The organism is Sphingomonas hominis, assembly GCF_013328205.1.
In the GTDB taxonomy this organism is placed as follows: domain Bacteria; phylum Pseudomonadota; class Alphaproteobacteria; order Sphingomonadales; family Sphingomonadaceae; genus Sphingomonas; species Sphingomonas hominis.
On sequence record NZ_JABULH010000003.1, the window covers coordinates 1 to 226,067 of the forward strand.

Consider the following 226,067-nt stretch of genomic DNA (forward strand, 5'->3'; position numbering starts at 1 on the left):
ACCGGTGTCTGCCACAGTGCCGCACCTGTGGCTTGCGCATCACCTCGTCGGCAAGGCGGAGAAGACCGGACGCTTACGGCTTGCCTAACGCTCAACCCACCGGAGAACACCTCCATACTCAAAGCGAAACTCGATCACCCCTCTGCCTCACCGCTCGATGCGCAGCGCCACTGGCTGGCCGTCTCTGCACGTGATGCCGCACCATTACCGCCGTAAAAATTGAAGAGGTAAACCCCTCAGCGCCGTCCGCTGCTGCCAGCGGTTGATGCATCGCGAGCGAGCAGCAGTGCTGCGGTAATGCTAATGACGCCCAATTTGCGTAGAATGTTGGCGCGGTGCATGTCGATCGTGCGCGTGCTGATGGCCAGCTCGCCCGCGGCCTGCTTGCTGGACAGGCCCTTGCCGAGCAGGTCGAGCACCTCCTGCTCGCGCAGCGACAGGCGTTTGAGCGGCTCGTACTTGGTGGCTTCGCTCCGCCGCCGCTCGCACTCGTCGATGTGCGTGGCGGCACGAGCCAGAACGTCCAACAGCTCCGCACGCTTGTAGGGTTTGCGCAGGAAATCGATCGCGCCGGCGCGCATCGCGGTAACGGCATCGCACACGTCGCCGTAACCAGTGAGCAACGCCACAGCATGGCAGTGATCGCGCCGAACCAGTTCGGCCTGAAGCTCAAGCCCGCTCATTGCCGGCAACATCAGATCAAGTAAAACGCAACCTGAAGGTAAGTCACCGGAAACATTCAGAAAAGCTTCGCCAGAACTGAAATGGGTAGCACGATGTCCAGCGCCTTCGAGCGTCATGATGATTGTCTTGGCAAGATCCTTATCGTCATCGACGAGATACACGAACAACCCAACAGCTCCATAATCACACACCGAATACCATAAACCATGACGAGATGGTTTCGGATTCGCAACGTCCGAGAGGTCTCCATCGGTACGAACGCCGTGCCGCGTCATCACCGATCGATGACGTTGCCGCGTGCGCCAACGAACCCACGCGCGCAATTAACTAGATACCATCACGCGATCCGCGCGCGCAAACTAGCGAAACTACCATGCAGCTCGGTACCGCGTCTTCAGGAATGCCCCTTAGTCATCATCGGAGACGACTGAGGTTCGCTCATGATGAAGTGGTTCAGATCAGACAAGAAAGTTGCTGGGACGGGGTATCATCTCTGCGCCGGTTTCAGTCGCGATCGTCGTGCGGCGGTCGCCGGTGACGACGGGCGCGAACACTCCTGCCCCGATCAGACGGACGCACGCCGCGATGATTTCGATTCGATGCTGGTGGCGGCGCAGTTCGATTCGCTGCGCGATCAGGTGCCCAATCTACACCTCATCCTGCTCGTCAACGTCACCTTCCTCGCCTTCATTACCGCCGTCGGTCATTATTCCTCACTCACGTTCCTGCCCTCGCTGCTGCTGGCAGCCGGCAGCATGTCGCGGGTCATCAAATGGCGGCGGATGTCGTATCCGGGCGTTGCCGCGACGCGGCTGCTGTTCCGCTCCACCATCCGCACCTCGATTCTGTTCGGGCTGATCCTGGCGGGATGGAGCATCTGGGTGATGGCGCGCAGCGATCAGGACGCGGCACCCTTCATCCCGTTCTTTGCCGCGCTGTCGACCATCGCCTGCGCCGCGTGCCTGGTGTCGCTGCCGGCCGCCGCTTACGCCGTGATCTGGTCTGGCACGGTGCCGATGGTCTTGGCGATGCTCGCCTCGCGCGATACTGCTATGATGGCGGCGGCGGTCAATCTGTCGGTCATCGCCACGTTGATCTTCGGTTGGATGCGGCGCCAGCATCTCCAGTTCCGCGGCATCGTGCGCGCACACGCCGACACGATCGACAAGGAACGCGAGGTGGCGACCTTCGCCTTTTGCGACCAATTGACCGGGCTCGCCAATCGTCGCGCCTTCATGTCGGGGTTGCTGGCATCGCAGCGTCCCGAGGGCGAGCCGCTGAACGTCGCAGTGGTGCTGATCGACCTCGACGATTTCAAACTGGTCAACGACAAGCTCGGTCATGCGGTCGGCGACGCACTGCTGTGCGGGATCGCGGCGCGGTTGCAGCATTTCGCACCCCCAGATGCCACCTGCGCGCGGCTGGGTGGTGACGAATTTGCGATCCTGTTACCTGGTGTCGACCAGGCCGCGACCGAGGCTGCGGTTCGCGACATTGCGCGGGTGTTCGACGCGCCGCTCGTCATCGATGAGGCGGAACTGGACGTGTTCGGCTCGATCGGGATCTCCGCCGGTGATCGGTGGCCGGACGACGCGATGGTGTTGATGCGCCGCGCCGATCTTGCCCTGTATGAAAGCAAGCGAAACAAGCGGCACGCTCCCTTCTTCTTTCGCGACGAATTGCAGATGCGCAGCGATCGTCGCCGCGTGATCGAGACGTCCTATCTTGATCCGGTCGCGCTCGACACGCTTGACGTCGTGTTCCAGCCGATCGTGCGGGTCGCAACGGGCAAGGTGATGGGGTGCGAGGCGCTCGCACGCTGGGTCCACCCGCAACTCGGCCGCATCCCCCCCGACGAGCTGTTCGACGTGGCCGACCGCGCGCGCGTGGCGCATCATTTCACCCGTCATCTGCTACGGCGCGCGCTGCAAAAGGCGCGGCACTGGCCCGATACCATCGTACTGTCGTTCAATGTCACTGCAGGCGAGGTCGGCGATGCGTTGCAGCCGATGATCGCCGAGCTGTGTGCCGCGCACGATTTTTCGCCGTCGCGGTTGATGATTGAGATTACAGAGACCGCGCTGATGCGCGATCTGGCGTTGGCACAGCGCACGATCGATGATCTGCGCGCGATGGGAATACGCGTCGCGCTGGACGATTTCGGCGCGGGTTTTGCCTCGATCGCTTATCTCAAAAGCATCCGGTTCGATTTGATCAAGATCGACGGCGGATTGGTTACAGCGATCGCAGAATCGGCACTCGCACGGCAATTGCTAGCGGGCGTGGTGCAATTGTGCCGCGCAATCGGTACGCCGATCGTCGTCGAGCAGGTAGAAACCGAGGCGCAACTCACGATCGTATCGCTCCTGGGCGTCGAGAAGGTGCAGGGCTATCTGGTCGGACGTCCGGTTTCCGACCCCGCGTTTACCGCGTTCGTCGCTGCGGATCGCCCCGCCGTGCCGCCTCCGCCTCCCGTTCTGGCAACCGCCGGTGGCGGCGCAACGGTCGTGAACATCGGCTGGCCAAGCCCGATCGGCGGCTGAGCACCGACAGGTGCGGTGCTCGTCGAGCACGACGACTAGGTAGTTCGCGACCGTGGAGCCGGCCAAGCGGAACGGGCTGGCGGTTACAGCCCGGTGCCGATACACGATCCCTATCCCAAACCGTTGTGATGACCGTCAGACATGAAGCGACTGCTCGGCTACATCGGCGAACGTCTCGGCATCACCAACACAGGTGGTGCCGAGGCGGTGACCGGGCTTCCAGCGGAACAGGCATTGTCGGTGCTGCGGCAGGCATATGCCGACATCCACGACATGATCCTGATCTACTCGCTGGACGGCGCCATGCTGTACGCGAACAAGCGCGCGCTCGAGACGATTGCCCTCGAAGACGTCGGCAAGCATCCCTTGTTCCGCGCCGATCTGCTGGTGTTTGATCCGGCAGGTCAGCGGATCGAACAGGACGAATGGCCAATCTTTCGCGCGATCCGCGGCGAACAGGTCGTCGACCTCGACATCATTGTCCATATGCCGCATTTCGCGCCTGAACGTGCGGTCCGCCATGCCCGCATCAGTGCGACGCAGACGACCTTCAACGGGTTGTCGCGCGACCCGATGATCGTGGTCAACATTGCCGACACAACCAGTTTCCGCATGACCGAGCAACGGATCAGCGAAAGCGAGGCAGCGGCGCGGCACGAAGGGGCGCTGTTGGCCTCGATCATGGACGCGTTGCCGATCGCGGTGATCACGACCGACCGCGAGGCCAACATCCTGCGCCATAATGCCGCATGCTGCGACCAGGCCAGCAAGCTGGAGATCGGGCGAGACGGGTCGCCCGACGCCATTCCCCCCACTTGCTGGTCGGAGATGGGCGAAGCGCTGAACCGCGAGGATTGGCCGCTGATCCGCGCGGTGCGCGACGGCGCCACCACTGTCCGCCAGCGCGTTGACGTACCCGCCGCCGCCGGCGGCATGCGAAACCTCTCGATCTCGGCCGCGCCGGTGCGCGATGCGACGGGAGCGATTATCGCCGGCGTCGTCGCAAGTGAGGACGTCACCGATCTGGTATCCGCGCATCGTGCGCTCAACGATCGCGAAACCCGGATGCGCCTGTTGATCGACGGCGCGCACGACCATGCCTTCTTCATGCTCGATCGCGACGGATGCGTCGCGACGTGGAGCGCGGCGGCAACCCGACTGAAGCAATACCGCGCCGAGGACGTGATCGGCGTCCCTTGGTCCACCTTCTTCGCGGACGAGGATGTCGCAGCCGGGCTGCCGGCGCAGTTGCTGGCCACTGCCAGACACGCTGGCCGCGCTTATCATCGGGGATGGCGCCGGCGGCAGGATGGCAGCGTGTTCTGGGTCGATGCGGTGTTGAGCGCGATCGTCGAGCGATCCGAAGTCGTTGGTTTCGCCGAAGTCGCACGCGACCTGACCGAACAGCGGCATTCGCAGGCCGAGCTCAAGCTTCGCGACGATGCGCTGCTCGCGGTGTCGCAGGGTATCTTGGTCATCGATGCGCGCGTGCCGGACCAGCCGATCATCCTCGCCAACGGCGCGTTCGAGGTGCTGACGGGATATTCGGTCGACGAGGTGATCGGGCGAAACTGCCGGTTCCTGCAAGGACCCGATACCGCGCAGGCAGACATTGCAACGATCAGACATGCGCTGGCGGCGGGCGAGCGTTGCTCGGTCGAGATCCTCAATTACCGCAAGGACGGATCAACGTTCTGGAACGCGTTGTCGATCAGCCCGGTCCGGGACGCGACCGGTGCGATCGAAAAGTTCATCGGCGTCATGGCGGATGTGACCGAGCGGCGCGATCTGGAAGAACGGCTGCGCCAATCGCTCAAGATGGATGCGCTTGGCCGGATGGCGGGCGGGATCGCGCACGATTTCAATAATATTCTGACGATCATCAACGGCAATGTCGAGGAATTGCGCGACGATTGGGTTACCGGCACCGTCCTGCGCGAACGGCTTGACCTGATCGCCAAGGCCGGTCTGCGCGCGGAATTGCTGACCAACCAATTGCTTACCTTCAGCAAGCGGTCACTCGTCACGCTGCACGGCATCGATCTGGCGGACGTTGTCGCCAACATGCGCGCGCTGCTCCACAGCCTGACCGGAGACAGCATCACGCTCGACATACGGTTGCAGGACGGGTTGTGGCTGGTGCGCGCCGACCGCAGCCAGATCGAGCAGGTGTTGCTGAACATCGTCATCAACGCTCGCGACGCGTCGTATGACGGCAGCGCGATCACGTTGGAGATCGTCAATGCGCCGGCGCGGCTCCGAGGCCGAGAGGGCGACGCTCTAGCGAGCGAAGTGGCGGCGGGCGATGCGGTCGTGGTCCGGTTAACCGATCGCGGGATCGGAATGGCGGCGGACACCCAGGCACGTGCGTTCGAGCCATTTTTCACGACCAAAGGCGAGGCGGGCAGCGGTCTTGGCCTCGCGACCGTCTTCGGGATCGTCAGTCAGACGGGTGGGACGATTGCGCTGAAAAGCGACTTGGGCGTTGGCACGGCGATCGAAATCGCGTTGCCGGTCACCTCCGCGATCGCTGTCGTGGATTCCGTCATCCAGCCGGCAACCAGTGTCGAACAGGGGCTGATCGCGTTGGTCGCCGAAGATGACGACGATGTCCGCGCGATCATTCAGCGTGCGCTGGAACGCGCCCACGTCAGGGTTTTTGCCTTCCGCAACGGGCTCGACACGATCAACTTCATCCGCGCCGACGACTGCCATGTCGATATCCTCATTACCGACGTCATCATGCCGGTGATCGGAGGTGTTTCGTTGTTCAAGGCGGCAAACGCCGCCTACCCCGAACTCAGGACGCTGTTCGTTACCGGCTTCAATGACGTCGACATCCCGCTTGATCCCGAGCGGGTGCACACATTGCCCAAACCGTTCACCGGCAAGAAGCTCGTCGACGCACTAAACCACATCATGGCAAAGGTAACGCTGCGCACGGAACACGAGGTGTTGATGAAAAGTGCTGATGCATCGGCGCGCCAGCGCTCACATTGAGTGGCTAGGCGGGGATCGACGACAGCAGCCGCTGCTGCAACCCGACGAAGCCGAGCCGCGCGCGCGCCGCCTGCGCAGTCGTCAGCCGCGCGATCCGCCGCTCGCGTAGCGCACGGTAATCGGCAAGCATCGCGGCGAGCAGCAGTTCGGGCGCATCGGCGGGCAGGTCGTCGATCACCACCGGCTCGACCACGCGTTCCGGGAACGCCTCGCCCAGCGCGCGCAGGTCGCTTTTCAACCGACGCACCATCACCGGTTCGAGATCGGCGGGGCGCACCGGCACCCCGCGCGTGAAGCGTTGTGGGTCGAGCAGTTCGAGCAAGGTCGCGAAGCTGTTGGGATGGCCGTTGTGCGGCGTCGCCGACAGGAACAGGCGATGCTCGAACCGATCGGATAGGTCGCGCAAGCTCCGTGTGAACTGGCTCTCGATCGCGTAGCGTCCGCTGCCCGCGGGTGCGGCATGGTGCGCTTCGTCGAGGATGAGGAGCGAGCGCGCGCGGAAATCCTCCAGCACGTCGCGCAAAGGCGCGACGTAATGCTCGTCGCCGAGCAGCCGGTGCGACAGGATGAAGCGCGATCCCGCCGCCCACGGGTTGGCGCCGTAGCCGCGGCGGCGTCGCAAGGTTTCCAGATGCTCGGCGTCGATGATGTCGAAGGCGAGCCCGAACTTGCTCTGCAACTCGTCGCGCCACTGTTGCGTCATCGATGGCGGTGCCAGCACCAGCGTGAAATCGACGCGGCGGCGCAGCAGCAGCTCGCGCAGGACAAGTCCTGCCTCCACCGTCTTGCCCAAGCCCACATCGTCGGCGATCAGCAGGTTGACCCGTGGCAGGCGCAGCGCCTTGCGCAGCGGCAACAGCTGGTACGGATCGAGCCGGATGCCGGCGCGGAACGGCGCTTGGAACAGGTCGCGCTCGGCCGCGGTGGCGGTGCGCCAGCGGATCGTGCGCAGATAAGCGGAAAAACTTTCCGCATCGCCGCCGCCATGTGCGCCGGGTTGGCCAAGCGAGGCCCAAGCCTCCTCGTCATGCAGCCGCGCGTCGATTTCGGCGCTCCACAGCACCTGCGCGTCCTCGCCGCTGGCGTCGTCGTCGATGCAGGCGAGCCGGTGCCCGTCGAGGGCGTGGCCGGGTTGCGCCTCGACCATCCACAACCGCCCGCGCAGTGACACGAACTGCCCGACCGTCGGCGTGCTGGCGTGACGGGGGCTGCCCGCGTCGGTCATGCGCTTTCCCCCTTTCCCCGCCGCGCAGGGTGCGGGGGCGGTGCGGAGAAACCAATTTGCGACGTGTCCGAACCGGCGGGACTTGCCCTGATCTACAGGTTTCACGTGGCTGGCAGGGCGAAGCTGTAAGCAATGACGTTCGATCAATGCGGTGTCGGGGCTAGGTTACCCGAATGCGAGCGGCACTATGACGATCACGCTGGACGGACCCTGGGCGAAGCTGACGCGTGAAGACGGGCGGGTCACCGCCGCGCTGCCGCTAGTCGACCATTGCCTCGATGTCGGTGCGGCGGCCGACGTGGTGTTCACCGCGTGGCGCGACCCGCTTGAGGCAGCGGCGGGACGGGCGCTGAGCGAGCAGGATGTCGCACGCTTCTGCGCGCTCGCGGCGCTGCACGACATCGGTAAGGCGAATAGGGGCTTCCAGGCGAAGATCGATGCCGGCGACAAGCTGAAGGTCGGGCACACCGGTCCGGTTGCGGCGCTGTTGAACCATTCTGGTTTGAAGCGCGGCGCAGCGGCGCAGGCGCTGAATGCGGTGATCGCCTACTGGGGAGCGCACGACCATTTCGCGGCAGTGATGGCGCATCATGGCAGGCCGCTGGACGAGTTCCGTGTCGCAGGGCGGATGGAGGCGACGCCGTGGACCGGGCACGTTAGATACTGGATGCCCGAGCGCAGTGGTGATCCGACGTTACACGCGCTGCACGTTCTGGACGTGGTGCGCGCGCGCTGGCCGTTGGCGTGGGAAGCGGGCGCACCGCTGCCCGATGCGCCGCGGCTGGTGGCGTTGTTCGCGGGCTTAGACGCTCGCCGACTGGCTCGGCTCCGACACGAAGCGTTTGCCGGTCGCGGCACCGCACGGCGCGGCACGCGAGCCGTTGCGAATGGACCAGGTACGCGCGGCGGCCGAGGCGCGCGGGTTCCTGCCGCTCGGCACGCCGGCGTGCGATTTCGAGCAGACATTCGGGGTTGAGCCCTATCCGTTCCAGACCGCTGCAGCGGAGGACGATCTGGGCCAAGTCGCGTTGATCGAGGCGGAGACCGGATCGGGCAAGACCGAGGCGGCGCTGTGGCGCTGGCTGGCGCTCAGGCGACGCGGACTGGTCGACGGGCTGTTCTTCGCGCTGCCGACGCGCTCGGCGGCGGTGCAGTTGCACCAACGCGTCAACACGATGCTCAACCAAGTCTGGGGCAACGCCGCGCCGGAGGCGGTGCTCGCCGTGCCGGGTTACCTACGCGCGGGTGACGCGACGGGTCAGGCGCTGCCCGGCTTCGAGGTCCGCTGGGATCGCGGAGAGCCCGGCGGGGCGCCTGACGCGCGCTGGGCGGCGGAGCGGAGCCTCAACTTCCTCGCCGCGCGCGTCGCGGTCGGCACGATCGATCAGGCGCTGCTCGGCATCGTGCCGGCAAAACACGCGCTGTTCCGCGCTGGCGTGCTGTCGCGCAGCCTGTTGGTGGTGGATGAGGTGCATGCGTCGGACAGCTACATGTCGGGGCTGCTCGAACGATTGCTCGACCATCATGTCGCGGTCGGCGGGCACGCGCTGCTGCTATCGGCGACGCTGGGGAGCAGTGCAAGGGCACGGTTGCTGAGAACCGAGCCACCGGCGCTTGCCGAGGCGGAAGCGCAGCCTTATCCGGCGCTGTCGGGGCGTGGCGCGGCGTTGCGTTCGGCGATCGGCGCAACCCGTGAGGGTAAGCGGGTACAGGTCGAAACCGCCGGGGTGATCCGCGATCCGGACGCGATCGCCGCGCGTGCGATCGACGCGGCACGCGCGGGCGCGTCGGTGCTGGTGGTACGCAACAGCGTGAGCGGCGCAGTGGCGGTCGCGCAGGCAGTGGCGGAACGGGCGCCCGACCTGGTGTTTCAGGTCGCCGGAGTGCCGACGCTCCATCACGGCCGCTTCGCGCCGAGCGACCGCAAGCGGCTCGACAAGGCGGTGGAAACCGCGTTCGGCAAGGCGTGCGTCCGGCGCGGACAGGTGCTGGTCGGCACGCAGACGCTGGAACAATCGCTCGACATCGACGCCGACTACCTTGTCACCGATCTCGCGCCGATGGACGTGCTGTTGCAGCGGATCGGCCGGCTGCACCGGCACGCGCGATCAGACCGCGGCGTCTTCGCGCAGGCACGTGTGCTGGTGCTGCGCCTATCCGAGCGCGACCTGTCGCCGCTGCTCGGTCGTGCGGGTGGCGAGCGTCACGGGCTGGGCAGTGTGTACCGCAACCTCGTCCAGCTCGAAGCAACGCTGCGTTTACTCGAAGAAACTCCCGAGATCGTGATCCCGCGCGACAGTCGCCGGCTGGTCGAACGTGCGCTGCATCCCGAAGCGCTCGATCGGATCGCGCGGGAAGGCGCGGTCGGCTGGCTCAACCACGCGAATGAACGCGCCGGCGGCGACCATGCCGAGGCCGAGAGCGCAAAACAGGTCGCGCTCGACCTGTCGCAGCCGTTCCGCACGCTCGTGTTCCGTGACGTCGAGGAAGCGGTCCTCACCCGGCTCGGCGCGCGCGACCTGCTGGTCGACACCTCACCACCGCTCGCGAGCCCGTTCGAGGGCGAGATCACGCGCGTGGCGATACCCGGTCATATGCTGGGCACGCTGAGTGAGCGTGACGTACCCGAGATGATCGACGCGCACAGCTTTCGGCTCGGCACGCGCAGCTTTGGCTACGATCAATGGGGTTTGCACCGGCTCGGGTGAGCGTGGATGCGCGGCTTTAGGCGATGCCGAACGGCACCACGCGGTTGCTCTGCGTATGGCCGACCTCGGCGCGGCCGAGGAAGGGCACGTGCAGGTCGCGGCACCAGCGCTCCATCATCGCCTCCAGCGTCTCGCCCCAATCGGGTTCGTTGGGCTTGACCGCGGTGACCGCGCCGACCCGCACGCCGGCGAGCCCACGCAGCTGCGTTGCGTTCGCCATCGTGAATAGCATCCGGTCGATCGCGTACATTGCTTCGGACACTTCCTCGACGATCAGCACGTGATCGGCCAGATCAGGGAGCCACGGCGTCCCGATCAGGGCGGTGAGGATCGACAGGTTGAGCGCGACCGAAGGCTGACCCGACAGGCCGGGTTCGAGTGCGCTGCGATCCCGCCTGCCCATCCAGCCGAGCGACCGCGCCACCGTCTCGTCGCCGCCACGGCGGCGGATGTCGCTGGCCATCGGACCGTGCACCGGGTGTCCGATGCCACGCGCGTACAGTGCGGCCAGCAGGAAGCCGACGTCGGAATAGCCGAGGTAGGTCTTGGCGCGCGCGGCGTCGTTCAACCGCGGCATCGCATTCGCCAGGATGCGGTTTGCGCCATAGCCGCCGCGCACGAACCACACCGCACTCATTGACGGGTCGTTGGCATATTCGACGAAGGCGGCGGCGCGCACCGCGTCCGATCCGGCGAAATGTCCGGCCTGCGCGAAGCATTGCGGGTGAAAGACGAGGTCGACCTCAGGATACGCGATCGCCGCCAGTGCCGAGACGGGCGCGACCACGTCCGGGTTGGCGACGCTGGAGGCCGCTACGACGCCGATCCGCATGTTCGTGATTGCTCCTCGGCTTGCCCTGCTTCCGCGAACAGCCGATAGCCCGCAGCCATGCAAGACGGCAATGCGACTGACGTGCGCGGCAAGCGCTTCTTCCTCGTCGGGATCGGCGGATCGGGGATGATGCCGCTGGCGATGATCCTCGCAGGACGCGGCGCATTGGTGGCGGGGTCGGACCGCGGGCTCGACCAGGGACGCGTGCCCGCCAAGTTCGACGCGCTGCGCGACCTCGGGATCGAGCTGTTCGCGCAGGACGGCAGCGGGATCGTGTCGGCGGAGCAGATCGTCGTCGCCTCCGCCGCGGTGGAGGAGACGGTCGCTGACATGGTAGCGGCGGCGCGCGTCGGTTGCGCGCGGATGACCCGCGCCGAACTGAACGCGGCGTTGTTCAACGCCAGCTCGCTTGGCATCGGCGTCGCGGGCACCAGCGGCAAATCGACCGTCACCGGCATGATCGCGACGATCCTGCACCGGACCGGCCGCGACCCAACGATCATGAACGGCGCGGTGATGAAGGATTTCGCGAGCGCCGACCGCCCGTTCGCCAGCGCGCTGGTCGGCGCGGGCGACGCGTACGCGAGCGAAGTGGACGAGAGCGATGGGTCGATCGCGCTCTATCGTCCAACGATCGCGGTGCTCAACAACGTCAGCCTCGACCACAAGGCGCTCGACGAACTCAACCGCCTATTCGGTGATTTTATCGCGCACGCGCGCCACGCGGTGATCAATGCCGACAACGCGGACGCGGCGGCGCTGGCGATGGCGCTGCCGACCGCGCGCGTGACGCGCTTCTCGGTCGAGGGTGCGGGCGATCTGGTCGCGCGCGACGTGCACGAGGAACCGTTCGCGGTCTCGTTCACGCTTCATCACGCCGGCGGCACGCTGCCGGTCGCGCTCAAGGTACCCGGGCGGCACAACGTCTCGAACGCGCTCGCCGCGCTGGGCGCCGTGCAGGCAGCGGGGGTGCCGCTGGAGGACGCGGTCGCGGCACTGGCGCAGTTCACCGGCCTGCGGCGGCGCTTCGATCTGGTCGGCGCGGCGGCGGGCGTGTCGGTGATCGACGATTTCGGGCACAACCCCGACAAGATCGCCGCGACGCTCGACACGCTGCACGCCTTTCCGGGCCGGTTGCTCGTCCTGTTCCAGCCGCACGGGTTCGGGCCATTGAAGGTGATGCGTACCGAGCTCGTCGCGATGTTCGCGCGCGCGTTGGCGGCGGACGACCTGCTCGTCATGCCCGACCCCGTCTATCACGGCGGTACCACCAGCCGTGAGGTGACCAGCGCCGACATCGTCCGCGACGTGACGCTCAGCGGGCGGCAGGCGCTCCACATGCCCGATCGCGCGGCGGCGGCGGCGCATCTCGTGGCGGAGGCGAGGGCGGGCGACCGCATCGTCGTCATGGGCGCGCGCGACGACACGCTCAGCCTGCTCGCGGCCGAGATGGTGGACATGCTGCGGCAGCGCGACTGAGCCTTCTCTAGGCAAGCATGGCGCGCCGCATTTTGCGCGCGACCGCGTGCGCGTCTATGTTGGCGGCATGTCCGATCATCTCCATCACGCCGCCGAGCGGCCGCGGCTCGCCTATTACCTGACCGAAGGGCGCGGGCCCGCGATCGTGTTCCTGCCGGGCTACGCATCCGACATGACCGGGACCAAGGCAGTCGCGCTGGAGGAATGGGCGAAGGCGCACGGCCGCGCCTTTCTGCGTTTCGACTATGCCGGCTGCGGCGCGTCGGAGGGGAAGTTCGAGGAACAGAGCCTCGCCGACTGGCGCGACGATGCGCTCGCTATGATCGACGATGCGGTCGAGGGGCCGGTGGTGCTGGTCGGGTCGTCGATGGGCGGGTGGATCATGCTGCTCGCGGCAAAGGCGCGGCCCGAGCGCGTCCACGCGATGGTCGGCATCGCGCCCGCGCCCGACTTCACCGACTGGGGCTTCTCGTCGGACGAGAAGATGTATCTGCTTCAGCACGGGCGGTTGGAGCGCCCCAACCCCTACGGTTCCGCGCCGACCGTCTACACGCGCCGCTTCTGGCAGTCGGGCGAGGCCAACCGGCTCATGTTCGGCGAGATTGCGATCACCTGTCCGGTGCGGTTCCTGCAAGGACAGAAGGACGCGGACGTGCCGTGGCATCGTACCTGCCGCCTGGCCGAGATGCTGGCGTCAAGCGACGTTCAGACGTTGCTGGTCAAGGACGGCGATCACCGCCTGTCGCGCGACGCTGACGTCGCGCTGCTGATCCGCGCGGTGGAGGACGTGCTGCCGTGATCCTGTTCCTCGCTCTGTTCGCCGCGCAAGCCGCGGGCACGTCCCCGACGTCGCCGGCGCAGCGACTCGACGCCTGCGTCGCGCAGGCGCGCACCGATCCCGCGGGGGCGGAGCAGGTCGCGCGCACGCTCGGCCGCGCCGGCGAGGCTTGTCGCGGTGTCGCGCTCGCGGGGCAGGACGATTACGCCGGGGCGGCAACCGCCTTCACCGCGGCGGCGCGCAATGCCGAGCTGGCGAAGGAGGCGCGGGCGGCGGATCATTGGGCGCAGGCGGGCAATGCCTGGCTCGCGGCGGGTGATGCGGCAAAGGCGCGCGCCGCGCTAGACGCGGCGCTGGCGGCGGGGACGCTGACCGCTCTCAACCGCGGCGAGGCGTACCTCGACCGCGCTCGCGCGCTGGTTGCGACCGGGGACTTGAAGGCGGCGCGCGTCGACCTGGATCTGGCGGTGAAGGATGCGGCCGACGATCCGCTCGCCTGGCTGCTGTCGGCGACGCTGGCGCGGCGGATGGGCGACCTGCCGCGCGCGAAACTCGACATCGCGCAGGCGCTCCGCCGCTCGGCCGACGATGCCTCGGTCCAGCTCGAGGCGGGCAACATCGCCGCGGCGGCGGGTGAGGCGGACCGTGCGCAGGCAGCGTGGAAGGAAGCCGCGCGGCTGGCACCCGATGCCCCCGCCGGGCGTTCAGCCGCCAACGCCCTCACCCAGTTCGCAGGAGACCCGAAAAAGTGAAATACCTCCACACAATGATCCGCGTCGCCGATCCCGACAAGACGATCGCCTTCTTCGAGGTGCTGGGTCTGAGGGAAGTCCGTCGGATGGAGAATGAGGCGGGTCGCTTCACGCTGATCTTCCTCGCGACGCCCGAGGACATGAACGCACCGGGCGAGCGCGCGCGCGCCGAGGTTGAGCTGACCTACAATTGGCCGAACGAGGGCGAGGCGCCGGAGGAATACACCGGCGGGCGCAATTTCGGCCATCTCGCTTATTATGTCGATGACATCTACGAGACGTGCCAGCGGGTGCAGGACGCGGGCCATATCGTCCACCGCCCTCCGCGCGACGGGTACATGGCGTTCGTGAAGTCGCCCGACGGCATCTCGATCGAGCTGCTGCAGGAAGGCGGCGCGAAAGAGCCGGCCGAGCCGTGGAAGTCGATGCCCAACACCGGGAGCTGGTAACCGTGACGGGCGCGCCCGCATCGGGGCTGGAGATCGTCCGCGTCCCCGTGCTGTCGGACAATTATTCGTGGCTGGTCCACGACGCCGACAGTGGGGCGACGATCGTGGTCGATCCGGGCGAGGCGCAGCCGGTGCTCGACGCCGCCGCCGCGCGCGGCTGGACGATCGACGCAATCTGGACGACGCACTGGCATCCCGATCACGTCGGCGGCAATGCCGGCGTCGTCGCGGCGACCGGCGCGACGGTGATCGGGCCCGAGGCCGAGCGCGCGAAGATCGGTGCGCTCGACCGCGGAGTGGCCGAGGGCGACACGGTGGCGATCGGCGCACACGAGGCCCGCGTGATGCACGTGCCCGGTCATACCGCGGGGCACATCGCCTTTCACCTCGCCGACGACGCCGCGATCTTTACCGGCGACACCTTGTTTGCGCTCGGGTGCGGGCGGTTGTTCGAGGGCAGCCCTGAGCAGATGTTCGACAATTTCCGCCGCTACGCCGACCTGCCCGGCGAAACGCGCGTCTATTGCGGGCACGAATATACGCAGTCGAACGGCCGCTTCGCGCTGTCGGTCGAGCCTGCCAACGAGGCATTGGTTGCGCGCATGGCCGAGGTCGACCGGCTGCGCGCCGCGGGCGAGCCGACGGTGCCGACCACGATTGCCCAGGAGCAGGCGACCAACCCGTTCATGCGCGCGACCAATGTCGGCGAATTCAAGCGGTTGCGTGAGGGCAAGGATTCTTTTCGCGGGTAGAGGCGTTCAGCAGGTAACAGACGAGGAGTGAATGCAATGCGTAAACTGCCGTTAATGTTGCTGGTCGCGAGCGTCGGTCTGGGTGCAGGGAGTGCCGCGCTCGCCAAGCGTGACACGCCCGAGCTGGCGTACCGCAAACTGATCGCGGGCAAGGTGGCGGGCAAACCGCAATCGTGCATCGATACTCGCTTCCGCCAGTCGCAACTGAGCGCCTATGGCAACAAGCTGATCTACCGTGTCAGCGACAAGCTGGTGTACGTCAACGAGACCAACGGTGGGTGCGAGCGGGTCGCACGGGGTGACGCGCTGATCTCGCGCCAGTATCAGACGCGCGCGTGCAGCGGCGATATCGCGCAAACGGTGCAACTGCCGCCCAACATTCCGACGGGCAGTTGTGCACTCGGCATGTTCACGCCCTATACCAAGCCCTGAGCGGTGTCGTCGCCGCACACACGAGAGGACCAGAATGCCCGACCAGACCGAAGCCGACATGACCGGCGTCGAACAGCGCATTTCTCCTAAGCCCGAGGTAGATGCGATCGGCGGGCGCACGCTCAAGCCCGCGACGCTGATGATGGGGCACGGCTACGATCCTGCGCTGTCCGAAGGGTCGTTGAAGCCCCCGGTGTTCCTGACCTCGACCTTCGTGTTCCCCAATGCAGCGGCGGGCAAGCGGCATTTCGAGGGCGTGACGGGCAAGCGGCCGGGCGGTGCGGAAGGCCTCGTCTACTCGCGCTTCAATGGTCCGAACCAGGAGATCCTGGAGGACCGGCTCGGCATCTGGGAAGGCGCGGAGGACGCTCTGGCTTTCTCCAGCGGCATGTCGGCGATCGCGACCTTGTTTCTGTCGATGGTCAAGCCCGGCGACACGATCGTTCACTCGGGTCCGCTTTATGCGGCGACCGAGACGCTGATCGCGCGCGTGCTGGGCAAGTTCGGGATCAACTGGCTCGATTTCCCCGCCGGCGCGACGCGCGAGGAGATCGACACGGTGATGCGCCAGGCCGCCGCGAACGGGAACGTCGCGTTGGTCTACCTGGAGAGCCCCGCCAACCCCACCAACGCGCTGGTCGACGTGGAGGCGGTCGCCGCCAGCCGCGATGCGGTGTTCGCCGACCACGCGAGCAAGCCGCCGATCGCGATCGATAACACCTTCCTGGGGCCGCTCTGGTCGCAGCCGTTGAAGCACGGCGCCGACATCGTCGTCTATTCGCTGACCAAATATGCGGGCGGGCACTCCGATCTAGTCGCAGGCGGCGTGCTGGGGTCGAAGGAGCAGATCAACGTCATCCGCGCCATGCGCAACACGATTGGCACGATCTGCGATCCCAACACCGCGTGGATGCTGCTGCGCAGCCTCGAGACGCTGGAGCTGCGCATGAGCCGCGCGGGCGAGAATGCAGCCAAGGTCTGCACCTGGCTGCGTGACCAGCCGCAGGTCGAGCGCGTCGGCTATCTCGGCTTCCTCTCCGAGGGCAGTACTGAGGGGCCGGAAGGGCGGCAGGCCGACATCTACCGCCGCAACTGCACCGGCGGCGGATCGACCTTCTCGCTGTATCTCAAGGGCGGCGAGGCCGAGGCGTTCCGCTTCCTTGACGCGCTCAAGATCGCGAAACTCGCGGTGTCACTCGGCGGAACCGAGACGCTGGCGAGCCACCCGGCGGGCATGACCCATCTGTCGGTCGCCGACGAGCGCAAGCAGGCGCTGGGGATTACCGACAACCTCGTGCGCATCTCGATCGGGGTCGAGGATGCGGACGATTTGATCGCCGACTTCGCCAACGCGCTGGCGGCGATCTGACGCTTGAACGCGTGAGTTAACGCTTTCCCGCCCGCGTGTTTGTCGTCATCCTGATCGGGCGGCGGCAGACCGCGGATGATGGAGAGCGAGCATGGCCAAGCGGATCGCGGTGATCGGCGCCGGCATGGGCGGGCTATGCGCGGCGATCCAGGCGCGCGCGGCGGGACACACGGTCACGCTGTTCGAGCATGCCGACGCGGTCGGCGGCACGTGGCGCGCCAACCGCTATCCGGGGGTCGCGTGCGACGTGCCCGCGATCCTCTACCAGTTCAGCTTCGCGCCCAACCCGCACTGGAGCCACCATTACGCGCGCGGGCCCGAGATCCACGCCTATACCGAGGCGTTGGTCGTGCAGTTCGAGCTCGCCGAGGTGCTGCGGTTGAACGAGGGCGTCACGCGCGCGGTGTGGGACGAGGCGGGCGCGACCTGGGCGGTGGAAACGGAACGCGGTGCGCGCGAGACGTTCGACGCGATCGTGCCGGCGCTGGGCCAGCTCTCGCGCCCGCAGCTACCCGAAATTGCCGGCGTGCAGGACTTCGCGGGCCAGACCTTCCACGCCGCCGAATGGCCCGATGGCCTCGACCTCACGGCCAAGCGCGTTGGTGTCGTCGGATCGGCGGCGAGCGCGGTGCAGTTGATCCCCGAAGTCGCCAAGCAGGCCGCGCACCTCGTCGTGTTCCAGCGCACGCCCAATTGGGTGATCCCGCGCAACGACACCGCGGTCACGCCCGAGGCGAAGGCGCTGATGGCGACCAACCTGGAGGTCGCGATGCGGCTGGGTGCGGCGAGCCGGGCGATGATCTTCGACAATGCCGACACGTTCTTCTGGCAGGCGTTCAAATGGACGCCCGAGGGGCGCGCCGCCTTTACCCGGACCGCGCTCGACCATCTCGAAGCGCAGGTGGCCGATCCGGCGCTGCGCGCCAAGCTGACCCCCGATTACCCGATCGGCTGCAAGCGCATCCTGATCTGCGATGATTTCTACCCCGCGCTATGCCGGGACAACGTCACACTGGAGACGAGCGCGATCGCGCGGGTCGAGGCGGGCGGCGTGCGCACCGCCGCCGGCTTCCACGATCTCGACGTGCTGATCTTCGCCACCGGGTTCGAGACGACGGCGTGGAACTGGTCAATGGAGGTCGTCGGCGAGGACGGTCGCACGCTCGCCGAGGCATGGGCCGACGGACCCGAGGCGTATCTGGGGATCATGGCGCACGGCTTCCCCAACATGTTCATGCTTTACGGCCCCAACACGAACCTGGGGCATAATTCGATCAGCTTCATGATCGAGCAGCAGGTCGGCTTCATGCTGCGCGCGCTGGCGGCGGGGGAAAGCGCCGGCGCGCGCACGGTGCGCGTCACCGCGAATGGGCAGGCACGCTTCAACGACACGATCGCGCAGGCGCTCGACCAGACGGTGTGGGCCGATCCGCATTGCCGCAGTTGGTACAAGGCGGCGAACGGGCGCGTGTACCAGAATTGGTCGGGTAGCTGCACCGACTATGCCGCAGCGACCGCCGAGATCGACCGCGCCGCGGTGGCGATCGGCTAAACGTGATCCGCCTCGCCTTGCCGCGCGATGTATGGCAGGCGGGCGGCATGGAACAGTTCGATGCGATCGTGCTCGGTGCCGGCGGCGCCGGGCTGATGTGCGCGGCCGTGGCGGGACAGCGCGGACGGCGCGTCGTCGTGCTCGACCACGGCACCGAGCCGGGGCGCAAGATCGTGATTTCGGGCGGCGGGCGGTGCAATTTCACCAACCGCGAGGCGATCCCCGAGCGCTACGTTTCCGCCAACCCGCATTTCGCCAAGTCGGCGCTCGGCCGCTATACCGCGCAGGATTTCCTTGGGCTGGTCGAGCGCTATGGAATCGCGTGGCACGAGAAGACGCTGGGACAATTGTTCTGCGACGGCTCGGCGCGGCAGATCGTGGCGATGTTGCTGGACGAGTGCGACAAGGGCGCGGTGACGTTGCGGCTGGGCGGTCAGATAGGCGAGATCGGCCACGCGGATGCGCGCTTCACGGTCGCGCACCACGGGCGGCGCTACGTGGCGCCCGCGTTGGTAATCGCGACCGGCGGGCCGTCGATCCCGAAGCTTGGCGCGACCGGCTTCGCCTATGATCTGGCGCGACGGTTCGGGTTGAAGGTGGTCGAGCCGCGCCCCGCGCTGGTGCCGCTGACGCTGCCGGGCGAGGAAGCGCTGTTCCGCGCATTGTCGGGCGTCGCGACCCCGGTCGTGGCGGGCTCGCTGCCCGTAAAGGGGCGCGGCGCTTCATTCGCCGAGGCGGCGCTGTTCACGCACCGCGGTCTTAGCGGCCCCGCGATCCTGCAGGTGTCGTCCTATTGGCGTCCGGGCGAGGCGGTCACGATCGACCTCGTGCCGGGTGCCGCGCCCGGCTGGCTGCGCGAGGCCAAGCGCGCGCGCCCGCGCGGCACGCTCGCGTCGGTGCTGCCGCTGCCGGGACGGTTGGGCGACGCGCTCGCCGAGGTGATCGGCATCACCGAACTGGGCACCGCGACCGATCGCGTGCTCGAAGACGCCGAGCGTCGGCTGGCCGACTGGCGCTTTCACCCGAACGGCACCGAAGGGTTCGCCAAGGCCGAGGTGACGGTCGGCGGCATCGCCACCGCGGGTCTGTCGTCGAAAACGATGGAAGCGCGCCACCTGCCCGGATTGTACGCGATCGGCGAGGCGGTGGACGTGACCGGCTGGCTGGGTGGCTACAATTTCCAATGGGCGTGGGCGAGCGGCTGGGCGGCGGCGCAGGCGGTGTGAGCGAGGTTACGACTTCCACGCACTTGCTTCGGCGATGACCCGAGCGCACGTTCCGCGCAGCAGGTGACGCGAAGGGGTGAGGATGGCGGTTACGGGCATCGGCGGCATCTTCTTCCGGGCGGCCGACCCGGAGCGGTTGTCCGATTGGTACCGCACCCACCTGAACGTCAGCGCGGGCTGCATGGCGGCGGACGTCGCGTTGGATCGCGCCGAGCCCGATCCGTGATTCTGGCGCGCCGGCGGCGGCCCGGTCGTGTTCGCGCCATTCCCTGCCGACAGCGATTATTTCGCCGCGGACCGCCAGTGGAGGCTCAACCTGCGCGTCGACGCGATCGATCGGATGATCGCCGCGTTGCGCGCTGCCGGAATCGTGGTGGAGACGCGTGCCGAATGGGACGAGGCAGGCATCGGGCGCTTCGCGCGCCTGCACGATCCCGAGGAGAACGCGATCGAGCTGTGGGAAGCGGCAGAGGCCTAGCCCGTCGATCCCCCACCTGCCTCAACCGTCGCCGGCGCGTTCAATGTCGGCACCGACCGCCGACAGCTTCTCCTCCAGCCGCTCGTAACCGCGGTCGAGGTGGTAGATGCGGCTGACCTGCGTCTCGCCGTCCGCGACGAGGCCGGCGATGATGAGGCTCATCGAGGCGCGCAGGTCGGTCGCCATCACCGGCGCGCCGACGAGGCGGTCGACGCCCTGGACGACCGCAGTGCGGCCGCGGACCTGGATGTCGGCACCCATCCGCGCCAGTTCGGGCACGTGCATGTAGCGGTTCTCGAAGATTGTCTCGGTCAGCACGCTGGCGCCGTCCGCGCGGCACAGCATCGCCATGAACTGCGCCTGCATGTCGGTCGCGAAGCCGGGGAAAGGCGCGGTGGTGATGTTGAGCGGGCGCAGTTTGTCGGGCGCGGCGACGCGGATGGTGTTCTTCGTCACCTCGACCTCGACGCCGGCTTCGCGCAATGCATCCAGCGTCGCGCCCATCTCGTCCGCGCCGATGTTGGTCAGCGTCACGTCGCCGCCGGTGATCGCCGCGGCACAGGCGTAGCTGCCCGCCTCGATCCGGTCGGGCATCACCGAATAGGTCGCGCCGTGAAGCTCGCGCACGCCCTCGATCTCGAGCGTCTCGGTACCGATCCCCTCGATCGACGCGCCCATCGCGACGAGGCAGCGGCACAGGTCGACGATCTCGGGCTCGCGCGCGGCATTTTCGATACGGGTCGGGCCGGCCGCGGTGACCGCGGCCATGACAACGTTCTCGGTCGCGCCGACCGAGACGACGGGGAAGCGGTAGACGCCGCCCGACAGGCGTCCGCCGGGGGCGCTGGCGGTGACGTAGCCCGCGCTCATCTCCAGCTTCGCGCCAATCGCCTCCAGCGCCTTCAGGTGGAGGTCGATCGGGCGGTTGCCGATTGCGCAGCCGCCAGGCAGCGACACGCGCGCTTCGCCCGCGCGCGCGAGGATGGGGCCGAGCACCAGGATCGACGCGCGCATCTTGCGCACGATGTCATAAGGCGCCTCCGCACTGGTCAGTTGGCCGGCGCGGATCGTCATCACGCGGCCGAACTCGTCGGGGCGCGACCCCTCGATCCGGGTTGAGGCACCCAGCTGGTTGAGCAGGTGGCCGAAGCCGTCGACGTCGGCGAGCCGCGGCAGGTTGCGCAGCGTCAGCGGCTCGTCGGTCAGGATCGCGCACGGCATCAGCGTGAGCGCGGCGTTCTTCGCGCCCGAGATGGGGAGATTGCCCGACAGGCGGTTGCCGCCGCGAATAAGGATACGGTCCATGAGGCAGCGTCTATCGCGCACGCTCGCCCGCGCCAAGCCGCCTGGCGGCGGTCGCGTGCGTCCGATGCGTGAAATGCGGGTTGGCACGCCTGTCGCTTGATCGATTTTAATGCAGCCCCGCGCGCGCCCTTCATAAGCGATACCGATAACAAGGGGTTACAACTGCGTGCGGGTGCGTTCCTTCGCCGATCGGATCGGCGGGTTTCTTTCGTTAACCGTGAGTGAGCAGAACGCCCTGGCCGGGTTGGAGGGGCGCGCGCGCTCCTTGCGGCGCGGCGCGGTGCTGGTGCGCGAGAACGACCGCACCGCCGATCTGTTCGTGCTCTCCAGCGGGATGATGATGAGCTACGTGCTGCTGCACGACGGCAGCCGGCAGATCCTGCGTTTCCTGTTTCCCGGCGACCTGGCGGGTGCCGGCGCGCTCGCCTACGCGACCTCGCCCGAGAGCGTGGTGGCGCTCGCCGACAGCGTGGTGTGCTTGTTCGACCGCGCGCAGGTCGCCGCGGTGATGGCGCGGCACCCGCGGCTCGCGCTCGCCATGACCGCAATCGACCAGGCCGAGCGCGCGGCGATGACCGATCGGCTCGCCGGGCTGGGGCGCACCTCGGCGCAGGCGCGGATCGCGGCGGTGCTGCTCGACATCCGCGACCGGATGCGGCGCAGCGGCGAGGAGGTGGCGAGCGGCTTCACGCTGCCGCTGACGCAAGAGGAGATCGGCGACGCCAGCGGGTTGACCGCGGTGCACGTCAACCGGATGCTGCGCCAATTGGAGGAGATGGGGTTGATCGCGCGCACCGGCGGCCGCGTGATCCTGTCTGATGAGGTGCGGCTAGCGCGCACCGCCAATTACGTCGACCGGCTGTCGCGGATCGACCTGTCGTGGCTGGTGCCGATCCCCGCCTGATGCTTCACGCCTGATGCTTCACGCCTGAAGGGCAGGGCGTGAGAAAAAGTGCCGGCTATATGCGCGCTATATGCGATTGACCGGAATCGGTCTCGCAATGCTACGCGCGAGGGTATCAATGAAGCGTCACTGACGGCGCCCGCGAATGGTCGTGGGCGTGTCACCGGACAGGGGCGCTCATGAACTTTACCTATCTCGCCGCGGTGCTGGCGGCGCTGCCGCTGGCGTCGCCGGCCGTCGCGCAGGATGCCGCCACGATCGACGTGTCGCCGCCCACCGAACTGCGCGCCGCACCAACCGGACCGGTGACGGTCAGCGGCAGCGTGGCAATGCTGAGCGACTACCGCCTGCGCGGCGTGTCGCAGAGCGACCGCGATCCGGCGATCCAGGGCGCGCTGACGATCGCGCACGACAGCGGCTTCTACGTCGGCACGTTCGCGTCGAACCTGGCCGGATGGGGAACGTTCGGCGGCGCCAACCTGGAACTCGACGCAATCGGCGGGTTCAAGCACGCGGTCGGGGCCGTGACGATCGACGCCGGGCTGACGTGGTACATGTATCCCGGCGGCGCGGATAAGACCGATTATGCCGAAGCCTTCGCCAAGCTGTCGGGCACCGCCGGGCCGGCGACGCTGCTGGCGGGCGTCGCTTATGCCCCGCCGCAGCAGGCGCTGGGCAAATGGTACCGCAACGGAGTGCAAGCCGCAGCAGCCACTTATTCCGATCCGGGCGACAAGGAGGACAATCTGTACCTGTGGGGCGACGGCGCGGTGGCGGTACCGAACACCGGGCTCACCGCCAAGGCGCACATCGGCTGGTCGAGCGGCAACAGCGGGTTGGGGCCGAACGCGACCAGCGCCGCGCCAACTGGAAAATATTGGGATTGGCAATTGGGCGCCGATTACGCGGTGCCGGGCACGCCATTGGTGCTGAACCTGTCGTGGATCGACACCGACATCACGCGCCGGGAAGCGGCCTACCTGCAACCCAGCTTCAGCAAGGGGCAGGACGGGCGCGGGTCAATCGCGAACGGCACCGTGCTCGCTTCGCTCACCGCCAGCTTTTGAAGGAGAACCACGATGCAGGACCTGCTGTGGGGTTCGATCATGTTCGGCCTGCTGGCGCTGGCGCTCGCCTTTGTCCGCCTGTGCGACAATGCTTGAAGGAGAGCTGAGATGACGCTCGACCTGTGGCTCGCGGCGCTGACCGCGCTCGGCCTTCTCGTCTATCTGGTGGCGGTGCTGATCCGCCCCGAACGCTTCTGAAGGGAGCGGCGCCATGACCATTCAGGGATGGCTCCTGATCCTGAGCTTCACTGCCATCGTGCTGGCGCTCGCCAAGCCGGTGGGCTTGTGGCTCCACGCGCTGTACGACGGGCGACGCACGCCCTTTCACCTCGTGCTCGGCCCCCTCGAGCGGGGCTTCTACGCGCTCGCCGGCATCGACCCGAACGAGGAGCAGGGCTGGCGCCGTTACGCGGTGCACATGCTGGTGTTCAACGTGGCGCTGATGGCCTTCACCTACGCGGTGCTGCGCATCCAGGGCGTGCTGCCGGGTAATCCGCAGAGGCTGGACGGCCTGTCGCCGGATCTCGCCTTTAACACAGCCGTCAGCTTCACCACCAACACCAACTGGCAGAGCTACGGCGGCGAATCGACCATGTCGAACCTCAGCCAGATGCTCGGCCTGACGATCCACAACTTCCTGTCGGCGGCGACGGGCATCGCGCTCGCCTTTGCGCTGTTTCGCGGGTTCGCGCGGCGCGAGGCGAAGACGGTGGGCAATTTCTGGGCCGACGTGACGCGGGTCACGCTCTACCTGCTGCTACCGTTGTGCGTCGCGCTGACGATCTTCTACGTGGCGTCGGGCGTGCCGCAGACGCTGGCGGGCGTCGTCGACGTGCAAACGCTAGAGGGTGCGCGCCAGTCGATCCTGCTCGGCCCCGTGGCGAGCCAGGAAGCGATCAAGATGCTCGGCACCAATGGCGGCGGCTTTTTCAATGCCAATTCGGCGCACCCGTTCGAGAACCCTAATGCGTTGACCAATTTCGTGCAGATGCTGTCGATCTTCGCGATCGGCGTCGGGCTGACGTGGTGTTTCGGCAAGGCTGTTGGCAACACGCGGCAGGGCTGGGCGATCCTGTCGGCGATGACGGTCCTGTTCCTGGCCGGTGTGACCGTGAGCTATTGGCAGGAGGCAGCGGGCAACCCGGTGCTCCACGGCCTGGGCGTTGCCGGCGGCAACATGGAGGGCAAGGAGGTGCGCTTCGGTATTGCCGCCTCCGCCTTGTTCTCGGTCGTTACCACCGCCGCCTCGTGCGGCGCGGTTAACGCGATGCACGACAGCTTCACCGCGCTTGGCGGCCTCGTTCCGTTGTTCAACATGCAGCTGGGCGAGGTGGTGATCGGCGGCGTCGGCGCAGGCATCTACGGCTTTCTGCTGTTCGCGATCCTGGCGGTGTTCGTCGCCGGGCTGATGGTCGGGCGCACGCCCGAATATGTCGGCAAGAAGATCGAGAGCCGCGAGGTGAAGCTGGCGGTGCTCGCCATCGCAGTGCTGCCGCTGATGATCCTGGGGCTCGCCGCGCTATCGTCGGTGCTGCAACAAGGGCTGGCGGGGCCGCTCAACAAGGGGCCGCACGGGTTCAGCGAGATCCTGTACGCCTTCACGTCCGCGGTCGCGAACAACGGATCGGCCTTTGCCGGGCTGACCGCCAACACGCCATATTATAACGGACTGCTGGGTGTCGCGATGTGGGTCGGGCGCTTCTTCGTCATCGTGCCGATGCTGGCGATCGCGGGCAGTCTGGCAGCCAAGAAATACACGCCGGAGAGCGCGGGCTCGTTCCCGACCACGGGCGGGCTGTGGGTGGGGCTGCTGGTCGGCATCATCCTGATCCTGGGCGGTCTCACCTTCCTGCCGAGCCTCGCGCTCGGTCCTATCGCCGATCATCTGTCGATGATCCGCGGCCAGCTATCCTGATCGGGGGGCTATCGTGCCAAATACCCAATCCCAAAAACCGCCGACCAAGAGCCTGTTCACCGCCGACCTGGTGTTGCCGGCGATCCGGGCGTCGTTCGTGAAACTCAATCCGCGCGAGCTGGTGCGCAATCCGGTGATGTTCGTCACCGCCTGCGTCGCGCTGCTGCTGACGGTGCTGATCAACGTCGGCGGCGACGGGCTGTCGCTCGGCTTCAAGCTGCAACTGGTGGTGTGGTTGTGGCTGACGGTGCTGTTCGGCACCTTTGCCGAAGCACTGGCGGAAGGACGCGGCAAGGCGCAGGCGGCGTCGTTGCGCGCCGCCAAGGCAGAACTCACCGCCAAGCGGTTGAAGGGAGACGGCCGGCAATGGGACGACGTGCCCGCCAGCCAGCTCAAGATCGGCGATGTCGTGCTGGTCGAGACCAACGACCTGATCCCGTCGGACGGCGAGGTCGTGTCGGGTGTCGCGAGCGTCAACGAGGCCGCGATCACCGGCGAGAGCGCACCGGTGATCCGCGAGGCGGGCGGCGACCGATCCGCGGTGACCGCGGGCACGCGCGTCATCTCCGACGAGATCCGCGTGCGCGTGACCGTGGAGCCCGGCAAAGGCTTCCTCGACCGCATGATCGCGCTGGTCGAGGGCGCGGAGCGGCAGAAGACGCCCAACGAGATCGCACTGACGCTGCTGCTGGTGGGCCTCACCATCATCTTCCTGATCGCAGTGGCGACCGTGCCCGCGTTCGCGATCTATGCCGGCGGCAGCATCCCGGTCGCGATTCTGGCGGCGCTGCTCATCACGCTGATCCCGACGACGATCGCCGCGCTGCTGTCTGCGATCGGCATCGCCGGCATGGACCGGCTGGTGCGGTTCAACGTGCTGGCGAAATCGGGCCGCGCGGTCGAGGCGGCGGGCGACATCGACGTGCTGCTGCTCGACAAGACCGGTACGATCACGATCGGCGACCGCCAGGCGAGCGAGTTCCGCGCCGTCGGCGGTGCGAGCGAGGCCGAACTGGCCGAAGCGGCGCTGCTCGCCAGCCTCGCCGACGAGACGCCCGAAGGTCGCTCGGTGGTGGTGCTGGCGCGCGAGCGGTTCGACCTGCAACGCCCGATGCCCGCGGACGCGGAGGTGATCCCCTTCACCGCGCAGACGCGCGTGTCCGGTGTCCGCTTCGGGACCACGCTGATCCAGAAGGGCGCGGTCGACTCGATCCTGCGCGCCAACGAGGGATCGGGCGCGACCGCCGCGGCGACCGAGCTGCGGCGCATTACCGATGAGATCGCGCGCGCCGGCGGCACCCCGCTGGCGGTGGCGAAGGACGGCCGACTGCTCGGCGCGATCTTTTTGAAGGACGTGGTGAAGGCCGGCATCCGCGAACGCTTCGGCGAGCTGCGTGCCATGGGCATCCGCACGGTGATGATCACCGGCGACAACCCGCTGACCGCCGCCGCGATCGCGGCCGAGGCGGGTGTCGACGACTTCCTCGCGCAGGCGACGCCCGAGGACAAGCTCGCGCTGATCCGCCGCGAGCAGCAAGGTGGCAAGCTGGTGGCGATGTGCGGCGACGGCACCAACGACGCGCCCGCGCTGGCACAGGCCGACGTCGGCGTGGCGATGAACACCGGCACCCAGGCGGCGCGAGAGGCGGGCAACATGGTCGACCTCGACAGCGACCCGACCAAGCTGATCGAGGTGGTGGGGCTGGGCAAGCAATTGCTGATGACGCGAGGGAGCCTGACCACCTTCTCGGTCGCGAACGACGTCGCCAAATATTTCGCGATCATTCCGGCGATGTTCGTGGCGCTCTATCCCGGATTGGGCGTGTTGAACGTCATGGGGCTGGCGACGCCGCAATCGGCGATCCTGAGCGCGATCATCTTCAACGCGGTCATCATCCCGCTGCTGGTGCCGCTGGCGCTCAAGGGCGTCGCGTATCGGCCAATGGCGGCGGGGCCGCTGCTCGCGCGCAACCTTGCCGTGTACGGATTGGGTGGGCTCGTCGCGCCGTTCGTCGGCATCAAGATCATCGACCTGTTGGTCGGCGGGCTCGGGCTCGCGTAAGGAGTGATGGATATGGGACACGATTTTTCCTCGGCGCTGCGCCCCGCTATCGTGATGACGATCCTGTTCGCAGCACTTCTCGGGCTCGCCTATCCGCTAGCGATGACGGGGGTCGCGCAGGCGGTGATGCCGGTGCAGGCGAACGGCAGCCTAGTGCGCGATGCTGACGGGCGCGTGATCGGCTCGGCGGTGGTCGGGCAGGCGTTCGTGAGTGAGCGCTATTTCCAGACGCGGCCGTCGGCTGCGGGCACGAGTTATGATGGGCTCGCCTCGTCGGGCTCGAACCTGGGGCCGGCGTCGCAGGTGCTGGTTGAGCGCGTGAAGGGCGACGTCGCAAAGCAGCGTGCAGCGGGCGTCGCCGGCGCGCTGCCTGCCGATCTGGTCACCGCCAGCGGCTCCGGGCTCGACCCCGATCTGTCACCGGCCGCCGCACAGGCGCAGGCGGCGCGCGTGGCACGGGTGCGTGGGCTGCCGATCGCGCGAGTCCGCGCGCTGGTCGCTGACCTGACGGTCCGCCCGCTGCTCGCCGACCAGCGCGTCAACGTGCTCGCGCTCAACCGCGCGCTCGACGCGCTGGCGGGGCCCGCCGGGCGCTGATGGCGGCAGCGGGCGACGCCAGACCCGATCCCGACGCCCTGCTGCGCGCCGCCGCGCAGGAGGGGCGAGGACGGTTAAAGATCTTCCTCGGCGCGGCACCCGGCGTCGGCAAGACGTTCGAGATGCTGACCGAAGGAGCCGCGCGCGCGCGCGACGGCGTCGATGTGGTGGTCGGCGTGGTGGAAACGCACGGCCGCGTCGAGACCGAGGCGCTGACGCGCGCGCATGAGATCGTACCGCGGCGCGACGTCGCGTACGAAGGGCGCGTGCTGCGCGAGATGGATCTCGACGCCATCCTCGCGCGGGCGCCGCGGCTGGTGCTGGTCGACGAACTCGCCCACAGCAACGCGCCGGGCAGCCGCCATGCCAAGCGTTACCACGACGTCGAGGAGCTGCTGGCGGCCGGGATCGACGTTTATTCGACGGTCAACATCCAGCACGTCGAAAGTTTGAACGACGTGGTGGCGAGCTTCACCCGCGTCCGCGTCCGCGAGACGGTGCCCGACCGCATCCTGGAGGCGGCCGAGATCGAGGTGGTCGACATCCCGCCCGACGAGCTGATCGAGCGGTTGCGCGCGGGCAAGGTCTATCTGCCGCAGGAAGCGACGCGCGCGCTCGACCATTTCTTTTCCAAATCCAACCTGTCGGCGCTACGCGAATTGGCGCTGCGCCACGCCGCGCAGGCGGTCGACGCGCGGATGCTCGACGACGTGCGCGCACTGGGGCTGGGCGGCACTTGGGCGGGGAGCGACCGGATCGTGGTCGCGATCAACGAGCTGCCGGGCGCCGACGCGCTGGTGCGCGCCGCCAAGCGCGTCGCCGATGCGCAGAAGGGGCCGTGGACCGCCTTGTTCATCGAAACGCCGCGCGCGGCGCACTTCACCGCTGCGCAACACGCGCGCGTCGCCGCCGCGATGACGCTGGCGACGCAATTGGGCGGGATGGTGGCGACGCTGCCGGCAGCAAGCGTAGTCGAAGGGATCCAGCGCTTCGTGGCCGATGCGCGCGCGACGCAATTGGTGATCGGCAAGTCGCGGCGGTCGCGTTGGTTCGAGCTGCGCCACGGCTCGGTGGTCGACCGGCTGATCCGCGCCACACCCGGCATCGCGATCCACGTCATGCCGGTGGAGACCGGAAGCGACCCGGATCGCGGAACGGCGCGCGCAGCGACGCGCTGGGGCTCGCCCGTGGGCTATGCGGCGACGACCGCACTGGTGGCCGCGATCACCGCGATCGGCGTCGCGCTCGATGAGGGTCTCGACCTCGGCAATCTCGCATTGCTGTACCTGTTGCCGGTGATGGTCGGGGCGAGCCTGTTCGGTTTGCGCACCGGGCTGTTCGCCGGAATCGCGTCCAGTCTCGCCTACAACTTCTTCTTCCTGCCCCCGGTCGGTACGTTGAGCATCAGCAATCCCGAGAATGCAGTGTCGGTCGTCATGCTGCTGGGCATCGCGGTGGCGACCAGCCAGTTGACCGCGCGTGTCCGTGCGCAGGCCGACCTGGCCACGGCGAGCGCGCGCACTAACGCCGCACTCGCCGGTTTTCTGCGCCGGATCGCCGGCGTCAACGATCCCGACGTTGCCGCGCAGATGATCTGCGACGATGTTCGCCGCCTACTGGGCGTGCACGTGCTGCTGCTCGGGCCGGGGGAGGGCATCAACCTGTCGCTGCTCGCTGCCAGCGACGCGGGCTACCGGCTCGACACGATGGACAATGCCGCCGCGCGCTGGTCGTTCGATACAGGCGTGGCGACTGGGCGCGGATCGGGTACGCTCGCCGCGTCGGAATGGCTGTTCCAGCCGCTGCGCGCCGGCGACCGCGCGCTGGGCGTGCTGGGCATCGCCGACGAGGGCGGCGGCGAGCCGGTGCGCGCCGACCAACTGCCGCTGCTCAGCAGTTTGATCGACCAATCGGCGCTGGTGCTGGAACGATTGCGGCTGGAAAGCGAGATGCGCGACGTGGGCGCGGTGCGCACGCGCGACCGGTTGCGCGCGGCGCTGTTGTCGTCGGTCAGCCACGACCTGCGCACCCCGCTCACCGCCGTGATCGGCGCGGCCGACGCGCTGGACCACGGCACCACGCCCGAGCTGATCGCGACGATCAAGTCGGAAGCCGCGCGGCTCAACCGCTTCGTCGCCAATTTGCTCGATATGGCGCGGGTCGAGGCAGGCGTGATCAGGCTGGCGGTGGAGGCGATCGACCTGAGTGACGCGGTGACGGGGGCGGCGCACGACGCGCGGCGCGCGCTGGAAGGGCACCCGCTGCGGCTCGACGTGCCGCCCGACCTGCCGCTGGTGCGCGCCGACGCGCAATTGCTGCATCACTGCCTGCTCAACCTGCTCGACAATGCCGGGCGCTACGGCGATCCGGGCAGCGAGATCGTGATCGAAGGGCGCAACCGCTTCGGCGAGGTGCGGTTGTCGGTACTCGATCACGGACCCGGCTTGCCGCCCGGCCGCGAGGCCGCGGTGTTCGAGACGTTCACGCGGCTGGAAGGATCGGATCGCGCGGTTGGCGGAACCGGGCTGGGCCTCGCCATCGTCAAGGCCTTCGCCGAGGCGATGGGGCTCACCGTCGAGAGCGGCAACCGTGCGGCCGACACGGGCGGCGGCGCGGTGTTCACGTTGGTCTTCCCCGCCGCGCTGATCGTGCGCGCTTCCTTGCCCGAGAGCATTGCCTGAATGTCCGCCAAGATCCTGGCCGTCGACGACGACGCCGCCATCCGCCGGTTATTGCGCAACACGCTGATCCGCGCAGGCTATGACGTGGTCGAGGCGGCGGACGCGCGGAGTGCGTTGCGCCAGGCGGCGGCGGAGCATCCCGACGCGGTGCTGCTCGACCTCGGCCTGCCCGATCGCGACGGATTGTCGGTGGTGCCGCTGCTCCACGCGCAGGGTAATGCCGTGATCCTGGTGGTGTCCGCGCGCGAGGCGGTGGAGGAGAAGGTCGCCGCGCTCGACCTCGGCGCCGACGATTACGTCACCAAGCCGTTCGACACCGACGAACTGCTCGCCCGCCTGCGCGTGGCGCTGCGTCATCGCGGCGCGCAGGCGGCGGCCGGCCAGCCCGTCCGCCACGGCGAGCTGTTGATCGACATTGACCGCCGGGTGGTGCGGCGCGGAAACGAGGAGGTGCATCTGACGCGCAAGGAGCACGACGTGCTGGCGGTGCTGACGCGTCACGTCGGGCGGATCGTCACGCACGAGCGGCTGCTCGCCACGTGCTGGGGCGGGGAGGAGGAGCCGCGGGTCGAGTATCTGCGCATCGTCATCCGCAACCTGCGCCAGAAGCTGGAGGCACCCGCGCCGGTCGGCAGCGTGATCGCGAACGAACTGGGTGTCGGCTACCGACTGCGCGCGCCGGCATAACGTGGCGTTCGCGTGCCGATCGTGCGCGCATCGGTTACGTCACCAATGACTCGACCGTGTTCAACAACGCCTACCGGCGGCAATCGGTGTCGGGTTCGGAAATGCGACGCCGCAGATCTCGGGCGAGGCGAGCCTGCTGCTCGATCTGAGCACGACCTTTCCTGGGCGGGCGCAAGGAGAAGTATGTCGGCACGCTCGGCAACTACAATCTGACCGCAGGGTCGGGCACGCCGCGCTGGCGCGCCAACGTGACGCAGACGGAGGCGGTGCAGGACGCCTATAACCTGAGCGGAACGGTAAACTACGTCGCAGGCTGTAACCTGTCAGGGAAGGACCGGGGCGGCGTGCGCGAACATCCGCGCCACGTCGCGCCACGTTAGACCAAGCGCGCGGTTTGGTGCCAACGAGTCGGTACACGACGTCGGTTGCAGACCGGCAGCCCACGTCTTGGTCGTGCAGGTGACAGCGCCACTGAGCGGGCACTGCACCTCCTGGCGGTGCGGCTAGGGAGGAGCCCACTCCGTCGTCGGCGCTCAGCCCTGCCTGCTGACCATCACGATCGCGCCGGTGGGCTGGCCAGCGTCGCCGCGTCGGCCAGCGCGCGGAAGTCCGCGAGCGAGCGTTCGTAATAATAAACGCGGCGCGCTGAACGTCGCCATGTAGAGCGAGCCGTTGACCAACGTCGCACGACCCTCGCCCAGACGGCCGAGCCCGTCCTGGTCGACGTAGTCGAAGGTGAAGCGGATGCCGTCCTGGCCCAGGAAGCGGTCGGGCTTGGCACCGGTGACCGTGAAGGTCGCGATCTCCTTGCTCGCGCGGTAGGTGCCCTCCAGCAGCTCCGGCACTTCGACCAGCAGCGTCTCACGCGTGAACTTGGGCAGCGGTTTGCGCTTGCTCACTTCGCGGATCAGCGGCTTGCCCGGTTCGATCCCGGCGAAGAAGGTCACGTCGTTCAGATTTTCGCCGTCGAGCGTCCACAATTCGGTGTTCTTGCCCGGCGCGAAGGCGAGCCGGTTCCAGTCGCGCGACGGCGTGACGGTAAGCGTCGAGTTCGAGATCGTCGCCGGCTTGCCCTTCTCGCGCAGCGCGTTGCCCGCGATGCCGGGAGACGCCGACAACACTGCGGCGGCGAGCGTCGCCGCGAGCATGCAGGCGCGGAGCCGCTTGGCCATCAATTCTCTCCCTTGAACAATGTGTCGATCATCGCCGCGTCCGGCGCGTCGGGCTTGAGCGCCAGATAGCGGCCGAGCGCCGCCTGTCCCTCGGCGCGACGTCCCGTTTTCAGCAGCGCGAGCCCGTGTCCGCGCTGCGCCTCTGCCAGTTCAGGGTCGAGCGCCACCGCATTGGCGTAGAACTCGCCCGCCGCCACCAGGTCGCGCGGATGGCCGCGCGCGCGGTACAGGTCGCCGCGCGCACGCCACAGCGGCGCGGTCCAGCCGCCCGCCGACAGCATCGCGATGACATAGTCGCTCGCACCGAAATCGTTGAGCTTGATCTGGTCGTCGAGGAACAGCGCCTGCCAGCGCGACATCGCCTGTGCGTAGCGCGCCGCGCCATCGTCGCGCGTGGCGCCGTCGGGCGAGGCGAGGTCCCCCAGATAGGCGGCACGCTCCGCGTCGGGCGGGTGCGAGGCGGTGAAGGCGATCGCGTCGAAGCGTGGTTTCTTGAGCCCGCGCGCGGTTGCCGACGCTTCCGCCTCGCCCATCGCGTTGCGCCACACCTGCGCCGCCGCCTGCGGGCGCAGCGTGCTGGCGTTCAGGTACCCCAGGCCGAGCAGGTCGGCCTCGCGCTCATTGTCGCGCTGGTAGCGGAACAGCCCGCCGTAGACCGACAATTGCAGGCTGTTGAAGCTCGATTGCGCCTGATAGCTGCCCGACATGGCGGTCAGCATGGTCGCCCAGCTGAGCATGTCGGAGCCGCTGCGCGACGCCTTGAACCGTTCAAGATTGTGTCGGCGCTCGAAATGGCCGAATTCATGCCCCAGCACCGCGGCGAGCTCGGCCTCGCTGCGCATCCGCAGCAACAGGCCGGTGAAGACGCGCATCGTTCCGTTCGGCGACATCGACGCGTTGAAGACCGGCGTGCGCAGGATGTAGAGGCGCGTCGCCTTGCACCGATCGGCCCCGACCGCGTTGCACAGCACGTTTTTGACGTAAGCGTTCAGCGCCTCGTCGCGGTCGACGAGCGGTGAGTTCGCCAGTGTGCGCTCGTCCTCGTCGGCCTCGCGCCACAGGCCGATCTCGTCGGTGCCGCGCGGCTGGTAGACCCCGGCATAGGGCGGTGGTGGCGGCGCGGCGGCGGTTCCGCCCGCGACAGCGTGGCTCGGGGTGGCGGCGAGCGCGGCGAGGCCCGCGAGTGCCGCGACGGGGAGCTTCACGGCTTCGCCGCGGCGACCGTCGTCGCGCTCGGCTCCAACCTGCTGCCGGGCAAGCCTTCCAGAAGCTGTCCGACGCGCTTGTCGGCGCCCTCGGCGGTGCGCACGTCGCCGCCCATCGCACCGTCGGCGTTCAACCACAGCACATCGCCGGTCTTCAGATCGACCAGCCCCGCATAGCCCGCGTGCTCGCCCGACTTCACCGTCACGCCGGGTCCCAGCAACGCGACCATCTGCAGCAGCTTGCGACCGGTCGATCCGTAGGCGTCCTTGTTGTAGATGAACAAGGCGTAGTCCGCGTTCCTCGCGCCGGGCAGATCAGCGACGCCCGCACCCAGCGACCAGTCGAACACGTCGGCCTTGTTGTCGCGCTTCTTGGTCGGCAGGCGGTTGCCGGGGAAGAATTGGTAGGCGATCACCGACTGCGAGATCGAGGCGAACAGCGCGGCATATTCCTCGGCGAGCCGCGCCTCCGCGCCGAAGGCTTCGGGCGCGACGACGATGCGGTTGCCGATCCGGTCCTGAATTTTGTTCAGTGCCACGTCGATGTTCTTGCGCGATTGATCGGTCCACTCGCCGTTGGGCTCGAACATGCCGCCGGTTGATTGCGCACCGACGCGCACCGTCGGGCGCAGCAGCAATATCGTCTTGCCCTTCGCGCTCGCGGGATCGAAGCCCTTTCTAACCGCGGTGCGCTCCTGCGCGAACGCCAGCGGCGGCGCGATGACCAGCGCGCCGGCCAGCACCGCCATGAACAGCTTCGCGATCGTCATTCTTCCTCCCCCGGAGCATTTTTCCGTCGATCCCCCGATCGACCGGGGCAATGTGCACGCCACGCGCGACGCCGCAACGACGATTTCTTATGAATGTCGGATGGCCTGCAGGATGAACCGGCCGGGTGGGCGATACGGCGCATGCGGGACCGCCGAAGACGTTACCGTGGCGACGAGGGATCGGCTATTTGGCGTCTGCACGGGTCGCACCTGAAGATCACCTGCCGGGGCACATGGACGTGCTCGAGATCGAGGTAATGTGAACCAACATCCCTGACCCGTACGCACCGATGGGCGCACGGCGTCGGCGGGATCGGCGTCGGCGCGGCGGTGGCGAACGCAGTGTTCAACGCCACGGGCAAGCGCATCCGCGACCTGCCGATCACGCTCGACAAGCTCATGTGAGCTTGAAGCGACGGGCCTCACCCCCCGGCCTTCCCTAGCTGGGCCGGGGCACTGAGCGATGATCCTCGCTGGGTCACGTATCCGCTACGCGCGCGATCGCGTGCGCGCTCGCCGAATACCTCCCTCCGGAAAAGGCAAAAGGCATGTTGCGAAGGAGCGTGGGCGAGGTCAGGCCGAGCGGCTCTGCTGCGGCAAATCCGCTAGCGATCTGTACCAGAGTCTCGGACGGGACAGCGAAGGCGGCCGATCGATTCGACCCAAACCGACGTGGCGAGTGCGTCATCAGACTTTGGCGGCGATCAAGCTGATTTGTAACGATGCCACCGTACTGTTGCGCGTAAGTTGCGCTACCAATAGCCCGAACTAGCTTTAGGAAATCGCCCGGCTCACTCAGCCGTTTAGAACGCCGCTGATCAGTAACGCTGAGGAAATTGGATGCCCGACAAGGACTCGAACCTTGATTGACGGAGTCAGAGTCCGCTCTCTTACCATTAGAGGATCGGGCAACGAGGCCGCGCATTTAGGCGGGGCGATGGTCTGTGTCAACGCCCTTCTGCGCGCGCCGCTTGCCGTGGGGAGCGAGCGCTGCTAGCTTGATGTTCAAGCACCGGCGGACGCACGCAAGCGCCCGTGACGGAAGAAAAAAGTGAGTAGACGGCAATGGTGGACATTCCCGCCGAATTGCCGCGCCGGCGGGAAGACCCCGCCCGTTCGGCTAGGCAAGCGCCGCATCCCCGCGGCGGTCCCAACCCACGCGGGGGCCCCAACCCACGCGGAGGCTATGCGCGGCATTACGCCGCGCTCGATCTCGGCACCAACAATTGCCGGTTGCTGATCGCGCGGCCGCAGGGCGACGGCTTCGCGGTGGTGGACGCCTTCTCGCGCATCGTGCGACTGGGTGAGGGGCTCGCTTCGTCGGGGCGCTTGTCCGATCTCGCGATCGAGCGGACGATTGCCGCCTTGAAGGTGTGCGGCGACAAGTTGCGCCGCCGCAACGTGACGCTTGCGCGCTCGGTCGCGACCGAGGCGTGCCGCCGCGCGGCGAACGGCCACGACTTCATCGCGCGCGCGTATGACGAGACGGGCATCCACCTCGACATCATCTCCGCCGAGGAGGAAGCGCGGCTGGCCGTGCTCGGCTGCCACGCGCTGCTGGAGCCGGGCACCGGCCACGCCTTGGTGTTCGATATCGGCGGCGGCTCGACCGAGCTGGTGCTGATCGACCCGACCAGCACGGTACCGACCGTCAAGGATTGGCACAGCGCGCCCTGGGGCGTCGTGTCGCTGACCGAGAGTGCGGGCGGCGGCGACGGCGCGGCCGAGCGCGCGGCGAGCTACGCGCGGATGCGCGCGCTGGTACGCGACAGTTTCGCGCCCTTCGCTGCGCGTCTGCCCGATCCGGGTGATCGCCCGCGGCTGCTCGGCACCAGCGGCACCGTGACGACGCTGGCGAGCGTGCATCTGGAGCTCGAACGCTACGACCGCGCCAAGGTCGACGGGTTGATCGCGCCGGCCGCGGCCATGCGCCGGATCAGCCAGGACCTGGCCGGCATGTCGCTCGCCGAGCGCGCGCGTTTCCCCTGCATCGGGCGCGAGCGCGCCGATCTGGTGGTGGCAGGCTGCGCGATCCTGGAAGGCATCCTCGACCTCTGGCCGGCCGAGCGGCTCGGTATCGCCGATCGCGGCATCCGTGAGGGCATATTGCGTCGATTGATGGAAGCACGCTGAACCATGTCTAGAGGAGGCTCCGGCGGTCGCACCCGCGTCCGCACCGCGCGCGGACGCAGCGCGCAATCGACGCGCTGGCTAGAGCGCCAGTTGAACGACCCCTATGTCCGCAAGGCGAGGGCGGAGGGTTATCGCAGCCGCGCGGCGTACAAGCTGCTCGAACTCGACGAGCGGTTCGGCTTCCTGCGCGGGCAGAAGCGCATCCTCGACCTCGGCATCGCGCCGGGCGGGTGGAGCCAGGTGGTGAAGCGCCGCACGCCCGGTGCCACCGTGGTCGGCATCGATCTGCTGCCGGTCGATCCGATCGAGGGCGTCACCATCCTGCAGATGGACTTCATGGACGATGCCGCGCCCGACCGGTTGACCGAGGCGCTGAGCGGCGCCGCCGATCTCGTCCTGTCCGACATGGCGGCGAATACGGTCGGGCACCAGCAGACCGACCATTTGCGCACGATGGCGCTGGTCGAGGCCGGGCTCGCCTTCGCGATCGACGTGCTGCGCCCGGGCGGCGCGTTCGTCGCCAAGGTGTTCGCGGGCGGCGCCGACGCCGAACTGGTGGCGGAGATGAAGCGCAACTTCACGACCGTGAAGCACGCCAAGCCGCCCGCCAGCCGCAAGGACTCGTCCGAATGGTACGTGATCGCGCAAGGGTTCAAGGGCGCGGGCAGCAAAGCCGTCGACCTCGACCGCGACGCACGAGCTTCGGCGGATGACACGTCGGCGGATGGCATGTCGGAGGTGGGTGACGGCGAGGTGTAACCGGATCGGATGCGTCCACCGGCGGCCTCGCTCGTTGATACGCGTTTGCGGTCGGCCGATGTCGCCGCAGACACGTGACGGCGAGATACGTCGGTTTGCGTGATGGTCGCGCAACATGAGGCGGATGGCGAGAAGGGGGCAGGATCACGTGACGCAGCACGCCCAACAAGGCGCAAGGATCACCGACAGCGATCCCGGGTTCGATCCGGCCCTCCCCGCGGCGGAGGCAAGCGCGGCGGCGCGTCTGGGGATCAGCCCGGCGCGATTCACCACCGCGAGCGACAAGGCAGGGCTCGAGGCGCTGTGCCGCTTCGCCGAGGAAGCCTATCTCGACAATCCTCTTCCGGCGATCTTCAAGGAACGCATGTTCGTGCGCCTGTCGCAGGCGGCGAACACGCGCTACTGCCTGGTGCGCCACGTCGGCCGGTTGATCGGCAACGGCTATCCCGCGGGTGATCGCACCGCCGTCCCGCAGGGCGAAGACGAGGTCGCCGCGCTGCTGCGCCGTCCGCCCGTGCCGCCGGCCGAGGTCGCCGACCTCGCCGCGCGCATCGCCGCGCGCGGTGCGCTGCCCGATCTGCCGCCGGCGGGATCGTCGGCCGAGGGCGAGGTGTTGGACGCGCTCGCCAGCGTGCTGACGCGCCCCGACCATGCGGTGCAAATAGCGGACGCGCTGACGATTGCGGTCGGCGCGGAACGCTACGCGCAAATGGTGGCGCTGGTGTCGTACATCCGCGCCGAGCATTTCTGGGCGCAGGCGCATCCCGAACTCTCGTGCGCGCCCGACCTCGCCTTCATCGAGCAACATTATCCGGTGCTGAGCGAAGCGCTGGCCGATCCGCTCTCGCACGGGGCCGACGGCAACGTGCTGGCCGGTCCCGGCAGCAACGTGGCCCGCGCGCGCGGCGGCGGCGAGTTGCAGCGCGTGCTCGATTACGACGCCTTCGGCATTCTCGTCCTCGCGCGCGACGGCACGCTGGTCGACGCCAACGACCGCCTGTTCGCCAAGACCGGGCGCACCCGCGCGCAACTGGAGGCGGGTACACTCGACTGGGTCGGGCTGGTCGCGCCCGATCACGCGGCGGAAGCGCGGCAGCAATTGACGATCTTCGCCGCGACCGGCCGCACGGGTCCGTTCGAGACGCAATTGCTGCACAGCGACGGCTCGCGCAAATGGGTGCTGATGGCCGGGCGCGAATTGGGCGACGGCACGTTGGTGGCCTTCGCAATCGACATCGATGCGGGCAAGCGCGCGCAGGCGGCGTTGGGCGAGGTCGAGGCGCGCCAGCGCGCCCTGATCGAAGGCATCCCGCAACTCGTCTGGCGCGCGGTCGACGGCGGCGAGTGGACGTGGTCCAGCCCGCAATGGACCGCGTTCACCGGTTTGTCGGCGCAGGCGAGCCTGGGCTTCGGCTGGGAAACGGCGGTGCATCCCAGCGACCGCAGTGCCGCGCGCGCCTTCTGGCGCTCGGCCGAACGCACCGGGCGGCTGGAAATGGAAGGGCGCATCCTTCACGCCGCGACCGGCGAATATCGCTGGTTCGCGACGCGCGCGACACCGGTGCGCGACGAGGCGGGCGGCATCGTCGAATGGCTCGGCACGTCGACCGACGTTCACGAACTGCGCACGATGCAGGAACGCTACGTCCGCCTCGCCGCCGAGTTGCAGCACCGCGCGCGCAACATCCTCTCGCTGATCCGCTCGGTGTTCGTCCGCACCGCAGAGGCGACTGCCGACCGGTCGGACATGATCGACCATTTCCGCGGTCGCCTGGACGCGCTCGCGCGCGCACAGGTGATCGTCACGCGCCACCCCGATGGATCGGCCGATCTGGAAACGCTGATACGCGACGAGTTGATCACCGTCGGCGTCAGCGACGGTGCGCAGGTCAGCGTCGCCGGACCCGAAGTCGCGCTGCCGCTGGCGCTGGCTGAATCACTGGGGCTGGCGGTGCACGAACTCACCACCAATGCGCTCAAATTCGGCGCATGGCGCACCACCACCGGCCAGGTCGACATCCGCTGGCACGTCGAGGTCGACCAGCACGGCGCGCCCGTGCTCGATTTTACCTGGACCGAGCGCGGCGTGCCCGTCGTTTCCACCAGCCCGAGCCAGGACGGCTTCGGACGCGAGTTGATCGAGGACGCCTTGCCCGATCGCCACGGCGCGACGACCAGCCTGACGTTCCAGGGCGGCGGCGTGCGCTGCGCGATCCGCCTGCCGCTGGTGTCGAACGATGGCTGACCAGGGCAGGTCGGCGGCTGTGTCGACCATGATCGGCGCCGGCTTCCTCGTGGAAGTCGGGCAGCACCCGATGCGGCACGGGGGCCGTCCCGGACGCGCGCGCCTGCCGCGCTGGTCGCGCGAGTCGCGATTGCCAACGCGCTTGCGTGCGCGCCGACCGGTTGACCGAACCCGAATAAGGCCTCTATTCGTAGTCGCTTATGACGCTTCGTCGCTGATCGAGCGCGATCGGGCGATGTCGTGCTTGACCGGGCGTTGCGTAGAAGCAGTGACGATCGCGACCGTTTCCGCGCTGTGCGGGCAGGGAGACACAGGATGATCAACGCACCCCGCCTCGTCGACGAGCCATCGTCGGTCGTCCGGCGTTTGTCGTCGCTGGCATCGCTCGACGCCGCGGCGCACGACCTGCTCGACGCCGCGGCGGCCGACGCTTATCTGCTGCGCCCGCGCCAGGAAATGCTGTCCGAAGGTCGCGCGGTTGACACGCCGTTGATCCTGCTCGACGGCTGGGCCGCGCGCGTCCGCGTGCTGGTCGACGGTCGCCGTCAGATTGTCAGCCTGCTGCTGCCCGGCGACGTGATCGGGGTCAGCGAGCTGCCCGATCCGGTGTCCACCTCCACGATCATCGCGCTCACCGCAGTGCGGGTCTGTTCGGCCCCGCCGTGTGGCGCGTCTCCCGCACTCGACCTCGCTTATGCCGTCAGCCGCGCGCACGACGAGGCGTATCTGCTGGCGCAGGTGACGCGTCTCGGCCGCATGAACGCGCAGGAGCGGATCATGGACCTGCTGCTCGAATTGTACGAGCGGCTCGGGCTCGCCGGCCTCGTCCGCGACCGCGGGTTCGACGTGCCGCTGACGCAGGAAACCATGTCGGACGCGCTCGGGCTCACCCCGGTGCACGTCAACCGCATGTTGCAGGCGGCGCGCAAGGCGGAGGAACTGACCTGGACGGGCAAGCGGATCACGCTCGCCAATCCGGTGCGCTCGGCGAGCGAACTCGGCCGCGTGCCGCTGCGCGTCCGCGCCGACATCGCGAAAACGGCGGCAGCATAAGCATTTATCCAGGTTAGCGCGCGCTCGGGCGCGCGGAACCTGCCGATGGCGCTGCCGTTGCCTGACCATCTGTTCGCCACCCGGCGACACCGGTCAGGAGCGACGCGATGCGGATCCACCACCTCAATTGCGGCACCGATTGCCCCGTTGGCGGCGCGTTGTTCGACGGGTGCAGCACCGGATTGCTCGGCCATATCGTCTGCCACTGCCTGTTGATCGAGACCGACGCGCACGGCCTCGTGTTGGTCGACACGGGCTATGGGTTAAAGGACGTCGATCACCCGCACCGCGCCGATCCGCGCATCCCCCGCCCGTGGCGCGCGATGCTCAACATCCGCCTGCGCGAGGAGGAAACGGCGCTGCGCCAGGCCGAAGCATTGGGGTTCCAGGCGTCCGACGTGCGCCACATCATCGCCACCCACCTCGACTTCGACCATGCCGGCGGGCTGGAGGATTTCCCGAATGCCACCGTGCACGTCATGGCGCGCGAATATGACGACGCAACGCGGCCTCACTCCGGCTTCGTGGCGCGCAATCGCTGGCGCATGCCGCAGTTGAACGGGGTCGCCGATTGGCGGCGCTATGGCGCACGGGGCGAGGATTGGTTCGGGTTCGAGGCGGTGCGCGACCTCGACGGCCTGCCGCCCGAGATCCTGATGGTGCCGCTGGCCGGTCACACCTGGGGCCATGCCGGGGTCGCGGTGCGGCAGGATGGCGGGCGCTGGCTGCTCCACGCCGGCGACGCTTATTTCTACCGCGGTGAGATGCGCGAGGCGGAACGCCGCTGCACGCCGGGCCTGCGCGCCTATCAGCGACTAATGGAGGCCGACGCGCGCAGCCGAATCGACAATCAGGCGCGGCTCAGGCGCTTGTCGATCGAGCGGCGCGACGCGGTCACCGTCACCTGCACCCACGATCCGGTCGAGCTGGCGCGGCTCCAGGCGGGCGATCCGCTGTAAGGCAACCCTTTCGCGCGCTCGTCGATTGAGCCGGGCACGAAGGAGTTCTCGCGTCATGTTGAAGCCCGCCATCTTCGCCGCGATCGCCGCCGTCGCACTCGCCGGCTGCCAGGAACAGATCGACCGTCCGGCGGATCGCCAGGCCGACCGCATCGGCAATGCCATAGCCGACGACGTCAACGACGCCGCCGCGAACGTGTCGAGCAGCCTCGACAATCTAGGCGATGCGATCCGCGGGCAGGCCGACCGCGCCGGCGAACGCGCGGTGGACGAGGCTGCAAACCAGACCAGCCGCGCGGCCAACGATCTGGCCGACCAGATCCGTCGCCACGGCGACCGCGCGATCGGCGACATGGGCGCGGCGTTGCAAGGTGCCGGCGCGTCGCTGCGCGAGCGCGACCGTGCGCGCGAGCCGAGCGACGAGCGCGCTTACGACCGCGCCGATCAGCCCGACGACCGCCGCTGATCTCCCGTCATCCCGAGCGTGACCCCGGATCAGGTCCGGGGTGACGAAGCGCCGCTCAAACCTCGCTCAATAGCGCACGCGATTCCACGCTGGTCCAATCGCGGTCGCCGGTCACCCGCCACACCTCGCGGCCTTGTTTGTCGTACAGGATCGTCGTCGGCAAATTGGCATTCAGCGCCAGGCTGTAGCCGAGCTCGGGATCGTACATCGGCTGGATCGCCGACAGGCGACGCTCGGCGAAGAAGCGGCGTGCTTTCTTCGGGTCCATGTCCTCGCTGATCGCGACGAAGCGGATGCGGCCGCCGGCCTCCTTCGCCGCCGCGTCGAGCGCGGGCATCTCCTTGACGCACGGCGCGCACCACGTCGCCCACAGGTTCACCAGCGTCGGCTTGCCGCCGAACGCCTTGACAGTCAGCGGCTTGCCCGCCGCGTTGGCGAAGGCGGCGGCGGGCGCCGCTTCGCCCTTGTGGCTGCGGTCGACCACGCCGGCCTTGGGCGCGCTGGCGGCCGATGGCGCGGCCTCGTCGGCGCTGACAGCGGGCGCGGCGTCGTTGGCCGCCGCGGCGGCTTGCTCCCGCGACTCCGCTTGTCCCCGCGACGCCGCTTGCCCGTTGTCCGATGCGGGCTTATCGCAGCCCGCGATCGTCGTCGCGATCCCGAGGAGAAGTACGATCGCCGAGCGCGCTGACATAGAAGCTTCCAATCAGATGTGGGGCGGGCGGTTCGCCGAAGGACCGGCGGCCGTGATGCGCGAGATAAATGCCTCGATCCCCTTCGACAAGCGGATGTGGAGGCAGGATATCGCGGGGAGCCGCGCACACGTCGCGATGCTGGGCGCGCAGGGCATCGTGTCGAGGGATGACGCCGCCGCGATCTCGGCCGGGCTCGCGCAAGTCGCCGACGATTACGAGGCGAACGGCGTGCCGGTCGACTTGGCACTCGAGGACATCCACATGGCGACCGAGGCGCGGCTCGCCGACGCGATTGGACCCGTAGCCGGACGCCTCCACACCGCGCGCAGCCGCAACGATCAGGTCGCGACCGATTTCAAGCTTTGGGTTCGCGACGCGACCGACCAGGTGCTCGCAGCACTTGCCGCGCTCGACACCGCGCTGCTCGCGCGTGCCGAGGAGCATGCCGGCAGCGTGATGCCCGGCTTCACCCACCTGCAATCCGCGCAGCCGGTGACGCTCGGCCATCACCTGATGGCCTATCACGAGATGATCGCACGCGACGCAAGCCGCTTCGCCGACAATCGCGCGCGTGCCAATCTGTGCCCGCTCGGCTCCGCCGCGCTCGCCGGCACCGGTTTCCCGGTTGATCGCCACGCGACCGCCGAGGCGCTCGGCTTCGACGCGCCGACGCGCAACTCGCTCGACGCGGTCAGCGACCGCGACTTCGCGCTCGATTACCTGATGGCAGCGACGCAGTGCGCGCTCCACTTGTCGCGGCTCGCCGAGGAGTTCGTGCTGTGGGCGTCGCAGCCGTTCGGGTTCATCAGCTTGAGCGACCAATGGTCGACCGGCAGCTCGATCATGCCGCAGAAGCGCAACCCCGACGCCGCCGAGCTGGTGCGCGGCCACGCCGGGCGGATCACCGGCTGCCTCGTTAGCCTGACCGTGACGATGAAGGGCCTGCCGCTCGCTTATTCGAAGGACATGCAGGACGACAAGCCGCCGGTGTTCGAGGCGCACGACCTGCTCGGGCTCTGTTTGGCGGCGATAACCGGGATGGTGGAGAGCGTCACTTTCCGCACCGATCGGATGCGCGCTCTCGCCGAGAGCGGGTTCGCGACCGCCACCGATCTGGCCGACTGGCTGGTGCGCGAAGGCGACGTGCCGTTCCGCGAGGCGCATCACATCACCGGCCGCGCGGTGGCGCGTGCGGAAGCGTTGGGCGTCACGCTCGACCGCGTGCCGCTCGCCGACCTTCAGGCGATCGACGCGCGGATCGACGCGCGTGTGTTCGACGTGCTGTCGGTCGATGCCTCGGTCGCTAGCCGGACGAGCTTCGGCGGCACCGCACCCGACAACGTGCGCGCGGCGATCCGGGCGGCGAGGGGAGAAAAGGCATGAGAACCGCGCTGCTGATCGCCACTGCGCTGCCGCTCGCCTGCCTGTCGCTCGCCGCCTGCGGCTCGACGCAGGATCTCAAACCCGCACCGGGCACGTCGCTGCCAGTCGCCCCGGTCGGCGCCACCGCGACGCCCACGCCCGGCCAATTGCTCACCCCCTCCATCCAGGCGCGCCCGACCCGCAGCAACGAGCTGCTGACCCAGTCCAAGTCGCGCAAGCCCGACGAGTTCGACCTGCCCCCGCAATGACCCATTTCCATTATCAGAACGGCGCCTTGTGGTGCGAGGGCGTGCCGCTGTCGCGCATCGCGGACGAGGTCGGCACCCCCGTCTACGTTTATTCCGCCGCCGCTTTCCGCGACCACGCGCGCGGCTTCCGCGACGCCTTGTCGGGCGTGCCGCGCAAGCACCTCGCCTACGCGATCAAGGCCAACCCCAACATCGCGGTGCTGCGCCTGCTCGCCGCCGAGGGCTACGGCGCCGACGTCGTCTCAGGCGGCGAGATGGCGCGCGCGCTGGCCGCCGGTATGCCTGCCCGCGACATCGTGTTCTCGGGCGTCGGCAAGACACCCGCCGAGCTGCTGCGTGGGCTCGACGCCGGGATCGGGCAGTTCAACATCGAGCTGGAGGAGGAGGGCGTTGTGCTCGCCCGCCTCGCCGCCGAACGCGGGCTGACCGCGCGCGCGGTGCTGCGCGTCAATCCCGACGTCGATGCCGGCACCCACGCCAAGATCTCGACAGGGCGCAAGGAGAACAAGTTCGGCGTGCCGATCGATCAGGCAGCGGCGATGTTCGCGCGCCTGTCAGCGCTGCCGGGCCTCGACCTGCAAGGCGTCGCGATCCACATCGGCAGCCAGTTGTTCGACCTCGCCCCGCTCGAGGCCGCGTACAACCGTGTGAAGGCGCTGGTCGATGAACTGCGTAGCAGCGGTCACCGCGTCACCCGCGTTGATCTGGGCGGCGGCCTGGGCGTTGCCTACAAGGCCGACGACCGCCCGACGCCACCCGCCGATTACGGTGCGATGGTCGAATGCGTCACGCGCGGCTGGGACGTCGAGCTGATGTTCGAGCCCGGCCGCGTCATCGCGGCGAACGCGGGCGTGCTGCTGACCCGCGTGATCTGGGTCAAGCCCGGTGTCGTGAACCCCTACGTCATTGTCGACGCGGCGATGAACGACCTCGCGCGACCCGCGCTCTACGATGCGTGGCACGATTTCGCGGCCGTTCAGCCCACAGGCGAGCGGATGACCGGCAACATCGCAGGGCCAGTGTGCGAGACCGGCGACACCTTCGCGATGGCGCGCGAGATTGACCGCGTCGCGAGCGGCGACCTCGCGGTGTTCCACAGCGCGGGCGCGTATGGCGCGACCATGGCCTCGACCTACAACAGCCGCGCGCTCGTGCCCGAGGTGCTGGTCGACGGCGACCGCTACGCCGTGGTCGCCGACCGCATTACGCCTGAGACGATCCTGGCGGCCGAGCGCGTGCCCGAATGGTTGTAAGCCGGTGAGCGACTGGCCCGCGCTGCCGATCTTCGTGCGGCTGTCCGGCCGCCCAGTGGTGCTGGTGGGCGAGGGCGAGGCCGCCGACGCCAAGCGCCGCCTGCTGGAGCGCGCCGGGGCGGTGATCGTCGGGGAGGACGGCGCGTGGCGTTCGGACCCGGCAGGCTCCGTGGGTGCGCAGCGGCATCCGTCCGGCACTGACGGCGACGGCGATGGGGGCAGCGAGCAGGAGCAGTACCGTTCCTCCGATGACCAAAACGCACCCGTCGGCGCCCGGCTCGCGGTCGTGGTCGACGACGAAGCCGCCGCGCACCGGCTCAAGGCGCGCGGGCTGCTGGTCAACGTCGTCGACCGGCCCGAATTGTGCGACTTCACGCTGCCCGCGATCGTCGATCGCGCGCCGGTGCTGGTCGCGGTCGGCACCGGCGGCGTCTCCGCCGGGCTCGCCGCCGCGGTGCGTCAGCGGCTGGAGGCAATCCTGCCTGCGCGGCTCGGGCACCTGGCCGAGGCGCTGCACGCCGCGCGCGGTTCCTTGCGCGCGCGCTTCCCCGACACGCCCGCGCGCCGCCGCGCGATCGGCAGCGCGCTGGCACAAGGCGGCGCGCTCGATCCGATGCGCGACCATAACGACGCCGACGTGGTCGCGCGCATCGCCGCGGGTGCGCCGCCGCGCGTCGAGCACGTACGGCTGCGCTCAACCGATCCCGACGACCTGACGCTGCGCGAGGCGCGCTGGCTGTCGCAGGCCGATCGTGTCACCCACCGCGCGGACGTGCCCGCGGCGGTGCTCGACCGCGCGCGCGCCGACGCGGTGCGCGAGGCGACCGAGGCCGCGCCCGACACCAGCGCCGAGGGGCTGACCGTTGACGTGGCGCTGGCAGAGGGTGCCGCATGACCGGCTTCGCCTACCGCATCGCCGATGGTCGCGCCGAGCCGGTCGAACTGGCCGATGCGCTCGGCTGCGGCGCGCCGTTCGTCTGGGTGCATCTAGCCACCACCGCCGAGCACGCGCAGGCGTGGCTGCGCGACTGCGCCAAGCTCGAACCCTTCACGGTCGACGCGCTGACCGCCAACGAGACGCGCCCGCGCTGCGAGAAGATGGGCGACAGCGCCTTCCTCAACCTGCGCGGCCGTACCGACGAGGAGATCGATTCGTCGGACATGCTCGCCTCGATCCGCATCTGGGCGGCGAAGGGGCGCCTCGTCTCGGTCACGCGCAAGAAGCTGGTCGCGCTCGACGCGGTGGTGGACGAGGTGAAGTCGGGCGCGATCCGCGATCCCGGCGACCTGCTGACCGCCTTCGCGACCGAGATCACCGAGGATCTCGATCCCGTCGTCGCTGATTTGGGCGATTGGCTCGACGATTGCGAACAGGAATTGGATACCAAGCGCATCTTCGAGCTGCGCCGCGGCGTCACCCGCGTGCGGTCGGAGGCGATCAATTATCGCCGCTTCCTCGCCCCGCAACGCATCGCGCTCGAACGCCTCGCCACGCTGCCGGGCGACTGGCTGGGCGATGATGATCGCGCGCATCTGTCCGCCGCCGCCGACCGCGCCGCCCGCATGGCGGAGGAGGTGGAGGCGATTCGCGAGCGCGCGGGCGTGGTGCACGAGGCGCTGACCGATCTCCGCGCCGAACAGCTAGATTCGCGCAGCCTGGTGATCGCGATCGCGGCCATGGTGTTCCTGCCGCTCACCTTTCTGACCGGCCTGTACGGCATGAACGTCGAGGGCCTGTGGTTCGCGCACGAACCCTGGGCATTCGACGCGATCGTCGGCTTGTGCGTTGCGATTGCGGCGGGCACGACCCTGTTCTTCGTGCGCCACCGCTGGATCGGGCGGGGAACCGGGGCGGGCTGATCGCTTAGGCCTGCACGGGCGCGACACGCTCGCGGTGGACGAACCCGAAATAAGCAGCGACGATCGCGAGCAGCGCGTGCAGCCAGATGTCGTTGCCGTAGATCGGCACCAGGCCGAAGGTCGTGTCGGTCGCGGGGATCAGCCCCATGATCGTCAGCGCCGCGTAGATCAGCGCCACGCCCTTCGCATAAGCGTAAGCGCCGCCGACGCTCCGTGCAGCGAGCAGACCCCAGACGCCGAACGCCAGATGCACCAGATTGTGCAGCACGTTGACCGGGAACAGCCCCAGCGCCAGCCGCGACGACGCCGTGACCGTAACGCCCGGATGCAGGTGCTCGGGCGACAAGCCGGGCACGAAGCCCGCCAGACCCGCGAGCAGGAAAACGATGCCGAACAAGGTGGCGAAATGACGAACCGACATGAGCGTCTCCGTGTCGAGTGACGGTGAAGTCGAAAACGGTGACGCTTGTTCCGCGAGGCTGATCTACGTGGGTGCGAAAGCCGCCGGGTGACGCCCGCGCGTGCAGACCGGGCTCATGCTGGCCTCGCCACCGTGGTTTGATAAACCAACCGGTGGGTGCAATTGCTACGGTGTCGGAGAGATGCGCGATGAAGGACTGGTCATCCGTCGTGGCGGTCGGCATTGCGCTGCCAAGAGTCGAGCAGGGCACATCCTACGGCAAGCCTGCGCTGCGCTTCCGCGAACGCACGCTCGCGGCGACTACCGCCCCTGATCCCGGCAGCTTCGTGCTCCATGTTGCGGTAGAGGAAAAGGACTGGCTGCTGGAGCGTGACCCGGCGACGTTCTGGCAGACCGATCAGCATCGCGACTGGCCCGCGATCCTAGTTCGCTAAGGCAGCGATGCCGATCTCGTTGCAACGCTGCTGGCGCGCGCATGGTGGGACCGTGCGACAAAGGCGCAGCGCGACGTGTTCGGCGTGCGTCCCTCATCGCCTAGCCGGCGTTGCGCCTCAAGCCGCGCGCGCCTGTTTCCATGCCTGCGCGATCTCGTCCAGCTCGTCCGCGACGTGGCGGAACGGTGCGCCCGAGTGGCCGATACTCGCCTCCACCACGCGCCGGCGCGCGCCGGCGTAAAGGCGTGCGAGCACGGTTGACACCTCGCCCCCGCGCTCGAAATCGAGATTGGCTTCCAGCGCGAACAGGATCGCGGTCGCCCGCGTCACGCGCTCGCTCTTGACCGCGTAGCGCCCGTTCTCCGCCGCCCACGCGGAAGTGCGCAGCGCCGCGATCAGCTCCTCGTAGAGCAACTGAACCAGCGCCGGACCGTCCGCTACCGCGGTGCGACCGGCGAGGTCGATCTCGCGGTAGGTGCGCGCCGGATCGCGCAGCAGGGCGGATGCATAGGCCATGTCAGTCGAGCCCCGCTATCAGTTCGACTTCGACCATTGGTCGATCTGCTGCTGCATGAACGACTGCGTCGACTTGTACGCCGATACCTTGGAATTCATGCTGGAGAATTGCTGCGTCAACCGCGCGGTCATCGACGCGGCCTGGTCGGTCAATTTGTCCTGCTTCTCGGTCGTGTCGCTGCGCGTCTTCAGGTAATTGCTGTTCGACGCGCCCAGTCCGTAGATCGAGCTGGTGGCGTTCAATTGCAGCGACTGCATCGCCGAATAGATGCCGTCGGACGTGCCGTAGGAGAACATCGCCTCCACCGCGTCGGCGTTGGTCGTCATCGCCGCGGTCAGCGCGTTGCTGTCGACCTCAAGCATGCCCTGCCGCGTGGTGCGGATGCCGATCGCGGCCAGTGTGTTGGGCACGCCCGCACCGGCGTTGCCGTTCAGCACCTTGCTCGTCAGCCCTTGCAGCGCGCGCAACAGGTTCTTCGCCGCCGGATCGGCGCGCAGCACGCCGGTGATCGGATCGGTCTGTTCCTTGATGGTCGCGACGATCCCGTTGTAGGTGTCGACGAAGTCGTTGACCGCATTGGTGATCGCGGTCGTCGGCCGGCTCGACGTCAGCGTCGTGGTGCCAGCCGCGGTCAGGTTGAGCTTCGCGCCCGCGATCAGGTCGCTGACCTCGTTCGACGCGCGCTCGACCTCGACGCCGTCCATCGTCAGCTGCGCGTTCTGCGACTGGCTCGACACCGCCATGGCCGAAGCGCTGGACAGCGGATTGACCGCGAACGGTGCCAAGCTGGCCGAGTCGGCGGACAGCGAGAACGCCTGCGCCGCCCCGGTGACACCTTTCAGCGACAGATACGCCCCGCCATCGGCGTCGGTCACGATCGAGGCGGTCACGCCCGTCTTCTTCGCGTTGATCGCGGCGGCAATGCCAGACAGTGTGTTGTTCGTCTCGTCGATCTTGATTGCGATCGTATCGTCCAGCTTGTCCCCATCGGCGTCGCTGCCCTTCAGCACCAGCTTGCCGTCGATGTCGGTTTCGATCGTCCCGATCTTGAGCGTCAGCGTGCCTTCACCGAACGTCGTCGTCTTGGGTGTCGGCTCTTTCGCGCTCACCGCGGTCTGCGCGGTGGCGAGCTGCGTCACCTTGATAGTGCTGTTCAGCCCCGACAGTTTCGCGCCCGTCAGCGCGGTGGCCGACAGCACGCCCGCGTTCGACACCACCGGCTGCGACGCGAGCGTGCCGCCCTTGACGAGGTTCTCCAGCGCCTTGGTGAAATCGGTGATGTTGCTTTTCAGCGTCGCGACCGCGGAGATCTGCGACGAGATCGTGTCGAGCTTGGTCGACAGCGCGCTCTTCTTTGCCGCGAATTGCGCATCGACCAGCGAGGTGACGAGACTGGAGGTGTCGACCCCCGAACCGGTGCCGAGCGAAGTCAGCAGCGAATTGGTCGCCGAGGTGGTGACGCTGGCCGTCGACTTGGTCGGCGTGGGCGTCGGCGTTGTGCCGCTGGTGGCGCTGGTCGTGGTCATGGCTGTGTTCCGTTAAACGACCGCGCGGGCCGAACCTTTACGCCTGCTGCCAATTCTTCACCCTTGCTGGATGCCGTTTTCGTCGAAGCGCGCGCCCGGCGGCACGTCCACCGGCGGCTGCGTGCCGCCCGCCGCCGCGTTGACGCCGAACACGAACGCCAGCACCGTCGCGATCGCGAGGTAGAGGTCGTCGCGCACCTCCTGCCCCTCGCGGCTGGTGTAATAGACCGCGCGGGCGAGGGCGGGGTATTCGAGCACCTGCAAGCCCCGTTCGCCCGCCAGCTCGCGGATCGCCAGCGCGGTCGCGCCGCGCCCCTTAGCGACCACCACCGGCACCTGGTCGCGCCCGCGATCGTAGCGCAGCGCAACCGCGAAATGCGTCGGGTTGGTCAACACGACATGCGCCTCGCCCACCGCCTTGCGCACCCCGCCCGACAGCATCGCACGCGCCTGCGCGCGCTGATGCCCCTTCATCTCGGCGTTACCCTCGCTCTCCTTGTGCTCGTCCTTGACCTCCTGCTTGGTCATGCGGAGTTTGCCGAGCAGCTGGACGATCTGCAGCGGCACGTCGAGCATCGCGATTCCGACCAGCCCCATCGCCATTACTAGCAGCACGCCGGTCAGCGTCGAGCCGAGCGACGAAATCGCCTGGTTGATGTTGGAATAAGCCAAGCCGAAGCTAGATTGCGCCACGCCCCACAGCATGTACGCGCCGATGGCACCCAGCAGGACGACCTTGAGCAGCGACTTGCCCAGTTCGGTCCAGCCGTTCATCCCGAATATGCGCTTGAGCCCCGACGCCGGGTTGAGGCGACCGCCCTTGGGCGCCAGCACCGAGGCGTTGAACGACAGGCTGCCGAGCGCCGCCTGGCTGACCACCGCCGCCGCCATCGTGATCGCGAACAACGTGCCGAGCGCGGGGGCGAGCTTCCATCCCGCCTGCACCAGCGGCCGCCACGGCTGGAAATCCTCCACGTCGGCTTGGGTAAAGGTGAAGCTCGCAGCCATCACCGCCTTGCACGCCGCGATCAGTTGCGGTCCGAAGAAGATCATCCACGCGACGCCCGCGAGCACGACGAGCGCGGTGGCGAGGTCCTTCGACTTGAGGACGTCACCCTTCTCGCGCGCGTCCTTGCGGCGCTTGGCGGTTGGGGCTTCTGTCTTGTCGCCACCCTCCGACATCAGGCGAGCACCAGGCTCTGCGCGGCGGCGAGCGCTTCACGCACGATGACCTGCAGGTAATCGCCCATCGCGGGGAAAGCGATCGCGATCGAGACGACACCGACCGCGAGGCTCGCAGGCAGGCCGATCGCGAACAGGTTGAGCGCGGGTGCCGAACGCGACAGCATCCCCATGACGAGGTTGAGGCACAACAGCAGAAACCCGACCGGCAGCGCCAGCAGCAACCCGGCAAGGAACGCATAGCCGCCGAAAAAGGCGATGTCGCGGAACTGCCCCGCACCCAGCCACGCAGCACCCGGCGGCAGCGCGCGGTAACTGCGCACGATCATGTCGACCAACACCAGATGCCCGTCGAGCGACAGGAACAGCAGCGTCAGCATGATCGACAGGAACTGGCCGATCGCGGGGCTGGAGCGGCCTGAATTGGGGTCGATCATGTTGGCGAACCCGATCCCCATCGCGCCGCCGATGATCTCGCCCGCGACCAGTGGCGCGGCGAACGCGATCTGGAGCACGAAGCCGAGCGCCAGCCCGACCAGCGCCTCCGCCACTACCGCCATGATGGTGGTGAGCGTGAAGATCTCGGCCGGTGCCTGGATCGTGTTGGTGCCGAGCACCAGCACCGCGATCGCGCTTGACAGCGCGACGCGCACCGGCAGCGGGACGGACACGTTGCCGAACACGGGTGCCGCGATCAGCGCCGCGCCGACGCGGATCATCACGAACAGCAGCGTCCATAGCTGGGGCTCGATGACGAGGCCGAAGCCGAACATCACCGTGAAGGGTGCGAGAGGCTGCGGGTCGCAGCCCACGCAACCAAGCGCGGCCGGCAGGCGCGAAGCGCTTGTCCGACGACGCGGCTTTGCCGCGGCGTGGCTACAGCGATGCGATCAAGCCCGCCGCGGCAAAGCCGCGCCGTCGGACGGGGCATCCGCCCCGCCGGCCGGGCTTGTGCCGGACGCGCGGACGTGGCCGCGCTGGCACTGCGCCTCACCGAACCAAGTCCGGAATACGCGCGAAGATCTCGACCGTGAAATCGCTCAACAATCCCAGGATCATCGCGCCGAAGATCATGATCGACACCGCCACCACGATCAGCTTGGGCACGAACGACAGCGTCTGTTCCTGGATCGAGGTCGCCGCCTGCACCATGCCTAAAATCAGCCCCGACAGCAGCGCCGGGATCAGGATCGGCGCGGCGGCGAGCGCCAGCACCCACATCGTCTGGTTGGCGATCGTCAGGAAATAATCGGCGTCGGCGAGGGGCTGCATCGGTCGGGTTCCGCGAGGATAGGTCGGTCGGGATAGAGCGCGCGCGTCAGGTCGCGAACGAATTGGCGAGGCTGCCCATGGTCAGCGCCCAGCCGTCGACAAGCACGAACAACAGCAGCTTGAACGGCAGCGAGATGATCGTCGGCGACAGCATCATCATGCCGAGCGCCATCAACACGGTGGCGACCACCAGGTCGATTACGATGAAGGGCAGGAACACGAGGAACCCGATCTGGAACGCGGTCTTGAGTTCGCTGGTCACGAACGCGGGCAGCAGCACCGAGTAGGGAATGTCGCGTGGGGACGCGTACGGCCCCGACTTCGCCATCTCGGCGAACATCGTCACGTCCTTGACCCGCGTCTGCTTGGACATGAAATCGTGCAACGGCGCGCCCGCGGTGGAGATCAGCTGCGTGCCGTTCAACCGGCCGGCGGCATAAGGCTGGATAGCGGTGGTGTTGATCTGGTTCACCACCGGCGCCATCACGAAGAAGCTGAGGAACAGCGACAATCCGATCAGCACCTGGTTGGGCGGGGTCTGCTGCAATCCCATGGCCTGCCTGAGGATCGACAGCACGATGATGATCCGCGTGAAGCTGGTCATCATCAGCACGATGCCGGGCAGCACCGTGAGCAGTCCCATGATGATGAGCACCTGGAGCGACAAGGACAGCGACCCGCCACCCGGCGTCGCACTCGCATCGCCGCGCGAGAGCTGGCCGAGCGCACGATCGATCGCGTCGCCGACACCCGGCGTCGGCGCGGCGGGTGCGCCGGCCGGGGGTGTCACTTGCGCGAAGGCAGGCACCGCGATGCACAGCATGATGACGATCGCCGCGAGCGCGAGCACCACACGCACCCAGCCGTGCGCCGTCTGCGGGCGGGGCGACACGGGCGCGATCAGCGCGGGGCCGCGCCCGGTGCGGGTAACGGTGATGCTCACGCGCGCGTGCCCTTGGTGAGGCTGGCGAGCGCGTCGCGGAACGACGGCGTCGGGGCGGGTACGAAGTCGTCGGCCGCCGACACTGCGCCGCCCTTGTCGACCAGCGTCACGCCGGTGCGCGAAACCGAGACGAGCAGGCGACGCCCCTCGAACTCGACCACCGCCAGCTTGACGCCGGGCGAGATCATCATCGTCTCGCGAACCGCGATGGTCCGCGTCGCGGCCGCGCCGGGCATCCGCGTCTCCAGCTTGCGCCACAGGTACAGCGAACCGATCATCAAGCCGCACACCAGCGGCAAGAGCACGATCAGCTTTAGCACGTAGGTCCACATCATCGCGCGTGCGCCTCAGCCGCGCTTCTCGGGCGAGACGAGCTCGAGCAGCTTGACGCCGAACCGCTCGCCCACCGTCACGACCTCGCCGCGGCCGATCAGCGTGCCGTTGACGAACACGTCGAGCAATTCGCCCGCCTGGCGGTCAAGCTCGATCACGCTGCCCTCACCCAGTGCCAGCAATTCGCGCAGCGCCAGCGTCGTCGATCCGATCTCGACCGTCAGCTTGACGTCGACGTCCTGCAACAGCCGCAAATTGGCGGCGACCGCGGCGTCAACCGCGAAATCGGCGGTCATGTCGTTCATGCGATAGGTCCTTTGAGCGTGGAAATACGGATCGCGGCGCGACCGTTCGAAGTGCCGACGGTGCCGGTGCCGACGCAGGTGTCGCCGATCACGATCGGCACGTCGTTGTTGAAGGCGATCGGGATCACGTCGCCGGGTTTCAGGTCCATCAACCGGCGTAAAGGGAGCACCGGCTCGGCCAGCACCGAGCGGACGGGCATGCGCACCGTCATAGCGGCGCGCGTCAGCGCCATCTGCCACCCGGCATCGACCTCGGCCGGCTTGGCGACGACCTTGCCGGTCAGCACCTGCGTGAAGGGTTTGAGCGCCGCGACCGGATAGAGCAGGTCGACGAACACCGGCTTGGCAGTCTCGCTCGCCACGCCGAAGCGCGTGACGACCATGACCTCGTCGGCCTCGATGCCCGACACGTGCGCCGCGTTCGTCTCGCAGATGCCGACCGAGAAGGCGGCGCGCGCCACCGGCTCCCACGTCAACTCCAACTGGTCGGCGATCCCGGCGCCCAGCCGCGTCACCAGCGCCTCGGCGGCGGGGGACAGGTCGGTCGCGGTTGCCGGACCGGTGCCGGTGCCGCCGAAGAAGATGTCGAGCAGTCCGACGACGAACGCGCCGTCGACCGCGCACAGCATCGCGCGCCCGTCCATGCCCATCGGCAGCCACGCGGTCAGCGCGTCGCCGCGCTCGGCGCGATAATCGGAGAAGCGCACCACCTCGAGCGGCTCGGCCCAGCAGCGCGTTTCGGCCCGCATATAGCCCTCGAACACCGGCCGCAGGTTGCGCGCCAGCCTGGCCGACAGATGCTGCAGCGTGTGCAGGTCGCCGAAGGGGTGCAGCTTGCTCTGGCCCAGCAGCCCCGCGTCCGCGCCTACAGCCCCGCGCGTGCGCTCGCGCCGCTCGGACGCGGGGCGAGCGGGTGCGGGTTTGCGCGCCGGCGTCGATTCGGGGGTTGCGGGCCTGTTAACCATGCCCGTTCACTGAACAACGAAATTGGTAAAGTAGACGTTACTGACCCCGCCGAATCCTTCCTTTTGTTCGAGCACGCCGTTGATCGCGGCGGTCAGCTTGCGCGCCAGCTGCTGCTTGCCTTGGCTGGTGAACACCTGCTCCTCCGTGGTGTCGCCCAGCGTCATCAGAATCGCCGATCGGATCGCGATGTCGTTGGTTTTCAGATGCTCGATCACCTTGTCGTCGTACGGCGTCGAGATCGCGACCCCGACCTGGACGAAATGCGTCGAGTCCTGGAGGTTGGAGGTGAACTCCTTTTCCATCGGGTAGTAATTGGACGCGAATTTGTCGCCCGCCATGCTCTCGGGCGTGGGCAGCCCGCCGTGGCTGCTGCTCGCGGCTTCCTCGCCGCCGCCGTGACCGCCTTCACCGCCGCCTTCGCCTGCGCGCTTCTGCTCGGACTTGGGCACGAGGTGCGGCTTGTTCGGGTCATCCTTGGCCGCGCCGTGCGCGCCGCCGACTAGGCCGCTGCTGGCCGCATACAGCCCCGCACCGACGCCGCCGCCGACCAGCACGCCCAAGCCCAGCACTAAGCCGAGAATCTTGACCAGCTTGCCCTTCTTTTTCGCAGCGGGCGCGGCATCTTCCTTGTCACTCATGGTTCGATTTCCCTGTTAGGCAATACGTCGTTCGGTTGAGCCCGCGTCGTCGTGCGCGGCCGTGTCGCGGCGCGTCGATGACGGCGGGGATGGATGGTGGCGCGACGCGTCGCCGCCGGATTGCCCGCCGCCGCCCGCCTGACCGCCGGTCAGATGCAGCTTCACCCCGCGCGCATCGGCCAGCTCGGCCAGCCGCGGCTGCGCATCGGCGAGCAGCTGGCGCGTCTGCGCCTGCTCGGCGGTGATCTGCACCTGCACTTGGTCGCCGTCGCGGCGCAGCGACACATCGATCGTGCCCAGCATGTCGGGCGACAACCGCAGGCGGGTGTCATTCTCCGCCGCCATGTCGCGCAGGCTCACGATCCGTTCGATCATCGCCGCGGGCCAATGCTCATGCCGCATGTCGAGCGTGCCCTGCGCCGCGCCGGTCGCAGCAACGCCGGGAAGCGCGGGCGCAACGGGCGTAAGTGCCGTGGCAGGATCAGTGGCCCCGCGCGAGTCCCGTTCGCCGAGCGCGTGATGGATCGCGTCGGCGAACACCAGCGCGGCCGGCGCAGCCGCGCCGCGCGCGCGCGGTTCGACCTGCGTGCCGGTCGCAAGAACGCCGGCGGGCAGAAAGCCCGACCTTGGCCTCAGGTCGATATTCACGATCGAAGCAGCGGCGGACACCCGCTCACCCACGACCATCGGCGCCTCGATCGCGGCCGGTGCAACCGGGCTAAGAGTCGGCTGCCCAATTTTCGAGACGATTACATCGCCTGCGAGCCGCACCGGCGTTCCGATAGCGGTTACCTGCGCTGGAGCCAACGGCGCCTCGCCGGTGGCCGTTTCGGCAACGGGTGTCGCGACTGCCGTCCCGCTGACCCCGGAAAACGGCACCGCGACCGGTGCCGTGGCTGGGACGTTCGGCAGGTCGATGCCGACCCGTGGTTGCACGCCACTCATCTGCACGAATCTGTGCTCGACGATCAGTGTCTGCGACGTGAGCGCCGCCCCGACTGCGTCACCCGGTGCAGACGCGCTACCAACTTGAGGCATGCTGCCGCCATCCGATCGAGACCACCTGCCTGATGATGTCGCGATTGCATCTGCCCCGGCAATCGAGGCAACGACCGGAGCGCCAAGCCTCTCGCGCGGGATAGCCTGCCCACCGATCTGGCCTGCCACTTCCGCGTCACCCAACGACGCACCCGGAGCCGCGATGCTCGTGCGGGTAACGTTTCGCTCAGGAACGGCGGCGTTGTTCGACCCGTCACCCACGGACGAAACAGGCGCAGGCTGCGTGATAAACGCTATTGCCGAGGGCAGCGGCGGGTTTGCTTCGTCTAATGGTGGTACAGGTGAACTGGGAGCGTCAGGCATCAACGACGCCTTGCTTTCGTTCGCGTGCGGCAGTGTCGTCATCGCACCGGCCCCAACTGCCGATCGTTCGCTATGTCCGACAAGCGGCTCACTTGCGTACGGCTGATCGTCAATGCGCCTCGCGCTCCGCTCCGCCACGGCGGCGTTCTTCGCTACATCGCTCCCAATCGGCGTTAGCTCCTGCTGCATGGTGAACGCGATGGCCGGGGACAGCGAGGTACGCGCTGCTTTCAATGCAAATACAGGCTGGATCCGAGCGTCAGACTCCAACGATGCCTCGCCTTTGTTTGCCAGAGGCGGTGTCAATATCGCATCTGACCCGTAGGCTGTTGTCCCGATATGCGTGGCAAGCGACTCACCCGAGAATGACCGATCGCCGATGCGGTCCGCGCTCTGCTCAGGCACGGCGGCGTTGTTCGATACGTCATCCACAGCCGGTGCTGGCGCCCGGTGTATGGAGTGCGCCGTCCAAGAGGGTAGGTCGGCGTCAATCCCACCCCGTACAGATGCGAACTGCGTGCGACCGCCCGGTGCCATCGACGCAATGCCGTTGCTTCCCGGCAGGGGAAGCACAGACGGAGCTACGAGCGGCTCAACAGGCGACGGCTGCATCGCGCCGACACGTGTCGTCCCCGCTGCTGGCGTAATCGACCCGGACGCCTGCGCACCACTGCCATCCGCACCCGGAACCGGCGTCTCGACCGGTGCGATCATCGCCGCTGCTGGTGCTGCTGCCACGCCGAGCCACGCTAGCGCGTCCTCGCTTCCCTTCGCCGCGCCGTCCTCGACCGGCAGCGTCTTGCCGGGCGCGGCGTCCACTTGCCGCTTCCCCGGCATCAGGTCGGCCGTGACGGGCGCGAGCAGGTCGAGGAACGAGGCGAGCGACGGCGTCGCCGCGCCCGTGCTCACAGGCGGCGGCATCGCGGCGGCGGACGATAACAGGCTGGCAATCGCGGTCATGGGAAGCGGGAACTCACCGGCAGAATGGTACCGGTAAGCCGGTCAGCAAGGATCGTGCCGGTTCTTTCGCGGGGTGTCCGGCAGGTCCTGCAGGCTGCGCAGCTCGGCCTCGACCAGCGCCTGCTGCCCGCGCTGGATCAGCTTCTCGATCGCGCTCTGGTCACGCTTGGCGGATTGCGTCGCCGTTGCGGTGCGTTGCGCCTCATATTCCGCGGTGCGCACGCGGTTGGCCGCTGCCTCGGAGGATCGCTGCAACCGCTCGCGATAGTGCGCAGCGGCGGCGAGCGACATCGCGCCCAGGTCCATCTCGGTCGGCGCGACCGCCGCCGCCAATTGCGCGATGCGTCCCGCCAGCGCCTGCTCGCTCGCCACCTGATCGCGCGCGCGCGCCTCCTCGGCCTGCGCCAGCCCCAGTTGCAGCGTGCGGACGCGGTGGACGCGCGCGAGGCGCCCCGGATCAAGCGGCATGGTCGAGCGGCATCAGGCGTCGCCGAACACGCCGGTGAGCTCGATCACCGCGTCGTCGAGGCTGACCGACTGGTCGGTATCCTGCCGTACGAACTCCATCACCGCGGGATGATAGGCGATCGCGGCGTCGATCGCGGGGTCGCTGCCCGACCGGTACGCGCCCATCAGCACGAGGTCGCGGTTCTGCTCGTACGTCGCCAGATGCCGCCGGAGCGCGCGCGCCGCGGCCAGGTGTGGTCGCTCGGCGATGTCGGTCATCACGCGGCTGACCGACTTGGAGACGTCGATCGCCGGGTACACGCCCGCTTCCGCCAACGCGCGCGTCAGCACGATATGCCCGTCGAGGATCGATCGCGCCGAGTCGACTACGGGATCGTTGCCGTCGTCGCCGTCCGCCAGCACGGTGTAGATTGCGGTGATCGCGCCGCCGGTATGCACGTCCGACCCCGCGCGCTCGATCAAATTCGGCAGCATCGCGATCGCGGAGGGCGGATAGCCGCGCGCCGACGCCGGCTCGCCCAGCGCCAGCCCGATCTCGCGCCCAGCATGCGCGACGCGGGTGAGTGAATCGATGATCAGCAGCACGTTCTTGCCCTCAGCCCGGAACGCCTCAGCAATCGCGGTCGCGCGCAGCGCGCCGCGGATGCGCAGCACCGGCGAGTGGTTGGCCGGCACCGCGACCACGACCGATCGCGCGCGTGCCTCGCCCGCGACTTTGGTTTCCAGGAAGTCGGCGACCTCGCGGCTGCGCTCGCCGATCAGTCCGATGACGATAACGTCGGCTTGCGCTGCACGCACCATCATGCCGAGCAGCACCGACTTGCCGACGCCCGATCCCGCCATGATGCCGACGCGCTGCCCCTGGCCGATCGTCAGCAAACCGTTGATCGCGCGCACGCCGACGTCGAGCGGCGTGAGCACGCGTCCGCGGTCGAGCGGCGATTGCAGCTTGCCCGCCAGCGGCCAATGTCCGGCGCCGCGGATCGGTCCCAGTCCGTCGATCGGCTTGCCCGCACCGTCGACCACGCGGCCGAGCATCGCGGCGCCCACCTCCGCCTCGCCCGCCGCACCGAGCGGACGCACCGGTGCCTGCGGCAGCAGCGGCGCGGGGCCGCCCAGGTTCATCATCAGCGTACGGCCACCGCGAAACCCGATCACCTCCGCCTCGACATGGTCGCCGACGCGACACACGGTGCCGACCGGCAGCGACAAGCCGACTGCTTCCATCAGCAGACCGTCGTAGGACGACAACCGCCCCGATACGCGCGCGCGCGGCGCGAAATTGGCATTGGCGATCGTGTCGAGATAATCGCCCGAGAAACGGTTGAGCATGGGGGTGTCGGCCAGTTCGGATCAGGCGGGAAGCGCGACGCGGTCGATCGCGGCGGTCAGCTGGTCAAGCCACATCTCCGGCCCATCCTCGACGATCGTCGAGGCGGCCTCCATCACGAAGCTGCCGCGCGCCACATTCTCATCGCCGACCGCGAACACCGTTGCGGGCAGATGCCCGTCGAGCAGCGCTACATCCGCGGGGTGGACGCGCAGCATCGCTGACTCGCTCGCGTCAGCCAGCAGGTCGGTCGCCGCTTCGACCCGCCGCGCCAGCAGGTCGGCGGACACACCCGCCTCGCCGATCACGCGCGACACCAATGTCATCACGGTCGCGCGCAACCGCCCGGCAAGCAGGTCGCGGTCGAACCCGCTCGCCTGACCCAGCGCGGCGGCGAGTCCGGTCAGCATCGCCCCGTCCCGCGCCGCGGTTGCCGCCATCTCGGCGCGCGCCGCGGCGACACCTTCGGCGTAGCCCGCCTCGCGCGCGGTCTCGACCGGATCGATGAACGGCGTCGGCTCCGCGTCGGCGTCCATCGGGTTCCAGCCCGCGGTCGGGTCGACCTCGGGGGCCGCGGGGGAGAAATGCTTCGGTCCGCCGCCGAACGCTTCCTCGATCCGCGCGATCAGCTCCGCGGGCGTGAAGCCGCTCGGCCGGGTCGCGTGGCTGTCGGCGAGCGCCATCGCCGCGGCATCGCGACGCGACGGAAAGCCGACGACGAACCCGCCCGTGTCCGGCGCGCGCGTGGAGAAACTCGCCTCAGACATAATCGTCGTCGCCCGCACCCATCTGGATCGTGCCGTCTTTCGCCAGGTTGCGCGCGATCTGGATCATCGCCTTCTGCGCGTCGAGCACCTCGGACAGCTTCATCGGCCCGCGCGCTTCCATCTCGTCGCGGATGCCGTCGGCGGCGCGCGCCGACATGCAGCCGAGGAAGCGGTTCCGCGCGATCTCGTCGACGCCCTTCAGCGCGCGCGTCAGGATGTCGCCGTCGACGTTGCGGATCAGCGTGCCGAGGTTCTTGTCGTCCATCTCCAGCAGATTGTCGAAGACGAACATCGCTTCCTCGATTTGCTTGGCGACATCGCGGTCGAGCTTGAACAGCTTGGGCATGACGCGCTGCTCGGTCGCCTTGCGCGCGCCCTGCAGCAGCTTCGCCGCCTCGCGCGTGCCGCCCAATTGCAGCCCCTGGCTCGGCCCGCGTCCGGCACGCTTCGCCGATCGGTTGGCGATCATCTGGCGCAGCGTTTCCACCGCCTCGGGCGTGATCGGGCCGAGCTTGGCGATCCGGTGCAGGATGTCGGGCTGTGTCGCGTCGGGCAGCAGTTCGAGCACCTGGCTGCCGACCGCGGGATCGAGGTTGGCGATCAGCACCGCCGCAATCTGCGGATGTTCCTTTTCCAGCATCTGCGCGATTTCGGGCGCGTCGAGCCAGTCGAGCAGCTCGATCTCGCACGCGGCCTCCGCCGGTGTGATCCGCGCCAGCACGCTTTCCGCCTTCTCGGGCCCCAGCGCGCGGTTCATCACCGCGGCGACGTGCGGGCGCGGATCGAACGCGATGCCGTTGCGCTCGCGCGCGCGGCCGACGAAATCGTCGAGCACCAGCTCGACGTCCTCCTCGCTGACGTCCGCTACCGCGAACATCGCGCTGCCCAGCCGGCGGACCTCCTCGGGCTCCAGCTTCTGCAGGATCGCGGCGGCTTCCTCCTCGCCCACCAGCATCATCAGCACCGCGGCGCGCTCGACGCCGGTAAAGTGCCGCATCGGCAATTGCTCGCTCATGACTTGGCGTCCGCCATGATCATGTCACGCACCGCCAGCGCCGCGCGCGCCGGATTGTCGCGGGTGAAGCCGCGCACCGCGCCGATCTTCTCCTCGTAGCTGCGGCTCGCCGCGATCTGCTCCAGGCTGACCGGCGGCGCGACCGTGATCGCGGGATTGCCGTCGGCGTCGAGCGCGGGCGCCGCCACGCCGTCGCTGCCGACCGCCCCCGGTGCGGGAAGGGCAGGGGTCGCGTCCTCGCGCTTCTTCATCAGCACCTTGGCGATCGGACGCACGCCCAGCAGCAGGACGAGCAACGCGATGACGATCGCGGTCAGGTTGCGCGCCAGCACGGGCAGCCAGTTATTGTCGTACCAAGCGGGACCGTCCTTCGCCGCATCGTCGGCGCCGGCGAACTTGCGGCTGATCACCGTGACCTGATCCTGGCGGTTGCCGTCGAAGCCGACCGCGGACTTCACCAGGCTGTCGATCTGGCCGATCTCCATCGCGGTGCGGCGACCCTTGTCGGGGTCGCGCAGCAGCACCGCGACGCTCAATCGCTTGATGCTGCCGGGCGCCGCGCGCGTCACCGACACTTCCTTGCCCAGGTCATAGGCGCGCTGGAACGAGTCCGACTGCTTGTTCGCATCGGGCGCCGGGCCACCCGCGACCGCAGGCGTGCCGGGCACACCCGTCGCTGGCTGCGGCGTCGACAGTTGCGACGCGGGCGGGGGCGTGTTGCTGAGCGCGCCGGGGATGCCGCCGGGTGCCTGCGCGTTCGCCTGATTGCCGGTCCAGTTGCCGGTTTCCGCGCGCAGAATGCCGTTCTTGTCGTAGCTCTCGCGCGTCGCGCTGGTCTCGTCCATGTTGACGTCGGCCTGCACCTCGGCGGTGAAATTGCCTGCGCCGACCAGCGGGGTCAGCAACGCGTTCAACTGCTGGCGCACCTTGTCCTCGACCTGCCGCTGCACGCGCAGTCGCGCGTCGCCGCTGTCGTTGCCGCCGTCGCCCGACTTGCTCAGCAATGCACCGAGCTGGTCGACCACGGTGACGCTGTCGGGCTTCATCCCCGGCACCGACGAGGCGACGAGGTTGATGATCGAGGCGACCTGCGCGTCCGACAAGGATCGCCCGGCCTGCAACTTGACGACCACCGAGGCCGAGGGTGCGGCATTGTCGCGCACGAACACGGTCGATTCGGGCACCGCCAGATGGACGCGTGCCTCGGCAACCGCGTCGATCTCCTGGATCGAGCGGGCGATCTCGGTCTCGCGCGCCTGGCGCAACCGCTCGCCCTCGACCGCGCGGCTGACACCCATCGGCAATTGATCGAGGATCGCGTAACCGCCCGGCGCAGCCTTGGGCAGGCCTTGCCCCGCGAGCAGCAGGCGCGCCTTGGAATAATCCTCCTCGTTGACGGTCAGCGTGCCGGCACCATCGTCGATGTGGCTGGGAATATTCGCCGCGGTCAGCGCGCTCGTCACCGCCGCCTTGTCGGCATCGGGCAGCCCCGCGAACAGCGTTTTCTGCGGCGGCGTCGACAATGCCGACCAGGCGAGCCCGGCCGCGCCGATCAGCCCGACCATCAGCGCCATCGGACCCGCACGGCGGACCGCCGGCTGCGCGAGCGCGCCCTGGATCTGGCGCAGCGGGTTGGCGAACTTCTCGGGCATGAGATTATTGGCGGGAGCGAGTGCGTTGCTCATGTCAGACCGGCATGCTCATGATGTCCTTGTACGCGGACAGGATCTTGTTGCGGACCTGCATCGTCGCCTCGAAGCCGACTGATGCCTCTTGCCGGGCGAGCATCACCTTGGCGATGTCGATCGTCTCGCCGCGCTCGTACTGCTCCGACAAAGCGGAGGCGCGCTGCTGGCCGTCGTTCACCTTGGCGAGTGCGTTCTGCATCGTGTCGGCGAAGCTGGTCGGTGCCGCGGCGGCTTCAGGTGCCGCCGCCCCCGCGGCGGTGTTGGCGCGCTGCAACGCGCTGTTGCGCTCCAGGATCTGCGCCCTGAGCGCCATCACGCGGTCGACCCCGCCGACGCTGCCGATCGCGCTCATGCGCCGACTGCCCGGAGCGTGTTGGCCGACGCGAGATCGTCACCCTGCTCGCGCGCCTTGGCGAGGCGATAGCGCAGCGTCCGCTCCGAAATGCCGAGGCGCTTCGCCGTCTCGATCCGGCTGCCGCCGCACGCCGCCAGCGTTTCGCGGATCTTGGCGAATTCGCTGAGCTGCACGACCTGACCGAGCGTCGCGGGCTCGTCGGCCTGCTCGACCGGCGCGAGCACGACCGGCGCGGCGGCCGGGCGATCGAACAGGATGTGGTGCGCCTCGATCACGTCGGCGTTGCCCGCGAACAACAACGCGCGCTGGATCACATTCTCCAGCTCGCGCACGTTGCCCGGCCAGTCGTGCGCCATCAGTGCCGCGATCGCCTCGTCCGACGGCCACGGCACGGTGGCGCGGCTCCCCGCATGGCGCAGGATCATGGTCGCGGCGAGCGCGGGGATGTCCTGCGCGCGCTCGGCCAGCGCCTTGGTGGTCAGCGGAAACACCGACAGGCGGTAGTAAAGATCGGCGCGGAAGCGCCCGGCGGCGACCTCGGCCTGCAGGTCGCGGTTGGCGCACGCGACGACGCGCACGTCGACCGGCACCGGCTGCGTCGCGCCGATCGGCACCACCTCGCGCTCCTGCAGCACGCGCAGCAGCTTGGCCTGCAATCCCACCGGCATCTCGGCGATCTCGTCGAGCAGGATCGTGCCGCCGTGCGCCGCGCGGAAGAAGCCGTCGCCCGCCGCCGTCGCACCGGTGAAGCTGCCCTTCACGTGCCCGAACAGCATTGCCTCCAGCATCGTCTCCGGCAGCGCGGCGCAGTTGAGCGCCACGAACGGCCCATCACGGCGCGCTGAGTTCGCGTGGATGGTACGCGCCAGCACTTCCTTGCCGGTACCGGTCGGCCCGTTGATCAGTACCGTGATGTCGGCCTCCGCGACGCGCTCGGCGAGCGCCAGCAGCGCGAGGCTCTCGGGGTCGGCCGCGGTCGGCAGTTCAGGGCCGCCAATCAGCGCGCGGGCGAAGGCGTTGCCGACCGCGGCGTCGTCGTGCGCGTAGCTGATCCGCGCCGGCTGCCCGTCACGGAACGGCACGACCGTCGGCGCCTCGCCCGCGTCCGGCCGTGCGACGATCAGCGTGCGCGCCGGCACCGCCATCGCCTCGCCCTCGGCGACCAGATGCCCCGCACCCGGCTGCGCTCGCCCGCCCGGCAACTCCACCGCGAACCCCTGCGCGCGCAAGGACGACACGAGCGTCAGATGCTCGTTCATCACTCTCGCCGACGGCACGATCGAACGCATGAAATCGATTCCCTTGTTGGTGACCCCCTTTTGCCGCCCAATTGGTTAACGCCGGGTATCGTTGCCGCCGTTGCCGGCAGATTATTTCCGGGCGCGTTCGCTCGCGCGCGCGTGGTGTTCCCTTACGCGTAGGCGAGAGCGCGCGAGGCGGCGGCCGCTGTAAGCCGGTCTGCGATTTTGCGCGAAAAGTCGCTTAAGCCTGCCGCCGGGCGGTCGTTTGATGCGGTGACGGCCCGACGAAACGTGAAGCGGGCCCGGCAATCTCGATTGAAGGGGACTTCACCGTGACCGTAATCAACACCAACATTTCATCGCTGCGCGCAGCCAATGCTTCGATCTCGGCCGGCAAGGCGCTGTCGACCTCGATGGAGCGCCTGTCGACCGGCAAGCGCATCAATTCGGCGAAGGACGACGCAGCCGGCTTCGCAATCTCGCAGTCGATGACCTCGCAAATTCGAGGCATGAACCAGGGCATACGCAACGCCAACGATGGCATCTCCATGATGCAGACCGCCGACGGCGCGCTCGACGAAGTGACCAACATGCTTCAGCGTATGCGGGAACTGACGGTTCAGTCCGGCAATGGCACCTACAGCACAACCGATCTTGCAAACATCGGCACGGAAATGACCCAACTCGCCGGTCAGATCGACAGCGTACTAAAAAACACGACTTTCAACGGCGTTGACCTTTTCCCGACGACAGCAGCATCGAAACTGATCCAGGCTGGTGCAGAAGGAACGAACGCGATTAGCGTGTCGCTGTCGGCACCGACGATCACGGGGGTGGTGAGCGCAACAGGCACCTCCGTCATCGACGTGGCTACGCCACCTGCCGATGCAGCCGCCCAGACTGCCCGTATTAACGCCTTCGATACGGCCATTACTGCGGTGGCCACTTCACGTGCTACCTTTGGTGCGGTGCAGAACCGCCTTGAGTCTGCTGTCAACAACCTGACGACGAACGCGACCAACCTGTCAGACGCGCGCAGCCGGATCGAGGACGCGGACTTCTCGACCGAGACGACCGCGCTCGCCAAGGCGCAGATCCTCAGCCAGGCGTCGACCGCGATGCTCAGCCAGGCCAACCAGTCGGCGCAGGGCGTACTCAAGCTGCTCGGCTAAGCCCGATAACCTTCGGGTAGAACGAAGCCCCGGCGGCCACCCGACCGCCGGGGCTTTCGCTTATTCGCTGCTCGCGCGCGTTTTGCGCTGTCCTACACGCAACCGTCGATGCCAGGCACGGCGCGGCTCTTTCGCAGCATCCTATATATAGGTTCGCGGGCGCGCACGCGTAGGCGTGACCTTCGTGTGACCTTCCGCGCCGCTGACCCTGCACGCTGGCGGCGCAGGGCCATTCGGCACCTTATTCCCCGCCCTGCACGGTCAGGTCGTCGGTATCCATGTCGGTGCCGTCGTCATGCGCCGCCGTGTCGTCGTCATCCGCGGCCGGGCGACGCTCCGCCTCGTGGCCGAGCGGCACGCCGCTGGCATCCACGTCCCCGATCGGCAGTTCGGGCTCACGCTCGGTGTCTGGGCTGCGCTGGTCGGTCATCTGTCCATCTCCTTCGCCACCACGAACGCGCGGGCCGGGCAAAAGAAACCCCGCCGGCATGAAGGCGCGGGCGGGGTAAGGAACAGCGGTAGTCCGGGTTGAGTCATGGGTGACATCACTATCGTCACCCCGGACCTGATCCGGGGTCCCGCTTCTTGAAGGCGAGAGCCTGCCCGTTCAGCGGCGCAGCATCGCCTTCTTGAGCTTGGCGTGCGCCGCCGCCTTGATCTGGCAGACGCGCGCCGCGCCGACGCCCAGCACCTGGCCGATCTCGTCGAGGTTCAGCTCCTCGACGTGGTAGAGTTGGATCACCAGTTGCTCGCGCTCGGGCAGCGCGGCGATCGCGGCGACAAGGCAGTCGCGCTGCTCGGCGTCCGCCAGCTGCGTGAACGCGTCAGGCTCGTCGCTCGCGAACCACGGCTGATCGTCGGCGTAGACCTCATCGATCGACTCGTATTTGACCGCGTCGGCGCTGGCGTACTCGGCTCGCAGTTTCTCGATCGAGACGCCGATCCGCGTCGCCAGCTCGCGCTCGCTCGGCGCGCGGCCCAACTCGCTCGACAGCGCACTAGTCGCCCGCGCATATTCGCGCCGGCGCCGGATCGCGCCGCGCGTCATTGCGGCGTGGCGGCGCAGTTCGTCGATCATGCTGCCGCGCAGCCGCGTGGTCAGATATTGCTTGAACGTCACCTGCCCGCGATCCTCGAATGCTGACGCGGCCTCGACCAGCGCGACCAGCCCGACCTGGATCAGATCCTCGACCTCGACCGCGGTCGAGACCGAGCCATGGACGTGCCACGCGATCCGTCGGACGAGCGGCAGGTGCGCCTGCACCAGCGCCGCGTCGTCGCGCGCGCGTACGCGCGGACTATAAGTGAGGGGAGGGGCGGCAAGTGGCTGCGCATCGGCAAACGTGCTCCGCATCGGCTCGGCGCTCATGCCGCCAGCGCCTGCTGGTGGCCGACGTGCGCGGGCTGCGCGGCGCCGCCGATCACGGCGACGACCTCGACGGCCTTGTCCTCGGGTACTTCGAAGAAGCTCATGACTGGGGTATCCGGCAGAACGGTTCGAACGAGTTTGCGCACCGCGACGCGGATCGCGGGCTGGACGACGAGCGCGAAGGGCTTGGCCTCGGCGATCATCGGCTGCGCCGCGGCCTGGAGCGCATCGACGATGCGGCGGCCCAGATCGGGTTCGATGACGTGGCGGCGCGACGGGTCGGCGCGCATCGCCTGGCCGAGCAACTGCTCGAGCCCACCCTCGAGCGTCATGACGCGCAGCGGCTCGCGCACGCCCGCCAGCTTCTGGATGATGAGTCCGCCGAGCAGCGGCCGCGCCAGCTCGACGATCTCCTCGGCATTGGCGCTGTGCTGCGCGCAAGCCGAGATCGCGGCGGCGATGCGGCGGAATTCCTTGAGCGGGATGCCCTCGCCGAGCAGCGCGCGCAGCACCGCGGTCAGCGTGGTGAGCGGCAGCGGCTGCGGGCAGAGCGACGCGACCAGCTGCGGCGAGCGTTCCTTCAGCCCGTCGAGCAGCGCCTGCACCTCGTCCGCACCCAGCAGATCGGACGCATTGGCGCCGAGCGCGTGGTTGAGGTGCGTCGCGATCACCGTGCCCGCATCGACCACCAGGTAACCCTGTCCGGTCGCGGCATCGGCGTCGCCCGGCGCGATCCACGTCGCCTCCAGCCCGAACGTCGGATCCTTCGCCTTCTTGCCGTAGAGCTCACCGAAGCCCTGTCCGGTGTCGAGTGCCAGCATCTCGTCGGGCGAGACCTGATCCTCGCCGACGCACACCCCGCCCAGCATCAGTCGATAGGTGTAGGGCGCGAGGTTGATGTCGTCGCGAACGCGGACCTGCGGCACGACGAAGCCGAGTTCCTTCGACAATTGCCGGCGCACGCCCGTAATCCGCGCCATCAACGGCGCACCGCGGCGCTCGTCGACCAGCGGGACGAGGCCGTAACCGATGTCGAGGTTGACCATCATGCCCTCGGTCACCTCGTCCCAGCCGATCTTCGACAGATCGGGCGCTTCGGCGACCGCCACGGGCTCGGCGGGGGCAGGGCGCTTGGCGTTCTGGTTGAGCTTCCACGCGGCGAACCCGGCGATCGCGGCGATCGGCAGGATGACGAGGTGCGGCATGCCCGGCAGCACGCCCAGCAGCGTCAGGATCGCCGCCACCGGCGTCCAGGTGCGCGCCGATCCGAACTGGCTGCCGATCTGGCCGGCGAGATCCTTCTCCGACTTGACGCGGGTGACGATCGACGCGGCGGCGATCGACAGCAGCAGTGCGGGCACCTGCGCGACCAGCGCATCGCCGATCGCGAGCATGGTATAGGTCTGCGCCGCCTTGGCGATGCCGAGCCCGTGGCTGACCGGCCCCAGGATCAGGCCGCCGACAATGTTGGCGGCAAGGATCAAGAGGCCCGCAACTGCGTCGCCCTTCACGAACTTCGACGAACCGTCCATCGAGCCGTAGAATTCGGCCTCGGTCGCGACATCGATGCGGCGCTTCTTGGCCTCATCGGGCGTGATCAGGCCGGCGTTCAGGTCGGCGTCGATCGCCATCTGCTTGCCGGGCAAGGCGTCGAGCGTGAAGCGCGCCGACACTTCGGACACGCGGCCCGCGCCCTTGGTCACGACGATCAGGTTGATGATGACGATGATCGCGAACACGAACAGCCCGACGACATAGTCGCCGCCGATCACGAAGGTGCCGAACGCCTCGATCACGTGGCCCGCGGCCGACTCGCCCTCGTGCCCGTGGACCAGCACGACGCGGGTCGAGGCGACGTTCAGCCCGAGCCGGAACAGCGTCGCGAACAGGAGCACGGTCGGAAAGGCGGAAAAATCGAGCGGCTTCTCCGCGTTCAGCGCGACCATCAGTACGGCCAAGCTGATGGTGATGTTCATGATGAAGAACACGTCGAGCATCGCGGCCGGGATCGGCACGACCATCAGGACGACGAGCAGCAGGATCGCGGCGGGCAGTGCCGCCTGGCGTGCGTTGGCGAGCAGCTTCATCTCAGCGGCCTCCCATCGACGCGAGCATCAGATAGGCGAGGCGGGCATTGTCGGGGCTCGGCCGCAGCAACGACGCCTGGCTCGCCGCTTGACCCTTGACCTGGCCGAGCGTGGATCGCGCCCAGGACAGCGCATCGCTCGCGCTCTCACCCGCGCCGGTCACGACGGTCGCATCGTCGCCCATCCCAAGCGCCTGCGCGGCGAACTGCATCGTCGACAGATTGCCGGTCGCGGCGACGCCGCTGCCCGACGCGTCCGCGCCATCGCCCAGCTTGCTCGCGAAGCGCTGATACACCTCTGACAGCGACCGCGCGCTGCCGTCGCGCTCGAAGAAGACGTTACGGTTGGCGTGTGCGGCGGCGGGGAACAGGCTCGCAGCGTCGCGCCCCGGATTGCTCGCCATCGCCGACAGAAACTGTTTCGCGCCGCCAAGCCCGAGGAAATGCGCCATGTAGAGGTCGGTGCCCGTCGCGGTCCGCCCGGTCGCGCCCTCGATTGCGGCCTTGTTGTCGCTGGCGTGCTCGGCCGCCATCAGGCTCGCGACCTCGGGATCGTTGCGAAGACCTAGCACCGCCTCGCGATTGCCGCCCGCCACCACGTAGCGGCCGCCGACACGCTGGATGCTGTCCGCCGCCCAGCTCAGCCCGTGCTCGCCGCCGTGCTGCTTCATCACGCCCAGCCAGCTCTGCTCGATGAACTGGTACAATCCGCTCGCCGAGGAGGTGCCGGCGCGTGCGTTCGCGTTGAAGCCGCTCTCGAGCTTCGCCTGACCCATCAGGTAATCGAAATCGATGCCGGTACGCGCCGCCGCCCGCTGGATCGCGGAGGTGACGCGCTGGCTCGCCGAGGTGATTGCGGAAACGGTCATGCTGATCTGGTGAAGGCCCTGTTCTGAGCCGGTCGATCAGCAAGGGGCGTGCCAAGCGCGCCTCAGCGCGCCAGGCAATGCGTGTCAGGCGTAGGCGAGCTTGCCGCGGCCGTAGGCGCCGGCAGAGTCGCCGGACAGGACTTGCAGGCGGCGGCGAACATTTGCCGCCATCAGGTTGACGTAGATGCGGCAGGTGTCGTTCAGCCGGTCGGCCTCCTCGGCGAGCCCGCGCAGTTCGGGCGTCGCCGGGCCATCGCCCAGCGCCTGCAACGACTCGATCGCTTTCAGCTTTCCGCTTGTCGCGCGTTCCAGCCCGGCGACGTCGTTGGTCTTGAGCGCGGAGATTTCGGCGTGCAGCGCGTCGATCACGCGCACGAGGGCGTCACGACGCGTCATGCGACATCCATTCGTAGCGCGCGGCGATCAGCGCGTCGGCGACGCTGGCGGGCGACAGCGGATAGCGACCGCTCTCCACCGCGTCCTTGATCAGCGCAATGCGATCGACGTCGACCGGTGCCGAAGCGGCCATCGTCCGGGCGAGCGTCGGAGTCGGCACCGGTGCCTGCACGCGCGCGCTGGTTACCGCAGGCGCGGCCATCGCCACCCGCGTCACCGCGCCGATGCGCAGATCGTTTGCCTTGATCGTCGTCGGTTTGACCGATTCCACCATGTCCGCACCTGTTGGTCGTCGCTGACAAGCGAAGAAACGGCCGTTCGGCGGACAGGTTTAGGACTTTTTTCATTCGCTCCAGCCGGGCAGCGTCGCGCGGCCGGTGTCGACTGCCACCGCCTGCACCGGACGCGGCGTGCCGTCGACACGGACCATGAAGCGTGCGCCCGGCGCGGCATCACCGACCGCCACGCCCTCACGCGTGATCGAGAAGCCGTCGGAGCCTGCCTCGATCGTCACCGGATCGCCGCGGCGGATCACCGGCGGCATGGCCTTGGGCGTCATCGCCGCGCCCGCGCTCACCACCGCGGGCGTCGCTGCCGCGGCGCGCGGGGGTGCGAGTACGGGCACGAAGATGCGCCAATCGGGGCCTGCGCACGACACGACCACCGCATCGTGCGCCTCGCTGCGCCACGACAAGGCGACGGTCGAGCATTGCGCGAGCCGCAACCGAGGGTCGACCTGAGCACGCGCGCCGCCCTCGCTGCCGATCGGGCGCGCGGTGAAGGCGGCGACCGCGCGGTCGAGCGAAGCGGTGTTCTGAAACGCCGCGCCGGCGAGAAGCGAGAGAATGATCATCGTGTTCCTTCCTCGCCGACGAAGGCGAGCGTGATGAGGACGTGGCGCGCGCGTCGTGCGCCGTCCTCGGCGTTGGAAATCTGCGTGCGCTCGATCGGGACGCCGCGCGCGGCGAGCGCTGCGGCAACCGCGCGGGCGCGGTCGGTGGCGAGCAGCGCGGCGCTGCCGGTCGCGCGATCGGTATCGGCGGCACTGCCGTCGGTCGCGCCGGTGATGCGCAACGCGACCCGCGGATCGCGCAACTCGGCACGCGCCCAAGCGGCGAGCGCGTCGGGGCTGGCTGGCAGGGCCGCCGACCCCTGCGCGAAACCGCTCACCACCTCGGCGGCGACCGCGACCGGTGGCGGGGTCACACCCAGCCCGACCGCTACCGCGCGCGTGATCGCGCGCGGGTCGAGCTGCCGGTTCGCCTCCAGCAGCACGAAGAAGCCGACCAGCAGCAGCGCCAGATCGGCGAGCGTGATCAACCACAACGGCCGTGCGGGTGCGAAGGCGGGAAAGTCGTCTTCTCGCGTTGGAAGGTGAACCGTCATGCTGCACTCGCCCGGATCGGTGCGACGCTCATCAGCCGCGGCGCTTCGCGCGTCGCCAGCGCGATCAACGGCGCGACCAGCCGCTGCCGCTCGCTCGCCTCGACCCGCGCGGCCGCGCGCAACCGGGCCGCGATTGGCATCGCGATGAGATTGGCGACCAGCGCACCGTAGAGTGTCGCGAGCAGCGCCACCGCCATTGCGCCGCCGATCGCGGCGGGGTCGCTCATCCGCGTGAACATCACGACCAGCCCGACGAGCGTGCCGACCATGCCCATCGCGGGTGCTGCTTCCGCGGCGCCAGCCCAGCAATCCGCTGCCGCCAGGTGGCGCTCGATCCGGGCGCGTCGGCACGCGTCGAGCTCGGCGGCGATCACCTCGGGCGCGACGCCGTCGACCACGCCGGCAATGCCTGCCGCGACATCGGCGTCGGCGATCACGCTGCGGTCGAGCGCCATGGCGCCGTGCCGCCGCGCGATGCGATCCTGCGCGGTGATCTGTTCGAGCAGCGCCGTGGCCGAGAAACGCCGCCGGGCGAGCACGCGCAGCGCCGCCAGTGCACGCATCAGGTCCACCCAAGGCGTGCGTAGCGCGGTCGCCAGCATCGTGCCGCCGACGACGATGGCGAGCGCAACGGGATCGAGAAAGGTACCGGGAGTCATCGCGCTCGCATCCGCAAGCGCCGTGCCAATCCTGTGCGACCACACGTTGTGGTCACCGCAGCATCTCCGCCACGGCCAAGCGGCAAGCGCGCTTGCCGGCAACCGGCAATCGCTTGCCGCCCGCGCTGCCGTCTTGCGCCTCACAGCCCAACGCTCCTCCCGCAGCAGCGAATTGGCACGCGCTTTGCTGATGTTCCCGCGAGCGCCCTGGCGGCGCATCGCAGGAGGCAGTTACATGGCTGGCGACAGTCTGTTCGGGGTACACGGAAACGCATTGGAGGTGCGCGCGCAGCGCATGGGCGTGCTCGCGTCCAACATCGCCAACGCCTCGACCCCGGGCTTCAAGGCACGCGACGTCGACTGGAAGTCGGCGCTGGCGAGTGCGAGCGCGACCGGCAACGTCGACGCGGGCATCACCGCGCAGACCAAGTATCGCGTCCCCAGCCAGCCGAGCATGGACGGCAACACCGTCGAACTCGCCGGCGAGCAGACCGCCTTCGCCGAGAACGCGGTGCAATATCAGACCACGCTGTCGTTCCTGAACGGGCGCATCGGCCAGATCACCCGCGCGCTGAAGGGGGAGTAAGCGCATGAGCACGCCCGTCACCATCTTCCAGACCGCCGGCCGCGCGATGTCCGCGCAGCTGACGCGCATGAACACCAGCGCGTCGAACCTCGCCAACGCGGGCGGCATTGCGAGTTCCGCAGACGCCGCGTACAAGACGATCAAGCCCGTCTTCCGCACCAGCTATGACGCCGCCTCCGGGCTATCGACCGTCGATGTCGAGCGCATCGTCACCGCGGGCGAGACCCCGACCAAGCGCTACGACCCCGCTAATCCGATGGCGGACCGCGACGGCAACGTGTTCGAGGCCGCGGTGGATGAAACGCGCGAGCTGGTCGACATGATGGAATCGGCGCGCACCTACCAGAACAACGTCGAGGTGATGCAGACCGCCAAGTCGCTCATCATCGACACCCTCAAGCTGGGCCGCTGAGCATGACGACCATCACGAGCACGACGGCTAGCAACGCGGCCACGAGCGCGAACACCGCGCTCAAGGGCACCAAGACGACGCTCGATCAGGGCGACTTCCTGAAGCTGATGACCGCGCAGATGAAGAACCAGGATCCCTTCAACCCCGTCGACAACACGCAGATGGTCGCGCAGATGGCGCAATTCTCCTCGCTCGCCGGCATCACGCAGATGTCGACGACGCTGCAGGCGATCAGCGACAAGCTGGGTGCAACCACCACCGCTGACGCAGTCAGCTATATCGGCAAGACCGTGCTGACGCCGGGCACCACCGCCTATGCACGCACCTCGGGCGGGGTCGCGGGCGCGATCGAGCTGGGCGGGGCGGCGAGCGATGTCGGCGTCACGATCACCGACGCGAACGGCATGGTGCTGAAGAACCTGTCGCTGGGCGCACAGACCGGCGGCACCGTCTCCTACGACTGGAACGGCCGCACCGACGCCGGCGAGGACGCGGGCGCGGGTCCCTTCACCGTCAGCGTGGCGGCGTCGAACGAGGGGCAGGCGGTGTCCGCGACCAACCTCGTCTGGGCACCCGTCCAGTCCGTCTCCACCGCCACCGGGCAGACCGTGCTGACCGCACCGGGCCTGGGTAAAATCCCCGTCAGCGCCGTTCGCCAGATCGGCTGAGCCCTTTCCCCTTTCCTCGGAGCTACTTCCATGTCCTTTTACACCTCGCTTTCCGGCCTCCAGGCGGCACAGACCGATCTCTCGACGATCAGCCACAACCTCGCCAACGTCTCGACCAACGGTTTCAAGAAGTCGCGCAGCGAGTTCGCCGACGTGATGGCGTCGAACTTCACCTCCGATCCGCGTCGCATGGTCGGCTCAGGCGCGGTGCTGCAGCAGAACCGCCAGCAGTTCAGCGAGGGCAGCCTGCTGACGACGGGCAATTCGCTCGACCTGACGGTGGCGGGCGACGGTTTCTTCGCGGTGCGCATGCCCAATGCGGTCGGAACCCAGGCCTATACGCGTAACGGTTCGTTCTCGGTCGATCCCAACCGTTTCATCACCGACTCGCAGGGCAGCCGGTTGCAGGCGTATGCGGTCGAAACCGATGGTACCGTGCCCGCCAACAGCGCGGTCGGCGACGTGCGCATCCCGCTGAACAGCGGCGAAGCGGTCGCGACCGGTTCGGTGACGCTGCAGATGAAGCTGAACGCCGCCGCGACGCAGATCGCGGGCAATTTCAACGCCGCCGACGCGTCGACCTACAACACCGCGACCAGCAGCTCGATCATCGATGCGGCGGGCAATACGACCACGCTGACCAATTATTTCGTCAAGGATGCGCCGAACGATCCGTCGGGTGCGACATCGTGGACGATGTACAGCTACGCCGCGGGCGCGCCGCTTAACAACGGCAACGGCACCAAGGTGACGTTCGACGGCGACGGCAACATGACCGCGCCGATCGGTGCATTCGCATTGTCCACGACGCCGGCCGGTACCGCAGGGGCGGCGCAGCAGACGATCTCGCTCGACCTGACCGGCAGCACCGCCGCCAAGCAGCCGTTCGCGGTTGTGTCGCGCAGCCAGGACGGCCGCGCCAAGGGTGAATTCTCGGGCGTCGCGGTCGACGAATCGGGCATCATCACCGCCAGCTACTCGAACGGTGATTCCGTGAAGCTCGGCAAGGTCGCGCTGGCGAACTTCGTCAACCCGACCGGTTTGAAGCAGAACGGCGGCAATTACTGGACCACCACCGGCCTGTCGGGACAGGCGACGATGGGCACGTCGAACGAGAACGGCTTCGGCAAGCTGATGTCGGGAACGATCGAGGGATCGAACGTCGACATCACCGAGGAGCTGGTCAATTTGATCGCGGCGCAGCGCAACTTCCAGGCGAACTCGAAGGCGCTCGATACTGCGAGCCAGATCTCGCAGACCATCTTCAACATCCGCGCATAATCGAGCCGGCACAGGGAGCAGGATAGGTGGACAAGCTCGTCTATACCGCGGCGACCGGCCTGCGCGCGCAGATGGCGGCGCAGGCGGCGATCGCCAACAACATGGCGAACGCGTCCACCACCGGCTTTCGCGCCGACCGCGTCGTGTTCGACCGCATTACGCTGTCGGACGGCACCTCCGCGCTATCGGCACGCCAGCCGACCGCGGAGGAGGTGACCGACGCCGATCGCACGCCCGGCACGATCCAGCAGACCGGGCGCAACCTCGACGTCGCATTGACCGGCAACGACAGCTGGCTGGCGGTGCAGGCGGCGGACGGTTCCGAGGCGTACACGCGCCGCGGCGACCTGTCGGTCACGCAGTCGGGCACGCTGCAGACCGGCGACGGCTATCTGGTGATGGGGCAATCGGGTCCGATCACGATCCCGCCCTACCAGTCGCTGTCGATCGCGGGCGACGGCTCGATCTCGATCGTCCCGCTCGGCGCCGCCGCGACCGAGACCACGATCATCGACAAGATCAAGCTCGTTTCCGACAAGGGGTCGACCACGGTGAAGGGGCTCGACAACCTCCTCCACGTCAAGGGCGGCGGCAATCTGCCCGAGAACCTCGACGCGAAGCTCGCCTCGGGCGCGCTCGAAGGGTCGAACGTCGACATGACGAAAGCGCTGGTCGACATGATCGAGAACCAGCGCAGCTACGAAGTGCAGGCCAACCTGCTGAAAGAAGTCAAGTCGATGGACGAATCGAGCGCGTCGCTGATGCGGCTCCCCAGTTAGCTCCGGCTCGCTGATCCACCTGCCCCACGCTAGAATCGAACGAACAGGAACCCGCCCATGACCACCGCCGCCATGCACATCGCGCGCACCGGGCTCGACGCCCAGGACATGCGGATGCGCGTCATCTCGAACAACCTCGCGAACGTGAACACGACGGGGTACAAGCGCGACCGCGCGGCGTTCGAGACCTTGTCGTACCAGGTCGTGACCGCGGCGGGTGCGGCGTCGAGCGCGGAGAGCAAGTATGCGACCGGGCTCAACCTCGGCACCGGCGTGCGCGTACAGGGCACCGCGCGGATGGATACGCAGGGCGCGACGCAGCAGACGGGCAATTCGCTCGACATGATGCTCGACGGCGACGGCTACTTTCAGGTTCAGTTGCCGGGCGGTGAGCTGGGCTACACGCGCGCGGGCAATTTCTCGCGCAGCCCTGAGGGCCAGTTGATCACCAGCGAAGGCTATCAGGTGATGCCCGGCATCACCATCCCGCCCAACGCGACGCAGGTGACGATCGGGCTCGACGGCACCGTATCGGCGACCGTGCCGGGGCAGACCGAGGCGCAGAACCTGGGGCAGATCCAGGTCGCGAGCTTCCCCAACGCGGCGGGTCTGCAGAGCACCGGCGACAATTACCTGCGCGAAACCGCCTCGTCGGGCGCCGCCAACCTCGGCATCGCGGGTGAGGACGGGCGCGGCAAGGTGCGCCAGGGCGCGCTGGAAGCCTCGAACGTCAACGTGGTCGAGGAGCTGGTCGATATGATCGAGACGCAGCGCGCGTACGAGGTCAATTCCAAGATGATCTCGGCCACCGACGAGATGCTCAAGTACGTGAACCAGAACATCTGATGGCCAGCCGCATGCCACAATCCGTTTCCGCCCACTGGATCGAACTCGCGCTCGGTGCGACCGCCGCCGCGCTCGTCGCCGCCGCCGTCGTGCCGTCCGCGGCCGACGCGAAGCTGTTCGGCGCGAAGAAGCCGCCGGAGGATTTCACCGCGGTGCGCGCGCCGATCGTGCCGGTTGCGACCGCGCCCGCCGATGGTGCGATCTTCCACGTGGCGGACGGCTACGGCGCGCTGACCGAAGGCTGGCGCGCGCGCCGCGTCGGCGATCCGCTGACCATCGTGCTGGTGGAGCGCACCGCCGCGTCGAAGACCGCGTCGTCGAAGCTCGATTCGAACGGCAGCGGCGGACTGACTCCGCCCGCCACCGGGCCGCTGTCCTTCATCGACCCCAATTCGATCCGCGCGAGCGGCAACCGCAACTTTAACGGTCAGGGCAGCGCCGATCAGGCCAATTCGCTGTCGGGCGAAGTGTCGGTGACGGTGGCGCAGGTGTTCCCCAATGGCACGATGCTGGTGCAGGGGCAGAAGCGCGTCACGCTCAACCGCGGCGACGAGTTCGTCCAGATCAAGGGCTTGGTCCGCATGGCGGACGTCGACATCAACAACCGCGTGCTCTCCACCCGCGTCGCCGATGCGCAGATCGCCTATACCGGCAAGGGCGACGTCGCACGCGCGAGCCGCCAGGGCTGGCTGTCGCGCTTCTTCGGCGTGATCTCGCCCTTCTGATCCGCTCGCATTGACGCGCTGGTAACCATGACCCGTCTAGGTTCGCCCATCATGACAACACTCACTCTCGTCCGTTCGCTCGCTCGCCACCTGCTCGCGGCCGCGCTGACGTTGGCCGCGCTCGCAGCACCCGCGCAGGCCGACCGCATCAAGGACCTGGGCGGGTTTCAGGGCATCCGCTCGAACCAGCTGACCGGCTATGGCATCGTCGTCGGGCTGCCCGGCACCGGCGACGACAATCTCGAATATACCGTGCAATCGGTAAAGGCGGTCGCGTCGCGTTTCGGGCTGCAACTGCCCGCCGGCGTCAATCCGGGGCTGAAGAACGCCGCGGTGGTGATGATCACCGCCGATCTGCCCGCCTTTGCCAAGCCGGGGCAACGGATCGACATCACCGTCGCCTCGATGGGCAAGGCCAAGTCGTTGCGCGGCGGCAGCCTGGTGCTCGCACCGCTGCTGGGGGCCGACGGGCAAATCTACGCCATGGCGCAGGGCAATCTCGCGGTCGGCGGGCTGGGCGCAGAGGGCAAGGACGGATCGCAGATCGTCGTCAACGTGCCCTCGACCGGGCGCATCCCCGAAGGGGCAACGGTGGAGCGCGCGGTCGCGACCGGGTTCGCCGACACGCCGTTCATCACCTACAATCTCGCCCGTGCCGATTTCACCACCGCGCAGAACGTCGCCGCGGCGATCAACCGGCGGCTGGGCTTCGGCACCGCGCAGGCGGTGGACGCTGTCTCGGTCGCGGTGCGCGCACCCGTCGGCGCCGATATTCGCGCCGGGCTGATGAGTCAGATCGAGAACCTCGACGTGACCAGCGCCGAGCCGCCCGCGAAGGTGATCGTGAATGCGCGCACCGGCACCGTGGTCATCAACTCCGCGGTGCGCGTCGGTGCGGCGGCCGTCACCCACGGCAAGCTGACCGTCCGCATCGACGAGAACCAGCGGATCAGCCAGCCCGCGCCGTTCAGCCAGGGCCAGACCGCGCTGGAGCGCAAGTCGGGCGTCGCGGTCGAGGAAGAGCGCAAGCCGATGTTCCTGCTCAACCCCGGCCCGAAGCTCGCCGACGTGGTGAAGGCGGTGAACGCGATCGGCGCGAGCCCGGCCGACCTCGTCGCGATCCTGGAAGCGTTGAAGGAAGCCGGTGCGCTCAAGGCGGAGTTGATCGTCCTGTGACCGACACCCCCAACATCGCGGGCGCGACCGCGTCGCTCACGCCGACCACTGCAACCGGCACGTTCGCGCGCGCGAACACGAAGGAGAACCTGGCCAAGGCGGGGCAGCAGTTCGAATCGGTGTTCACCGGCATGATGCTGAAATCGATGCGTCAGGCGAAACTCGCCGACCCGTTGTTCGACAGCAAGGCGCTCGACACCTTCCGCGACATGCAGGACCAGAAAACGGTGCAGGCGATGGCGGAGCACACGCCACTCGGCATCGGCAAGGCGATGACCGAGTTCCTCGGGCGCGCGCAACCGAATCTTAACGGGGGCGGTGGCACGCTGCCCGAATGAGTGATCTGCTCTCCATCGGTGCCAGCGGCGTTCGCGCGTTTCAGGGTGCGCTGACGACGACGTCGGAGAACATCGCCAATTCGGGCGTCGCGGGTTACTCGCGTCGCACCGCGGCGATGGCCGAAGTGTCGAGCGCCGGCATCAAGGGGATCAACGGCTACGGCGTGACCGTTACGGGCACGCAGCGCGCGGGTGACGCGATCAAGTCCGCCGCGGTGCGCAGCGCCGGCGCCGATCTGTCGCGCACTCAGGCGGGCTCGGTCTGGCTCGACCGCATCCAGACCGCGCTGACCGGCGCCGACGTGTCGGGCCGGCTCACCAGTTTCTACACCTCGGCCACCGCGCTCGCCGCCGACCCGGCGTCGGGCGCGCAGCGCAGCGTGATGCTGGAGAATGCCGGCAGCGTCGCCGCCGGCTTCGCCGCGACCGGCAGCGCATTGACCCAGGTCATGGCCGATCTCGACCAGACCGCCGACAGCGACGCGGCGACCTTGTCGACGCTCGCGCAGTCGCTCGCCAAGGTCAACGACGGGCTCGGCAAGGCGAGTGCGGGCAGTGCGGGCGCGGCGAGCCTCGCCGACCAGCGCGACCTGATCCTCGAACAGATGAGCGGGCTGTCCGACGTGACCGCGTCGTTCGACGCCGCGGGCCGCGCGACCGTGAAGCTCGGCGGCGACACCGGTCCGACGTTAGTGTCGGGCGGCAGTGCCGGCACCATCTCCTACGCGCGCAGCGCGCAGGGCAACGTCACCTTTACGCTCACGCGCGGCAAGGACGCCGCGACCTTCCAGCCGAGCGGCGGCTCGCTCGCCGGCATCGCCGACGCGGCGCAGCGGATTGTCGACACGCGCGGGCTCGTCGCCGACACCGCGCGCGACTTCGCCGACAGCGTCAACGCGGTTCAGGCCAGCGGGCGCGACCTGTCCAACAATGCCGGTGCCGCGTTCTTCGCCTATGACAAGGCCGATCCGACCAAGCTCTCGGTCGCGCTGACCGACCCGGCGAAGATCGCCGCGGCCTCGGTCGGTGGTGGCACGCGCGACGGCAGCAATCTGGCAGCCCTGCAAGCGACACGCGCCAGCGGCGGGTTCGAGCGCGGCATCACCGGCCTCGTCGCCGGCAACGCCGCGGCGATCGCCAGCCGCAAGGTCGTCGGCGACGCGCAGAGCGCAATCCTGAACGGCACCACCGCCGCGCGCGACGCCGCCAGCGCGGTCAACTTGGACGACGAGGCGGTGCAACTGCTCCGTTTCCAACAGGCGTATCAGGCGTCGAGCCGCGTCATCTCGATCGCCAAGGACGTGTTCCAATCGCTGATGGAGATCCGCTGATGTCGGTAAGCCTCTCCGCCGGCGGCTTCTACGGCCGCTCCGCGTCGGCGATGAACGCGCTGACCCAGCGTGCCGAGGTGCTCCAGACACAGGTATCGACCGGCAAGAGGCTTCAGGCACCCTCCGACGACTCGGTCGCCTATCAGCGCTTGCAAGGTCTGCGCACCGCGGGTGCCAACGATGCCGCGTTCGGCGCCAACGTGAAGATCGCGCAGAGCGTGCTCGCGCAGGCCGATTCGACGCTCGGCTCGATCGGCGACCAGTTGCAGAAAGCGAACGAGCTCGCGGTGCAGGCCGGCAACGGCACGCTGTCCGCCGATGCGAAGAAAGCGATCGCGACGCAGTTGAAGGACGTGCTCTCCAGCATCGTCGGCCTCGCCAACGCCAAGGACGCGCGCGGCGCACCGTTGTTCGGCGGCTCGGAGGTGCTGTCAGCGGGGCAGGCGGAAACGCCGGCGGTGACGCAGCTCGCATCCGGCGCGCTCGCCTTCGCCGCGGGGCAGCCCACCGCGATCCCGATCGGCGACGGGCAGAGCGTCCAGCCGAGCGTCGCCGCCAGCGACGTGCTCAAGCTCAAGGGCGCGGACGGCAAGGCCGGGCGCGACCTGGGCGAAGTGCTGACCGCGATGGTCGCGACGCTGGAGGCCGGTGGCACGCCCTCCAAAGACGACACCGCCGACCTGTCGGCAATCGCCGCGCAGAACACGCAGGCGCAGGCCTCGGTCGGCGCACGCGCGGTCCGCGTCGATTTGCAGGCAGCCTATTTTACGCAGGTGTCGACCGACCGCGAGGCGGCGCGTTCCGAGATGGAGGACGTCGACGTCACCACCGCGATCACCGAATTGCAGAAGACGATGACGATCCTGTCGGCGACGCAGGCGAGCTTCTCCAAGCTCTCCTCGCTGTCGCTGTTCGATTATATTCGCTGATCGCGTCCGCGCACTGGCGCGAAATCGCGCGCGCTTAACCACTTCGCTACCACCGCCCGGTTAACCATGCAGGCGAATAGCCCAGGGAATCGCGCATGTTCGCCGGTATCGGCCTCGTTGTCCTCCTCGTCATGGTGTTCGGTGGTTTCGCAATCACCGGCGGCGCGCTCGGCCCCGTCATGGAGGCGATCCCGCACGAGATGCTCATCATCGGCGGTGCTGCCGCCGGCGCGCTCATCATCGGCAATTCCGGCAAGGAATTGAAGGCGATGGGCGGCGGGCTCGCCAAGGTGTTCAAGGGCCCGAAGTACAAAAAGCAGGATTATCTCGACGTCATCTTCCTCGTCTCGAAGCTGATGAAGATGCTGCGGATGGAAGGCCCGATCGCGCTCGAGCCGCACGTCGAGGATCCGTCCTCCTCCGCGGTGTTCGCCGAATATCCGCGGCTGCTAAAGGACCACACGCTGGTCAACCTGATCGCCGACACGCTGCGGCTCGTCGTCGTCTCGTCGGGCACGCTCGACGTCCACGCGGTCGAGGAGGTGATGGACAATGCGATCAAGACGCACCACCACGAGGTGGAGGGGCCGCATACCACCTTGTCCAGCCTCGCCGACGCGCTGCCCGCGCTCGGCATCGTCGCCGCCGTGCTGGGCATCGTGAAGACGATGGGATCGATCGACAAGCCGCCCTCGGTGCTGGGCGGGATGATCGGCTCGGCGCTGGTCGGCACGTTCATGGGCGTGCTGCTCGCCTACGGCATCGTCTCGCCGCTCGCGGGCCGGTTGAAGCAGATTATCGACGCCGACGCCGCAATCTATCACGTGGTCAAGCAGATCATCATCGCCTCGCTTCACGGCCACCCGCAGCCGCTGGTGATCGAGGCGGCGCGTTCGGGCATCCAGCACAAGAACCAACCCGGCTTCGCCGAAGTGTTCGACGGCCTGCGCGGCAAGTAAGGTGGCGCGCGCACCCCACGGCGCGAACGTGCCGCCCAAGATCATCGTCAAGAAGATCTACATCGAGGGTCACGGCGGCCATCACGGCGGCGCGTGGAAGGTCGCCTACGCCGATTTCGTCACCGCGATGATGGCGTTCTTCCTGCTGCTGTGGCTGCTCGGCGCGACGACCGAGAAGCAGCGCAAGGGCATCGCCGATTATTTCGCCCCGACGCTGATCGACAACAAAGCGCTTGGGATAGGCGGCATGGGGCCATTCGGCGGAGAATCGATCATGTCGCAGAACAAGCTCGGACCGCAAGCGGGCCAGTCTAGTATGCAGGCGATCACGACGATTACGCGCTCGTCTGGCGGCGAGCAAAAAGGCTTCGGCCCCAAGGGCTCGATCCGCAGCAGCCCGCGTCAGACGATGGCGGAGGACCGGAAGAACTTCGCCAAGCTGAAACGCGAGGTGATGAAGCAGATGGCGAGCAAGGCGGACATCGCGAAACTCGCCAAGCATATCCGCTTCACCATGACGCCGGATGGCATGCGGATCGATCTGGTCGACGACGCCGATTATTCGATGTTCGCGCTCGGCACCACCGCGCTCGACCCGCGCGCGTCCGAGCTGATCGGCACGGTGGCGCGCGCGATCGCCGCGACCGGCAACCCTATCATGATCCGCGGCCACACCGACAGCCTGCCCTACGGCGACCCGCGCGCAATGAACAACTGGATGCTGTCGTCGGGCCGGGCCGAGGCGACCAGGCGGCGTCTGGCGCTGGGCGGTATCCCTGAAAGCCGCTTCAACCGGATCGAGGGTGTCGCGGATCGCGAACCGATGATCGCGCAGGCGCCGGGCGATCCGCGCAACCGTCGCGTCGCGATTACCTTGCTCTACCGTCCGGGAACTTTCGGCGCCTGAACTGGCGCGGCGCGCCATCGACGGATCGGTGATTGTCGTTCGTCTGCGATACATTGTGCTTAGATTGCGATAGATTTAGCAGAAACCGCCTTCCTGATGCCACGTCACGCGTAAAACGATTCGCAGAGCGTCTCGCGATAGGTTATGCGAGGGGCAAGGCGCTTGTTCGATCGCGCCCCGAGAGCCACGTTCGCCGTCCTGCACGTGGGTTTCGCAATGGATGCGACGGGCGGACCGGGAAGTTGAACAGGGTTATGGGTTACGACAAGGGCGGCCGCGGTGCACGCGGTGGGCGTGGACGCGACAAGCGCGACGATTTCGGTGGCGGTGGCGGTGATTTCGGCGGCGGCTTCGGCGGCGGCGGTTTTGACAGCGACCGCGGCGGCTTCGGCGGCGGCGGCTTTGGCGGTGGTAGCGGCGGCTTCGGCGGCGGCAACCGTGGCGGCTTCGGCGGCGGTGGCTTCGGCGGCGGCGGCGGTGGTGGCTTCCGCGGCGGCGGTGGCGGCTTCGGTGGTGGCGGCGGCGGCGGTGGCCGCGGCATGCCCCCGCAGGTCGTCGGCGAGGGCACCGGCGTGGTCAAGTTCTTCAACGCGCAGAAGGGCTTCGGCTTCGTCGTCCGTGATGACGGCGGCGAGGACGTGTTCGTGCACATCTCGGCGGTCGAGCAGGCCGGCCTCTCGGGTCTGGCAGAGGGTCAGCCGCTCGGCTTCACCCTGGTCGACCGCGGCGGCCGCATCTCGGCGACCGACCTCAAGATCGACGGCGAGCCGATGCCCGTCACCGACCGCGCACCCCCGCGCGACGGCGGCTTCGGTGGCGCACCGGGTGGCCCGCGCGGCGGCGCCGGTGGCGCTCCGCAGCGCTCGCTGACCGGTGAGAAGGCGACCGGCACGGTCAAGTTCTTCAACGCGATGAAGGGCTTCGGCTTCATTCAGCGCGACGACGGCCAGCCCGACGCGTTCGTGCACATCTCGGCCGTCGAGCGTGCCGGCATGCCGACGCTCAACGAGGGCGACCGTCTCAGCTTCGAGATCGAGGTCGATCGTCGCGGCAAGTACGCAGCGGTGAACCTCGCTTCGGGCAGCTGATCGCCTGAAATGATCGGTTGAGCAACGGCCCGTCCGGCGTCATGCCGGGCGGGCCGTTCTCGTTCATGCGCCGGCAAAGCGTGAACGCCAACGGCATGGGCAGATACCAGGCGCCAAATCTACATGGCCCAGAGGAGTGCGCGGCATGACATTGCGTTGGTTGGTCGTTCCCACGGTCGCGCTTGCCGCAACCGGTGCCGCGCTGACGTTGCGTGCGCCCGACCGTGACACACCCGCGCAGGCGACCGCGGCTCCGGCAGCACCCGCATCGCTGGCTCCAGCCGAGCCGCCGCTGCTCGCCGCGCGTGTCGTTGCCCGCTACCCGCACGACGCGCAGGCCTTTACCGAGGGGCTCGTCTGGCACGACGGCGCGATGTACGAGAGCGTCGGATTGGAAGGGCGCTCCGACGTCCGCCGCGTCGATCTCGCCAGCGGCAAGGTAACGCAGCGCGGCATGATCCCGCCCGCGCAGTTCGGTGAAGGGCTAGCCGCCTACAAGGACCGGCTGGTCAGCCTGACGTGGCATGACGGGGTCGCGCACCTGTGGTCGGCGCGCACGCTCAAGGCGCTCGGCACTGCACGCTACATTGGCGAGGGCTGGGGGTTGACCAGCAACGGGCGTTCGCTGATCCGCTCCGATGGCTCGGCGACGCTCACGTTCCACGATCCCGTGACGCTCGCCGAGCAGCGCCGCCTGACCGTCACGTTGCGCGGTCGTGCGGTGACGCAGCTCAACGAGCTCGAATGGGTCGACGGGCAATTGCTCGCCAACGTCTGGCACACCCCCTTCCTGCTGCGGATCGATCCCGCAAGCGGGGGCGTCACGGCCATCATCGACCTGCGCCCGCTCGTCGCCGAAGTGGCCGCGACCGACCCGGAGGCGGTCGCCAACGGTATCGCCTGGGACCGGGCCAAGCGCCGGCTGTTCGTGACGGGCAAGCTGTGGCCGACGCTGTTCGAGATCGCGCTGCCGACGAAATAAAGCGGCTTCCGCCCGATTTTGCTCACCGTCATCCCGGACTTGATCCGGGATCCCGCTGCCTTTTGCTGCCTTTCCCAGAAAGCAGGACCCCGGATCAGGTTCGGGGTGACAAAGCAACGTGCACCAAGCAGACCGGACAACGCTCTAGACGTCCACTCACGCGGTGCGCCTCCATCGCTCATCGCGTCATCGTGGAAGCGAGGCGCACAGGTGGCGCATCGTCACCTGCCGCTGCACGACCCACGCAGTGCGTCGTGTACCTCCGCCGATTAGCAACCAACGACCGCAAGAGCCCGCGTGTCGGACGCGAAAGGCGGGCGGGCGTGTTACCGGCCCGCCGACGAGACCGCCGCCGCGATCTCGCCCGCCTTCGCATCCCTGAGCGCGCCGCACAGCCGGATCGTCTCCAGCGTGCGTTGGTAGGCGAGCAGGCCGACGTTCGCCGCCCGGATCGTCGGGCCGACCTTGGCGTCGATGCTCGCGGCGCGGTCGGCACCGCATTGCGAGGCAAAGGCGGACGGCAGTCGCGTGGTGATGAACACGCCATTGGCGCCCGCGATCAGTCGCTCGTAGTTCGCGAGCACCCATTCGGTACCCAGATCGCGCGTCTCCACCGTGCCGACGACGCCGAAGATCAGCCGGAGGCGGTCGGAACTGCGCATGCGCGGATCGTCGAGTGCCAACAGGTAACGCGCGACATCGGCACGCCCGCTCGACCCGGCGGCGGTGAGCGCGCTCGAGCGCAGCGTCGCATCCTCGCTCGACAGGCCACGTTCGACCAGCATCTTCGCCACCGGCAGCCCGCCGTCCTGCGCGAGCACCGTTAGCGCGCTGAACAGGAAGCCGGGATCGAGCGCGTTCGCGTCACCGCTCAGGTAACGCGTCGCCGCGGCCTTCAGCGTGGCGCGCGTAGCGCTGTCGTTGGCCTCGTCCGCGACGAGTGCGACCAGGCGGTGGCGTAACTCCTGCCGGCGTGGGTCCTCGCTGCGGTATGCGCCGACCGACGGATCGAAGCCCAATTTGGTCAATTGCGGCGTGTAGATCGACGCCATCAGCGAACGATAGGCCGGCAACGACGAAGGCGCGATGAGCCCGCGCGCGCGCAGCCCCGCGATCCGCACGCCGGGATCGACGCTGGCGGCGGGATCGGAATTGCCGGCCATGGCACGCGCCTGCGCGACCAACCACGACGCGGGCGCACGCCCGGCGCGGAACGACGCCCACAGGCTGTCGGTGGTGGCGACCGCCTCGCCCGCGGGCAGCGTCGCGGAGGCGGCGATCAGCGCCTGCCAGTCGGCGGGTGCGAGATCGAAGCGGTAATAGCCGGTGCCGCCGACGTTGGGCATCACCACGCGCCCGGCCGGAGCCGACAGCGTCGTCGTCTTCTTGTCGAGCAGGCTGCACTGCTTGGTCGCGTCGACGCGCACGCAGAAGGGGATCGTCCAGGTGAGCGGCGCAGGGGTAGAGCCGATAAAGGCGTAGCGCGCCTGCGTCGCGGTAAGCTTGCCACCGGCGCGTCGCACGTCGACCACGGGAACGCCCTGCTGGTCGACGAAGCTGGTCAGCGATGCCAGCACCTTCGGGTCGTGCGCCGCGTCGGCGATCGACTGAAAGAACTGCTCCGAGGTCGCGTTGCCATAAGCGTGGCGACGCAGGTGGAGGCGGACGCCCTCCTTGAACTTGTCGTCACCCAAATAGGCCGCGATCATGGCGACGACCTGCCCGCCCTTGCCGTAGGTGATGTTGTCGAACGCGCCGTCGATCTGGCTGTTCTCGGTGATCGGCTGGTGGATCGGGCGTCCGACCTCGAGCGCATCGGTGTTCATCGCCGCGAACCCTTCGGCCAGCGCGCCGACGCCGATGCCGAGTTCGGGCCGCCATTCATTGGCAATACGATAGCCCATCCAATTGGCGAAACTCTCGTTCAGCCACAGGTCGCTCCACCATTCGGGCGAGACTAGGTCGCCGAACCATTGGTGCGCCAGCTCGTGGCTGACCACCATGCCGAACTCTTTCTTGTCGCTGGTGGTCGCGTTGCGGTCGAGAAAGATGATGCCGTCGCCGTAGGTGTCGGCACCCGCATTCTCCATCGCGCCGGGCATGATCGGCGATCCGATCTGGTCGAGCTTGGGGAAGGGAAAGGCTTCGCCGAAATAGCGTTCGAGCAGACCGACGATGCGCGGCGTTTCCGCCATCACATACGCCAACTTGTCCCCCTGCGGCACCGTCGCCACCCCGCCGTACGGCATCGCCCAGCTGCGTTCGGGCGTCGGCGCGATCGTGCCGGCCTGGCGCACGAACGGTCCGGTGTCGATCGCGACCAGATAGGTCGGCAACGGCTTGGTAGGCGCGAAGCCATGCTTCTCCATGCCACCCGCCACCTTGGTGACGCCGGTCTCTGGGCTGTTGCTCACCACAGTCATGCCGGGATGGGTGGTGACGGTGATCGTGAACGGCTGCTTGAAGCCGGTTTCGTCGAACGACGGGAAGGCGGCGCGTGCGTCGATGCTCTCGAACTGGGTCCAGCTGTACCAGCGATCCGCCACCTTGACGTGGTACAGCCCGGCGGCGTCGTTGCCGAAGCGCCCGGTATAGTCGAACACCAAAGTCGCCGCGCCTGCGGGCACCGCGCGGGCGAAGTCGAGCCGGGCGGTGCCGGTCGCGTCGACCTGGGTGAAGGTGGCGGGCACGACCGCGCCGCCGACGCGCGCGACGACCTTCGATACGGATAGATCGCGGCCGTGCAGGTACAGCCGCGTCGTTGCGCGCTTCAGCGTCACGTCGATCTCGCCGTGGCCGCTGAACCGTTCGGCCTCGGGCAGGATGGTGAAGTCGAGCCGATATGCCTTGGGCACCGCCGCGTCGGGCAGGCGGCCCTTGGGTGCACTGGCGTCGGCAACGATGGCCGCGGCTGGTGACGGTGCGGGCGTCGTCGCTTGCCCGAAGGCGGCTGTCGAGAGCAGCAGTGCCGCGACCGTCATCATGCCCTTGTGCACCATCTTGTCCTTACCTTTTGATGATCGAGCGCTAGGACGATGGCGCCGTGGCGGCAAGCGCTCAAGGTATGAGGCAGGAACGATCGCCGTCCGTCAGGCTCGCGCGACGACGGCGATCAACGGATCGCCCGTTTGACCATCCGCCAGCAGCGTCGCCTCGATGTCGTGAAAGCCCGCTCTATCAAGATAATGCCGGATCAGCGCGGCCTGACCCTCCATGTCGAGCGCACGCCACACCGCCACCGCCTTAGTGGGGAAACAGCGGTTGGAATAGCTGGCCACGACCAAGCCACCGGGCTCAAGCACGCGGCGCACCTCGCGCAGCACTGCGAGCGGGCGTTGCAGATATTGCACGCCGACGCAGATCAAAACGGCGTCGAACGCCGCGTCGCGTTCGGGTAGCGTGGGATCGCGATTGAGATCTTGCACGAACCAACGGCCAAGACGGGGATTGGCGGCGAGTTCCTCCGCGTTCATGCCATGCCCGACGACGTCGAGGTCGAGGTCGTCGGGCAGGTGGCTGACCCAACTCGACATCAGGTCGAGGATGCGGTCACCGGGCGTGAGCAGCGAGGCGTAATGATCGGTGAGCGCCGCGATCGCACCGGCATCGATGTGCGTGACCAGCCGCGCGGGCGCGTAGAAGGCGAGATCTGACCCGTCGTCCTGCTTGTCGAATGCGCGCGCGGGCAGGTTCAGTTCGTCGGCTTCATCCATCCCGCTCGGACGCTTCGTCCACGACCTGTGTTCCATGCCCGCGCATCTGGCAGCGGCCGCTTCGTCAACCGATCGGCACGCCGCCGGTCACCGCGACGATCGCACCCGACATGTAGCTGCCCTCGCCCGACGCGAGCAGCACGAAAGCCGGGGCCAGCTCGGCCGGTTGCCCCGCGCGCCCGATCGGCGTGTCCTGACCCAGCGTTTCCAGCTCGTCCGAGGACTTGGCGATCGGCTGGATCGGCGTCCACACCGGCCCCGGCGCGACCGCGTTGACGCGGATACCTTGTTCCGCCAGCAGGTTGGAAAGTCCGACCGTCAGGCTGGAGATCGCGCCCTTAGTCGCGGCATAGACGATCATGCTCTTGTTCGCGACCTTGGCCTGCTCGCTGGTCGTGTTCACGATCGCCGACCCCGGCGCCATGTGCGGGACGGCGGCTTTGGCGAGGCGGATCATGGCGAAGATGTTGGCGGAGAATGCGGCTTGCATCTCGTCGTCGTCGATCGTCTCCAACCCTTCGTTCATCGTTTGCGCCGCGGCATTGTTGACCAGCACGTCGATCCGGCCGAGATCCGCCACCGTTCGCTCCACCAGCGCGGCGCAGTGATCGCGGTCGCGGATGTCGCCCGGCAGCAGCAGGCAGCGGCGACCCGCGCGCTCGACCCAGTTACGCGTTTCCTCCGCGTCGGCCTGCTCGTCGGCGAGGTAGGAGATGGCGACGTCGGCGCCCTCGCGCGCGTAGGCGATCGCGACGGCGCGGCCGATGCCCGAATCGCCGCCGGTGATGAGCGCAACCTTGTCGCGCAGCAGCCCCTTGCCGACATAGCTTTCCTCGCCGTGATCGGGCTTGATGCGCATCATCGTCGTAAGGCCGGGACGCGGCTGCTGCGGTTCGCCCGGAAAGCTGGTCGGCTGGCTGGTGCGCGGATTGGTCATGGCGGTTCCTGTTGATGGTACCGGCACCCAACGGCCAGCGGCGGGGAACGTGCCACCTCGATGCCCGATCGACGGTGATCGGCATGCGGGGCGACTTTCCCGTGCTCGATCGTTCGGTGTGAGGAAGTCAATTGGGAGACCGCCGCATGGATGGGCGAGAACGACGTCGGAGCGATGCCCCGCACCGGGTAACCGTGTGGCACGATGGCGACTGTCCGCTATGTCAACGCGAGATCGCGCTGATGCGACGGCTAGACAGGCGCGGCGCCATCAGGTTCGTCGATGCCGCCGGTGACGGGACCTGCCCGCTCGATCGCGCCGCGATGCTGGCGCGCTTCCACGCGCAGGAGGAGGGCGGGCCGTTGCTGTCGGGTGCGGCGGCGTTCGCGGCGATGTGGCGCGCGATCCCGGCGCTACGTCCGCTGGGCCTGGTGGCGCGCAACCGGCAGGTGTCGGCGGTGCTGGAGCGGCTCTACGGCACGTTCCTGCGCGTCCGCCCACGATTGCAGCGCTGGATGGCACGGCATGAGGCACGCGCGTGAGGCCGCGGCCCGATCCCGTCGGACCGGGGCAGGAGAGCGTCTGGCGCTATCCCCGGCCGCCGATCGCCGAGCCGAGCACGCGGCACGTCCGGATCGAGCATCATGGCGTCGCTGTCGCCGACACCAGGCGCGCGATCCGCACGCTGGAAACCAGCCACCCGCCGACCTGGTACGTGCCGCCGGCCGATATCGCGCCCGGGCTGCTGCGCCGATCCGACCGGCAATCCTTCTGCGAGTGGAAGGGTGTGGCGGTTTACTGGCACCTGGCCGTCGACGGCGGGCTGTTGCGCGACGTGGGGTGGAGCTATCCCGATCCGACCGCCGGCTTCGCATCGTTGCGCGATCACGTCGCTTTTTACGCCGAGCGGCTCGATCGTTGCACAATCGACCGGGAACAAGTGCGGCCGCAACCCGGCGGGTTCTATGGCGGCTGGATCACCGCCGATCTGGCAGGTCCGTTCAAGGGGGTGCCGGGGAGCATGGGCTGGTGAGCCGATGTTCCGCGCGCGGCTGTGACGCGAGCCGTTAATCGACGCTCGAACCGGATCAGCTCTGACTGATCCGGGTCAGTCATTTCGGTAATGGCGCAGGCCGCCGGCATGGCATGGCAGTGCCGCCGGGGTCGCGATCAGCAGACATCCGCGGGGAGCCCTGTCGTGCTCGACGGATCAGTTGCCGAGCCATCCGGATGCTACGCGCGCCACTCGGCGGTGGGGGCACGTGCAACCTCGTATCGAGAGTAGCGATCAGCGGGCGTCACCAGCTCGCCCCTAAGCCGTCAACAGCGGCATGTATCCGATCGAACCATCGATTGCCGCCGACTCGTAAGTAGACGTGGCTCGAACGGACAACCGCTCCTGTTCAGTCGATGCGTGCTGCACGACCTATGTGTCAGTCGGTGCGATGTCCAGGTTGCAATCACCTGCAACATCGCCACCCGAATGTGTTGCGGAGATTGAGCAACGAGCCGCTGAGGATCGATCGTCGATACTCCCTCGCAGTCCGCATCGTTGAATGCCGAGTCGCCACTGATCGTGTAGTCAGAGAACAGCCGAACGAAGTTTCCACAAGGTCACGGCTTGCCGGACCGCCTGCGCGCCCGCGTTAAGGACGCGCTTGCCACCACAAGCAGAACAAGGCGAGCGCGTATAACGGACGGCTGTGATCGCGCCGACCGCTGCGATGCTCGTCGAACAAGGCGTCCACCGCGCGCGCGTTGAGAAAGCCCGAAGTGGCGACGCCGGTGCCTGTCCATAACTCGCGCGCGTAGCTGCCGAAATCATCGCGGAACCATTCGGCGAGCGGGAGCTGGAAGCCTTGCTTGCGGCGATCCAGGATGCCTGGCGGCAGCCACGGTGCGATCGCCGCGCGAACCGGATATTTGCCGACGCCGCCGCGCAGCTTGACGTCCTCGGGCATTGACAGAGCGAGCGCGACCACCTCTCGCGACAGCATCGGCACGCGTACCTCGAGCGAGTGTGCCATGCTGGCGCGGTCGACCTTGGTCAGCATCGCGCCCGGCAGGTTGAGCTGGAGGTCGAGCATCGCGAATTGTTCGAGGTCCGAAGCGGAGATCGCGCGCATGTCGGGCGCATGTTCCGCCGCCAGCGCGAGCAGCGCGCCATCGCCGTCGCGCCCCTCGAGCCGCGTGCCCGCGAACAGCCGGCGGCGCAGTTCGGGCGAGGTGATCTGCGTTTTGGCAAAGAAACGCGTGCCGCCGTCGGGCAACCCGGCGCTGCGCGCGGTCTTCTGCCAGCGTTGCAGGCGCCGGTTGCCCGGTCCCCACGGCAGCGGCGGCAAGTCGGCGAAACCACGCAGCGCCCGGCGCATGGCGCCGGGCAGCCGGCCCAGCTTCTGCTCGGTGAGATGGCGTTTGTAGCCGAAGAACAATTCGTCGCCGCCGTCACCCGACAAGACGACCTTGACCTCTTGCGCCGCCGCCTCGCTGACGTACCAGGTCGGGATCGCCGATGGATCGGCGAACGGTTCGTCATATGCCTGCTGGATCTGCGGCAGGATCGTCCAGGCACGCTTCGGGTCGATGTAATGCGTGCGGTGGTCGCAGCCGAGATGCCGGGCGACTGCCTCCGCATAGGGCGATTCGTCATAAGCGCGCTCGGCGAAACCGATGGTGAAGGTCTTGATCGGGCGATCCGACACGCGCGCCATTGCCGCCACCACCGCCGACGAATCAACCCCGCCTGACAGGAAGGCGCCGACGTCGGTGTCGGCGGCGAGCATCTGGCTGCGCACCGTATCCTGCCATGTGTCGCGGAACTGCGCGGTCCATTCCTCCGCCGATCGCGGTGCCGCGGGCGTGTAGCGCGCGGTCCAGAAGGCGCGCGTTCGCGGCTCCGCGTCGGGGTCGAGTTCGAGCAGGTGGCCCGGCGGCAGCATCGCCACTTGCGCGTAGATCGAGCGGGGCCCGCGCACGTGCCCGAAGCTGAAGTAATCGTGCACCGCGCGCTCGTCGGGATCGAACCGTAATCCCGGCACCGCCAGGATCGTCTTGAGCTCCGACCCGAAAGCGAGCCGGCCATCCTGCCACGTATAATAGAGCGGCTTGATGCCGATCGCGTCGCGCGCCAGCGTCAGCCGGCGCGCGCGCGCGTCCCAGATCGCGACCCCGAACATGCCGTCGAGCCGCGCCCACGCCGCCTCGCCCCACTCGCGCCAGGCCGCCAAGATTACTTCGGTGTCGCCGGCGGTGTGGAAGCGGTGGCCCAGGGCGCGTAGCTCGTCGCGCAAGCCGCGATAATTGTAGATCTCGCCGTTGAAGACGATCGCGTGGGCGCCGTCCTCGCTGACGATCGGCTGGTCGCTGCCGGCCATGTCGATGATGCTGAGGCGGCGCATTCCGAACCCGAAGTCGCCGTCCGTCAGCACGCCGTCACTGTCAGGGCCGCGGTGCCGGATCGTGCCGCACTGCCGGTACAAGGTGGCGCGGTCGACGGGCGCTTGCCCGGGCGCGTAGAGGCCGGCGATCCCGCAGATGGGTGAAAACTCCGGTTGAACGACGCCGCGACCGTGCGGCGCCGCGCGCTGTACGGATGCGTGCGCGCGATGTCACGGTCTTGCCGCTCGCGCGTCGGCTATCTAGGCGGGCGGCATGACGGACCGGTCACCACCCGACGCGTCGCGCCCCAGCGGATGGCGCGCCGTGCTCGCCAATCTCGGCTGGCTGCTCGCCAGCCGCGGCGTGCTCGCGATATTGTCGTTACTGTACCTGGGCATCGCCACCCGCACGCTCGGCATCGCCGATTTCGGGCGCTTCGCGCTCGTCACCGGCGCGGCGCAGGGGTTGGCGCTGCTGGTCGGGTTTCAGACGTGGCAGGTGGTCGTCCGCTTCGGGATCGATCACAGGGCGCGCGGCGACGAGGCGGCGCTGGGGCGATTGTACCGCGCGTGCATGTTGCTGGATGCCGCCAGCGCGATCCTTGGCCTCGGGCTCGCGGCGGGGATCCTGTTCGTGTGGAGCGATCGATTGGGGATACGCCCGTCGCTGCTGCGCGACACCGCGATCTTCACCGCCGCGCAACTGCTGACCGTCCGCTCGACGGCATTGGGCGTGCTGCGGTTGACCGATCGTTTTCGCGAGGCGGCGGCGGCGGACAGCGTCACCCCGGCGGTGCGCTTCGTCGGCGCGGTGGCTGCCGCATTCTTCTCGCCGACGCTGCACGCGTTTCTGTGGGCGTGGACCGCGGCCGAACTGGCGACTGCCGCGGTTTATTGGATCATGCTGGCGCGTAGTGGCGACCTGACGTTGATCCGGCGCGTGCGTACCGAGCGGCATCGCTTGATCGCGGAGAACCCTGGGCTGATGCGTTTCGTGGTCAGCAGCAACGCGGTGTCGAGCCTGGGCCTCGCGACCAAGCAATTGCCGCTGATGTTCGTCGGCGCGTTCGGCGGTCCGGCGGCGGCGGGTGCGTTCCGGCTCGCGCTGCAACTGGCGCAGGCGTTGACCAAGTTGTCGCAATTGATCTCGCGCGCGGCCTTTCCCGAGGTGGTGCGTACCTTGCGCGACGTCGCGCCGCAGGAACTGGGCCGCGCGCTGCGGCGGATGTTCGGCGCGAGTGCGGGCGCGGCGCTGGTCATCCTGCTGCTGGTCGCGTTGGTCGGCAAACCGGTGCTGGTCGCAGTCGGCGGCAGTGCCGCCTATGCCGATGCCTATCCATTGCTGTTGTGGCTGGCGGCGGCGGGGTCGATCGACCTGGCGGTGGTGGGGTTCGAGCCGGTGTTGCTGGCGGGCGATCGTTCGGCCTCGGCGATGACGGCGCGTGCGATCGGGGTGGTGGCGCAGTTCGCACTGATGCTGGTGCTGCTGCCGCGGATCGGCGCGGCGGGGGCAAGCATCGGCGTGTTCGGCGCGTCGCTGGTCGGCGCGCTGCTGCTGGGCGTGATGGTATGGCGTTACGTGCGGGTGGCGGCGCGCGCCTGATCCAGGTGCAAGCGCACGAAGTCGAGGTCGGCGGGTTTGTCGACGTCGACTGCAGCGAGCCCATTGCGCGCGGCGATCGCCACCGCTTCGACGCCCGCACGCCGGCCCAGATGCGCGATCGCCTCGGATAGCGGCAATCGGCCGAGCAGGTAGCGCAGCAGCAGCCCCGGCCCCAGCCGGCGGACGATCCGCCACGGCCGTTTGCGGTCGCGCTCTACCTCTTGCCACAAGGCGATCACCTGTGCGGCGCGCGGGGTGGCGAGATAGAACAGGTTGCACCCCGACCAGTCGCCGTCGGCGAAGCGCAGGTAGGTGCGCTTCGATCCCGGCGCCGCGGCCTCGATCGCGTCGCGCCGTGCGAGCAGCACCGCGACATCGGCGGTCGCAGGCACGCGCACGATGAAGTCGCGGATCCAATCGGCTCGTAGCAGCGCGTGGTCGCCGGTGGTGACGAGCAGTGGCGTGCCGAGCGCCTCAAGCGCAGCGGCGGTGCTGGCGCTCGGTCCCGCTTCGGCGGCGAGTGCTTCCGCACCAAAGCGTGTCGCTTCCGCGCGGACGGCCGCGCTGTTCGCCGACACGCCGATCCGCGCGATGCCGGCGTCACGTACCGCACCGATGACGCGCGCGAGCATGGTGGCGTCGCCGAGCACGATCAACGCCTTGTCCGATACTCCGGCATAGGTTGCGACCGGGTCGTCGCCGCCGCGCGAGCCGGCGAGGATCAGCGCGGCGGGCTGGCTCGGCATCAGCGCGCCGCCTGATGCTGCCACAAGCGCCACAGCACGCCCGGCGCGGCGAGCAGGGGATGACGCTCGCGGAACGGGGTCAGCGGTACCGACAGGCCGGTGTGGCGCTCGATCTTCCACAGCGCATAGCGGGTCGCGCCGTCGAAGGTGAAGGCAGCCTTGACCAGGCGGATGGCATTGAGCCGCTTGCCCCAGCGGCGCGCGCGCGACCAGTCGCTGGCAAGGGTGCGTCGCTGCGAAGGGGTGAGGGCAGGGGCCAACGCGTCACCGTCGCGCGCGAACGCAACCGCGCCCGCGTCCCAGGCGAGCGGCAGCAGCGCGTCGTAGCGCGCACGCTCGTAGGACAGGATCTGGTCCTCGCGCCCCGGCGCCTCGACGCGCAGCTCGGTCGCGTAAGTGGCGCGGAACAGGTTGCGCCAATAATCGCCGGCCGATCCCCGCGCCGGCCCGTGCAGCGCGGCGAAGCGCGCGGCAGTGGTGGCAGCGGCGGCGACCGCGTCGACGATGCGGTCGCGTGTCGCGGGGTCGGCGACCCAGATCAGTGCGACCGGCTGAACGAAGCGTGCCCAGATCGTGGTGTCGCGCGAACGACCGGCGGCCGCGCGCTCGAACGCGTCGAGGTCCATCGTCGCAACCTTGGCGCGGATCATGCGGCCCGCCACCGACACCTCGTGATAGCTGACGTCGGGCCAGATGCGACGGCTTGCCCCGCGCGCCGTGCCGGGGGGGCGCAGTACGTAGAAATCGAGCACGCCGTCCAGGTCGGCAGTGCGCAGCACCGAGCCGTAGAACAGCACTGCTTCGCCGTTCAGCGACGCCGCGATCGAACGTGCGGCGTCAGCGATGACGGGTAGCACCGCACGATCGAGTTCGGCCGCGACGAACGCGCTGAGCGTCACGGCGTGACGAAGGTGATCGGCTCGCCCGCGCGCACTTCGTAGACGCCGCCGGCGTAGCTCTCGCCGTCGAGCACGAACCCGCCAGGCAGCGTTAGGCGGCTGTGTGGCGCATCGTGGCGATGGTGGTAGCCGGCGCGTGCTAGCCAGCCGCCTTCGCGCCCCGCCAAAATCGCGGGCACCGCCAGCGGCAACAGCCGCGGTGGTGCCTCGACCGCCAGGATGTTCAAGCCCTCGCCCGGCCGGCCGAGCGGCTTCAATCCGATCGGCAGGCGGCGCAGCGTCGAGCCGAGCAGCAGGTAAAGGTCGTGCTCGCGCGTGGTCGCATCGGCCATGTCGGTGATGCGCACGCGCTCGCCGGCGCGCCACGCATTGCCGGCACCGGCGAACATCGTCTGCAACACCGCGCCCAGCACGGACAGGCCGACCGCGACGCCGCCGAACGCGCCGATGTCGTGCGTGCGCTGCGCCAGATCGGTTGCGCGCACGAACGCGCTGGCGCCGAACAGGAAGCCGCGCAAGGTGGTGCCGTTCTCGCCCGTGATCTCGACCGGCTGACGTGTCTCCAACCGTCCCGCGGCGAGTGCCGCCTGCGCATCGCTCGCCGACCAGTCCCAGGGGATGCCGAGATCGAGCGCCAGCGCGTTCGTCTTGCCCGACGGGATTACCGCGATCGGCGGCATCGCAGCGCCGAAAGCGGCGGGCGCGGCGCTCAGCACGTCACGCACCGTGCCGTCGCCGCCGTCGACCACGACCAGTTCGACCCCGCGCGCGGCGAAGTCGGCCAGTGCCTCGGTCAGTGCTTCCTTGGTCGTCGGCTCGGTCACCAGCATGCCGGGTGTGGCACCGGCGCAGCGATGCACGGGGTTGCCCTGCTGATTGCGGCGACTGCGCGGATTGCTGATGACGCCGACTCGCGCCGCATCGAGGCCGCGGCGCGGAGCTATGGGAAAGCGAACGACCTGCGCGCCTTCATCCGCGCGCGCGAAGGGGAGCGGCGGATGTACCAGCGCCGCCCCGTTGGTGCGCGCGAGCGCGGCAGTCTTGAAAAAGGAAGTCACTCGGTCGCCGCTCCACACGGGATTGTAACATTGTTCTTGTACGCCCGATCCGGCGAAATTGTGTCCCGATCGTCACGCGAATCGCTTTTAAGTCTGCGCGGTACGTCTGCCTCTTCCCGCAACCAGGTCAATCAACGCGAATAGCGCGTACGTACGCGGATCGCGCTGCCGCTCGCGCCAACCGGGAAACGGACGCGCGACAGGCTGGGCAGGCCAAGCGTGGTGGGCGCGTCGTTGGAGAAGCCGAAACCTTCTTTTATCGAGAACAACGTGCGGTTGAAATCATGGTCGCCGTTCTCGTCGTGATAGGTCGCGACCGCGTAGGAGCCGGGCGTCACCCAGAAGCACGCCGAGGTGGCGGGTGCCTGCGCCTGGGTGCGGACGCGAGCGAGCTTGCCGCCTTTGGCGAGGAAGCGGCGCGAGTCGTCGGGGTAGAGCGTGAACACCATGTCGCCGCGCGCGCTGCGGATCTCGGTTGCGGTGACCGACAGTCGCACCTTGCCCGCGCCCGGCGTACCGGCGCAGGATTGCGCGGCTGCGGCCTCAGGCGCGAAGGCTGACCCGCCCAGCAACGCAACTGTCGCGGCGATGTAGAAGAAACGTCGTGTCATCAATGCGATATGGGCGCCAGCACGCGGCTCGCAACCCGAGCGCTCAGGCGAGCCAGCTCGTCAACCGCTCGCCAGCGCGCGCGCGCCAGATCGCCTGCACCAGCCGCACGCCGTGGACGACGAGCGACAGCATCGTCCATACTGCGACGGCGACGATCCCCCAATCGGGCCGCATCACGAGCAAAGCGGCGAACAGGATCACCATGTTGGGGTTACGCCGGGCGGTGACCAACCGGAAGCGGCTGTCGAAGCGTTCCCACACGTGAATGTGCATGCCGAAGCGGACGATGAATGCGCCCTCGATCAGTCGCTGTACGACATAGCCGAACAGCATCGCCGCCATCACCGCCCAGAAGGTCTCGTCCGACAGCGGGCGACCGTAGGGCGCGCAGCCCGCGGCCCAGGCCCACCACCAGATCGGCGGGTGGACGAGGTCGACGCCGTGGTCCCACGCATTGCCGAGCTTGGACGAGGTGATCGTGCAGCGCGCGAGCTTTCCGTCGACGGTGTCGAGCACCATGAAGACGAGCCCGGTCAGAAGCCCGGTCCAGAACCAGCCGTACCAGAAGGCGATCGTGGCGACGATGCACAACACCGAGCCGATCGCGGTGATGCCGTTGGGCGAGATGCCGACGCGCGCCGCCAACTTGGTCAGCGCGAACGCCCATTCGGGCCAGAGATATTTGGTCAGGAGGTCGGTCACCCCCTTGTACGCGCCGACGTAGCTGGCGCGCTCGATCGTGGGCACGGCGGCGGGCACCAATGCTTCGGCAAAGGGACGCTCGCGTTTGCGCAACGCCTCGTTGAAGATGCCCTCGTCGCGCTCGGCCGCGACCTGTTCGAGGTGCGGCGGGATCGGTGTGCCGTCGAGAATGGCGCGCTCGCACGCGGCACGGTCACCGGCGGCGACGTGCGCGAGCACGATTTCGCCACGCCGCGTCAGCACGGTGCCGGGGCGCGGTTGGAGCCACGCCATCCAGGCGGGGTCGAACACGAACGCGAGGTTGGAGAGGATGACGGTGTCGCTGGTGTCATTGCTGTCTGGCGCCACATCCGCGAACGGCAATTTGCGCGCGGCGGCGATGCGGCGCAGCCGCTCGTGCGCGGTCATGCCCCAGAGAAGCACGGGATTGTCGCCCAGCGGCACCACCGCGGGCAGCGGAGACTCGGTCGGCTGCATCGGCGGGCCTTTAGCGATGGGGTCCGGGGTTGGCGAGGACGCGCAGCACCGCCTCGGCCGCTCGGGCGCCGCCGGCACCGCTCGCGTCGCCGAGCGCTGCGCTGGCGATATCGCGCTGGGTCGTGGCATATTCGGCGTGGCGTGCGGGCGCGCGCGCGAGCGCGGGGAGCAGGTCGGCGAGGTCGTCCACCACCTCGCCCGCGCGCCACATGGCATAGGCGGGATCGTCCGCCCAGGCGCGCGCGTGCGCGTTGAGAAACACGGCGGGGCGCGGGCGGGCGAGGAACTCGATGAGCTGGCTCGACGTGTCGCCGAGGTAGAGGTCGGCCGCCGCGGTGTAGCTGCCATCGACGGTCGCGAAACTGTCGAGATCGACGTGGACGTGCGGCAGGTCCGCGACGCGGGCGAGCGTCTCGCGCAGCTCGGGCGCGCGCTCGATCAGGCGCTGATGCGGGGCGAGGATGACGTTCCAGTCGCGCTGACGTCTAAGCTGGTCGACCACCTGCGGCCCCCAAGCCGGCCAGGACGAGCGGTGCGCCTGCCAGTGCGGGGTGTAGAGCAGCACCGGGCGGTTGTCGGCGAACAGGGCGTCGGGAAACAGGGCGCGCGCGGGCGTGCGCTGGCGGAAGGCGGCCTTGATGTAGCCTGTCGCCTCGATCCGGTCGGGCGCCATGCCGCGCGCGAGATAGGTGGCGCGTTCCTGCTCGCTCGGCACCAGGGTGTAGGTTGCGGCCATCCGCCTTTTGTCGTCGCGCGCGCTCATCGAGCCTACGCCGTGCGAGGTTTTGACGAAGCGCGTGCGCATCCACGGGAAGGCGCGCGGCAGCCACAGGCTGGTCTGTTCGGCGCAGACGACAATGCTGGTGCGCGCGAGCCGGGGCGCTAGGCGGAGCAGCATCGGCAGCTTGGATGGCAGGATCGGGCGCTCGCCGGGTGTGGTGGCGGCGAGGCGACGGAAGCCGGGCGCGCGGCGGAGGCGGACCTGCGGCAGATGCGCGGTCCAGCCGGCGAGCAGCTGCTCGTGGGTCGAGGTCGAAACCCATAAGTCGAGCGGCAGATCGGGGCGCGCGTCGGCGAGCGCTTCGACGATCGGGAAAAGGTGCGGGATCAGCAGCGTTTCGCCGAGGAACAGGAAGGCGATTGGTGCCGCCTTCATCGTGCGCGCGCGTTCCAGCGGTCGACGTCCTCGGGGCGGTCGATCTCGACCCAGCCGCCGCTTTCCTCGACGATCGCGTGGACCGCGCCCTGGGTGGCGAGCGCGGCGACGACGTCGTGGTGATAAGCATTGATGCCGTCCGTGCCGGCGATCACGCGGTCGAGGACGGGGCGGTAACCGCTCTGTGCACCCGCGATCACGACGCCGAGCGAGCGATGCGTTGCCTGGTCGCTCGGCAGCGCTTTCGATACCGCAGTGACGCGCCCGCCCGCGACGCGGACCAGCATGTCGTCGGTATCGGCCTGTGCGATCGGTTCGACCACCAGGCCGACGCCGGCGCGGTCGTACTCGCCGTCGTGCGCCAGTGCGCGCGCGAGAATGGGGCCGGTCAGCGTGGTGTCGCCGTTCAGCAAACAAAAGGCGTCGTCGAGCATGTCGCCCGCCGCCCAGACGCTGCCAATACTGCTCGACACCGCCCAGAACGGATTGAAGCGCAGCGTGACCGCGAGCGGCGGGCGGTGCGTGGCGAGGTGCGCGCCGACCTGATCGTGGCGATAGCCCGCGACGACGATCGCCTCGCGCACCCCCGCCTCGGCCAGCGCGTCGAGCTGATGGTCGAGGATCGCGCGCCCGCCGACGGGCACGAGGCATTTCGGCATCAGATCGGTCAGCGGCAGCAGTCGTGAGCCGCGGCCGGCGCTGAGGATGATGGCGCGCATCATTGCATCCAGTCGAGGATCGGCCAGCCGTTCGCGTGCGCCAGCGCGCGCAGGCGGCGGTCGGGGTGGACCGCGAAACCTTCGTCGGCGACGGCGAGGCAGGGGGCGTCGGTGGCGTGGTCGCTGTAGAAGCGGACGTGCTGGCGCTCGCGCGGTTCGCCACGATGCCCAAGCCAGGCGGTGACCGCGGCGAGCTTGGCCGCGCCGTAGACGTTGGCGCCCGACAGGCGGTAGCCGACCCGGCCGTCGGGCGCGGACGACGCCTCGGTTGCGATCACGTCGGCGATGCCGAGCCGGCGCGCGATCGCCGTGGCGTAGAAGCGGTGCGCGGCGGTGGCGAGCACGACACGGTAGCCCGCTGCGCGATCGGCGGCGATCCGAGCACGTGCACCGGCGCGGACGTTGCCGCTCAATTGTTGGTCGGCAAAGGCATCGGCGATCCGCGAAAGATCACCCGCGTGCACCGCGCCGCCGATCAGCAGGCGGTGCATCACCTCCTTCAGCCGATCGCGGTTCATCACCCCTACCTTGTGCGCGACGGCGGCGAGTGCGGCGGCGGGGACGAGCGCCAGCCGCCACGGCGCGCGCGCCTTTGCCGCGTAGAGCAGGAACGCGGACCAAGTCGGCAGGCGCGTGATCGTCCGGTCGAGATCGTAGAACGCGTAGCGGGTCGTCGCGGGGATCATGGGCGCGCACCTTGGCCGCGAAGCTGGGCAGCAGCAAGGCAGCGGCGTGACGGACCCGGTGCCTGGTGCGGAAGACGACGCGGTGGCGTGAGGCATCGGGATCGGGATCGTCGAAGGGATGAGCGGTATGTCAGGCCGATAAGCCGGTGTCGGGTGCACGACGACGTGAATAGTCGGTCCGGCCACGCGCACCGTGCGACCACGAGGTACTGGCGCGGCGCGGCCACCGAGCGCGATCCCGCGCTCAGCGCTCCAGCCGGGTGACGTGCCCCATCTTGCGCCCCGGCCTTGCCTCGCGCTTGCCGTAGAGGTGCAGGTGGGTACGCGGCGCCGCGACCAGCTCGCTCCAGCGTTGCCATTCGTCGCCGATCAGATTTTCCATCACGATTGCGGGTGCGGTGAGCGCGGTGTCGCCGAGCGGCAGGCCGCAGATCGCGCGGACGTGGTTGGCGAATTGCGAGGTTTCCGCGCCCTCGATCGTCCAATGGCCCGAATTGTGGACGCGCGGCGCCATTTCGTTGAAGACGGGGCCGTCGGCACCGGCGAAATATTCGCAGGTGAGCACGCCCACGTGACCCAGCGCGTCGGCGATGCGGCCGGTCAACGCCGCCGCCTCGGTCCATTGCTGCGCGATCTCGGCTGGCGCAGGGACCGCCGAGCGGTGGAGGATCGCGTCGCGGTGCTCGTTCCACGGCGGCGGGTAGCTGGTGATCGTGCCGTCGATGCCGCGCACCAGCAGGATCGAGAATTCGTGGGTGAAGGTGACGAACGCTTCGAGGATCGCGGGGCCGCCGATCGCCTCCCACGCGGCGTCGGCCTCGGCGGCGTCGTTGATCCGCGTCTGGCCTTTTCCGTCATAGCCGAAGCGCGTCGTCTTGAGCACCGCGGGCGTGCCGATGCGCGCGAGTGCGGCGTCGAGTTCCTCGCGCGAATTGACCGCCTGCCAGCGCGCGGGGCGGCCGCCGACCTCCTCCACGAAGCGCTTCTCGCGCACGCGGTCCTGCGCGACCGCGAGGCTTTTGGGGGGCGGATAGACGGGCACGCGCTCGGCCAGCCACTCGACGGGGGCGACCGCGATATTCTCGAACTCGTAGGTGACGACGTCGCACTGCGCGGCGAAATCGGCGAGCACGACCTTGTTGTGATAATCGGCGCGCGTCAGGCTGGAGGCGGTCTGCGCGGCGACGCTCTCGCGGTCGGGGGCGAGGACGTGGGTGCGGTAGCCGAGCTGCGCGGCGGCAACCGCGATCATGCGCCCCAATTGCCCGCCGCCCAGGATGCCGATGGTGCCGCCGGGGGCAAGCGGACGGTCGAGCTGAGCGAGCGGCATGGTACGTTCCGTTTGCGGAAAGGGTCAGGGAGCTTCGGCGACGCCCGCGGTCTGTGCCGCGCGCCACGCCTGGAGGCGGAGCGACAGCGCGTCGTCGGCGAGTGCGAGGATCGCGGCGGCGAGCAGCGCGGCGTTGATCGCGCCCGCGCGGCCGATCGCGAGCGTGCCGACAGGGATGCCGCCGGGCATCTGCACGATCGACATGAGGCTATCCATGCCCTTCAGCGCCTTTGATTCGACGGGCACGCCGAGCACGGGCAGGTGCGTCATCGACGCCGCCATGCCGGGCAGGTGCGCCGCGCCACCGGCCCCTGCGATGATGACCTTGAGCCCACGGGCCGCGGCGCCGGTCGCGTAATCGTAGAGCCGTTGCGGGGTGCGGTGCGCGGAGACGACGCGAACCTCGTGCGCGATGCCGAGTGCGTCGAGCGTCGCGGCCGCGTGGCTCATCGTGTCCCAGTCGGACGTCGAGCCCATGATGATGCCGACCTGCGTCATGCGGGCGGGCGTAACCGCGCTGGCGCGGGAGGGCAATGCCCTCCCGGTCGGTCAGGCGGCTTGGCGCACCTCCGCCATCGCGTCGGCGGTGAGGGTGAGCGAATGCTTGCGCGCGTGGTGGTCGTAGATCGCGCTGGTCAGCATGACCTCGTCGACTTGCGTGCGCCGGACGAAGGAGGCGATCCCGCGCGCGACCTCGTCGCGGGTGCCGATCGCGGAGCAGGACAGGACGTTGTCGAGCATCGCGGCGTGGGCGGCCGGCAGGCTGGCGCGGTAGTTCGCGACCGGCGGCTTCATCAGTCCCGGGGTGCCGGTGCGCAGTGCGATGAACGATTGCTGCTGCGAGCTGGCGAGGAACTCGGCCTCGTCGTGCGTGTCGGCGGCGAAGACGTTGAACCCGGCCATCGCATAGGGCCGCGCGAGCTGTGCCGACGGGCGGAAATCGCGGCGGTAGATCGCGAGTGCGGCATCGAGCGCGTCGGGGGCGAAGTGCGAGGCAAAGGCGTAGGGGAGCCCCAGGATCGCGGCGAGCTGCGCGCCGAAGGTGCTGGAGCCGAGGATCCACATCTCGGGCTTCGCACCCGCGCCCGGCGTCGCGGAGATGCCGGTGCGGCCGTCGTCGGCGAAATAGCTTTGAAGTTCGACCACATCGTTGGGGAATTGATTGGCGTCGCTGGCGAGGTTGCGGCGCAGCGCATGCGCGACGCGCTGGTCGCTGCCGGGCGCGCGCCCGAGCCCGAGGTCGATGCGGCCGGGGTAGAGCGCGTCGAGCGTGCCGAACTGTTCGGCGATCTGGAGCGGCGCGGAATTGGGCAGCATGATGCCGCCCGCGCCAACGCGGATGTGCTGCGTCGCGCCCGCGACGTGCGCGATCACGACCGCGGTCGCGGCCGAGGCAATCCCCTTCATGCCGTGATGTTCGGCCACCCAGTAGCGATTGAAGCCGAGCGTTTCGGCGTGGCGCGCGAGATCGGCGGCGTTCGCCAGCGACTGCGACACGGTGCCGCCTTCGACGACGGGAACGAGATCGAGGAGCGAATATAGGGTCATGAGACAGAGATGGGGTCGCCGCCGGTGTCGCGCCAGACAGGTGAGCTTGGTGCGCGCGCAGCCCAGCTTTTCGACGTGCCAGCTTTTCGACGTGCCAGCTTTTCGCCGTGCCAGCTTTTCGAAGGGGCGCGGGCTTCAACGCGGGCACGAAGCGCAGTAGAGCGCGCGGCGATGCCGCCCGAACTATCCCATATCGACACGTGGTTGTTTGATCTCGACAACACGCTCTATCCCGCCTCGGCCAATCTGTTCGCGCTGATCGACCGGCGCATGACCGCGTTCATCGCCGATCTGCTGTCGCTCGATCTCGCCGAGGCGCACCGCGTGCAAAAGGCCTATTTCCTCGGCCACGGCACGACGCTTGCCGGGTTGATGGCGGAGCATGAGGTCGATCCTGCGGCGTTCCTGTCCTACGTCCACGATATCGAAATGGACGTGCTGGAGGCGAACGCGCCGATGGCGGCCGCGCTCGCCAAGCTGCCCGGACGCAAGATCGTCTTCACCAACGGCGACAAGCCTTATGCGCTGAAGGTGCTCGACCGGCTGGGGCTGGGGGAGAGTTTTGAGGCAGTCCACGACATTCACGCGATGGACCTGGTGCCCAAGCCCGCACCCGCGGCCTATGCCGGCATCTGCGCCGCGTTCGGCATCGACCCGACCACCGCGCTGTTCGTCGAGGACATGGCGCGCAACCTGAAACCCGCCAAGGCGATCGGCATGACGACGGTGTGGGTCGACAATGGCAGCGAGCAGGATCACGACGCCGACCGCAGCTATGTCGACATCCGCGTCACCGACGTGACCCAATGGCTCAACCAGATCACGGAGACTTTATGACCGACCTCGCCACCACGATCGACACCGCGTGGGAGAACCGCGCCGAGATCGGTTTGTCGACTACCGGCGAGGTACGCGAGGCGGTGACCGAGGCACTGGCGCAGCTCGACGCCGGCACCGCGCGCGTTGCCGAGCCGGATGACAGCCAGGGAGCGGCGGGCGGCTGGCGCGTCAACCAATGGTTGAAGAAGGCGGTGCTGCTGAGCTTCCGCCTGAACGACAATGCCCTGATCGACAACGGACCGGGTCAGGGCCACTGGTTCGACAAGGTGCCGTCGAAATTCTCGGGTTGGAGCGAGGAGCAGTTCCGCGCCGCGGGTTTCCGCGCCGTGCCGGGCAGCGTGGTCAGGCGCGGCGCCTATGTCGGCCGTGGCGCGATCCTGATGCCGAGCTTCGTCAACATCGGCGCCTATGTCGGCGAGGGGACGATGGTCGACACCTGGGCGACGGTCGGCAGTTGCGCGCAGATCGGCCGGAACGTTCATCTGTCGGGCGGGGTCGGGATCGGCGGCGTGCTCGAGCCGCTGCAGGCCGATCCGGTCATCATCGGCGACGGCGCGTTCATCGGTGCGCGGTCGGAGGTCGCGGAGGGCGTGCGCGTCGGCGAGGGCGCGGTGCTGTCGATGGGAGTGTACCTCGGCAAGTCGACCCGCATCATCGACCGCGCGACCGGCGAGACCTTCTACGGCGAGGTGCCGCCTTACTCGGTGGTGGTCGCGGGGTCGGCGCCGAGCTCCACCGGGCAGGGACCCAACCTATACTGCGCGGTAATCGTCAAGCGCGTCGACGCGCAGACGCGCGAGAAGACCGGGATCAACGAGCTGCTGCGGGATTGAACCTTTGTAGCCGGCGCGGTAAGGCACGTTTAACGCGTTAAACATCGGTGCTGCGGCATCGTCGAGGGGATTTCAGCGATGACGACCACCGCCTCCAAGGTTCTCGACCGTGTGCTCGTGCTCGAAATGGTGCGCGTGACCGAAGCCGCCGCGATTGCCGCGTCGACGCTGAACGGCCGGGGCGACGAGAAGGCGGCCGATGCCGCCGCGGTCGAGGCGATGCGCGCCGCGCTCAACGAGCTCGACATGGACGGCACCGTGGTGATCGGCGAGGGCGAGCGCGACGAGGCGCCGATGCTGTTCATCGGCGAAAAGGTCGGCAGCGGTACCGGCCCGGCGATCGACATCGCGCTCGATCCGCTGGAAGGCACGACGATCTGTGCCAAGTCGGGGCCGAACAGCCTGGCGGTGCTGGCGATCGCGGAAGGCGGCGGGCTGCTCAACGCGCCCGACGTGTACATGGACAAATTGGCGGTCGGCCCCGGCCTGCCCGAGGGCGTGATCGACCTCGATCGTACGCCGACCGAGAACGTTGAGGCGATCGCGGCGGCGAAGGGCGTGGCGCCGAGCGAGATCATCGCCTGCGTGCTCGACCGGCCGCGCCACGAGGCGCTGATCGCCGAGCTGCGCGCCATCGGCTGCGGCATCGTGCTGATCGGCGACGGCGACGTCGCGGGCGTGATCGCGACGACCGATCCCGATACCACGATCGATGTCTACATGGGGTCGGGCGGCGCACCCGAGGGCGTGCTGGCGGCGGCGGCGCTGCGCTGCGTCGGCGGGCAGTTCAAGGGGCGTTTGTTGTTCCGCAACGACGACGAGCGCGCGCGGGCGGCCAAGTGGGGCGTGACCGACCTCAGCCGGCAATATGACCTGACCGACTTGGCAAAAGGCGACTGCATCTTCGCGGCGACCGGCGTGACCGACGGTTCGCTGCTCGCTGGCGTCAAGCGCAAGGGCAAGGTCATGACGACCGAGAGCGTGGTGATGCGCGCGTCGTCGGGCACAGTGCGCTGGGTCAAGGGCGAGCACCGCCTCGATCGTTGATCGCACGCCGCCGCGGGCGCCCGGTCACGTGGTGGGCAGTGGGGCTGCCCGTGCGCCGGGTGGGGGCGTCGCGCTCGGCATGGTCACGACGCTAGTGCGATGTGGCAGGTGAGTGCCCTTGCGTCGTGCTGCGCGTGAGCGTTGCATGTCATAAGCGCCAGCGTGCAGTCGTAATCGGGCTCGCGCCGATCGGCGTGACGTGCCGGGCGGACGCGGCATGTCACAACCACTATGGGGGTTATGTTGACCTCGCGCGCTCGTGGGCGTGCTCGGATATGACGTACCGACACTGTTCGAGTGGCGATGATCGCCCCGAGACGCGCGGCGTTGCCCCTGGGTGCGGGCGTCACGATCAGGCTCGCGCTGACCGGCGTGACGTAGGGAGCAAGCGCGGTCGCCGCACTCGGCCTGTGCGTGACCGATCGTGTTTCCCAATGAGGCATGACCGGGCATCGACGCTGTTCGAGCGCCAATCTCTGATGGCGGGGGTGCGGCGTTGCTGCATTCGCGCGTTAAAGGACGGTGGAAACGCCGCCTGGGCTCTTCCGCACGGCGATGCTGCGGGCGCTGACCGGCGTAGCCTTGGCCAGACCTGTTCGTTGCTTCGCGCGCTCGCTGGGGGGGCGCATCGTGGGGATGTTCAGCGTGAGCTTGCTGTGGCTAGAGCCGGGCATGATCGGCGATGAGATCGTGTTCTTCACGCGCCGCCGAGGGATCGGCCAGCGGCGGGCGGCGCGTGGGGGTGCGGCTCCGTTCGCGAGTCGGTATCGTGCTGGCGCGTTTTCATCGATCGGCTGCGGTCGGCGCGCCTTTGCCTCGCGTCGACGGCGATGACCGAGTCGGTGCAGGCGGCGTTGCTGCTGATGGTGGCGCTTGCGGCGTTCGTTTATTTCGTGCGCGGGGGCGAGGTCGGCTTTCCGCCGCCGCGCTGGCCACAGGGCCGCGCGCGTTACTTCACCCGCGCCGCCGCGCGGATCGCCATTCTGTTCGGTGCCAGTTCGCTGCTGCTGTTGGGGATAGCGGGTCGCTGGTCGGCGCTGTCGACGATGCCAGGCGAGTTCGCCGCGCTGCGGTCGCTGACCGGAACGGTGTCGCTCGCCGGGTCGGCGGGGTGGATGCTGGGTGGTGCGATCGTCGCGGGCGCGCTGATCGGAGGCGGCGCGGCGCGGTTGACGCGGCGACGGTTGCAGATCGGTCGGCTGGGTGCGGTGCTGCCGCGCGCCCGCGCGGAGCTCGGCTGGGGCTTGCTGCTGTCGCTGGTCGCGGCGGTGAGCGAGGAATGGTTCTTCCGCCTGCTCGTGCCGTTGCTGGTGACGCTCGTCTTAGGATCGCCCGTGGTCGGCTTCTCCGCCGCGACGTTGCTGTTCGGCGTGGCGCATCGTTATCAGGGATGGGCGGGGATCGTCGCCACGACGCTGGTGGGTGCGTTATTGGCTTATGCCTATGTCGCGACCGCCAGCCTGTGGGTCGCCATCGCGCTGCACCTGTTCATCGACGTCAATGCGCTGGTGCTGCGTCCGCTGCTGACCGGGCGCATCTCGCTACGGCGGTAAATCGGCCAAGTCGCCCCGCTGCCCGTCGTGACGATGCAGCGGGGCGACCTGCTGTCCGTGGGACGCGGTTGCGCCCCAACATTCGTCTAGCGCAAGAACGTGTACAAATCATGGCGGCGGCGAGACGGCTTCACGTCCGGGCGACACGCGTCGCGGACGGACATGAAGCCTCCCCCGTAGCACCCGAAGCAAAGGGACGCGTCGGGCAGGCCGGCAGCATTGCGCAAGCGAGCCAGCAACACAAGGACACAATCGACGGGCCGACGTTCGTTTAGACTAGTTTGGAGTCGAATTTGAACGCAAACGACGATGGCGCGCGTGAATGGGGCAGCGATACTGACAGCGGTGGCATCGCGCGGCGCATCGGCCTAGAGGCGGGCGCGATGACCGCGCGTTCCGACACCCCGATGCTTCCCGGCGAGTTCGTCGCCTTTATCGCCGCGCTGATGGCGGTGAATGCGCTGGGCGTCGACCTGATGCTGCCCGCGCTCGCCGACATCGGGCGGCAATTGGGCGTGACGACCGCCAATCACCGGCAATGGATCATCACCGCCTACATGCTGGGGTTCGGGGCCGGGCAGCTCGTCTACGGTCCGCTTGCCGATCGGTTCGGGCGACGCCCGATCCTGCTCGTCACGCTGCTGGGCTTCGTGGCGGCCAGCATCTTCGCGGCGAGCTCGCAAACCTTTGCCGCCCTGCTCGGCGCGCGCGTGCTGCAGGGGCTGATGTCCGCCTCGACCCGCGTGCTCGCGGTGGCGATCGTGCGCGACCAGTTCAGTGGACGCCAGATGGCGCGCACGTTGTCGGTGGCGCAGATGATCTTCTTTCTCGTGCCGATCATGGCGCCGACGCTCGGGCAATTGCTGCTCGTGACGCTGGGGCCGTGGCGCTACATCTTCTACGCGCTGGCGTGCTTTGCCGCCTTTGTGCTGGCGTGGTCGTTCATCCGGCTGGGTGAGACGTTGCCGGTCGAGCGGCGACGGGCACTGTCGCTGCACACGCTGGCGCACGCTTATCGCCTGACGCTGACCAATCGCTTCTCGCTCGGCTACGCGGTGGCGGCATCGATGACGTTCGGCGGGATCATCGCGTTCGTCTCCTCGGCGCAGCAGATCTTCGTCGACGAATTCGGTGCGGGTGACCGCTTCACCTATCTGTTCGCGGCCTGCGCCTTCTCGATGGGAATCGCGTCGTTCGCCAACAGCCGGTTGGTCGAGCGGCTGGGCACGCGGTTGATCTCGCAAGCCGCGGTGCTCGCGCTGATCGCGCTGTCGGTGGCGCACATCGCGGTGATCCTGAGCGGGGTCGAGACGCTGTGGAGTTACATGGCGTTCCAGGCGCTCAGCATGACGTGCATCGGGCTGTGCGGATCAAATTTCGGCGCGATGGCGATGGAGCCGGTCGGGCAGATCGCGGGCACGGCGTCGTCGATCCAAGGGTTCATCACCAGCGTCGGCGCGGTGATCGTCGGCTCGCTGATCGGGCAATCGTACAATGGCACGACGCTGCCGCTCGCGATCGGCTATCTCGGGATTGGGCTGGCGGTGCTCACGGTCGTGCTGGTGGTGGAGCAAGGCAAGCTGTTTCACGCCCGCCAGGCTGCCTGACCGGCGTACGATCCGGCGCGGTCACGGTGGCGTGATCGGGAAGCGTGGTTAACCGCGCAACCGTTCGCGGCGGCGTTGGTTGGCCAGGTCCCATGTCATTCGATCTGTTAGATATCGCCAGCCGGCAGTGCGGAGAGGCGCGTGCGCTCGCCTCTTATTACGCGGCCCGTTACGGCGTCGACGCGCCCGCATTGGCGCGGATGGCGCGCGCCGACGTGATCGAACGTGGGCGCGACACACGCGCGGTTCTATACGCCAAGGCCTTGGCAATCCTCTTGCCCGTGCACGCTGGGTGAGCGGCGGCACAATGGTGTTGCAAGGTGCGAATGATTATCATTACGGGGAAACGAACGTTGCTTCGGACGATTGGCCGAAACCCAAGCAACGATGTGATGTCTCCAGTGATTTGTTCTTGATAATAGCTCGCACCATTGTGTGAGAGTGAATCGCAACTGTTGATTTGTCTTGTTTTATGGAACTCACCGCCAGTATCTCGGTTGGTAAGGCAATTCGGACGCGCGACGGTCGTCCAGCTCAACCGGAGAAACACCATGGCCCTCACCACGATCAACGGCGCGGCCTGCGCCAAGTGCAAGTTCTTCGACACCGAGGCGACCAACGAGTCGCTCGGCCTGTGCCGCTACAATCCGCCGATCAGTCAGCCGAGCGGTGACCAAGCCGGCGTGTGGCCGAAGGTCGAGGCGAGCGACTGGTGCGGTCATTTCGAGCCCGTTGCCGCTTAATCATTCGCGACGAACAGCAACGCCGCTCGTGCCTCGCGCGCGGGCGGCGTTGTCGTATCTGCGAGGATCGTACGCTCTGCTCGCTGGTCATCGATGCCCGCCAGGGCTGTCCGCGGCCGGTTGCGTTGACGTGCCCTCTCCGACGTTATAATGAGAACCATTCTCATCGAATACGGCGGATACAACGCATGTACGATCTCATGGACCGCAAGGTAGCGGAACTGCGCACCCCCGACCGGCTGATGCTCGACGCGATGCGTGCCTGGGTGCACACGCTGACGCTGGCGGGCGAGCCGAAGCGCGCAGTGGCGGGGCGCTTCATCGATGGCGGATCGTCGTTCGACGCGGCGATGACCATCCTGGATCGCTTCTCGGGCGAGACGCTGGCGTTCCAGCGGCCGTGCCACCCGCAAGTCGAGGAAACCGAAGCGGTGCTGCTGGGGCTGTGGCGGCTGGTGCTTGACGGACGCGACCGTGATGCGACCGCGACCGCGACACTGCTGGTCGATGGCGAGGCCGCACCCGATCTGGTGCGCATGATGCGGATGATCCCACCGCCGCGCGGCACAATACACTGACAGGGATCGGGTAGGGAGCGAGTGCCAGCCACGCTTCGTTACGGAACTTAACGCAAGATAACGACCTTTCGGCGATGACCTGCATTCCACCGAGAGGCTCGATATGCCCGATACCGATCGCCGTACCTTTGTCACCGGCGCCGCGCTGACCGCGGGCGCGGTCGCAGTTGCCGATGTAGCCAGCGCGCAGGGCGGGGGAGGCGCGGGCGCCGCGACCAGGCCTGCGGCCGCCGCCTACCCCAAGCCGCCTTACCCGGTGCAGCGGCAACCGTGGCCGGGGCTCGCCTCCAAGATGACGCCGCGGCCCGACCACGGCGAGACGAGCTATAAGGGTTCGGGGAAGCTCGCGGGCAAGAAGGCGCTGATCACCGGCGGTGACAGCGGGATCGGGCGCGCGGCGGCGATCGCCTATGCGCGCGAAGGGGCGGATGTCGCAATCAACTATTTGCCGGCCGAGGAGCCCGACGCGCGCGAGGTGATTGCGTTGATCCGCGCGGAGGGACGCCGTGCGGTGGCGATCTCGGGCGACCTGCGTGACGAGCGGTTCTGCCGGCGGTTGATCGAGCAGGCGGCGGCGCAGTTGGGCGGGCTCGATATTCTGGTCAACAACGCCGCGCGGCAGCAGACGCGCGCGACGCTGGCCGACATTTCGAGCCAGGATTTCGACGACACGATGAAGACCAACGTCTACGCGCCCTTCTGGCTGACGCGCGCGGCGCTGGAGCGGATGGGCGCGGGTGCGGTGATCGTCAACACCTCGTCCGAGCAGGCGGCAGACCCGTCGAAGGACATCGTCGATTACGCCATGACGCGCGCGGCGGTGCTGAACTTCACCAAGGGGCTGGCCAAGCAGGTCGCGTCGCGCGGCATCCGCGTCAATGCGGTGGCGCCGGGGCCGTTCTGGACGCCGTTGCAGGTGAGCGGTGGCGCGACGCCCGACAAGCTGCGCACCTTTGGCAGCCAGTCGCCGATCGGTCGCGCAGGGCAGCCGGCAGAGATCGCGGCGCTGTACGTGGCGGCGGCGGACCCGTCGCTCAGCTTCTCGACCGGGCAAATCTTCGGGTCGACCGGCGGCGGCGGTCAGCCGGCGTAAGCGCAGCCGAGTGCGCGGTCGGGCAGACCGGCCGCGCGCGTGGCGTCAGGCGGTGCCGACGCCGGTGGTGCCGACGCCGGTAACTGCGGGCGCATGCGAGATACGCTGCAGCAGCGGGCGGGCGATCAGATAAGCCGGCGCGCCGACGGCAAGTGCGATCTGCACCATCCACGCACTCAATAGTGCGAGGATCAACAGGTTGACGATGATCATGGCGGAAGCCCTCTTGGCGGTGATGCTGGGTACGCCCGATCGCCGAAGTGCGCCAATGACGTTGTTTACAACGACAAAAATCCTGTCCCTTCGAGGAAGGGCGCGGCGATCTCGGGACGGATCCGCACCAACCGCGCCGTTGCGCGGTCGATCATCGCCCAGGTCGTGACGCCTTCCACGCGCACCCGCCCGTCGCCGCCGGTGAAGCGGAAATGGCGGTCGAAGCGCGCGCCGCGCGGTGGCTCGGGTACCCAGGTTTCCCCGACCACCTGCTCGCCCACGCCGACATTGCCGCGGTAATCGATCTCGTGCCGCGTCACGACCCAGACGTACGCGTCCTGGTGCTCGGCCGGGGCGACCGCGTGCCAGTGCGCGACGGCCAGATCCTGAATCCAGCGCACCCAGACCGCGTTGTTGACGTGACCGAGCTCGTCGATGTCGTCGGCGTGCGCGGTGAAATCCTGTTTGAAGCTCATTGTCCTCGTCTTCCCCGCCACCAATGGATCGCGGCAACGATCAGGCCCGCCGCTACGACCCCGCCGACGATCCACCATAGCCGCGCATCGTGGCGCAGGCGCCCGACGAACTCCTCCACCGCGTCGCCGAAGACATAGCCGATGCCGGTGAAGATCACCGCCCAGATGATCGCCGCGACGAAGTTGATCGCGAGGAACTGCCGCTGCGAAATGTTGGTCGTGCCGACCGCGATCGGGCTGACGGTGCGCAGACCGTAGAGGAAGCGAAAGGCGAAGAGGAAGCGGCGCGGGTGACGCTCGAGCTGCGCTTGCGCGCGCGCAAAGGCGGCGGTGCCGCGCAGTTTCACGACCCAGCGCTGGTCGCGGAAATGCCGCCCGAACGCGAACCAGCCCTGATCGGCGAGGAACGACCCCGCCGCGGCCGCCGCCGCCGCACCCGGCAACGACAACAATCCCTGGTGCGCGAGCAGCCCGCCCGCGATCACCGCCGCCTCGCCTTCCAGCGCGGCACCGGCGAACAAGGCGGCAAGCCCATATTGCGCGACCAGCGACTCGATCGACACGGGCTTAGGCTTCGACGCCCAATTGCCACAACACGAAGGCGTGTTCTTCCGCGCCCTCGCGCAGGCTCTCGAACCGCCCCGACTTGCCGCCGTGGCCCGCGCCCATGTTGGTTTTCAGCAGCAGGACGTTATTGTCGGTCTTGGTTGCGCGCAGCTTGGCCGCCCATTTTGCGGGTTCCCAATAGGTCACGCGCGGGTCGTTCAGGCCGCCCGAGATGAACAGTGGCGGGTAATCTTGCGCCTTCACGTTGTCGTAGGGCGAGTAGCTGCGGATCAGCTCGAATGCCGCGGCGTCCTCGATCGGGTTGCCCCATTCAGGCCACTCGCCGGGTGTGAGCGGCAGCGACTCGTCGAGCATGGTGTTGAGCACGTCGACGAACGGCACGTCGGCGATCACCGCGCCCCAGAGTTCGGGGTCGGAGTTGACGATCGCGCCCATCAACTCGCCGCCGGCCGAGCGGCCCGCGACCGCGATGCGGCCCTCGGCGGTCCAGCCGCCCGCGATCAGTCCGCGCGCGACATCGACGAAATCGTTGAAGGTGTTCTCGCGCTTGTCGAGCTTCCCGTCATGGTACCATTGCTGGCCTAGGTCGTCGCCGCCGCGGATGTGCGCGATCGCGTAGGCAAAGCCGCGGTCGAGCAGGCTCAGGCGCCCGGTCGAGAAGCCGGGCGGGATCGCGTGGCCGTAGGCGCCGTAAGCGTAGAGGAACAGTGGGCGGCTGCCGTCGCGCGGGAAATCGCGCGGGTACACGATCGAGACGGGCACTTGCGTGCCATCGCGCGCGGTGATGTGGAGCCGCTCGGTCGCGTAGCGCGCGGCGTCATAGCCCGAGGGGATTTCCTGCACCTTCAACGTGGTGAGTTCGCCCGTCGCGACGTCGTAATCGTAGACGGTGCCGGGCGTGACCATCGATTCGTAGCCGAGCCGGATCACGCGCTGGTCGTATTCGGGATTGTCGCCGGTGCCCGCGGCATAGCTCGCCTCGGGAAAGGTGATCCGCTTCGGCTCGGCGCCGTCGTAGGAATGGATCGCGATCTGGTCGAGCCCGTCCTCGCGGCCTTCGACGATGAAGAAGTCGGCGAAACACTCGACCCCGGTCATGTAGAAATGGGCTGAGGGCGCAATCAGTTCGGTCCAGCTGCCCGGCGCCGAGATCGGCGCGGTGACGAGCCGCCACATCGGGTCGGTGTCGTTGGTGTGGATGAACAACGTGTCGCCGTGGGTGTCGACGTCATACTCGCGTCCCGACTGGCGCGGGGCGACCAGGATCGGCGTGGCGAAGGGATCGTCGGCGGGGAGCAGGCGGACCTCGCTCGTCACATGGTCGCCGGTGCCGATCACGATCCAGCGCCGGTCGCTCGTTTCGCCCACCGCGACACGGTAGCCCTCGTCATCCTCGTGGAACAGCTCGGCGTCGTTGGCGGGATCGTCGCCCAGGCGGTGAAAACGCGCATTGTCCGTGCGCCATTCCTTGTTGGCGAGGCCGTAGAGGAAGCCCGAATCGTCGGCGATCCAGACGATGTCGGACAGCATCCCCTCGATCACGTCAGGCAGCAGCTCGCCGGTGGTCAGATCCTTGACGCGGACGGTGAAGCGTTCGCAGCCATTGTCATCGATCGCATAAGCGAGTTTCGTCGCGTCGTTCGAGATCGAGAAGCCACCGAGGCGGAAATATTCGTGTCCTTCGGCGAGCGCGGGCTCGTCGAGGATCAACTCGTCGGCCGAGCCGTCGGCGGGGCCATCGACCGGGCGGCGCCACCATTTGCGATATTGCCCGCCGGTCTCGAACGCGGCCCAGTAGAGATAGTCGCCGTCCTTCTGCGGGACCGAGGCGTCGTCTTCCTTGATGCGCGCCTTCATCTCTTCGTACAGCCGGTCGGTGAGCGCCCGGTGCGGCGCCATCTGCGCCTCGAAATACGTGTTCTCGGCCTCGAGGTAGGCGAGCACGTCGGGGTCGGTCACCTCGGGGTAGTTCGGATCCTTGAGCCACGCCCAGGGATCGCTGATCGTGATGCCGTGCGCCGTGAATTCGTGCGGGCGCGTCGGCGCGATTGGCGGGGTCATGGCGGGCGGGGTCGAGGTGTCGATATGATCGGTCATGCGCGCGTCCTAACGTGCGACACGGGCTTTAGTCACGCGGGTTGCAGACAGTCTTGGACCAGCGACCAACGGCAGTCGTGGACAATCGCGCGCCCAGGCCATAACCGGCGGCATCGGCGCAGCGCCTCTTTCGGGTTTCCGGCGGCTGTGCCCTTTTCGACGAGCCCGTGAGTGGAGGAAACCCGATGGCGTGGGTCATTCTGGGCGTGGCGGTGGTCACCGAAATCATCTGGGCGCTGAGCCTCAAATGGGCGGCGGTGCAGGGAAGCTGGACCGCGTCGGCGGTGCCGGTGACGCTCAGTTTCGTCAACATGGGGCTGCTGGCGATGGCGATGCGCGGGCTGCCGGCGGGAACGGCGTACGCGGTATGGACCGGGTTGGGCGCGGTCGGGGTCACGATCTTCGGCGTGATCCTGTTCGGGGAAAAGCTGAACGCGGTGCAAATGGGGTTCATCGCGCTGATCATCGTCGGCGTGGTGGGGACGAAGTTCTTCGCGCAGGCGTGATGCCTCGAGCGGCGGGGTTGAGTGGCGGGGTTCGCGCGCGCACATGGGCGCAGCGATGATCACCTCCCGCTTCGCGCCGTCGCCGACCGGGCGGCTGCATCTGGGCCACGCCTTTTCCGCGATCCGCGCGCATGATCTGGCGCGTGGCCGTGGCGGCACGTTCCTGCTCAGGATCGAGGATATCGACGGCACGCGCAGCCGGCCCGAGCATGTCGAGACGATCATGGCGGACCTCGCGTGGCTGGGGCTGACGTGGGACGGGCCGGTGGTGTTCCAGTCCGATCGGCTGGAGGTGTATGCGGCGGCGCTGGCGCGACTACGCGGGGAAGGGCTGTTCTATCCGTGTTTCTGCACGCGCGCGGAGATTGCGGAGGCGATGAGCGCGCCGCACGGGGCGACCGCGATCTATCCGGGCACGTGCCGCGGCGTGGACGCGCGCGACCGGATGGGCGAGCCGCATTGCTGGCGACTCGACATGGCGGCGGCGGTGGCGCGCACCGGTCAGCAAGTTTGGAATGATGCGGGCGAGACGATCCGCGCGGTGCCCGAGGAACAGGGCGACGTGGTGCTGGCGCGCAAGGACGCACCGGCGAGCTACCATCTGGCGGTGACGATCGACGATGCGGCGCAAGGCGTCACCGACGTGGTGCGCGGGCGCGACCTGTTCGAGGTGACGCACGTCCACCGGCTGCTGCAGGCGCTGCTCGACCTGCCGACGCCGCGTTACCATCACCATGAATTGCTCGCGGGGCCCGACGGCGAGCGGCTGGCGAAGCGGCACGGCGCGCCGACGCTGGCGAGCCTGCGCGAAGGCGGCATGGACGGGCGCGCGCTGGCGGACGATTTGCGGCGCGGTCAGCTTCCAAAAGGCGCGTTTCGTACCTAGATTGGGGTCATGAACACCTTTCTCGTCATCCTGCTCGTCGCGGCGATGCTCGCCACGGTGGTCGCGCTGGTCCGCGGCATCATCTCCTTTCTCCAGGAGCAATCGGCGCAAGTGCGCGGTGGCGGAGAGGGGCCGACTGCCGGACAGCTCAAGTCCAACCGGATGATGCAGCAGCGCATCATGTTCCAGGCGGCGGCGATCCTGGTGTGCGTGCTGTTGCTCGCGGCAGCCGGGCGCACCTGAGACTTGGTCAAGCTCAACCGCATCTACACGCGCACGGGGGACACGGGCGAGACCGGGCTGGTCGACGGCAGCCGCGTGTCGAAGGCCGACGCGCGGTTGCAGGCGATGGGCGACGTCGACGAGGCGAACAGCGCGATCGGCGTGGCGATCGCCGGCTTGACGGATGCGGACGTGCGCGCCCAGCTGACGCGGATACAGAACGATCTGTTCGACCTGGGCGCCGATCTGGCGACGCCGGGCGAGGATTTCAGCCCCAGTGAGATGGTGTTGCGGATCGTGCCGGCGCAGGTCGCGCGGCTGGAGGTGGAGATCGATGCGCTGAACGCGAACGTGCCGCCGCTGACCAGTTTCGTGCTGCCCGGCGGCGCGGCGGCGGCGCTGCATCTCGCGCGCGCGATCGTGCGGCGCGCGGAGCGCTCGGTGGTCGCGATGGGACCGGCCGCGAACCCGCAAGCCCTAGCCTATATCAATCGCTTGTCCGATTTCCTGTTCGTCGCGTCGCGCGCGGTGAACCAATTGGCTGGTGGCGACGTTCTGTGGGTGGCAGGGGCAAACCGTTAACATAGCTTAGTGTAATGGGTGACACGGCTAGGTTGGCGGCGGGGAGTAGATCATGGAACCGCAACGCCAATCACGTGATACGGCTGGCGATCTCGCGCGCCGGTTCGCCGCGGTGCGCGGGCTGAGCGAAGCGCTGGTCGCGCCCTTGTCCGACGCCGATGCGACGGTGCAGTCGATGGACGATGCCAGCCCGGCGAAATGGCATCTGGCGCACACCACCTGGTTCTTCGAGACGTTCGTGCTGCGCGATCACGTCGCGGGGTACCGGTTGCACGACGAGCGATTCCCGTTCCTGTTCAACAGTTATTACGAGGCCGAAGGCCGCCGCCACGCGCGCGGGCGGCGCGGGATGGTGACGCGGCCGACGCTGCACGAGGTGCTGGCGTATCGCGCCGCGGTTGATGCGGCGTTGCTGGACGCGTTGGGCGATCTGCCCCCGGCGGCGATCGAGCTGGTGGCGCTCGGCTGCCATCACGAGGAGCAGCATCAGGAGCTGCTCGTCACCGACGTGCTGCATCTGATGAGCGAGAATCCGCTCGAACCCGCGATCTGGCCGGCGGCGCCCAAGGTGCCGGTCGCGATGCCCGGTGCCATTCGCTGGATCGAGAGCGCGGAGCGCGTGGTCGAGATCGGTCACGACGGGCAGGGGTTCGCGTTCGATTGCGAGGGGCCGCGACACCGCGCGTTGATCCCCGCGCACGCGATCGCTGACCGGACGGTCACCAACGGCGAGTGGCAGCGCTTCATTGCCGATGGCGGCTACCGCGACCCGCGGCTGTGGTTGTCGGACGGGTGGGGCTGGGTGCAGCGCGAAGGGATCACCGCGCCGCTTTATTGGGAACAGCGCGATGGCGTGTGGACGCGCTTCGGGCTGGACGGACGGCGCGCGGTCGATCCCGCCGCCCCGGTGACGCACGTCAGCTTCTACGAGGCGGATGCTTATGCCACCTGGGCGGGGGCGCGATTGCCGACCGAGTTCGAGTGGGAAGCGGCGGCGGCGGCGCATGATGCGGCGGGCGGCAACCAGATGGACCGTGGCGGCGCGGTCGAACCACGCCCGGCGACGGACGGCCCGGCGTTCTTCGGCGACGTGTGGGAATGGACCGGCAGCGCCTACCGCCCCTATCCCGGTTTTCGCGCGGTCGAGGGCGCAGTCGGCGAATATAACGGCAAGTTCATGAACGGGCAGTTCGTGCTGCGCGGCGGCAGTTGCGCGACCCCGCGCGGCCACGCGCGCGCGTGCTACCGCAATTTCTTTTACCCCCATCAGCGCTGGCAGTTCACCGGCGTGCGGCTCGCCAAGGATTTGTGAGATGCTGAAGCCTGAGATCGAAGACGGGCAGGCGAGCCTCGCCGACCCGCAGTTCCGCGCTGACGTGCTGGCGGGCCTCGCGCGGCGTCCGCGCGCGATCCCGGCGCGCTGGTTCTACGATCACCGCGGATCGGAATTGTTCGAGAACATCACCGACCTGCCCGAATATTATCCGACCCGCACCGAGGTCGCTTTGCTCGAAGGATTGTGCCCCGAGCTGCACCAACTGACCGGCAAAGGCCGCGCGGTGGTGGAATTCGGATCGGGATCGTCGACCAAGACGCCGACGCTGCTGAAATGCGTCGAACCGTCCGCTTATGTGCCGATCGATATCTCGGGCGATTTCCTGCGCGAGAGTTCGCGCACGCTGTCGGCGGCGTTCCCCGAATTGCTGGTGCTGCCGTTCGAGGCCGATTTCACGCGACCGCTGACGCTGCCGCACACGATCCACGACGCGCCCAAGCTGGGGTTCTTTCCGGGATCGACGATCGGCAATCTGATCCCGCTCGCCGCGGTCGACCTGCTGCGTGCGATGCGTGCCTCTCTGGGAGAGGGCGCGATGCTGTTGATCGGGATGGACCGGATCAAGGACGCGGGCGTGCTCGTCCCAGCTTACGACGATGCACAGGGCGTGACCGCGGCGTTCAACCTCAACCTGCTGGAGCGGATCAATCGCGAGCTGAACGGGACGATCCCCGTTGACGCATTCCGCCACCGCGCGATCTGGAACGACGACCGCGCGCGGATCGAGATGCACCTGGAGGCGACGCGCGACGTGTCGTTCGCGGTCGAGGGCCGCGCGTTCGAGATCGCGGCGGGCGAGACGATCCACACCGAGAACAGCCACAAATACGGCCCGCGCGACGCGCGCATCCTGCTGCGCAGCGGCGGGTGGACGCCGATCCACGAGTGGACCGACGACGAGGGCAAGTTCGCGGTGATCCTGGCCGAGGCGCAGGGGGAGCGGCCCGCTCCCTGAGCGGAGCGGCCTACACCCTGAGCGGAGCAGCCCGCACCGTAGCCGCGTCAGGGCCGCTCGACGCGCGCGGTCCAGGTGCGGATGAAGTTGGGGTTGCCGCGGCACTCGCTCATCTCCGCCTGTTCGATCAGGCGTAGGCGGGTGCCATCCCAGGCGAAGCGTTGCGAGACGCCGCAGTCGCCGAGACCGCGGCCCTTGGCGTAGCTGGTGAGCACGCCGTTCTCGAACGCGCCGTTGACGACGCTCGGCACCGGAGTTTCCGGGTCGGCGCCGCTCGCCTCGAACCCGGCGGGCGCGTCGGTCCGTGCGGGCTCGATGCGATTGCCGCGGATGACGAACAAAGCGCCGATGACGTTGTACGCGCCCACCGAACAGGGCAGCACCGCGAGCGAGGTGTCGCCGCCGACCGACGACACGACCGGGCTCCAGTCGACATCGGGACTGGGCGGCGCGTCGCACCGCGCGGTGCGCTTTATCGCGGCGATCTGTCCTTTCGACAATCGGGCGGGGGTGCCGGTCGGCGCGGGTGTGTGGATGACGGGGGCGAGCGGGGCGGCCGGGACCGACGCAGCAGGTGCGCGCCCCTTCGCCACCGCGCAGGTGACGGTATCGACGCGGTGCTGAACCGCGTCGGCGTACCGCAGTGCGGCCGACAGGCCGGCGAGCGAGATGGTGCCGAGCGGCTTGCCGGTGCGTCCCAGCAGCGTGACGGTGCGGGCGTTGACGAGCGCCGCGACGATGCGGTTCGCGTTCGTGCCCGCGAGCGCGTCGCCGGTGAGGGCGAAGCGCGCCGAGCCGACGCGCAGCGCGGTCGGTGCCAGGCCGTTGCCGGTGTTGCCGAGCGCGAGCTCGAACCCACCGGCAGGCCCCGCCGTGCGCGCGATCTCGAGCGTGTAGCCCGGATTTCCCGCGGTTTCGGGCGCGAGCGAGGCGAGCGTGCAGCGGTGGACGTTGTCGCACCCGACCGCCCAGTCGCCGAAGGTCTTGAGCGCGCCGGGCGTCGCTGTCGGTGGCGTGGCGGCAGGGCTGGCGGCAAGCAGCACGACGGTAACGATGAGGCGCATGTTGGGTCGATAGCGCGGTGGCGCGGCGGCGGCAAAGCGGGCTAGAGCGCGCCCAAACCACGAGGACGGGGAACGAACAGATGCGGACGATGGGCGTGATCGGCGCGGGGCAGATGGGCGCGGGCATCGCGCAGGTGTCGGCGGCGGCGGGGTACCGCGTGATCCTGAGCGACGTCGACCAAGCGCGCGCCGAGGCGGGCAAGGCGGGGATTGCCAAGCGGCTGGCGCGCGACGTGGAGAAGGGGAAGATCGACGGGCAAGCGCGCGACGCGCTGCTTGGGCGGATCGAGGCGGTCGGTGACGTGGCCGCGATGGCGCTGTGCGCGCTGGTGATCGAGGCGGCGACCGAGCGCGAGGCGATCAAGCGTCAGATCTTCGCAGGCGTCGGCCAGGTGCTGGGCAAGGATGCGGTGCTCGCGTCCAACACCTCGTCGATCCCGATCACGCGGCTGGCGCAGGCGGCACCCGATGCGGCGCGCTTCATCGGCGTGCACTTCTTCAATCCCGTGCCGGTGATGGGGCTGATCGAGATCATCCGCGGGCTGGCGACGAGCGATGAGACGGTAGCGACGATCGAGACCTATGCGCGGCAGCTTGGCAAGCAGGTGGTGCGCGCGAACGACGCGCCGGGCTTCATCGTCAACCGCGTGCTGATGCCAATGCTGAACGAAGCGTGTTTCGCGCTGGGCGAGGGGGTGGCGACGATCCCCGACATCGACCTGGCGTGCCAGTTGGGGCTCAACCATCCGATGGGTCCGCTGACCCTCGCCGATTTCATCGGGCTCGACACCTGCCTGGAGATCACGCGGGTGCTGTTCGAGGGCACCGGCGATCCGAAGTTCCGCCCCGCGCCGTTGCTGATCAAATACGTCGAGGCGGGTTGGTTCGGACGCAAGAGCGGGCGCGGCTTCTACGATTATTCGGGCGAGACGCCGGTGCCGACGCGCTGAGGCGGCGGAAGATCACGCTAAGGAGGGTAGGGACGCAACCGGCCGATGGGCGATCATCGGCCGGCGGAGTGCGTGTCCTGGCTGAAGATTAGACGACGGACGGTACGAACGCGGCGGGAGAGAGAGCGAGTGCGGCGTGCGCGACGCCGGCGGGATGGGGCTAGACAATGGTTCGGGTGTAGGACAGCGCCATGCAAGCGCGGTTCTGCGACTGGGCAACGGCATCGGCTAGGATCGTCGGTATTAAGAGCACCAGCACCGAAAGCCCCAGCGCTAGCGCCAGCGCCATCAGCACTCGGGCGAGACGTTGTGGTCGGATAGGACACTATCATGCGCGACCTCAGAATTAGCTGCTCCAAATGAACCTGCTCGCCTAATCCGAGCGCGGTGACGTACAATTGCGGGTGCGCTCGCGTCGGTGCTCACCTGTCGAAGCTTCGGCTGAGGGCGATCCAGAGGCGGGCGGGGCAAGACCGCATCACCGTCATCGGTGAGCGACGCTACTGTTGGTCGAGCGCGGACCGTATCTAGGTGAACGACACCGTAGGAGGCGAACTCGCACCATCGTGGGCGAGTCCGTGCTACCTGTGATTGAGCTGGTGTTACCCCTGTTCAAGCCTGTGCCGCCCTGAAGCAAGCACGCGTAAGGTTAGAGTAACCGCTCGCCCGATCAGATCAGGCGTTCGCGATCCTGTACGCGGATTGGCGGTAGAAAATGCTGACCCCGGTCAGGCTACCTCCTCGAGGTGCCAGCCAATCGCCGAGTGCGTATTGGCGTAGTTGGGTCGAGCCTGTGTCCCAAACTGACGGGCACGCTTTGGGCGGCGGCGACCCCGAGCGCCGACCGCGTCAGGCGTCCGCAATCTTGTACGCGAGTTGCCGGTAAAAGGCACCGACCCCGATCAGATCGCCGCCTTCCGGCGTCAGCCGCTCGCCGAGTGCGTAGCGGCGCAAGTGGGTCGAGCCGGGCGCGTGCCAGCCCGCGGTCATCCACGTATCGCCCTGCCGGTCGGAGCGGCGCACTAGGCCGTGACAATGCCACAAACAAGCACGCGAGCGGCCAAGCGCGCGCAACCGCGCGACATCGCTGCCCAGGATGGCGAGCGGCGGGCTGCGGCGATCGTCGCGCGTCGGCAATCGCGCGACGTCGTGGACGCGGCTGGCGGCGTTGTGCCGGCGCGGGCGCCAGAGTGCGGGCGGCGCGACCTGATCGAGCAAGCCCTTCAAGAAGGTGTCGAGCTCACGCAGGCAATTGGCGACGTAACGCGCGCGAACGCCCGCGGCACTGCCTGCCGGCCACGGATCGGCGAGTGCACCATCAGTCGCCAACTGGCCTAGGCGATCAGCACCGCGCAGCAGCAGTGCGGCGGCACGCTCCAGCTCGATCGACGGTTCCGCGAAGGCGACCAGTCCGGGCTGCGGCTCGGCGCAGGGGATGCGGGTGCGATGCGGTGCGAGCGCCAGCGCGGTCGCGGTCACTCCGCGAGGAGGGACGGTGCCGCCGCGGGCAGGCGATCGGCGCGCAACTTGTCGGTCCGCTCGGCACGGACCGCCATTGCGTCCCAAGAGGCGGCGGCGCGCTCGCAGCGTTCGCGCACATTATCGAGCGTAGCGGCGGACGCTTCCACCCGTTGCGTGTCGGCTTGGCGGCGGAAGAATGCAGCATCATTCGACATGGGTCACGAACTCCGATGGGTCGGTGAACCGGCACGCGGCCGATCGATCGGCCGGAAAACGATGCCGGAAACAAGCGATGGCGATCGGTCGACCGCCATCGCGCGCGCCTCAATCGGCGTGGGTGAGGTTGACCGCCGCCATCTTGCCGCGGCGATCCTGCTCCAGCTCGTAGCCGACGCGCTGATTCTGGTTCAGCGTCGCCATGCCCGAGCGCTCAACCGCCGAGATGTGAACGAACGCGTCGTCGCCGCCGCCGTCGGGCGCGATGAAGCCGTAACCCTTGTCGAGATTGAAGAACTTGACGGTGCCGGTAATGCTCATGGTCTTCCTTACTTCATATGACGGGTCGATTGCTGACACGCCCCTTGCCGTCGGCAGCAGGGAAAGAAGGAAGAAGGGGGCCGCAAAGCGCCGAAAAACCGTCGATGTGCGACTGTAGCGAGGGGGGATATGGGCGCGGTTGGGTGATTGCGCAAGGCGGCGGTGGCGGTGGCGGCGTGGGGTGCGCTCTGGTGGGTGGAAAGGGTGACTGTGCTCGATACGTGCGAGCTTGGTGGGAGTGGTTGCAGGTGGGTCTGGTGCTGGGACATGCGCAACTGGCCGGGTTCGATCTTGCTGACGCGCAACGCAGCAGTCTTTTTGGCCGTACCGCTTAGAGCTGTTCTCGAGCCGCTTGGCCCACTTTCTTCCGTCACCCCGAACTTGTTCCGGCGTCCCGCTTCCTGAAGCGGGCAGGAGAAGGGGGGGGGGCACCTCCGTGTAAGGTTGGGTCATCTATCGGGACCCGCTTTGGCGCGAAGGGAGCGGCCGCTTGGCGTCGATGAGCAAGGCTGCGGCTGGGCGTGGGCCGGCATCGGCCTTGCTGGTGCAGCGCTATCGCTTCGCGGACGGGGCTAGACCGGGAGGGGCGACGGCGAAGCCGCCGCTTTGCGTCAGACGGGCTTGGCTGCGCCTGCCCGCTGGCCGATCCCGGCCTTGCGCGGCTTGGCCGCGCATCTGCGCCGTCGCTGCGCCGACGCGCTTACGCCGGGATTTGCTGACTGATACAATGGAAGCTTCCGCCACCGGTCAGGATCGCGTCGGCGCGCAATCCCACCGCGCGGCGGTCCGGGAACAGCGCCTGCACCGCGGCGACGCCGGCGTCGTCGTGGTCCGAGCCGTAGATCGGCACCACTATTGCGGCGTTGCCGATGTAGAAGTTCATGTAGCTGGCCGGGATCACTTCCTCGTCGCGCAGCACGCGGCCGGGGGACGGGATGGTGACCACCTCCAGCCCGGCGGCGCGGGCGCGGTCGGCGGCGTCCTGATAGACGCGCCAGTTCGGGTCGTTCTCGGCCGCATGCGGGAGCGCCAGGCGTCGCTCGCCGACGAAGCGCGCGAGATTGTCGACGTGGCCGTCGGTGTGGTCGTTCAACAGGCCGTCGCCGAGCCAGACGACGTCGGTGTAGCCGAGGTCGTCGCGTAACCGTTGCTCGATCTCGGCGCGCGACAGCGACGGATTGCGGTTGGGGTTGAGCAGGCATTGCTCGGTGGTGACGACCAGCCCGGTGCCGTCGCCGTCGATTGCGCCGCCTTCCAGCACCCAATCGTGGCGGATCGAGGCGAGCCCGCGTGCGGCGGCGAGGCGTTGCCCAATGTCGTCGTCGCCCGGCAGATCGTATTTGCCGCCCCAGCCGTTGAACGCGAAATCGTTTGCGACGCCGTCGCCGGTGATGATCGCGCCTGTGTCGCGCAGCCAGATGTCGCCGAACGGTTCCACCACCACCTGCGCGAAGGGCGCGCGCGCACGCGCCGCATCGGCGGCCTCGTCATGAGCGGCGACCAGGATCACCGTCTCGCCCGCGCCATCGGCGTGAACAGCTGCTGCGAAGGCGGCGACCTCGTCGCGTGCCTGCTCCAGATCCTCCTGCCAGAGCTCGGCATGGCTGGGAAAGCCGATCCAGACCGCGGCGTGCGGTGCCCATTCGGCGAGTGGGGTCGTGGGGGTCACGTCGTTTCCTTGATCGGCTGGATAATGGTCGCGTGGGTCACAGGCGTCATGACGCCAACGATCGATTGGCGTGTGCCAGCGGTGCGGAGCGGCTGCAAGCGTGCGTGGCTTTGTGCGAATGTGGCGCGGATCAGGTTTCGCCTCATGCCGGTTTAACGAAAAAGGGCGGCCCCGCGGGACCGCCCTTTTTCCGTTCCGTGTCGGGATGCGCCGCGGGCGAGGTCCGCGTCGTCGGTCCTCGCTGTGGCGAGGCCGGCCGGTCGACGCCTTCTACTCAGCTTAACGCGAGTAGAATTCGACGACCAGATTCGGCTCCATCTTCACCGGGTAGGGCACTTCGTCCAGCGTCGGCACGCGGATGAAGGTCACCTTGGCGGCGCCGTCGGGTGCGACGTAATCGGGCACTTCGCGCTCGGCGAGCTGCTGCGCTTCGAGCACCAGCGCCATTTCCTGCGCCTTCGAGCCCAGCGTGATCTCGTCGCTGACGTAGCAGCGGCGCGACGCGATGTTGCACTTCACGCCGTTGACGCGGACGTGGCCGTGGCTGACGAGCTGGCGCGCGGCCCAGATCGTCGGCGCGAACTTCGCGCGGTAGACGATCATGTCGAGGCGGCGCTCGAGCAGGCCGATCAGGTTCTGCGAGGTGTCGCCCTTCATGCGGGCGGCTTCCTCGTAGCAGTGCTTGAACTGCTTCTCGGTCACGTCGCCGTAATAGCCCTTGAGCTTCTGCTTTGCGCGCAGCTGAATGCCGAAGTCCGACACCTTGCCCTTGCGGCGCTGACCGTGCTGGCCGGGGCCGTATTCACGCTTGTTGACCGGGCTCTTGGGGCGGCCCCAGATGTTCTCGCCCAAACGGCGATCGAGCTTGTGCTTCGCGCTATGACGCTTCGACATGTGTAATCCTTGGCAAATGCGAACAACGTGGCCCGCGCTTCATCATGCATGATGGTTCGCGAGGTTCTTCCCGGTCATCGCGCCGCCCGATGCCTGGAGGCACGGGCAGGCCCACCGCTTCACCGGGGTGCAGGGGCAATTGCGAAGGCGCGCGCTTAGCGGGGTGGGTGGGATGCGTCAAGCGCCGCGCCTTGCGCTGGACAGGCGGGCGCGGCGGCGGCACAGGCGGCGGGATGAGCATCAAGCCCGGTCCCGAGTGCCACACCATGATCGAGGTCCGCGCCGGGGTCGACGCGCTAGACCGCGAACTGGTCGGGCTGTTGAGACGGCGGTTCGACTATATGGAGGCGGCGGCGCGCATCAAGCCGGCGCGGAGCGCGGTACGCGACGAGGCGCGCAAGCGGCAGGTGATCGCGCAAGCGCGCGCGGCGGCGGAAGAAGCCGGCCTGCCCGGCGATGCCGTCGCGGCGATGTGGGATCTGCTGGTCGAGGCATCGATCGCCTATGAACTCGACCGCTTCGATCGTCGCGGCGACGCGTAGTCGTCGTGCGCGGGGCGGCGCGGTGACTGCCCCGCGCCGATCATCGCCTCGTAATGCCGGATCAGACCTTGGCGGCGTAGATCATGCGGCCCGGCCCGAGCCGCTCGAACACCTCGGCCAGTTCGTTCTCGCCGACCGCGAAGCAACCCTGGCTACGGCCCAGCATACCGCGCTCGGCCACCATCTCGCGATTGGCGTACCAGGCGGCGTGAACCACGATTGCGCGATCGAGTGCGTTGTTGTTGGTGCGGTCGAGCCCCACCAGCCGCTGCGACTTGCCGTGCTTGCCGACGTAATAGTCGCTGGTCACGAACGTCCCCTCGCACGAGGCGTTGGAGCCGTTGGCGTTGGAGAAGCGCTGGAGATAGCCGGTGTGCGCCGGGTCGGAACCCGAGCCGTGCGCAACGAGCTTCGACCGGGTGCGGCCATCCTCGAGGTTGATGAGGTGAAAGCGCGGCGTGCCCGACGAAGTTGCGAAGTCGGCGATCGCGATCCGGTCGTGGCGCTGAATGCTGCTGCCGTGATGCTCGAGCGCGGCGAGCGCGCGGCGCATCAGCGTGGGGCGCACCGTGCCGAGGCTGTTGGCGCTGCCGGCAGGGAAGCTGTCGGCGGTGAAGCCGCCTGCGCTGTGCCCCTCGTACACGCCGGCGGGAAGCAGCGATTCGGGTGCGCGACGCAGGCCGGCAGAGACCGCGGACGGGATCATCATCGCCCCGGCGAACAAGCCGCCCGTCTTCAACAGGGCACGCCGTGATGGCACCGGTTCGCGCGTCAACTGCATTGCTGCCGATAATCCTTCATTGCCGATGCGGATCTGTACCACGATTCGGCTTAACGATCCGCAATCTTTTCCGCATCTTAGGCGCACGTTCCGACGTTCTGGCGCGGAATCCGCACAACTCATCGGCGTGGCACCAAAAGCATGGCAAGGTGTTATTAACGGTGATCGCGTGGCGGAGGCCGGCGATCGACGGACGGATTTGAGGAACAACGACATGCTGCGACGCGCCCTGCTGATGGTCGCGCCGGTGATCGCCGGCGCTTGTCTCTCGCAAATGGCGAGCGCGCGAACGCTCGATGGTCTGGCGTTGACCGAGGCGGCCGTCGCGCTCGCGCCCAATCGCTACGTGTGGACCGACGAGCAGGCTCAAGGGGCGATCGCGGGCCCGGTCAGCGTGCTGATCTCGATCCCCGACCAACGCGCTTACGTGTTCCGCGGCGAGACGCTGGTGGCGGCGTCGACGGTGTCGACCGGCAAGGCGGGGAACGACACGCCGACCGGTAGCTTCACGATCCTGCAGAAGAACGCGAAGCACTTTTCCAACCTGTACGACAATGCGCCGATGCCGTTCATGCAGCGGCTGACGTGGGACGGCGTCGCGCTGCATGCCGGCCGCAATCCCGGGTTTCCAGCGTCGCACGGCTGCATTCGATTGCCGACTGCGTTCGCGAAGAAGCTGTTCGAGATCACGTCGCTGGGTGCGACGGTCGAGGTGACCGACGAGGCGTACGTCAGTGGGATGGATGCGCCGGTCTATACGCCGGTCGCGGTCGTTCGCGACCATGAAACGAGTGAAACCGCGCGCGCCAACGAGCGCGAGGGCATCGCCCAGGCGATGCGGGTGGAGTGACCGTTGGGGCTTCGTGACGGCAGATGACGATGGTCGATAGTCGACCTCGCTGCAGCGGTATGCGCGGGATCTAGCTGGCAAGATACCGATAACAGCGAGGGAATCTTCCGTGCCGAGGTGGTGCGTAGGGGGCGTTTGGGTGATGGTCGAGCCCTCACCTCGCTGGGGCGAGTGTGGAAGCGGCGTGCATGACGGATAGGGCTGGCAGGCTGGCCCTAACGGTGGTGGAACCTCGCCCGCCGAGATGGGGGGAAAGGTTCGTTAGATGGCGGTCCATCTCTAACCCCGCTGCGGCAAATGCGGCGGCGGGGTGCATCACGGATCGAGCTGGCAGACTTCTACAACTTCGGCGTAGCCCTCCCCGCCGGATGGCGGGGAAGGCTTGCTGTCAGCGTGGCAATTGCCAGCGAACGCGGTCGGTGTAGCTGGTCGCGATCGCAGCACCGGCGTCGTCGCGCGCCGGCTCGAACCGCGCGCGACGCTGGTAGAGGCGGCAGGCGGCGCTATCGAGCGTGCTCGACCCGCTGGAGGCGGTCACCGTGCAGCCGGTGACGCGGCCATCGCTGCCGATCTGGACGCTGATCGCGACCGAGCCTTCGTCCTCGGCGCGTAGTGCGGCGGCGGGGTAATCGTCGGTGGTGATCCACGTGTTGCGGTTGCCGATCGCGCGCACGGCGCTCGCCTTGCTGACGGTGACAGGCGGCGAAGGCGGCGCGACGTCGATCGGGGCGGGTGGTAGCGGCGACGGTGACGCCGGTAGGAGATCAACGAACACGGTGCTGCTGGCGGCCGGCGTCGGGACGCGCGGAATGACCGTGGTGACCGACGACGCGCTCGCTGGCGCGGTGGCGGTCTGTTCGGGCGGAGGCGGCGTGTCGGGCGGGGGTGGCGTCTCAACGGGAACGTTGCTGGTGGTGAGTGTGCGCGACACCTCAGTCACGAAGCTGCTCGCCATGCCGGTGACGAACGCGAAGCCGAGCAACCCGTGGATGACCGCGACGCCGGCGATCGTGGCGATACGCCTGCTGCCGGGTGCCTGATCGGAATAGGCCATGTGACATCTCTCCTTGCGCGGAGACTGTCGCGGGCGTGGAACCGCCCGTCGACGAACTCCGAACAGGGAAGCTGCGCCTGTGAACCTGTGTTGATCAAGCGACTTAATCAGGTGCTGTGCCGACGTGACCGTCATCGGTGCACGGCGCTGTCAGCGGGTTTGGCGCCTGTCCTACCGTCGGGCCGAACAATCGGTATTTCGGATCAAGTCCAGGATGACGGGTGGGCTCGATCAGCGAGCGGTCACAATTGGGTTCGGACCTGCCAGAGTTCGGGAAACAGCTCGACCTCGAGCATGCGGCGCAGGTACCCGACGCCCGCGGTGCCGCCGGTCCCGCGCTTGAGGCCGATCACGCGTTCGACAGTGGTGACGTGGTTGAAGCGCCAGCGGCGAAAATAATCCTCCAGGTCGACCAGCTTTTCCGCCAGTTCGTAGAGCGGCCAATGCGCTGCAGGGTCGCGGTAGATCGTCGCCCAGGCTTGCGTCACCGCCGGGTCGGTCGCGCGTTCGGCGCGCCAGTCGCGCGTCGGGTCGGCGAGCAGGTCGTGGCGGTGGAGCAGCAGCAAGGCGGCGTCGTAGATGCTGGGCGCAGCGAGGATGTTCTCCAGCGCGGCGAGCGTGTCAGCGCGGTGGCGATGGGGGCCGAGCATCGCGTGGTGGCGGTTGCCGCACAGGAACTCGATCGCGCGATACTGCCACGACTGGAATCCCGACGACTGGCCGAGCGCGTCCCGGAAGGTCGTATACTCGCTCGGCGTCATGGTGCGCAGCACGTCCCACGCGCCGTTCAATTGTTCGAGGATACGGCTGACGCGCGCGAGCATCTTGATCGCATGGGGCAGTTGCTGGCTGAGGATCGCGTCGCGCGCGCTGGTGAGTTCGTGGACCGCGAGCTTCATCCACAATTCGCTGGTCTGGTGCTGGATGATGAACAACAGCTCGTCGTGCGCGGTCGAGCGTGGGTGTTGCGCGTCGAGCACGCGGTCGAGCGCAAGATAGTCGGCATAGGCCATCTTGCCGGCGAAGTTCAGCTCGGCGCCAGCGTGGGGTGGGGCATGGGGCGGGGCTGCGTCGTCGCTCACGTGACGTCCGCGCGGCGCTGGTACTCGGGCGCTTCGTAGGCGCGGGTATCGATCACGTCGGCGAGGATTGTGGCGGCCTGCACCACCTCGGCCTCGGAGAGGTAGAGCGGGGTGAAACCGAAGCGCAGGATGTCGGGCGCGCGCACGTCGCCGATCACGCTGCGCGCGATCAGCGCCTGCATGACCGGGTAGGCATGGTCGTGGCGGAACGACACCTGGCTGCCGCGCGCGTGGGCGTCGCGCGGGGAGGCGAGGTCGAGGCCACAATCGATTTGCGGGCAGCGGCGCTCCACCTCGCGAATGAAGGTGTCGGAGAGGTGGATCGAGGCGGCGCGCACGTCGGTCATGTCGACGCCGTCCCAAGCGTCGAGCGCGGCGTCGAGGATCGACAGCGCGACGATCGGCGGGGTGCCTACGCGCATCCGCTCGATGCCCGCGGCGGGGCGATAGGCGCGGTGAAAGGCGAAGGGTTCGGCGTGGCCGAGCCAGCCCGATAGGATCGGCTGTGCGACATCGGCGTGGCGCGGAGCGACGTAGATGAAGGCGGGGCTGCCGGGACCGCCGTTCAGGTACTTATAGGTGCAGCCGACCGCGAAATCGGCGTTGGCCTGGGCGAGGTGGATGGGGATCGCGCCGGCGGAGTGCGCCAGATCCCACACGGTGATCGCGCCGACGTCGTGCGCGCGTTTCGTCAGCGCGCGCATGTCGTGGAGGCGGCCGGTGCGGTAGTCGACCTCGGTCAGCATGGTGACCGCGACGCTCTCGTCGATCGCGTCGGCGACCCCCTCGGGCGCGACGACCTTCAGCTCGCGCCCGCCAAGTGCCGCGAGCAGGCCGTCGGCGATGTAGAGGTCGCTGGGGAAATTGCCGCTGTCGCTCAACACCACGCGGCGGTCGGCGGGCGCGAGCGCGAGCGCAGCGGCGAGCGCCTGAAACACCTTGATCGACAAGGTGTCGCCGGTGACGATACTGGCGGGCGGCGCGCCGACCAGCCGTGCGATGCGGTCGCCGACGCGAGCGGGCAGCATCATCCAGTCGCTGTCGTTCCACGCGCGGATGAGCTGGTCGCCCCATTGTTCGCGCAGCACCTGTCCGACACGCGCCTCCGCGGCGAGCGGCAGGGGGCCGAGCGAATTGCCGTCGAGATAGATCACGCCCTCGGGCAAGTGGAACAGCGCACGCGTGGCGGCGAAATCGGTCATGCCTGCCCTGTAGGCGCCGTGTGGGTCGGTGCCCAGACGGCGTGCGCGAGGTGATCGAGCACGGCGGCGGCCATGTCGGCGGGTGCCTCACGAGCGGGGAAGTGGCCGACGTCGTCGATGACGAGGCGGCGATAGCCGTTGGTGAAATAGTGCTCCTCGCCTTCCGACTCCGAGGGCGGATCGCAGGCGTCGGCACCGCCCTGGATCATCAGGGTCGGAACCGTGAGGGTTTCGGTGTCGGCGACTCTCGCGCGTGCGGTCGCGAGTGCCGGATCACGCGCTTCTTCCGGCCAGCGGCTGCGGTAGCCGTGAAGCGTCACGGCTACCCAGTCCGGATTACGGAAGCTGTCGGCGGTGCGCGCAAACGTCGCTTCGTCGAACCAGCCCGGCGGGCTCCAATCCTCCCACATGCGACGCGCAAAGCCGATCGGGTCCTCGCGCACGCGTTCGGCGCCGCCGTCAGTGGTCATGTACCATTGGTACCACCAACGCTGCGCTTGCGTGAAGGTGGGTGTGACGAAGCGGCCGCGTGGCACGTAGCCGATCGCGAGCGCGGTAATCGCGGCGAGCCGCTCGGGCTGGAGCGCGGCCATGACGTAAGCGGCGCGGCCACCCCAATCGTGGCCGATCACCGCGAAACGATCCTGCCCGATCGCATCGGCGAGGTCAAAGGCGTCCTGCGCCACGGCGACGCTGGACCCGTCGCGCGGATGCGACGCGTCGCGAAAATGCGTGCCGCCGAAGCCGCGCAGATAAGGTGCGATCCAGCGATAGCCCGCGCGTTCGAGCAGCGGCGCCACACCGTCCCATCCGCGCACGTCGTCGGGCCAACCGTGCAGTAGCAGAACCGGTGAACCACCCGTTGGTCCACCTTGTTCATAGGCGATGTCGAGCGCGGGCGTCTGACAGATCGGCATGGCCGCTCAACCCGGTCGCTGCGCGCCTGTTCCTCCGTGCTCAGTCGGCGGCGACAACGTGGCCCTCGGGCGGGGTCGGGCGGCGGCAGAACCAGACGATGATGAGCATCGATGCGCAGAGATACGCGCTAATGCGGAATAGGTCGGTGGAGGCGAGTAGGTATGCCTGCCCCACCATCTGGCGGGTGACAACGGCGGCGGCCTGTTGCGCGGTCATTCCCAGGCGCATCAGTTGCTCGGTCGCCATCTGGATCGGCATGTTGGTGCCGACCGCCTCGGTCAGGCGCGTCTGGTGCAGTGCCTCGCGCCGGTCCCAGGCGGTGGTGATGATCGAGGCGGCGAATGATCCTGCGACGATGCGGGTGAAGTTGGAGATGCCGGTGGCCGAGGGCAGGCGCTCGGGCGGAATGCGGTCGATCGCGATCGTCAGCATCGACAGGAAGAAGGTGCTCATCGACACGCCCTGCACCAGCAACGGTAGCATGAAGTCGGTGAACGACGCGGTCGTCGTATAGCCCGAGCGCATGTAATAGCTGACCGCGAAGCCGATGAACGCGACGCTGGCGAGCAGGCGCGCGTCGATCTTGCCCGACAGCCTTGCCACGAACGGGGTCAGTACGACGGCGACGAGCCCGCTGGGCGCGGCGACGAGCCCGGCCCAAGTGGCGGTATAGCCGAGTTGGGTCTGGAGCCAGAGGGGGAGGATTAGGATGTTGGCGAAGAAGACGGCGTAGCCGAGCGAGAAGGCGAGGTTGCCGATCAGGAAATTGCGGCGTGCGAACAGCGACAGGTCGACCGTCGGATTGGCGTCGGTCAGCTCCCAGATCACCCAGGCGACGAAGCCGATCGCGGCGACTGCGGTCAGCACGACGATCAGATCGTCGTTGAACCAATCGGCGTTCTTGCCGAGGTCGAGCATGACCTGGAGCGCGCCGACCCAGAGCACAAGCAGCCCGAGCCCGACCGCGTCGATCGGCAGCTTCATCTTGGGCGTTTCGCGCGATTTCAGGTTCGACCAGCAGATCAACGTGACGAAGATGCCGAAGGGCACGTTGATCAGGAAGATCCACGACCAATGGTAATTGTCGGAGATGTAGCCGCCGAGGATCGGCCCCATGATCGGCGCGACGAGCGTCGTCATCGACCAGATACCGAGCGCGGTTGAGCGTTTCTGCGGCGGAAAGATCGAGATCAGCAGCGCCTGGCTGCCGGGCATGATCGGGCCGGCGGTCGCACCTTGCAGCACGCGGAACAGGATCAGCGAGGGCAGGTCCCAGGCGATGCCGCACAGGAACGAGGAAAGCGTGAACAAGGCGACCGCGGTGCAGAACACGCGCACCACGCCGAAACGGCGCATCAGCCAGCCGGTCAAGGGCACCGCGATCCCGTTCGAGACGGCAAAGGCGGTGATGACCCAGGTGGAATTGTCGCTGCTGACGCCGAGATTGCCTGCGATGGTCGGCAGCGACACGTTGGCGATGGTCGAATCGAGCACCATCATGAAGGTGCCGAGCGCCAGCGCGAACGAGGTGAGCGCGAGCTGTCCGCCCGCCATCGCCGGTGGTGCGGCGGGTGCCGCCGCCGCGCGCGCAGGGTTGGCGGCGGGGCGGATCGGCGCGTTGGTCTGCGCGCCGCCGGCGGCCGCGCCTTGGGCGAGATTGGCGGCGTCGGTCATCGCGAAGTCCTGGGGGTCAGCGGTTCGCGGCGATGATCTGGCGGATGTTGGCCTCGACCTGCGGGTCGGTGCCCGTCACCTCGCCCTTGTAGGGGGCAGCGGCGACCTGTGCCAGGCGATTGCCCGCCTTGCTGGCGGTGTCGACCACGGTTTTCACCGACAGGCCGATGCGCAAGGGATTGGCGGCGAGTTCGCGCGGGTTAAGCTCGATCCGCACCGGTACGCGCTGCACGATCTTGATCCAATTGCCGCTGGCGTTCTGGGGCGGCAGGAGCGCGAAGGCGTTGCCGCTGCCCGCACCGACACCCGCGACGCGACCGTGGAAGACGAGATCGTCGCCGTAGGTGTCGGCGGTGACGCGCACCGGCTGGCCGATGCGCAGGTCCTTCAACTGCGTTTCACGGAAGTTGGCGTCGACCCACACGCGGGTGAGGGGCACGACCGCCATCAGCGGCGTGCCGGCGGCGATCTGTTGCCCGACCTGCACCGTGCGCTGCGCGACGACGCCGTCGATCGGCGCCACGACGTGCATGTGACTGCGCATGATCGCGGCGCGGCGGTAGGCCGCGATCGCGGAAAGGACGGCAGGGTTGGTGTTGACGTCGGTGCCCTGCACCGCGCTCTGCGCCTGTGCACGCTGCTGCTGTGCGAGGCGCAGGTTGGCGGTCGCCACCTTTACCGCATCGGCGGCGTGGGACAGTTCCTCGCCCGAGACCGCGCCTTCGGCGGCGGCACCGCGGCGGCGTGCGTAATCGTCGCGCGCGCGAGCGAGTTCGGCCTGCGCCTGGACGATCGTCGCGTCCGATTGCCCGACGCGGGTGATGTCGGCGCGGGTGCCGCGCACCGCGCGCGCGAGGTCGGCGGCGGCAGCGGCGACGTTGACGTCGGCGGTGACGGGATCGAGGTCGATCAACGGTTGTCCCGCCTTCACGCTCTGCGTGTTGTCGGCGTGGAGGGCCAGCACGGTGCCGGGATCGCGCGTGGTGATCGCGACCACGTCGCCCGCGACATAGGCGTCGTCGGTTTCCTCCTCAGGCGGGCTGAGCAGGAAGTGGAATACCGCCCAGACGATCAGTGCGACGAGGACGATCACGCCCAGGATGGCAAAGGCGCGACGGCGCGCGCGGGGCTTGCCGGCGGGGGTTTCCGGCGCGGGTGCGGCAGTATCGGTCGCAGTGTCGGTCATCGGGGCGTCACGTCCTGAGCAGGGTCGAAGCCGCCACCGAGTGCGATGGCGAGTTGCGCGCGCGCGAGCAGCGCGTCGATCGAGAGATTGGCGGCGGCGAGTTCGGCATCGAGCAGCCGCACGTCGTTGTCGACGAGGTCGAGCCGGCTATCGAGCCCGCTCTGCACGCGGATCGCGTTCAAGCGGCCGGTCTCGGCGAAGCCGGAGACGACCTGCTGATGGCGTGCGCGTTCGAGATCGGCGGCGCGGACTTGCGCAATACCGTCGGCGGCTTGGCGCGCGGCGTCGATCACCGACTGGTTGTACTGCGCAGTGGCAACGTCGACGAGCGCGGTCGCACCCTCCAGCTCGGCGCGGAGCCGGCCGTTGTCGAACAAGGGCAGGTGGATCGCCGCACCGCCGCCGGCGGTGCCAGCATCGAGGTCGAGGAAATTGCCGAAGCCGATCGCTTGTAGCCCGACCAGCGCGGTCAGATTAACGTTGGGATAGAAGGCGCGGCGTGCGACCTGCCGCCCGGCCGAGGCCGCCTCGACGCGCGCGCGCGCGGCGGCGATGTCGGCGCGGCGCGAGAGCAGGTCGGCGGGGATTTGCGCCGGGATCGGCAGCGCGGCGTCGGTCGGCAGGCGCGTCGGCCCGATCTGCGCGGCATAATCGCTGCCGCGACCGGCGAGTGCGGCGAGCGCGTTGGTGGCGAGCACGCGCGCGGCCTGCGCCTGGACGAGCACGAGGCGGGCTTGGGCGAGCAAGGTGCCCGCCGCCTGCTGGTCGAGCCGGCTGGCGAGGCGGTTGCGGACGCGCGCGTTGACCAGGCGCACGCTCTGCTCGCGCGCGGCGATGGTGCGGGTGGCAATCGCGGCCTGCCGCTCGGCACGCGCGACCTCGGCGTAGCTCTGCATCACCGACCCTGCGATCATGAGCCGCGCGGCGGCGATGTCATATTGCGCCGCCTGTAGCGTCGCGCCGGCCTGCGCGATCGCGGCTTTCTGTCGCCCGAACAGGTCGAGGTTCCAGTCGAGCCCGGCTTGCGCGGTGCCGATCGCGCGCACGGAGCCGGCGAAGGGCGGCGGGATGGTGTAGCGGCCCGACAGGCGCGAGCCCTGCACCTGCGCGTCGAACGTGGCGTTGGGACCGATTTCCGATCCCTGGCGCGCGAGCACCGCCTGCGCCTGCCGCGTGCGCGCGAGTGCGACGTCGAGCGACGGATTGCCTGCCAGCGCGTCGGCGATCAGCCGGTTGAGCTGGGGATCGCCCACGGTTGTCCAGAAATCGGGCGCGAGTTGGACCGACGGGCCGGTGAGCGCGAGGTCGCTCGCCGCCTTGGGTGTCAGCGTCGGGCGGGTGTCGGGGGGTGTGCAGGCAGCGAGTGCTGTTGCGGCGAGCAGCGCGGTGGTGAGCGGGAGAAACAAGCGGATCATGCGGCAACTTCCAGCGCGCGGCGGAGCTTCTGGAGTTGCGCGATCAGGCAGGCGGTCTCCTCCGCGCTCCAGTCGGCGAGCACCGCGTTCCACAGGTCGATCACCCTGTCGCGGCAGCGCATGGCGACCGCGCGACCCTCGTCGGTCAGCGACAGATTGACGAGGCGGCGGTCGGCATCGTCGCGGTCGCGCTGCACCAGCCCCTTCGCCTCGAGCACGTCAACCATGCGCGTCATCGCGCCCTTGTCATGCGCGAGGTCGCGCGCGAGCGCGGCGCTGTTGGTCTGGCCGAAGTGGATCGCGATCAGCGCCGACCATTGAATGCCGGTCAGCCCCTCGTTCGCGCAGGCCGCGTCGAGTCGCGCGTAACCGAGCTGGTGAACGGCGCGCACCAGATAACCGATCGAGGTGTCGGGAAAGAAATTGTCCCGATTGTAAGCGTTCATGAAAGTTGCAATGGCAATGGTTGCCACGGCAGTCAATAGCGGAGTTGCTGACACGCGTGACAATAAGCCGCACGCGGACCATTGCCGCGCGTCGGGCGGTCGCTATGCTGGCGCAAGACACCATCACGGAGCGTGCCACCCTTGCTCAAGTCGTTCCTCGCCGCCGGCGTCGCGGCCGTCTGCTTTACCTCGCCCGCATTCGCACAGACTGCGACTGCCGCCGCAAAGGCAGCGCCCGCCGCCGCACCCGTGTCGTCGCTGGTGAGTGCGATCGACATTCCGTATCAGCAGTTCACGCTGAAGAATGGGCTGCACGTCGTCGTGCATACCGATCGCAAGGCGCCGGTCGTCGCGGTGAGCGTGTGGTACGACGTGGGGTCGAAGCACGAGCCCAAGGGCAAGACTGGCTTCGCGCATCTGTTCGAGCATTTGATGTTCAACGGCAGCGAGAATGCGCCGGGCGACTTCTTTGAGCCGTTGCAGCAGGTCGGTGCGACCGACTCGAACGGCACGACCTATTACGACCGCACCAATTATTTCGAGACGGTGCCGACTGCGGCGCTCGACCGTGCGCTGTTCCTTGAATCCGATCGCATGGGCTATCTGACCGGCGCGATCACGCAGGGCGTGCTCGACGAGCAGCGCGGCGTGGTGCAGAACGAGAAGCGCCAGGGCGACAACCAGCCCTACGGCCTGTTGCGCTACAAGTTGAACGAAGGGCTGTTCCCCGCGTCGCACCCGTACGGGCACGAGACGATCGGGTCGATGGCGGACCTGGACGCGGCGACGCTGACCACGGTCAAGGACTGGTTCCGCGACCATTACGGGCCGAACAATGCGGTGCTGGTGCTGGCGGGCGACGTCGATGTCGCGACCGCCAAGCGGCTGGTGGAGAAGTATTTCGGCGCGATCCCTGCGGGGCCGAAGAGCGTCGCGCCCGCCGCCGCGATCCCGACGGCGTTGCCGGGGCCGTCAAGCGAGGTGATCAAGGACAATGTGGCGGCGACGCTGATCGTCAAGACCTGGGCGGTGCCGGGGTTGAACGACGATGCGGCCGAGGCGCTGGACGTGGCGGCAGGCGTGCTCGGCGGGCTGGAGAGTTCGCGGTTCGACAACGAGCTGGTCAAGCGCGAGAAGCTGGCCGTGCAGGTGTCGGCGGAGAATGAGAGCTTCGCCCAGGTCGGCACGTTCAGCATCTCCGCGGTGGTGCGCCCCGGTGCCGATCCGGCGGTCGTGTCAAGGCGGATGGACGAGATCCTGGCCGAGTTCCTGAAGAACGGGCCGAGCGCGGACGAGGTCAACCGTTACGTGACGCAGACGGTGTCGCGGCGGATCGGCGGGCTCGAGTCGGTCGGCGGGTTCGGCGGCAAGGCGGTGGCGCTGGCCGAGGGGGCGCTCTATTCGAACGATCCGGGTTACTACAAGAAACAGCTAGCCCGGCTGGCGGCGCAGACGCCCGCGAGCGTCAAGGCGGCGGCGGACAAGTGGCTGTCGCGGCCGAGCTATTCGGTGTCGGTGGTGCCGGGCAAGCGCGACGCTTATGCCGAGGCGAAGGTGCCGCCCGCGGTGCAGGTGGCGGCCGCCCCTGAGCAGGCGCCGAAGGGCACGCGCGGGCCGCTGCCCGCGGTCGGCCAGGTCGCGGGATTGAGCTTCCCCAAGGTCGAGCGCGCCAAGCTGTCGAACGGGATCGAACTGGTCTACGCGCAGCGCGGCACCGTGCCGATGACGCAGGCGGTGCTGAGCTTCGACGCGGGCGTGGCGGCGGATGTGGCCGACAAGCTCGGCACACAGGCACTGACGCTGGCAATGATCGACGAGGGGACGCGAGAGCTCAACTCGGTCGCGCTCGTCGAGGCGAAGGAGCGGCTGGGCGCGTCGATCGGGACGGGGAGCTCGGCCGACCGGACCACGCTGTCGCTGCGGGTGCCGAGTGCCAATCTGGCGGCGGCGTCGCAGATCTGGGCCGACGTGGCGCGCGCGCCCGCTTTCCCCGAAGGCGAGCTGGGGCGCGTCAAGACGCAGCAACTGACCGCGATCCAGCAGGAGCTGACCAGTCCCGAGGGGCTGGCGCGGCGCGTGCTGCCCAAGCTGATCGCGCCCAATTCGCCTTATGCCAAGGCGCAGGGGTCGGGCGATCCGCGTGCGGTGCAGGCGCTGACGCGCGCCGACCTGGTCGCGTTTCAGCAGGCGTGGTTGCGGCCCGACAAGGCCAAGATCTTCGTCGTGTCCGACCGGCCGCTGCCTGAGATCCGGAAGGTGATGGAGCAGCGCTTCGGCGACTGGCGCGCGAGCGGTGCGGCGGGGCAGAAGGCGTTTCCGCGCGTAACGGAGGCGACCCGCCCGCGCGTCGTGCTGATCGACCGGCCCGACAGCCCGCAGTCGCTGATCGTCGCAGGCGCGCCGACAGGGTTGAAGGGCACCGACGAGCTGCTGCCGGTCGAGGTCGGCAACGACGCGCTGGGCGGCAGCTTCCTGGGCCGCATCAACATGGACCTGCGCGAGACCAAGCATTGGTCCTACGGCGCGTTCGGCGGCTTCCGCCGTTACGAGATGGCGGCACCCTATCAGGTGCAGGCGCCGGTGCAGGCGAACCAGACCGGCCCCTCGATCGCGGCGATGCGCGGCGACATCGCGGGCTATGTCGGGCAGCAGCCGATGACGCAGCCGGAGTTCGACCGCGCGATCAACGGCGCGACGCGGTCGCTGTCGGGCGATTTCGAGACGGCGGGGGATGTGTTGAACGCCATGCAGCAGAATGATTTGTACAAGCGGCCGGGCGATTATTACGCGACGATCACGCAGAAGTATCGCGCGCTGACGCTGCCCCAAGTCAATGCGGCGACCAGGGCGGCGATCGATCCAAACAAGTTCGTGTGGGTCGTGGTCGGCGACGCGCGCGTGGTGCAGCCGCAATTGGGCGCGGTCGGCCTGCCGGTGGAGGTGATGCCCGCCGCATCGGTGGTGTCGCCGACCGGCGCGCCCGCTGTCAGCACGGCGCAAAGCAGCGGGGCGGCCGCCGCGCGGTGATGATGGGCGCGGTCGATCAGCCGCGCCGGCAACGCGCGGCGCGGTGCCGCGTTGAGCGACATTCGAAACGGTTTCGCAAAGGAGAGCAAGATGGCCAATCTCGACGGCACCTATGATTGCACGGTGAAGTCGCCGCTGGGCGACCAGAATCTGACGCTGACGGTCAAGACCGAGGGCAACAGCTTCTCGGGCCAGGCATCGGGCGCGATGGGCGCGTCCGACGTGTCGGGCGAGGTCGAGGGCGACACGCTGAAGTGGAAGCAGCAGATGACCTCGCCGATGCCGATGACGCTGGATTGCAGCGCGACGATCAACGGCGACACCGTGACCGGCCAAGTCGGCGCGGGCGCGTTCGGCAGCTTCCCGTTGTCAGGCACGCGCACGGCATAATTGCCCTGTCGAATACGTAAGCAGGAGCGCGTCGCCCGGTTGCGGGCGGCGCGCTTTTTCGTGGAACGGGTGGACCGCGCGACTCGGGCGTGCGGCAAGCGGCGCGAGCCCAAGCAGTTTTCGTCCACGACCGAGAACTTTTGCCGAAACAGGCATCGGCTCAACAGGCGAAGGGCCGTCAGTCGCAGCAGAACCGCGACCAATGTCTATGATTTAAGCGGGTAATTGTTAACCGGATACACACGCTACTCGTCCAGAACCTCCGCAATGGAGCCATTGCTCGTTAGGGAGTGATATGACGCTGGACGAAGCGCAACGACTCGCATGCCTCGCCGATTACGGGGTGATGGGAACCGCGCCGGAAGACACGTTTGACCGTTTAACGGCACTGGGCTCCGCTTTTCTCAAGCTGCCGATGTGCGCGGTGAACCTGATCGGCGACGACGAGCAGTGGACGAAGTCCGCGCAGGGACTTCAACCCGGCAGCACGCCGCGCCACCTCTCCTTTTGTACGCACACGATCCAGGGCACGGAGCCGCTGATCATCGCGGACGCCGCGCAGGACGCGCGTTTTCGCTCGAACCCATTCGTCACCGATGCGCCGCACATCCGATTTTACGCCGGTGTCCCGCTCATCAATGCCGAGGGCATGAGGCTCGGCGCGTTCTGCGTGCTGGGCGACCAACCGGTTCACGATTTCGGCGAGGGCGAGATCGACCTGCTCAAGCGGCTGGGCGCGATCGTCACCGACCGGTTGGAGACGCGGCGCAGCACGCTCAACCTCGCGACCGCGGACGGGTTCGCCGGCGCAACCGCGCTGGCGCTGGTGCTGGCGAGTGCGGATGGGCGCGTCCGGTTGTGGAATGCCGCGGCCGAGCGGATGTTCGGTTATTCGGCGGATGAGATGATCGGCCAGCCGCTGACCCGCATCATGCCCGAACGGTTCCGCACCGCGCACGTCAACGGGCTGTCGCGGGTCGTCGCGGGCGGCGCGTCGACGCTGTCGGGCAAGAGCGTCGAGGTGGTCGGGTTGCGCGCGGACGGCTCCGAGTTCCCGGTCGAATTGTCGGTGTCTGTGTGGCAGGGGCCGGCGGGTGTCGAGATCGGCGCCAATCTGCAGGACATCACCGAGCGCCGCGCACGCGCGGCCGCGTTGCAGCACATGGCCTCGCACGACAATCTGACCGGGCTGCCCAATCGTCACGGGTTCGAGGAGAAGCTGCGCGCCCAGTGCGAGAACGGTGGCGCGGCTTCGCTGATCGTGCTCGACCTCGACGAATTGAAGGTCATCAACGACACGCTGGGGCACGCCACCGGCGACCTGTTGCTGCAGATGGTCGCGGTGCGCCTGTTGGCGATGATCCCGGCCGATGCCGCGCTCGCGCGCGTCGGCGGCGACAGTTTCGCGGTGCTGCTGCCCGGCGACGACCTGATCCGCGTGTCGCACGTGGCGCGAACATTGTTGTCGGCGACCAAGGATGCGTTCGCGGTGGGCGAACGCAATCTGAACGTCGCTTTCAGCATCGGCGTGGCGGTGGCCCCGTTGCACGGTGCCGATGCTGCGCAATTTATGGTCCGTGCAGATTTGGCGCTGCTGGACGCGAAAAAGGCGGGCGGTCGGACGTTTCGCCTGTTCAACGCCGGGATGGAGGAACAGCTCGCGGCCAGGCGTGCCTTCAACGACGAGCTGTTGCAGGCACAGGCGCGCGGCGAGTGGGAGCTGGTCTATCAGCCGCAGGTCTGCTTGTCCGACGGGCGGCTGATCGGGGCCGAGGCGCTGCTGCGCTGGCGTCATCCACGACGCGGGCTGCTGGCGCCCGGCGCGTTCCTGCCGGCGTTGGAGAAGCATTTGCTGGCGTATGACGTCGGTTGCTGGGTGCTGGACGAAGCGTGCCGGCAGCTCGTCGCGTGGCGCGCCAAGGGACTGGCGCTCGAGCGGATCAGCGTCAATCTGTTCGCCGCGCAGATCGAGGCTGGGACGCTGAACGAGGTGGTGGCGGCGACGCTGGAGCGCCACGCGTTGCGGCCGCAGGATCTGGAGCTGGAGATCACCGAGACGATCGTGCTGCGCCACGACGACGAGGCGCTGGAGCCGCTGCGGCAGTTGCACGAATGTGGCGTATCGATCGCGTTCGACGATTTCGGCACCGGTTACGCCTCGCTCAGCACATTGAAGCGCTTTCCGTTGTCGCGCCTCAAGATCGATCGCAGTTTCGTCGGCGATATCGAGCGCGAGCCGCACAGCGTGGCGATCGTATCGGGGGTGGCGAGCATCGGCCGCGCGCTCGACCTGTGCGTGATCGCCGAAGGGATCGAGACCGAGCAGCAGGCGGCGCTGGTCGAGAAGCTCGGTTGTACCGAGGGGCAGGGCTATCTGTTCGGCAAGCCGTTGGACGCGGCGACGTTCGAGCAGATGTCGTTCGCGCGCGGGATGCGCGAAGTGTGGGCATGTTGTTGGTGGCGAATGACTGAAGGCGGGGCGCTGTCCGGATGCTGCCATGACGAGGATGCGAGAAGCGGCTTGACAGCGTGACGCTGTTTGTGTACAAAACAGGAACATCGAGATGGTGTGACACCCGATCGGGTGACGAAAGGGCCGGGCGGCCGGGGTGATGCACTCCGCCGCGCCGGCCCTTCGTCGTTCGGGGCGCCGGGCGCCGGGCGCGGGTGGCGGCCGTGCGGCTGTGCCGGGGCGGGTATGGGCTCCGGGCGTCGTTTGGCGCGTTTCGCGACCAGCGTGGCGCGCGTTCTCTCGGCATCCTCGGATCAGGTCCGGGGTCGCGCTTCTGGGACAGTGCAAGAGAAGGCAGCGGGATCCCGGATCAAGTCCGGGATGACGAAGGTGGTTGGTTGGGAACCGCTCTGGGCGCGGGCGGTGCGGATGGGCGAGGGGGAGAGCAGACATGGACGAGAAGGGGGCGGGCGGCGCGTTGGTGCTGCGCGGGGGAAAGTTGCGGCCGGTGCAGCGCGCGAGCGTGAAGCGCAACGGCTTTTCCCAGGCCGGTCGTGCGCGCTTCATCGAGGTGCTGGCGGCGACGTGCAACGTTAAGCTGGCGACCGACGCAAGCGGGGTGTGCGGAAGCGCGATCTATAACACGCGGCGGCGTGATCCCGCCTTTGCCGCGGACTGGGACGCGGCACTGGCGAGCGGGTACGACCGGTTGGAGGCGGAGGCGCTGCGCTACGCGCTGGAGCGGTTGCCGGTGATGGTCGATCCCGGCGCGGCGGGCGAGAGCGACGTCGCGCGCGACGTGATCGCGCGCAGCCCGGCGGCGGCGCTGGCGGCGGGTCGCGCGAGCGAGGCGGACCTGCGCTTCGTGCTGGCGATCCTCAACCGCTACGCCGGGGCGGTGAGGGGCGAGCGCGCGATCCGGCAGCCGCGGCCGAGCGAGGCGGACACCGACGCGCGGCTGACCGCGCTGCTCGATACGCTCGAGCGGCAGATGGCGCGATGAGCGGCGGGAGCGGGGCGACGGGGAGCGGGGCAACGGAGAGCGGCGACGCGTCGCCGGTCGAGCGGCTGGCGCAGCTGTCGCCGGCGTATCGGCAGCGGATCATCAGCAAGTTGCCGGTCGGGTTTCGGCGCGAGTTGGCGGAGCGGTGGCGCTTGCGCGCGCACGACGGGCAGCTCGCACCGCCGGGCGACTGGCAGGTGTGGCTGATCCGCGCGGGGCGCGGGTTCGGCAAGACGCGCGCGGGGGCGGAATGGGTCAATGCCGCGGCCAAGGCGCGCGCGATCCGCGTCGCGCTGGTCGGCGCGACGATCGAGGACGCGCGGCGCGTGATGGTGGAGGGGCCGAGCGGGGTGATCGCGGTGGCGGGAGCGGATGTGCCGCTGGTGTGGAAACCGGCGCGCGGCGAGGTGCGCTGGCCGTCGGGCGCGGTGGCAACGGTCTATTCGGCGGCGGCGGCCGAAGGCTTGTGCGGGCCGGAACATCACCTCGCCTGGGCGGACGAGCTGGGCAAGTGGAAGGGGGTGGAGGCGTGGAACAACCTGCTGATGGGCCTGCGGCTGGGGGATGATCCGCGCGCGCTGGTGACGACGACGCCGCGCACCACGCAGCTGATGCGGCAGGTGATGGCGGCACCGGGCACGGTCGAGACGCGCGGGCGTACGCGCGACAACCCGCACCTGCCCGCGCGGTTCGTGAGCGCGATGGAGGCGGCGTACGGCGGCACGCGGCTGGGGCGGCAGGAGCTGGAGGGCGAGATGATGGCGGACGTGGTGGCTGCGCTGTGGACGCGCGCGCTGCTCGACGCGCAGCGGGTGACGCCCAGGCGGGTGCCGGTGCTCAGGCGCGTGGTGGTAGGGGTCGACCCGCCGGCGAGCGCCGGGGGCGACGCGTGCGGGATCGTCGCGGCGGGGCTGGGCGTCGACGATTGCGGCTACGTGCTGGAGGATGCGAGCGTCGCGGGTGCCTCGCCCGAGAATTGGGCGCGCGCAGTGGCGGGGTGCGCTGCCCGGCACGGAGCGGACCGGGTGGTGGCGGAGAAGAACCAGGGCGGCGACATGGTCGGGCACGTGCTGCGTACCGTCGACGCTGGCTTGGCCGTAACGTTGGTGCACGCGAGCCGCGGCAAGGCGGCGCGCGCGGAGCCGGTGGCGGCGCTCTACGAAACGCGGCGGGTGTGGCACGCGGGCGCGTTCCCGGCGCTGGAGGACGAGCTGGCGGGATTGCAGGCGGGCGGCGGGTACGAGGGGCCGGGCCGATCACCCGACCGCGCCGACGCGTGCGTATGGGCGCTGAGCGCGCTCATGCTGGGCGCGCGGGGCGAGGCGAGCGTCAGGGTGTTGGGGTAGCGGCGCGACGCGCAGGTTCGGCGACGGTGCTCGCGTGGTCGCTGAGAAGCGGGATCCCGGGTCGAGCCCGGGGTGACGGGTAGATGGCGGCGGTGGTGTTTCTCCACCCGCTGCGCGGGCAGGCGTGCGGGGCGTCGCGGCTCACGGAATAGGGGACAGACAGATGGCATGGTTCGGGTGGAAGCCCGGGCGCGAGGGGTCGCGTCCGGCGTTGTCGCGGGTGCTGGGTGGCGGGGTGCGCGCCGCGTCCGGTGAGTGGCCGCAAGGATATGAGGCACAGGTGCGTGCGGGGTACTGCCGCAACGCGGTGGCGCAGCGCGCGGTGAAGCTGCTGGCGGAGAGCGTGGCGCGCGCGCCGCTGAACGTCGGGGACGATGGCTTGCGCGCGCTGGTGACGCAGCGTGGGCTGTTGGAGACGGTGGCGGCGCAGATGTTGCTGCACGGCAATGCGTTCGTGCAGCTGGGGCTGGGTGAGGACGGGCGGCCCGCCGAGCTGTTCGCGCTGCGTCCCGAGCGGGTGACCGTGGAGCCGGACGCGCAAGGCTGGCCGGCGGCATATCGCTACACGGTGGCGGAGCGGGTGACGCGCTTGCCGGCGGAGAGCGTGATCCACCTGCGCGCGTTCAACCCGGTCGACGACCATTACGGGCTCGGCTGCCTGGGTGCGGCATCGGGGGCGATCGCGATCCACAATGCGGCGGCGGCGTGGAACAAGGCGCTGCTCGACAATGCGGCGCGCCCCAGCGGCGCGCTGGTGTACGATGCGGGCGATGGCGCGACGCTGTCGGCGGAGCAGTTCGCGCGGTTGAAGGAGGAGATGGAGGCGGGGTTCCAGGGCGCGGCCAATGCGGGGCGGCCGATGCTGCTGGAGGGAGGGCTCAAATGGCAGGCGATGAGCCTCTCGCCCGCCGACATGGATTTCGTGGCGACGAAAGCGGCGGCGGCGCGCGAGATCGCGCTGGCGTTCGGCGTGCCCTCCATGCTGCTCGGGCTGCCGGGCGACAGCACGCACGCGAACTACAAGGAAGCGAACAAGGCATTGTGGCGGTTGAGCGTGCTGCCGCTGGCGGGTGCGATCCTGGGCGCGTTGCGCGACGGGTTGGCCGGGTGGTTCGGCGAGGCGGTGCTGGAGGTCGACCTCGACATGGTGCCGGTGCTGGTCGAGGACCGCGAACGATTGTGGCGGATGGTGTCGGCGGCCGAGTTCATCACGCGCGACGAGAAGCGCCAGATGGTGGGCTGGGCATGAGCGCGGGTGCGGGCGCCGTTCTGGCGCAGTTGCTGGCGCAAGGTGCCGAGCGCGGGGCCGACATGGCGACGCTGCGCGGGATCGCGGAGGAAGCGGGCGAGCTGGGCGCGACGCGCGCGCTGACGCGGCTCGGCCTCGCCGACGATGGTGCGGGCGCGGATGTGGCGGAGCTGCGTGAGTTGCTGAAAGCGTGGCGCGACGCGAAACGATCGGCGTGGAAGGCGCTGGTCGCGTGGGTGGCGCGGATGGCGTGCGCGCTGCTGCTGCTCGGGCTGGCGGTGAAGCTGGGGGCCCTGAAGTTGGGAGTGGGGGAGTGGGTCAAGTGATCCGCGTCGAGGGCTATGCCGCGGTGTTCGACCGCGTCGATCGCGCAGGCGACGTGGTGCGCCGCGGCGCGTTCGCGGACGTCGCGTGCGTGCCGCTGCTGGTGCAACATCGCGGGCAGGCGGTGGGGCGGATCGAGGCGATCGGCGAGGATGCGCGGGGCCTGCGCGTCGTGGCGGTAGTGGAGGATGCGGGCGTCGCGCGGGCGGTGGCTGGCGGGGCGCTTGCCGGACTGTCGGTCGGGTACCGCGCGCGGGCGGTGCGGCGGGGCGTGTGGCGCGAAATCGTGGGCGCCGAGCTGGCGGAGGTGAGCCTGGTCGCGGTGGCGATGCAGCCGGCGGCGCGGGTGGAGCGGGTGAGCGCGGTGTAGCGACCGGTTCTCGCGGCTGGGTTCGGAGCGGTTGCGAGAAGAAGCGGGATCCCGGGTCGAGCCTGGGATGACGAGGGTGGGGCGGGTGCCCTCCGTATCAACAATTTCGGTTCGGGCGGGGCTGGGGCCACGTCCGGGTGGCCTCGTTCGCGTGTGCGGGCAGGGTGTTTTTCGTGTGGGAGAATAAGCATGAACGATGTGGTGGTGCGGCCGGTGTTGGACGGTGCGCGTGCGGTGGCGGGTGCGTTCGACGGTTTCGTCAGGTCGGGCGCGGTGATCGAGACCAAGGCGTTCACCGGGGTGACCGGGGATGCGGGGGGCTTCGCGATCCCCAAGGAGATCGACGCGGTGATCGACGCGACGCTCAAATCGGCGAGCCCGATCCGCGGGATCGCGAGCGTGGTGGAGGTGGGCTCGGCGGGCTATCGCAAGCTGGTGACGACGGGTGGCACGCCGTCGGGCTGGGCGGCGGAGGCGGACGCGCGGCCGGGAACGGCGACGCCGGTGTTCGCCGAGATCGCGCCGCCGATGGGGGAGCTGTACGCCAACCCGTCGGCCAGTCAGGCGATGCTGGATGATGCCTTGTTCGACGTCGAAGGCTGGCTGGCGGGCGAGATCGCGGCCGAGTTCGCCAAGGCGGAGGGCGCGGCGTTCGTGAACGGCAGCGGGGTCAACCGGCCGCGCGGGTTTCTGCAATCGCCGACCAGCAACGCGGGTGACGCGACGCGCAGCTTCGGAACGCTGCAACATCTCGCCAGCGGGGCGGCGGGTGATTTCGGCGCCGGCGCGCCCGAGCGGTTGATCGACCTGGTGCAGTCCTTGCGCGCGCCGTACCGGCAGGGGGCGACGTGGGTGATGAACGCGTCGACGATGGCGCGCATCCGCAAGTTCAAAACGAGCGACGGGCAATTTCTGTGGCAGCCGAGCCTGGTCAGCGGGCAGCCGGCGACCTTGCTCGGCTATCCGGTGGTCGAGGCGGAGGACATGCCCGACATCGCCGCCAACAGCCTGTCGATCGCGTTCGGCAATTTCCGCGCGGGCTATCTGATTACGGAACGCAGCGAGACCAACGTGCTGCGCGATCCGTATTCGAACAAGCCGTTCGTGACCTTCTACGCCACGAAACGCGTCGGCGGGTGCGTCTCGAACAGCGAGGCGATCAAGCTGATGAAGTTCGCCGCCGCGTGACATGCGGGCGCCCTTGGATTGCCAAGGCAATCCAAGGAGTCGCCACGGCGGGCAGCGGGCGCGGCATCGCCGCGTCCGTCTGACGGTGGGGCGGGCGTGGCGATCAGGACGCTGACCGGTGAGCGGGCCGTTGCGCTGATCTCGGGGGATAGTGGCCGCGCTGAGGGGCGCGCCGATCGTGTCGCGCGGGCGATCCGAGGCCGCGCGTCCGGCGCGCGGGCGGATGGTCGGGAAAGGAGGCGAGATGACGGAAACGGCGGAGGTGGGGTTGAACGGCCTCGGTGCGGTGACGCTGGTCGGGGCGGACCGGGCGGGCGCGGTGGCGGCGGTGAAGGTGCTGCTGCGCGCGAGCCTGGACAATGACGACGTGCTGGTGGCCGCGATGGCGGAGACGGCATTAGGGGTGGCGGAGCAGTTCCTGAGCCAGGTGCTGATCGCGCGCGAGGTGTCGGCGGTGGTGGAGGCGAGCGTGGGGTGGCAGCTGCTGCCGATCGGGCCGGTCAGCGCGATCACGGCGGTGACGGCGGTGGGGACCGCGCTGCCGATCGCGGATTACGCGGTCGACGTGGATGCAGCCGGGCTCGGCTGGGTGCGGGTCGGGCGGCGGGCGAGCGTGATCGCGCGCGCCGGCATGAGCGAGGACTGGGCGGGGTTGCCGGCGGCGGTGCGGCACGGCGTGGCGATGCTCGGGGCGCATCTGTTCGAGGATCGCGGTGGGGCCAAGCCGGTGCCGGTGGCGGTGACCGCGCTGTGGCGGCCGTTCCGGCGCATGACGCTGGCGCAGGCGGTGCGGGCGTGAGCGCGGCGCTGGAGCCGCGTGCGCGGGTGGCGGCCGATCGGCGCGCGGCGCGGGCGGTGGCGGCAGTGGTGGCGCGGCTGGCGGCGCGGTTGCGTGATGTTCCGGGCGTGGCAGTCGAGGAAAGTGACCGGCGCGTGGTTGTGAGCGGGGCGGGCTTGCACGCGCGGCGGCTGGATGAGGCGCGATTGCGCGATGTCGAGGGATGGCTGCGGTGAGGGCGGTTGGCCCAGGTGCGGTGGCCGCGCGACTGGCGTCGTGGTGGCGCGGCGTGCCGGGCTTCGTGGCCGAGGGAGGGGAGGGGCGTGTGGCGGTGAGTGACGTGGTGCTGCACGAGCGGCGGGTGGAGGAGGCGCGGTTGCACGACCTTGCCGGGTGGCTGCGGTGAGCGGGGCGGGTGCGGTGGCGGCGGTGCGCGCGGGCGTGCTGGCGCGGTTGCGGATGGTCGGCGGCATCAACGGCGTGTGGGAGGGGGCGGGCGTGAGCGCGGCGGCGCCGTTCGTGGTGCTGGGCGACGTGGCCGCGAGCGACTGGGGCACCAAGGACGCGGTCGGGCGCGAGTTGCGCGTGGCGGTGACGGTGCGCGACCGCGGCGACAGTCCGGCGCGGGTGGAGACACTCGCCGGCGAAGTCGAGGCAGCGGTGGCGGCGCTGCCGCGCGAGCTGGATGGCTGGCGGGTGGCGAGCGTGGTGCTGCTGCGGTCGAGTGTGGTGGCGAGCGGCAAGGGCGCCTGGGCGGCGATGGTGGATCATCGGGTGCGGGTGCTGGCGGGATAGGTGCGCGGGCGCGTCGCGTGGGAGCGGGGTCGGCGGCGGGCTTTGCTCGGGATTTGTGCGGGTGGGTGGTGCCTGCGTGGTTCGGGTGGACGACGCTGCGCTTATTGGGTGCGATTGCGGCGGGAAACTGGGTCGCCGCTAATTAGCTGGTGAGGCGATGCGGGGCGGTTTGCGGGCGACGGGTGCTTCCGGGCGACCCCTCTCCCTTCCGCACCTGCGGTGCTCCCTCCCTCTCCCCGGAGGGGCGAGGGACTTTTGTGCTCGCGCCGGATGCGGCGAGGACGTTCAAACAGGAGAAATCAGATGGCGGTGGAGAAGGGGTCGGCGTTCCTGTTGAAGGTCGGCGATGGCGGCAGTCCGGTGGCGTATCGGACGGTGGCGGGATTGCGGACCACGCAATTGTCGGTGAACGGCGAGGCAGTGGCGGTGACGTCCAAAGACTCGAGCGGATGGCGCGAGTTGCTGTCGGGCGCGGGGGTGCGCAGCGTCAGCGTGTCGGGCGCGGGCGTGTTCACCGGCTCGGCCGCGGAGATGCGGATCAAGGCGAGTGCGCTGTCGGGTGTCATCGACGATTACCGGCTGACGTTCGAGGGCGGCGAGGTGATGACGGGGCGGTTCCTGGTCACCCGGCTCGATTATGCCGGGGATTACAATGGCGAGCGCAGCTACACGCTGGCGCTGGAAAGCTCTGGTCAGGTGGTGAGCGCGTGAGCGGGGCGGCGAACCCGGTGCGGGGTGAGGCGGCGTTGCGCGTCGCGGGCGTCGAGGTCGTGCTGCGGCCGACCTTTGCCGCGCTGGTGGCGGCGGAAGGCGAACTGGGGTCGCTGTTCGCGCTGGTGGAGCGTGCGGCCGAGGGGCGGATGACGCTGGCCGAGATGGTGGGGCTGTTCTGGCATTGCCGCCACGACGTGCCCGCGGGCGTGACGCGCGAGCGGATGGGCGAGGCGGTGGCGGCGGCCGGGCTGGCGGCGGCGACGCCGGTGCTTGGAATGCTGCTGCGGCAGGTGCTGGCGGGGCGATAGGTGGCGACGGAGCGCGCGACGTTCGCGCACGCCGCGCGGCGGCTGGCGGGGTTGACCGGGGTGGCGTGGGGCTGGTCGCCCGACGCGTTCTGGCGCGCGACGCCGGACGAGCTAGCGGCGCTGGTCGAGGCAGTCAGGGGGAACGCGCAGGCCGAGGCGGCGGACGGCGGCGTGCTGGCGCGATTGCGGGAGCAATATCCGGATGGATGAGGAAATCGAGCGATTGGTGATCGGCGTGCGCGCCGACACCGCCGGGTTCGCGCGCGACGTGGGCGCGATGCGGGGCGCGCTGGAGGGGCCATTCGCGGCCGGGGCGGACCGCGCCGGGCGCGCGGTCGAGACGGCGCTGGCGCGCGCGGTCAGGACGGGAAAGCTGGGGTTCGACGACCTGCGCGGCGTGGCGCTGTCGGTGCTGGCGGAGATTGCGCGGGCGGCGGTGTCGGCAGGGATCGGCAGCCTGGGTGGGATCAGCAGGCCCGGCAGCGGTGGCGGCGGCTTGCTGTCGGGGTTGCTGGGGGTCGCGGGTTTGCCCGGACGCGCGACCGGTGGGCCGGTGTCGCCGGGACGCGCGTACGTGGTGGGGGAGCGCGGGCCGGAGGTGTTCGTGCCGACCAGCAGCGGGCAGGTGGTGGCGGGCGGCGGCGGCGGCGGCGGGCGTGACGTGCGCGTGGCAATCACGATCAACGCGCCCGCCGGCGCAGCGCCCGAGACGATGGCGCGATCGAGCCGGCAGGTCGCGCGCGCGGTCAGGCGCGCGCTGGAGGAAGCGGGTTAGGTGCGGCGACTGCTGCGCTGGCCTGGGTGCGGCCCAGGTGCTGCTCGGCCGAAGCAGCGGATCGTCGCGGCGGGCTCGGCGCGGGTCGAGGTGGCGCGGTGCTGGTCGACGAGTGTTGGTCGGCAAGACGATCGGCGCGGGATGTGTTGGGGCTGACCTAGCCCGGGGTCTTCTCATGTCGGGGATGTGAGCGGTCGGCGGGCTCGGATGCGGGCGGTGCGGCCTGCCCGGCTCTGTGTGGAACGTGGTCAAACAGGGAGGGGGTGGATGACGGTGATGGGATTTCACCTGCACGCCGAACGCGGCGAGCAGGCCGCGGATTTGGTGTCGCGGTTCGACCCGGTGTTCTGGACGGTCAATTTTCCGCGGCCGATGATGGCGGCGGTGACGACGACGGCGCCGGACGCGCTCAGGGTGGACGCGGTATTCTACCGGCGCGACGATCTGGCGGGGCTGATCTGGGACAGCGTGGACGCGCACGATCACCCGTTGCTGGGGTATGAGACGGTGCGCGATTATCGCGACTGCCGATTGTCGTTCCGCTGGCGATCAAGTGGAGTGTTGCCGCTCGACGCGGTGAACGGGCCGGTGCTGACGATCGAGGGGCGCGATGCCGCGGGTGAGCCGCGGAGCTGGTACGTGCGGTTGTGGAATTACGCGACCGGGACGCCCGAGGACGCGGCGGTGGCGATCGACTTTGCGCGGCTGGACGGCGGGTTCCTGCTGCCGGGCGAGGCGGACCCGGTGTGGGCGGGCGACATCGACCGCATGTTCGTGTCGCTGGTCGCGCCGGGGTACGACGCGGGCGGCGGCGAACTGCCCGCACCGCTGGAGGGCTGGGTCGAGCTGACGGCGATCGCCTGCGAGGGTGCTGGCAGCGTGATCGCGATCGGCGACGTGGTGGTGCCCGAACATGGGCTGCGCATCTGCGGTGGCTATGACGACAGCTATCACCTGACGCCGGCGCGGTTGCTGCGCAATGCGTTGCAGCTCGGCTATCGCGGGGCGATCACGCATTACGTGGGGATGAGCCATTATTTCCGGCTCGCCGCCGGGGTGGTGACATCGGAAGAGGGCGTGCTGAACGTCGCGTGCGCGGCCTGGCACGCCGATTTCGCACGGCGGGCGCGGGTGCTCGGCTACGCGGTGATCTGGTCGCTGAGCTACGAATTGTTCGACGCGCACGCGCCGGAGGGCTGGAAGCAGCGCGCGGCGGATGGAAGCCCGGCGCTGACCGGATGGGTGCCGCCGTCGACGCTGCTGTCACCGGCGTGCGCGGCGGCGATGGCGTATCTGCACCAAGTCGCGCGCGCGTTCGTCGCAATCGGCGTCGCGGCGGGGCTGCAGCCGAAGTTCCAGGTGGGCGAGCCGTGGTGGTGGACGATGCCCGACGGGCGGCCGTGCCTGTATGATGAGCACGTGGTGGCGGCGCTGGCACCGGTGGCGGTGCCGAGCGTGCGTGGCGCGCTGGACGCGAGCCAATGCGCCACGCTCGACCGCGCGGGTGCGATGCTGGCGGCGTCGACCGCGGCGCTGGTGGCGGCGGTGCGCAGCGACCAGCCGGCGTGCGAGACCTATCTGCTGGCGTATCTGCCGACCGTGCTCGACCGCGCGGCGCCCGAGGCGCGGCGGATGAACATGCCGGTGGGCTGGGCTAGCCCGGCGTTCGATGTGCTCCAGTTGGAGGATTACGACTGGGTGACCGCGGGCGACACCGCGTCGAGCGCGGCGGGAGCGGCCGCGGCCGTAGCGCGGTTGAACTATCCGGTGGAGCGGCAGGAATATTTCGCAGGCTTCGTGCTGCGGCCCGAGGAACGCGCGCAGTGGCGGCCGATTGTCGCGGCGGCGGATGCGGCGCGGGCGCGCGGGGTGCACGCGGCATATCTGTGGGCGCTGCCGCAGGTGATGCGCGACGGGCTGATCGTGTGGGCAATCGAGGGGGAGGACGGGGTGCAGGCGTTCGACGACGTGGCGTTTCCGCTGGCGCTGGGGCGCGAGGCGGAGGTGTCGCCGGCGTTCTCGACCGACGTGGTCGAGGGTGCGGGCGGGTATGAGATGCGCAGCGCGCGCTGGGACGGGGCGCGGACGGCCTACGACGTTGGGCCGGGCGTGCGGGGCGAGGCGGACGTGGCGGCACTGCTCGCGTTCTTTCGTGCGCGGCGTGGGCCGGCGCGCGCGTTCCGGTTGCGCGATCCGTTCGACCACCATGCGATGGGCGAGACGATCGGGGTCGGCGATGCGCGCACGCGCGGCTTCGCGCTGGTGAAACGCTACGCCGATGCCGAACGGCGGATCACGCGGCCGGTCGCGGGCAGTGTTTCGGTGTCGGTCGACGGGCGCGCGACGCAGGGCTTCACGGTCGAGCCGGGCGGGTGGGTGATGCTCGACGTGGCGCCGGCGAAGGGGGCGATCGTCACCGCGTCGTTCGATTTCGACGTGGCGGTGCGTTTCGCGGAGGATCGGTTGCGCGTGTCGCGCGCGACTTATCTCGCGGGCGAGGCGGCGTCGGTGCCGCTGGTCGAGGTGCGCGAGGCATGAGCGACCAATTGTCGACGCTGGCGCTGTGCTGGCTGGTCGAGCGGCGTGATGGCGTGACGCTGGCGCTGACCGACCATGATCGTGATCTGAATGTGGCGGGCGTGACCTATCGTGCGGCGCCTGGGATGACGCCGTCGGCGGTGGTGCGCGCGGAAGGGCTCGACGCGGACACGATGGACGCGCGCGGTGCGCTGCACGCGGCCGCGATTTCCGAGGTCGATCTCGATGCCGGTCGGTGGGACGGCGCGCGCGTGGCGATGAGCGCGGTCGATTGGAGCGTGTCCGGTGCCGCACCGATCGCACTGGGCGAGGGGACGATCGGTGAGGTGGAGGTGCGCGGCGGCGCCTTCTCGGCCGAGTTGCGCGGGGCGGCGGCGCGATTGGAACGACCGGTGACCGAGGCGACCTCGCCCGAGTGCCGCGCCGAGCTGGGTGACCGGCGCTGCCGCGTGCCGATGGCGGGGCGGCGGCGCTTCGCGCGCGTGATGATAGCCGAGGACGCGGTGCTGACGCTCGACACGGTGGAGCCGAGTGCGGGGGCGTACAGCGACGGGCGGCTGCGTTGGCTGGGTGGGGAGAATGCCGGGCTTATGGGGGCGATCCTCGATTCGGATGGTGCGGCGGTGAGGCTGCGCGCCGTGCCGGCGTTCGCGGTGGTGGCCGGCACCTTGGTCGAGCTGGTCGAGGGGTGCGACAAGCGGATCGCGACCTGTGCGGAACGGTTCGGCAATGCGGTGAACTTCCGCGGCGAGCCGTATTTGCCCGGCATCGACCTGTTGACGCGGTACCCGGGCGCGTGACGGCCGGGGACGAGGTCGCGGCGGCGGCGCGCGCGCTGGTCGGCGTACGCTTCCGCGCGCAAGGGCGCGATCCGGCGCTGGGGCTCGACTGCGTCGGGGTGGCGGTGGCGGCGCTGCGCGCGGCGGGGGTGAGTGTCGCGGTACGGGGCGACTATTCGTTGCGCTCCGCACGGTGGGTTGTGGACGACGAGCCCGGTGGCGTGGTGCGCTGCGCCGGTGACGCACCGGGTGACGTGCTGTTGCTGCGGATTGACGCGACGCAATTGCACGTCGCGGTGCGCACCGACGGTGGAATAGTCCACGCCGACGCCGGCTTGCGGCGCGTGGTGGAGCGGCCCGGTGCGCTCGGCTGGCCGATCGTCGCGGCGTGGCGGGTCGCGGGGAACGAGCGCTAAGCGCGGTCGGTCGGGTTGGGTCACCTACACGACGGTAGTGTACGGCCGGCACGTGAACGGCAAGCGAGCGACGCCGCACCGGATCGACAGCATGCCGCCGGGAGCGGGCGTACGGTAGCTCGACACGGTCGAGAACCGCTTGAAGGGGAGGGACAATCGTGGCGACATTGGTGCTGACGACGGTCGGCGGGGTGATCGGCGGGCCGGTTGGCGCGGCGCTGGGCGCAATCGCCGGGCAGGCAGTTGATGCCCGCGTGCTCGCGCCCAAGGGCCGACAAGGACCGCGGCTGGCCGAGTTGAAGGTGCAGACGTCGAGCTACGGCACGCAGATCCCAAAGGTGTTCGGGCGGATGCGCGTGGCGGGATGCGTGATCTGGGCGACCGACCTGATCGAGCAGCGCGGCACGACGCGCGGCGGCAAGGGGCAGGGAAGCACCACCAGCTACAGCTATGCCGCGTCGTTCGCGGTCGCCCTGTCGGCGCGGCCGATTACGGCGGTGGGCCGCATCTGGGCGGACGGCAAGCTGCTGCGCGGTGCGGCGGGCGATTGGAAAACGCAGACCGGGTTCCGGCTGCACCGGGGCGACGAGGCGCAGATGCCCGATCCGCTGGTCGCAAGCGCGGTGGGCGGCGAGGTCGCGCCGGCGCATCGCGGGATCGCCTACGCCGTGTTCGAGATGCTGCAACTGGCAGACTTCGGGAACCGGATACCGTCGCTCACCTTCGAGGTGATCGCCGACGAGGGCGCGGTGAGTGTCGGCGGGATCGCGCGCGCGATCGGCGGCGGCGCACTGCTGGGTGAAGGGCTGGACGATCCGGTGCACGGCTTCGCGGCGAGCGGCGACACGGTCGCGGGCGCGGCCGAAACGCTGGCGAGTTTGTGCGGTGGGTGGTTCGCGGCGCGCGGGCGCGGCGTCATGCTGGCCAACCGCGTTGCCGCGCCGATCCTGCTCGATGCGCGCACGGTGTCGCGCACGCGGCAGCCGATCGACCGGGTGCCGGCGAGCGTCGAGGTCGCGCATTACGATCCCGCGCGCGATTACCAGATCGGCGTGCAGCGCGCGGTGCGCAGCGGTGCGGGCGCGCGTGGCGAGGAACTGGCGGTCGCGGCGGCGTTGCCGGCATCGCAGGCAAAAGCGCTGGCGCTGTCGACGTTGCTGGGGCGCGAGCGGATGCGCGAGGCGCGGCAGGTCGCGGCCGACGCGCGCGCGATCGCGGTGCAGCCGGGCGATGCGGTGCGGGTCGGCGACGATTTCCGCGTGTGGCGGGTCACACGCAGCAGCGTGGAAGCGATGCGGCTGTCGCTCGATCTGGTTCCGGTCACCACGGGCGTGGCGCCGCGCACCGCCGACGCCGGGCAGGTGCTGTTCAGCGCCGACTCGGTTGTTGGCCGATCGGTCGTCGCGGTGTTCGAAGTGCCGCCGACCGGCGAGGAAGCGTGGACGCGCCCGCGCATCGCGGTGGCGGCGGCGGGTGACGCGCCGGGATGGCGGCAGGCGGCGGTGGAGGTGAGCCGCGACAATGGCGCGACGTGGGAGCCGCTCGGTACGACCGCGGCGGCGGTGGTGATGGGCGTCACGTCGGCGGCGGTGCGCCGCGGCAGTGCCACGCTGATCGACCGCGCCGGCGTGGTCGAGGTGGCGCTGCTGCACGACGGCATGGTGTTGCAGAGCGCCGATGCGGCGATGCGCGCGCGGGGTGCGAACCTGGCACTGCTCGGCGACGAGGTGATCCAGTTCGCGCAAGCCGTGCAGGTCGCACCGGCGCGCTGGCGTTTGTCGCTGCTGGGTCGAGGCATGAACGGCAGCGTCGCGCAGGCGCATGCGGCGGGAACACGCTTCGGGGCACTCGATCGCGACTCGTTGCTCGTGCCGGACGTGGCGCTGCGGATCGGTGAGCGGGTGCGCGTGGGCGTGCGCGGCGTGGGTGACGTGGATCGACCGGTGGTTGCGGACACGACGCTGACCGGACGCTCGGTCGCGCCGCTCGCTCCGGTTCACCTGCGCTGGCACGCATTGGCGGACGGCGGGGCGCGGGTCACTTGGGTGCGGCGCAGCCGGCTGGGCTGGCGCTGGGACGATGGCGACGTGCCGCTGGGCGAGGAGCGCGAACGGTATCGCGTGGCGGTGACCAGCGCGCTCGGCACGCGAGTGCTGTTGACCGACGAACCCGCCACCGCCGTGTCGCGCGACGAGTGCGCGGGTGCCAGAGTACGCGTCGCGATCAGCCAGGTCGGCACCGTCGCCAGCTCGCCCGAGGTCATCATCACGCGAGGGAACCAATCATGACTGAGGATCAAACGCCGCGCTTGCGCCTGCCGGTGTTGCACATCGGCCAAACTGCCAAGGAACAGACGCACAATGAAGCACTTGCGCTGATCGACATCGTCGCGGCGGCGGCGGTCGAGGCGATCGGGGTCGACGAGCCGCCGGTCGATCCGCAGCCGGGGCAATGCTGGATCGTCGGCGCGGCACCCGTTGGCGAGTGGGTCGGAAACGCGCACGCGATTGCCGGCTGGACCGACGGCGGATGGCGCTTCGTTGCCGCTACACCAGGGCTCTCGGCCTGGTCGATTGCGGACGGGCGGCGGGTGACGTTCCACGATCGGTGGGAAGACGGCGTGGTGCGGGCACGCACGATCGTGATCGATGGAGAGCAGGTGATCGGCGCGCGACAACCCCCGATTGCGACGCCCGATGGCGGCGGAACCGTCGACATGGAAGCACGCGGCGCGGTGCGCGCGATCCTGACTGCATTGCGCGCGCACGGGTTGATCGGCTGAGTGAAACTGTGTCTTGTGTGCCACACTTGGCTATTTTGATCGCTTGTGCGGAAACTATGGCTCGGATAGTGGGTTTGCGCTGTCCGTAGTGACATCAAGGAAAGGGGAATAGTATGCGGAAGCTTGCCATAACTGTGGCGCTCGCTTCGACCGCGCTCGCCTCGCCCGCACTGGCCCGCGATAATTCGTGGTACGTGGGCGTCGAGGGCGGTGCGATGATCGTCGAAGACATCGATTACGACGTTACTGGCGCAGTGGCCGGCAACGGCCTGAGCGGCACCACCACCGTTGATCACGATTACGGCTACGACGTCGATGGCGTGATCGGCTACGACTTCGGTGCGTTCCGCCTCGAAGCGGAAGTTGGCTATCGTGAAGCCACCGTTGACGCGATCCGTTCGTCGGGTCGTATCCCGGTTGGACCGGCGACCGCTCAGACGGTTGCGGCTGGCAACTACGAGAATGCCGGCGGCAAGACCTCGGCGCTCAGCTTCATGATCAACGGTTTGCTGGACTTCGGTCCGGACGATGGCCTGCAGGGCTTCGTCGGCGGCGGTGCCGGTGTGGCGCGCGTCAAGTCGCGCTTCGCGCTCGGCCGTAGCTACGGCCTGATCGACGATTCGGACACCGTGTTCGCGTGGCAGGCCCTGGCGGGCATCCGCGCGCCGCTGAGCGATCGGGTTGACGTCTCGGTCAAGTATCGTTTCTTCAACGCGGACAACGTCGATCTCGTCGACGCGCGTGGCAGCAACTACGACGGTCGTTTCCGTTCGCACAGCATCCTGGGCGGCGTGACCTACAACTTCGGCGAGCCGGCCGCACCGCCGCCGCCGCCGCCGCCGCCGCCGCCTCCCCCCCCGCCTCCGCCGCCGCCGGCGCCCGAGGTGGTCTGCTCGCCGGGTCCGTTCATCGTGTTCTTCGAGTGGGACAAGTCGGACGTTACCCCGGAAGCAGCGTCGATCCTCGACAACGCAGTGACGCAGTACCAGAACTGCAACAACGCGCAGGTCATGCTGGCTGGTTACACCGACACGTCGGGTGCCTCGCAGTACAACCAGGGTCTGTCGCAGCGTCGCGCGGACTCGGTGAAGTCCTACCTCGCGTCGAAGGGTATCCCGGACGGCGTGATGACCACGGAAGCGTTCGGCGAGACCCGCCTGCGCGTCCAGACGTCGGACGGTGTGCGCGAAGTGCAGAACCGTCGCGTGGAGATCACCTACGGTCCGGGTTCGGGCCAGTAAGTCGATCAACACTGACGAACGAATTGGGAGGTCGGCACATCGCCGGCCTCCCTTTTTCGTTGCGAAAGACACGTCTAGGGCGCTTTGCCGCAGTCACCGACGCGGCCACTAGCGTTGCCGTTCATCCGCGCGTAAGCGCGCGAGCATGACGACGAAGACCGTTTCGGACAGCAACGCAGCGGTCATTGGATCGCGCGATCAACTCATCAACCATTTCGCGTCAGGCGAGAAACCGCGTGACCGCTGGCGCATCGGCACCGAGCACGAGAAGTTTGTGTACGCGCGCGGCGACCATCACGCGCCGTCGTGGGACGAGCCCGCCGGGATTCGCGCGTTGCTCGGCGAACTCGAGCAATATGGCTGGCGTCCGGTCGAGGAGAACGGCAAGGTCATCGCGCTGACCGGGGCGGACGGGTCAGTCAGCCTGGAGCCCGCCGGTCAGTTCGAACTGTCGGGCGCGCCACTCGACAATCTGCACCAGACCTGCGCGGAGACGGGGCGCCACCTGCAGCAGGTCAAGGCGGCGGGCGAGAAGCTGGGGATCGGCTTTCTCGGAATGGGCATGTGGCCCGACAAGAGGCGCGCCGAGCTGCCGATCATGCCCAAGGGCCGCTACGCGATCATGCTGCGCCACATGCCGCGCGTCGGCACGATGGGGCTCGACATGATGCTGCGCACCTGCACGATCCAGGTGAACCTCGATTATGCGTCGGAAGCCGACATGGCGAAGAAGTTCCGCGTCGGGCTCGCGCTGCAACCGCTCGCCACCGCGCTGTTCGCTGCGTCGCCGTTCACTGAAGGCAAGCCGAACGGGATGCTGAGCTATCGCAGCCACATTTGGTCGGACACCGACGCGGCGCGCACCGGCATGCTGCCGTTCGTGTTCGAGGATGGCTTCGGTTACGAGCGCTACGCCGACTACATGCTCGATGTGCCGATGTACTTCGTCTATCGCGACGGGCAGTACATCGACGCGGCGGGGCTGAGTTTTCGCGACTTCCTGCGCGGCGAGCTGTCGGTGCTGCCGGGCGAGCGGCCGACGATCGACGACTGGAACGATCATTTGTCGACCGCCTTCCCCGAGGTACGGTTGAAGACGTTTCTGGAGATGCGCGGCGCTGATGGTGGGCCGTGGAACCGCATCTGCGCGCTGCCGGCGTTCTGGGTCGGTCTGCTCTACGACGATGCGGCGCTCGACGCGGCGTGGGATGTGGTCAAGGATTGGACGCTGGAGGAACGCCAGGCGCTGCGCGACGCGGTGCCCGCGCAGGGGCTGTCGGCGCCGATCGCGGGCGGCGGACAGTTGCGCGACGTGGCAGGCCGCGTGCTCGACATCGCGCACGCCGGGCTGAAGGCGCGCGCGCGAGTGAATGCGGCGGGCGACGACGAAACCGGCTTTCTCGACCCGCTGCGCGAGATCGTGCGCAGCGGCAAGGTGCCGGCCGAGGTGCTGCTGGAACGCTACCATGGCGCCTGGGGTGGCGACGTGTCGAAGGTGTACGACGAGGCCAGCTTCTAGGCGCATCTTCGGCGTGTCACCGACGCGTCGCGGACGTCGGGCCAAGGTGTCATCAGACTGGTTTGCGGGTCGCTCGTGACGGCGCGAGTTGCTGCACCATGTCGCGGTTAGACCACCATGGCATGTGTTCTGCTGGCGCGAGCGACGTGTTCGAACGTCGGCGGCCGGTTCACGCAGCGCCAAGCCTGATCGACGCTCAAGCGTCATGTGCGGGCAGTGAGGACTACCGTGCCGTCCTGCGGGTGAAGCGTGTGCGTCGGTTCGCACCGACCGGTGAACCAGCGCCCGCGCTGATCGAGCGGGCAGTCCTGACTAGTGCCCGCAACGTGCAGCGCTACGCCTGCGTCGGCGCGGTCGAGGCGGTGGCACTCCCCTTTGCCCAGCGCAGGAAACGCGGCACCGCGCCGCGGCGTGCCATCCACGCATCGTAGGTCTGGTAATCGGGGTCGAGCAGCAGGTGGCGTTCCTCGGTCTTGGCGCGCCAATAATAGATGCCGCTGACCGCCGCCATCAGAATGGTCGCGCGGCCTGCGTCCGCGAGGCTCCCGGTCGTCAGGAAGGGGATCGTCGAAATCCACCAGAACAGGTTCTTCGACAGGTAAGCCGGGTGGCGCGACAGCGCATAGGGTCCGTGCGTCAGGATGCCGCGATTGGTGAGGTTGGAAAAGCGCAACCCGAACGCGACCGTCGACCAGGCGTAGATGCCGGTCAGCACCACCAGCACCGTGCCCGTCACTGCCAGTAGCGTCGGGTGCCCTTGCATCCAGTGCGTCCAGTCGGCGGTGCCCGGGCGATAATCGAACGGCCGTCCGTCATCCATCATGATGAACGGCGGGTAGCAGATCAGCGCTGCGGTCCACCCCGCCATGTACGGATTGGCCGAGCGGATATGCGCGTCGAGCGGGCGCATCGTCAGCAAATAGCCGACCGTCGCGAACGCGACATCGACCACGAACATGAAGTTGATCAGCCAATTCGACAGCGCGACGGGTGAGCCGAGCAGATTGGCGGTGTCGGCATTGACGAAATCGCCGAAACCCGGTGGCACGATCGCGAGCATGAAGGCGAGAAAGAACGCCTTCACCCCCCAGCTACGCAGATGCGCGTGGATCGCCGCACGGTCCGCCGGCGCCGTGCCGGTCACCCAGGCGCCCAGCGCCCAGGCACCGTCGCGCGGCTCCACCAAATAGCGGTCGAGCCACAGCACATAGGGGATCGAGGCGGCGAACAGCCACGGCGCCGCCCCCTCCAGGCACCACATAGCGAAGCGGAAATTGCCTTCCCAGTAGAAACGCCCGGTCATGTAGATCAGCGCGATGCCAGCCCAGGTGACCCACAGCCCGGCGAGCTTGATCAGGCTGATGTCGATCGTCTCGCGCCACGGCCGCGCCTGCGTCCAGTCGATCCCGGTGGAGGCGCGCTGGTGGACCTTGTCGACCAGCAGCGACCACAGCACCATCGGCAGCGCACAGGCGGCGCCGTTGACCAGCGCGGCATAGGTCCCGTCCATGCCGAAGTGCCGCGCAACCGAAATCCAGGCGACGAGCCCGACCATGCCCGCCACCCCGACGCCGTGGCTGACCGCCGACGCCGGGCGAGGATCGGTGCGGGTCGCACCTGGGAACGCTGCATCGTGAAACATGGCCGTGCGTGTAGCGCCGCAATGGTAAGCGCCGCGTGAAGGGGCTCGCCGTCATGCGTCTACATCGGTCGAGGCGGAGCAATTCTTACGATAGAGATGCCGGTGCCCTTCTCGCGTTGTCGAAGCCGATGGCAAGATCGTCCGTCGTGTCGCAGGCACCCTTCGTGCGCCCGCGCGTTGGGGCGGCTGATCGACGGAGTTGGAAGATGAGCGGACCCAAGTTATTTGAATCGTTGAAGGTTGGCGGCATGTCGGTTGCCAACCGCATCGTCATCGCACCAATGTGCCAATATTCGGCCGCCGACGGCTGCATGACCGACTGGCACCTGATCCATCTCGGTCACCTTGCGTTGTCGGGTGCGGGCGTGCTGACGATCGAGGCGACCGCGGTGGTGCCCGAGGGGCGGATCACCTACGGCGACGTCGGGCTGTGGAACGACGAAACCGAAGCGGCGATGAAGCGCGTGTTGGACGGCGTGCGCGCGCACGCGGCCGTACCGATCGCGATTCAGCTCGCGCACGCCGGGCGCAAGGCGTCGACCGAGCTGCCGTGGCACGGCGGCAAGCAGATCGCTGCGACCGAGGCGAACGGTTGGCAGACCGAGGCGCCATCGGCGCTGGCGTTCGACAAGGGCGAGGCGGCGCCGACGGCGCTGACCCGCGAGCGGCTGGACGAGATCCGCGACGCCTTCGCGGCCGCGGCGGAACGCTCGGCGCGGCTGGGGATCGACGCGATCCAGATCCATGCCGCGCACGGTTACCTGCTGCACGAGTTCCTGTCCCCGCTCTCCAACCAACGCGACGACGATTACGGCGGCAGCCTGGAGAACCGGATGCGCTACCCGCTGGAGGTGTTCGACGCGGTGCGCGCGGCGTTCCCGGCCGACAAGCCGGTGACGGTACGCGTATCGGGCACCGACTGGGTTGAGGGCGGCTGGGACATCGAAGGCACGATCGCCTTTGCCAAGGCGCTCGAGGCACGCGGATGCGCCGCGATCCACGTGTCGAGCGGCGGGCTCGATCCGCGCCAGGACATACCCGTGGGCCCCAATTACCAGGTGCCGCTCGCGCGCGCGGTGAAGCAGGCGGTGTCGATCCCGGTGGTCGCGGTCGGACTGATCACCGATTACGAGCAGGCGGAGGCGATCGTCGCGACCGGCGACGCCGACCTGATCGCACTCGCGCGCACGATCCTCTACGATCCGCGCTGGCCGTGGCACGCAGCGGCCGCACTCGGCGGTCACGTCCGCGCGCCCGACCAGTATCTCCGCTCGCAACCGCGACGCTTCAAGGACCTGTTCGACCAGCCCGACGACGCTACCTATTGAGCCGGCCCACCTGACAGCGTTGGCGGTGCGCGGCCCGTCGCGCCCGCCACTCGCCCGGGCGCTCGCCCGTTGTGGCGCGCCCGGCTTGGCATAGCCTCCTCTCCGAACAGGAGGAGGCGCGCGTGACGGGCTTGGACGCTTCAACGATCGTGTTGCTCACGGGCGAGGGGACGAGCGTCGTCGGGCGCGTGGTGCTCGACCTCGGCGCGCGGGCGCGCTGGGCGACGCAGCTCGATGCCGCGCTGCGTAATGCGCCGGCCGAGACGATCGCGGTTGCCGAGGGACTCGCCGCGGTCGCACTGACTTATTGGATACAGCTCAGCCCGCGCAGCTATCTCAGCCGCTTGCGCGGCGTGGTGCTCCACGCGCCCGCGTCGGCCACGGCCTGCGCGGGCGTCGGGCTCGGCAATCTGCCCGCGACGCACCTGCCGCTGCCCGCGATCGTCGTTGGTCGTACCGGCGAGGATGCGGCGCGCCACTTGGCCCTCGCCGACCGCTGGGGCGCACGCTTCGTGCCAGAGCATCAGCCCGTGAAGGCAATCGGCGCGATCGAGGCACGCCTGCTGGCGGTCGCGCGCGCCGATCTCGGAACGATCCCGTTCGCTGTCCCGCTGGCCGGCGAGGTGGTGGCGATCCGCGCGGCTGTTTGACGAGGTCGACGCCGCCGCGGCCAGCCGTCGTTTGACCGGGCCGTCCGTGCAGCGCACAGCGGCGGTTCCTCTCGACGGACGCCGCCGCTGTTCCTTTTCACCCTCGCGCTGATCGCGGCAATCCAGGCTGCTCCCGCGCCCGAACCCACCCCCACGCCGGCCGAAATCGTTGTGGTCGCGCGCTCGCGTAAATGCGACGTCAGTATTGCCGATCGCGTGCTGTCCGACGCCGAGTTCAAGCGTCGCGCGAGCGAGTGGGCCGCGGGCACGCCGGTGCGCGTCGTCGCACCACCCGGCGCCGATTACCGCTGCCTGGCCAAAATAGCGTTCCGGCTGGCGGATCGCGGGGTGAAGAAGATCATTTTCGATCCGTGACCGACACCGATCCTACGCGCGCGCCGACCGCCGCCGAACCCACCCGCGAAGCCGCCACCTGGCACCTGCCGTCGGTGCTGCGCGCGGCCGGCCTGTGCGCGGGCGCGATCGCGCTGCTGCTGGTCGTCGGCTTCGCGCTCAGCCGGCATCCGTTCGGCTTCGACCTTCCCGTCAGCAACGCGCTGCGCGGCTCAGGCCCGTCATGGGCGCGCAAGGCGATGATCGACGTCACCGCGCTCGGCGGCGGCACCGTGCTGACGATCGTCACGATCGGCGCGGTGGCGATCCTGCTCGCGCGCCGCCTCGCGCTGACCGCCGCACTGGTCGCGGCGGCCGTCATCTCGGGCACGACCGGCAGCCACCTGCTGAAACTCGTCTTCGCGCGCCCGCGCCCGCCGATCAGCGACCGGCTGATCGAGGTGTCGGGTGACAGTTTCCCCAGCGGCCACGCCGCCAATTCCGCCATCGTCTACCTGACGCTCGTCGCGCTCGTGACGCAGGTCGTGCCTGGTCGCGCCACGCGCAACACAATGCTCGCCCTCGCGATCCTGCTGGTCGGCGCGATCGGCACCAGCCGCGTCTATCTCGGCGTCCACTGGCCGTCGGACGTGCTCGCCGGGTGGAGCTTCGGCACCTTGTGGGCGATCGGCTGGTGGCAGATTGCGCGGCGGACGCGCCCGCTGCTTGCCGGCCAGTGATCGGCGGCTGGAGCGTTTTCCGATCTGCTTGAGGCGTATTCTCTCGTCACCCCGCACTTGATCCGGGGTCCCGCTTTCTGGATGGGGCGGGAGAAGGCACCGTCATTTCGGATCAAGTCCAAGATGACGGTGGATCGGTCCGAAACCCTCTAGCCGCCCGCGAGCCTCAGCAACCGCTCCGCCGCCTTCAGGTGCGGCGCGTCGACCATCTTGCCGTCGAGCTGCAGCGCGCCCGCACCAGGATTTGCCGCGAACAGATCGACCACCGCGCGCGCGTGCGCGACCTCCGCATCGCTGGGTGAAAAGGCGGCGTTGATCACTGCCACCTGTGCCGGGTGGATCGCCATCATGCCGGTGAAGCCGTCACGCCGCCCGCGCGCCGCATAGGCCGCGAGCCCGTCGAGGTCGCGGAAGTCGGGATAGACCGTCTCGATCGCGGGTACGCCCGCCGCGTGCGCGCCGAACAAAGTCAGCGCGCGCACCATCTTGTACGGGTCGGTATAGGTGCCATCGGCCTCGCGGCTGGTCGACGCGCCGATCGCCGCGGGCAGATCCTCCGCCCCCCAGGTCAGCCCGGCGAGCCCTGCACCGTCATAGTCGCCGAGCGTGAACACCGCGCGCGGCGTCTCGCTCGCGATCGGCAGCACGAGGTATTCGCCCGGCAACCGCTGCCGCAGCTCGGCGACCGAGGCGCGCCCCTCCGCCTTGGGCAGCATCACCCCGCGCACCGCGGTGCCGTCGATCGCCGCCAGATCGTCGGCGATGAAGTCACTGTCGAGCGGATTGACGCGCACGAACAGCGTCGCATCGCCACTGCGCATCTCGACGAACTCGCGCACCGCGCTGCGCGCCGTCGCCTTGGCGCCTGCCGCGACTGAATCCTCCAGGTCGAGGATCAGCGCGTCGGCACCCATCCCGAGCGCCTTTTCCATTCGCTCGGGCCGGTCGCCCGGCACGAACAGCAGCGAGCGCAGCCGCATCAGCGGCCCATCTCGCCGAGCTTGCGCTCCCACGCCAGCGCGTCGCGCACGACCCCGTCGAGGTCGGCGCGCTTCGGCGTCCAATCGATCGTCGCCAGGATTGCGGCGTTGTTCGAGATCAACTCAGCCGGATCGCCTGCGCGACGCCCCTCCATCTTGCGCTCGATCGTCATGTTGGTGACGCGATCGACCGAGTCGAGCACCTCCAGCACCGAGAAACCGCGGCCGTACCCCGCGTTCAGCGTCACGCTCTCGCCCGGATGCTCGACCAGCCAGGCGAGCGCTGCGACATGCGCCTCTGCCAGGTCGCTGACGTGGATGTAGTCGCGCACGCCCGTCCCGTCGCGCGTGTCGAAATCGTCGCCGAACACGCTCACCGCCGCGCGCTTGCCGGTCGCCGCCTCGACCGCAATCTTGATCAGGTGCGTCGCACCCACGGTCGACTGCCCGCTGCGCCCCTGCTGGTCCGCGCCCGCGACGTTGAAATAACGCAGCGCGGCGTAGTTCATCGGGTGCGCCGCCGACACGTCGCGTAGCATCGCCTCCGTCATCAGCTTCGACATGCCGTACGGGTTGATCGGCACGGTCGGATCGGTCTCGGTCACCGGCACGCGCTCGGGCGTGCCGTAGGTCGCGGCGGTCGAGGAAAAGATGAAGTGCGGCACGCCCGCCTTCACCGCGCTCTCGATCAGGCTGCGCGTCGCCGCGGTGTTGTTGCGGTAATATTTGAGCGGGTCGCTGACTGACTCGGGCACCACCACCGATCCGGCGAAGTGCATGATCGCACGGACGTTGTGCTCGGCGAGTACGTCCGCCACGCGCGGGTCCTCGACCGCCATCTCGACGAACGCCGCGCGACCGTCGACCGCCCAGTCGAACCCGGTGACGAGATTGTCGATCACGACGACTTCGTAGCCCGCGTCGAGCAGCGCCAGCACCGCGTGACTGCCGATATAACCCGCGCCGCCGGTCACCATCACCTTGCCGTCGAGCGTCACTGCGTCGGTCATCGTCAACTCCCTTTCGTGCGCGGTAGCGGCTTCCTACATCGGGATCAAAGGAGACTTCCCCATGACCGAATATGCAATCGTCGCCGGCGGCTGCTTCTGGTGCACCGAGGCCGTGTTCAAGGACGTGATCGGCGTCGAGAGCGTCGAGAGCGGCTATATCGGCGGCCACGCGCCCAACCCGACCTACCGCCAGGTGTGCGGCGGCGATACCGGCCACGCGGAGGCGATCAAGGTGGGGTTCGATCCCGCGCAGCTCAGCTACGGCGACCTGCTCGACATCTTCTTCGCGACGCACGATCCGACGCAGCTCAACCGTCAGGGCAACGATGTCGGCACGCAATACCGCTCGGCGATCTTCCCGCAGTCGGACGAGCAGGTGGCCGAGGCCAAGGCCGCGATCGCGCGCGCGCAGTGCAATCAGTCGAAGCCGATTGTGACCACGATCGAGGCGAACGACACTTGGTATCCGGCGGAAGGATATCACCAGGATTACTGGGAAACCGAGGGGCGCAGCAATCCTTACTGCATGGCGGTGATCCCGCCCAAGCTGCAGAAGCTGCGCAAGAGCTACGCCGCGCGCACCAAGAGCATGGCCGAGGCGCAGGGCTGACGTCTCGCGCGGCGGCAGCATGAAGGAACTGGCTGTATTAATCTGTGTTATTGCGCTGCTGCAACATGCGCGCAGCCACTGACAGGGAACAGTTCATGTCCACGCTTCGTCTCGCCGCCGCCGTCCTGCTCCTGTCCGCACCGCTCGCCGCTTGCGGCGGATCGGGTGACGACAAGCTCGCGCGTCAGGTCGAGAAGACCGCCGACAGCCGCGCCGACCAACTCGAACAGCGCGCCGACGACCTGAAGGACCAGGCCGAGCAGGTGCGCAAGGTCGGCGAAAAGCGCGCCGACGCGATCGACGCCGCCGACCTCAACACTCACGCGATGAGCCCCGAGCAGAAGGCGGCAATCGTCAACAACCAGGCGCCCGCCGTCCGCTGACGCACACGATTGCGATGTAGGAGAAAGCGCGGCACGCGTGATCGCAGCCGCTCTTTCCCATCATCGTCCATGTCGCCGTCGGCTGTCGGCCGCCTATAGTGGCACGGCACCGTGCCACGCGTTGGTGTGACTTTCGCCTAACCTTCCAGCGTAACGACGAGGCTTCGCACGCAGCCAACACCCGTCGACCGCCACCACCGACCGGGCGGCGTCGCTTGCACCGTCGATAGCGTCAGCGATGCGCCGCGCGGCGCAGTCGGTCGTTGATCGCGACACCGACGCCGACTTCCGGTACCGGTGCCACCGCGATGCGAGACCGATCCGACGCGTCGGCGCGGTGCAGCGTGTCGAACAATCGCGCCGCCGCCTCCACTACGTCGCCGCGCGAAGACAGCGTGTCGTCGCCCGCAACCGCGCCGAAACCGATCAGCCACTCGTCCGCGCTCACTTGCGTGGCGTCAAGCCGCAGCGGCTTGGCCGGCGCGTAATGAGTCGCGAGCTGCCCGGGCGCGCTGACGTGCGCGGTTCGCCCGGGCGCGACCGGCAGCACGTCGCGCAGCATCTCCGCGGTAACCGGCCCGGGGCGCAGGATCGTGCGGCCCGCCAGGATCGTCGACTCGACCCCAGCCACGGTCGCGCCGTCGTTGATGATCAACGGCACGCGCGACCCCAGGCTCGCGGCGACGTGCGCGGCGCAGGTCGGGCTGATCGCGTTGCTCGCATTCGCCGACGGCGCGGCGAGCGGTGCGCCGCTGGCAGCGATCAGCGCCTGCATCGCACGGTGCGCAGGCACCCGGATCGCGACCGTGTCGAGCCCGGCGGTGACCAGCGACGCGATGCCCGCGTCGGCCCGTAGGGGCAGCACCAGCGTCAGCGGCCCCGGCCAGAACCGCGCCACAACCGCGCGCGCGTCCTCGTCGAACGTCGCGATCGCCTCCGCCGCCGCGATGTCCGCGACGTGGACGATCAGCGGGTTGAAGCTTGGCCGTCCCTTGGCCGCGTAGATGCCCGCGACCGCCTGTGCGTCGCGCGCGTCGGCGGCGAGCCCGTACACCGTCTCGGTCGGCACCGCGACCATCCCGCCGGCGCGGATCAGCGCCGCGGCTTCGGCAACGCCCGCGTCGCCGAACGCGCGGATAACGGGTGGTTGAGCCTCCATGCGGCCACGCTATAGCGGCGGCGACCAGGAGAGAGAAATGGCCTTCACCGCCCCCGTTTCCGAGCAGCGCTTCGTCCTCGACACCGTCGTGGGGATCGACGAGCTCGCCGCGACCGAACGCTTCGCTGCCGCCACCCCCGACGTGATCGACGCGGTGCTGGAAGGCGCGGCGCAGTTCGCCGCCGGCGAGTGGGCGCCGCTCAACCGCGTCGGCGACACGGTGGGCGCGCGCTGGACGCCCGACGGCGTCGTCATGCCCGACGGCTACCGCGCGGCGTATCAGGCCTATGTCGAGGGCGGCTGGGGCACGATCGGCGTGTCGGAAGAGCACGGCGGGCAGGGGCTGCCCTTCGTCGTCCAGGCGGCCGTGCTCGAAACGCTCGGCAGCGCCAACATGGGCTTCGCGCTCTGCCCGACGCTGACGGTCGGCGCGATCGAGGCGATCGAGCATCACGGCACCCCTGAGCAGCAGGCGCTTTACCTCCCCAAGCTCGCGACCGGCGAGTGGACCGGCACGATGAACCTGACCGAGCCGCAGGCGGGCAGCGACGTCGGCGCGCTGCGCGCAACCGCGACACCCCGCGGCGACGGCACGTTCAGCATCAAGGGCACCAAGATCTACATCTCGTTCGGCGACCACGACATGGCGGACAACATCGTCCACCTCGTCCTTGCCCGTACCCCCGACGCCCCGGTCGGCACGCGCGGCATCTCCTTGTTCCTCGTTCCCAAGGTGCGCGCGGACGGCTCGCTCAACGACGTGCGCGTCGTCTCGATCGAGCACAAGATGGGGCTTCACGCCTCGCCGACCTGCGTGCTGTCGTTCGGCGATCATGACGATTGCGTCGGCGAGCTGATCGGCCCCGAGTTCGGCGGCATGCGCGCGATGTTCACGATGATGAACAACGCCCGCCTCAACGTCGGATTGCAGGGCGTGCAGGTTGCCGAGGCGGCGACGCAGAAGGCGGTCGATTACGCCCGCGAGCGCGTCCAGGGCGCGCGCGCCGGTGCGCAGTCCGCGATCATCGAGCACCCCGACGTGCGCCGCATGCTGCTGCGGATGAAGACGCAGACGATGGCGGCGCGCGCGCTCGTCTATTACGCCTGCGGGCAGGTCGACCGTGCGGGCATGGGTGATGCCGAGGCGAAGGACCGGCTTGAGATCACCACCCCGCTCGCCAAGGCGCACGCGACCGATCTGGGCAATGAGATCGCGAGCATCGGCGTCCAGGTCCACGGCGGGATGGGCTTTGTCGAGGAAACGGGCGCGGCGCAATTCTTCCGCGACGCGCGTATAACGCCGATCTACGAGGGCACGAACGGCATCCAGGCCGCCGATCTCGTCGGGCGCAAGCTGTCGCTGTCGAACGGCGGCGCCTTTGCCAGCCTGATCACCGACATGCGTGCCGAGGCTCAGCACCCGCAGCTGACCGCGCTGGTCGATGCGTGCGAGGCAGTCGGGCGGCGGTTGCAAACCGCCGACGCTGACGATCGCCAAGCGGCGAGCTATCCCTTCCTCACCATGCTGTCGGTCGCGACCTGCGGCTGGCTGCTGGAGAGGCAGGCACGTGCGCAAGGCGCGGACGCGGTCAAGCAAGCGAGCGTTGCCTTCTACCTCGACCAGATCGTGCCCGAGGCGATGGGTCTTGAGGCGGCAGCGAATGCGCCGGCGAGCCAGCTCTACGCGCTGACCGCCGACGCGTTCTGATCAGTCACTCGCCCGATGGACAACCGTCGGGCGATGCGCTCCGGTAATCGGCGGGGTACCAGCGTGACACGCCTGCGTCCTGGTCGTGGTAGCAGACCGCCGCGTCGCGCCCGTCAGAAGTGATCGCGATCGCCCAATTGTGCGGCCCGCAATTATGCGCCTCACATGCCCAGGACAGGATGCGCCCATCTTGCTCGGCAACCGGATTGGCGGTCGCGTCGCGGCTGAGCACCGTGTCGCGAACATCCGCGTCGGGTACGACCCGCGCGACTGCGGCACGCACCGCAGGTTCGTCGATGAAGCGCCCGCCCGCGACCGGATCGAACGGGTATTGCCCGACGTAGCGTGACAGGTCGGTGGCGGCGCCAATCGCGCTCGGTGTCGGGGCGGGCGTCGGCGTTGCCGCGGCACGCGTCGGTTCAGGCTGCGGTTCGGGCGCGCGGCCGCACGCGGCGAGGGTGGTCAGCAGCAGGAGCGCGGGCGTGTATTTCATCGCCGGCGCAGCGATGCGCTGTCGAGGTGCCACTGCCGCTGCTCGGGCGTGGCGCCGTCGACATCGTTGACGTGGCGAAGAATATAGCTGCCCGCGAACACCTGCGCGGTCCCGTTGTTGAGCGTCGCGCGGACCGTCACGGGAACGCGGATGTAGGTCGATCCGGCCGCGCCCTCCGGCCGCGTCGGCGCACCCGTCACGACGCAGGTGTGGCGTGTGTTGGCGAAGCCGCGAACGAACTGCGGATAGCTCTGCCGGCTCGCCTGTCCGCCGCGATCCCACAATTGATAAGCGGTGCGATAGTCGCGCCGGTCAAGCGCGGCATAATAACGCTGCACGACCGCGCGCGCCGCGGCGGAGGTGGCGGACGGCGTCGCAACGGCGGCGCTGGCGAACAGGGCGGAGGCGAGCAGGATCATGCGTGCGACAACGGCCGAGGTCGCAGCACGGTTTCGCCTCCCTCAGGCGTCGTGGCGCTCCATCAGCTCGGACAGATCGAGCCCGAGCAGGTCGATGTAACCGCGGATGCGCGGCCATTGATTGGCGACGAAATTGTCGCGCTCGGCAGTGCGCAGTCGCTCGGACGCGCCCGCCAGCACGAACATGCCGACGCCGCGGCGCACCTCGACATAGCCGTCGTCCTGGAAGCTCTGATACGCCTTGGCGACCGTCAGCGGGTTGGCGCCGTGTTCCGCCGCCAGTGCGCGCACCGAGGGGAGCTGGTCGCCCGCCACGAAGTCACCGCGCAGGATCCCCGCGGCGATGGTTGCGCGCAGCCGGATGTAGACCGGGCTGTCGTCGTTGCTCAGTGCTGCCATGCTGCGTTAATACAGCAAATGGGAGGCAAGTCTACCAGTCGCTCCACACCTGTTCGATCGCGGGACGCGGCCGTTCGTCGAGCGCGCGACCCGGCGTGCCGATGAAAACGAAGCCGGTAATCCGCTCATGCGCCTGGCCGAACGCGTCGCGGACGCGAGGGGAGAAGGCCGGCCAACCGGTGAGCCAGCCGGCGGCGTAACCGTGCGCGTGAACCGCGTGGAGCAGGTTCATGCACGCCGCCCCGGCCGACAATTCCTGTTCCCACAACGGTATCTTATTGTCGGTCTTGGGCGAGGAGAGCGCGACGACCAGCGCGGGCGCCTGGGTCGCGAACTGCATCATGCCGTCGAGCTCGGCCTGCCGCGCCTCGGGCTTTTCGGCGCGGTACGCCTCGACCAGCAAATCCGCCAGCCGCGCGCGCTGGTCGGGGCCCACGATCACGAAGCGCCACGGTGCGAGCTTGCCGTGATCGGGGGTGCGCGCGGCGAGCGCGATCATCTGCACGAGTTCGGCATGGTCGGGGCCCGGCGCGACGAGATCGCGCGGCTTGCCCGAGCGGCGGGTGGAGAGATGCGCGATGAGCGAGGAGCGATCGTTGAACATGCGCGCGCATCTAGGAAGTGTTAACGCGTATTTACAGCACGGGCTTTGCCGCTAGTCTCGCCTGCAACCATCGCGCGCGCCGCGTGTGCGCAAGCGCGATACTGAAGTCCAGGGAGCGTATTTCGAGAATGGTGGACACCCCGACGGCCGACAACCGCGCCGAACCCGATATCACCCACACCAATCCGGCGGCCGAGGAAACCTGGTTCGGCCATCCGCGCCAGCTCGCGCGGTTGTTCACCACCGAAATGTGGGAGCGGTTCGGTTATTACGGGATGCGCGCGCTGCTGACGCTGTATCTCACCAAGCATTTCGTGTTCGGCGACCGCGAGGCGACGGGGCTGTACGGCGGGTTTACCGCGCTCGTCTATCTGACGCCGCTGGTGGGCGGGTATCTCGCCGACCAGTATCTCGGCTCGAAACGCTCGGTGAAGTTCGGCGCGATCATGATGGCGGTCGGCTATCTGACGTTGTGCTTCGGTGGCGAGACCGCCAAGCCTTACGCGACGATCGACGGGCAGCGTTACGCGGTGCAGGTCGACGGTTTCCGCGACGCGCCAACGAGTGCCTCGGCCGAGGTGCGCTATCTCGTGACGCCTGAGGGGCGGCTCGAGATCAAGGGGAACGAGGACGGTTCGGTCTCGCTCCTCAACCCCGACAAGAGCGTGTCGCGCACGGTCGCGAAGGGTGGGTTCGAGACCGGCGGCGAGCGCAGCGCGCTGCTGACCGCGATCCTGCTCCTCGCGCTCAGCCTGATCTCGGTCGGCAACGGTTTCTTCAAACCCAACATCTCGACCATGGTGGGTGAGCTCTACGCCGGTGGCGATCGTCGTCGCGACGCCGGGTTCACGATCTTCTACATGGGAATCAACCTCGGCTCGCTCGGCTCGCAGCTGCTGTGCCCGCTGCTCGCCGACAAGGTCGGCTGGTGGGCGGGCTTCGGCCTCGCCGCGTTCGGCATGCTGATCTCCTGGGCGCTGATCCAGTTCAACGGCGGCAAGCTGAACGGCATCGGCGAGGCGCCGGTGCGCGCCGGACCCGACCGCACGCTCGCCATTTTTGCGGGTGCGATCCTGGCGGTGCCGGTATTCTATTTTCTGTTCGTCAACCTGATGAACTCGACCGCGCCCGAGCCCGGTTCGGGGATCCTGGGCTATATCGCATCGCTGTCGCTGATGGGTAAGCTGCTGTTCGGCACCTTTCTGGTCAGCGTGCCCGGCATCCTGATCTGGTCCTATGCCAAGGGAAGCAAGGCCGAGTTCCAGATGATGCTGGCGGCGATGATCCTGATCGTGTTCAACGTCGTGTTCTGGACGTTGTTCGAGCAGGCGGGGTCGAGCCTGACGCTGTTCGCCGACCGCAACACCGACCTCACGATTGCCGGCGGGTTCGCGATCACGGCGCCGCAGACGCAGTTCTTCAACGCGTTCTTCATCGTCGCACTCGCGCCGGTCATGTCGATCCTGTGGACCAAGCTCGCCGCGCGCGGGATCGAGCCGACGATCCCGGTCAAGTTCGGGCTCGCGCTGATCGGCGTCGGGCTGGGCTTTCTGTTCCTCGTCTGGGGCGGGCAGTTCGCCGGCAGCGACTTCAAGGTTGCGATCTGGTGGCTCGCCGGGCTTTACCTGATCCACTCGGTCGCCGAACTTTGCATCTCGCCGGTGGGCCTGAGCATGATCACCAAACTGTCGATCGCGCGCATCGTCGGGCTGATGATGGGCGTGTGGTTCCTGTCGATTTCGGTTGCGCAATATGTCGCGGGTATCGTCGCGCAGGTCGCCTCGGTTGAGACCGTTGGCGGACAGGTGACCAACCTGAAGGTCAGCCTCGACACCTATAACCAGGTGTTCTGGACGATCGGCCTGACCGCGGCGGTGATCGGTGCGGTGCTGCTGGCGCTGTCGCCGTTCATCAAGCGCTGGATGCACGGGGTACAATAACAAACCGAAAGAGTAAGACATGGGGGAAGTGCTGATCGCCGCCGCGGCGTTCGTCGGAACGCACTTCCTCCTGTCGCACCCGCTGCGCGCGCCGCTGGTCGCGCGTCTCGGGGAGCGCGGCTTTGCTGGCATCTACAGCCTGGTCGCGCTAGCCACATTGATCTGGCTCGCCCACGCCTATCGTGCCACGCCTTCGGGCACGCCGTTATGGCCGGTCGGCGACGGATTGTGGGCGATCGCGACGATCGTCATGCTGCTCGCCAGCGTGCTGTTCATTGGGTCGTTGGTCCGCAACCCCGCGCTGCCCGATCCGAGCGGCAAGGCCAAGCCGGTACCCGCAGCGAGCGGGGTCTATGCGATCACCCGCCACCCGATGATGTGGGCGTTCGCATTGTGGGGCGCTGTGCACATCCTCGTCTATCCCGCTCCCTCGAACGTCGTGCTGGCGAGCGCGATCATCGTGCTCGCGCTGGCGGGCGCACACATGCAGGACCGCAAGAAGGCGCGATTGCAGCCTGATTTCTGGCCCGAGTGGCAGCGCCGGACAAGCTACCTACCGTTCGCCGCCATCGCTCGCGGCCGCGCGCGGATCGGCACGCTGGGTGCGCACGCGCTTGGCGGCGGCGTCGTGATGTGGCTGGCGGCGACTTGGGCGCACATTCCGCTCGCGGGCTGGGCGGCGGGCGTGTGGCGCTGGATCGTCTGAGGCGGACGCAACAAAAGTTACGCCGAAGGCTGGCGACACCAAACGAAACAGGACAAAGGAGCGTGGAACCGGCATTCAGGAGCGCACGATGACCCGCGGAACCGAGATCGCGAACAAGGTCGCCGCGTTCGTGCGCGAGACAGTCGCGCCGTACGAGCGCGACCCGCGCTGCAGCGCGCATGGTCCATCCGACGAGCTGGTACACGAACTCCGCGGGCTGGCGCGTACCGCAGGCGTGCTCACACCGCATATTCTGGCCGACGGTAGCCACCTGACGCATCGCGAGACGGCGCAGGTGCTGCGCGCCGCCGGGCTCTCACCGCTCGGCCCGCTCGCGGTCAACGTCATGGCGCCTGACGAGGGCAATATGTACCTGCTCGGCAAGGCGGCCAGCCCCGAGCAGAAGGCGCGCTTCCTCGATCCCCTCGTCAGCGGCGAGGCGCGTTCGGCATTCTTCATGACCGAGCCGGCCACGGACGGCGGTGCGGGCTCCGACCCGTCGATGATGCTGACGACCGCGGTGCAGGACGGCAACCACTGGGTGGTCAACGGACGCAAGGCGTTCATCACCGGTGCCGATGGCGCGCGCGTCGGCATCGTCATGGCGAAAGCTGAGGAAGGCGCGACGATGTTCCTCGTCGACCTGCCCGATCCGGCGATCCGGATCGAGCGCGTGCTCGACACGATCGACTCGTCGATGCCCGGCGGCCACGCGGTCGTGCAGATCACCGACCTGCGCGTGCCCGCCGACCAGATGCTCGGCAATCCCGGCGAAGGGTTCAAGCTCGCACAGATTCGCTTGGCCCCCGCGCGGCTGACGCATTGCATGCGCTGGCTGGGCAGCTGCCAGCGCGCGCACGAGATCGCGACCGATTACGCCAACCGCCGCCACGCGTTCGGCAAGCCGCTGATCGACCACGAGGGGGTCGGTTTCATGCTGGCCGAGAACCTCATCGACCTCAAACAGGCCGAACTGATGATCGACTGGTGCGCCGACGTGCTCGACACCGGCGCGCTCGGTACCGTTGAAAGTTCTATGGCGAAGGTCGCGGTATCGGAAGCCTTGATGCGCATCGCCGACCGCTGCGTGCAGGTGATGGGCGGCACCGGGGTCACCGGCGACACGATCGTCGAGCAGGTATTCCGCGAGGTGCGCGCCTTCCGCATCTACGACGGTCCGACCGAGGTGCACAAATGGAGCCTCGCTAAGAAGGTCAAACGCGACTGGCGCGACAGCCAGCGCCCACAGGAGAGTTGATGCCCATGACGCAGCCGCTGTTCGGATTGATGCAGGACGTGCCCCTGACGGTGGACCGCTTCCTCGACCACGCGGCGACCTGGCACGGCGCGCGCGAGATCGTCTCGCGGGAGGGCGACGGCAGCCTGACGCGGCTGGATTACGCCTGGCTGCACCAGACCGCCAAGCGCGTGTCGAACGCGCTCGCGCGGGCAGGTGTCGGGCCGGGCGACCGCGTCGCGACGATGGGCTGGAACAGCGCGCGCCACCTCGCCGCCTGGTACGGCGCGACCAACATGGGCGCGGTGCTCCACACGCTCAATCCGCGGCTGTTCGCCGAACAGATCGCGTATATCGCCGATCACGCGGGCGACCGCATCCTGCTCGCCGATCCGGCCTGCGCCGCCCTCGTCGGCCCGCTGCTCGCCGCCGCGCCGTCGATCGAGCAGGTCGTGTTCCTGTGCGCCGCCGCCGAGCTGCCCGCGACCGATTACCCCGCAGTCGCGTTCGACGAATGGATCGCCGACGAGCTGGCCGAATATACCTGGGGCGGGTTTGACGAGCGGCTGGCGTGCGGGCTGTGCTACACCTCGGGGACGACGGGAAATCCGAAGGGCGTGCTCTACTCGCACCGCTCCAACTATCTTCACACGATGATGACGCTCCAGGCCGACGCGCTCGCGCTGACGACGCGCGACACGGTGCTGCTGATCGTGCCGATGTACCATGCCAATGCCTGGGGCGTGGTCTATTCCGCCCCCGCAGTCGGCGCGAAGCTGGTGCTGCCGGGCGCGCGGATGGACGGCGAGTCGATCTACCGCCTGATCGAGGACGAGGGCGTCACCTTCTCCGCCGCGGTGCCGACCGTGTGGCAGGGGCTGCTCCATTACCTGCGGCAGAGCGGCGCGCGTTTCTCGACGTTGAAGCGCGTCGTGATCGGCGGCTCCGCCCCGCCCGAGGCGCTGATCCGCGCGTTCCAGGACGAATACGGCGTCGACGTGATCCAGGGCTGGGGCATGACCGAGACGTCGCCGCTCGCCACGCTGTCGACGCCCAGCCCCGAGGTGCTTGAGCAATCCTATGACGAGCAGGTGCGCCGCAAGGGGATGCAGGGACGGCTGGTCTGCGGGCTGGAGTTCAAGCTGACCGACGATGAGGGTAACCGCCTGCCGCACGACGGGCGCACTGCGGGGCGGCTCAAGATCAAGGGGCCGACGATCACCAGCGGCTATTTCGGCGGCGAGGGCGGAAACGTGCTCGACGAGGACGGCTTCTTCGACACCGGCGACGTGTCGACGATCGACCCCGCTGGCTACATGCAGATCACCGACCGCGCCAAGGACATCGTCAAGTCGGGCGGCGAGTGGATCAGCTCGATCGAGATCGAAAATATCGCGGTCGGCCACCCGGAGGTCGCGCTCGCCGCGGTGATCGGCATCGCGCATCCGAAATGGGACGAGCGCCCGATCTTGCTGATCCAGCGCCATGCCGAGGCGACGTGCGGCAGGGCCGAATTGCTTTCCTTCCTCGACGGCAAGATCGCGCGCTGGTGGATGCCCGATGACGTGGTCGTGGTGGAGGAAATCCCGCTCGGCGCGACCGGCAAGATCGACAAGAAGCTGCTGCGTCAGCGGATGGCGGGCTACGTCCTGCCGAGCTGATCCAGTCGCGAGAACGACGTAGCGTCGTGCTCGACATGTGGGGGTGCCGTGCCGACGTGATCGCGCCACTCAGGCGTCCCGTGGGCTCGGCCTTCGCCGGCTCGGCGAATGTTGCGCCAGCCCACAGAATTAGCGCGAGGGTCTGGGTGCGCAGCCGGTGACGCACGTGGGTGCCGGTGACGCAGGTGCCGAGGCGATGAGTAAGTCGCTGGGGCGCTAGGAGGCCGGCGAGCAGGTGGTGCGACGGTCGGAGTCACCAACGGTTATCGTGCGCTTCGGGAGCAGTGTGACGCCGGACGCGCCAACCGCGTCTTCGTAGAGGACGAGCGCTGAGCGCCCGGCTGTAAGATGCTCCCGCACACGCGAGTATTGAGCTGGGAGAGGGTTGGCGTGACCGCGTCGTCACTACGCCAGCCGCGAGTGCTGGTGTTCGTTTAAGAGCCGGAGACGATCTGACCCTCACGCTCAGTAATTGCAATCAAACGAGCGGCAAACATCCAGGATCGTTTCGCTTCCCAAAGTTTGAACCGCCGCTGAACAACGTCGATCAGGGCGGCGTTGTGCCAACATCCTCTCTCGGGTGAACGGGCATGATCAACATCGTCGCTGCCAATACTGCGTCGCAGCCTCTGCCGCCGGCGGTGGTATTCGGCACCGCACCGCTCGACGGTGTCGCCGCGTTCGTCGACCCGCTGGCCTCGTCGGGCAACCTTCATGACCGCGTCTCGCGAGCGGTCTTGTTGAAGCGGGTGGCGGCGTTGTGCGGCGTGCCGGTGCTGGACACGGTTGACCGCGTCGGCGCGGCGAACATCCTGCTGATCCCCGGCGACACGATCGATCAGACTATCGCGCGCATGGCCGGCGTGACCGAGCGCGAGCACATCCTCGGCGGTGTCGTCCCGGCAGCGTTCGTTGGCACCAAGGCGATCACCCATGGGCTGGTCCACGCTGCTGCCAGCCGGCCGGTCGCGTGGTCCGACATGATGGCGACCGTGATGGGCGATGCGGCGCTACACGGCTTCACCGCCTTCAGCCACGAAGATGCGCTGGCGGCGGGTGACGCGTTGCTGGCACGCGGTCCCGTCCGTCTCAAGGACGTGTGCGCCAAGGCCGGGCTCGGGCAGCACGTGGTACGAACCCGCGCCGAACTGGAAGCGGCATTGGCGCGGGAAGATGCCGGCACGCTCGCCGAATGCGGTCTCGTGCTGGAGGAGAACCTTACCGATGTCGTCACCTACAGCGTCGGGTCGGTCGAGCTCGCCGGCCGGACCATCAGCTATTGGGGCAGTCAGAACCTGACGACTGATCATCAGGGCCGAGAAGTGTACGGCGGGTCGGACCTGTTCGTGGTGCGCGGCGACCTGGCCGCACTGGCGGCGATCGACCTGCCGCCCTCGATCGCGCGCGCGGTGGAATGTGCGACGATCTTCGATGCCGCCGCGCACGCCGCCTATCCCGACATGATCCTGACCCGGCGCAATTACGACGTGATCGAGGTCACCGACGCCAGCGGTCGCCGCCGCATCGGCGTGCTGGAACAATCCTGGCGCGTCGGTGGCGCGAGCGGTGCCGAGATCGCCGCGTTCGAGGCGTTCGCCGACGATCCCGATTGCGCGGCGGTGCGCTGCTCGACGGTCGAGATTTATGCGGAGGTAACGCCACCGGTCGGCGCGACCGTGTACTTCTCCGGCGTCGATCCGGTCGTCGGCGCGATGACGAAATATGCGGTGCGGCTGGCGTGAACGATCTCACCACGGTGGATGAGGGCAAGGTAACGCTCGACGTCGCGGGACAGAAGGTCAGCGGCACGCTGTTGCAGCCCGAGGCGCCCGTGCCGGGCTTCCTATTCGTGCACGGCTGGGGCGGTGACCAGGACGAGGATTTGGGCCAAGCCGAGGAATTGGCACGGCTCGGGTGCATTTGCTTCACCTTCGACCTGCGCGGCCACGCCGGCAGCGATGCAGACAAGGACGAGGTGACGCGGCAGAACAGCCTGGACGACGTGCTCGCCGCTTATGATTACCTCGCCTCGCAGCCGATGATCGACCGTGCCGCCATCGGCGTGATCGGCACCAGCTACGGCGGCTATCTGTCGACGCTGCTGACCAGCGAACGGCCGATCCGCTGGTTGGCGCTCAGGGTGCCGGCGCTGTACCCGGACACGGACTGGGATACGCCGAAGGCGAAGCTCGACAAGGATGCCGTGCGGGCATATCGGGCGCAACCGCAGACCGCGGAGAACGACCGTGCGCTCGCTGCCTGCGCCGCATTCGAGGGCGATGTCCTGCTGGTCGAGTCGGAGCGCGACGAGCAAATCCCGCGAGAGGCGATGATATCGTTCCAGGCGGCTTTCCGACGCGCCAGCTCGCTCAGCCATCGCATCATCCCGGGCGCCACCCACGCGATGCGCGATCCCAAGCACCAGCGGATCTACACCAACATGCTACTGCGCTGGACCGAGGAGATGGTGCGGGCGAGCCGATCACCGCGATGATTGATCGCAGATTCACGCGTCCGCTACGGCACCAAAGGCACGTGCGTGGGACGGGTCACGCGCAGGTGCCGCCTTCAAATCGGCGGCATCTTCGCTAGACCGCTGGTAAGCGATCACCACTTCCGGTTCACCACCCACCATGTCTGATAGCCCGCTCGAAGCGCGTCTTTCCTACCATCTCGCCTTGACCTTCTCGGAGCGTGAGGCGCTGCGCTGGCTCGAGCGGCGCGAGCGCAGCTACCGCGCGGGCGAGATCATCTTGTCCGAAGGGCAGAGCACGGACACGCTGTTTATCGTGTCGAGCGGCTGGCTGCACGGCTCGGTCAAGCTGCCGAGCGGCGATCGGCAAATCCAGCGCTTTTATTTCGTCGGCGACATCACCACCACCTTGTCGCTCGCCTGGGGCTATAGTGCCGCGACGCTGCAGGCGGTCAGCGACGTGACCTTGTTCGAAGTGCCCAAGAATGTGTTCGGACGCCTGTTCCGTAGCCATCCGCGGCTCGGCGCCTTGTTGTTCGCGGTCGTCACCGCGGAACAGGTCGCGATGGCGGACCGGCTGACCTCGATGGGGCGCACCGACGGCGTTGCGCGCATCGCCACCTTGCTGCTCGACATCCGATCGCGGCTGCGCGTGGTCGACGACCTGCGTGGGTCCTCGTTCGAGCTGCCGTTGACGCAGCAGGACCTGGGCGACGCGGTGGGTTTGACCAAGACGCACGTCAATCGCTCGTTGAAGGCGCTGGAGGCGACCGGACTGGTCGAGCGTGACGGTCGCCTGATCCGCATCACCCACGTCGAGAAGCTGGCCGAACTGGTCAACTTCACCGATCGCCACGGCGCGATCGCGACCGACTGGCTGCCGCCGACGGGCACGCCCGAGCCGACGGACACTGCGAAACAGTGACATAGGTTATCGCCTACGATCTTCGAGATAACTTATGTCATTCCCGGGAACTTTTTTCGCACTCGCCGTTCGTGATCGCTGAACCCATCGATCGCTGACGATTTTGACTTCCCGACAGAGCCCGCGTGGGCTCAAGGGGGTTTGAAAATGGCAGAACGGTTAGGCGTAGCGATCGTCGGCGTCGGCGGCGCGGTGGCGACCACCGCGATTGCGGGGATCGAGATGATCAAGGCGGGCTCGAACAGCCTCGACGGTCTGCCGCTCGCCGACCGCGACGTGTCGGGCATGGTCGCCTACCGCGATCTGGAATTCGGCGGCTGGGATCTCGCCGACGAGACGCTGGGCGCGTGCGCGCTGCGCCACGGCGTGATCGGCGACAAGGAACTGGCCGACGGCGCGGCCGTGCTGAACGACATGCGCCCGTGGAAGGCGGCGGGCTCGACCGGTTACTGCGCCAACATCGATGGCACCAACAAGCTGGGCGGCGGCCACCGCGCCGCCATTCAACAGATCCAGGCCGACTTGGCGCGCTTCAAAGAAGAGAAGAAGCTCGACCGTGTCGTGGTCGTCAACCTGGCCTCGACCGAGCGCAAGCCCGGCGACGACAGCGCGCTGCAATCGCGTGACGCGTTCGAGCAGGGGCTGGACAGCGACGATGCCGCGATCAGCCCGGCGATGCTCTACGCTTATGCCGCGATCGACTCGGGCACGCCCTACGCCAATTTCACGCCCTCGGTCGCCGCCGACGTCGCGCCGCTCGCCGAGTTCGCCGCCGAGCGCAACGTGCCGGTCGCCGGCAAGGACGGCAAGACCGGGCAGACGTTCATGAAGACGGTGATCGCGCCCGCGCTGCGCGACCGCGCGCTTCACGTCGACGGTTGGTTCTCGACCAACATCCTCGGCAACTCCGATGGCCTGGCGCTCGACGATCCGAAGTCGCTGCAGTCGAAGCTGGGTACGAAGAAGAGCGTGCTCAACCAGATCCTCGGCTATCCGGTCGAGGATCACATCATCATGATCCATTATTACAAGCCGCGTGGCGACGACAAGGAAGCGTGGGACAACATCGACCTGACCGGGTTTATGGGTCAGAAGATGCAGTTGAAGCTCAATTTCCTGTGCAAGGACTCGATCCTGGCAGCGCCGCTCGCAATCGAGATCGCGCGCTGCCTCGATCTGGCGAAACAGCGCGGTGAAGGTGGCGTGCAGGAGCAGATGGGGCTGTTCTTCAAGCTGCCGCAGACGCGTGGCGACTATGACCCGGTCCACGGCGTGCCCGAGCAGCAGCTGATCCTCGACAATTGGCTCGACGGCAAGGGCGCGTGACCGACGCGCCAGTGCTGGAGATGATCGCGGCCGAGGCGCCGGGGCTGACCCCGGCCGCCTTGCCGTTCCTGCGCGAACTGGGTGACCTGAAACGCGTCCGATCGGCCGCCGCGTCGGGGTCGATCGCGGAGCGGTTGTTCGCCGCCGGCTGGGCTGCGCTGGTGCGCGGTGACGATCCCGCCGAGGTAACGATGCGCGTCACCGCCGCGGCGCTCGTCTCCGCACGGCTCGGCGACCTCGATCTGGCGGCGATGAACGCACTCGGCATCGGCGATCAGGCGATCGCGGTGCTGGAACGCGCGTTCGACGAGATCGCGGACCAGGTCGCGCCGTCGCTCCACGCGCGCTTGCGTGCAGCACTGCCGCTCGGGCGCCCGGCACTCGGCGATACGCCCGCATTCGTCGGCAAGCTCGCGCGGCAACCGCGCGCGGGCGTCACCTGTCCGGGCCAGCCGCGCATCATGCTGCAACCGCCCGAAAACCACGCCGAGCATTGCCTGATGGTCGCGGTCTACGGCGTGCTGGCGAGCGCGTGGCACGGTGCCGACCCGGTGCCGGTCTTCCTTGCCGGCATGGCGCATCATTTCCACAACGCCGACATGCCCGACAGCGGCTATTCGGGCGAAATGCTGCTGGGCGACGCGCTCGACACTGCGATCGCGCACGCGCGCGCGGCAAGCATGGTGGAGCTCGCACCCGACTTGGCGCGCGTCATCGGCGACGCACTCGCCCCGATCGGTGGTGACGAGACACCCGAGGCGCGCGCATTCCACGTCGCCGACGTGCTCGACCGCGTGCTGGAGATCGAGCAGCACACCCGCGCCGCCCGCCTGACGATGCAGGTGGTGCTGGGCGATTACGGGCTCGTCCACGACGGCCCGGTCAAGGCGTTCCACGATCGTATCCTGCTCGACGCGGGGTTGATGTGAGCGCGCCGGCGAGCCGCTGGCGCTCGCCGCTCACCGGGCGTGTGCTCGTCCACGACACGCCGTACTCGCTCGCCGCGATCGGCGAGCGCTGGCCGGTGGTCGACGGCATTCCCTATCTGCGGATCGAGAGCGAGGGGCTGGTCGCGGTCGCGCTCGACCATCTCGACGCGGGCTGCCCCGACGACGCGCTGGTCGCGCTGTTGACCGATCAGGACGCGTGGTGGACCGGCCCGGCGACCGATCTGACTGAGCTCAAGCGGCTGGTGCGTGAGCGCGACGCGCTGACGTTGCGCGAGGCGATGGCCTTGCTGCGCATGGGGCCGGTGGCAGATTATTTCGCCTACCGCTGGAGCGATCCGACCTATCTCGCCGGGCTCGCGCTGATCGAGGCGCATTGGACACAGCCGAGCACCGCGTTCGAGCTCGCCTGCGGGATCGGACACTACCTGCGCGAACTGACACGTGCCGGTGTCGCGTGCCTCGGCGCCGACGTGGTGTTCGCCAAATGCTGGCTGGCGAAACACTGGGTCGCGCCCGCGGCCGATTACGTCGTGTTCGATGCCGCCGCTGCGTGGCCGGTCGCGGAACAACGTTTCGACCTCGTAATGTGTCACGACGCTTTCTACTTCCTACCCGACCAGCCGCGCGTCGCCGAGCGGCTGCGCGACGCGACGGCGCCGGGTGGCGTGCTCGCGGTCAGTCACTTGCACAATGTGGGTGTCGCGGGCGGCGCCAAGGGGCCGGCACGTTCGGGCGCGGAGTGGCACGCGCTGTTCCCGACCGCGCAGGTTCACGACGAGCGCGCCTTGCTCTGTGCGCTAATGAAACAGACCGCACCGCCCACGACCGACTGGCGCGACGCCCCGGTGATCGAGGCATGGTCGCTGGTCGAGGGCGGAGGCGAGCCGCGCGCGATCACCGGCGGCGTGGCGATGCCCGCCGAGGGCGCGACGCTGCGCCGGAACCCGCTGATCGGCGACGACGGCGAGGTCGAGTGGCCGTCGCCGCGCTACCGCGACGAATATGCCGCCGGGTGTTTCTGGGCGCTGTCCGACGACGCACTGCGGTTCGACGCCGACGACGTGCGGTTGCGTCGCGTGGTCGACCTGCCGGAGCGGTGGTGATGGCCGACGCGCCGCGCTGGGGGATCGTCGGCTACGGCTGGGTCGCGCGCGATTACATGGCGCCCGGCATCGCCGCGGCGGGCGGCGTGGTGACCGCGGTCGCCGACCCGTCGCCCGCCTCACGCGCGCGCGCCGAGGCCAATGGGCTCGCGGCGTTTGCCAGCGTCGAGGAGATGCTGTCAGCGCAGGCATGCGACCTCGTCTACGTTGCGACCCCCAATGACGCGCACGCCGGCCCCGTTGCCGCCTGCGCCGCCGCAGGCGTGCCGGTGCTGTGCGAGAAGCCGATCGCGGCTACCGTGCAGCAGGCCGAGGCGATGGCCGCGTCGCTCGGGGACACGCTCTACGGCACCGCATTCGACCAGCGTCACCATCCTGCGCACGTGGCCATGGCCGAGGCGATCGCGGCCGGCACGATCGGGCGACCGGTCGCTGTGCGGATCGTCTATGCCTGCTGGGTCGATCCGGCCTGGACGCCGGACGGCGGCGAACACGACAATTGGCGCGCCGATCCGGTCAGGGCAGGGGGCGGCGCGGTGATCGACCTCGCGCTCCACGGCCTCGACCTGTCGGAGCGCTTGCTCGGCGAACCGCTCGCCGATTTGTCCATCCAGCTCCAGCGCCGCATCCACGACTATCCGGTCGATGACGGCGGGATGCTGAGCGGGCGCACCGCGTCGGGCGTGCTGTTCCAGAGCCACGTCGCGTACAATTGCGCCGAGGTGCTGCCGCGCCGCCGGCTCGAGGTGCTGGGGGAGCGTGGGTTGCTCGTCGCCACCGACACGATGGGGCAGACCGCGGGCGGCACGCTGGTGCGCCGCTGCGGCAGCACCGGCGAGGAAAGCGCGATTGCCTTCGACACCGCGACCTCGCCTTTCGCCGCGCAGGCGGCCGCGTTCATGCGCGCCGCGCGCGGTGAGCCGCACGATTTCTCGATGCCGCGCGATCTGGCGCTGATGCAATTGTTCGACCGCGCCTACACGGAGGCTCGCCGATGGCTCTGACCTGGTTCGCCTGCGCCAATTGCGGCTTCTGGCAGAAGCATTTCGCGCCGCCCGACTGCCCCGTCTGCACCGACGTGCGCAACGACTTGCCCGAGGACGGCTGGCACTTCCTACCCAAGGCCGATGTCGCGGCCACCCACGACGGCGCGGCGCGCGAGGTGGCGCCGGGGTTGTGGGCGTTCACCACCAGTCCCGCGCTAGGGCTCGCGGGCACCGGTTGGCTGATCGTGCGTGACGGCGGCAACATCGCGTTCGAGGCTGCGCCTTTCTATACGGACACGATGCTCGACCGGATCGAGCAGCTCGGCGGAATCGCCTACCTGTCGGCGAGCCACGCACACGGTTACGGCGCGTTGTTCCAGCTCCAGCGCCGCTTCGATCCCGCGATCGTCGCGATCCAGCGCGACGATCTGAAGATGACCAAGGCGTTCCGCGTCACCGCGCCGTTCGACGACACGCTCGAACTCGCGCCCGGCTACACGCTCCACCACGTCGGCGGGCATTACGAGGGGCAGGCGGCGCTCCACGACGCACCCGGCCGACGCCTGTTCTGCGGCGACATGTTCAAGATCGACCAGGACGCCGACGGCCGCAGCCACGCGATTTCCAGCCACAAGGCCTTTCACAAGGATATTCCGCTGACCCATGCCGAGCTTCGTCGCTACCGCGACGTCATCGCCCCGCTCGACTTCGACGCGGTCTTGACCCCGTTCGAGTACGCGCCCGAGGTGAACCGCGCGGTCGCGCTCGCCGCGCTCGACGACGGCCTCGCGCGCGCACCCGGCGTGCGGCGGATCAGCCTGTGAGCGGCGGGCTTCCCACCGGGCTCGGCGACGCCGCCCGCGGCTACCTCGACGCCTTCCCGAAGGGCGACGTGGTCGCCTTTCCGATCCATCCGCTCGATCGGCTTGGGCTCCCCGTGTGGGTCGTCGCACTGTTCCCGGAGGACGAGGCACTGTCGGGGATCATGCCCTACGGCGTCGGCTACGGCGCGACCGACGAGGCGGCGGTGCTCGGTGGCCTCGGCGAGATCGCCGAGATGGTATGGCCGACGCTGACGCTGGGCGCGCGAACCAAGACGCGCGGCAGCTATGCCGAACTTGTCCGATCGCTGGGCGCAAACGCAGTCGCCGATCCGTTCACGCTCTGCCTGCCCGCAGGCTCGCCGGTCGATCATAACACGGTGCTGGAATGGGTCGAGGCAAAGCGCTGGCGTGACGGGTCGACCGTGCTCGTGCCGATCGACCTCGCGGCTTATTCCTCCAAGGAACTCACCCCCGGATACCAGCCGTTCACGACGATCATCTCGAACGGGATGGGCGCCGGTCCCGACCTCGACTGGGCGATCGGGCATGGGCTGTGCGAGATTCTGCAGCGCGACGGCAACGGCCTGCTATTCCGCGCGCTCGATCGCGGCGTGACGCTGGAGCTCGACGGCGAGCTGCCCGCCTCGACGCGCGCGATCCTCGATCGCTTCGACGCGGCCGGTATCCGTGCGATCCCGAAGTTCGCGACCGATCAATACGGTCTGCCCAACCTCTATTGCGCCGGTGTCGACGAACGCGGCGAGCCCGCGGCGCCGATCATGGTCACCGCCTGCGGTGAGGCGTGCCACGCCGACCGCACCGCCGCGCTCGACAAATGTCTGACCGAATTCGCCGCCAGCCGCGCGCGAAAGGCGTTCGCGCACGGGCCGGCCGACCTCGTCGCGCAGGTCGCGCCCGAGGGTTACGTCGCGCGCTTCATGGCGCAGGCGGGCGGTGCCGCTAAATCGAGCGACCGCCGCGCTTTCGATGCCATGCGCGACTGGACTGGCCGCGGCGCGGGCGAACTGCGTGGCTGGCTCGCCGACAACGTGCTCGCCGAGCGGTCGTCGCACCGCTTCTCCGACCTGCCGACGCAGCCTGCGCCCGACGGCCACGCACGCGCCCGCACCGCGCGCGCCGCGGTCGAGGCGGCCGGGTTCGACGTGCTTTACGTCGACATGTCTCCTGCCGATCGTTCGGTTACGGTCGTCAAGGTCATCGTGCCCGGCATGGAAGTCGAGACGATGAGCTATTACCGTATCGGCACGCGCAACACCGAGAAGCTGCTCGCGATGGACTCACCGCTGATCCAGTTCGGCGAGGAAGGCGCGGCCTTGCAGCGCATCCGGCTGCCGGAAGCCGATGCCGAGCGGCTCGGCCACCCGCTGTTCGACACCGAGGCCGCGGACCGGCTCGTCGGTCCGCTCTACCCGCTCTACCGCGAGCCCGAGGCGCATCACGTCGCGTGGAAGGACGTTGGGAAGGTTGAGGCATGACGCTGCGCTACGCCTACAACACCAACGGCGCGGCCAACCACCGGCTCTATGACGCGCTGCGGCTGATCGCCGATGCGGGCTACGCCGGCGTCGCGCTGACGCTCGACCACCACCACCTCGATCCGTTCGCCGATCGCTGGGAGCAGGAGTGCGACCGTGTCGCGCGGCTGCTCGGCGATCTCGGCCTGGGTAGCGTGGTCGAGACTGGTGCACGTTACCTGCTCGACCCGCGGCAGAAGCATGAACCGACGCTCATCACTCCCGACGCAGAGGGCCGTGCGCGCCGCGTCGCCTTCCTCAACCGCGCGCTCGACGTGGCGGCGCGGCTCGGCAGCGAGACGGTGTCCTTTTGGGCCGGCGTGCCTAAGCCCGACGTGGACCACGCGCAGGCGCGCGCGTGGATGAACGAAGGACTCGAACAGGTGCTCGACCACGCCGAGGCGGTCGGCATCGACGCGAGCTTCGAGCCCGAGCCTGGCATGCTCATCGAGACCGTCGCCGATTACGACACGCTCGTTCAACGCCACCCGCGGCTGCGGCTCGCGCTCGACACCGGGCATTGTCTCGTCACCGAGGATATCGAGCCCGCCGACGCGATCCGCCGCTACGCGTCCCGCCTCGGCACCGTCGCGATCGAGGACATGCGCCGCGGCGACCACACCCATCTGCCGTTCGGGCAAGGCGACATGGACATGCCCGTGGTGCTGAATGCACTCAACGAAATCGGCTTCACCCGCCTGGTCTGTGTCGAATTATCGCGCGAGAGCCCGCGCGCGCACGCCGCAATCCCGGAGTCGATCGCGTACCTCAGGAACCTCGCCCGGTGAGAATCTGCTTCGTCTCGCGGCGGTTCTTCCCGGCGATCTCGGGCATGTCAATCTACGCGATCAACCTGCTGCGGCAGTTGGTGGCGCAGGGGCACGACGTGACGATGGTGAGCCAGTTCTACGGCGACCCTGAGCGCGCCAAAGTCTACGGCGGCGGCCCGCCTCCGCCGGTCGAGGGTGTCCGCGTCATTGGGCTTGAGGCGCTCGGCGAGCAGGCAAGTGGCGAGTTCGAGCGCGACGTCGATGCGATGATCGAGACGATCGCGGCGGAGCACGCGCGCGCCCCGTTCGACGTGCTCCACGCACAATATGGCTACCCGACCGGCTGGGCGACCCTGCTTGCCGCGCAGCGCCTCGGCGTGCCCTGCGTAGTCTCAATCCAGGGTGGCGATGGCCACTGGGTCGGATCGTGCTGCGACACGCACCGCATCGCGATGGAGCGCGTACTTGACCATGCCGGCGCGCTGCTGATCGGCGGCGAGAGCTTCGCGCAGGAGGTGCACGACCGCCTCGGCACACCGCTGGAGCGCTTCACCATCGTCCCCGGCGCGGTCGATACCGATCGCTTCACGCCCCCGGAATATACCGACACGCGGCGCGACGACGGCGTTACCCGCTTCTTCTACCACGGTCGCGTTGATCGTCGTAAAGGCGTGCTCGACCTGCTCCACGCGCTGCCGGGTGTCGCGGGCAAGTGGCATTGCACGATCTCGGGCATCGGTCCCGACGTCGACGCGGCGCACGCGCTCGCTGCCGAACTGGACCTGGGCGACCGCGTCAGCTTCACCGGCTATGCCGAGTATGACAGCGTGCCCGAGCGCTACCGCGACCACGACGTGTTCGTCTCGCCGACCTACGCCGAGGGCTTCTCCAACACGATCCTGGAGGCGATGGCGAGCGGGCAGGCGGTGCTGTCGTGCCGCGCGGTGGGCGTCACCGACTGCATCCGCGACGGCGAGAACGGCCTGTTGGTCGAGCCGGGCGACGTGCCCGCGCTAACCCAAGCGCTGTCGCGGCTCGTCACCGACGGCGCGTTGCGCGAGCGCCTCGCCGCGGCGGGTCTGGCCGAGTGTCGCCGAGTCTATAGCTGGCACGCGGTGGGTCGGCAGATCGCGGGCATCTACGAGGACCTGCGCGGCACCGCGCCCGCGACCGGCATGGACCCGCACATCCCGATCACGCCGTGCCGCTTCCGCGCCGAGCCGCACCTGCTGTGAGGCACCCGGTATGACCCACATCGTCGCGATCTCGCCGCATCTCGACGATGCCGCCTTTTCGGTCGGCGGCCTGCTCGCCGCACGGGCGCGGGCTGGAGACCGCGTGACCATCGTCACCTGCTTTACCGGCAATGTCGCGCAACCGACCGGCTTCGCGCTCGCCTGCCAGCTCGACAAGGGGCTCGCGCCCGAGATCGATTACATGGCGCTGCGCCGCGCCGAGGACGTGGCCGCCTGCGCGGTGATCGGTGCCGATGCGATCCACCTGCCGTTACTGGAGGCGCCGCACCGCGGCTATGCCAGCGCGCCCGAATTGTTCGCAAGCCGGCGCGATGACGATACGATGCTGGCCCCGCTCACTGCCGCGCTGGCTGAGCAGGTCGCCGCACTGGAACCCGACGTGCTGCTCGGCCCGCTCGCGATCGGCAATCATGTGGATCATTGGCTGGTTCGCGACGCACTGACCGCAATCGACCGAAGCGTCTTGCTCTGGGAGGATTGGCCCTACCTCAATCGCGCGCGATCACGACCCGATGGCAATCCGGTGCTGCGGCACGATCTGAACACCCAGGATCGCGATGCCCGCGTCATGATGTGCGCGGCTTACGCATCGCAACTGACGTTTCAGTTCGGATCGCTGGCGGCCATGAAGACTGCGATCGATGCCGTCAGCGAAGAACGTCTCTACGCTGCCGACACTTATAGTCGTTCATGACTGACCATTCGTATGGTGCCTGCAAGTCCTCGTAGAGACAGATTTTCCACATCACCACTGCGTCGGGCTCATCAATCCTCGGCGATCAGGCTGTCGCGTTGCGTGTCGCGCATCTGCAGGTAGACGATCAATGAGATGCCGATCATCGCGGTGACGTACCCATAGAAACCTTGCTCCCATCCAGCGGCCTTGAACTTCAAGGCGACATATTCAGCCGTGCCGCCGAAGATCGTGTTCGCCAGCGCATAAGGCAGCGCAACGCCGAGCGCGCGGATGTGAGCGGGGAACATCTCGGCCTTCACGACCGCGTTGATCGACGTGTAGCCCGTCACGATGATCAGCGCGGCCATCACGAGCAGGCCGGCAGTGAACATGTCCCGCGTCTGCTCGAGCGCGGAAAAGATCGGGTAGGTAAACAGCGCGCCCGAGACACCGAACGCAATCATCAGCGGCTTGCGACCAATCCTGTCGCTGAGCGCACCGGCAACCGGTTGCAGCAGCATAAAGACGAACAACGTGACCGCGTTGATCTGCGTCGCCGCTTCCTTGGTGAAGCCGGAGGTGTTGACCAGGAATTTCTGCATGTAGATCGAATAAGCGTAGAAGGCGAGCGTACCGCCGGCGGTCAACAGCATGACCAGGGCGGTTACCTTCGGATGGTGGCGCAGCAGCGCGAGAAAACCCGATTTCGGCGCGCCCGATGCTTGGGCGTTCTTGAAACTCTCCGTCTCGGCGAGCCCGCGGCGTAGACGGAACACGACCACGGCGAGCACCGCGCCGACCGCGAAGGGGATACGCCAGCCCCATTCCTCCAGCGCGGGCTTGTCCATCACGCTCTGCAGGACGAGCAGCAGCAGGATCGCGAGCAACTGACCCGAGATCAGCGTGACATATTGGAACGAGGAGAAGAACCCGCGCCGGTCCTTGCCCGCCATCTCGGACAAATAGGTGGCACTCGCGCCATACTCGCCGCCGACCGACAACCCCTGCATCAACCGCGCGATCACCAGCAGCGTCGGCGCGAGCACACCGATCGTGGCATAGCCAGGCGTCAGCGCGATGATGAGCGAGCCTACGCACATCAGCGACACCGACAAGGTCAGCCCCGACTTGCGCCCGTGACGGTCGGAATAGATGCCCATCACCCAAGCGCCCACCGGCCGCATGACGAAGCCGACCGCGAACACCGCTGCGGCGCTCAACAATTGCGCAGTCTGGTCGTCGCTGGGAAAGAAGTGCGGCGCGAAATACAGCGTGAAGGCGGCGTAGACGTACCAGTCGAACCACTCGACCAGATTGCCCATCGACCCACCGATGATCGATTTCAGCCGCGTCCTGGTGCTCGGCGCTGCGCCGGGTTCGGCGGTGGTCATGGATCGGGTCGCCACGCTGTCTCTCCTGTCATTTTCTGCTCGCATGGCCGGAAACGGTAGCGGTCTGGTAAGGCAAGACAACCGGGGCTGGCGTAACCGGCATCGGTCAGCGCCGCACTCTGCTGTTGTCGAACAGCTCGCTCACCGTTGGCAATGTTTCGCGGTCGTAGCTGCCCCGCTGAACGCATCGTCGACGTGGACGCTGAGGCGCGACGCTCCAGGCCTTTTCTCAACCGTTAGGTTCGCGCGACGAACGCCTGCCAAGCTTCGGCCAAGCGCCGGTCGTAGCATCCTCCCATGCACGGTACGCGGCTTTAAACGGCGGTGATTACCGGAACCTCGAACAAGACGAGCGGCGACGTCGCCGCCTCGGCGCAAGCCTCGTCGATGTCACGCCGCAGCCTCGACGACCGTCTGCGGCGCGACGACGTTGAAGCACGTAATCACCGCCGCTCAGGATAGAGCGTGTGATTGGAGGCTCTTGCCATCGACCAGAGCACTGCTAGGCGATCGCGTCGGCGAAGGCGCGTGGGACGCGTACAACCGTGCCGTGCCGCGCCTTGTCCGGGAAACGGACGCGTCGTGTTTCATCCTGCCAATGCACGAAGTCGGTCGTCGAGGCCGCGCCGAAATGGCCCTGTTCGTATATGTCGTAATAGACGATGTAGCGTTCACCCAACCGGATGGCGGTCGAACCTTCGGTCATGCTGACGGTGAACGGCTTGCTCACCGGGCCGAACGGACCGGTCGGAGAGGCCGCCGTTCGGGTGACCAGCCAACGCCGCCGTTCGGTGTCGTGGGTTTCATCTTTGTAGATCAGTTGATAACGACCATTCTCCAGCCGAAGCATGGTGAAGTCGATCGAGTCAGTGCCTGGATCAAACAACAGCCGGGTCGGCGTGAAGCGGCGGAAGTCGCGGGTGCGGGTAAAGTAAGGACGTAATTTCAGCCCGTCAAAACGCTCGCCGGGCGTGGCACCATAGCGACCATCGATGCTGCTCGACCAGAAGATGATGAACTCTCGGGTTCTTGGATCATAGATCATCTCGGGTGCCCAGCTGTTCCGGACGCCGCGGAAACCAAACATCACCGGAATGGTCTGCTGTGCTGACCAGTGGACCAGATCGGGCGAGGTTGCATGCCCGATCACCGGGCCGAACCAGTCGCTTGTCCATAGCAGATGCCAGAGGCCGTCAGGACCTTGTGAGATATGAGGGTCGCGCATCAGCTTGTCCTGGCCGACCTGCGGTTTCAGGAAACCGCGCCCGCCGCCGAGCGGGGTGAACACAAAACCGTCCTCGCTGCGTGCCAGCTTCAACCCATCGCGGCCCTCGTCCTGGTCGGTGAAGTAGCTCAGAAGAAAGACGCTGTCGGACTTGTCTTGCGCAAATGCCGGAAGGGCAGCGTATCCGAAGGTCGCACCTAATCCCCCAAGAAGCGTGCGCCGCGTCGTTTCAACCATGATCAGTCTTCCTCGTCCTGGATAAAGTAATCGGCGCCCCGGTCCAGCAACAGCCGCACGCACTGAACCTCTTCATCGTCGGCGACGATCTCGAAGGAGGGGTCGGAGCGCAGCGGGCGTTTGACGGCCACGACGTCACAATGAAGGGCGAGTCGGACCGGGCACAACGCGGGGGCGATTGCCAACAATCGGTTCGCTTGGCTCTGTCCCTTTAACGGCCGACACCAACGAAGGTAGAATGAACAAGCGTCTGGCTCCGGGCAGCGGGTCAAGCCTCGTAAATAGCTGCTGGTGGACCTTGCCGAATAAAGCTGAAGCAGCAACCCTCCTTAGGTCGATGCCGCTTCCTACCTACATCGGCGTACCCGGCACCGGTGAGCGCCATTAGACAAGCGTGTCAGATCCGGCGGCTGAGCGAACCAAGGAACGATCGTGACCAACCTGTCTCCCGCTCTGGTCGCCGGAACACCCGGCTACCGCCGCCTGACATGGGCGATGCTGTTCGCGGGGTTCGCGACTTTCTCGACGCTCTACGCGGTGCAGCCGCTGCTGCCGCTGTTGGCAGCCCATTACCGGTTGAGTGCGGAGGCGGCGTCGCTGGCCGTATCCCTCGCAACTGGGCCGCTGGCCATCGGTATTCTGGTGGCGGGTTCGGTGTCGGACCGGTTCGGGCGACGGACGCTGATGGTCGCGGCGATGATGACGGCGGCATTGCTTACGCTGGCAGCTGCGGTAGTACCGGGCTGGTACGGGCTGCTCGGCTTGCGCTTCCTGGCGGGCCTCGCACTCGCGGGCGTACCGGCGGTAGCGATGGCCTATGTGGCCGAGGAGGTCGATGTCGCCTCGATCGGCTCCGCAATGGGTTTGTATATCGCCGGCAGCGCGCTGGGCGGCATGGGTGGCAGGCTGGTCGCCAGTCTGGTTGCGGCGGCGGCCGACTGGCGCTGGGCGTTGGCGGCGGTCGGATTGGCGGGGCTGGTCATGGCGGAGGCGTTCCGGCGCCTGGCCCCGCCGTCACGCCGCTTCGTGGCGAGCGAGGCGGACTGGCTGGCCCTGCCGCGCGGCGCGGCGCTCTTGTTCCGCGATCCCGGGTTGCGGCTGCTCTACCTGGAAAGCTTTCTGCTGATGGGCGTCTTCGTTACCATCTACAATTACGTCGGATTTCATCTGCTCGCAGCCCCCTATGGCCTGGGGCAGGCGGCCGTTGGCGCGGTGTTCCTGCTCTATGTTCTCGGATCGATCAGTTCGAGCCTGTTCGGCGGACTGGCGGGTCGGGTCGGGCGACGGCGCATCTTCTGGATCCCGACCGCCCTCGTAATCGTGGGGGTCGCACTCACCGCCGCTGCGCCGCTCTGGCTGGTGATCGCGGGCATCGCAGTGGTGACCATCGGCTTCTTCGGCGCGCACTCGATCGCCAGCGCGTGGGTCGGGCGTCGGGGCGGGGCGGCGCGCGGGCAGGCAGCCGCTTGGTATCTATTTTTCTACTACATGGGGTCCAGCATACTAGGCTCGGCGGGCGGCATGGGTTGGACGTATGGTGGATGGCACGGCGTTGTCGTTTTTTGCATCGTGCTGGCCGTGATCGCGCTGGCTGTCAGCGTCCTGCTGTTCCGCATCCGCCCGCTTCCCGAGAACGAGCGGGTACGACCGGCTAGCCCGCCGACCCTCGGCTGAGCTAACGCGCGAAGCTCGCGCGACAACCATGGCGGTGGAAAGTTGCTGGCGTTCGATGTCTGGCTAATCGACGAGGGTGCCTGTGCCGGCCTCGCCCCGCGGGGTGTTGAGGCGGGCTGCGCACGTAGCGCTTGCCCTTGCACGACTTAGCTGAGCTAAATGGGTGCGCGTATTTCCGAAGCGTGAGACCGCGTCCGCCGCGTCGCGTATGGCTTCGCTCTACCGCGTCTTGGCTTTGGCAACGCCGAAGTCGAGCAGGTTGTAGCTCAGCGTAATGGGTGACTTAAGCTACGAATAACGTTGGCAGCGGGCACGAGTGCGCGGCCTGCCGTAGGCCAGAGCACGACGACAGATTACCGAACTTCAATCTATTCTTGATGGTTCATGCTCAACACAAATGGAGAGATAATCCGGTTGTTCAAGCATGTGCGCGGTCAGAAGTGTCGACTTGCGCGAGCAGTTGGCGTGATCGACTTGCCGACACTGCTCGCTGACTGCATGGGTCCTGAGCTTATCCGCACCGCGACCAGCGCCCACGATCGAACCCCAGAGGGGAAACTCACTCATTGAAAAATGGTGCTGCCGGTGAGGATTGAACTCACGACCTCAGCCTTACCAAGGATGCGCTCTACCACTGAGCTACGGCAGCACTCGCGTCGTGTGGGCGACGGGAGGGCGCCTAAGAGCGGTTCGGCGCGTGATTGTCAAGGCGATATCGTCGCGGTAGCGGTTGGCTCATGACGCATCGTGACGATCGTGCCGCCCGGCTGGCGGAAGAGCTGCGCGCCAATCTGCGCCGCCGCAAGGCGCAGGCGCGCGCCGAGCGTGAGGAAGGCGCCTCCGCCCTACCGCCAGAGGAGCCACGCCGCACGCCGGAGTAGCGGCGACGTGGGGATCGGTCAGGGAGCGATCGGCGCGCATTTCTCCGCCAGCCAGGCGCGATCGTCCTCGGGCAATATCGGGCCGAGCGTTTCCGTTACACGGACGTGATAGGCGTCGAGCCAGGCGCATTCCTCGTGCGACAGCAGCGCCGCGTCGATGAGGTCGCGCTCGATCGGGGCGAGCGTCAGCGTCTCGAACGCCAGCATGGTCGCCTCGCCGCCGGGCAGGTCGCGCTCGACCACCAGCAGCAGATTCTCGATGCGGATGCCGTACTCGCCTGCTTTGTAATAACCGGGTTCGTTGGACAGGATCATGCCGGCGCGCAGCGGCTCCTGCGGGCCGCCGCCGGGGTAGGTCGGCTTGGCAATCCGCGCCGGCCCCTCGTGCACCGCGAGGAAACTGCCGACGCCGTGTCCGGTGCCGTGCGCGAAGTCGAGCCCGGCGGCCCAGAGCGGCAGGCGCGCGAGTGCGTCGAGCTGCTGCCCGCTGGTGCCCGGCGGGAAGGTCGCGGTGGCGAGCGCGATATGGCCCTTGAGCACACGGGTGTAGCGGTCGCGCATCTCCGCAGTGGGCGTGCCGATGGGAACGACGCGGGTCACGTCGGTGGTGCCGTCGAGATACTGGCCGCCTGAATCGATCAGGTAGAGCTGGCCGGGCTCGATCGGGAGGCTCGACTCTTCGGTGACGTGATAGTGCGGGATCGCGCCGTGCGGACCGGTCGCCGAGATGGCATCGAACGACAGGTCGCGCAATTCGCCCGTTTCCTCGCGGAATCGCTGCAGTTGCGCGGCGGCGGAGAGCTCGGTCTGCCCGCCCTTGGGCGCCTCCGCCGCGATCCAGCGCAGGAAGCGCGTGAGCGCGGCGCCGTCGCGGATGCTGGCGGCGCGGTGGCCGGCGATCTCAGCCGCGTTCTTGGTCGCCTTGGGGATAATCGTCGGATCTCGCAGCGGCAGCGCGGTGCCGCCGCCCGCCTCTACCGCGTCGAAGATCGCGGCAACCGCGAGCGCCGGGTCGATGGCGATGCGCTTGCCCGCGAAGCGGCCGAGCGCGGGCGCGAACTCCGCGCGGTCGTGCACGCGCACCGCGTTGCCGAGGTGCTGGTGCACCGCATCGGTCATCTTCTCGGGCGCCACGAACAGGTCGGCGGTGCCGTCCGCGTCGACGATCGTGTAGGCGAGCGCGACCGGCGTGCGCGACACGTCGGCGCCGCGCACGTTGAGCAGCCAGGCGGTCGAATCGAGCGCGGGGATGACGACTGCGTCGGCGCCCACTTCGTTCAGCCAGTCGGCGACGCGCGCGCGTTTCGCGGCCGAAGTCTCGCCGGCGTGGGCGTCGCTGTGCATTGCCAGCGGCGCGGGCGAGGGTGCGGGGCGATCGTGCCACACCGCGTCGATCGGGTTGGCGTCGACCGCGACCAGCGTCGCGCCCTCCGCGGCGAGTGCCACGCGCGTGTCCTCGACCCAGGCGCGGGTGTGGAGCCACGGGTCGTAACCGACGCGCGCGCCCGCAGCGACGTTCCCGACCAGCCATTCCGCAACGCTGTTCTCGGGCACTGCGACGTACTGCCAGTCGTCCGCGGACACCTGCTCGCGCACCTGGATCGTGTAGCGGCCATCGGTGAAGATCGCCGCCACCTCGGGCAGCACCGCGCCGGTCCCGGCCGACCCGCCGAAGCCGGTCAGCCAGCCGAGCCGCTGCGCGTAGCCGCCGACGTACTCGCTCATATGCTCATCGGTCAGCGGCACGACGAAGCCGTCGAGGCCCTGGTGCGCGAGCTGCTCGCGCAGTGAGGACAGGCGGGCGGAGTGGGTCGACATGGATATTGTCCGGATGCTGCGGGTTGATGAGCCACCATGTGCCAGACGGAGCCACGTCGCGCCAAGTCGCCAGTCGCTGCCCCGACCTCATCCGGGCCGCTCTGCTTTGGCTCGCTCCGCTGTGGGGTTGACCGCGAAACCGCCTCTGTCATCATGCGGTCATCCCCGCTCGGCACAGCGGGTTTGAGCGATGACTAGGGGGATCTGACGTGTTCCATCCCGATCTGATGCGCCATCCGGACTCCTGCCCGACGCTGGTGCTGAACGCCGATTATACGCCGTTATCCTATTATCCCCTGAGCATCTGGCCGTGGCAGACCGCGATCAAGGCAGTGTTCCTCGACCGCGTCGACATCGTCGCGCATTACGAGCGCGAGGTGCACAGCCCCAACCATACGATCAAGCTGCCGTCCGTGATCGCGCTCAAGCAGTTCGTGCGGCCGTCGCAATTTCCCGCTTTCACACGTTTCAACCTGTTCCTGCGCGATAAGTTCGCGTGCCAATATTGCGGGCACGGCCGCGACTTGACGTTCGATCACGTCATCCCGCGCGCGCAAGGGGGGCGGACCACGTGGGAGAATGTCGTCACCGCCTGCTCGCCCTGCAACTTGAAGAAAGGCGGGCGCACGCCGAAGCAGGCGCACATGCCACTGTTCCTCGAGCCGATCCGCCCAACGAGCTGGCAGTTGCAGGAGCACGGCCGGCGCTTTCCACCCAATTATCTCCACGCGACGTGGCGCGATTGGCTTTACTGGGACGTTGAGCTCGAAGCCTGAGTGCAGGCTGACGTGATCAAAGGGTACATGATGCGGTTGTTGCTGGTTGGTGGGTGCGCGCTCACGCTGATCGCCTGTTCGGGCAAGTCGGCGGACGAGAAGGCGATGGAGAACGCCGAGCTCGCGAACTACACGCCGCCGTTCGTCATGTCGCGGCTCGACTATGGCGGCGTGATCGAGCGGCGCTTCCGCCGGCTCGACGCGAACAACAACGACAAGCTCGAGCCGAGCGAGATCTCGCCGCGCCGCCGCGCGCTGGTGATGGGGTTCGACACCAACAAGGACGGCGCTGTCAGCGTCGAGGAGTGGAGCCGCGGCATGTTGGTGCGCTTCGATCGCCAGGACCTGAACCACGACGGCACGGTGACCAGCTTCGAACGCGAGCGCGCGCGCGAGTTGCACGACACCGACCTGCCGACGCCCGACGACGAGCCGGCGAACGGCAGCGCAGCGGCCGCGCGCTGACCCGGCAACTGCGCATCGGCACGGATCGCCTGTTGACCGCGTCGGTGGTGCGACGCAGCATGTAGCGATGAACGATCTGCCCTCGATCACCAACAATCCCGACGTCCGCTATCTCGGCCGCGTTCTGGGCGACGTCATTCGTGCCTATGGCGGTGACAAATTGTACGAGCGTACCGAGGCGATCCGCTCCGCCTCGGTCGAGCGGCATCGTGGTGGCGAGGGCTCACCCGACGCCGAGCTGGGCACGCTCGACCTCGACGAGACGCTCGACTTCGTGCGCGGCTTCATGCTGTTCTCGATGCTGGCCAATCTTGCCGAGGACCGGCAGGGGTTCGCGGCGGAGAAGGGGGCGGATATCGCGGCCGCGCTCGAGCGGTTGGCGGGCGAGGGGATCGACCGCGACGCGGTGATCGCGCTGCTCGACCATGCACTCGTCGCGCCGGTGCTGACCGCGCACCCAACCGAGGTGCGGCGCAAGAGCATGATCGACCACCGCAACCGCATCGCGCAACTGATGGCGATGCGCGACCGCGGGGTCGAGGCGACGCCGGAGGGCGATCTGGTCGACGAGGCGATCGTCCGACAGGTCGCGCTGCTGTGGCAGACCCGCGTGCTCCGGCGCGAACGGTTGTACGTCGTCGACGAGGTCGAGACCGCGCTCAGCTACCTGCGCGACGTGTTCCTCCCCGTCATCCCGGCGCTCTATCAGCGCTGGGATCGGGCGCTCGGGCAGCGCGTGCCGTCGTTCCTGCGCCCGGGAAGCTGGATCGGCGGCGACCGCGACGGCAATCCGTTCGTCACCGCCGATAGCCTGCGTACCGCGCTCGCCCGTGCGTCGGAGGCGGTGCTGGGCTTCTACCTCGATCAGCTCCACGCGATGGGGCAGGAGCTGTCGATTTCGACCAACCATGCCGCGGTCGACGAGGCGGTGGTGGCGCTGGCGGAGGCGAGCGGTGACGCGGCGGAGAGCCGCAGCGACGAGCCGTATCGCCGCGCGCTGTCGGGCATCTACGCGCGCACCGCGGCGACCTTTGCCAAGCTGGTCGGCAAGCCCGCACCGCGGCCGGGCGCGTTGAAAGGCGAGCCTTACCCCGATCCCGCCAGCCTACGCGCCGATCTGGTCGCGATCGCCAAGCCGCTGGCGCAGGGAGGCGACGGGCTGCTCGGCAGCGGTGGCGCGATCGGGCGGCTGATCCGCGCGGTCGACGTGTTCGGTTTCCATCTCGCGACGCTCGACCTGAGGCAGAACAGCGCGGTGCACGAGCGGGTGGTCGCGGAGATGCTGCGCGTCGCGGGTGTCTGCGACGACTACGCCGTGCTGGATGAGGCAGCGCGCGTTGATCTGCTCAAGCGCGAACTCGCCAGCCCGCGCCCGCTCACGTCGCGCTTCGCCGAATATTCGGACGAGACCGCGGGCGAACTGGCGATCGTCCAGGCGGCGGCCGACGCGCACCGCGCCTATGGCCCGGCGTGCATCCGCCAGTATATCGTGTCGATGTGCAAGTCGGTCAGCGACCTGCTCGAGGTGCATCTGCTGCTCAAGGAAGTGGGGCTCTATCGGCCGGGTGAGCCGGCGCAGGCCGACGTGATGGCGGTGCCGCTGTTCGAGACGATCGAGGATTTGGAAGCCGCTCCGGGGGTGATGACGGCTTGGTTCGCGATTCCCGAGGTTGCTGCGATTGCGTCGAGCCGCGGTCATCAGGAAGTGATGATCGGCTATTCCGACAGCAACAAGGACGGCGGGTATCTCACCTCGACATGGCAATTGTCGAAGGCGTCGACTGCGCTCAAGCCCGTGTTCGAGGCGGCGGGTGTGGGGATGCAGTTGTTTCACGGCCGCGGCGGCGCGGTCGGGCGCGGCGGCGGTTCGAGCTTTGCCGCGATCCGCGCGCAGCCGCCCGGCACCGTGCAGGGACGCATCCGCATCACCGAGCAGGGTGAGGTGATCGCGGGCAAATACGGCACGCGCGAGAGTGCGATGACGAACCTGGAGGCGATGGCGTCGGCGACGCTCCTCACCAGCCTCGAACCCGCGCCGCTGTCTAACAGCGAGAACGAGGCGTTCGGGGCGGCGATGGACCGCATCTCCGACGCGGCGTTCCGCGCCTATCGCGGGCTGGTGTACGAAACCGACGGTTTCCGCACCTTCTTCCGCCAGATGACGCCGATCGCCGAGATTGCAGGGCTCAAGATCGGCAGCCGCCCGGCGAGCCGCAAGCAGTCGGACGCGATCGAGGATTTGCGCGCGATCCCCTGGGTGTTCAGTTGGGCGCAGGCGCGCGTCATGCTGCCGGGCTGGTACGGGGTGGGCCAGGCGCTCGCCGGGTTCGACGATCGCGCGTTGCTGAAGGAGATGGCGGAGGCGTGGCCGCTGTTCGGCGCGACGCTCGCCAACATGGAGATGGTGCTGGCGAAGTCCGACATGGGGATCGCCCAGCGCTACGCCGCCCTGGTCGGGGACGCGGGTCTGCGCGACCGTGTGTTCGGGCGCATCCGCGACGACTGGCATTTGACCCGCGACCAGTTGCTCGAGGTGACAGCGCAGACGCGGTTGCTGGAAAAGCACCCCGCACTCGACGCGTCGATCCGACTGCGGCTGCCCTATATCGAGCCGCTCAACCTGCTCCAGATCGAGCTGATCAAGCGCAACCGCGCCGGCGAAGACGACGCGCGGGTGCGTGAGGGCATCCTGCTGTCGATCAATGCGATCGCAACCGCGCTGCGCAATTCGGGGTAAAGCGCGAAAGGTCACGCTAAGGTCACACCAACGCGCGGCGTCGCGGCGGGGTCTGGGCGTTGGTGGCGGAAGGTTACGCTAAGGTGAGGCCAACACGCTTCGTGGCGAACTGCGTCCGGCGCTTGGATAATGTCCGCTTTTGATGGTTAGCGGACGTTCCCGGTCGGTTGCGGACGAGGAAGTGCCCCAGATTCGAATGAACGCTGCCAACCCTCCGCAGCGATCAGACGTGCCTGCTGAAACGTAAGGTCTACTTGCGAGACTTGCCGGTCGGTGGTGCTGATGAAGTCCACTTTTATCGTGTGCTTGCCGCAGGCATCCGTAGACCTGTCCATGTAATCCCAAACTAAAAAACGGAACTGGTCAGCGTTCATGGTTTCGGCCAACCGTCGTGCACCAGCCACGCCGTTTCCGAGGGGCGTCCCACGTCGCCACCGCCGAGCGAAAAGTTGGCGGACTGATCAATGAGACTTTCTAGCAGGGCGTCTCTTTTGGGGTTTCTCACCGATGCCGTCGCTATGATTCTTGCGGCTCGACGGCCAAGCGCTTGATGCAACGAACGAGCGCTGCTGATGCTGGCCAAATCGCAGCTTGGAAGAGAGGCGCCGGCAGTAAGAAGCAGGATTGTGGCGATCATGAGTAAAGGCTGCCCGATATTTCGTATGTCCAGAATTAGGCGATAGCGGACATTCGAAACAGCAGCACGCTGCCCCACGGCTTTTCCGACCAGCCTGACGCTCTTGGTCTCGTCACCCCGGACTTGATCCGGGGTCCCGCTTCTCGGACGGGGTGCGAAGAAGCAGCGGGATCCCGGATCAAGTCCGGGATGACGATGGATCGAAACGGTCGCATCGGTCTGAAACAGCTCCGCGGAAGGTCACGAACGTCACACCCGTACGCATGTGCGGGCGCGCGCGTCTGTGTTGGTGATGTCAAAGAACGTCGCCGTCGTGCCATGCGCGGGGACGTGTAGGACAGCCCCCGCGCGCGGCCTCAGCCCTCCAGGCTCTTGGATGCCTGCTCGAACAGGTCCTTCGACAGGCCCGGATGCGCGACGATGCGCTGCAGTTCGGCGCGCATCAGGGCGGCGCGGGTCGGGTCGAAGCGGCGCCAGCGGCCGAGCGGGGGGAGGAGCTTGGCCGCGGTTTGCGGGTTGAGCACGTCGAGTGCGATCAATTGGTCGGCGAGCCAACGGTAGCCGGCGCCGCCTGCCGCGTGGAAGGCGCGCTGGTTGACGCCGAACGCGCCGATCAGCGAGCGCGCGCGGTTGGGGTTGGCGAGCGAGAAGGCGGGGTGCTCGGCGAGGCTGGTGACCAGCGCGGGGGTGTCGTCGGCGGGGGACAGCGCCTGTGTCTGAAACCATTTGTCGAGCACCAGCGAGTTGCCGGCGTAACGCTGAAAGAATTCGCCGAGCGCGCGGTCACGTTCCGCCGAGTGGCCGGCGACGAGCGTGGTGAGCGCGCCTTGGCGGTCGGTCATGTTGTCGGCCGCCGCGAACTGCGCGTAGGCGAGCCCGGCCGCGTCGTCCGCGCCCGAGGCGACGATGTAGCCAAGCGCGACGTTGCGCAGCCGCCGGCGCCCCTTGTCCTCGGGCGTATAGGCATAGGCGCGACCGCTGCCCGCCTCATAGGCGGTGCGCCAGCGCGCCTCCAGGTCGCGGCCGAGATCGCGGCGCAGCGCCTCGCGCGCGGCGTGGATCGCGTCCGGGTCGACGGTCGAGAGCTGGTCGCCGATGAAGCTTTCTGACGGCAGTAACACGGCCTCCGCGACGAAGGCGGGGTCGAGTTCGGGGTTGTCGAGCGTGTCGGCTACTGCGGCGATCACCGCGGCGTGATCGGCGGCTCCTTCGATCGTGGCGGCAACGAGCGTGTCGAGCATCAACTGCTGCATCGCCTCGTAGCGCGCGAACGGATCGTCGTCGTGGCGCGCGAGAAAGGCGAGGTCGGCGGCGGTGCGGTCGCTCTCGATCACGACGGGGGCGGAGAAGCCGCGGTTGAGCGACACGATCGGACGCTCGGCGATCGTCTCGAACGTCACGCTGGCGCTCGCGTCCGACAGGATGACGAGCTGCTCGTCGGTGAGCGCCTCGCCCGTCTCGGCACCGAACAGGCGAATCTTGAGCGGGAGCACCTGCGGCTGCTTGCTCGACTGGCCCGGCGTGTCGGGCACCTTCTGCGCGAGGTTGAGCGTCGCGCGGCCCGAGCCGGGTTCGTGCTCCAACGATACCGACACGCGCGGGGTGCCGGCCTGCGAGTACCACAGCCGGAACTGCGACAGGTCGATCTCGCCTGCTTCTTCCATGCAGGTGACGAAATCCTCGCACGTTGCGGCGGTGCCGTCGTAGCGGTCGAAATACAGGTCCGTCGCGGCGCGGAAACGCTGCTCGCCCAGCATCGTCGCCATCATGCGGATCAGCTCCGCACCCTTGTTGTAGATGGTGGCGGTGTAGAAGTTGGAGATTTCGAGATAGCTTTCCGGGCGGACCGGATGCGCCAATGCGCTCGCGTCCTCGGGGAACTGCCCGGCGCGCAGGCCGCGCACGTCCTCAATCCGCTTCACCGCGGCCGAACCCTGATCGGCGGAGAAGCCCTGGTCGCGGTAGACGGTGAAGCCTTCTTTCAAGGAAAGCTGGAACCAGTCGCGGCAGGTGATGCGGTTGCCCGACCAATTGTGGAAATATTCGTGCGCGACGACCGCGGCGATCGCGTCGTAATCGTAGTCGGTCGCGGTGTCGGGGTCGGCGAGGATGTAGCGGCTGTTGAAGATGTTCAGCCCCTTGTTCTCCATCGCGCCGAAGTTGAAATCGTCCACCGCGACGATGTTGAACACGTCGAGGTCGTATTCGCGGCCGTAGACGCGCTCGTCCCACGCCATCGACAGTTTGAGCGCGTGGAGCGCGTGGTGGGTCTTCGCCAGGTCTGCCTCGCGCACCCAGATGCCGAGCTCGACCGTGCGGCCCGAGCGTGTGGTGAAACTGCCCCGGTTGACCGCGAGGTCGCCCGCGACCAGCGCGAACAGGTAGGACGGCTTGGGGTAGGGATCGTGCCACTCGGCCCAGTGCGTGCCGTCGTCATTGTCGCCTTGTGCTACCGGATCGCCATTGGCGAGCAGGACGGGGAAGCGCGCCTTGTCCGCGCTCATCCTGACCGTGTAGGTCGACAGCACGTCGGGGCGATCGGGGAAGTAGGTGATGCGGCGGAACCCTTCCGCCTCGCACTGCGTGCACAGATTGCCGCCCGAGGCGTAGAGCCCCATCAGCTGCGTGTTGCGCTCGGGTGCGATCTCGACTTCGGTTTCGACCAAATGCGCGTCGCCGGGGAGGGGGAGGATCAGTTGCTCGCCCTCGATCCGCCAGTCGTTGACCGCGATGCCGTCAACCGTGACCGACAGCAGCTTTTGCCCTGCGCCGTCGAGTACCAACGGGAGGTCGTGTGCGCCCGATCGCTCGACCGACAGCCGCGCGCGGACGCGGGTGGCGGCGGGATCGAGTGCGAAGTCGAGCGCGGTCTCGGGCACCGTCCACGCCGGCGCGGTGTAATCCTCGCGGCGAAAGATCGTCGGGGTAGCGATGGTGGAGGTGGCGGGGGCGGCGGTGTTGAGGGCGTCGAGCATGTCGGTTCCTATCATCGGCAGCGTGCAAGGTTCCATCGAAACCTTGCGCGCGGCCGGCGCGCTGCTACGCAGAAGTGATGACGATCGATCGTACGTTTGCGAAGCGTTTACCGGCGGTTGCGGCGATGGCGCTGGTGATGGGGGCGGCGCCGCCGCAGGGTACGCCGGCGAGTGCTCCGGTTTCATCGCCGCCGTCGGCTGCCGTGAGCGGCGAGGAGGCGGCGATCCGCGCACACGTCGCGTATCTCGCGGACGACGCGTTGCAAGGGCGCGAGGCGGGAAGCGCGGGGTTCGACACCGCGGCGCAGTATGTCGCGCGGCAGTTCGAGGCGGCGGGGCTCAAGCCCGGCGCGGACGGCGCGTTCCTGCAACGCGTGCCATTGATGAAATATCAGGTCGAGGGTGCTGCGAGCGCCTCGATCGGCGACGCGGCGCTGGCGCCGGGCGTGGACTTCACCGCGGCGGCGAACCCGCAAGCGGCGCGCACCGACGTGGCAGCGCGGGTGGTGTTCGTCGGCCAGGGCGTGTCGGCGCCGACGCGCGGCCACGACGATTACGCGAAGGTCGACGTGCGCGGCGCGATCGTCGCGCTGGTCGGCGGCGCACCCGCCGACATGCAGAGCGAGGAGCACGCTTATTTCGCGAGCATGCGCACCAAGTTGCAGGCCGCCGCCGCGCACGGGGCGGTCGGCGCGGTGCTGCTGACCGCGAGCGGCGCGAAGGCGCGGCCGGTGCGCGCGGGCGGGGTGCAGTTCGGCTGGGCAACGCCCGAGGGCACCGCTTTCGCGCCGGGCGTGCCGCTGCTCGCCACCTTCACCGATGCCGGCGCGCGCAAGCTGTTCGCCGGCGCAGCCACGACCTGGGATCAGGCGCGTGGCCTCGTGAACGGTCGCCAAGCGTTTCCGCCCGCCGCGCTCGCGACGACGCTGCGCATCCGCAGCGCGACCCGGTTCACGCCCGTCGCCTCGTCCAACGTGGTCGGCGTGCTGCCCGGCACCGATCCGGCGCGGTCGGGCGAGGTCGTGGTGCTGTCGGCGCACCTCGACCATATCGGCGTCAGCGCGAAGCCGAACGCCAAGGGTGACCGGATCAACAACGGCGCGCTCGACGACGCGATCGGGATTGCTAGCCTGATCGAGGAAGCGCGGCGCTTCCAGCGCGCTGGCGCGGGCAAGCGGACGGTCGTCTTCCTGGCGGTGACCGCCGAGGAGAAGGGCTTGGTCGGCAGCGACTATTTCGTGCGGCACCGGCCCGGGGGTCTGGAGAATATCGTCGCCGACGTGAACCTCGACATGCCGGTGCTGACCTATCGCTTCGCCGACATGGTGGCGTTCGGCGGCGACCGCTCGACGCTGGGGCCGGTGATCGCGCGCGCGGCGAACAGCGGCGGCGTGACGATGTCGCCCGATCCGATCCCGGAGCAGACGATCTTCACGCGATCGGACCATTTCCGCTTTGTGGAAGCGGGCGTGCCGTCGGTGTTCCTGTGGCCGGGGCTGAAGGGCGACGGCGCGCGCGCGGCGTTCGAGGATTTCATGAAGAACCGCTACCACCAGCCCGGCGACGAGGTGGATGCGGGGATCCTGTGGGACCAGGCGGTGCGCTTCGTCGACATCAACTACCGCGTCGCGCGCGAGATCGCCGATGCGCCCACCAAGCCGGTGTGGAACAAGGGCGATTATTTCGGCACCGCGTTCAAGGGGCCGATGGCGAACTGATGTTCGTCTTCGGGCTCGGCTATGCCGCGCGCGCGATCGTCGCGGCGGCGGGGGGTATTGCGCTGGGCACGACACGTGACGGGCGCGCGGGCACGATTCGCTACGACGACGCGGGTGCGGTGCGCGCCGGTGTGGCGGCGAGCGATCGCGTGCTGGTGTCGATCCCACCCGATGCCGAGGGCGATCCGGTGCTGCGCGATTACGGCGACCTGCTCGGCGGCAAATGGGTCGGCTATTTGTCCTCGACCGGGGTGTACGGCGACGCGGGCGGGGCGTGGGTGGACGAGACGGCACCGGCGGATCGTGGACGGCGGGCGCGGCGCAATGCGGCCGATGCCGCGTGGCTGGCGCGCGGTGCCCATGTGTTCCGCCTGCCCGGCATCTACGGCCCTGGCCGCTCCCCGCTCGATCGCGTGGCGAACGGCGAGGCGCACCGTACTGGCATCGAGAACCAGGTGTTCAGCCGCGTCCACGTCGACGACATCGCGTCGGGCGTAGTGGCGGCGTTCGACGCGCCGGCGGGAGCGTACAACCTGTCCGACGACGAGCCGTGCTCGCAGGACGCGGTGGTCGATTATGCCGCGGCGCTGCTGGGCGTCGCGCCGCCGCCGCTCGTCTCGCTCGACACGCTGTCGCCGATGGCGCGTGGCTTCTACGCCGAAAACCGCCGCGTCGCGAACGGCAAGGCGAAGCGTGTGCTCGGCTGGCGACCGCGCTACCCGGACTATCGCGCCGGCCTGCGCGCGGTGAATGCGATGACGGGCCGGGCGCCAGCGGTCGTTGAGCGCGACAAGCCGTAGCTGTGGATTAACCGCGTTATCCTGACCGTCGCGTTGGCCTGAATGCGGTTGGCGCTGAGACGAGTTCGACGTCGGCGCCTTGCGTACCGGCAATCGGCAGGGTTCCTCTGACGCAACCGTGCTATGGGCGGTGCGAAGACGGGCCGGACGTCAGCACTATTGTCTCTCGGTCGAGCTCCGCACGCGGTAACAGCCCGCGAACCCAGCGGCACCGTTCCAATTACTCCGCGGGCCTACGCGCGGGAAAGCGGTTCCGGCCAGTATCGCCTATGGTCGAGCACAGCCACCGGCGATGATCCTGGCACGCGGCCGCCTTACCGGTTCGGCCTGCGCGCGGTCAGCGCGATGACGAGGCCGATACCTGCCAGCACACCACCTGCGGCCGCCAGCAGCGACCAGCGGTAACCCTCGAACACGGTCGACAGCAGCATCGCAATGACTGGCACGATGACGCTGTTGTACGCCGCCTTCGCCGGACCGATCGTGCGGATGATGCGGAAGTATAAGGTGAAGGCTAGCGCCGACGCCGCTAGACCTAAGTAGAGTACGCCCGCGATGTAGCTTGGCCGGGGATCGAATACCGGCGCGCCGACGGTTGCGAGCGCGAAGGCGGCGTCCATCGCGGCACCCAGCAGCATCGCCACCGCGAGCATCGGGATCATCGGATAGCGCGCCGCGGTCTTGGTCGCCTGCATGACGTTGGCGACCGAGGCGGACAGGATCGCGCAGATGGTAAGGCCGATGCCGATCAGCGCCTCGCCCGGTCCGTTAGGGTCGCTGCGCGCTTCCTGGACGAACAACAGCGCCACGCCCGCCATTGCCACCGCTGATCCGAGCAGCAATTGCCGCCCCATCCGCTGCCCCAGGAACACGCGCGCGAACACCGCATTGGGCACCAGCAGCAGCGCGAACACGACCGAGACGAGGCCGGAGGTGATGTGCTGCTCGGCGCGGTAGACGAAGTTGAAGTTGCACACGAACTGCGCCAGCCCGAGCACCGCGGCGAAACGCCAGCCGGCGGCGTCGAACGCCAGCCGCTCGCCGCGCGCCTTTGCCAAGGCGGCGAGCGCGAGGCCGGCGACCGCGAAGCGATACGCGACCGACCAGCTCGGCGGCACCACCGCGCCCGCGAGCTGGTCGCGGATCACGATCCAGGTCGATCCCCAGATCAGCAGCACGACCGTGAACGGGATCAGCACGCTGGCGCGCGTCGACTGCGGTGCAGGGGCGGTGGACATGGGTGCGGCGCTTACCATATCGCGCGCGCGCCGCTACCCGCGGGATGGCCGCGGCGGGCCTGCTACTTGGCTACTTCGGCGGGGAAGGCGCGCGCCCACCAACGCCGGCCGAAGCGACGCCATAGCCAGCCAACCAGCAGCAGCACCGCGAGCGGCGGCCCCAGATAGGCGAGCAGCGTCAGGAGCGAGGCAAGCGTCCAGGTGAGTGACGCATAGCCGGCCTGCGCCGCCTCGGCCAATCGCGCGCGCAGCCCGACGCCGCTGCCCGCGGCATAGGTGAAACTGATCGGCGTGGTGGACACGCTCTCGCGTGCTGCCGCGGCGGCGGCGCGCGCCTCGCGCTCGATCCGACGCTGCTCGGCGCGTTGGTCGCGCAGCGTCGTGCGCGCAGTGGCGGACAGGCCGGGCCGGTCGAGCTCGTTGCCGATCTCCATGCGGTCGCTCTCGGCATCGGCGATGCTGGCGTTCGCCGCGCTGGTCGCGGGCGATGCGTCGGTGCCGGTGATCTCCGCGCCGGTCAGCGCGCCGCCCGCCGCCTCGACCGCCTTTACCCCGCGTCGCCCGAACGCGCGCGCGGCGGGGGCGACACCGCCACGTCGAGCGACGCATTGACCTGACCCGAGCCGTCGAGCCGATAGGTCATGCCGGTGATCCGACAACGCGCGGGCGTGAGCTGCTCGCACGCCTGCGCCTGCGCTTCCTGCGCGTCGGCGATGCGCGCGGAGGGGACGCGGAAGTCGTAGCGATAGGCGAAGGCGACCCCGCTCGCGCTCGCCGTCGTCTCGCCGGGCTCGCCATCGGGTACCTTGCTGCACCCGCCGAGTGCCAGAGACACGGCCATGCCCCACATCACGCCCGGCCCGAACCACCGCATCGATCGTGTCCCCTTTAGGTGACGTCATCGTGGCGCAGTGGCCGTAGGTGCGCAACTGGCTCAGATGGCAGCCGGGCGTCGTTGCGGCGTTCTGCTGAACAGCGGATAACGGGCGCGTTCAGCGTTTAATCAATGCGCATCGGGCACTCAGTTCCCTACCGACGCAGCAACCCCGCCGCGCCGCGTGGAACATGGGAGCAGGCAGATGCTGAAGACGCTTTCGATCGCCGCCGGAACGCTGGCGATGGGTGTCACGTCCTTCGCGCCGGTCGCGGCGCAGGCGCAGGGTTATGGCCGCGGCTACGACGACCGCGGCTACAGCCGGGCGTATAACGATGATCGCTACCGCGACCACGACCGCGCCTATGTGCGCGCCGAACGCGACGGCTGGAACCAGGGCCCGGCTTATTACGAGACCGATCGCCCGCGCCATTACCGCAACGCGCGCGATTACCGCTACACCGATCGCCGCTGCCAGAACGGCACCACGGGGACCGTGGTAGGGGCAATCGCGGGCGGGTTGCTCGGTCGCGTGATCGATCGCCGCGGCGACCGGACGCTCGGCACCGTGCTGGGCGCGGGCGCGGGTGCGCTGGCGGGCAATGCGGTCGAGCGGTCGAACAACGTCGGTTACTGCCGCCGCTGATGATCGCGGGGAGGGCGAGCGATCGCCCTCTCGGTGACGGTCAGAGTGCGGCGATCGCCTCGGCGAGCGGGCGGATGTCGTCGGCGCGCTGGTCCCATGACACGACCAGCCGCGCCTCACCCGGGCCCCAGTCGTAGAAGTCGAAGCCTTTGGCGCGCAACGACGCGGCCTCGTCGGCGGTGACGCGCAGGAACACCTCGTTGCCGTCGGCGGGGTGGATCAGCCGCTCGCCCGCGGCCGCGGCGATCAGTTGCGCGCCGTCGTTGCTCGCGTGCGCGCAGTCGAGCCAGAGGTCGTTGTCTAGCATCGCCAGGATCTGCGCGGCGAGATAGCGCCCTTTCGACAAGAGCAGCCCGGCGCGCTTGCGGCGGAACACGGTCGCGTCGGCGAGTTCAGGGCGGAAGAAGACCAAAGCCTCGGCGTTCATCCCACCATTCTTCACGAAGCCGAACGATAGCACGTCGACCCCGCCGCGCCACGTCAGGTCGGCCGGGCTCGCGCCGGTCGCGACGACGGCGTTGGCGAAGCGCGCACCGTCCATGTGGAAGTGCAAGCCCCGCGCGCGCGCCACCGCGCCGATCGCGGCGACCTCGTCGGCGGTGTAGGCGCGGCCATACTCGGTTTGGTTGGTGATCGAGATCGCGCTCGGCACCTGTTGGTGGATGTCGTAGCGCTGGACGTTGAGCACCGCTTCCAGCGTCTCGGGTGTCACCTTGGCGCCGTCGCCGTCGGCGAGCAGTAGCTTTGCTCCATGGGTGTAGAATTCGGGTGCGCCGCACTCGTCGTTCTGGATGTGCGCGTCGCGGTGGCAGACGACCGAGCCGTGCGGTGGGCAGATCGCGGCGAGCGCGAGGCAATTGGCCGCGGTGCCGCTCGGCACCCAAAAGGCGCGGACATCGGTCTCGAACAGGTGCGACAGGCGGCCGTCGAGCTGCTTCGACCAGCGGTCGCCGTCGTACGCGGTGTCGAGCGTATCCACCTCGCTGAGCGCTCGCATCACGGCGGGATGGACGGGGGCGGCATTGTCGGAGAAGAAGCGCATGTTCAGTGCCTTGGGTCGCGCGGGCTCGCTCGTCAACGGGTGACGTGAACCCGTCAGCCGTGCGTCGCGATCGCGAACAGGCCGGCGACGCCCAGCGCGTAGAGGACGAGCACCGCGAGCGAGTCGGCGCCCACGCGCCAGAACAGCCGGCGCGGGCGAAAGATCAGCCCGGCGGCGTAGACGCAGGTCAGGAGGATGCCGAGGCCGGCGAGGTAGATGTCGCTCGCCTGCGCTTGCGGCAGCACCGCCTCACCCGAGACCACCACCGCGAGCAGGAAGAGGACGGGAAGGAAGGCGTTGCCGCCGAAAATGTCGCTGATCGCGAGCTGGTAGTCCTTCATTCTGACCGAGGTGATGCCGGTCGACAATTCGGGCAGCGAGGTGGCGGCGGCGAGCACGGTCGCGCCGAACAGCACGCCCGACAGGCCGATCTGGTCGGCGATCGCGTCGCCGCTGCGCTCCAGCAGCACGCCCGCGACCAGCGTGGCGAGCGCTGCCGCGCCGAAGACCCAGAAGACGCGGTTGGTGTGCGCGGCACCGGCGTCCTTCTTGCCTTGCGAGTGGCCCTTGGGTTCCTCCTGCGTGTCGGGCGCGTCGCCGGCGCTGTCGTGCCACGGCAGACCGCGGCTGGCGCGGCTCGACAGCCAGATGCCGACCAGCCACAAGGCTGCGATGGCGAGTGCGCCAGGGGTCAGGCGGAACGCGATCAGGTCGCCGGGCAATTGCGTCGCCATGATCGCGACGATCAGCACGGCGACGACCAGCACCGCCTCGACCACCAGGCTGAGACTGGCGGCGCGGTAGGTGAGCGCGACACGCTCCTTCATCGCCATGTCCATGAAGACGAGCACGACGGTCTGGATCGCGATCCCGCCCAGGATGTTGCCGACCGCGACGCCAATATTGCCGCTGGCCGCCGCGCTGACGGTGATCGCGATCTCGGGCAGGTTGGTCGCGACCGCGAGCACGACGATCCCGCCAAGCGCCTTGCCGAGGTGGAGCCGCGACGCGAGCACGTCGGTCGTGTCCGCGAGCTTGACGCCCGCGACCCAGATGATGCCGGCCGATCCGGCGAAGATCAGCAGCAGGAGGGGAAGCGAGAGCTGCGCGAACATCGGTGATCCTTCAACGGCCGCGTTTGCGCGGTGAAGGGGAGGTAACGTGCGGCGGTCGGCTTCGGGTTCGTGGCGGGTGCGGGTGCGGGCTGGTTGAGCAACGTCGGAGTGGAGGGTGGCCGCGAGTTCCGGTGGTGCGCCCTTGATCGCAGAGAATAGCGGGAGCCTGGGTCAAGCGCGGGATGACGGAGGGGCGGGTAGGTCCGACGCACGCGCCCACGCTTTACTCTCGTCACCCCGGCCTTGAGCCGGGGTCCCGCTTCTTGGGGCGGTAATCAGCACATGATGCTGTGCAACGGGAGCCAGGCGCCTTCGCGTTCGTGCCGCGCTCCGATCGGAGGCCCCGAGGGCAGCGAGACCCCGGATCAAGTCCGGGGTGACGGGGTGTAGTATGGCGAACGGCGGTGATGACGGCTCGGAACGGGGTGCGTTGCTGTCGCTGGACCTACTCCCAGGCCAGTCCGACGAGACCCGCCCCCACGTCCCTATTCCTCGCCGCCGTCCTCGTCCTCGTCGGGGGCGCGGCGGTCCTCGCGTGGCGGTGAGGCGGGCGGGCCGCGGTCACGTGGGCCGACGATCAGCGAGCCGTCGGGCGACTGGCGGATGTCGACGCCGAGGTCGCGCAGGCGGTCGGCGGTCTGGTCGACCGCGCCGCCGATCAGGTCGCCGACCGGATCGCCGTTGCCGATCGCGGCCTCGGGATCGATCGCGTTTTCCTCGACCACGACGGGCTTCACGACCGGCTGGATGTTGAGCGCTGACTGCATGAAGTTGCGCCAGATCTGCGCGGGGATGCCGCCGCCGTGGAGGCCGGGGTTGGGTGAATTGTCGTCGTTGCCGACCCACACGCCGACCACCAGATCGCCCGCAAAGCCGATGAACCACGCGTCGCGCCCCGATTGCGAGGTGCCGGTCTTGCCGTAGCCCGGCACCGACAGCGCCGCCTGTCGCCCGGTGCCGCGGATCGAGGAGGACAAGAGCGATAGCATCGCCGCGCGCTGGTCCTCGGGCATCTTCTTCTGCCCGCCGGTGAGCTGTTCAAACCAGCCCTTGTTGCCCGCGGTCTCGCGCAGCCCGTGCGGCTCGACCGGGTAACGCCCGTCGGCGATCCCGGCATAAGCCGCGGTCAACTCCAGCAGTGACACCTCCGAGGTGCCGAGGCCAATGGTTGCCTCGTTCGCAATCGGGGTGGAGATGCCGAGGTCGCGCGCGGCCTTGATGACCTGGCGAACGCCGACCTGCTGCGTGAGGCGCGCCGCGGCGACGTTGGACGAGCGCGCGAAGGCGCGCGCGAGCGTGATTTCGCCGAGATAGCGGCCGTCGTCGTTCTTGGGCTTCCACCCGGCGATCTCGACCGGCTCGTCCTCGACCGTGGAGGCGGGCGTCATGCCGGCGCGGATTGCCGCCAGATAGACAAACAGCTTGAAGGTCGAACCCGGCTGGCGCTTGGCCTGCGTTGCGCGGTTGAACGGCGATTCGGAATAGCTCTTGCCGCCGACCATCGCGACGACCTCGCCGTTCGGGCGCATCGCGACCAGCGCGGCCTGCGCCTTCTTCAACCCCGCCTGGCGGATCACGCGCTCGGCAGTTGATTGCAGCTTGCGGTCGAGCGTCGTCTTGACCTTGGTCTCGTCACGGATCTCGCCGGCCTGGTCGCGCGCGCTCGGCAGCACCCAGTCGGCGAAATAGGTGCCGGTCGGCACGGCCTGCGCCGATTTGGCGAGCACGCGCTGCGGCTGCACGGCTTGTGCCTCGCGGTGGGTGAGGAAGCCCGCATCCTCCATCGCGCCGATCACCACCGCCTGCCGCTTGCGTGCGCCGGCGAGGTTGCCGGTCGGAGCGAGGCGGGACGGCGCCTTGACGAGGCCGGCGAGCATCGCTGCCTGCCCGACGTTCAGGTTCTGCGGGCGGCGCCCGAAATAATGCTGCGAGGCGGCGGTCAGGCCGTAGACGTTGTCGCCGAAATAGACGTTCGACAGGTAGCGCGACAGAATCTCGTTCTTCGACAGCCACGCCTCGAGCCAGAAGGCGATCGCGACCTCGCGGATCTTGCGCGCGGCCGTGCGGTCGGAATCGAGGAAGGCGTTCTTCGCGAGCTGCTGCGTAATCGTCGAGCCGCCCTCGCGCACGCCGCCACCGCGCATGTTGTGCCACGCCGCGCGCGCGATCCCGCGCGGGTCGATCCCCCAATGCGAGAAGAAGCGCCGGTCCTCGATCGCGACGAACGCTTCGCGCACGTGCGGCGGCAGCGTGGAGGCGTCTACGGCCGGGCCGATGATCGCGCCACGCCGCGCGATCGGCTGGCCGCTCGCGTCGGTCAGCGTGATCGACGGCGGAGTGGGCGGCTTGAGCGACTGCGACAAGGGTGCGGTGACCGCGAGCCAGATCACCGCCAGGATGAACAGCACGATGCCGGCCGCGGTGCCGCGCACCAGCCATTTGCCCCAGGCGATGCGACGGCGGCGGCGTGGCGGCTCGTCACCGCCGCCCTCGCCGCCCGCCCGGCCGAAGCCCTGCGACTCCTCGTCCTGCCACGCGTCGAACGACGGCAGCGGTTGCGCAGGGGGCGGGGCGGGGCGCCAGGGATCGCGGGGCGCGGCGGCCGGTGTGTGATTGTACCGGACGCGGCCTGAGTCGTATGGGTCCATGTCTTGTGCGGTGACTTACAGCGATATGACAGTGGCCGCAAGCAGCGGCGCGAGTGGGACGTGATAGCGTGAAGTGGATAACAGCGAAAGCAAGCCAACGGGCGCGGCGATGAGCGCGAACGCGATACCGATTCTGGTCGATGCCGATGCGTGCCCGGTGAAGGAGGAGATCTACCGCGTCGCCTATCGCACCGGCGCGGGCGTGGTGGTGGTCAGCAACCAGTGGCTGCGCGTGCCGCAGCATCCGCAGGTGCGCCGCGTGGTGGTGGGCGACGGGTTCGACGCCGCCGACGATTGGATCGCCGAGGCCGCCGACCGGCTGAGCGTGGTGGTGACGAGCGACATCCTGCTCGCCGACCGCTGTTTGAAGAAGGGTGCGAGCGTGCTTGCCCCGACAGGCAAGCCGTTCACCAGTGCGTCGATCGGCGGCGCGATCGCAACGCGCGCGATCATGGCCGATCTTCGCGCGGGCGGCGACCAGATGGGCGGGCCGGCGCCGTTCGCGGCGGCGGATCGCTCGCGCTTCCTGGGTGCGCTCGACGCGCTGCTGGTGAAGCTCGCGCGCGCGGCGCGTTGAGGCGGGCGCGCCTTTCGCGCTACACGGCGGTGATGTCCGCACCTGACCCGACGATCCGCCCGCGCCGCAGCGCGCTCTATTTGCCGGCGTCGAACGCGCGTGCGTTGGAGAAGGCGCGCAGCCTGGCGTGCGACGTGGTGATCCTTGACCTGGAGGACGCGGTCGCGCCCGAGCAGAAGGCGAGCGCGCGGGACGCGGCGGTCGCGGCGGTGCAGGGCGGCGGGTTCGGACACCGCGAGCTGGTGGTGCGCGCCAATGCGCTCGACACCGAATGGGGCGCGGACGATCTCGCCGCGCTGGCGGCGGCGGGGCCCGACGCATTGCTGCTGCCCAAGGTCTCGGACGTGGACACGCTGCGCGCGGCGCGGCGCGCGCTGGGCAACGGCATCCCGCTGTGGGCGATGGTCGAGACCGCGCGCGGCGTCGTCAACCTGACCGATATCGTCGATGCCGCGGGTGAGGTGGGGCTGGCGGCGCTGGTGGTCGGCACCAACGACCTTGCCAAGGAACTGCGCTGCCGACCCGGCGCGACGCGTGCGCCGTTGCTGCCGATCCTCAGCCAAGTAGTGGTCGCCGCGCGGATGGCGGGGCTGGTCGCGCTCGACGGCGTCATCAACGTACTGGATGACGAGGCCGCGATCGAGGCGGAGTGCGCGCAGGGGCTCGAATGGGGGTTCGACGGCAAGACGCTGATCCACCCGGCGCAGATCGCGCCGGCCAATCGCGTGTTCACGCCCACGGCCGAGGAAGTCGCCTGGGCCGAGACGATCGTCACGGCGTTCGACGTGCCCGAGCATGCCGCGCGCGGTGCGATCCGCGTTGAGGGCAAGATGGTCGAGCGGCTCCATCTGGAGGAAGCGCGGCGCACCATCGCGATCGCGGCGGCGGTTCAGGCGCGGCAGTAACCCTCGCCCGACTTGACCGTCAGGCAGTTCCGCTTGCCCGCGAGCCACTTGAGCCCGGTGGCGTCGCCATCGCTCGGGCGCAGCAGCAGCGTCTCGCCATTACGGGTGAAGCGCAGGCCCTCGGGCACCACGCTCGCGGGATAGGTGCCCTTGTGGTCGAGATCGTATTGCATTTCGAGTGACGCGGTCTTTGGGCCGGTCGGCGTGACGTTCAGATAGGTGCCCTCGACTCCGATCCAGCGTCCGGCGTAAGCGCGAGCAGCGGCGGCGGTGGACGAGGTCGGCGTCGGTGTCGCGACCGGCGCGGCGATGTTGTCCGCGGCGGGCTCGGTCGCGCCCGCGCTGGTCATGCTGTTGGCTGTGGTCGACGGCGGCGCGCCGTTGCAGGCGGCGAGCGACAGGGCGATGGCGAGGGCGAGCGGCGCACTTTGCTTCATGATCGTTCCAAACACGGGTCCGTGTGCAAGCGTTCCGGGTAGCGCTCGCGCGCGCGTCGGGCTATGGGGCGGCGCATTCCGATCATCTCGACCACGAAGGCGTCCAACTCCTTTGCGCATCGTCATCGCATCCGATCACGCGGCCGTTTCGATGAAGGCCGATCTCGTCCAATGGCTGAGCGAGCAGGGGCAGGAATTGCTCGATCTCGGCACCCACGGCGATGGCAGCGTCGATTATCCCGATTACGGCTACGCGCTGGCCGAGGCGCTGGCGGACGGGCGCGCCGAGCGCGGCATCGCTTTGTGCGGGTCGGGGATCGGCATCATGATCGCGGCCAACCGCAACCCGGCGGTGCGCTGTGCGCTCGTCGCCGAGCCGCTGTCGGCTGCCCTCGCGCGCAGCCACAATGACGCCAACGCGATCGCGATGGGCGCGCGGTTGATCGGCCCCGAGATGGCGCGCGCCTGCGTGTCCGCGTTCCTGTCCACCGATTTCCTCGGCGGCCGCCACTGCGCGCGCGTCGACAAGCTGAAGGACCCCGCATGAGCAGCAATCCCGTAGTCGCCAACGATGTCCAGCCGGCCTATGAGCGTGACGGCGGCTTCTTCACCCGCGGCCTGGCCGATACCGACGCGGCGGTGTTCGCCGGCATCGAGCACGAGCTGACGCGCGAGCAGACGCAGATCGAGCTGATCGCGAGCGAGAACATCGTCAGCCGCGCGGTGCTGGAGGCGCAGGGCTCGGTCTTCACCAATAAGTACGCCGAAGGGTATCCGGGCAAGCGTTATTACCAGGGCTGCGCGCCGTCGGACGAGGTAGAGGTGCTCGCCATCGAGCGCGCGAAGCAGTTGTTCGGCTGCGGTTACGCCAACGTCCAGCCGCACTCGGGCGCGCAGGCGAACGGTGCGGTGATGCTCGCGCTCGCCAAGCCCGGCGACACGATCATGGGGCTGAGCCTGGATGCGGGCGGGCATCTGACGCACGGCGCGCGCGCGGCGATGAGCGGCAAGTGGTTCAACGCGGTGCAGTACGGCGTGTCGGCCGACACGCATCTGATCGACTATGACCAGGTCGAAGCGCTGGCGATTGAGCACAAGCCCCGCATCCTGATCACCGGCGGCTCGGCCTATCCGCGCCACATCGACTTCGCGCGCTTCCGTGCGATCGCGGACAAGGTCGGCGCGACCTTCATGGTCGACATGGCGCATTTCGCGGGGCTCGTCGCGGGCGGCGTCCACCCGACGCCGTTCGGTCACGCGCACGTCGTCACCACCACCACGCACAAGACGCTGCGTGGGCCCCGCGGCGGCATGGTGATGACCGATGACGAGGCAATCGCGAAGAAGATCAACTCGGCGGTGTTCCCCGGATTGCAGGGCGGGCCGCTGATGCACGTCGTCGCCGCCAAGGCGGTCGCATTCGGCGAGGCGCTGCGCCCCGACTTTAAGGCGTACGCAGCCGCCGTGGTCGAGAATGCGAAGGTGCTAGCGGCCACGATGAAAGAGCGCGGTGCCGACCTCGTCTCCGGCGGGACCGACACGCATCTGGCGCTGGTCGACCTGACCCCGCTGGGTGTCACGGGTCGCGACGCCGACGAGGCGCTGGAGCGCGCGGGCATCACCTGCAACAAGAACGGCATCCCGAACGATCCGCTGCCCCCGGTTAAGACCAGCGGTATTCGCGTCGGCTCGCCCGCCGGCACCACGCGCGGCTTCGGCCCCGCCGAGTTCCGCGAGATCGGCCACATGGTCGCCGACGTGCTCGACGGCTTGGCAAAGAAGGGTGAGCACGGGGACCCGCAAGTCGAGGCGGACGTTCGTGGTCGGGTGCGCGACCTGTGCGCACGCTTCCCGATCTACGAAGGGTGATGTCTGTGTCGAAGATTGACGAAATCCAGGGTGAAATCAAAGCCACGCCGGGCCTGGGCAAGAAGATGGCGAAGTATAGTGCGGTGGGCGCGATCATCGCGATCCCGATCCCCGTCGTCGGCCCGGTGTTCGGCGCGCTCGCCGGTGCCGCGGTCGCTTATGCCAAGCGCAAGGGCTAAGATTGCGCTGTCCGTTCTGCGGCCATGAGGCCAGCCAGGTAAAGGACAGTCGCCCCACCGACGACGGCGCCGCGATCCGGCGCCGTCGCCAGTGCGAGGGCTGTGCGGCGCGCTTCACGACGTTTGAGCGGATCCAGTTGCGCGACCTGGTGGTGGTCAAGAGCGAGCACCGCCGCGAACCGTTCGACCGCGAGAAGCTGCTCCGCTCGGTCTCGATTGCCGCGCGCAAGCGGCCGATCGACGCGCTCGCCATCGAGAAATTGGTGAGCGGCATCCAGCGCCGGCTGGAGACGACCGGCGATGCCGAGGTCACCTCCAAGCAGATCGGCGAGATGGTGATGGACGGGCTGAAAGGCCTGGATTCGGTCGCCTATATCCGCTTCGCCAGCGTGTACCGTGACTTCAGCGAAGCACGCGATTTCGAGGAATTCGCCGGCTCCGTCGAGGAGGCGGCGCGCGGATGAGCGACGTGACCGCCCCCATCTCCCCCGCACTCAACCCAGAATTCTACCCGGCACCTGCCATTGCGGTGCCGCCGCCCGCGATCGTGCTGGTGCGCCCGCAATTGGGCGAGAACATCGGCAAGGCGGCGCGCGCGATGCTCAATTTCGGGCTGACCGATCTGCGGCTCGTGTCCCCGCGCGATGGCTGGCCCAATCCTGCCGCCGGCCCCGCCGCATCGGGCGCGGACGTGGTGCTGGAGCGCGCGCGAGTGTTCGACACGGTGGCGGATGCGGTCGCCGATAGAGCGCACGTTTACGCGACCACGGTGCGCAAGCGCGGCGTGACCAAGCCGGTGGTGACGCCCGAGGTCGCCGCGCGCGCCATCCACGCCGAGGCGGGTGGCTCGGCGATCCTGTTCGGCCCCGAACGCTCGGGGCTGGAAACCGACGACGTGGCGCTCGCGCGCACCATTATCACCGTGCCGATCAACGCCGAGTTCGGCAGCCTCAATCTGGCCCAAGCGGTGATCCTGGTGGCCTATGAATGGTCGAAGCACGTCGCGCTCGCCAGCCCGCCCGAGGTGGCGATCGAGCCGCCCGCGCCGCAAAACGAGCTGGAAGGCATGATCGGACAGCTCGATGCGATGCTGGAGGCGGCGAATTTCTTCTTTCCGCCCGACCGCGTGCCGACCTCCAAGCGGACGATCCGCACCATGCTGACCAAGCCGGCGTGGTCGAGCCAGGAGGTGCGCACGATGCGCGGCGTGCTGTCGGCGCTGGCCGGAAGAAAGGCGCACCGCTGAGCGCGTCGGGGCGTCGGGGCGGGTAAGCAGGCGCACCGCCGAGCGCGCGGCTCAGTGCGGCCGATTTCCGCCTGCGAACCGCAGCGTGACGGCGAGGCCGGGTGCGCGATTGTGCAAGGCGAGCCCGGCGCCCAGCCGCTGCGCGGCCGAGCGGACGATCGCCAACCCCAGACCGCTGCCTTCCTGCCCGACGCTGCTCGACAGCCGCAGGAAACGCTCGCCCGCTTGCGCCAGTTCGCGCTCGCTCAGGCCCGGTCCGTCGTCGATCACCGACAGCGTCGTATCCGCGTCCGCCCGGGCGATCGCCACCACCACGCTGCCACCGCGCGCATTGTAGCGGATCGCATTGTCGACCAGGTTGGACAGCATCTCGAACACCAGGGTGCGGTGGCTGGCGATGACCGTTGCGCCCTCCGGCGCGTCGAGCGTCAGTTCCACCCCGGCGGCGATCGCCTGCGCGATGCGGCGGTTGATGACCACAACGGCGAGCGCGCGCAGGTCGACGGGTTCGAGCGGCGGCGACGTGCCCGCTTCCTCCGCGCGGGCGAGCGCGAGCAATTGCGCAACCAGATGTTCGAGCCGGTCGGCGGCATCGGCGATCTCGGGCAAGGCATGCCGGTCGCCGCGCTGCGCGAGCGCGACCTGCACCTTCAGTACCGACAAGGGCGTGCGCATCTGGTGCGAGGCGTCGGCGGTGAAGCGGCGCATCCCTGCGGTCGCATCGTCGAGCCGCGCGAGCAGATTGTTGAACGCATCGGCCAGCGGGCGAAGCTCGGCGGGCAGCGGCCCAGTGTCGAGCGGCGACAGATCGGGCGTCGCACGCGTGTCGCGCGCCGCCACCGCGCCGCGCAACCGCGCCAGCGGGCGCAGGCTCCACGCCAGCGCCGGACGGATCAGCAGCATCGCCACCGCGACCAGCAACGCTTCGCCGATCACCAGCGCGGCGATCAATCGGTTACGCAGCGCCGTGCGCGTGTCGAGCGTTTCCGCCACCTGCACGATCACCGGCGCGGCGATCCGCGGCAGGTCGCGCCGCACCTCGGCGATCCGCACGTCCTGGTCGCGGTACCGCGCGTAGCGAAAGCGCGGGCGGTCGAGCAGCAGCTCGGCAATGCGCGGCGCGGGCAGGTCGGCGTAGCCGGTCAGCAGGCGGTCGCCGACCGCGACGCGGTAATAGACATTGTCGCGCTCGCTGTTCTCCAGCATCCCGAACGCGGCGGCGGGCAGGTCGAGCGTCACCTCGCCGCGCTCCACCGCGACCGTTTCCGCGATCGCGCCCAAGGCGCCGCCGAGCACGCGGTCGTTGTTGCGCCTGACCACGTCGGCGATCAGCGCCGCGCCGGCGAGCCCCAGCAGCACCGCGATGCCGATGA

General features: G+C 68.4%; 225 protein-coding genes, 2 tRNA genes and 1 pseudogene (1 of these 228 running past the window's edge). 135 read left to right on the plus strand and 93 right to left on the minus strand.

Features of this window, described 5'->3' with window-relative positions; all coding sequences use genetic code 11:
- Positions 1-236: 236 nt before the first annotated feature.
- Positions 237-845, minus strand: coding sequence for a response regulator transcription factor (locus HRV97_RS08345; protein WP_343044483.1), 609 nt, complete (start codon positions 843-845; stop codon positions 237-239).
- Between the two features lie 279 nt (positions 846-1,124).
- On the opposite strand from HRV97_RS08345, the gene HRV97_RS08350 reads away from it, so the two are divergent.
- The gene (locus HRV97_RS08350) at positions 1,125-3,227 is read left to right on the plus strand and encodes a putative bifunctional diguanylate cyclase/phosphodiesterase (protein WP_246248624.1); all 2,103 of its coding nucleotides are present in this window, start codon (positions 1,125-1,127) and stop codon (positions 3,225-3,227) included.
- Positions 3,228-3,368: 141 nt separating this feature from the next.
- Positions 3,369-6,227, plus strand: a complete 2,859-nt coding sequence (locus HRV97_RS08355; RefSeq protein WP_174193821.1) for a PAS domain S-box protein — start codon at positions 3,369-3,371, stop codon at positions 6,225-6,227.
- Positions 6,228-6,231: 4 nt separating this feature from the next.
- Here HRV97_RS08355 and HRV97_RS08360 read toward each other — a convergent pair whose 3' ends face one another.
- Entirely contained in the window at positions 6,232-7,452 is a 1,221-nt protein-coding gene (locus tag HRV97_RS08360; protein WP_174193822.1) for an SNF2-related protein, read from the minus strand.
- 187 nt (positions 7,453-7,639) lie between these two features.
- On the opposite strand from HRV97_RS08360, the gene HRV97_RS08365 reads away from it, so the two are divergent.
- Complete coding sequence (locus HRV97_RS08365) at positions 7,640-8,428, plus strand: CRISPR-associated endonuclease Cas3'' (RefSeq protein WP_174193823.1); 789 nt, start codon at positions 7,640-7,642, stop codon at positions 8,426-8,428.
- Positions 8,340-10,160 carry a CRISPR-associated helicase Cas3' gene (gene cas3 / locus HRV97_RS08370; RefSeq protein ID WP_174193824.1) on the plus strand — a complete coding sequence of 607 codons (1,821 nt, stop codon included), beginning with the start codon at positions 8,340-8,342 and terminating at the stop codon, positions 10,158-10,160. Before HRV97_RS08365 ends, cas3 begins: the two co-directional genes overlap by 89 nt.
- A 16-nt stretch (positions 10,161-10,176) precedes the next feature.
- Here the strand turns inward: cas3 and HRV97_RS08375 are convergent, their stop codons facing one another.
- Positions 10,177-10,992, minus strand: coding sequence for an LD-carboxypeptidase (locus tag HRV97_RS08375; protein WP_174193825.1), 816 nt, complete (start codon positions 10,990-10,992; stop codon positions 10,177-10,179).
- Positions 10,993-11,049: 57 nt separating this feature from the next.
- On the opposite strand from HRV97_RS08375, the gene HRV97_RS08380 reads away from it, so the two are divergent.
- The 11 genes from HRV97_RS08380 to HRV97_RS17770 all read left to right on the plus strand — a co-directional run bounded on the left by HRV97_RS08380 (position 11,050) and on the right by HRV97_RS17770 (position 20,259).
- Entirely contained in the window at positions 11,050-12,471 is a 1,422-nt protein-coding gene (locus HRV97_RS08380) for a glutamate ligase domain-containing protein (RefSeq protein WP_174193826.1), read from the plus strand.
- 67 nt (positions 12,472-12,538) lie between these two features.
- On the plus strand, positions 12,539-13,270 hold the full coding sequence (locus HRV97_RS08385; protein ID WP_174193827.1) for an alpha/beta hydrolase: 732 nt from the start codon (positions 12,539-12,541) through the stop codon (positions 13,268-13,270).
- Positions 13,267-14,001, plus strand: coding sequence for a tetratricopeptide repeat protein (locus tag HRV97_RS08390; protein WP_174193828.1), 735 nt, complete (start codon positions 13,267-13,269; stop codon positions 13,999-14,001). Before HRV97_RS08385 ends, HRV97_RS08390 begins: the two co-directional genes overlap by 4 nt.
- The gene (locus HRV97_RS08395) at positions 13,998-14,450 is read left to right on the plus strand and encodes a VOC family protein (protein ID WP_343044465.1); all 453 of its coding nucleotides are present in this window, start codon (positions 13,998-14,000) and stop codon (positions 14,448-14,450) included. Before HRV97_RS08390 ends, HRV97_RS08395 begins: the two co-directional genes overlap by 4 nt.
- Before the next feature lie 2 nt (positions 14,451-14,452).
- Positions 14,453-15,202, plus strand: coding sequence for a hydroxyacylglutathione hydrolase (gene gloB, locus HRV97_RS08400; protein WP_343044466.1), 750 nt, complete (start codon positions 14,453-14,455; stop codon positions 15,200-15,202).
- A gap of 36 nt (positions 15,203-15,238) precedes the next feature.
- On the plus strand, positions 15,239-15,634 hold the full coding sequence (locus HRV97_RS08405; protein WP_174193829.1) for a hypothetical protein: 396 nt from the start codon (positions 15,239-15,241) through the stop codon (positions 15,632-15,634).
- Between the two features lie 34 nt (positions 15,635-15,668).
- Complete coding sequence (locus tag HRV97_RS08410) at positions 15,669-17,003, plus strand: cystathionine gamma-synthase family protein (RefSeq protein WP_174193830.1); 1,335 nt, start codon at positions 15,669-15,671, stop codon at positions 17,001-17,003.
- 91 nt (positions 17,004-17,094) lie between these two features.
- On the plus strand, positions 17,095-18,555 hold the full coding sequence (locus HRV97_RS08415) for a flavin-containing monooxygenase (RefSeq protein ID WP_174193831.1): 1,461 nt from the start codon (positions 17,095-17,097) through the stop codon (positions 18,553-18,555).
- A gap of 47 nt (positions 18,556-18,602) precedes the next feature.
- Positions 18,603-19,781: a BaiN/RdsA family NAD(P)/FAD-dependent oxidoreductase gene (locus HRV97_RS08420; RefSeq protein WP_174193832.1), complete on the plus strand. Its 1,179-nt coding sequence runs from the start codon at positions 18,603-18,605 to the stop codon at positions 19,779-19,781.
- 82 nt (positions 19,782-19,863) lie between these two features.
- Positions 19,864-20,007 (plus strand): hypothetical protein, encoded by a 144-nt coding sequence (locus tag HRV97_RS17765; RefSeq protein WP_343044467.1) that lies wholly within the window; start codon positions 19,864-19,866, stop codon positions 20,005-20,007.
- Positions 20,008-20,034: 27 nt separating this feature from the next.
- The gene (locus tag HRV97_RS17770; protein WP_343044468.1) at positions 20,035-20,259 is read left to right on the plus strand and encodes a VOC family protein; all 225 of its coding nucleotides are present in this window, start codon (positions 20,035-20,037) and stop codon (positions 20,257-20,259) included.
- Between the two features lie 21 nt (positions 20,260-20,280).
- Here the strand turns inward: HRV97_RS17770 and murA are convergent, their stop codons facing one another.
- Positions 20,281-21,564, minus strand: a complete 1,284-nt coding sequence (murA, locus tag HRV97_RS08430; RefSeq protein ID WP_174193833.1) for a UDP-N-acetylglucosamine 1-carboxyvinyltransferase — start codon at positions 21,562-21,564, stop codon at positions 20,281-20,283.
- A gap of 166 nt (positions 21,565-21,730) precedes the next feature.
- On the opposite strand from murA, the gene HRV97_RS08435 reads away from it, so the two are divergent.
- From HRV97_RS08435 to HRV97_RS08470, 8 genes are all read left to right on the plus strand, one after another.
- The gene (locus HRV97_RS08435) at positions 21,731-22,468 is read left to right on the plus strand and encodes a cyclic nucleotide-binding domain-containing protein (RefSeq protein WP_174193834.1); all 738 of its coding nucleotides are present in this window, start codon (positions 21,731-21,733) and stop codon (positions 22,466-22,468) included.
- 179 nt (positions 22,469-22,647) lie between these two features.
- Positions 22,648-23,535, plus strand: coding sequence for a TorF family putative porin (locus tag HRV97_RS08440; RefSeq protein ID WP_174193835.1), 888 nt, complete (start codon positions 22,648-22,650; stop codon positions 23,533-23,535).
- A gap of 108 nt (positions 23,536-23,643) precedes the next feature.
- Positions 23,644-23,733 (plus strand): K(+)-transporting ATPase subunit F, encoded by a 90-nt coding sequence (gene kdpF / locus HRV97_RS08445; protein ID WP_037531783.1) that lies wholly within the window; start codon positions 23,644-23,646, stop codon positions 23,731-23,733.
- 13 nt (positions 23,734-23,746) lie between these two features.
- Positions 23,747-25,450, plus strand: a complete 1,704-nt coding sequence (gene kdpA / locus HRV97_RS08450) for a potassium-transporting ATPase subunit KdpA (protein ID WP_174193836.1) — start codon at positions 23,747-23,749, stop codon at positions 25,448-25,450.
- Between the two features lie 13 nt (positions 25,451-25,463).
- Positions 25,464-27,512 carry a potassium-transporting ATPase subunit KdpB gene (gene kdpB, locus HRV97_RS08455; protein ID WP_174193837.1) on the plus strand — a complete coding sequence of 683 codons (2,049 nt, stop codon included), beginning with the start codon at positions 25,464-25,466 and terminating at the stop codon, positions 27,510-27,512.
- A 12-nt stretch (positions 27,513-27,524) separates the two neighbouring features.
- Entirely contained in the window at positions 27,525-28,109 is a 585-nt protein-coding gene (gene kdpC, locus HRV97_RS08460) for a potassium-transporting ATPase subunit KdpC (protein ID WP_174193838.1), read from the plus strand.
- On the plus strand, positions 28,109-30,790 hold the full coding sequence (locus HRV97_RS08465) for a sensor histidine kinase (RefSeq protein ID WP_174193839.1): 2,682 nt from the start codon (positions 28,109-28,111) through the stop codon (positions 30,788-30,790). Before kdpC ends, HRV97_RS08465 begins: the two co-directional genes overlap by 1 nt.
- Positions 30,791-31,477, plus strand: coding sequence for a response regulator transcription factor (locus HRV97_RS08470; protein WP_174193840.1), 687 nt, complete (start codon positions 30,791-30,793; stop codon positions 31,475-31,477). It begins immediately after the preceding gene.
- Positions 31,478-32,010: 533 nt separating this feature from the next.
- On the opposite strand, the gene HRV97_RS08475 is transcribed toward HRV97_RS08470, so the two are convergent.
- The 3 genes from HRV97_RS08475 to HRV97_RS08485 are packed head-to-tail and all read right to left on the minus strand — an operon-like array spanning position 32,011 to position 34,624.
- Entirely contained in the window at positions 32,011-32,649 is a 639-nt protein-coding gene (locus HRV97_RS08475; RefSeq protein ID WP_246248625.1) for a hypothetical protein, read from the minus strand.
- Positions 32,649-33,854: a M48 family metalloprotease gene (locus HRV97_RS08480; RefSeq protein WP_174193841.1), complete on the minus strand. Its 1,206-nt coding sequence runs from the start codon at positions 33,852-33,854 to the stop codon at positions 32,649-32,651. Before HRV97_RS08480 ends, HRV97_RS08475 begins: the two co-directional genes overlap by 1 nt.
- Positions 33,851-34,624 (minus strand): hypothetical protein, encoded by a 774-nt coding sequence (locus tag HRV97_RS08485; RefSeq protein ID WP_246248626.1) that lies wholly within the window; start codon positions 34,622-34,624, stop codon positions 33,851-33,853. Before HRV97_RS08485 ends, HRV97_RS08480 begins: the two co-directional genes overlap by 4 nt.
- 212 nt (positions 34,625-34,836) lie before the next feature.
- Between HRV97_RS08485 and HRV97_RS17390 the strand changes: the two are divergent.
- Positions 34,837-35,029: pseudogene (locus HRV97_RS17390) on the plus strand (hypothetical protein); the annotation flags it as partial.
- 432 nt (positions 35,030-35,461) lie between these two features.
- Here the strand turns inward: HRV97_RS17390 and HRV97_RS08490 are convergent.
- A tRNA-Gln gene (locus tag HRV97_RS08490) sits at positions 35,462-35,535 on the minus strand.
- Positions 35,536-35,689: 154 nt separating this feature from the next.
- Between HRV97_RS08490 and HRV97_RS08495 the strand changes: the two genes are divergently transcribed.
- From HRV97_RS08495 to HRV97_RS08520, 6 genes are all read left to right on the plus strand, one after another.
- Positions 35,690-36,757 (plus strand): Ppx/GppA phosphatase family protein, encoded by a 1,068-nt coding sequence (locus tag HRV97_RS08495; protein ID WP_174193842.1) that lies wholly within the window; start codon positions 35,690-35,692, stop codon positions 36,755-36,757.
- A 3-nt stretch (positions 36,758-36,760) separates the two neighbouring features.
- Positions 36,761-37,516: an RlmE family RNA methyltransferase gene (locus tag HRV97_RS08500; protein ID WP_246248627.1), complete on the plus strand. Its 756-nt coding sequence runs from the start codon at positions 36,761-36,763 to the stop codon at positions 37,514-37,516.
- A 148-nt stretch (positions 37,517-37,664) separates the two neighbouring features.
- Positions 37,665-39,761, plus strand: a complete 2,097-nt coding sequence (locus tag HRV97_RS08505) for a PAS domain-containing protein (protein ID WP_174193843.1) — start codon at positions 37,665-37,667, stop codon at positions 39,759-39,761.
- 315 nt (positions 39,762-40,076) lie between these two features.
- Positions 40,077-40,814, plus strand: coding sequence for a Crp/Fnr family transcriptional regulator (locus HRV97_RS08510; protein ID WP_174193844.1), 738 nt, complete (start codon positions 40,077-40,079; stop codon positions 40,812-40,814).
- Between the two features lie 107 nt (positions 40,815-40,921).
- A complete protein-coding gene (locus tag HRV97_RS08515; RefSeq protein ID WP_174193845.1) occupies positions 40,922-41,773 on the plus strand; it encodes an MBL fold metallo-hydrolase in 852 nt (283 codons plus the stop codon).
- A gap of 55 nt (positions 41,774-41,828) precedes the next feature.
- Complete coding sequence (locus HRV97_RS08520; RefSeq protein WP_174193846.1) at positions 41,829-42,239, plus strand: hypothetical protein; 411 nt, start codon at positions 41,829-41,831, stop codon at positions 42,237-42,239.
- A 55-nt stretch (positions 42,240-42,294) separates the two neighbouring features.
- Here HRV97_RS08520 and HRV97_RS08525 read toward each other — a convergent pair whose 3' ends face one another.
- Positions 42,295-42,930 carry a TlpA family protein disulfide reductase gene (locus HRV97_RS08525; RefSeq protein ID WP_174193847.1) on the minus strand — a complete coding sequence of 212 codons (636 nt, stop codon included), beginning with the start codon at positions 42,928-42,930 and terminating at the stop codon, positions 42,295-42,297.
- A gap of 16 nt (positions 42,931-42,946) precedes the next feature.
- Here HRV97_RS08525 and argH point away from each other — a divergent pair, with 16 nt between their 5' ends.
- From argH to HRV97_RS08550, 5 genes are read left to right on the plus strand one after another with little or no spacing between them, the layout of a single operon-like run.
- Positions 42,947-44,314, plus strand: coding sequence for an argininosuccinate lyase (argH, locus tag HRV97_RS08530; RefSeq protein WP_174193848.1), 1,368 nt, complete (start codon positions 42,947-42,949; stop codon positions 44,312-44,314).
- Positions 44,311-44,562 carry a hypothetical protein gene (locus HRV97_RS08535; RefSeq protein WP_174193849.1) on the plus strand — a complete coding sequence of 84 codons (252 nt, stop codon included), beginning with the start codon at positions 44,311-44,313 and terminating at the stop codon, positions 44,560-44,562. The genes argH and HRV97_RS08535 overlap by 4 nt, the downstream gene beginning before the upstream one ends.
- On the plus strand, positions 44,559-45,815 hold the full coding sequence (gene lysA, locus HRV97_RS08540) for a diaminopimelate decarboxylase (RefSeq protein ID WP_174193850.1): 1,257 nt from the start codon (positions 44,559-44,561) through the stop codon (positions 45,813-45,815). The genes HRV97_RS08535 and lysA overlap by 4 nt, the downstream gene beginning before the upstream one ends.
- Positions 45,816-45,819: 4 nt before the next feature.
- Positions 45,820-46,710: an NAD(P)-dependent oxidoreductase gene (locus HRV97_RS08545; protein WP_174193851.1), complete on the plus strand. Its 891-nt coding sequence runs from the start codon at positions 45,820-45,822 to the stop codon at positions 46,708-46,710.
- Positions 46,707-47,675, plus strand: a complete 969-nt coding sequence (locus HRV97_RS08550) for a CorA family divalent cation transporter (protein WP_174193852.1) — start codon at positions 46,707-46,709, stop codon at positions 47,673-47,675. The genes HRV97_RS08545 and HRV97_RS08550 overlap by 4 nt, the downstream gene beginning before the upstream one ends.
- Positions 47,676-47,679: 4 nt before the next feature.
- Here HRV97_RS08550 and HRV97_RS08555 read toward each other — a convergent pair whose 3' ends face one another.
- Positions 47,680-48,096, minus strand: coding sequence for a DUF4383 domain-containing protein (locus tag HRV97_RS08555; RefSeq protein ID WP_174193853.1), 417 nt, complete (start codon positions 48,094-48,096; stop codon positions 47,680-47,682).
- Positions 48,097-48,284: 188 nt separating this feature from the next.
- On the opposite strand from HRV97_RS08555, the gene HRV97_RS08560 reads away from it, so the two are divergent.
- Positions 48,285-48,530 carry a hypothetical protein gene (locus HRV97_RS08560; protein ID WP_174193854.1) on the plus strand — a complete coding sequence of 82 codons (246 nt, stop codon included), beginning with the start codon at positions 48,285-48,287 and terminating at the stop codon, positions 48,528-48,530.
- A 117-nt stretch (positions 48,531-48,647) separates the two neighbouring features.
- Here HRV97_RS08560 and HRV97_RS08565 read toward each other — a convergent pair whose 3' ends face one another.
- From HRV97_RS08565 to HRV97_RS08650, 18 genes are all read right to left on the minus strand, one after another.
- The gene (locus HRV97_RS08565; protein WP_174193855.1) at positions 48,648-49,046 is read right to left on the minus strand and encodes a flagellar export chaperone FliS; all 399 of its coding nucleotides are present in this window, start codon (positions 49,044-49,046) and stop codon (positions 48,648-48,650) included.
- An 18-nt stretch (positions 49,047-49,064) separates the two neighbouring features.
- Complete coding sequence (gene fliD, locus HRV97_RS08570) at positions 49,065-50,573, minus strand: flagellar filament capping protein FliD (protein WP_174193856.1); 1,509 nt, start codon at positions 50,571-50,573, stop codon at positions 49,065-49,067.
- A gap of 57 nt (positions 50,574-50,630) precedes the next feature.
- Positions 50,631-51,755: an EscU/YscU/HrcU family type III secretion system export apparatus switch protein gene (locus tag HRV97_RS08575; RefSeq protein ID WP_174193857.1), complete on the minus strand. Its 1,125-nt coding sequence runs from the start codon at positions 51,753-51,755 to the stop codon at positions 50,631-50,633.
- A complete protein-coding gene (gene fliR, locus HRV97_RS08580; RefSeq protein ID WP_174193858.1) occupies positions 51,755-52,528 on the minus strand; it encodes a flagellar biosynthetic protein FliR in 774 nt (257 codons plus the stop codon). The genes HRV97_RS08575 and fliR overlap by 1 nt, the downstream gene beginning before the upstream one ends.
- A gap of 217 nt (positions 52,529-52,745) precedes the next feature.
- Positions 52,746-53,027: a flagellar biosynthesis protein FliQ gene (gene fliQ, locus HRV97_RS08585; protein WP_174193859.1), complete on the minus strand. Its 282-nt coding sequence runs from the start codon at positions 53,025-53,027 to the stop codon at positions 52,746-52,748.
- 46 nt (positions 53,028-53,073) lie between these two features.
- Complete coding sequence (gene fliP, locus HRV97_RS08590) at positions 53,074-53,970, minus strand: flagellar type III secretion system pore protein FliP (RefSeq protein ID WP_174193860.1); 897 nt, start codon at positions 53,968-53,970, stop codon at positions 53,074-53,076.
- Positions 53,967-54,305: a FliO/MopB family protein gene (locus tag HRV97_RS08595; RefSeq protein WP_174193861.1), complete on the minus strand. Its 339-nt coding sequence runs from the start codon at positions 54,303-54,305 to the stop codon at positions 53,967-53,969. Before HRV97_RS08595 ends, fliP begins: the two co-directional genes overlap by 4 nt.
- 12 nt (positions 54,306-54,317) lie before the next feature.
- Positions 54,318-54,608 carry a flagellar motor switch protein FliN gene (fliN, locus tag HRV97_RS08600; protein ID WP_174193862.1) on the minus strand — a complete coding sequence of 97 codons (291 nt, stop codon included), beginning with the start codon at positions 54,606-54,608 and terminating at the stop codon, positions 54,318-54,320.
- Positions 54,605-55,573 carry a flagellar motor switch protein FliM gene (locus tag HRV97_RS08605; RefSeq protein ID WP_174193863.1) on the minus strand — a complete coding sequence of 323 codons (969 nt, stop codon included), beginning with the start codon at positions 55,571-55,573 and terminating at the stop codon, positions 54,605-54,607. The genes fliN and HRV97_RS08605 overlap by 4 nt, the downstream gene beginning before the upstream one ends.
- A gap of 6 nt (positions 55,574-55,579) precedes the next feature.
- Entirely contained in the window at positions 55,580-56,212 is a 633-nt protein-coding gene (locus tag HRV97_RS08610; protein ID WP_174193864.1) for a flagellar basal body-associated FliL family protein, read from the minus strand.
- Positions 56,213-56,227: 15 nt separating this feature from the next.
- Complete coding sequence (locus HRV97_RS17775) at positions 56,228-58,006, minus strand: flagellar hook-length control protein FliK (RefSeq protein ID WP_174193865.1); 1,779 nt, start codon at positions 58,004-58,006, stop codon at positions 56,228-56,230.
- Between the two features lie 570 nt (positions 58,007-58,576).
- The gene (locus tag HRV97_RS08620) at positions 58,577-59,002 is read right to left on the minus strand and encodes a hypothetical protein (protein ID WP_174193866.1); all 426 of its coding nucleotides are present in this window, start codon (positions 59,000-59,002) and stop codon (positions 58,577-58,579) included.
- A gap of 12 nt (positions 59,003-59,014) precedes the next feature.
- Positions 59,015-60,334, minus strand: coding sequence for a FliI/YscN family ATPase (locus HRV97_RS08625; RefSeq protein ID WP_174193867.1), 1,320 nt, complete (start codon positions 60,332-60,334; stop codon positions 59,015-59,017).
- A gap of 21 nt (positions 60,335-60,355) precedes the next feature.
- Positions 60,356-61,099 (minus strand): FliH/SctL family protein, encoded by a 744-nt coding sequence (locus HRV97_RS08630; protein ID WP_174193868.1) that lies wholly within the window; start codon positions 61,097-61,099, stop codon positions 60,356-60,358.
- Positions 61,092-62,114: a flagellar motor switch protein FliG gene (fliG, locus tag HRV97_RS08635; protein ID WP_174193869.1), complete on the minus strand. Its 1,023-nt coding sequence runs from the start codon at positions 62,112-62,114 to the stop codon at positions 61,092-61,094. The genes HRV97_RS08630 and fliG overlap by 8 nt, the downstream gene beginning before the upstream one ends.
- Positions 62,111-63,799: a flagellar basal-body MS-ring/collar protein FliF gene (gene fliF / locus HRV97_RS08640; protein ID WP_174193870.1), complete on the minus strand. Its 1,689-nt coding sequence runs from the start codon at positions 63,797-63,799 to the stop codon at positions 62,111-62,113. Before fliF ends, fliG begins: the two co-directional genes overlap by 4 nt.
- A gap of 1 nt (position 63,800) precedes the next feature.
- Positions 63,801-64,154, minus strand: coding sequence for a flagellar hook-basal body complex protein FliE (gene fliE, locus HRV97_RS08645; protein WP_174193871.1), 354 nt, complete (start codon positions 64,152-64,154; stop codon positions 63,801-63,803).
- Entirely contained in the window at positions 64,151-65,446 is a 1,296-nt protein-coding gene (locus tag HRV97_RS08650; RefSeq protein WP_174193872.1) for a sigma-54 interaction domain-containing protein, read from the minus strand. Before HRV97_RS08650 ends, fliE begins: the two co-directional genes overlap by 4 nt.
- 284 nt (positions 65,447-65,730) lie before the next feature.
- On the opposite strand from HRV97_RS08650, the gene HRV97_RS08655 reads away from it, so the two are divergent.
- Complete coding sequence (locus tag HRV97_RS08655; RefSeq protein WP_174193873.1) at positions 65,731-66,570, plus strand: flagellin N-terminal helical domain-containing protein; 840 nt, start codon at positions 65,731-65,733, stop codon at positions 66,568-66,570.
- Between the two features lie 241 nt (positions 66,571-66,811).
- On the opposite strand, the gene HRV97_RS08660 is transcribed toward HRV97_RS08655, so the two are convergent.
- The 9 genes from HRV97_RS08660 to HRV97_RS08700 all read right to left on the minus strand — a co-directional run bounded on the left by HRV97_RS08660 (position 66,812) and on the right by HRV97_RS08700 (position 73,335).
- Positions 66,812-67,000 (minus strand): hypothetical protein, encoded by a 189-nt coding sequence (locus tag HRV97_RS08660; RefSeq protein WP_174193874.1) that lies wholly within the window; start codon positions 66,998-67,000, stop codon positions 66,812-66,814.
- A gap of 177 nt (positions 67,001-67,177) precedes the next feature.
- On the minus strand, positions 67,178-67,939 hold the full coding sequence (locus tag HRV97_RS08665) for a FliA/WhiG family RNA polymerase sigma factor (RefSeq protein ID WP_174193875.1): 762 nt from the start codon (positions 67,937-67,939) through the stop codon (positions 67,178-67,180).
- The gene (flhA, locus tag HRV97_RS08670; RefSeq protein ID WP_174193876.1) at positions 67,936-70,026 is read right to left on the minus strand and encodes a flagellar biosynthesis protein FlhA; all 2,091 of its coding nucleotides are present in this window, start codon (positions 70,024-70,026) and stop codon (positions 67,936-67,938) included. The genes HRV97_RS08665 and flhA overlap by 4 nt, the downstream gene beginning before the upstream one ends.
- A gap of 1 nt (position 70,027) precedes the next feature.
- Positions 70,028-70,894, minus strand: coding sequence for a lysozyme family protein (locus tag HRV97_RS08675; protein WP_174193877.1), 867 nt, complete (start codon positions 70,892-70,894; stop codon positions 70,028-70,030).
- Between the two features lie 84 nt (positions 70,895-70,978).
- The gene (locus tag HRV97_RS08680) at positions 70,979-71,290 is read right to left on the minus strand and encodes a flagellar protein FlgN (RefSeq protein WP_174193878.1); all 312 of its coding nucleotides are present in this window, start codon (positions 71,288-71,290) and stop codon (positions 70,979-70,981) included.
- Positions 71,277-71,564: a flagellar biosynthesis anti-sigma factor FlgM gene (locus tag HRV97_RS08685; RefSeq protein ID WP_174193879.1), complete on the minus strand. Its 288-nt coding sequence runs from the start codon at positions 71,562-71,564 to the stop codon at positions 71,277-71,279. Before HRV97_RS08685 ends, HRV97_RS08680 begins: the two co-directional genes overlap by 14 nt.
- A 69-nt stretch (positions 71,565-71,633) precedes the next feature.
- Positions 71,634-72,143 carry a flagella basal body P-ring formation protein FlgA gene (locus HRV97_RS08690; RefSeq protein WP_174193880.1) on the minus strand — a complete coding sequence of 170 codons (510 nt, stop codon included), beginning with the start codon at positions 72,141-72,143 and terminating at the stop codon, positions 71,634-71,636.
- The gene (locus tag HRV97_RS08695) at positions 72,140-72,676 is read right to left on the minus strand and encodes a flagellar motor protein MotB (RefSeq protein ID WP_174193881.1); all 537 of its coding nucleotides are present in this window, start codon (positions 72,674-72,676) and stop codon (positions 72,140-72,142) included. Before HRV97_RS08695 ends, HRV97_RS08690 begins: the two co-directional genes overlap by 4 nt.
- Complete coding sequence (locus tag HRV97_RS08700; protein WP_174193882.1) at positions 72,673-73,335, minus strand: MotA/TolQ/ExbB proton channel family protein; 663 nt, start codon at positions 73,333-73,335, stop codon at positions 72,673-72,675. The genes HRV97_RS08695 and HRV97_RS08700 overlap by 4 nt, the downstream gene beginning before the upstream one ends.
- Before the next feature lie 235 nt (positions 73,336-73,570).
- On the opposite strand from HRV97_RS08700, the gene flgB reads away from it, so the two are divergent.
- The 15 genes from flgB to HRV97_RS08775 all read left to right on the plus strand — a co-directional run bounded on the left by flgB (position 73,571) and on the right by HRV97_RS08775 (position 86,342).
- Positions 73,571-73,921, plus strand: a complete 351-nt coding sequence (gene flgB, locus HRV97_RS08705; RefSeq protein WP_174193883.1) for a flagellar basal body rod protein FlgB — start codon at positions 73,571-73,573, stop codon at positions 73,919-73,921.
- Positions 73,922-73,925: 4 nt separating this feature from the next.
- Entirely contained in the window at positions 73,926-74,333 is a 408-nt protein-coding gene (flgC, locus tag HRV97_RS08710; protein ID WP_174193884.1) for a flagellar basal body rod protein FlgC, read from the plus strand.
- Positions 74,334-74,335: 2 nt separating this feature from the next.
- Entirely contained in the window at positions 74,336-75,001 is a 666-nt protein-coding gene (locus HRV97_RS08715) for a flagellar hook assembly protein FlgD (RefSeq protein WP_174193885.1), read from the plus strand.
- A gap of 30 nt (positions 75,002-75,031) precedes the next feature.
- Positions 75,032-76,282, plus strand: a complete 1,251-nt coding sequence (locus tag HRV97_RS08720) for a flagellar hook protein FlgE (protein ID WP_174193886.1) — start codon at positions 75,032-75,034, stop codon at positions 76,280-76,282.
- Positions 76,283-76,308: 26 nt separating this feature from the next.
- The gene (locus HRV97_RS08725) at positions 76,309-77,061 is read left to right on the plus strand and encodes a flagellar basal body rod protein FlgF (RefSeq protein WP_174193887.1); all 753 of its coding nucleotides are present in this window, start codon (positions 76,309-76,311) and stop codon (positions 77,059-77,061) included.
- A 57-nt stretch (positions 77,062-77,118) separates the two neighbouring features.
- A complete protein-coding gene (gene flgG, locus HRV97_RS08730) occupies positions 77,119-77,907 on the plus strand; it encodes a flagellar basal-body rod protein FlgG (RefSeq protein WP_174193888.1) in 789 nt (262 codons plus the stop codon).
- 11 nt (positions 77,908-77,918) lie between these two features.
- Positions 77,919-78,632, plus strand: a complete 714-nt coding sequence (locus tag HRV97_RS08735; RefSeq protein ID WP_174193889.1) for a flagellar basal body L-ring protein FlgH — start codon at positions 77,919-77,921, stop codon at positions 78,630-78,632.
- Positions 78,633-78,683: 51 nt separating this feature from the next.
- Positions 78,684-79,808 carry a flagellar basal body P-ring protein FlgI gene (locus tag HRV97_RS08740; RefSeq protein ID WP_174193890.1) on the plus strand — a complete coding sequence of 375 codons (1,125 nt, stop codon included), beginning with the start codon at positions 78,684-78,686 and terminating at the stop codon, positions 79,806-79,808.
- Positions 79,805-80,146, plus strand: coding sequence for a rod-binding protein (locus HRV97_RS17780; RefSeq protein ID WP_174193891.1), 342 nt, complete (start codon positions 79,805-79,807; stop codon positions 80,144-80,146). The genes HRV97_RS08740 and HRV97_RS17780 overlap by 4 nt, the downstream gene beginning before the upstream one ends.
- Positions 80,143-81,477, plus strand: coding sequence for a flagellar hook-associated protein FlgK (gene flgK / locus HRV97_RS08750; RefSeq protein WP_174193892.1), 1,335 nt, complete (start codon positions 80,143-80,145; stop codon positions 81,475-81,477). Before HRV97_RS17780 ends, flgK begins: the two co-directional genes overlap by 4 nt.
- Complete coding sequence (locus HRV97_RS08755) at positions 81,477-82,406, plus strand: flagellin N-terminal helical domain-containing protein (protein WP_174193893.1); 930 nt, start codon at positions 81,477-81,479, stop codon at positions 82,404-82,406. Before flgK ends, HRV97_RS08755 begins: the two co-directional genes overlap by 1 nt.
- A gap of 95 nt (positions 82,407-82,501) precedes the next feature.
- Positions 82,502-83,365 carry a flagellar motor stator protein MotA gene (motA, locus tag HRV97_RS08760; RefSeq protein WP_174193894.1) on the plus strand — a complete coding sequence of 288 codons (864 nt, stop codon included), beginning with the start codon at positions 82,502-82,504 and terminating at the stop codon, positions 83,363-83,365.
- A gap of 1 nt (position 83,366) precedes the next feature.
- Complete coding sequence (locus HRV97_RS08765; RefSeq protein WP_174193895.1) at positions 83,367-84,272, plus strand: flagellar motor protein MotB; 906 nt, start codon at positions 83,367-83,369, stop codon at positions 84,270-84,272.
- Positions 84,273-84,526: 254 nt separating this feature from the next.
- Positions 84,527-85,360 (plus strand): cold-shock protein, encoded by an 834-nt coding sequence (locus HRV97_RS17655; protein WP_174193896.1) that lies wholly within the window; start codon positions 84,527-84,529, stop codon positions 85,358-85,360.
- Positions 85,361-85,505: 145 nt separating this feature from the next.
- Entirely contained in the window at positions 85,506-86,342 is an 837-nt protein-coding gene (locus HRV97_RS08775) for a glutaminyl-peptide cyclotransferase (RefSeq protein ID WP_174193897.1), read from the plus strand.
- A gap of 326 nt (positions 86,343-86,668) precedes the next feature.
- On the opposite strand, the gene HRV97_RS08780 is transcribed toward HRV97_RS08775, so the two are convergent.
- The 3 genes from HRV97_RS08780 to HRV97_RS08790 form a co-directional block, all read right to left on the minus strand.
- Entirely contained in the window at positions 86,669-89,341 is a 2,673-nt protein-coding gene (locus tag HRV97_RS08780) for a M1 family metallopeptidase (RefSeq protein WP_246248628.1), read from the minus strand.
- A 90-nt stretch (positions 89,342-89,431) separates the two neighbouring features.
- A complete protein-coding gene (locus HRV97_RS08785; RefSeq protein WP_246248629.1) occupies positions 89,432-90,091 on the minus strand; it encodes a class I SAM-dependent methyltransferase in 660 nt (219 codons plus the stop codon).
- Between the two features lie 28 nt (positions 90,092-90,119).
- On the minus strand, positions 90,120-90,992 hold the full coding sequence (locus HRV97_RS08790; protein WP_174193898.1) for an SDR family oxidoreductase: 873 nt from the start codon (positions 90,990-90,992) through the stop codon (positions 90,120-90,122).
- A gap of 146 nt (positions 90,993-91,138) precedes the next feature.
- Here HRV97_RS08790 and HRV97_RS08795 point away from each other — a divergent pair, with 146 nt between their 5' ends.
- Positions 91,139-91,534 (plus strand): thiol-disulfide oxidoreductase DCC family protein, encoded by a 396-nt coding sequence (locus tag HRV97_RS08795; RefSeq protein ID WP_174193899.1) that lies wholly within the window; start codon positions 91,139-91,141, stop codon positions 91,532-91,534.
- Entirely contained in the window at positions 91,531-92,025 is a 495-nt protein-coding gene (locus tag HRV97_RS08800; protein ID WP_174193900.1) for a DUF427 domain-containing protein, read from the plus strand. The genes HRV97_RS08795 and HRV97_RS08800 overlap by 4 nt, the downstream gene beginning before the upstream one ends.
- Before the next feature lie 613 nt (positions 92,026-92,638).
- Here HRV97_RS08800 and asnB read toward each other — a convergent pair.
- Positions 92,639-94,528 (minus strand): asparagine synthase (glutamine-hydrolyzing), encoded by a 1,890-nt coding sequence (asnB, locus tag HRV97_RS08805; RefSeq protein WP_343044484.1) that lies wholly within the window; start codon positions 94,526-94,528, stop codon positions 92,639-92,641.
- Positions 94,529-94,643: 115 nt separating this feature from the next.
- Here asnB and HRV97_RS08810 point away from each other — a divergent pair, with 115 nt between their 5' ends.
- Positions 94,644-95,972, plus strand: a complete 1,329-nt coding sequence (locus HRV97_RS08810; RefSeq protein WP_174193901.1) for a lipopolysaccharide biosynthesis protein — start codon at positions 94,644-94,646, stop codon at positions 95,970-95,972.
- Here HRV97_RS08810 and HRV97_RS08815 read toward each other — a convergent pair.
- The 11 genes from HRV97_RS08815 to HRV97_RS08865 form a co-directional block, all read right to left on the minus strand.
- Entirely contained in the window at positions 95,945-96,718 is a 774-nt protein-coding gene (locus HRV97_RS08815; RefSeq protein WP_174193902.1) for a nucleotidyltransferase family protein, read from the minus strand. The two genes, HRV97_RS08810 and HRV97_RS08815, sit on opposite strands and share 28 nt — an antisense overlap.
- Positions 96,718-97,617 (minus strand): hypothetical protein, encoded by a 900-nt coding sequence (locus tag HRV97_RS08820; RefSeq protein WP_174193903.1) that lies wholly within the window; start codon positions 97,615-97,617, stop codon positions 96,718-96,720. The genes HRV97_RS08815 and HRV97_RS08820 overlap by 1 nt, the downstream gene beginning before the upstream one ends.
- Positions 97,614-98,675 carry a diacylglycerol/lipid kinase family protein gene (locus HRV97_RS08825; protein WP_223176720.1) on the minus strand — a complete coding sequence of 354 codons (1,062 nt, stop codon included), beginning with the start codon at positions 98,673-98,675 and terminating at the stop codon, positions 97,614-97,616. Before HRV97_RS08825 ends, HRV97_RS08820 begins: the two co-directional genes overlap by 4 nt.
- A gap of 131 nt (positions 98,676-98,806) precedes the next feature.
- Positions 98,807-99,286 carry a DUF2141 domain-containing protein gene (locus HRV97_RS08830; protein ID WP_174193904.1) on the minus strand — a complete coding sequence of 160 codons (480 nt, stop codon included), beginning with the start codon at positions 99,284-99,286 and terminating at the stop codon, positions 98,807-98,809.
- A gap of 43 nt (positions 99,287-99,329) precedes the next feature.
- Positions 99,330-100,466, minus strand: coding sequence for a CDP-alcohol phosphatidyltransferase family protein (locus tag HRV97_RS08835; protein ID WP_174193905.1), 1,137 nt, complete (start codon positions 100,464-100,466; stop codon positions 99,330-99,332).
- Between the two features lie 10 nt (positions 100,467-100,476).
- The gene (locus HRV97_RS08840) at positions 100,477-101,622 is read right to left on the minus strand and encodes a hypothetical protein (protein ID WP_174193906.1); all 1,146 of its coding nucleotides are present in this window, start codon (positions 101,620-101,622) and stop codon (positions 100,477-100,479) included.
- Positions 101,619-102,344, minus strand: coding sequence for a phosphocholine cytidylyltransferase family protein (locus HRV97_RS08845; protein WP_246248632.1), 726 nt, complete (start codon positions 102,342-102,344; stop codon positions 101,619-101,621). Before HRV97_RS08845 ends, HRV97_RS08840 begins: the two co-directional genes overlap by 4 nt.
- On the minus strand, positions 102,341-103,027 hold the full coding sequence (locus HRV97_RS08850) for an HAD family hydrolase (RefSeq protein ID WP_174193908.1): 687 nt from the start codon (positions 103,025-103,027) through the stop codon (positions 102,341-102,343). Before HRV97_RS08850 ends, HRV97_RS08845 begins: the two co-directional genes overlap by 4 nt.
- Positions 103,028-103,271: 244 nt before the next feature.
- On the minus strand, positions 103,272-104,357 hold the full coding sequence (locus HRV97_RS08855) for a 5-(carboxyamino)imidazole ribonucleotide synthase (RefSeq protein ID WP_174193909.1): 1,086 nt from the start codon (positions 104,355-104,357) through the stop codon (positions 103,272-103,274).
- A gap of 24 nt (positions 104,358-104,381) precedes the next feature.
- Positions 104,382-104,855, minus strand: a complete 474-nt coding sequence (gene purE, locus HRV97_RS08860; RefSeq protein ID WP_174193910.1) for a 5-(carboxyamino)imidazole ribonucleotide mutase — start codon at positions 104,853-104,855, stop codon at positions 104,382-104,384.
- Positions 104,856-104,906: 51 nt separating this feature from the next.
- Positions 104,907-105,905, minus strand: coding sequence for an LLM class flavin-dependent oxidoreductase (locus HRV97_RS08865; protein WP_174193911.1), 999 nt, complete (start codon positions 105,903-105,905; stop codon positions 104,907-104,909).
- 171 nt (positions 105,906-106,076) lie between these two features.
- Here HRV97_RS08865 and HRV97_RS08870 point away from each other — a divergent pair, with 171 nt between their 5' ends.
- From HRV97_RS08870 to HRV97_RS08910, 9 genes are all read left to right on the plus strand, one after another.
- Positions 106,077-106,742, plus strand: a complete 666-nt coding sequence (locus tag HRV97_RS08870; RefSeq protein ID WP_174193912.1) for a pyrimidine 5'-nucleotidase — start codon at positions 106,077-106,079, stop codon at positions 106,740-106,742.
- Entirely contained in the window at positions 106,739-107,578 is an 840-nt protein-coding gene (gene dapD, locus HRV97_RS08875) for a 2,3,4,5-tetrahydropyridine-2,6-dicarboxylate N-succinyltransferase (RefSeq protein WP_174193913.1), read from the plus strand. Before HRV97_RS08870 ends, dapD begins: the two co-directional genes overlap by 4 nt.
- Positions 107,579-107,656: 78 nt before the next feature.
- On the plus strand, positions 107,657-108,625 hold the full coding sequence (gene glpX / locus HRV97_RS08880) for a class II fructose-bisphosphatase (protein WP_174193914.1): 969 nt from the start codon (positions 107,657-107,659) through the stop codon (positions 108,623-108,625).
- 830 nt (positions 108,626-109,455) lie between these two features.
- A complete protein-coding gene (locus HRV97_RS08885) occupies positions 109,456-110,178 on the plus strand; it encodes a CPBP family intramembrane glutamic endopeptidase (protein ID WP_174193915.1) in 723 nt (240 codons plus the stop codon).
- A 407-nt stretch (positions 110,179-110,585) separates the two neighbouring features.
- Entirely contained in the window at positions 110,586-111,785 is a 1,200-nt protein-coding gene (locus tag HRV97_RS08890; RefSeq protein WP_174194140.1) for a multidrug effflux MFS transporter, read from the plus strand.
- 92 nt (positions 111,786-111,877) lie between these two features.
- Positions 111,878-112,081: a hypothetical protein gene (locus HRV97_RS08895; RefSeq protein ID WP_174193916.1), complete on the plus strand. Its 204-nt coding sequence runs from the start codon at positions 111,878-111,880 to the stop codon at positions 112,079-112,081.
- Positions 112,082-112,336: 255 nt separating this feature from the next.
- Positions 112,337-112,528 (plus strand): hypothetical protein, encoded by a 192-nt coding sequence (locus HRV97_RS08900; RefSeq protein ID WP_174193917.1) that lies wholly within the window; start codon positions 112,337-112,339, stop codon positions 112,526-112,528.
- Positions 112,529-112,716: 188 nt separating this feature from the next.
- The gene (locus HRV97_RS08905; protein WP_174193918.1) at positions 112,717-113,106 is read left to right on the plus strand and encodes a hypothetical protein; all 390 of its coding nucleotides are present in this window, start codon (positions 112,717-112,719) and stop codon (positions 113,104-113,106) included.
- A gap of 103 nt (positions 113,107-113,209) precedes the next feature.
- Positions 113,210-114,199, plus strand: coding sequence for an SDR family oxidoreductase (locus HRV97_RS08910; protein ID WP_174193919.1), 990 nt, complete (start codon positions 113,210-113,212; stop codon positions 114,197-114,199).
- Positions 114,200-114,244: 45 nt separating this feature from the next.
- Here the strand turns inward: HRV97_RS08910 and HRV97_RS08915 are convergent, their stop codons facing one another.
- The 4 genes from HRV97_RS08915 to HRV97_RS08930 form a co-directional block, all read right to left on the minus strand.
- Complete coding sequence (locus tag HRV97_RS08915) at positions 114,245-114,412, minus strand: hypothetical protein (RefSeq protein WP_174193920.1); 168 nt, start codon at positions 114,410-114,412, stop codon at positions 114,245-114,247.
- 65 nt (positions 114,413-114,477) lie between these two features.
- Entirely contained in the window at positions 114,478-114,888 is a 411-nt protein-coding gene (locus HRV97_RS08920; protein ID WP_174193921.1) for an acyl-CoA thioesterase, read from the minus strand.
- On the minus strand, positions 114,885-115,451 hold the full coding sequence (locus tag HRV97_RS08925; RefSeq protein WP_174193922.1) for a VTT domain-containing protein: 567 nt from the start codon (positions 115,449-115,451) through the stop codon (positions 114,885-114,887). The genes HRV97_RS08920 and HRV97_RS08925 overlap by 4 nt, the downstream gene beginning before the upstream one ends.
- A gap of 4 nt (positions 115,452-115,455) precedes the next feature.
- Complete coding sequence (locus HRV97_RS08930; protein WP_174193923.1) at positions 115,456-117,552, minus strand: S9 family peptidase; 2,097 nt, start codon at positions 117,550-117,552, stop codon at positions 115,456-115,458.
- A gap of 185 nt (positions 117,553-117,737) precedes the next feature.
- Here HRV97_RS08930 and HRV97_RS08935 point away from each other — a divergent pair, with 185 nt between their 5' ends.
- From HRV97_RS08935 to egtD, 6 genes are read left to right on the plus strand one after another with little or no spacing between them, the layout of a single operon-like run.
- Complete coding sequence (locus HRV97_RS08935) at positions 117,738-118,058, plus strand: DMT family transporter (protein ID WP_174193924.1); 321 nt, start codon at positions 117,738-117,740, stop codon at positions 118,056-118,058.
- 55 nt (positions 118,059-118,113) lie between these two features.
- Complete coding sequence (gene gluQRS, locus HRV97_RS08940) at positions 118,114-118,944, plus strand: tRNA glutamyl-Q(34) synthetase GluQRS (RefSeq protein ID WP_246248633.1); 831 nt, start codon at positions 118,114-118,116, stop codon at positions 118,942-118,944.
- A 9-nt stretch (positions 118,945-118,953) separates the two neighbouring features.
- Positions 118,954-119,187 carry a twin transmembrane helix small protein gene (locus HRV97_RS08945; RefSeq protein ID WP_174193926.1) on the plus strand — a complete coding sequence of 78 codons (234 nt, stop codon included), beginning with the start codon at positions 118,954-118,956 and terminating at the stop codon, positions 119,185-119,187.
- Between the two features lie 3 nt (positions 119,188-119,190).
- Entirely contained in the window at positions 119,191-119,748 is a 558-nt protein-coding gene (locus tag HRV97_RS08950) for a cob(I)yrinic acid a,c-diamide adenosyltransferase (RefSeq protein ID WP_174193927.1), read from the plus strand.
- A gap of 52 nt (positions 119,749-119,800) precedes the next feature.
- The gene (gene egtB, locus HRV97_RS08955; RefSeq protein ID WP_174193928.1) at positions 119,801-121,060 is read left to right on the plus strand and encodes an ergothioneine biosynthesis protein EgtB; all 1,260 of its coding nucleotides are present in this window, start codon (positions 119,801-119,803) and stop codon (positions 121,058-121,060) included.
- Position 121,061: 1 nt separating this feature from the next.
- Complete coding sequence (gene egtD / locus HRV97_RS08960; RefSeq protein ID WP_174193929.1) at positions 121,062-122,039, plus strand: L-histidine N(alpha)-methyltransferase; 978 nt, start codon at positions 121,062-121,064, stop codon at positions 122,037-122,039.
- A gap of 47 nt (positions 122,040-122,086) precedes the next feature.
- Here egtD and HRV97_RS08965 read toward each other — a convergent pair whose 3' ends face one another.
- On the minus strand, positions 122,087-123,103 hold the full coding sequence (locus HRV97_RS08965) for a DUF1176 domain-containing protein (RefSeq protein ID WP_174193930.1): 1,017 nt from the start codon (positions 123,101-123,103) through the stop codon (positions 122,087-122,089).
- An 80-nt stretch (positions 123,104-123,183) separates the two neighbouring features.
- On the opposite strand from HRV97_RS08965, the gene HRV97_RS08970 reads away from it, so the two are divergent.
- On the plus strand, positions 123,184-124,053 hold the full coding sequence (locus HRV97_RS08970; protein ID WP_174193931.1) for a 3-hydroxybutyryl-CoA dehydrogenase: 870 nt from the start codon (positions 123,184-123,186) through the stop codon (positions 124,051-124,053).
- A gap of 849 nt (positions 124,054-124,902) precedes the next feature.
- Here HRV97_RS08970 and HRV97_RS08975 read toward each other — a convergent pair.
- From HRV97_RS08975 to rpsD, 5 genes are all read right to left on the minus strand, one after another.
- Complete coding sequence (locus tag HRV97_RS08975; RefSeq protein ID WP_174193932.1) at positions 124,903-125,532, minus strand: hypothetical protein; 630 nt, start codon at positions 125,530-125,532, stop codon at positions 124,903-124,905.
- Complete coding sequence (locus HRV97_RS08980) at positions 125,529-125,729, minus strand: hypothetical protein (RefSeq protein ID WP_174193933.1); 201 nt, start codon at positions 125,727-125,729, stop codon at positions 125,529-125,531. The genes HRV97_RS08975 and HRV97_RS08980 overlap by 4 nt, the downstream gene beginning before the upstream one ends.
- A gap of 109 nt (positions 125,730-125,838) precedes the next feature.
- A complete protein-coding gene (locus HRV97_RS08985; protein ID WP_174193934.1) occupies positions 125,839-126,051 on the minus strand; it encodes a cold-shock protein in 213 nt (70 codons plus the stop codon).
- Between the two features lie 700 nt (positions 126,052-126,751).
- Entirely contained in the window at positions 126,752-127,720 is a 969-nt protein-coding gene (locus HRV97_RS08990; RefSeq protein WP_174193935.1) for an agmatine deiminase family protein, read from the minus strand.
- 279 nt (positions 127,721-127,999) lie between these two features.
- The gene (gene rpsD / locus HRV97_RS08995) at positions 128,000-128,614 is read right to left on the minus strand and encodes a 30S ribosomal protein S4 (RefSeq protein WP_174193936.1); all 615 of its coding nucleotides are present in this window, start codon (positions 128,612-128,614) and stop codon (positions 128,000-128,002) included.
- Between the two features lie 233 nt (positions 128,615-128,847).
- Between rpsD and HRV97_RS09000 the strand changes: the two genes are divergently transcribed.
- Positions 128,848-129,156: a chorismate mutase gene (locus HRV97_RS09000; RefSeq protein ID WP_174193937.1), complete on the plus strand. Its 309-nt coding sequence runs from the start codon at positions 128,848-128,850 to the stop codon at positions 129,154-129,156.
- Positions 129,157-129,217: 61 nt separating this feature from the next.
- Here the strand turns inward: HRV97_RS09000 and HRV97_RS09005 are convergent, their stop codons facing one another.
- Entirely contained in the window at positions 129,218-129,937 is a 720-nt protein-coding gene (locus HRV97_RS09005) for a murein L,D-transpeptidase catalytic domain family protein (RefSeq protein WP_246248653.1), read from the minus strand.
- 214 nt (positions 129,938-130,151) lie between these two features.
- Between HRV97_RS09005 and HRV97_RS09010 the strand changes: the two genes are divergently transcribed.
- The gene (locus HRV97_RS09010; RefSeq protein WP_174193938.1) at positions 130,152-130,787 is read left to right on the plus strand and encodes a L,D-transpeptidase family protein; all 636 of its coding nucleotides are present in this window, start codon (positions 130,152-130,154) and stop codon (positions 130,785-130,787) included.
- 388 nt (positions 130,788-131,175) lie between these two features.
- Here the strand turns inward: HRV97_RS09010 and HRV97_RS09015 are convergent, their stop codons facing one another.
- The 8 genes from HRV97_RS09015 to HRV97_RS09050 all read right to left on the minus strand — a co-directional run bounded on the left by HRV97_RS09015 (position 131,176) and on the right by HRV97_RS09050 (position 139,764).
- Positions 131,176-131,841, minus strand: a complete 666-nt coding sequence (locus tag HRV97_RS09015; RefSeq protein WP_174193939.1) for an energy transducer TonB — start codon at positions 131,839-131,841, stop codon at positions 131,176-131,178.
- A gap of 242 nt (positions 131,842-132,083) precedes the next feature.
- Positions 132,084-132,923 (minus strand): tryptophan 2,3-dioxygenase, encoded by an 840-nt coding sequence (gene kynA, locus HRV97_RS09020; RefSeq protein ID WP_343044469.1) that lies wholly within the window; start codon positions 132,921-132,923, stop codon positions 132,084-132,086.
- On the minus strand, positions 132,920-134,125 hold the full coding sequence (gene kynU, locus HRV97_RS09025) for a kynureninase (RefSeq protein ID WP_174193940.1): 1,206 nt from the start codon (positions 134,123-134,125) through the stop codon (positions 132,920-132,922). The genes kynA and kynU overlap by 4 nt, the downstream gene beginning before the upstream one ends.
- Positions 134,122-135,042, minus strand: a complete 921-nt coding sequence (locus HRV97_RS09030) for an alpha/beta fold hydrolase (protein WP_174193941.1) — start codon at positions 135,040-135,042, stop codon at positions 134,122-134,124. The genes kynU and HRV97_RS09030 overlap by 4 nt, the downstream gene beginning before the upstream one ends.
- A 40-nt stretch (positions 135,043-135,082) precedes the next feature.
- Positions 135,083-136,597: a DHA2 family efflux MFS transporter permease subunit gene (locus tag HRV97_RS09035; RefSeq protein ID WP_246248654.1), complete on the minus strand. Its 1,515-nt coding sequence runs from the start codon at positions 136,595-136,597 to the stop codon at positions 135,083-135,085.
- 136 nt (positions 136,598-136,733) lie between these two features.
- Positions 136,734-137,903 carry an HlyD/EmrA/EmrK family protein gene (locus HRV97_RS09040; RefSeq protein WP_174193943.1) on the minus strand — a complete coding sequence of 390 codons (1,170 nt, stop codon included), beginning with the start codon at positions 137,901-137,903 and terminating at the stop codon, positions 136,734-136,736.
- Entirely contained in the window at positions 137,900-139,318 is a 1,419-nt protein-coding gene (locus HRV97_RS09045) for an efflux transporter outer membrane subunit (RefSeq protein WP_174193944.1), read from the minus strand. Before HRV97_RS09045 ends, HRV97_RS09040 begins: the two co-directional genes overlap by 4 nt.
- A complete protein-coding gene (locus tag HRV97_RS09050; RefSeq protein ID WP_174193945.1) occupies positions 139,315-139,764 on the minus strand; it encodes a MarR family winged helix-turn-helix transcriptional regulator in 450 nt (149 codons plus the stop codon). The genes HRV97_RS09045 and HRV97_RS09050 overlap by 4 nt, the downstream gene beginning before the upstream one ends.
- Before the next feature lie 141 nt (positions 139,765-139,905).
- Here HRV97_RS09050 and HRV97_RS09055 point away from each other — a divergent pair, with 141 nt between their 5' ends.
- The 24 genes from HRV97_RS09055 (at position 139,906) to HRV97_RS09170 (ending at position 163,758) form a co-directional block, all read left to right on the plus strand.
- Positions 139,906-142,791, plus strand: coding sequence for a M16 family metallopeptidase (locus tag HRV97_RS09055; RefSeq protein ID WP_174193946.1), 2,886 nt, complete (start codon positions 139,906-139,908; stop codon positions 142,789-142,791).
- A 90-nt stretch (positions 142,792-142,881) separates the two neighbouring features.
- Positions 142,882-143,181, plus strand: a complete 300-nt coding sequence (locus tag HRV97_RS09060) for a hypothetical protein (protein WP_174193947.1) — start codon at positions 142,882-142,884, stop codon at positions 143,179-143,181.
- A 295-nt stretch (positions 143,182-143,476) separates the two neighbouring features.
- Positions 143,477-145,714 (plus strand): putative bifunctional diguanylate cyclase/phosphodiesterase, encoded by a 2,238-nt coding sequence (locus HRV97_RS09065; protein WP_174193948.1) that lies wholly within the window; start codon positions 143,477-143,479, stop codon positions 145,712-145,714.
- A 370-nt stretch (positions 145,715-146,084) separates the two neighbouring features.
- Complete coding sequence (locus HRV97_RS09070; RefSeq protein ID WP_174193949.1) at positions 146,085-146,636, plus strand: hypothetical protein; 552 nt, start codon at positions 146,085-146,087, stop codon at positions 146,634-146,636.
- Positions 146,633-147,982, plus strand: a complete 1,350-nt coding sequence (locus HRV97_RS09075; protein WP_174193950.1) for a DNA-packaging protein — start codon at positions 146,633-146,635, stop codon at positions 147,980-147,982. Before HRV97_RS09070 ends, HRV97_RS09075 begins: the two co-directional genes overlap by 4 nt.
- A 163-nt stretch (positions 147,983-148,145) precedes the next feature.
- On the plus strand, positions 148,146-149,231 hold the full coding sequence (locus tag HRV97_RS09080) for a phage portal protein (protein ID WP_174193951.1): 1,086 nt from the start codon (positions 148,146-148,148) through the stop codon (positions 149,229-149,231).
- A complete protein-coding gene (locus HRV97_RS09085; RefSeq protein WP_174193952.1) occupies positions 149,228-149,557 on the plus strand; it encodes a DUF6127 family protein in 330 nt (109 codons plus the stop codon). The genes HRV97_RS09080 and HRV97_RS09085 overlap by 4 nt, the downstream gene beginning before the upstream one ends.
- Positions 149,545-149,925 (plus strand): HK97 family phage prohead protease, encoded by a 381-nt coding sequence (locus tag HRV97_RS09090; RefSeq protein WP_343044470.1) that lies wholly within the window; start codon positions 149,545-149,547, stop codon positions 149,923-149,925. Before HRV97_RS09085 ends, HRV97_RS09090 begins: the two co-directional genes overlap by 13 nt.
- Positions 149,926-150,114: 189 nt before the next feature.
- Positions 150,115-151,113 carry a phage major capsid protein gene (locus HRV97_RS09095; protein ID WP_174193953.1) on the plus strand — a complete coding sequence of 333 codons (999 nt, stop codon included), beginning with the start codon at positions 150,115-150,117 and terminating at the stop codon, positions 151,111-151,113.
- A 244-nt stretch (positions 151,114-151,357) separates the two neighbouring features.
- On the plus strand, positions 151,358-151,912 hold the full coding sequence (locus HRV97_RS09100) for a head-tail connector protein (RefSeq protein ID WP_174193954.1): 555 nt from the start codon (positions 151,358-151,360) through the stop codon (positions 151,910-151,912).
- Positions 151,909-152,127 (plus strand): hypothetical protein, encoded by a 219-nt coding sequence (locus tag HRV97_RS09105; protein WP_174193955.1) that lies wholly within the window; start codon positions 151,909-151,911, stop codon positions 152,125-152,127. Before HRV97_RS09100 ends, HRV97_RS09105 begins: the two co-directional genes overlap by 4 nt.
- The gene (locus HRV97_RS09110) at positions 152,124-152,297 is read left to right on the plus strand and encodes a hypothetical protein (RefSeq protein WP_174193956.1); all 174 of its coding nucleotides are present in this window, start codon (positions 152,124-152,126) and stop codon (positions 152,295-152,297) included. The genes HRV97_RS09105 and HRV97_RS09110 overlap by 4 nt, the downstream gene beginning before the upstream one ends.
- Positions 152,285-152,686: a tail completion protein gp17 gene (gene gp17 / locus HRV97_RS09115; protein ID WP_343044471.1), complete on the plus strand. Its 402-nt coding sequence runs from the start codon at positions 152,285-152,287 to the stop codon at positions 152,684-152,686. Before HRV97_RS09110 ends, gp17 begins: the two co-directional genes overlap by 13 nt.
- Positions 152,687-152,989: 303 nt before the next feature.
- Complete coding sequence (locus HRV97_RS09120) at positions 152,990-153,397, plus strand: phage tail tube protein (protein ID WP_174193957.1); 408 nt, start codon at positions 152,990-152,992, stop codon at positions 153,395-153,397.
- Entirely contained in the window at positions 153,394-153,708 is a 315-nt protein-coding gene (locus HRV97_RS09125) for a GTA-gp10 family protein (RefSeq protein ID WP_174193958.1), read from the plus strand. The genes HRV97_RS09120 and HRV97_RS09125 overlap by 4 nt, the downstream gene beginning before the upstream one ends.
- On the plus strand, positions 153,709-153,918 hold the full coding sequence (locus HRV97_RS09130; protein ID WP_174193959.1) for a phage tail assembly chaperone: 210 nt from the start codon (positions 153,709-153,711) through the stop codon (positions 153,916-153,918).
- Positions 153,911-154,483, plus strand: a complete 573-nt coding sequence (locus tag HRV97_RS09135; RefSeq protein ID WP_174193960.1) for a tail tape measure protein — start codon at positions 153,911-153,913, stop codon at positions 154,481-154,483. Before HRV97_RS09130 ends, HRV97_RS09135 begins: the two co-directional genes overlap by 8 nt.
- Before the next feature lie 276 nt (positions 154,484-154,759).
- Positions 154,760-157,021, plus strand: coding sequence for a DUF2460 domain-containing protein (locus tag HRV97_RS09140; protein ID WP_174194145.1), 2,262 nt, complete (start codon positions 154,760-154,762; stop codon positions 157,019-157,021).
- Positions 157,018-157,821, plus strand: a complete 804-nt coding sequence (locus HRV97_RS09145) for a DUF2163 domain-containing protein (RefSeq protein ID WP_174193961.1) — start codon at positions 157,018-157,020, stop codon at positions 157,819-157,821. The genes HRV97_RS09140 and HRV97_RS09145 overlap by 4 nt, the downstream gene beginning before the upstream one ends.
- Positions 157,818-158,216, plus strand: a complete 399-nt coding sequence (locus tag HRV97_RS09150; protein ID WP_174193962.1) for a peptidoglycan endopeptidase — start codon at positions 157,818-157,820, stop codon at positions 158,214-158,216. The genes HRV97_RS09145 and HRV97_RS09150 overlap by 4 nt, the downstream gene beginning before the upstream one ends.
- A gap of 158 nt (positions 158,217-158,374) precedes the next feature.
- Positions 158,375-160,504: a GTA baseplate fiber-binding domain-containing protein gene (locus tag HRV97_RS09155; RefSeq protein ID WP_174193963.1), complete on the plus strand. Its 2,130-nt coding sequence runs from the start codon at positions 158,375-158,377 to the stop codon at positions 160,502-160,504.
- The gene (locus tag HRV97_RS09160) at positions 160,501-160,998 is read left to right on the plus strand and encodes a DUF2793 domain-containing protein (RefSeq protein ID WP_174193964.1); all 498 of its coding nucleotides are present in this window, start codon (positions 160,501-160,503) and stop codon (positions 160,996-160,998) included. The genes HRV97_RS09155 and HRV97_RS09160 overlap by 4 nt, the downstream gene beginning before the upstream one ends.
- Before the next feature lie 113 nt (positions 160,999-161,111).
- Entirely contained in the window at positions 161,112-162,239 is a 1,128-nt protein-coding gene (locus HRV97_RS09165; protein ID WP_174193965.1) for an OmpA family protein, read from the plus strand.
- 145 nt (positions 162,240-162,384) lie between these two features.
- Positions 162,385-163,758 (plus strand): glutamate--cysteine ligase, encoded by a 1,374-nt coding sequence (locus tag HRV97_RS09170; protein WP_174193966.1) that lies wholly within the window; start codon positions 162,385-162,387, stop codon positions 163,756-163,758.
- 334 nt (positions 163,759-164,092) lie between these two features.
- Here the strand turns inward: HRV97_RS09170 and HRV97_RS09175 are convergent, their stop codons facing one another.
- Positions 164,093-165,400: a methyltransferase family protein gene (locus HRV97_RS09175; RefSeq protein WP_174193967.1), complete on the minus strand. Its 1,308-nt coding sequence runs from the start codon at positions 165,398-165,400 to the stop codon at positions 164,093-164,095.
- A gap of 206 nt (positions 165,401-165,606) precedes the next feature.
- On the opposite strand from HRV97_RS09175, the gene HRV97_RS09180 reads away from it, so the two are divergent.
- From HRV97_RS09180 to HRV97_RS09195, 4 genes are all read left to right on the plus strand, one after another.
- Positions 165,607-166,728 carry an NADH:flavin oxidoreductase/NADH oxidase gene (locus HRV97_RS09180; protein WP_174193968.1) on the plus strand — a complete coding sequence of 374 codons (1,122 nt, stop codon included), beginning with the start codon at positions 165,607-165,609 and terminating at the stop codon, positions 166,726-166,728.
- A gap of 122 nt (positions 166,729-166,850) precedes the next feature.
- Positions 166,851-167,378, plus strand: a complete 528-nt coding sequence (locus HRV97_RS09185) for an alpha/beta hydrolase (protein ID WP_174193969.1) — start codon at positions 166,851-166,853, stop codon at positions 167,376-167,378.
- Positions 167,379-167,594: 216 nt separating this feature from the next.
- Positions 167,595-167,753, plus strand: a complete 159-nt coding sequence (locus HRV97_RS17415) for a hypothetical protein (RefSeq protein ID WP_174193970.1) — start codon at positions 167,595-167,597, stop codon at positions 167,751-167,753.
- Positions 167,750-168,451, plus strand: coding sequence for a phosphatase PAP2 family protein (locus tag HRV97_RS09195; protein WP_174193971.1), 702 nt, complete (start codon positions 167,750-167,752; stop codon positions 168,449-168,451). Before HRV97_RS17415 ends, HRV97_RS09195 begins: the two co-directional genes overlap by 4 nt.
- Positions 168,452-168,600: 149 nt before the next feature.
- On the opposite strand, the gene HRV97_RS09200 is transcribed toward HRV97_RS09195, so the two are convergent.
- Both HRV97_RS09200 and galE read right to left on the minus strand, forming a co-directional pair.
- On the minus strand, positions 168,601-169,431 hold the full coding sequence (locus HRV97_RS09200) for an HpcH/HpaI aldolase/citrate lyase family protein (protein ID WP_174193972.1): 831 nt from the start codon (positions 169,429-169,431) through the stop codon (positions 168,601-168,603).
- Positions 169,431-170,441, minus strand: a complete 1,011-nt coding sequence (galE, locus tag HRV97_RS09205; RefSeq protein ID WP_174193973.1) for a UDP-glucose 4-epimerase GalE — start codon at positions 170,439-170,441, stop codon at positions 169,431-169,433. Before galE ends, HRV97_RS09200 begins: the two co-directional genes overlap by 1 nt.
- A gap of 61 nt (positions 170,442-170,502) precedes the next feature.
- Here galE and msrA point away from each other — a divergent pair, with 61 nt between their 5' ends.
- Together msrA and HRV97_RS09215 are read left to right on the plus strand one after the other, a co-directional pair.
- Positions 170,503-171,051 carry a peptide-methionine (S)-S-oxide reductase MsrA gene (gene msrA / locus HRV97_RS09210; RefSeq protein ID WP_174193974.1) on the plus strand — a complete coding sequence of 183 codons (549 nt, stop codon included), beginning with the start codon at positions 170,503-170,505 and terminating at the stop codon, positions 171,049-171,051.
- Between the two features lie 95 nt (positions 171,052-171,146).
- Positions 171,147-171,434, plus strand: a complete 288-nt coding sequence (locus HRV97_RS09215) for a hypothetical protein (RefSeq protein ID WP_174193975.1) — start codon at positions 171,147-171,149, stop codon at positions 171,432-171,434.
- Between the two features lie 232 nt (positions 171,435-171,666).
- Here the strand turns inward: HRV97_RS09215 and HRV97_RS09220 are convergent, their stop codons facing one another.
- Positions 171,667-172,593: an L-threonylcarbamoyladenylate synthase gene (locus HRV97_RS09220; RefSeq protein ID WP_174193976.1), complete on the minus strand. Its 927-nt coding sequence runs from the start codon at positions 172,591-172,593 to the stop codon at positions 171,667-171,669.
- A 37-nt stretch (positions 172,594-172,630) separates the two neighbouring features.
- Between HRV97_RS09220 and HRV97_RS09225 the strand changes: the two genes are divergently transcribed.
- The gene (locus tag HRV97_RS09225; protein ID WP_174193977.1) at positions 172,631-174,301 is read left to right on the plus strand and encodes an acyl-CoA dehydrogenase; all 1,671 of its coding nucleotides are present in this window, start codon (positions 172,631-172,633) and stop codon (positions 174,299-174,301) included.
- 4 nt (positions 174,302-174,305) lie between these two features.
- Here HRV97_RS09225 and HRV97_RS09230 read toward each other — a convergent pair whose 3' ends face one another.
- From HRV97_RS09230 to HRV97_RS09245, 4 genes are read right to left on the minus strand one after another with little or no spacing between them, the layout of a single operon-like run.
- Positions 174,306-174,794: a hypothetical protein gene (locus HRV97_RS09230; RefSeq protein ID WP_174193978.1), complete on the minus strand. Its 489-nt coding sequence runs from the start codon at positions 174,792-174,794 to the stop codon at positions 174,306-174,308.
- Positions 174,791-175,213 (minus strand): hypothetical protein, encoded by a 423-nt coding sequence (locus tag HRV97_RS09235; protein WP_174193979.1) that lies wholly within the window; start codon positions 175,211-175,213, stop codon positions 174,791-174,793. The genes HRV97_RS09230 and HRV97_RS09235 overlap by 4 nt, the downstream gene beginning before the upstream one ends.
- 42 nt (positions 175,214-175,255) lie before the next feature.
- Positions 175,256-175,612 carry a GntR family transcriptional regulator gene (locus tag HRV97_RS09240; protein ID WP_174193980.1) on the minus strand — a complete coding sequence of 119 codons (357 nt, stop codon included), beginning with the start codon at positions 175,610-175,612 and terminating at the stop codon, positions 175,256-175,258.
- A gap of 31 nt (positions 175,613-175,643) precedes the next feature.
- Positions 175,644-176,216, minus strand: coding sequence for a nitroreductase family protein (locus HRV97_RS09245; protein WP_174193981.1), 573 nt, complete (start codon positions 176,214-176,216; stop codon positions 175,644-175,646).
- 128 nt (positions 176,217-176,344) lie between these two features.
- On the opposite strand from HRV97_RS09245, the gene HRV97_RS09250 reads away from it, so the two are divergent.
- The 16 genes from HRV97_RS09250 to HRV97_RS09325 all read left to right on the plus strand — a co-directional run bounded on the left by HRV97_RS09250 (position 176,345) and on the right by HRV97_RS09325 (position 194,602).
- The gene (locus tag HRV97_RS09250; protein WP_174193982.1) at positions 176,345-178,156 is read left to right on the plus strand and encodes a peptide MFS transporter; all 1,812 of its coding nucleotides are present in this window, start codon (positions 176,345-176,347) and stop codon (positions 178,154-178,156) included.
- Between the two features lie 19 nt (positions 178,157-178,175).
- Positions 178,176-178,862 carry an NnrU family protein gene (locus HRV97_RS09255; RefSeq protein WP_174193983.1) on the plus strand — a complete coding sequence of 229 codons (687 nt, stop codon included), beginning with the start codon at positions 178,176-178,178 and terminating at the stop codon, positions 178,860-178,862.
- An 88-nt stretch (positions 178,863-178,950) separates the two neighbouring features.
- Entirely contained in the window at positions 178,951-180,120 is a 1,170-nt protein-coding gene (locus HRV97_RS09260) for an acyl-CoA dehydrogenase family protein (protein WP_174193984.1), read from the plus strand.
- On the plus strand, positions 180,120-181,760 hold the full coding sequence (locus HRV97_RS09265; RefSeq protein ID WP_343044472.1) for a long-chain-fatty-acid--CoA ligase: 1,641 nt from the start codon (positions 180,120-180,122) through the stop codon (positions 181,758-181,760). Before HRV97_RS09260 ends, HRV97_RS09265 begins: the two co-directional genes overlap by 1 nt.
- Before the next feature lie 590 nt (positions 181,761-182,350).
- Complete coding sequence (locus HRV97_RS09270; RefSeq protein WP_174193985.1) at positions 182,351-183,502, plus strand: DUF3182 family protein; 1,152 nt, start codon at positions 182,351-182,353, stop codon at positions 183,500-183,502.
- Positions 183,499-184,254, plus strand: coding sequence for an alpha/beta hydrolase family protein (locus tag HRV97_RS09275; RefSeq protein ID WP_343044473.1), 756 nt, complete (start codon positions 183,499-183,501; stop codon positions 184,252-184,254). The genes HRV97_RS09270 and HRV97_RS09275 overlap by 4 nt, the downstream gene beginning before the upstream one ends.
- Before the next feature lie 139 nt (positions 184,255-184,393).
- A complete protein-coding gene (locus HRV97_RS09280) occupies positions 184,394-185,158 on the plus strand; it encodes a Crp/Fnr family transcriptional regulator (RefSeq protein ID WP_174193986.1) in 765 nt (254 codons plus the stop codon).
- A gap of 147 nt (positions 185,159-185,305) precedes the next feature.
- Complete coding sequence (locus HRV97_RS09285) at positions 185,306-186,484, plus strand: inositol-3-phosphate synthase (protein ID WP_174193987.1); 1,179 nt, start codon at positions 185,306-185,308, stop codon at positions 186,482-186,484.
- Complete coding sequence (locus tag HRV97_RS09290; RefSeq protein WP_343044474.1) at positions 186,481-187,413, plus strand: HD domain-containing protein; 933 nt, start codon at positions 186,481-186,483, stop codon at positions 187,411-187,413. The genes HRV97_RS09285 and HRV97_RS09290 overlap by 4 nt, the downstream gene beginning before the upstream one ends.
- Positions 187,410-188,537 (plus strand): class I SAM-dependent methyltransferase, encoded by a 1,128-nt coding sequence (locus HRV97_RS09295; RefSeq protein WP_223176723.1) that lies wholly within the window; start codon positions 187,410-187,412, stop codon positions 188,535-188,537. Before HRV97_RS09290 ends, HRV97_RS09295 begins: the two co-directional genes overlap by 4 nt.
- Positions 188,537-189,541, plus strand: coding sequence for a Gfo/Idh/MocA family protein (locus HRV97_RS09300; protein WP_174193988.1), 1,005 nt, complete (start codon positions 188,537-188,539; stop codon positions 189,539-189,541). The genes HRV97_RS09295 and HRV97_RS09300 overlap by 1 nt, the downstream gene beginning before the upstream one ends.
- Positions 189,532-190,347, plus strand: coding sequence for an MBL fold metallo-hydrolase (locus HRV97_RS09305; protein ID WP_174193989.1), 816 nt, complete (start codon positions 189,532-189,534; stop codon positions 190,345-190,347). The genes HRV97_RS09300 and HRV97_RS09305 overlap by 10 nt, the downstream gene beginning before the upstream one ends.
- Positions 190,344-191,843 (plus strand): YcaO-like family protein, encoded by a 1,500-nt coding sequence (locus tag HRV97_RS09310; RefSeq protein WP_174193990.1) that lies wholly within the window; start codon positions 190,344-190,346, stop codon positions 191,841-191,843. The genes HRV97_RS09305 and HRV97_RS09310 overlap by 4 nt, the downstream gene beginning before the upstream one ends.
- Positions 191,840-192,670 carry a sugar phosphate isomerase/epimerase family protein gene (locus HRV97_RS09315; RefSeq protein WP_174193991.1) on the plus strand — a complete coding sequence of 277 codons (831 nt, stop codon included), beginning with the start codon at positions 191,840-191,842 and terminating at the stop codon, positions 192,668-192,670. The genes HRV97_RS09310 and HRV97_RS09315 overlap by 4 nt, the downstream gene beginning before the upstream one ends.
- Entirely contained in the window at positions 192,667-193,887 is a 1,221-nt protein-coding gene (locus HRV97_RS09320) for a glycosyltransferase (RefSeq protein WP_174193992.1), read from the plus strand. Before HRV97_RS09315 ends, HRV97_RS09320 begins: the two co-directional genes overlap by 4 nt.
- 10 nt (positions 193,888-193,897) lie before the next feature.
- Positions 193,898-194,602, plus strand: coding sequence for a PIG-L deacetylase family protein (locus tag HRV97_RS09325; protein WP_174193993.1), 705 nt, complete (start codon positions 193,898-193,900; stop codon positions 194,600-194,602).
- A 71-nt stretch (positions 194,603-194,673) separates the two neighbouring features.
- Here the strand turns inward: HRV97_RS09325 and HRV97_RS09330 are convergent, their stop codons facing one another.
- The 3 genes from HRV97_RS09330 to HRV97_RS17660 form a co-directional block, all read right to left on the minus strand.
- The gene (locus HRV97_RS09330) at positions 194,674-195,975 is read right to left on the minus strand and encodes an MFS transporter (RefSeq protein WP_174194150.1); all 1,302 of its coding nucleotides are present in this window, start codon (positions 195,973-195,975) and stop codon (positions 194,674-194,676) included.
- Between the two features lie 502 nt (positions 195,976-196,477).
- Positions 196,478-197,437: a glycoside hydrolase family 43 protein gene (locus HRV97_RS09335; RefSeq protein ID WP_174193994.1), complete on the minus strand. Its 960-nt coding sequence runs from the start codon at positions 197,435-197,437 to the stop codon at positions 196,478-196,480.
- Between the two features lie 2 nt (positions 197,438-197,439).
- Positions 197,440-197,568 (minus strand): hypothetical protein, encoded by a 129-nt coding sequence (locus tag HRV97_RS17660; RefSeq protein ID WP_281356799.1) that lies wholly within the window; start codon positions 197,566-197,568, stop codon positions 197,440-197,442.
- Between the two features lie 301 nt (positions 197,569-197,869).
- On the opposite strand from HRV97_RS17660, the gene HRV97_RS09340 reads away from it, so the two are divergent.
- Positions 197,870-199,111 (plus strand): MFS transporter, encoded by a 1,242-nt coding sequence (locus HRV97_RS09340; protein ID WP_343044475.1) that lies wholly within the window; start codon positions 197,870-197,872, stop codon positions 199,109-199,111.
- A 574-nt stretch (positions 199,112-199,685) separates the two neighbouring features.
- On the opposite strand, the gene HRV97_RS09345 is transcribed toward HRV97_RS09340, so the two are convergent.
- Positions 199,686-199,760, minus strand: a tRNA-Thr gene (locus HRV97_RS09345).
- 88 nt (positions 199,761-199,848) lie between these two features.
- Here HRV97_RS09345 and HRV97_RS09350 point away from each other — a divergent pair.
- The gene (locus HRV97_RS09350; protein ID WP_174193995.1) at positions 199,849-199,992 is read left to right on the plus strand and encodes a hypothetical protein; all 144 of its coding nucleotides are present in this window, start codon (positions 199,849-199,851) and stop codon (positions 199,990-199,992) included.
- Positions 199,993-200,010: 18 nt separating this feature from the next.
- Here the strand turns inward: HRV97_RS09350 and HRV97_RS09355 are convergent, their stop codons facing one another.
- Complete coding sequence (locus HRV97_RS09355; protein WP_174193996.1) at positions 200,011-201,810, minus strand: aminopeptidase P family protein; 1,800 nt, start codon at positions 201,808-201,810, stop codon at positions 200,011-200,013.
- A 209-nt stretch (positions 201,811-202,019) separates the two neighbouring features.
- Here HRV97_RS09355 and HRV97_RS09360 point away from each other — a divergent pair, with 209 nt between their 5' ends.
- The 3 genes from HRV97_RS09360 (at position 202,020) to ppc (ending at position 205,788) form a co-directional block, all read left to right on the plus strand.
- Positions 202,020-202,586: an HNH endonuclease gene (locus tag HRV97_RS09360; RefSeq protein WP_174193997.1), complete on the plus strand. Its 567-nt coding sequence runs from the start codon at positions 202,020-202,022 to the stop codon at positions 202,584-202,586.
- Positions 202,587-202,598: 12 nt separating this feature from the next.
- Positions 202,599-203,051: an EF-hand domain-containing protein gene (locus HRV97_RS17785; RefSeq protein WP_174193998.1), complete on the plus strand. Its 453-nt coding sequence runs from the start codon at positions 202,599-202,601 to the stop codon at positions 203,049-203,051.
- Positions 203,052-203,118: 67 nt separating this feature from the next.
- The gene (gene ppc / locus HRV97_RS09370; RefSeq protein WP_174193999.1) at positions 203,119-205,788 is read left to right on the plus strand and encodes a phosphoenolpyruvate carboxylase; all 2,670 of its coding nucleotides are present in this window, start codon (positions 203,119-203,121) and stop codon (positions 205,786-205,788) included.
- A 993-nt stretch (positions 205,789-206,781) separates the two neighbouring features.
- Here ppc and pepN read toward each other — a convergent pair.
- Positions 206,782-209,400, minus strand: a complete 2,619-nt coding sequence (pepN, locus tag HRV97_RS09375) for an aminopeptidase N (protein WP_174194000.1) — start codon at positions 209,398-209,400, stop codon at positions 206,782-206,784.
- A gap of 77 nt (positions 209,401-209,477) precedes the next feature.
- Here pepN and HRV97_RS09380 point away from each other — a divergent pair, with 77 nt between their 5' ends.
- Positions 209,478-211,118: a M28 family peptidase gene (locus HRV97_RS09380; RefSeq protein WP_174194001.1), complete on the plus strand. Its 1,641-nt coding sequence runs from the start codon at positions 209,478-209,480 to the stop codon at positions 211,116-211,118.
- Entirely contained in the window at positions 211,118-211,918 is an 801-nt protein-coding gene (locus tag HRV97_RS09385; RefSeq protein ID WP_174194002.1) for a Rossmann-fold NAD(P)-binding domain-containing protein, read from the plus strand. Before HRV97_RS09380 ends, HRV97_RS09385 begins: the two co-directional genes overlap by 1 nt.
- A gap of 314 nt (positions 211,919-212,232) precedes the next feature.
- Here the strand turns inward: HRV97_RS09385 and HRV97_RS09390 are convergent, their stop codons facing one another.
- The 3 genes from HRV97_RS09390 to HRV97_RS09400 all read right to left on the minus strand — a co-directional run bounded on the left by HRV97_RS09390 (position 212,233) and on the right by HRV97_RS09400 (position 214,030).
- Complete coding sequence (locus HRV97_RS09390) at positions 212,233-213,156, minus strand: DMT family transporter (RefSeq protein WP_174194003.1); 924 nt, start codon at positions 213,154-213,156, stop codon at positions 212,233-212,235.
- Positions 213,157-213,218: 62 nt separating this feature from the next.
- A complete protein-coding gene (locus HRV97_RS09395) occupies positions 213,219-213,815 on the minus strand; it encodes a hypothetical protein (RefSeq protein WP_174194004.1) in 597 nt (198 codons plus the stop codon).
- A complete protein-coding gene (locus tag HRV97_RS09400) occupies positions 213,704-214,030 on the minus strand; it encodes a hypothetical protein (protein ID WP_174194005.1) in 327 nt (108 codons plus the stop codon). The genes HRV97_RS09395 and HRV97_RS09400 overlap by 112 nt, the downstream gene beginning before the upstream one ends.
- 205 nt (positions 214,031-214,235) lie before the next feature.
- Between HRV97_RS09400 and HRV97_RS09405 the strand changes: the two genes are divergently transcribed.
- Positions 214,236-214,676 carry a glycine zipper 2TM domain-containing protein gene (locus HRV97_RS09405; protein ID WP_174194006.1) on the plus strand — a complete coding sequence of 147 codons (441 nt, stop codon included), beginning with the start codon at positions 214,236-214,238 and terminating at the stop codon, positions 214,674-214,676.
- A gap of 40 nt (positions 214,677-214,716) precedes the next feature.
- Here HRV97_RS09405 and HRV97_RS09410 read toward each other — a convergent pair whose 3' ends face one another.
- From HRV97_RS09410 to HRV97_RS09420, 3 genes are all read right to left on the minus strand, one after another.
- A complete protein-coding gene (locus HRV97_RS09410; protein WP_174194007.1) occupies positions 214,717-215,718 on the minus strand; it encodes a threonine aldolase family protein in 1,002 nt (333 codons plus the stop codon).
- A gap of 53 nt (positions 215,719-215,771) precedes the next feature.
- Positions 215,772-216,833, minus strand: a complete 1,062-nt coding sequence (locus tag HRV97_RS09415) for a sodium:calcium antiporter (RefSeq protein ID WP_174194008.1) — start codon at positions 216,831-216,833, stop codon at positions 215,772-215,774.
- Between the two features lie 485 nt (positions 216,834-217,318).
- Entirely contained in the window at positions 217,319-219,481 is a 2,163-nt protein-coding gene (locus HRV97_RS09420; RefSeq protein ID WP_174194009.1) for a transglycosylase domain-containing protein, read from the minus strand.
- Between the two features lie 109 nt (positions 219,482-219,590).
- Here HRV97_RS09420 and HRV97_RS09425 point away from each other — a divergent pair, with 109 nt between their 5' ends.
- Together HRV97_RS09425 and HRV97_RS09430 are read left to right on the plus strand one after the other, a co-directional pair.
- On the plus strand, positions 219,591-220,058 hold the full coding sequence (locus tag HRV97_RS09425) for a YaiI/YqxD family protein (RefSeq protein WP_174194010.1): 468 nt from the start codon (positions 219,591-219,593) through the stop codon (positions 220,056-220,058).
- Between the two features lie 32 nt (positions 220,059-220,090).
- The gene (locus tag HRV97_RS09430; RefSeq protein WP_174194011.1) at positions 220,091-220,963 is read left to right on the plus strand and encodes an HpcH/HpaI aldolase/citrate lyase family protein; all 873 of its coding nucleotides are present in this window, start codon (positions 220,091-220,093) and stop codon (positions 220,961-220,963) included.
- On the opposite strand, the gene HRV97_RS09435 is transcribed toward HRV97_RS09430, so the two are convergent.
- A complete protein-coding gene (locus HRV97_RS09435; protein WP_174194012.1) occupies positions 220,948-221,400 on the minus strand; it encodes a hypothetical protein in 453 nt (150 codons plus the stop codon). The two genes, HRV97_RS09430 and HRV97_RS09435, sit on opposite strands and share 16 nt — an antisense overlap.
- A gap of 112 nt (positions 221,401-221,512) precedes the next feature.
- Between HRV97_RS09435 and rpiB the strand changes: the two genes are divergently transcribed.
- The 5 genes from rpiB to HRV97_RS09460 are packed head-to-tail and all read left to right on the plus strand — an operon-like array spanning position 221,513 to position 224,694.
- Complete coding sequence (gene rpiB / locus HRV97_RS09440; RefSeq protein ID WP_174194013.1) at positions 221,513-221,947, plus strand: ribose 5-phosphate isomerase B; 435 nt, start codon at positions 221,513-221,515, stop codon at positions 221,945-221,947.
- A complete protein-coding gene (gene glyA, locus HRV97_RS09445) occupies positions 221,944-223,269 on the plus strand; it encodes a serine hydroxymethyltransferase (RefSeq protein WP_174194014.1) in 1,326 nt (441 codons plus the stop codon). The genes rpiB and glyA overlap by 4 nt, the downstream gene beginning before the upstream one ends.
- Positions 223,270-223,274: 5 nt before the next feature.
- Positions 223,275-223,448, plus strand: a complete 174-nt coding sequence (locus HRV97_RS09450) for a hypothetical protein (RefSeq protein WP_174194015.1) — start codon at positions 223,275-223,277, stop codon at positions 223,446-223,448.
- A 2-nt stretch (positions 223,449-223,450) separates the two neighbouring features.
- Positions 223,451-223,912, plus strand: coding sequence for a transcriptional regulator NrdR (gene nrdR, locus HRV97_RS09455; protein WP_174194016.1), 462 nt, complete (start codon positions 223,451-223,453; stop codon positions 223,910-223,912).
- Positions 223,909-224,694, plus strand: a complete 786-nt coding sequence (locus HRV97_RS09460) for an RNA methyltransferase (protein ID WP_246248634.1) — start codon at positions 223,909-223,911, stop codon at positions 224,692-224,694. The genes nrdR and HRV97_RS09460 overlap by 4 nt, the downstream gene beginning before the upstream one ends.
- 51 nt (positions 224,695-224,745) lie before the next feature.
- Here the strand turns inward: HRV97_RS09460 and HRV97_RS09465 are convergent, their stop codons facing one another.
- On the minus strand, positions 224,746-226,067 hold the 3' portion of the coding sequence (locus tag HRV97_RS09465; RefSeq protein ID WP_174194017.1) for a sensor histidine kinase. 70 nt of this gene lie beyond the right edge of the window; only the last 1,322 of its 1,392 coding nucleotides appear in the window; its start codon lies off the right edge, out of view — the gene reads right to left on this strand; its stop codon occupies positions 224,746-224,748.

Coding starts and splice junctions, on each gene's coding strand:
- HRV97_RS08350 (WP_246248624.1), top strand. CDS start 1,125: ATGATGAAGTGGTTCAGATCAGACAAGAAAGTTGCTGGGACGGGGTAT.
- HRV97_RS08355 (WP_174193821.1), top strand. CDS start 3,369: ATGAAGCGACTGCTCGGCTACATCGGCGAACGTCTCGGCATCACCAAC.
- HRV97_RS08360 (WP_174193822.1), bottom strand. CDS start 7,452: ATGACCGACGCGGGCAGCCCCCGTCACGCCAGCACGCCGACGGTCGGG.
- HRV97_RS08365 (WP_174193823.1), top strand. CDS start 7,640: ATGACGATCACGCTGGACGGACCCTGGGCGAAGCTGACGCGTGAAGAC.
- cas3 (WP_174193824.1), top strand. CDS start 8,340: ATGGACCAGGTACGCGCGGCGGCCGAGGCGCGCGGGTTCCTGCCGCTC.
- HRV97_RS08375 (WP_174193825.1), bottom strand. CDS start 10,992: ATGCGGATCGGCGTCGTAGCGGCCTCCAGCGTCGCCAACCCGGACGTG.
- HRV97_RS08380 (WP_174193826.1), top strand. CDS start 11,050: ATGCAAGACGGCAATGCGACTGACGTGCGCGGCAAGCGCTTCTTCCTC.
- HRV97_RS08385 (WP_174193827.1), top strand. CDS start 12,539: ATGTCCGATCATCTCCATCACGCCGCCGAGCGGCCGCGGCTCGCCTAT.
- HRV97_RS08405 (WP_174193829.1), top strand. CDS start 15,239: ATGCGTAAACTGCCGTTAATGTTGCTGGTCGCGAGCGTCGGTCTGGGT.
- HRV97_RS08410 (WP_174193830.1), top strand. CDS start 15,669: ATGCCCGACCAGACCGAAGCCGACATGACCGGCGTCGAACAGCGCATT.
- HRV97_RS08415 (WP_174193831.1), top strand. CDS start 17,095: ATGGCCAAGCGGATCGCGGTGATCGGCGCCGGCATGGGCGGGCTATGC.
- HRV97_RS08420 (WP_174193832.1), top strand. CDS start 18,603: ATGGAACAGTTCGATGCGATCGTGCTCGGTGCCGGCGGCGCCGGGCTG.
- HRV97_RS17765 (WP_343044467.1), top strand. CDS start 19,864: ATGGCGGTTACGGGCATCGGCGGCATCTTCTTCCGGGCGGCCGACCCG.
- murA (WP_174193833.1), bottom strand. CDS start 21,564: ATGGACCGTATCCTTATTCGCGGCGGCAACCGCCTGTCGGGCAATCTC.
- HRV97_RS08440 (WP_174193835.1), top strand. CDS start 22,648: ATGAACTTTACCTATCTCGCCGCGGTGCTGGCGGCGCTGCCGCTGGCG.
- kdpF (WP_037531783.1), top strand. CDS start 23,644: ATGACGCTCGACCTGTGGCTCGCGGCGCTGACCGCGCTCGGCCTTCTC.
- kdpA (WP_174193836.1), top strand. CDS start 23,747: ATGACCATTCAGGGATGGCTCCTGATCCTGAGCTTCACTGCCATCGTG.
- kdpC (WP_174193838.1), top strand. CDS start 27,525: ATGGGACACGATTTTTCCTCGGCGCTGCGCCCCGCTATCGTGATGACG.
- HRV97_RS08465 (WP_174193839.1), top strand. CDS start 28,109: ATGGCGGCAGCGGGCGACGCCAGACCCGATCCCGACGCCCTGCTGCGC.
- HRV97_RS08470 (WP_174193840.1), top strand. CDS start 30,791: ATGTCCGCCAAGATCCTGGCCGTCGACGACGACGCCGCCATCCGCCGG.
- HRV97_RS08475 (WP_246248625.1), bottom strand. CDS start 32,649: ATGGCCAAGCGGCTCCGCGCCTGCATGCTCGCGGCGACGCTCGCCGCC.
- HRV97_RS08485 (WP_246248626.1), bottom strand. CDS start 34,624: ATGACGATCGCGAAGCTGTTCATGGCGGTGCTGGCCGGCGCGCTGGTC.
- HRV97_RS08495 (WP_174193842.1), top strand. CDS start 35,690: ATGGTGGACATTCCCGCCGAATTGCCGCGCCGGCGGGAAGACCCCGCC.
- HRV97_RS08500 (WP_246248627.1), top strand. CDS start 36,761: ATGTCTAGAGGAGGCTCCGGCGGTCGCACCCGCGTCCGCACCGCGCGC.
- HRV97_RS08510 (WP_174193844.1), top strand. CDS start 40,077: ATGATCAACGCACCCCGCCTCGTCGACGAGCCATCGTCGGTCGTCCGG.
- HRV97_RS08515 (WP_174193845.1), top strand. CDS start 40,922: ATGCGGATCCACCACCTCAATTGCGGCACCGATTGCCCCGTTGGCGGC.
- HRV97_RS08520 (WP_174193846.1), top strand. CDS start 41,829: ATGTTGAAGCCCGCCATCTTCGCCGCGATCGCCGCCGTCGCACTCGCC.
- HRV97_RS08525 (WP_174193847.1), bottom strand. CDS start 42,930: ATGTCAGCGCGCTCGGCGATCGTACTTCTCCTCGGGATCGCGACGACG.
- argH (WP_174193848.1), top strand. CDS start 42,947: ATGTGGGGCGGGCGGTTCGCCGAAGGACCGGCGGCCGTGATGCGCGAG.
- HRV97_RS08535 (WP_174193849.1), top strand. CDS start 44,311: ATGAGAACCGCGCTGCTGATCGCCACTGCGCTGCCGCTCGCCTGCCTG.
- lysA (WP_174193850.1), top strand. CDS start 44,559: ATGACCCATTTCCATTATCAGAACGGCGCCTTGTGGTGCGAGGGCGTG.
- HRV97_RS08550 (WP_174193852.1), top strand. CDS start 46,707: ATGACCGGCTTCGCCTACCGCATCGCCGATGGTCGCGCCGAGCCGGTC.
- HRV97_RS08555 (WP_174193853.1), bottom strand. CDS start 48,096: ATGTCGGTTCGTCATTTCGCCACCTTGTTCGGCATCGTTTTCCTGCTC.
- HRV97_RS08560 (WP_174193854.1), top strand. CDS start 48,285: ATGAAGGACTGGTCATCCGTCGTGGCGGTCGGCATTGCGCTGCCAAGA.
- HRV97_RS08565 (WP_174193855.1), bottom strand. CDS start 49,046: ATGGCCTATGCATCCGCCCTGCTGCGCGATCCGGCGCGCACCTACCGC.
- fliD (WP_174193856.1), bottom strand. CDS start 50,573: ATGACCACGACCAGCGCCACCAGCGGCACAACGCCGACGCCCACGCCG.
- HRV97_RS08575 (WP_174193857.1), bottom strand. CDS start 51,755: ATGTCGGAGGGTGGCGACAAGACAGAAGCCCCAACCGCCAAGCGCCGC.
- fliR (WP_174193858.1), bottom strand. CDS start 52,528: ATGTTCGGCTTCGGCCTCGTCATCGAGCCCCAGCTATGGACGCTGCTG.
- fliQ (WP_174193859.1), bottom strand. CDS start 53,027: ATGCAGCCCCTCGCCGACGCCGATTATTTCCTGACGATCGCCAACCAG.
- HRV97_RS08595 (WP_174193861.1), bottom strand. CDS start 54,305: ATGATGTGGACCTACGTGCTAAAGCTGATCGTGCTCTTGCCGCTGGTG.
- fliN (WP_174193862.1), bottom strand. CDS start 54,608: ATGAACGACATGACCGCCGATTTCGCGGTTGACGCCGCGGTCGCCGCC.
- HRV97_RS08605 (WP_174193863.1), bottom strand. CDS start 55,573: ATGGTTAACAGGCCCGCAACCCCCGAATCGACGCCGGCGCGCAAACCC.
- HRV97_RS08610 (WP_174193864.1), bottom strand. CDS start 56,212: ATGAGTGACAAGGAAGATGCCGCGCCCGCTGCGAAAAAGAAGGGCAAG.
- HRV97_RS08620 (WP_174193866.1), bottom strand. CDS start 59,002: ATGCCGCTTGATCCGGGGCGCCTCGCGCGCGTCCACCGCGTCCGCACG.
- HRV97_RS08625 (WP_174193867.1), bottom strand. CDS start 60,334: ATGCTCAACCGTTTCTCGGGCGATTATCTCGACACGATCGCCAATGCC.
- HRV97_RS08630 (WP_174193868.1), bottom strand. CDS start 61,099: ATGTCTGAGGCGAGTTTCTCCACGCGCGCGCCGGACACGGGCGGGTTC.
- fliG (WP_174193869.1), bottom strand. CDS start 62,114: ATGAGCGAGCAATTGCCGATGCGGCACTTTACCGGCGTCGAGCGCGCC.
- fliF (WP_174193870.1), bottom strand. CDS start 63,799: ATGAGCAACGCACTCGCTCCCGCCAATAATCTCATGCCCGAGAAGTTC.
- fliE (WP_174193871.1), bottom strand. CDS start 64,154: ATGAGCGCGATCGGCAGCGTCGGCGGGGTCGACCGCGTGATGGCGCTC.
- HRV97_RS08650 (WP_174193872.1), bottom strand. CDS start 65,446: ATGCGTTCGATCGTGCCGTCGGCGAGAGTGATGAACGAGCATCTGACG.
- HRV97_RS08660 (WP_174193874.1), bottom strand. CDS start 67,000: ATGACCGACCAGCGCAGCCCAGACACCGAGCGTGAGCCCGAACTGCCG.
- HRV97_RS08665 (WP_174193875.1), bottom strand. CDS start 67,939: ATGAGCGCCGAGCCGATGCGGAGCACGTTTGCCGATGCGCAGCCACTT.
- flhA (WP_174193876.1), bottom strand. CDS start 70,026: ATGAAGCTGCTCGCCAACGCACGCCAGGCGGCACTGCCCGCCGCGATC.
- HRV97_RS08675 (WP_174193877.1), bottom strand. CDS start 70,894: ATGACCGTTTCCGCAATCACCTCGGCGAGCCAGCGCGTCACCTCCGCG.
- HRV97_RS08680 (WP_174193878.1), bottom strand. CDS start 71,290: ATGACGCGTCGTGACGCCCTCGTGCGCGTGATCGACGCGCTGCACGCC.
- HRV97_RS08685 (WP_174193879.1), bottom strand. CDS start 71,564: ATGGTGGAATCGGTCAAACCGACGACGATCAAGGCAAACGATCTGCGC.
- HRV97_RS08690 (WP_174193880.1), bottom strand. CDS start 72,143: ATGATCATTCTCTCGCTTCTCGCCGGCGCGGCGTTTCAGAACACCGCT.
- HRV97_RS08695 (WP_174193881.1), bottom strand. CDS start 72,676: ATGACGGTTCACCTTCCAACGCGAGAAGACGACTTTCCCGCCTTCGCA.
- HRV97_RS08700 (WP_174193882.1), bottom strand. CDS start 73,335: ATGACTCCCGGTACCTTTCTCGATCCCGTTGCGCTCGCCATCGTCGTC.
- flgB (WP_174193883.1), top strand. CDS start 73,571: ATGGCTGGCGACAGTCTGTTCGGGGTACACGGAAACGCATTGGAGGTG.
- flgC (WP_174193884.1), top strand. CDS start 73,926: ATGAGCACGCCCGTCACCATCTTCCAGACCGCCGGCCGCGCGATGTCC.
- HRV97_RS08715 (WP_174193885.1), top strand. CDS start 74,336: ATGACGACCATCACGAGCACGACGGCTAGCAACGCGGCCACGAGCGCG.
- HRV97_RS08720 (WP_174193886.1), top strand. CDS start 75,032: ATGTCCTTTTACACCTCGCTTTCCGGCCTCCAGGCGGCACAGACCGAT.
- flgG (WP_174193888.1), top strand. CDS start 77,119: ATGACCACCGCCGCCATGCACATCGCGCGCACCGGGCTCGACGCCCAG.
- HRV97_RS08735 (WP_174193889.1), top strand. CDS start 77,919: ATGCCACAATCCGTTTCCGCCCACTGGATCGAACTCGCGCTCGGTGCG.
- HRV97_RS08740 (WP_174193890.1), top strand. CDS start 78,684: ATGACAACACTCACTCTCGTCCGTTCGCTCGCTCGCCACCTGCTCGCG.
- flgK (WP_174193892.1), top strand. CDS start 80,143: ATGAGTGATCTGCTCTCCATCGGTGCCAGCGGCGTTCGCGCGTTTCAG.
- HRV97_RS08755 (WP_174193893.1), top strand. CDS start 81,477: ATGTCGGTAAGCCTCTCCGCCGGCGGCTTCTACGGCCGCTCCGCGTCG.
- motA (WP_174193894.1), top strand. CDS start 82,502: ATGTTCGCCGGTATCGGCCTCGTTGTCCTCCTCGTCATGGTGTTCGGT.
- HRV97_RS17655 (WP_174193896.1), top strand. CDS start 84,527: ATGGGTTACGACAAGGGCGGCCGCGGTGCACGCGGTGGGCGTGGACGC.
- HRV97_RS08775 (WP_174193897.1), top strand. CDS start 85,506: ATGACATTGCGTTGGTTGGTCGTTCCCACGGTCGCGCTTGCCGCAACC.
- HRV97_RS08780 (WP_246248628.1), bottom strand. CDS start 89,341: ATGGTGCACAAGGGCATGATGACGGTCGCGGCACTGCTGCTCTCGACA.
- HRV97_RS08785 (WP_246248629.1), bottom strand. CDS start 90,091: ATGGAACACAGGTCGTGGACGAAGCGTCCGAGCGGGATGGATGAAGCC.
- HRV97_RS08790 (WP_174193898.1), bottom strand. CDS start 90,992: ATGACCAATCCGCGCACCAGCCAGCCGACCAGCTTTCCGGGCGAACCG.
- HRV97_RS08795 (WP_174193899.1), top strand. CDS start 91,139: ATGGATGGGCGAGAACGACGTCGGAGCGATGCCCCGCACCGGGTAACC.
- HRV97_RS08810 (WP_174193901.1), top strand. CDS start 94,644: ATGACGGACCGGTCACCACCCGACGCGTCGCGCCCCAGCGGATGGCGC.
- HRV97_RS08815 (WP_174193902.1), bottom strand. CDS start 96,718: ATGCCGAGCCAGCCCGCCGCGCTGATCCTCGCCGGCTCGCGCGGCGGC.
- HRV97_RS08830 (WP_174193904.1), bottom strand. CDS start 99,286: ATGACACGACGTTTCTTCTACATCGCCGCGACAGTTGCGTTGCTGGGC.
- HRV97_RS08835 (WP_174193905.1), bottom strand. CDS start 100,466: ATGCAGCCGACCGAGTCTCCGCTGCCCGCGGTGGTGCCGCTGGGCGAC.
- HRV97_RS08840 (WP_174193906.1), bottom strand. CDS start 101,622: ATGAAGGCGGCACCAATCGCCTTCCTGTTCCTCGGCGAAACGCTGCTG.
- HRV97_RS08845 (WP_246248632.1), bottom strand. CDS start 102,344: ATGATGCGCGCCATCATCCTCAGCGCCGGCCGCGGCTCACGACTGCTG.
- HRV97_RS08850 (WP_174193908.1), bottom strand. CDS start 103,027: ATGATCCCCGCGACGACCCGCTACGCGTTCTACGATCTCGACCGGACG.
- HRV97_RS08855 (WP_174193909.1), bottom strand. CDS start 104,357: ATGCCGCTCGCTCAGCTCGACCGTCCGCTTGCCCCCGGCGGCACCATC.
- purE (WP_174193910.1), bottom strand. CDS start 104,855: ATGACGCAGGTCGGCATCATCATGGGCTCGACGTCCGACTGGGACACG.
- HRV97_RS08865 (WP_174193911.1), bottom strand. CDS start 105,905: ATGACCCTATATTCGCTCCTCGATCTCGTTCCCGTCGTCGAAGGCGGC.
- HRV97_RS08870 (WP_174193912.1), top strand. CDS start 106,077: ATGCCGCCCGAACTATCCCATATCGACACGTGGTTGTTTGATCTCGAC.
- dapD (WP_174193913.1), top strand. CDS start 106,739: ATGACCGACCTCGCCACCACGATCGACACCGCGTGGGAGAACCGCGCC.
- glpX (WP_174193914.1), top strand. CDS start 107,657: ATGACGACCACCGCCTCCAAGGTTCTCGACCGTGTGCTCGTGCTCGAA.
- HRV97_RS08885 (WP_174193915.1), top strand. CDS start 109,456: ATGACCGAGTCGGTGCAGGCGGCGTTGCTGCTGATGGTGGCGCTTGCG.
- HRV97_RS08890 (WP_174194140.1), top strand. CDS start 110,586: ATGCTTCCCGGCGAGTTCGTCGCCTTTATCGCCGCGCTGATGGCGGTG.
- HRV97_RS08895 (WP_174193916.1), top strand. CDS start 111,878: ATGTCATTCGATCTGTTAGATATCGCCAGCCGGCAGTGCGGAGAGGCG.
- HRV97_RS08900 (WP_174193917.1), top strand. CDS start 112,337: ATGGCCCTCACCACGATCAACGGCGCGGCCTGCGCCAAGTGCAAGTTC.
- HRV97_RS08905 (WP_174193918.1), top strand. CDS start 112,717: ATGTACGATCTCATGGACCGCAAGGTAGCGGAACTGCGCACCCCCGAC.
- HRV97_RS08910 (WP_174193919.1), top strand. CDS start 113,210: ATGCCCGATACCGATCGCCGTACCTTTGTCACCGGCGCCGCGCTGACC.
- HRV97_RS08915 (WP_174193920.1), bottom strand. CDS start 114,412: ATGATCATCGTCAACCTGTTGATCCTCGCACTATTGAGTGCGTGGATG.
- HRV97_RS08920 (WP_174193921.1), bottom strand. CDS start 114,888: ATGAGCTTCAAACAGGATTTCACCGCGCACGCCGACGACATCGACGAG.
- HRV97_RS08930 (WP_174193923.1), bottom strand. CDS start 117,552: ATGACCGATCATATCGACACCTCGACCCCGCCCGCCATGACCCCGCCA.
- HRV97_RS08935 (WP_174193924.1), top strand. CDS start 117,738: ATGGCGTGGGTCATTCTGGGCGTGGCGGTGGTCACCGAAATCATCTGG.
- gluQRS (WP_246248633.1), top strand. CDS start 118,114: ATGATCACCTCCCGCTTCGCGCCGTCGCCGACCGGGCGGCTGCATCTG.
- HRV97_RS08945 (WP_174193926.1), top strand. CDS start 118,954: ATGAACACCTTTCTCGTCATCCTGCTCGTCGCGGCGATGCTCGCCACG.
- egtB (WP_174193928.1), top strand. CDS start 119,801: ATGGAACCGCAACGCCAATCACGTGATACGGCTGGCGATCTCGCGCGC.
- egtD (WP_174193929.1), top strand. CDS start 121,062: ATGCTGAAGCCTGAGATCGAAGACGGGCAGGCGAGCCTCGCCGACCCG.
- HRV97_RS08965 (WP_174193930.1), bottom strand. CDS start 123,103: ATGCGCCTCATCGTTACCGTCGTGCTGCTTGCCGCCAGCCCTGCCGCC.
- HRV97_RS08970 (WP_174193931.1), top strand. CDS start 123,184: ATGCGGACGATGGGCGTGATCGGCGCGGGGCAGATGGGCGCGGGCATC.
- HRV97_RS08980 (WP_174193933.1), bottom strand. CDS start 125,729: ATGTCGAATGATGCTGCATTCTTCCGCCGCCAAGCCGACACGCAACGG.
- HRV97_RS08985 (WP_174193934.1), bottom strand. CDS start 126,051: ATGAGCATTACCGGCACCGTCAAGTTCTTCAATCTCGACAAGGGTTAC.
- rpsD (WP_174193936.1), bottom strand. CDS start 128,614: ATGTCGAAGCGTCATAGCGCGAAGCACAAGCTCGATCGCCGTTTGGGC.
- HRV97_RS09000 (WP_174193937.1), top strand. CDS start 128,848: ATGAGCATCAAGCCCGGTCCCGAGTGCCACACCATGATCGAGGTCCGC.
- HRV97_RS09005 (WP_246248653.1), bottom strand. CDS start 129,937: ATGCAGTTGACGCGCGAACCGGTGCCATCACGGCGTGCCCTGTTGAAG.
- HRV97_RS09010 (WP_174193938.1), top strand. CDS start 130,152: ATGCTGCGACGCGCCCTGCTGATGGTCGCGCCGGTGATCGCCGGCGCT.
- HRV97_RS09015 (WP_174193939.1), bottom strand. CDS start 131,841: ATGGCCTATTCCGATCAGGCACCCGGCAGCAGGCGTATCGCCACGATC.
- kynU (WP_174193940.1), bottom strand. CDS start 134,125: ATGACCGATTTCGCCGCCACGCGTGCGCTGTTCCACTTGCCCGAGGGC.
- HRV97_RS09030 (WP_174193941.1), bottom strand. CDS start 135,042: ATGCCGATCTGTCAGACGCCCGCGCTCGACATCGCCTATGAACAAGGT.
- HRV97_RS09035 (WP_246248654.1), bottom strand. CDS start 136,597: ATGGCGGGCGGACAGCTCGCGCTCACCTCGTTCGCGCTGGCGCTCGGC.
- HRV97_RS09040 (WP_174193943.1), bottom strand. CDS start 137,903: ATGACCGACACTGCGACCGATACTGCCGCACCCGCGCCGGAAACCCCC.
- HRV97_RS09045 (WP_174193944.1), bottom strand. CDS start 139,318: ATGATCCGCTTGTTTCTCCCGCTCACCACCGCGCTGCTCGCCGCAACA.
- HRV97_RS09050 (WP_174193945.1), bottom strand. CDS start 139,764: ATGAACGCTTACAATCGGGACAATTTCTTTCCCGACACCTCGATCGGT.
- HRV97_RS09060 (WP_174193947.1), top strand. CDS start 142,882: ATGGCCAATCTCGACGGCACCTATGATTGCACGGTGAAGTCGCCGCTG.
- HRV97_RS09065 (WP_174193948.1), top strand. CDS start 143,477: ATGACGCTGGACGAAGCGCAACGACTCGCATGCCTCGCCGATTACGGG.
- HRV97_RS09070 (WP_174193949.1), top strand. CDS start 146,085: ATGGACGAGAAGGGGGCGGGCGGCGCGTTGGTGCTGCGCGGGGGAAAG.
- HRV97_RS09075 (WP_174193950.1), top strand. CDS start 146,633: ATGAGCGGCGGGAGCGGGGCGACGGGGAGCGGGGCAACGGAGAGCGGC.
- HRV97_RS09080 (WP_174193951.1), top strand. CDS start 148,146: ATGGCATGGTTCGGGTGGAAGCCCGGGCGCGAGGGGTCGCGTCCGGCG.
- HRV97_RS09085 (WP_174193952.1), top strand. CDS start 149,228: ATGAGCGCGGGTGCGGGCGCCGTTCTGGCGCAGTTGCTGGCGCAAGGT.
- HRV97_RS09095 (WP_174193953.1), top strand. CDS start 150,115: ATGAACGATGTGGTGGTGCGGCCGGTGTTGGACGGTGCGCGTGCGGTG.
- HRV97_RS09100 (WP_174193954.1), top strand. CDS start 151,358: ATGACGGAAACGGCGGAGGTGGGGTTGAACGGCCTCGGTGCGGTGACG.
- HRV97_RS09120 (WP_174193957.1), top strand. CDS start 152,990: ATGGCGGTGGAGAAGGGGTCGGCGTTCCTGTTGAAGGTCGGCGATGGC.
- HRV97_RS09135 (WP_174193960.1), top strand. CDS start 153,911: ATGGATGAGGAAATCGAGCGATTGGTGATCGGCGTGCGCGCCGACACC.
- HRV97_RS09140 (WP_174194145.1), top strand. CDS start 154,760: ATGGGATTTCACCTGCACGCCGAACGCGGCGAGCAGGCCGCGGATTTG.
- HRV97_RS09145 (WP_174193961.1), top strand. CDS start 157,018: ATGAGCGACCAATTGTCGACGCTGGCGCTGTGCTGGCTGGTCGAGCGG.
- HRV97_RS09160 (WP_174193964.1), top strand. CDS start 160,501: ATGACTGAGGATCAAACGCCGCGCTTGCGCCTGCCGGTGTTGCACATC.
- HRV97_RS09165 (WP_174193965.1), top strand. CDS start 161,112: ATGCGGAAGCTTGCCATAACTGTGGCGCTCGCTTCGACCGCGCTCGCC.
- HRV97_RS09170 (WP_174193966.1), top strand. CDS start 162,385: ATGACGACGAAGACCGTTTCGGACAGCAACGCAGCGGTCATTGGATCG.
- HRV97_RS09175 (WP_174193967.1), bottom strand. CDS start 165,400: ATGTTTCACGATGCAGCGTTCCCAGGTGCGACCCGCACCGATCCTCGC.
- HRV97_RS09180 (WP_174193968.1), top strand. CDS start 165,607: ATGAGCGGACCCAAGTTATTTGAATCGTTGAAGGTTGGCGGCATGTCG.
- HRV97_RS09200 (WP_174193972.1), bottom strand. CDS start 169,431: ATGCGGCTGCGCTCGCTGCTGTTCGTGCCGGGCGACCGGCCCGAGCGA.
- galE (WP_174193973.1), bottom strand. CDS start 170,441: ATGACCGACGCAGTGACGCTCGACGGCAAGGTGATGGTGACCGGCGGC.
- msrA (WP_174193974.1), top strand. CDS start 170,503: ATGACCGAATATGCAATCGTCGCCGGCGGCTGCTTCTGGTGCACCGAG.
- HRV97_RS09215 (WP_174193975.1), top strand. CDS start 171,147: ATGTCCACGCTTCGTCTCGCCGCCGCCGTCCTGCTCCTGTCCGCACCG.
- HRV97_RS09220 (WP_174193976.1), bottom strand. CDS start 172,593: ATGGAGGCTCAACCACCCGTTATCCGCGCGTTCGGCGACGCGGGCGTT.
- HRV97_RS09225 (WP_174193977.1), top strand. CDS start 172,631: ATGGCCTTCACCGCCCCCGTTTCCGAGCAGCGCTTCGTCCTCGACACC.
- HRV97_RS09230 (WP_174193978.1), bottom strand. CDS start 174,794: ATGAAATACACGCCCGCGCTCCTGCTGCTGACCACCCTCGCCGCGTGC.
- HRV97_RS09235 (WP_174193979.1), bottom strand. CDS start 175,213: ATGATCCTGCTCGCCTCCGCCCTGTTCGCCAGCGCCGCCGTTGCGACG.
- HRV97_RS09240 (WP_174193980.1), bottom strand. CDS start 175,612: ATGGCAGCACTGAGCAACGACGACAGCCCGGTCTACATCCGGCTGCGC.
- HRV97_RS09245 (WP_174193981.1), bottom strand. CDS start 176,216: ATGTTCAACGATCGCTCCTCGCTCATCGCGCATCTCTCCACCCGCCGC.
- HRV97_RS09250 (WP_174193982.1), top strand. CDS start 176,345: ATGGTGGACACCCCGACGGCCGACAACCGCGCCGAACCCGATATCACC.
- HRV97_RS09255 (WP_174193983.1), top strand. CDS start 178,176: ATGGGGGAAGTGCTGATCGCCGCCGCGGCGTTCGTCGGAACGCACTTC.
- HRV97_RS09260 (WP_174193984.1), top strand. CDS start 178,951: ATGACCCGCGGAACCGAGATCGCGAACAAGGTCGCCGCGTTCGTGCGC.
- HRV97_RS09265 (WP_343044472.1), top strand. CDS start 180,120: ATGCCCATGACGCAGCCGCTGTTCGGATTGATGCAGGACGTGCCCCTG.
- HRV97_RS09270 (WP_174193985.1), top strand. CDS start 182,351: ATGATCAACATCGTCGCTGCCAATACTGCGTCGCAGCCTCTGCCGCCG.
- HRV97_RS09280 (WP_174193986.1), top strand. CDS start 184,394: ATGTCTGATAGCCCGCTCGAAGCGCGTCTTTCCTACCATCTCGCCTTG.
- HRV97_RS09285 (WP_174193987.1), top strand. CDS start 185,306: ATGGCAGAACGGTTAGGCGTAGCGATCGTCGGCGTCGGCGGCGCGGTG.
- HRV97_RS09300 (WP_174193988.1), top strand. CDS start 188,537: ATGGCCGACGCGCCGCGCTGGGGGATCGTCGGCTACGGCTGGGTCGCG.
- HRV97_RS09305 (WP_174193989.1), top strand. CDS start 189,532: ATGGCTCTGACCTGGTTCGCCTGCGCCAATTGCGGCTTCTGGCAGAAG.
- HRV97_RS09315 (WP_174193991.1), top strand. CDS start 191,840: ATGACGCTGCGCTACGCCTACAACACCAACGGCGCGGCCAACCACCGG.
- HRV97_RS09325 (WP_174193993.1), top strand. CDS start 193,898: ATGACCCACATCGTCGCGATCTCGCCGCATCTCGACGATGCCGCCTTT.
- HRV97_RS09330 (WP_174194150.1), bottom strand. CDS start 195,975: ATGACCACCGCCGAACCCGGCGCAGCGCCGAGCACCAGGACGCGGCTG.
- HRV97_RS09335 (WP_174193994.1), bottom strand. CDS start 197,437: ATGGTTGAAACGACGCGGCGCACGCTTCTTGGGGGATTAGGTGCGACC.
- HRV97_RS09350 (WP_174193995.1), top strand. CDS start 199,849: ATGACGCATCGTGACGATCGTGCCGCCCGGCTGGCGGAAGAGCTGCGC.
- HRV97_RS09355 (WP_174193996.1), bottom strand. CDS start 201,810: ATGTCGACCCACTCCGCCCGCCTGTCCTCACTGCGCGAGCAGCTCGCG.
- ppc (WP_174193999.1), top strand. CDS start 203,119: ATGAACGATCTGCCCTCGATCACCAACAATCCCGACGTCCGCTATCTC.
- pepN (WP_174194000.1), bottom strand. CDS start 209,400: ATGCTCGACGCCCTCAACACCGCCGCCCCCGCCACCTCCACCATCGCT.
- HRV97_RS09380 (WP_174194001.1), top strand. CDS start 209,478: ATGACGATCGATCGTACGTTTGCGAAGCGTTTACCGGCGGTTGCGGCG.
- HRV97_RS09385 (WP_174194002.1), top strand. CDS start 211,118: ATGTTCGTCTTCGGGCTCGGCTATGCCGCGCGCGCGATCGTCGCGGCG.
- HRV97_RS09390 (WP_174194003.1), bottom strand. CDS start 213,156: ATGTCCACCGCCCCTGCACCGCAGTCGACGCGCGCCAGCGTGCTGATC.
- HRV97_RS09400 (WP_174194005.1), bottom strand. CDS start 214,030: ATGCGGTGGTTCGGGCCGGGCGTGATGTGGGGCATGGCCGTGTCTCTG.
- HRV97_RS09405 (WP_174194006.1), top strand. CDS start 214,236: ATGCTGAAGACGCTTTCGATCGCCGCCGGAACGCTGGCGATGGGTGTC.
- HRV97_RS09410 (WP_174194007.1), bottom strand. CDS start 215,718: ATGCGCTTCTTCTCCGACAATGCCGCCCCCGTCCATCCCGCCGTGATG.
- HRV97_RS09415 (WP_174194008.1), bottom strand. CDS start 216,833: ATGTTCGCGCAGCTCTCGCTTCCCCTCCTGCTGCTGATCTTCGCCGGA.
- HRV97_RS09420 (WP_174194009.1), bottom strand. CDS start 219,481: ATGGACCCATACGACTCAGGCCGCGTCCGGTACAATCACACACCGGCC.
- HRV97_RS09425 (WP_174194010.1), top strand. CDS start 219,591: ATGAGCGCGAACGCGATACCGATTCTGGTCGATGCCGATGCGTGCCCG.
- HRV97_RS09430 (WP_174194011.1), top strand. CDS start 220,091: ATGTCCGCACCTGACCCGACGATCCGCCCGCGCCGCAGCGCGCTCTAT.
- HRV97_RS09435 (WP_174194012.1), bottom strand. CDS start 221,400: ATGAAGCAAAGTGCGCCGCTCGCCCTCGCCATCGCCCTGTCGCTCGCC.
- glyA (WP_174194014.1), top strand. CDS start 221,944: ATGAGCAGCAATCCCGTAGTCGCCAACGATGTCCAGCCGGCCTATGAG.
- HRV97_RS09460 (WP_246248634.1), top strand. CDS start 223,909: ATGAGCGACGTGACCGCCCCCATCTCCCCCGCACTCAACCCAGAATTC.